General features: G+C 60.4%; 193 protein-coding genes and 4 pseudogenes. 95 read left to right on the forward strand and 102 right to left on the reverse strand.

Going from position 1 to position 216203, the window contains the following annotated elements; all coding sequences use genetic code 11:
• Nucleotides 1–247: 247 nt before the first annotated feature.
• The 5 genes from A8O26_RS22860 to A8O26_RS22880 all read right to left on the reverse strand — a co-directional run bounded on the left by A8O26_RS22860 (nucleotide 248) and on the right by A8O26_RS22880 (nucleotide 5907).
• Nucleotides 248–505: a DUF1652 domain-containing protein gene (locus tag A8O26_RS22860; RefSeq protein WP_064119988.1), complete on the reverse strand. Its 258-nt coding sequence runs from the start codon at nucleotides 503–505 to the stop codon at nucleotides 248–250.
• A gap of 139 nt (nucleotides 506–644) precedes the next feature.
• Entirely contained in the window at nucleotides 645–2141 is a 1497-nt protein-coding gene (locus A8O26_RS22865) for a helix-turn-helix transcriptional regulator (RefSeq protein WP_064119989.1), read from the reverse strand.
• A 188-nt stretch (nucleotides 2142–2329) separates the two neighbouring features.
• Nucleotides 2330–3223, reverse strand: coding sequence for a LysR substrate-binding domain-containing protein (locus A8O26_RS22870; RefSeq protein ID WP_064119990.1), 894 nt, complete (start codon nucleotides 3221–3223; stop codon nucleotides 2330–2332).
• Nucleotides 3224–3229: 6 nt separating this feature from the next.
• Nucleotides 3230–5443: a xanthine dehydrogenase family protein molybdopterin-binding subunit gene (locus tag A8O26_RS22875; protein WP_064119991.1), complete on the reverse strand. Its 2214-nt coding sequence runs from the start codon at nucleotides 5441–5443 to the stop codon at nucleotides 3230–3232.
• Complete coding sequence (locus tag A8O26_RS22880; protein ID WP_064119992.1) at nucleotides 5443–5907, reverse strand: (2Fe-2S)-binding protein; 465 nt, start codon at nucleotides 5905–5907, stop codon at nucleotides 5443–5445. Before A8O26_RS22880 ends, A8O26_RS22875 begins: the two co-directional genes overlap by 1 nt.
• Before the next feature lie 118 nt (nucleotides 5908–6025).
• Here A8O26_RS22880 and A8O26_RS22885 point away from each other — a divergent pair, with 118 nt between their 5' ends.
• The 3 genes from A8O26_RS22885 to A8O26_RS22895 all read left to right on the forward strand — a co-directional run bounded on the left by A8O26_RS22885 (nucleotide 6026) and on the right by A8O26_RS22895 (nucleotide 9197).
• Nucleotides 6026–6931: a LysR substrate-binding domain-containing protein gene (locus A8O26_RS22885; RefSeq protein WP_064119993.1), complete on the forward strand. Its 906-nt coding sequence runs from the start codon at nucleotides 6026–6028 to the stop codon at nucleotides 6929–6931.
• A gap of 426 nt (nucleotides 6932–7357) precedes the next feature.
• Nucleotides 7358–8287, forward strand: coding sequence for an amidohydrolase family protein (locus tag A8O26_RS22890; RefSeq protein WP_008081962.1), 930 nt, complete (start codon nucleotides 7358–7360; stop codon nucleotides 8285–8287).
• 4 nt (nucleotides 8288–8291) lie between these two features.
• The gene (locus A8O26_RS22895; protein ID WP_008081961.1) at nucleotides 8292–9197 is read left to right on the forward strand and encodes an amidohydrolase family protein; all 906 of its coding nucleotides are present in this window, start codon (nucleotides 8292–8294) and stop codon (nucleotides 9195–9197) included.
• Between the two features lie 10 nt (nucleotides 9198–9207).
• Here A8O26_RS22895 and A8O26_RS30360 read toward each other — a convergent pair.
• A pseudogene (locus tag A8O26_RS30360) lies at nucleotides 9208–9318 on the reverse strand (metal ABC transporter ATP-binding protein); the annotation flags it as partial.
• Nucleotides 9319–9439: 121 nt separating this feature from the next.
• On the opposite strand from A8O26_RS30360, the gene A8O26_RS22900 reads away from it, so the two are divergent.
• The 6 genes from A8O26_RS22900 to A8O26_RS22925 all read left to right on the forward strand — a co-directional run bounded on the left by A8O26_RS22900 (nucleotide 9440) and on the right by A8O26_RS22925 (nucleotide 16014).
• Complete coding sequence (locus tag A8O26_RS22900; RefSeq protein WP_064120162.1) at nucleotides 9440–10825, forward strand: UbiD family decarboxylase; 1386 nt, start codon at nucleotides 9440–9442, stop codon at nucleotides 10823–10825.
• The gene (locus tag A8O26_RS22905; RefSeq protein WP_064119994.1) at nucleotides 10822–11451 is read left to right on the forward strand and encodes a UbiX family flavin prenyltransferase; all 630 of its coding nucleotides are present in this window, start codon (nucleotides 10822–10824) and stop codon (nucleotides 11449–11451) included. Before A8O26_RS22900 ends, A8O26_RS22905 begins: the two co-directional genes overlap by 4 nt.
• Before the next feature lie 73 nt (nucleotides 11452–11524).
• Nucleotides 11525–12586 carry a CobW family GTP-binding protein gene (locus tag A8O26_RS22910; RefSeq protein WP_064119995.1) on the forward strand — a complete coding sequence of 354 codons (1062 nt, stop codon included), beginning with the start codon at nucleotides 11525–11527 and terminating at the stop codon, nucleotides 12584–12586.
• A 251-nt stretch (nucleotides 12587–12837) separates the two neighbouring features.
• Nucleotides 12838–14205 carry a nucleobase:cation symporter-2 family protein gene (locus tag A8O26_RS22915; RefSeq protein WP_064119996.1) on the forward strand — a complete coding sequence of 456 codons (1368 nt, stop codon included), beginning with the start codon at nucleotides 12838–12840 and terminating at the stop codon, nucleotides 14203–14205.
• A gap of 13 nt (nucleotides 14206–14218) precedes the next feature.
• The gene (locus A8O26_RS22920; RefSeq protein WP_064119997.1) at nucleotides 14219–15607 is read left to right on the forward strand and encodes an amidohydrolase family protein; all 1389 of its coding nucleotides are present in this window, start codon (nucleotides 14219–14221) and stop codon (nucleotides 15605–15607) included.
• Nucleotides 15608–15822: 215 nt separating this feature from the next.
• Nucleotides 15823–16014: a hypothetical protein gene (locus A8O26_RS22925; RefSeq protein ID WP_064119998.1), complete on the forward strand. Its 192-nt coding sequence runs from the start codon at nucleotides 15823–15825 to the stop codon at nucleotides 16012–16014.
• A 102-nt stretch (nucleotides 16015–16116) separates the two neighbouring features.
• On the opposite strand, the gene A8O26_RS22930 is transcribed toward A8O26_RS22925, so the two are convergent.
• Complete coding sequence (locus A8O26_RS22930) at nucleotides 16117–16752, reverse strand: Vgb family protein (protein WP_064119999.1); 636 nt, start codon at nucleotides 16750–16752, stop codon at nucleotides 16117–16119.
• A gap of 31 nt (nucleotides 16753–16783) precedes the next feature.
• Entirely contained in the window at nucleotides 16784–17995 is a 1212-nt protein-coding gene (locus tag A8O26_RS22935; protein WP_064120000.1) for a hypothetical protein, read from the reverse strand.
• A 563-nt stretch (nucleotides 17996–18558) separates the two neighbouring features.
• Between A8O26_RS22935 and A8O26_RS22940 the strand changes: the two genes are divergently transcribed.
• The gene (locus A8O26_RS22940; RefSeq protein WP_064120001.1) at nucleotides 18559–18981 is read left to right on the forward strand and encodes a nuclear transport factor 2 family protein; all 423 of its coding nucleotides are present in this window, start codon (nucleotides 18559–18561) and stop codon (nucleotides 18979–18981) included.
• Between the two features lie 71 nt (nucleotides 18982–19052).
• Here A8O26_RS22940 and mqo read toward each other — a convergent pair whose 3' ends face one another.
• Nucleotides 19053–20699: a malate dehydrogenase (quinone) gene (gene mqo, locus A8O26_RS22945; RefSeq protein WP_064120002.1), complete on the reverse strand. Its 1647-nt coding sequence runs from the start codon at nucleotides 20697–20699 to the stop codon at nucleotides 19053–19055.
• Nucleotides 20700–21171: 472 nt separating this feature from the next.
• Between mqo and A8O26_RS22950 the strand changes: the two genes are divergently transcribed.
• Nucleotides 21172–21603: a nuclear transport factor 2 family protein gene (locus tag A8O26_RS22950; RefSeq protein WP_064120003.1), complete on the forward strand. Its 432-nt coding sequence runs from the start codon at nucleotides 21172–21174 to the stop codon at nucleotides 21601–21603.
• A gap of 175 nt (nucleotides 21604–21778) precedes the next feature.
• On the opposite strand, the gene A8O26_RS30695 is transcribed toward A8O26_RS22950, so the two are convergent.
• Both A8O26_RS30695 and A8O26_RS30700 read right to left on the reverse strand, forming a co-directional pair.
• The gene (locus A8O26_RS30695) at nucleotides 21779–22642 is read right to left on the reverse strand and encodes a methyl-accepting chemotaxis protein (protein WP_437339888.1); all 864 of its coding nucleotides are present in this window, start codon (nucleotides 22640–22642) and stop codon (nucleotides 21779–21781) included.
• A pseudogene (locus A8O26_RS30700) lies at nucleotides 22637–23413 on the reverse strand (MCP four helix bundle domain-containing protein); the annotation flags it as partial. The gene A8O26_RS30695 and the pseudogene A8O26_RS30700, both read right to left, overlap by 6 nt.
• Nucleotides 23414–23637: 224 nt before the next feature.
• Between A8O26_RS30700 and sodC the strand changes: the two are divergent.
• The 3 genes from sodC (at nucleotide 23638) to A8O26_RS22970 (ending at nucleotide 25113) form a co-directional block, all read left to right on the forward strand.
• A complete protein-coding gene (gene sodC / locus A8O26_RS22960) occupies nucleotides 23638–24159 on the forward strand; it encodes a superoxide dismutase family protein (protein ID WP_064120005.1) in 522 nt (173 codons plus the stop codon).
• 157 nt (nucleotides 24160–24316) lie between these two features.
• Nucleotides 24317–24631, forward strand: a complete 315-nt coding sequence (locus A8O26_RS22965) for a DUF2388 domain-containing protein (RefSeq protein WP_016983279.1) — start codon at nucleotides 24317–24319, stop codon at nucleotides 24629–24631.
• Nucleotides 24632–24711: 80 nt separating this feature from the next.
• Nucleotides 24712–25113, forward strand: coding sequence for a hypothetical protein (locus A8O26_RS22970; protein WP_172828198.1), 402 nt, complete (start codon nucleotides 24712–24714; stop codon nucleotides 25111–25113).
• Here the strand turns inward: A8O26_RS22970 and ligD are convergent, their stop codons facing one another.
• The 4 genes from ligD to A8O26_RS22990 form a co-directional block, all read right to left on the reverse strand.
• Nucleotides 25114–27735: a DNA ligase D gene (gene ligD / locus A8O26_RS22975; protein ID WP_064120007.1), complete on the reverse strand. Its 2622-nt coding sequence runs from the start codon at nucleotides 27733–27735 to the stop codon at nucleotides 25114–25116.
• Between the two features lie 17 nt (nucleotides 27736–27752).
• Nucleotides 27753–28706 carry a methyltransferase gene (locus tag A8O26_RS22980; protein ID WP_064120008.1) on the reverse strand — a complete coding sequence of 318 codons (954 nt, stop codon included), beginning with the start codon at nucleotides 28704–28706 and terminating at the stop codon, nucleotides 27753–27755.
• Between the two features lie 13 nt (nucleotides 28707–28719).
• The gene (locus A8O26_RS22985) at nucleotides 28720–30096 is read right to left on the reverse strand and encodes an iron-containing redox enzyme family protein (protein WP_064120009.1); all 1377 of its coding nucleotides are present in this window, start codon (nucleotides 30094–30096) and stop codon (nucleotides 28720–28722) included.
• A gap of 169 nt (nucleotides 30097–30265) precedes the next feature.
• Nucleotides 30266–31030, reverse strand: coding sequence for a tellurite resistance TerB family protein (locus A8O26_RS22990; protein ID WP_064120010.1), 765 nt, complete (start codon nucleotides 31028–31030; stop codon nucleotides 30266–30268).
• A 259-nt stretch (nucleotides 31031–31289) separates the two neighbouring features.
• Here A8O26_RS22990 and pcsA point away from each other — a divergent pair, with 259 nt between their 5' ends.
• Nucleotides 31290–32012 (forward strand): phosphatidylcholine synthase, encoded by a 723-nt coding sequence (gene pcsA, locus A8O26_RS22995; protein WP_064120011.1) that lies wholly within the window; start codon nucleotides 31290–31292, stop codon nucleotides 32010–32012.
• A gap of 149 nt (nucleotides 32013–32161) precedes the next feature.
• Here the strand turns inward: pcsA and A8O26_RS23000 are convergent, their stop codons facing one another.
• Together A8O26_RS23000 and A8O26_RS23005 are read right to left on the reverse strand one after the other, a co-directional pair.
• On the reverse strand, nucleotides 32162–32974 hold the full coding sequence (locus A8O26_RS23000; RefSeq protein WP_064120012.1) for a class I SAM-dependent methyltransferase: 813 nt from the start codon (nucleotides 32972–32974) through the stop codon (nucleotides 32162–32164).
• 33 nt (nucleotides 32975–33007) lie between these two features.
• A complete protein-coding gene (locus A8O26_RS23005; RefSeq protein ID WP_064120013.1) occupies nucleotides 33008–33280 on the reverse strand; it encodes a DUF4242 domain-containing protein in 273 nt (90 codons plus the stop codon).
• Between the two features lie 225 nt (nucleotides 33281–33505).
• Between A8O26_RS23005 and A8O26_RS23010 the strand changes: the two genes are divergently transcribed.
• A complete protein-coding gene (locus tag A8O26_RS23010; RefSeq protein WP_064120014.1) occupies nucleotides 33506–33967 on the forward strand; it encodes a GNAT family N-acetyltransferase in 462 nt (153 codons plus the stop codon).
• 15 nt (nucleotides 33968–33982) lie between these two features.
• Here A8O26_RS23010 and A8O26_RS23015 read toward each other — a convergent pair whose 3' ends face one another.
• The 3 genes from A8O26_RS23015 to A8O26_RS23025 form a co-directional block, all read right to left on the reverse strand.
• Complete coding sequence (locus A8O26_RS23015; protein ID WP_064120015.1) at nucleotides 33983–35194, reverse strand: cytochrome c biogenesis protein DipZ; 1212 nt, start codon at nucleotides 35192–35194, stop codon at nucleotides 33983–33985.
• Nucleotides 35195–35267: 73 nt separating this feature from the next.
• Nucleotides 35268–35522: a hypothetical protein gene (locus A8O26_RS23020; RefSeq protein WP_064120016.1), complete on the reverse strand. Its 255-nt coding sequence runs from the start codon at nucleotides 35520–35522 to the stop codon at nucleotides 35268–35270.
• Between the two features lie 29 nt (nucleotides 35523–35551).
• Nucleotides 35552–35815, reverse strand: coding sequence for a DUF2790 domain-containing protein (locus tag A8O26_RS23025; protein WP_064120017.1), 264 nt, complete (start codon nucleotides 35813–35815; stop codon nucleotides 35552–35554).
• A gap of 296 nt (nucleotides 35816–36111) precedes the next feature.
• Here A8O26_RS23025 and A8O26_RS23030 point away from each other — a divergent pair, with 296 nt between their 5' ends.
• Together A8O26_RS23030 and A8O26_RS23035 are read left to right on the forward strand one after the other, a co-directional pair.
• Nucleotides 36112–36852 carry a response regulator gene (locus A8O26_RS23030; RefSeq protein WP_064120018.1) on the forward strand — a complete coding sequence of 247 codons (741 nt, stop codon included), beginning with the start codon at nucleotides 36112–36114 and terminating at the stop codon, nucleotides 36850–36852.
• Entirely contained in the window at nucleotides 36849–38156 is a 1308-nt protein-coding gene (locus tag A8O26_RS23035) for an ATP-binding protein (protein ID WP_064120019.1), read from the forward strand. Before A8O26_RS23030 ends, A8O26_RS23035 begins: the two co-directional genes overlap by 4 nt.
• Before the next feature lie 128 nt (nucleotides 38157–38284).
• Here A8O26_RS23035 and A8O26_RS23040 read toward each other — a convergent pair whose 3' ends face one another.
• Nucleotides 38285–39037: an HvfC family RiPP maturation protein gene (locus tag A8O26_RS23040; RefSeq protein WP_064120020.1), complete on the reverse strand. Its 753-nt coding sequence runs from the start codon at nucleotides 39035–39037 to the stop codon at nucleotides 38285–38287.
• Nucleotides 39030–39869, reverse strand: a complete 840-nt coding sequence (locus tag A8O26_RS23045) for an HvfB family MNIO-type RiPP peptide maturase (protein ID WP_064120021.1) — start codon at nucleotides 39867–39869, stop codon at nucleotides 39030–39032. Before A8O26_RS23045 ends, A8O26_RS23040 begins: the two co-directional genes overlap by 8 nt.
• A gap of 333 nt (nucleotides 39870–40202) precedes the next feature.
• On the opposite strand from A8O26_RS23045, the gene A8O26_RS23050 reads away from it, so the two are divergent.
• Nucleotides 40203–41249: a class I SAM-dependent methyltransferase gene (locus A8O26_RS23050; RefSeq protein WP_064120022.1), complete on the forward strand. Its 1047-nt coding sequence runs from the start codon at nucleotides 40203–40205 to the stop codon at nucleotides 41247–41249.
• Between the two features lie 66 nt (nucleotides 41250–41315).
• Nucleotides 41316–42158: an NAD-dependent protein deacetylase gene (locus A8O26_RS23055; protein ID WP_064120023.1), complete on the forward strand. Its 843-nt coding sequence runs from the start codon at nucleotides 41316–41318 to the stop codon at nucleotides 42156–42158.
• A 197-nt stretch (nucleotides 42159–42355) separates the two neighbouring features.
• Here A8O26_RS23055 and A8O26_RS23060 read toward each other — a convergent pair whose 3' ends face one another.
• The gene (locus tag A8O26_RS23060) at nucleotides 42356–43243 is read right to left on the reverse strand and encodes a LysR family transcriptional regulator (RefSeq protein ID WP_064120024.1); all 888 of its coding nucleotides are present in this window, start codon (nucleotides 43241–43243) and stop codon (nucleotides 42356–42358) included.
• A 171-nt stretch (nucleotides 43244–43414) separates the two neighbouring features.
• Here A8O26_RS23060 and A8O26_RS23065 point away from each other — a divergent pair, with 171 nt between their 5' ends.
• Genes A8O26_RS23065 through A8O26_RS23075 form a run of 3 tightly spaced genes read left to right on the forward strand, consistent with a single transcriptional unit; the run spans nucleotide 43415 to nucleotide 45996 of the window.
• Nucleotides 43415–44113, forward strand: coding sequence for a CoA transferase subunit A (locus tag A8O26_RS23065; protein ID WP_016983257.1), 699 nt, complete (start codon nucleotides 43415–43417; stop codon nucleotides 44111–44113).
• A 24-nt stretch (nucleotides 44114–44137) separates the two neighbouring features.
• On the forward strand, nucleotides 44138–44803 hold the full coding sequence (locus tag A8O26_RS23070; protein WP_064120025.1) for a CoA transferase subunit B: 666 nt from the start codon (nucleotides 44138–44140) through the stop codon (nucleotides 44801–44803).
• Between the two features lie 11 nt (nucleotides 44804–44814).
• Nucleotides 44815–45996, forward strand: coding sequence for an acetyl-CoA C-acetyltransferase (locus tag A8O26_RS23075; RefSeq protein WP_064120026.1), 1182 nt, complete (start codon nucleotides 44815–44817; stop codon nucleotides 45994–45996).
• Between the two features lie 219 nt (nucleotides 45997–46215).
• Here A8O26_RS23075 and A8O26_RS23080 read toward each other — a convergent pair whose 3' ends face one another.
• Together A8O26_RS23080 and A8O26_RS23085 are read right to left on the reverse strand one after the other, a co-directional pair.
• Complete coding sequence (locus A8O26_RS23080; protein ID WP_064120027.1) at nucleotides 46216–47535, reverse strand: Nramp family divalent metal transporter; 1320 nt, start codon at nucleotides 47533–47535, stop codon at nucleotides 46216–46218.
• Nucleotides 47536–47607: 72 nt separating this feature from the next.
• The gene (locus A8O26_RS23085) at nucleotides 47608–48144 is read right to left on the reverse strand and encodes a chalcone isomerase family protein (protein WP_064120028.1); all 537 of its coding nucleotides are present in this window, start codon (nucleotides 48142–48144) and stop codon (nucleotides 47608–47610) included.
• Between the two features lie 147 nt (nucleotides 48145–48291).
• Here A8O26_RS23085 and A8O26_RS23090 point away from each other — a divergent pair, with 147 nt between their 5' ends.
• On the forward strand, nucleotides 48292–49068 hold the full coding sequence (locus A8O26_RS23090) for a hypothetical protein (RefSeq protein ID WP_064120029.1): 777 nt from the start codon (nucleotides 48292–48294) through the stop codon (nucleotides 49066–49068).
• A gap of 117 nt (nucleotides 49069–49185) precedes the next feature.
• Nucleotides 49186–49749 carry a hypothetical protein gene (locus A8O26_RS23095; RefSeq protein ID WP_064120030.1) on the forward strand — a complete coding sequence of 188 codons (564 nt, stop codon included), beginning with the start codon at nucleotides 49186–49188 and terminating at the stop codon, nucleotides 49747–49749.
• On the opposite strand, the gene A8O26_RS23100 is transcribed toward A8O26_RS23095, so the two are convergent.
• The 4 genes from A8O26_RS23100 to A8O26_RS23115 all read right to left on the reverse strand — a co-directional run bounded on the left by A8O26_RS23100 (nucleotide 49739) and on the right by A8O26_RS23115 (nucleotide 53443).
• Nucleotides 49739–50455, reverse strand: coding sequence for an alpha/beta hydrolase (locus A8O26_RS23100; protein WP_064120031.1), 717 nt, complete (start codon nucleotides 50453–50455; stop codon nucleotides 49739–49741). The two genes, A8O26_RS23095 and A8O26_RS23100, sit on opposite strands and share 11 nt — an antisense overlap.
• Nucleotides 50456–50634: 179 nt before the next feature.
• Nucleotides 50635–51747, reverse strand: coding sequence for a succinylglutamate desuccinylase/aspartoacylase family protein (locus A8O26_RS23105; protein WP_064120032.1), 1113 nt, complete (start codon nucleotides 51745–51747; stop codon nucleotides 50635–50637).
• A 207-nt stretch (nucleotides 51748–51954) separates the two neighbouring features.
• The gene (locus A8O26_RS23110) at nucleotides 51955–52734 is read right to left on the reverse strand and encodes an ABC transporter substrate-binding protein (protein WP_064120033.1); all 780 of its coding nucleotides are present in this window, start codon (nucleotides 52732–52734) and stop codon (nucleotides 51955–51957) included.
• Nucleotides 52735–53014: 280 nt separating this feature from the next.
• Nucleotides 53015–53443, reverse strand: coding sequence for a rhodanese-like domain-containing protein (locus tag A8O26_RS23115; RefSeq protein WP_064120034.1), 429 nt, complete (start codon nucleotides 53441–53443; stop codon nucleotides 53015–53017).
• Between the two features lie 101 nt (nucleotides 53444–53544).
• Between A8O26_RS23115 and ftrA the strand changes: the two genes are divergently transcribed.
• Nucleotides 53545–54519, forward strand: coding sequence for a transcriptional regulator FtrA (gene ftrA / locus A8O26_RS23120; protein ID WP_064120035.1), 975 nt, complete (start codon nucleotides 53545–53547; stop codon nucleotides 54517–54519).
• A 107-nt stretch (nucleotides 54520–54626) separates the two neighbouring features.
• On the opposite strand, the gene cobF is transcribed toward ftrA, so the two are convergent.
• Together cobF and A8O26_RS23130 are read right to left on the reverse strand one after the other, a co-directional pair.
• Nucleotides 54627–55382 (reverse strand): precorrin-6A synthase (deacetylating), encoded by a 756-nt coding sequence (cobF, locus tag A8O26_RS23125; RefSeq protein ID WP_064120036.1) that lies wholly within the window; start codon nucleotides 55380–55382, stop codon nucleotides 54627–54629.
• Complete coding sequence (locus A8O26_RS23130; RefSeq protein WP_064120037.1) at nucleotides 55382–55951, reverse strand: histidine phosphatase family protein; 570 nt, start codon at nucleotides 55949–55951, stop codon at nucleotides 55382–55384. Before A8O26_RS23130 ends, cobF begins: the two co-directional genes overlap by 1 nt.
• 330 nt (nucleotides 55952–56281) lie before the next feature.
• Here A8O26_RS23130 and A8O26_RS23135 point away from each other — a divergent pair, with 330 nt between their 5' ends.
• The 8 genes from A8O26_RS23135 to A8O26_RS23170 all read left to right on the forward strand — a co-directional run bounded on the left by A8O26_RS23135 (nucleotide 56282) and on the right by A8O26_RS23170 (nucleotide 64545).
• Nucleotides 56282–57136 carry a MurR/RpiR family transcriptional regulator gene (locus A8O26_RS23135; protein ID WP_064120038.1) on the forward strand — a complete coding sequence of 285 codons (855 nt, stop codon included), beginning with the start codon at nucleotides 56282–56284 and terminating at the stop codon, nucleotides 57134–57136.
• A gap of 2 nt (nucleotides 57137–57138) precedes the next feature.
• Nucleotides 57139–57783, forward strand: coding sequence for an isochorismatase family cysteine hydrolase (locus A8O26_RS23140; protein WP_064120039.1), 645 nt, complete (start codon nucleotides 57139–57141; stop codon nucleotides 57781–57783).
• On the forward strand, nucleotides 57780–59111 hold the full coding sequence (locus tag A8O26_RS23145) for a glutamine synthetase (protein ID WP_064120040.1): 1332 nt from the start codon (nucleotides 57780–57782) through the stop codon (nucleotides 59109–59111). Before A8O26_RS23140 ends, A8O26_RS23145 begins: the two co-directional genes overlap by 4 nt.
• Nucleotides 59095–59847, forward strand: coding sequence for an N-formylglutamate amidohydrolase (locus tag A8O26_RS23150; RefSeq protein WP_064120041.1), 753 nt, complete (start codon nucleotides 59095–59097; stop codon nucleotides 59845–59847). The genes A8O26_RS23145 and A8O26_RS23150 overlap by 17 nt, the downstream gene beginning before the upstream one ends.
• A gap of 81 nt (nucleotides 59848–59928) precedes the next feature.
• Complete coding sequence (locus A8O26_RS23155) at nucleotides 59929–61278, forward strand: APC family permease (protein ID WP_064120042.1); 1350 nt, start codon at nucleotides 59929–59931, stop codon at nucleotides 61276–61278.
• 118 nt (nucleotides 61279–61396) lie between these two features.
• Nucleotides 61397–62413 (forward strand): arginine N-succinyltransferase, encoded by a 1017-nt coding sequence (locus A8O26_RS23160; RefSeq protein WP_064120043.1) that lies wholly within the window; start codon nucleotides 61397–61399, stop codon nucleotides 62411–62413.
• A gap of 61 nt (nucleotides 62414–62474) precedes the next feature.
• Nucleotides 62475–63509: an arginine N-succinyltransferase gene (astA, locus tag A8O26_RS23165; RefSeq protein ID WP_064120044.1), complete on the forward strand. Its 1035-nt coding sequence runs from the start codon at nucleotides 62475–62477 to the stop codon at nucleotides 63507–63509.
• A 166-nt stretch (nucleotides 63510–63675) separates the two neighbouring features.
• Nucleotides 63676–64545 (forward strand): isocitrate lyase/PEP mutase family protein, encoded by an 870-nt coding sequence (locus A8O26_RS23170; protein WP_064120045.1) that lies wholly within the window; start codon nucleotides 63676–63678, stop codon nucleotides 64543–64545.
• Between the two features lie 133 nt (nucleotides 64546–64678).
• Here A8O26_RS23170 and A8O26_RS23175 read toward each other — a convergent pair whose 3' ends face one another.
• The 3 genes from A8O26_RS23175 to A8O26_RS23185 form a co-directional block, all read right to left on the reverse strand.
• Entirely contained in the window at nucleotides 64679–64981 is a 303-nt protein-coding gene (locus tag A8O26_RS23175; protein ID WP_064120046.1) for a hypothetical protein, read from the reverse strand.
• Nucleotides 64982–65370: 389 nt separating this feature from the next.
• The gene (locus A8O26_RS23180) at nucleotides 65371–66609 is read right to left on the reverse strand and encodes a M20/M25/M40 family metallo-hydrolase (protein ID WP_064120047.1); all 1239 of its coding nucleotides are present in this window, start codon (nucleotides 66607–66609) and stop codon (nucleotides 65371–65373) included.
• 213 nt (nucleotides 66610–66822) lie between these two features.
• Nucleotides 66823–67896: a diguanylate cyclase gene (locus tag A8O26_RS23185; protein WP_064120048.1), complete on the reverse strand. Its 1074-nt coding sequence runs from the start codon at nucleotides 67894–67896 to the stop codon at nucleotides 66823–66825.
• Between the two features lie 189 nt (nucleotides 67897–68085).
• Here A8O26_RS23185 and A8O26_RS23190 point away from each other — a divergent pair, with 189 nt between their 5' ends.
• The 6 genes from A8O26_RS23190 (at nucleotide 68086) to hglS (ending at nucleotide 75798) form a co-directional block, all read left to right on the forward strand.
• Nucleotides 68086–69540 carry a flavin-containing monooxygenase gene (locus A8O26_RS23190; protein WP_064120049.1) on the forward strand — a complete coding sequence of 485 codons (1455 nt, stop codon included), beginning with the start codon at nucleotides 68086–68088 and terminating at the stop codon, nucleotides 69538–69540.
• A gap of 21 nt (nucleotides 69541–69561) precedes the next feature.
• On the forward strand, nucleotides 69562–70488 hold the full coding sequence (locus A8O26_RS23195; RefSeq protein ID WP_064120050.1) for an alpha/beta fold hydrolase: 927 nt from the start codon (nucleotides 69562–69564) through the stop codon (nucleotides 70486–70488).
• 55 nt (nucleotides 70489–70543) lie between these two features.
• Entirely contained in the window at nucleotides 70544–72043 is a 1500-nt protein-coding gene (gene glcD / locus A8O26_RS23200; protein WP_064120051.1) for a glycolate oxidase subunit GlcD, read from the forward strand.
• Nucleotides 72043–73092 (forward strand): glycolate oxidase subunit GlcE, encoded by a 1050-nt coding sequence (gene glcE / locus A8O26_RS23205; protein WP_064120052.1) that lies wholly within the window; start codon nucleotides 72043–72045, stop codon nucleotides 73090–73092. Before glcD ends, glcE begins: the two co-directional genes overlap by 1 nt.
• A gap of 2 nt (nucleotides 73093–73094) precedes the next feature.
• Nucleotides 73095–74315 (forward strand): glycolate oxidase subunit GlcF, encoded by a 1221-nt coding sequence (glcF, locus tag A8O26_RS23210; RefSeq protein WP_064120053.1) that lies wholly within the window; start codon nucleotides 73095–73097, stop codon nucleotides 74313–74315.
• 88 nt (nucleotides 74316–74403) lie between these two features.
• Entirely contained in the window at nucleotides 74404–75798 is a 1395-nt protein-coding gene (gene hglS / locus A8O26_RS23215) for a 2-oxoadipate dioxygenase/decarboxylase HglS (protein WP_064120054.1), read from the forward strand.
• Between the two features lie 54 nt (nucleotides 75799–75852).
• Here hglS and A8O26_RS23220 read toward each other — a convergent pair whose 3' ends face one another.
• Nucleotides 75853–76530 (reverse strand): type 1 glutamine amidotransferase domain-containing protein, encoded by a 678-nt coding sequence (locus A8O26_RS23220; RefSeq protein WP_064120055.1) that lies wholly within the window; start codon nucleotides 76528–76530, stop codon nucleotides 75853–75855.
• Between the two features lie 408 nt (nucleotides 76531–76938).
• Here A8O26_RS23220 and A8O26_RS23225 point away from each other — a divergent pair, with 408 nt between their 5' ends.
• From A8O26_RS23225 to A8O26_RS29560, 8 genes are all read left to right on the forward strand, one after another.
• On the forward strand, nucleotides 76939–77454 hold the full coding sequence (locus tag A8O26_RS23225) for an Hcp family type VI secretion system effector (RefSeq protein ID WP_007919523.1): 516 nt from the start codon (nucleotides 76939–76941) through the stop codon (nucleotides 77452–77454).
• A 91-nt stretch (nucleotides 77455–77545) separates the two neighbouring features.
• Complete coding sequence (tssI, locus tag A8O26_RS23230) at nucleotides 77546–79588, forward strand: type VI secretion system Vgr family protein (RefSeq protein WP_064120056.1); 2043 nt, start codon at nucleotides 77546–77548, stop codon at nucleotides 79586–79588.
• Nucleotides 79578–80315, forward strand: a complete 738-nt coding sequence (locus A8O26_RS23235; protein ID WP_064120057.1) for a DUF4123 domain-containing protein — start codon at nucleotides 79578–79580, stop codon at nucleotides 80313–80315. Before tssI ends, A8O26_RS23235 begins: the two co-directional genes overlap by 11 nt.
• A complete protein-coding gene (locus A8O26_RS30365; protein ID WP_081265245.1) occupies nucleotides 80315–85024 on the forward strand; it encodes an RHS repeat-associated core domain-containing protein in 4710 nt (1569 codons plus the stop codon). Before A8O26_RS23235 ends, A8O26_RS30365 begins: the two co-directional genes overlap by 1 nt.
• Before the next feature lie 10 nt (nucleotides 85025–85034).
• Nucleotides 85035–85388: a hypothetical protein gene (locus A8O26_RS29855; RefSeq protein ID WP_155740679.1), complete on the forward strand. Its 354-nt coding sequence runs from the start codon at nucleotides 85035–85037 to the stop codon at nucleotides 85386–85388.
• Nucleotides 85389–85562: 174 nt separating this feature from the next.
• The gene (locus A8O26_RS23250) at nucleotides 85563–86078 is read left to right on the forward strand and encodes an SMI1/KNR4 family protein (protein WP_064120059.1); all 516 of its coding nucleotides are present in this window, start codon (nucleotides 85563–85565) and stop codon (nucleotides 86076–86078) included.
• Between the two features lie 1263 nt (nucleotides 86079–87341).
• The gene (locus A8O26_RS23260; protein ID WP_253756996.1) at nucleotides 87342–87665 is read left to right on the forward strand and encodes a DUF7716 domain-containing protein; all 324 of its coding nucleotides are present in this window, start codon (nucleotides 87342–87344) and stop codon (nucleotides 87663–87665) included.
• Between the two features lie 279 nt (nucleotides 87666–87944).
• Nucleotides 87945–88373: an SMI1/KNR4 family protein gene (locus A8O26_RS29560; RefSeq protein WP_081265246.1), complete on the forward strand. Its 429-nt coding sequence runs from the start codon at nucleotides 87945–87947 to the stop codon at nucleotides 88371–88373.
• Nucleotides 88374–88550: 177 nt separating this feature from the next.
• On the opposite strand, the gene A8O26_RS23270 is transcribed toward A8O26_RS29560, so the two are convergent.
• Both A8O26_RS23270 and A8O26_RS23275 read right to left on the reverse strand, forming a co-directional pair.
• Nucleotides 88551–89525 (reverse strand): tetratricopeptide repeat protein, encoded by a 975-nt coding sequence (locus A8O26_RS23270; RefSeq protein WP_064120063.1) that lies wholly within the window; start codon nucleotides 89523–89525, stop codon nucleotides 88551–88553.
• Nucleotides 89526–89575: 50 nt separating this feature from the next.
• The gene (locus tag A8O26_RS23275; RefSeq protein ID WP_064120064.1) at nucleotides 89576–90394 is read right to left on the reverse strand and encodes a VanW family protein; all 819 of its coding nucleotides are present in this window, start codon (nucleotides 90392–90394) and stop codon (nucleotides 89576–89578) included.
• A 231-nt stretch (nucleotides 90395–90625) separates the two neighbouring features.
• Here A8O26_RS23275 and A8O26_RS23280 point away from each other — a divergent pair, with 231 nt between their 5' ends.
• Nucleotides 90626–91453 carry a glycosyltransferase family 2 protein gene (locus A8O26_RS23280; RefSeq protein ID WP_064120065.1) on the forward strand — a complete coding sequence of 276 codons (828 nt, stop codon included), beginning with the start codon at nucleotides 90626–90628 and terminating at the stop codon, nucleotides 91451–91453.
• A 331-nt stretch (nucleotides 91454–91784) separates the two neighbouring features.
• Here A8O26_RS23280 and A8O26_RS23285 read toward each other — a convergent pair whose 3' ends face one another.
• The 7 genes from A8O26_RS23285 to A8O26_RS23315 form a co-directional block, all read right to left on the reverse strand.
• The gene (locus A8O26_RS23285; protein ID WP_064120066.1) at nucleotides 91785–92369 is read right to left on the reverse strand and encodes a hypothetical protein; all 585 of its coding nucleotides are present in this window, start codon (nucleotides 92367–92369) and stop codon (nucleotides 91785–91787) included.
• Between the two features lie 85 nt (nucleotides 92370–92454).
• Nucleotides 92455–92682, reverse strand: coding sequence for a hypothetical protein (locus tag A8O26_RS23290; protein ID WP_064120067.1), 228 nt, complete (start codon nucleotides 92680–92682; stop codon nucleotides 92455–92457).
• Between the two features lie 11 nt (nucleotides 92683–92693).
• The gene (locus A8O26_RS23295; RefSeq protein WP_064120068.1) at nucleotides 92694–92936 is read right to left on the reverse strand and encodes a hypothetical protein; all 243 of its coding nucleotides are present in this window, start codon (nucleotides 92934–92936) and stop codon (nucleotides 92694–92696) included.
• A 134-nt stretch (nucleotides 92937–93070) separates the two neighbouring features.
• Nucleotides 93071–94138 (reverse strand): lipocalin-like domain-containing protein, encoded by a 1068-nt coding sequence (locus A8O26_RS23300; RefSeq protein WP_064120069.1) that lies wholly within the window; start codon nucleotides 94136–94138, stop codon nucleotides 93071–93073.
• A complete protein-coding gene (locus A8O26_RS23305; protein WP_064120070.1) occupies nucleotides 94128–96599 on the reverse strand; it encodes an ABC transporter permease in 2472 nt (823 codons plus the stop codon). The genes A8O26_RS23300 and A8O26_RS23305 overlap by 11 nt, the downstream gene beginning before the upstream one ends.
• Nucleotides 96596–97249, reverse strand: a complete 654-nt coding sequence (locus A8O26_RS23310; RefSeq protein ID WP_064120071.1) for an ABC transporter ATP-binding protein — start codon at nucleotides 97247–97249, stop codon at nucleotides 96596–96598. Before A8O26_RS23310 ends, A8O26_RS23305 begins: the two co-directional genes overlap by 4 nt.
• 169 nt (nucleotides 97250–97418) lie before the next feature.
• Nucleotides 97419–99116, reverse strand: a complete 1698-nt coding sequence (locus tag A8O26_RS23315; protein WP_064120072.1) for a sulfatase-like hydrolase/transferase — start codon at nucleotides 99114–99116, stop codon at nucleotides 97419–97421.
• A 392-nt stretch (nucleotides 99117–99508) separates the two neighbouring features.
• On the opposite strand from A8O26_RS23315, the gene A8O26_RS23320 reads away from it, so the two are divergent.
• The 17 genes from A8O26_RS23320 to A8O26_RS23400 all read left to right on the forward strand — a co-directional run bounded on the left by A8O26_RS23320 (nucleotide 99509) and on the right by A8O26_RS23400 (nucleotide 118306).
• A complete protein-coding gene (locus A8O26_RS23320; protein WP_064120073.1) occupies nucleotides 99509–100861 on the forward strand; it encodes a UDP-glucose dehydrogenase family protein in 1353 nt (450 codons plus the stop codon).
• Nucleotides 100858–101895 (forward strand): NAD-dependent epimerase, encoded by a 1038-nt coding sequence (locus A8O26_RS23325; protein ID WP_064120074.1) that lies wholly within the window; start codon nucleotides 100858–100860, stop codon nucleotides 101893–101895. The genes A8O26_RS23320 and A8O26_RS23325 overlap by 4 nt, the downstream gene beginning before the upstream one ends.
• Nucleotides 101896–101913: 18 nt before the next feature.
• On the forward strand, nucleotides 101914–102660 hold the full coding sequence (locus A8O26_RS23330) for a sugar transferase (protein ID WP_064120075.1): 747 nt from the start codon (nucleotides 101914–101916) through the stop codon (nucleotides 102658–102660).
• Entirely contained in the window at nucleotides 102660–103307 is a 648-nt protein-coding gene (locus A8O26_RS23335; protein ID WP_064120076.1) for a CpsD/CapB family tyrosine-protein kinase, read from the forward strand. The genes A8O26_RS23330 and A8O26_RS23335 overlap by 1 nt, the downstream gene beginning before the upstream one ends.
• Nucleotides 103308–103328: 21 nt before the next feature.
• Entirely contained in the window at nucleotides 103329–104354 is a 1026-nt protein-coding gene (locus A8O26_RS23340) for a polysaccharide biosynthesis/export family protein (protein WP_064120077.1), read from the forward strand.
• Between the two features lie 16 nt (nucleotides 104355–104370).
• Complete coding sequence (locus A8O26_RS23345; protein WP_064120078.1) at nucleotides 104371–105963, forward strand: GumC family protein; 1593 nt, start codon at nucleotides 104371–104373, stop codon at nucleotides 105961–105963.
• Entirely contained in the window at nucleotides 105960–107051 is a 1092-nt protein-coding gene (locus tag A8O26_RS23350) for a glycosyltransferase family 4 protein (protein ID WP_064120079.1), read from the forward strand. Before A8O26_RS23345 ends, A8O26_RS23350 begins: the two co-directional genes overlap by 4 nt.
• Nucleotides 107048–108421, forward strand: a complete 1374-nt coding sequence (locus A8O26_RS23355; protein ID WP_064120080.1) for an O-antigen ligase family protein — start codon at nucleotides 107048–107050, stop codon at nucleotides 108419–108421. Before A8O26_RS23350 ends, A8O26_RS23355 begins: the two co-directional genes overlap by 4 nt.
• On the forward strand, nucleotides 108418–109386 hold the full coding sequence (locus tag A8O26_RS23360; protein ID WP_064120081.1) for a glycosyltransferase: 969 nt from the start codon (nucleotides 108418–108420) through the stop codon (nucleotides 109384–109386). Before A8O26_RS23355 ends, A8O26_RS23360 begins: the two co-directional genes overlap by 4 nt.
• Nucleotides 109379–110515: a glycosyltransferase gene (locus A8O26_RS23365; RefSeq protein WP_064120082.1), complete on the forward strand. Its 1137-nt coding sequence runs from the start codon at nucleotides 109379–109381 to the stop codon at nucleotides 110513–110515. Before A8O26_RS23360 ends, A8O26_RS23365 begins: the two co-directional genes overlap by 8 nt.
• A gap of 13 nt (nucleotides 110516–110528) precedes the next feature.
• On the forward strand, nucleotides 110529–111530 hold the full coding sequence (locus tag A8O26_RS23370; RefSeq protein ID WP_064120083.1) for a polysaccharide deacetylase family protein: 1002 nt from the start codon (nucleotides 110529–110531) through the stop codon (nucleotides 111528–111530).
• Nucleotides 111527–112834 (forward strand): oligosaccharide flippase family protein, encoded by a 1308-nt coding sequence (locus tag A8O26_RS23375; RefSeq protein ID WP_064120163.1) that lies wholly within the window; start codon nucleotides 111527–111529, stop codon nucleotides 112832–112834. Before A8O26_RS23370 ends, A8O26_RS23375 begins: the two co-directional genes overlap by 4 nt.
• Nucleotides 112831–114750, forward strand: coding sequence for a hypothetical protein (locus A8O26_RS23380; RefSeq protein ID WP_064120084.1), 1920 nt, complete (start codon nucleotides 112831–112833; stop codon nucleotides 114748–114750). The genes A8O26_RS23375 and A8O26_RS23380 overlap by 4 nt, the downstream gene beginning before the upstream one ends.
• A gap of 107 nt (nucleotides 114751–114857) precedes the next feature.
• Nucleotides 114858–115547 carry a hypothetical protein gene (locus A8O26_RS23385; protein ID WP_064120085.1) on the forward strand — a complete coding sequence of 230 codons (690 nt, stop codon included), beginning with the start codon at nucleotides 114858–114860 and terminating at the stop codon, nucleotides 115545–115547.
• A 4-nt stretch (nucleotides 115548–115551) separates the two neighbouring features.
• The gene (locus A8O26_RS23390; protein ID WP_064120086.1) at nucleotides 115552–116736 is read left to right on the forward strand and encodes a GNAT family N-acetyltransferase; all 1185 of its coding nucleotides are present in this window, start codon (nucleotides 115552–115554) and stop codon (nucleotides 116734–116736) included.
• Nucleotides 116708–117499 (forward strand): ChbG/HpnK family deacetylase, encoded by a 792-nt coding sequence (locus A8O26_RS23395; protein WP_064120164.1) that lies wholly within the window; start codon nucleotides 116708–116710, stop codon nucleotides 117497–117499. Before A8O26_RS23390 ends, A8O26_RS23395 begins: the two co-directional genes overlap by 29 nt.
• Before the next feature lie 114 nt (nucleotides 117500–117613).
• Nucleotides 117614–118306 carry a hypothetical protein gene (locus A8O26_RS23400; RefSeq protein WP_064120087.1) on the forward strand — a complete coding sequence of 231 codons (693 nt, stop codon included), beginning with the start codon at nucleotides 117614–117616 and terminating at the stop codon, nucleotides 118304–118306.
• A 120-nt stretch (nucleotides 118307–118426) separates the two neighbouring features.
• Here the strand turns inward: A8O26_RS23400 and A8O26_RS23405 are convergent, their stop codons facing one another.
• Nucleotides 118427–119224: a class I SAM-dependent methyltransferase gene (locus tag A8O26_RS23405; RefSeq protein WP_064120088.1), complete on the reverse strand. Its 798-nt coding sequence runs from the start codon at nucleotides 119222–119224 to the stop codon at nucleotides 118427–118429.
• Nucleotides 119225–119429: 205 nt separating this feature from the next.
• Between A8O26_RS23405 and A8O26_RS23410 the strand changes: the two genes are divergently transcribed.
• Genes A8O26_RS23410 through A8O26_RS23420 form a run of 3 tightly spaced genes read left to right on the forward strand, consistent with a single transcriptional unit; the run spans nucleotide 119430 to nucleotide 120438 of the window.
• Nucleotides 119430–119723 carry a type II toxin-antitoxin system RelE/ParE family toxin gene (locus A8O26_RS23410; RefSeq protein WP_064120089.1) on the forward strand — a complete coding sequence of 98 codons (294 nt, stop codon included), beginning with the start codon at nucleotides 119430–119432 and terminating at the stop codon, nucleotides 119721–119723.
• Nucleotides 119724–119725: 2 nt separating this feature from the next.
• Nucleotides 119726–120034 (forward strand): addiction module antidote protein, encoded by a 309-nt coding sequence (locus tag A8O26_RS23415; protein ID WP_064120090.1) that lies wholly within the window; start codon nucleotides 119726–119728, stop codon nucleotides 120032–120034.
• 56 nt (nucleotides 120035–120090) lie between these two features.
• Nucleotides 120091–120438: a hypothetical protein gene (locus A8O26_RS23420; protein WP_064120091.1), complete on the forward strand. Its 348-nt coding sequence runs from the start codon at nucleotides 120091–120093 to the stop codon at nucleotides 120436–120438.
• Between the two features lie 159 nt (nucleotides 120439–120597).
• Here the strand turns inward: A8O26_RS23420 and A8O26_RS23425 are convergent, their stop codons facing one another.
• The 5 genes from A8O26_RS23425 to A8O26_RS23445 all read right to left on the reverse strand — a co-directional run bounded on the left by A8O26_RS23425 (nucleotide 120598) and on the right by A8O26_RS23445 (nucleotide 129104).
• Nucleotides 120598–122028, reverse strand: coding sequence for a sigma-54-dependent transcriptional regulator (locus tag A8O26_RS23425; protein WP_064120092.1), 1431 nt, complete (start codon nucleotides 122026–122028; stop codon nucleotides 120598–120600).
• A complete protein-coding gene (locus tag A8O26_RS23430; RefSeq protein WP_064120093.1) occupies nucleotides 121997–123490 on the reverse strand; it encodes a sensor histidine kinase in 1494 nt (497 codons plus the stop codon). Before A8O26_RS23430 ends, A8O26_RS23425 begins: the two co-directional genes overlap by 32 nt.
• Before the next feature lie 94 nt (nucleotides 123491–123584).
• Complete coding sequence (locus A8O26_RS23435; protein WP_155740680.1) at nucleotides 123585–124664, reverse strand: SCO family protein; 1080 nt, start codon at nucleotides 124662–124664, stop codon at nucleotides 123585–123587.
• 17 nt (nucleotides 124665–124681) lie between these two features.
• Nucleotides 124682–127489, reverse strand: a complete 2808-nt coding sequence (locus A8O26_RS23440) for a multicopper oxidase domain-containing protein (RefSeq protein WP_064120095.1) — start codon at nucleotides 127487–127489, stop codon at nucleotides 124682–124684.
• A 166-nt stretch (nucleotides 127490–127655) separates the two neighbouring features.
• A complete protein-coding gene (locus A8O26_RS23445) occupies nucleotides 127656–129104 on the reverse strand; it encodes an ATP-binding protein (RefSeq protein WP_064120096.1) in 1449 nt (482 codons plus the stop codon).
• A gap of 421 nt (nucleotides 129105–129525) precedes the next feature.
• Here A8O26_RS23445 and A8O26_RS23450 point away from each other — a divergent pair, with 421 nt between their 5' ends.
• The 7 genes from A8O26_RS23450 to A8O26_RS23475 all read left to right on the forward strand — a co-directional run bounded on the left by A8O26_RS23450 (nucleotide 129526) and on the right by A8O26_RS23475 (nucleotide 136523).
• The gene (locus A8O26_RS23450; protein ID WP_064120097.1) at nucleotides 129526–130872 is read left to right on the forward strand and encodes a hypothetical protein; all 1347 of its coding nucleotides are present in this window, start codon (nucleotides 129526–129528) and stop codon (nucleotides 130870–130872) included.
• Nucleotides 130873–130907: 35 nt separating this feature from the next.
• Entirely contained in the window at nucleotides 130908–133142 is a 2235-nt protein-coding gene (locus tag A8O26_RS23455) for an Ig-like domain-containing protein (RefSeq protein ID WP_064120098.1), read from the forward strand.
• Nucleotides 133143–133214: 72 nt separating this feature from the next.
• Complete coding sequence (locus A8O26_RS23460) at nucleotides 133215–133679, forward strand: curlin (RefSeq protein WP_064120099.1); 465 nt, start codon at nucleotides 133215–133217, stop codon at nucleotides 133677–133679.
• Nucleotides 133680–133707: 28 nt separating this feature from the next.
• Entirely contained in the window at nucleotides 133708–135159 is a 1452-nt protein-coding gene (locus tag A8O26_RS23465) for a curlin (protein WP_064120100.1), read from the forward strand.
• A gap of 310 nt (nucleotides 135160–135469) precedes the next feature.
• Nucleotides 135470–135676, forward strand: coding sequence for a type II toxin-antitoxin system RelB family antitoxin (gene relB, locus A8O26_RS29565; protein WP_081265247.1), 207 nt, complete (start codon nucleotides 135470–135472; stop codon nucleotides 135674–135676).
• Entirely contained in the window at nucleotides 135657–135950 is a 294-nt protein-coding gene (locus A8O26_RS29570; RefSeq protein ID WP_081265248.1) for a type II toxin-antitoxin system RelE/ParE family toxin, read from the forward strand. Before relB (A8O26_RS29565) ends, A8O26_RS29570 begins: the two co-directional genes overlap by 20 nt.
• Before the next feature lie 144 nt (nucleotides 135951–136094).
• Nucleotides 136095–136523: a hypothetical protein gene (locus A8O26_RS23475; protein ID WP_081265249.1), complete on the forward strand. Its 429-nt coding sequence runs from the start codon at nucleotides 136095–136097 to the stop codon at nucleotides 136521–136523.
• A gap of 160 nt (nucleotides 136524–136683) precedes the next feature.
• Here the strand turns inward: A8O26_RS23475 and relB (A8O26_RS23480) are convergent.
• The 22 genes and pseudogenes from relB (A8O26_RS23480) to A8O26_RS23585 form a co-directional block, all read right to left on the reverse strand.
• Nucleotides 136684–136869, reverse strand: a pseudogene (gene relB / locus A8O26_RS23480) (type II toxin-antitoxin system RelB family antitoxin); the annotation flags it as partial.
• Nucleotides 136870–137025: 156 nt separating this feature from the next.
• Nucleotides 137026–137397, reverse strand: a complete 372-nt coding sequence (locus A8O26_RS23485) for a DUF6124 family protein (RefSeq protein WP_064120102.1) — start codon at nucleotides 137395–137397, stop codon at nucleotides 137026–137028.
• 1116 nt (nucleotides 137398–138513) lie between these two features.
• Complete coding sequence (locus A8O26_RS23490) at nucleotides 138514–139374, reverse strand: CsgG/HfaB family protein (protein WP_064120103.1); 861 nt, start codon at nucleotides 139372–139374, stop codon at nucleotides 138514–138516.
• A 29-nt stretch (nucleotides 139375–139403) separates the two neighbouring features.
• A complete protein-coding gene (locus tag A8O26_RS23495) occupies nucleotides 139404–139835 on the reverse strand; it encodes a curli assembly protein CsgF (protein ID WP_064120104.1) in 432 nt (143 codons plus the stop codon).
• Nucleotides 139832–140224 (reverse strand): curli production assembly/transport protein CsgE, encoded by a 393-nt coding sequence (csgE, locus tag A8O26_RS23500; protein ID WP_064120105.1) that lies wholly within the window; start codon nucleotides 140222–140224, stop codon nucleotides 139832–139834. Before csgE ends, A8O26_RS23495 begins: the two co-directional genes overlap by 4 nt.
• Nucleotides 140221–140760, reverse strand: coding sequence for a type II secretion system protein (locus A8O26_RS23505; RefSeq protein WP_064120106.1), 540 nt, complete (start codon nucleotides 140758–140760; stop codon nucleotides 140221–140223). Before A8O26_RS23505 ends, csgE begins: the two co-directional genes overlap by 4 nt.
• Complete coding sequence (locus A8O26_RS23510; protein ID WP_064120107.1) at nucleotides 140735–141109, reverse strand: type II secretion system protein; 375 nt, start codon at nucleotides 141107–141109, stop codon at nucleotides 140735–140737. Before A8O26_RS23510 ends, A8O26_RS23505 begins: the two co-directional genes overlap by 26 nt.
• Nucleotides 141110–141114: 5 nt before the next feature.
• The gene (locus tag A8O26_RS23515) at nucleotides 141115–141588 is read right to left on the reverse strand and encodes a type II secretion system protein (RefSeq protein WP_008086657.1); all 474 of its coding nucleotides are present in this window, start codon (nucleotides 141586–141588) and stop codon (nucleotides 141115–141117) included.
• A gap of 2 nt (nucleotides 141589–141590) precedes the next feature.
• On the reverse strand, nucleotides 141591–143438 hold the full coding sequence (locus A8O26_RS23520) for a secretin N-terminal domain-containing protein (protein ID WP_064120108.1): 1848 nt from the start codon (nucleotides 143436–143438) through the stop codon (nucleotides 141591–141593).
• Nucleotides 143435–143947: a hypothetical protein gene (locus A8O26_RS23525; protein WP_064120109.1), complete on the reverse strand. Its 513-nt coding sequence runs from the start codon at nucleotides 143945–143947 to the stop codon at nucleotides 143435–143437. The genes A8O26_RS23520 and A8O26_RS23525 overlap by 4 nt, the downstream gene beginning before the upstream one ends.
• The gene (locus A8O26_RS23530) at nucleotides 143947–144495 is read right to left on the reverse strand and encodes a GspMb/PilO family protein (RefSeq protein ID WP_064120110.1); all 549 of its coding nucleotides are present in this window, start codon (nucleotides 144493–144495) and stop codon (nucleotides 143947–143949) included. Before A8O26_RS23530 ends, A8O26_RS23525 begins: the two co-directional genes overlap by 1 nt.
• Complete coding sequence (locus tag A8O26_RS23535; RefSeq protein WP_064120111.1) at nucleotides 144482–145027, reverse strand: PilN domain-containing protein; 546 nt, start codon at nucleotides 145025–145027, stop codon at nucleotides 144482–144484. Before A8O26_RS23535 ends, A8O26_RS23530 begins: the two co-directional genes overlap by 14 nt.
• Nucleotide 145028: 1 nt before the next feature.
• A complete protein-coding gene (locus tag A8O26_RS23540) occupies nucleotides 145029–145832 on the reverse strand; it encodes a hypothetical protein (protein ID WP_064120112.1) in 804 nt (267 codons plus the stop codon).
• Nucleotides 145813–147519 carry a GspE/PulE family protein gene (locus tag A8O26_RS23545; protein ID WP_064120113.1) on the reverse strand — a complete coding sequence of 569 codons (1707 nt, stop codon included), beginning with the start codon at nucleotides 147517–147519 and terminating at the stop codon, nucleotides 145813–145815. Before A8O26_RS23545 ends, A8O26_RS23540 begins: the two co-directional genes overlap by 20 nt.
• Nucleotides 147520–147600: 81 nt before the next feature.
• The gene (locus A8O26_RS23550) at nucleotides 147601–148131 is read right to left on the reverse strand and encodes a response regulator (protein ID WP_008086646.1); all 531 of its coding nucleotides are present in this window, start codon (nucleotides 148129–148131) and stop codon (nucleotides 147601–147603) included.
• A gap of 219 nt (nucleotides 148132–148350) precedes the next feature.
• A complete protein-coding gene (locus A8O26_RS23555) occupies nucleotides 148351–149112 on the reverse strand; it encodes a peptidylprolyl isomerase (protein WP_064120114.1) in 762 nt (253 codons plus the stop codon).
• Nucleotides 149113–149127: 15 nt separating this feature from the next.
• Complete coding sequence (locus A8O26_RS23560) at nucleotides 149128–150678, reverse strand: ABC transporter substrate-binding protein (protein ID WP_064120115.1); 1551 nt, start codon at nucleotides 150676–150678, stop codon at nucleotides 149128–149130.
• A gap of 9 nt (nucleotides 150679–150687) precedes the next feature.
• The gene (locus A8O26_RS23565) at nucleotides 150688–151308 is read right to left on the reverse strand and encodes an SCO family protein (RefSeq protein ID WP_064120116.1); all 621 of its coding nucleotides are present in this window, start codon (nucleotides 151306–151308) and stop codon (nucleotides 150688–150690) included.
• Nucleotides 151305–151955, reverse strand: coding sequence for an SCO family protein (locus A8O26_RS23570; protein WP_064120117.1), 651 nt, complete (start codon nucleotides 151953–151955; stop codon nucleotides 151305–151307). Before A8O26_RS23570 ends, A8O26_RS23565 begins: the two co-directional genes overlap by 4 nt.
• Before the next feature lie 14 nt (nucleotides 151956–151969).
• Complete coding sequence (locus A8O26_RS23575; protein ID WP_064120118.1) at nucleotides 151970–153892, reverse strand: YncE family protein; 1923 nt, start codon at nucleotides 153890–153892, stop codon at nucleotides 151970–151972.
• A 300-nt stretch (nucleotides 153893–154192) separates the two neighbouring features.
• Nucleotides 154193–160030 carry a manganese-oxidizing multicopper oxidase MnxG gene (gene mnxG / locus A8O26_RS23580; RefSeq protein WP_064120119.1) on the reverse strand — a complete coding sequence of 1946 codons (5838 nt, stop codon included), beginning with the start codon at nucleotides 160028–160030 and terminating at the stop codon, nucleotides 154193–154195.
• Between the two features lie 200 nt (nucleotides 160031–160230).
• Entirely contained in the window at nucleotides 160231–160839 is a 609-nt protein-coding gene (locus tag A8O26_RS23585) for a lytic transglycosylase domain-containing protein (protein WP_064120120.1), read from the reverse strand.
• A 206-nt stretch (nucleotides 160840–161045) separates the two neighbouring features.
• Between A8O26_RS23585 and gspG the strand changes: the two genes are divergently transcribed.
• From gspG to A8O26_RS30080, 3 genes are all read left to right on the forward strand, one after another.
• Nucleotides 161046–161474 (forward strand): type II secretion system major pseudopilin GspG, encoded by a 429-nt coding sequence (gene gspG / locus A8O26_RS23590; RefSeq protein WP_064120121.1) that lies wholly within the window; start codon nucleotides 161046–161048, stop codon nucleotides 161472–161474.
• 14 nt (nucleotides 161475–161488) lie between these two features.
• Nucleotides 161489–162676, forward strand: a complete 1188-nt coding sequence (locus A8O26_RS23595) for a type II secretion system F family protein (protein WP_064120122.1) — start codon at nucleotides 161489–161491, stop codon at nucleotides 162674–162676.
• 75 nt (nucleotides 162677–162751) lie between these two features.
• On the forward strand, nucleotides 162752–163315 hold the full coding sequence (locus A8O26_RS30080; protein WP_081265250.1) for a hypothetical protein: 564 nt from the start codon (nucleotides 162752–162754) through the stop codon (nucleotides 163313–163315).
• 282 nt (nucleotides 163316–163597) lie between these two features.
• Here the strand turns inward: A8O26_RS30080 and A8O26_RS23605 are convergent, their stop codons facing one another.
• Entirely contained in the window at nucleotides 163598–164497 is a 900-nt protein-coding gene (locus A8O26_RS23605; RefSeq protein WP_064120124.1) for a LysR family transcriptional regulator, read from the reverse strand.
• Nucleotides 164498–164658: 161 nt separating this feature from the next.
• Here A8O26_RS23605 and A8O26_RS23610 point away from each other — a divergent pair, with 161 nt between their 5' ends.
• Nucleotides 164659–165678: an alpha/beta hydrolase gene (locus A8O26_RS23610; RefSeq protein ID WP_064120125.1), complete on the forward strand. Its 1020-nt coding sequence runs from the start codon at nucleotides 164659–164661 to the stop codon at nucleotides 165676–165678.
• Between the two features lie 216 nt (nucleotides 165679–165894).
• Entirely contained in the window at nucleotides 165895–167322 is a 1428-nt protein-coding gene (locus A8O26_RS23615) for a mechanosensitive ion channel family protein (protein WP_064120126.1), read from the forward strand.
• Between the two features lie 319 nt (nucleotides 167323–167641).
• On the opposite strand, the gene ycaC is transcribed toward A8O26_RS23615, so the two are convergent.
• From ycaC to A8O26_RS23645, 6 genes are all read right to left on the reverse strand, one after another.
• Nucleotides 167642–168265, reverse strand: a complete 624-nt coding sequence (gene ycaC, locus A8O26_RS23620) for an isochorismate family cysteine hydrolase YcaC (protein ID WP_007913541.1) — start codon at nucleotides 168263–168265, stop codon at nucleotides 167642–167644.
• A 71-nt stretch (nucleotides 168266–168336) separates the two neighbouring features.
• Nucleotides 168337–170175 (reverse strand): amidohydrolase, encoded by a 1839-nt coding sequence (locus A8O26_RS23625; protein ID WP_064120127.1) that lies wholly within the window; start codon nucleotides 170173–170175, stop codon nucleotides 168337–168339.
• 43 nt (nucleotides 170176–170218) lie between these two features.
• Nucleotides 170219–170845: an antibiotic biosynthesis monooxygenase gene (locus A8O26_RS23630; protein WP_064120128.1), complete on the reverse strand. Its 627-nt coding sequence runs from the start codon at nucleotides 170843–170845 to the stop codon at nucleotides 170219–170221.
• Nucleotides 170838–171254: a DoxX family protein gene (locus tag A8O26_RS23635; protein WP_064120129.1), complete on the reverse strand. Its 417-nt coding sequence runs from the start codon at nucleotides 171252–171254 to the stop codon at nucleotides 170838–170840. Before A8O26_RS23635 ends, A8O26_RS23630 begins: the two co-directional genes overlap by 8 nt.
• A gap of 118 nt (nucleotides 171255–171372) precedes the next feature.
• Complete coding sequence (locus A8O26_RS23640; protein WP_064120130.1) at nucleotides 171373–173118, reverse strand: Ig-like domain repeat protein; 1746 nt, start codon at nucleotides 173116–173118, stop codon at nucleotides 171373–171375.
• A 111-nt stretch (nucleotides 173119–173229) separates the two neighbouring features.
• The gene (locus A8O26_RS23645; protein ID WP_064120131.1) at nucleotides 173230–174153 is read right to left on the reverse strand and encodes a LysR family transcriptional regulator; all 924 of its coding nucleotides are present in this window, start codon (nucleotides 174151–174153) and stop codon (nucleotides 173230–173232) included.
• Nucleotides 174154–174363: 210 nt separating this feature from the next.
• On the opposite strand from A8O26_RS23645, the gene A8O26_RS23650 reads away from it, so the two are divergent.
• Together A8O26_RS23650 and A8O26_RS23655 are read left to right on the forward strand one after the other, a co-directional pair.
• On the forward strand, nucleotides 174364–174795 hold the full coding sequence (locus A8O26_RS23650) for a helix-turn-helix domain-containing protein (protein WP_064120132.1): 432 nt from the start codon (nucleotides 174364–174366) through the stop codon (nucleotides 174793–174795).
• Nucleotides 174796–174929: 134 nt separating this feature from the next.
• The gene (locus tag A8O26_RS23655) at nucleotides 174930–177818 is read left to right on the forward strand and encodes an ATP-binding protein (protein ID WP_064120133.1); all 2889 of its coding nucleotides are present in this window, start codon (nucleotides 174930–174932) and stop codon (nucleotides 177816–177818) included.
• Here the strand turns inward: A8O26_RS23655 and A8O26_RS23660 are convergent.
• Together A8O26_RS23660 and A8O26_RS23665 are read right to left on the reverse strand one after the other, a co-directional pair.
• Nucleotides 177795–179252, reverse strand: a complete 1458-nt coding sequence (locus A8O26_RS23660; protein WP_064120134.1) for an ATP-binding protein — start codon at nucleotides 179250–179252, stop codon at nucleotides 177795–177797. The two genes, A8O26_RS23655 and A8O26_RS23660, sit on opposite strands and share 24 nt — an antisense overlap.
• Nucleotides 179253–179342: 90 nt before the next feature.
• Complete coding sequence (locus A8O26_RS23665) at nucleotides 179343–180296, reverse strand: GlxA family transcriptional regulator (protein ID WP_064120135.1); 954 nt, start codon at nucleotides 180294–180296, stop codon at nucleotides 179343–179345.
• 216 nt (nucleotides 180297–180512) lie between these two features.
• Between A8O26_RS23665 and A8O26_RS23670 the strand changes: the two genes are divergently transcribed.
• Nucleotides 180513–181235, forward strand: a complete 723-nt coding sequence (locus tag A8O26_RS23670) for a pirin family protein (RefSeq protein WP_064120136.1) — start codon at nucleotides 180513–180515, stop codon at nucleotides 181233–181235.
• 49 nt (nucleotides 181236–181284) lie between these two features.
• Here A8O26_RS23670 and A8O26_RS23675 read toward each other — a convergent pair whose 3' ends face one another.
• Nucleotides 181285–181770 carry a hypothetical protein gene (locus A8O26_RS23675; RefSeq protein WP_253757000.1) on the reverse strand — a complete coding sequence of 162 codons (486 nt, stop codon included), beginning with the start codon at nucleotides 181768–181770 and terminating at the stop codon, nucleotides 181285–181287.
• 178 nt (nucleotides 181771–181948) lie between these two features.
• Nucleotides 181949–182824 carry a LysR family transcriptional regulator gene (locus A8O26_RS23680; protein ID WP_064120138.1) on the reverse strand — a complete coding sequence of 292 codons (876 nt, stop codon included), beginning with the start codon at nucleotides 182822–182824 and terminating at the stop codon, nucleotides 181949–181951.
• Between the two features lie 111 nt (nucleotides 182825–182935).
• Between A8O26_RS23680 and A8O26_RS23685 the strand changes: the two genes are divergently transcribed.
• The 3 genes from A8O26_RS23685 (at nucleotide 182936) to A8O26_RS23695 (ending at nucleotide 186251) form a co-directional block, all read left to right on the forward strand.
• Complete coding sequence (locus A8O26_RS23685; RefSeq protein ID WP_064120139.1) at nucleotides 182936–184135, forward strand: YbfB/YjiJ family MFS transporter; 1200 nt, start codon at nucleotides 182936–182938, stop codon at nucleotides 184133–184135.
• 60 nt (nucleotides 184136–184195) lie between these two features.
• Nucleotides 184196–185194, forward strand: coding sequence for an NAD(P)H-quinone oxidoreductase (locus A8O26_RS23690; RefSeq protein WP_064120140.1), 999 nt, complete (start codon nucleotides 184196–184198; stop codon nucleotides 185192–185194).
• Nucleotides 185195–185306: 112 nt separating this feature from the next.
• Nucleotides 185307–186251: an alpha/beta hydrolase gene (locus tag A8O26_RS23695; RefSeq protein ID WP_064120141.1), complete on the forward strand. Its 945-nt coding sequence runs from the start codon at nucleotides 185307–185309 to the stop codon at nucleotides 186249–186251.
• On the opposite strand, the gene A8O26_RS23700 is transcribed toward A8O26_RS23695, so the two are convergent.
• A complete protein-coding gene (locus tag A8O26_RS23700; protein ID WP_064120142.1) occupies nucleotides 186248–188059 on the reverse strand; it encodes an ABC transporter ATP-binding protein in 1812 nt (603 codons plus the stop codon). The two genes, A8O26_RS23695 and A8O26_RS23700, sit on opposite strands and share 4 nt — an antisense overlap.
• A 124-nt stretch (nucleotides 188060–188183) precedes the next feature.
• On the opposite strand from A8O26_RS23700, the gene A8O26_RS23705 reads away from it, so the two are divergent.
• Together A8O26_RS23705 and A8O26_RS23710 are read left to right on the forward strand one after the other, a co-directional pair.
• Nucleotides 188184–188771 carry a hypothetical protein gene (locus tag A8O26_RS23705; RefSeq protein WP_081265251.1) on the forward strand — a complete coding sequence of 196 codons (588 nt, stop codon included), beginning with the start codon at nucleotides 188184–188186 and terminating at the stop codon, nucleotides 188769–188771.
• A 159-nt stretch (nucleotides 188772–188930) separates the two neighbouring features.
• A complete protein-coding gene (locus A8O26_RS23710) occupies nucleotides 188931–189344 on the forward strand; it encodes a VOC family protein (protein WP_064120143.1) in 414 nt (137 codons plus the stop codon).
• Between the two features lie 57 nt (nucleotides 189345–189401).
• Here the strand turns inward: A8O26_RS23710 and A8O26_RS23715 are convergent, their stop codons facing one another.
• The 5 genes from A8O26_RS23715 to A8O26_RS23735 all read right to left on the reverse strand — a co-directional run bounded on the left by A8O26_RS23715 (nucleotide 189402) and on the right by A8O26_RS23735 (nucleotide 194832).
• Nucleotides 189402–189731 (reverse strand): hypothetical protein, encoded by a 330-nt coding sequence (locus tag A8O26_RS23715; RefSeq protein ID WP_016987808.1) that lies wholly within the window; start codon nucleotides 189729–189731, stop codon nucleotides 189402–189404.
• Between the two features lie 152 nt (nucleotides 189732–189883).
• Nucleotides 189884–190909, reverse strand: a complete 1026-nt coding sequence (gene rtcA, locus A8O26_RS23720; protein ID WP_064120144.1) for an RNA 3'-terminal phosphate cyclase — start codon at nucleotides 190907–190909, stop codon at nucleotides 189884–189886.
• 8 nt (nucleotides 190910–190917) lie between these two features.
• Complete coding sequence (locus tag A8O26_RS23725) at nucleotides 190918–191706, reverse strand: nucleotidyltransferase domain-containing protein (RefSeq protein ID WP_064120145.1); 789 nt, start codon at nucleotides 191704–191706, stop codon at nucleotides 190918–190920.
• Nucleotides 191707–191721: 15 nt separating this feature from the next.
• Nucleotides 191722–192948, reverse strand: coding sequence for an RtcB family protein (locus A8O26_RS23730; RefSeq protein ID WP_064120146.1), 1227 nt, complete (start codon nucleotides 192946–192948; stop codon nucleotides 191722–191724).
• Nucleotides 192949–193284: 336 nt separating this feature from the next.
• Nucleotides 193285–194832, reverse strand: coding sequence for a TROVE domain-containing protein (locus A8O26_RS23735; protein WP_064120147.1), 1548 nt, complete (start codon nucleotides 194830–194832; stop codon nucleotides 193285–193287).
• A gap of 204 nt (nucleotides 194833–195036) precedes the next feature.
• Here A8O26_RS23735 and rtcR point away from each other — a divergent pair, with 204 nt between their 5' ends.
• Both rtcR and A8O26_RS23745 read left to right on the forward strand, forming a co-directional pair.
• Complete coding sequence (rtcR, locus tag A8O26_RS23740; protein ID WP_064120148.1) at nucleotides 195037–196644, forward strand: RNA repair transcriptional activator RtcR; 1608 nt, start codon at nucleotides 195037–195039, stop codon at nucleotides 196642–196644.
• A 97-nt stretch (nucleotides 196645–196741) separates the two neighbouring features.
• Nucleotides 196742–197020, forward strand: coding sequence for a hypothetical protein (locus tag A8O26_RS23745; protein ID WP_064120149.1), 279 nt, complete (start codon nucleotides 196742–196744; stop codon nucleotides 197018–197020).
• 8 nt (nucleotides 197021–197028) lie between these two features.
• Here the strand turns inward: A8O26_RS23745 and A8O26_RS23750 are convergent, their stop codons facing one another.
• The 9 genes from A8O26_RS23750 to A8O26_RS23790 all read right to left on the reverse strand — a co-directional run bounded on the left by A8O26_RS23750 (nucleotide 197029) and on the right by A8O26_RS23790 (nucleotide 207462).
• Complete coding sequence (locus A8O26_RS23750; protein ID WP_064120150.1) at nucleotides 197029–198846, reverse strand: glycosyl hydrolase family 28 protein; 1818 nt, start codon at nucleotides 198844–198846, stop codon at nucleotides 197029–197031.
• 13 nt (nucleotides 198847–198859) lie between these two features.
• A complete protein-coding gene (locus tag A8O26_RS23755; RefSeq protein ID WP_064120151.1) occupies nucleotides 198860–199228 on the reverse strand; it encodes a 5-carboxymethyl-2-hydroxymuconate Delta-isomerase in 369 nt (122 codons plus the stop codon).
• Between the two features lie 23 nt (nucleotides 199229–199251).
• The gene (locus tag A8O26_RS23760) at nucleotides 199252–200028 is read right to left on the reverse strand and encodes an ABC transporter ATP-binding protein (RefSeq protein ID WP_034152644.1); all 777 of its coding nucleotides are present in this window, start codon (nucleotides 200026–200028) and stop codon (nucleotides 199252–199254) included.
• A gap of 10 nt (nucleotides 200029–200038) precedes the next feature.
• Nucleotides 200039–200878, reverse strand: coding sequence for an ABC transporter ATP-binding protein (locus tag A8O26_RS23765; RefSeq protein ID WP_064120152.1), 840 nt, complete (start codon nucleotides 200876–200878; stop codon nucleotides 200039–200041).
• A gap of 11 nt (nucleotides 200879–200889) precedes the next feature.
• A complete protein-coding gene (locus tag A8O26_RS23770) occupies nucleotides 200890–201807 on the reverse strand; it encodes an ABC transporter permease (protein WP_064120153.1) in 918 nt (305 codons plus the stop codon).
• A 62-nt stretch (nucleotides 201808–201869) separates the two neighbouring features.
• A complete protein-coding gene (locus A8O26_RS23775) occupies nucleotides 201870–203480 on the reverse strand; it encodes an ABC transporter substrate-binding protein (RefSeq protein WP_064120154.1) in 1611 nt (536 codons plus the stop codon).
• Nucleotides 203481–203526: 46 nt separating this feature from the next.
• Nucleotides 203527–204540: an ABC transporter permease gene (locus tag A8O26_RS23780; protein ID WP_371924614.1), complete on the reverse strand. Its 1014-nt coding sequence runs from the start codon at nucleotides 204538–204540 to the stop codon at nucleotides 203527–203529.
• Nucleotides 204541–204624: 84 nt separating this feature from the next.
• Nucleotides 204625–206235, reverse strand: a complete 1611-nt coding sequence (locus A8O26_RS23785) for an ABC transporter substrate-binding protein (protein WP_064120155.1) — start codon at nucleotides 206233–206235, stop codon at nucleotides 204625–204627.
• Nucleotides 206236–206307: 72 nt separating this feature from the next.
• On the reverse strand, nucleotides 206308–207462 hold the full coding sequence (locus tag A8O26_RS23790) for a mandelate racemase family protein (RefSeq protein WP_008079679.1): 1155 nt from the start codon (nucleotides 207460–207462) through the stop codon (nucleotides 206308–206310).
• Nucleotides 207463–207822: 360 nt separating this feature from the next.
• On the opposite strand from A8O26_RS23790, the gene A8O26_RS23795 reads away from it, so the two are divergent.
• The 3 genes from A8O26_RS23795 (at nucleotide 207823) to A8O26_RS23805 (ending at nucleotide 210377) form a co-directional block, all read left to right on the forward strand.
• Nucleotides 207823–208548, forward strand: a complete 726-nt coding sequence (locus A8O26_RS23795) for an oligogalacturonate-specific porin KdgM family protein (protein ID WP_064120156.1) — start codon at nucleotides 207823–207825, stop codon at nucleotides 208546–208548.
• Between the two features lie 96 nt (nucleotides 208549–208644).
• Nucleotides 208645–209487 (forward strand): NAD-dependent epimerase/dehydratase family protein, encoded by an 843-nt coding sequence (locus A8O26_RS23800; RefSeq protein WP_064120157.1) that lies wholly within the window; start codon nucleotides 208645–208647, stop codon nucleotides 209485–209487.
• Nucleotides 209484–210377: an SMP-30/gluconolactonase/LRE family protein gene (locus tag A8O26_RS23805; RefSeq protein ID WP_064120158.1), complete on the forward strand. Its 894-nt coding sequence runs from the start codon at nucleotides 209484–209486 to the stop codon at nucleotides 210375–210377. The genes A8O26_RS23800 and A8O26_RS23805 overlap by 4 nt, the downstream gene beginning before the upstream one ends.
• 4 nt (nucleotides 210378–210381) lie before the next feature.
• On the opposite strand, the gene A8O26_RS23810 is transcribed toward A8O26_RS23805, so the two are convergent.
• Nucleotides 210382–211137 carry a FadR/GntR family transcriptional regulator gene (locus A8O26_RS23810; protein ID WP_034152916.1) on the reverse strand — a complete coding sequence of 252 codons (756 nt, stop codon included), beginning with the start codon at nucleotides 211135–211137 and terminating at the stop codon, nucleotides 210382–210384.
• A gap of 199 nt (nucleotides 211138–211336) precedes the next feature.
• On the opposite strand from A8O26_RS23810, the gene A8O26_RS23815 reads away from it, so the two are divergent.
• Nucleotides 211337–212479 (forward strand): pectate lyase family protein, encoded by a 1143-nt coding sequence (locus A8O26_RS23815; protein ID WP_064120159.1) that lies wholly within the window; start codon nucleotides 211337–211339, stop codon nucleotides 212477–212479.
• A gap of 251 nt (nucleotides 212480–212730) precedes the next feature.
• On the opposite strand, the gene gspF is transcribed toward A8O26_RS23815, so the two are convergent.
• From gspF to A8O26_RS23830, 3 genes and pseudogenes are all read right to left on the reverse strand, one after another.
• On the reverse strand, nucleotides 212731–213942 hold the full coding sequence (gene gspF / locus A8O26_RS23820; RefSeq protein ID WP_064120160.1) for a type II secretion system inner membrane protein GspF: 1212 nt from the start codon (nucleotides 213940–213942) through the stop codon (nucleotides 212731–212733).
• Nucleotides 213942–215348, reverse strand: coding sequence for a type II secretion system ATPase GspE (gspE, locus tag A8O26_RS23825; RefSeq protein WP_064120161.1), 1407 nt, complete (start codon nucleotides 215346–215348; stop codon nucleotides 213942–213944). Before gspE ends, gspF begins: the two co-directional genes overlap by 1 nt.
• Nucleotides 215345–216203 (reverse strand): annotated as a pseudogene (locus tag A8O26_RS23830) (type II secretion system secretin GspD); the annotation flags it as partial. The gene gspE and the pseudogene A8O26_RS23830, both read right to left, overlap by 4 nt.

Raw genomic sequence — 216203 nt, forward strand, 5'->3', positions numbered from 1 at the left:
CATCGAGAGGAGGTGCAGCGCAGCAAACCGGAGGCGATGCGCCCGGATCGATCCCGGAGCGAAGGAACCCCGAGCCCCAGCGAGCGGGCCGAACGCCAGGGCAAAGCGTTTTGGTTACTTTTTCGGCGTCTGGAAAAAGTGACCCGCCGTAAGGGCGGAACCGTAATCCGAAGCACCCAAAAAAACGGATATGTACCCCTAACAACCCAAAGCATGGTCGGCCCACAGGCCGCCAAGCCTAAAAGCCCTAAACCAAATCCGGATCCAGGGACGAACGCAAAGAATTACTCTCCAACTCATACCGCAACTCGTCAATCAAAGCATCAACCGACTCCGGCGTACGCAACGCATCAAGCTTCAACCCACTGATCACCAGATCCACCTGCCCCGACACCGGGTGATACAGCTTCACGGTCAGCGAATGGTCACCATCCACCAGACACTCACACGCCAGCGGCGAAAAACTGCGCTCAAGCTGCGCGCGCAACTGCGCAAGATTCATCATTGCGGTTGTTCCTTTAGCAACTTCGAAGGGACGCGATCACAAACCTGAAAAGGCTCGCACCGCACCCCACCAGACTAAGAACAGTCGCCCGGCATCAACACCTCAAATTGCACCAAGCGCACTAGTGCATTTGCACCCTCTACCGCTGCCCCTTGCCCTCCGCTCCGCCGGAAAACAATCCCCGCTCCCGCGCCCAGACAATCGCCTCACTGCGGCTGTGCACATCCAGCTTGGAATACACCGTCGCCACATGATTGCGCACCGTGTTCGGCGCCAGTTTCAGCCGCGCCGCGATCTCCTTGTCGGCCAGCCCCTCGCAGATCAACCCCAACACATCACGCTCGCGCGCCGTCAGATCGGTGAACGACACGCTGGGCAATTGCGGCGAATTGACCTTCTTCACATTGGCCAGCTTTTCGATCAGCGTGCGACTGAACCAGGAAGCGTCTTTCATCACCTCCTCAATCGCCGCCACCAGCTCAAGTTCGGTTCGCTTGCGCTCGGTGATGTCCATCAACACCAGCAAATAACACGGCATGTCTTGAATATTCACGGTGTCGGCGGACAATGCGCACTCCAGCACATCGCCGTCCTTCCTGCGCACCTGCACGTCAACCCGATCAACCCGCCCGCTGTGTTGCAGGGCCGTCAGTAACCGTGCACGTGCCCCTTTGTCACTGACGAAGTCCAGTTGCGTCACGGTCTTGCCGAGCACGTCCTCGCTGTCATAGGCCAGGGTTTCGAGGAACGCCTGATTGACGTCGATCACCTGCTGCTCATCGGCACTGCAAATCAGGATCGGCACCGGCGTCAGGCGAAACGCCTTGGCAAACCGCTCCTCGCTCTGGCGCAGCGCCACCTCGGCCTTGTGCCGCAGTTCCATGTCGACGAAGGAAAACAGCATGCAATCTTCATCGTTGAGGGTCAGCGGCTGACCGGCCACGATCACCTGCTTGCTGCCGCCATCGGGCAGGCGCAGTTCGGCCTGCATCTGCGGGATGGTCGCCACGTCACGCAGGCGCTGAATGGCCAGATCCCGGTGTTCGGCCTGCTCGAAAATGTCGATTTCATAAGAGGACGTGCCAATCACTTGCTCACGGGTGTAGCCGGTCATCTCCAGAAATCCCGGATTGACTTTGATGTAGCGCAGGTCGCTGAGACGACAGATAACCGCCGGTGCCGGGTTGGCGTTGAACGTTCTTTCAAAGCGCTGCTCGGCATTGGCCCAGTCGGTAACGTCGCTCATGATCAGCACCAGCGATTCGGGCTGCCCTTCGCGATCGGTGAGGATCATGCTGCGCACGCTGTGCACCCAGATGCGCTCGGGGTCGTCGATCGGCGACACTTCGATCAGCACGTCACTGAAGCTCTCACAACGCGCCACGCGGCTGATCGGGTAGTTTTCGGCGCTGATCGAGTGATTATTGCGATAGCGCAGGTTGAACTTTTTAGCGTATTCGTCGGCATTGTGGCCCAGATCGGTGATCCGGCTGACACCGTGCATGGCCAGCGCGGCTTCGTTGGCCCAGAGGATGCTCTGATCCAGCTCCAGCAAAATCACCCCGTCGGACAGCCCGGCGATGATCTGCTGCAACTGGCGGCGGTTGGTTTCGGTGGTCAGGACTTCCTGGCTCATTGGATCTCCACAAGTGATACGCCCATGTGAAGAGTACGACCGCACGCGCTTGCGATCGTGCCAGCGTTAAATTCTTGCAACAACGCAAATCCCCTGTGGGAGCGAGCTTGCTCGCGAATGCGGTACTTCATTCAGATCATTTTTCGACTGACACTATGCCTTCGCGAGCAAGCTCGCTCCCACAGGATTCAGTGTTGGCTTGGGTGTTCGATGAGTTCACGCAGTGTATCGAGAAACAGCTTGAGCACCGGCGAAGCATCATCCGCGCGATAAGTGGCATACAACGGCACTTCCGGCAGCGCCGGGGTCAAGCGCCGGAACACCAGCCCCGCCGGCGCCAATTGCTCAATGGACGCCGGTAACAGCGCCACGCCAAACCCGGCGCGCACCAGACTCAACAAGGTCTGCACCTCGATCACCTGCTGGCGAATCTGCGGGGTGAACCCGGCCTGTATGCAGCATTGATAAAGGAAGTTGGCAAACCGCGACTGCTTCAGTTCCAGCGCGACAAACGGTTCGCGGGCCAGATCCGCCGGCGCCAGCACCTCGCGGTCAGCCAGCGGATGATCCGCCGGCATCACCACGTGTATCGGCTCATAGATCAGCAACTCATTGCGCAACTGCGGATCGTCATAGCCCACGCGAAACACACAGGCATCGATGCGCTTCTCCTTCAACGCCTTGACTTGCGCCGCCGGGGTCATCTCGTGCAAGCGCCAATTGACCTGCGGATAGCGCTCGCGAAACAGGTGCAAGGCCTTGGGCAGCACGCCGACCATCACCGAGCTGATCATGCCGATTTCCAGTTCGCCGAGCAGACCGCGCCCGGTTTGCCGCGTCAGGTCCAGCGCCCGCTCGAGCTGTTCGAACACCAGCGGCGCCTGCTCCTTGAGCATCTGCCCCGCCGCTGTCAGCTCGACCCGATGATGGCTGCGCTCGAACAGCGGCGTGCCCAGTTCCTCCTCCAGCAAACGAATCTGCTGGCTCAGCGGTGGCTGGCAGATGTGCAGGCGTTCGGCGGCGCGACCGAAATGCAACTCATCGGCGAGTGCCATGAAGTAGCGGAGCAGACGCAAGTCCATGGCGATTTACCCCAGGTTCAGTGGCGTCGAACGCTGGCGCACGCCGGTCAGCGCGAACAGCGCGTTGGCGATGGCCGGCACCACTGACGGACTGCCCAACTCGCCGACGCCACCGGGTTTGCTCGGCTCGCCGTCAAGTACGAGGATGTCGGTGGCCGGCATGTCGGACATGCGCGTGACGCGATAGTCGTGAAAGTTGCTCTGCACCACCCTGCCCTGTTTGATGTCGAGCCGGTCGAACAACGCGTGACCAAAGCCCCACATCAGGCCGCCGTAGATCTGTTCCTCGACACCGCCCGGCGACACCGCCAAACCGCAATCGACCACGCAGGTGAGTTTCTCGACTTTCGCCTTGCCGTCGACCGTCACCACGCGCGCGACCACGGCGATAAAACTGGTGTAACCCTGATTGGTCGCGATCCCCAGCGCCGTGCCCGGCGGCAATGGTTTGCCCCAACCGGCGCGTTCGGCAGCTTGCTTGAGCACCGCCACATGGCGGGGTCTTTCCTGCATGTTGGCCAGCCTGAACGCCAATGGATCTGCACCGGCCGCATGCGCCAGTTCATCCATGAAGCTCTCGACGGCAAACACGTTGGGGATGAAGCTCACCGAACGATACCAGCCGCTTGGCACATTGCTTTCGTGCTTGACCCAATTCAGCTGCAGATGCGGCGGACGATAGGCGAAGTCCCACGCGGTGATCGCCTCGGTAGTGCTGTAATCCATTTTATCCGGACGTTCGAAATAGCCCGGCTCCCACTGTTCCGGCGAGGCCGGCGACACCGCGTGCAGTTGCAGCGCGCTGAGTTTGCCTTGCTCGTCGAGCGCGCCTTTGACCCGATGCAACGTCGCCGGATGATTGAACAGCGCGTGCATTTCGTCTTCACGACTGTTGAGCAACTTCACCGGCACGCCGGTTTTCTGCGCCAGATACGCGACTTCGAACAACCAGTATTTGGCCTCGCGCGCACCGAAGCTGCCGCCCGACACCAACTCATGAATGGTCACATTGGCCTTGTCGATCCCGCACACGGTTTGCGCCGCTTCCAGCGCCGAGGACGGCACCTGCACGCCGCCCCACCAAGTGATTGCCTTGTCCTTGACCTGCGCGGTGATGCAGATCGGTTCCAGCGGGTTTTGCACCTTGTAGGGCATGGTGTAATCGGCTTCGATCAGCTTCGCCGCACCCGCCCATTGCCCGGCAACATCACCGTGGGTCATGGCTTTGACGGTTTGTGCTGTTGGATCGCCGATGGCTTTGGCTTGAGCGCTGAATAACTGCTCGCTGTCGAAACCGGCCAAAGGTGAATCGCTCCATTTGATGTCCAGCACTTTACGGCCCTGCTGCGCCGCCCAAAAGGTATCCGCCAGCACCGCAACGCCTTCCAGATTGCCGCCGAGTACATCGGCACGACCCGGAATCGCCAGCACCTTGCGCACACCCGGGACCTGTAACGCCGCCGCCGAATCGACGCTGAGCACTTTCGCGCCAACCACCGGCGCACGCTGAATCACCGCCACCAGCATGTCCGGCAATTGCACGTCGATGCTGTACTTGAAACGCCCGCACACCTTGGCCGCCGCATCACGTTTGTGGCGCAGCTTGCCGATGTATTTGAACTGCGCCGGATCCTTCAGCGTGACGTTTGTCGGGGCGGGCAGATTCGCCGCGACGCCGACCAGTTCGCCGTAACCGAGGCTGCGCTTGCTGGCTGCGTGCACGACCCGGCCTTCCTCGGTGGTGCAACTGTCGGGGCTGACTTTCCACTGTTTCGCTGCAGCGCTAATCAACAGCGCACGCGCCGTGGCACCGGCCATGCGCAAGCGATCGTATTCAAGGGAAACGCTGGTGCTGCCGCCCGTGGAGAAGACTTTCCAGACCGGGTGAATGTAGGTTTCGAAGAACGGATCTTCCGGGGTGATCACCTGCACGGTCAGCGGGTTGACGTCCAATTCTTCCGCCACGCACGCGGCCAGCGCGGTGTGCGTGCCGGTGCCGGAATCGTGCTTGTGCACCACCAGTTTCACCGTGCCGTCGGGAAAGATGCGCACCCAGGCATTCGGCTCGAATTCGCTGGCCGGCGCTGGGGCTTTAGGGTCAGTGGCTGCCATGCTGCCCGGCAGATACAGGGCAATCGCCAGACCCGAAGCAACGGTCGCCGCTTGCTTGAGAAATACCCGCCGCGGCAGTTCGATGCGGGTGTCGTCGATGAGGCTCATCAGGCCTCCTTCGGCGCATTCGCCGCACGTTTGATCGCTTTGTTGATGCGCCCGTAAGTGCCGCAGCGGCAGATATTCCCGGACATGGCATTGCGGATCGAATCATCGGTCACCGCTGCACCGGTGTTGAGCAACGCGGCGGCGGACATGATCTGCCCGGATTGACAGTAGCCGCATTGCGGCACATCTTCGGCGACCCAGGCCAGTTGCAGCGGATGGTTTTGCGTTGGCGACAAACCTTCGATGGTGGTGATGCTGTGGCCCGCGACGGCGGCCGCCGGCAACTGGCAGGAACGCACCGCGACGCCGTCCAGGTGCACGGTGCAAGCACCGCACAGGCCCATGCCGCAACCAAACTTGGTGCCGGTGAGTTTCAGTTGATCACGCAAGACCCATAACAAGGGCATGGAGGAGGACGCTTCATCCAGCTCGCGTCGTTCGCCGTTAACCGTGAATGCAATCATTGTCAGGCTCCAAAAGAGCGGCCCGTCTTTGTGCGGGCCTGGTGACCGATTATTGGAACCCCGAGCAAAACCCGGCCAGCGACGATTTCTGCCAACCGCTGTAAGCAGGACTAACAACATGTACAAGCGATACCCGTCGGTGCAGTCCATGAGCGCGTTTATCCACGCGGCGCGCAGCGGCAGCTTCTCCAGCGCTGCGCGCAAACTGGATCTGACCCACAGCGCGATCAGCCAGCAGATTCGCGCACTGGAGGATTTCATCGGTCAGCCGCTGTTCGTGCGTGAAGGTGGCGGCAGCAACCTGACCGATGCCGGGCAGTTGTTTGCCAGTGTACTGTCGGATGGTCTGGCGCAAATTGATCGGGCGCTCTCGTCGGTGAAAAACCGTAGCGTGGCGCAGCGTTTGACCTTGGATGTCGACAGTGAACTGGCGCAGAGCTGGCTCAACCCGCGCTTGCCGCAGTTGCTCGATGGGCTGCCGGATTACGAGGTGACGCTGCTGTCGATGCCGCGCAGTGATCGCAGCACGTTTGAGCGGGTGGATCTGGCGTTGCGCTACGGCTATGGCGATTGGGATGACTGCGAGATGACGCAGATCTGTGGCGATCGGGTGCTGGCGGTGGCTTCGCCTGAACTGCTGGCGCAACACGGATTGCAGGTGCCGTTGAGCCCGGCGCAGATTCTGCAGTTGCCATTGTTGGGCTATACGCGGCGCTCGTGGATTCCGTGGCTGGATGCCGCCGGGATGACACCGACCGAACCGCCGGCGCGGGTGATTTTTGATAATGCGGCGAATTTGATTGCGGCTGCCGAGGCTGGTGTCGGCGCGGGACTGGTGCGCGGATTACTGGCCGCCGATGCCTTGCGCAGTGGGCGGTTGGTGGCGTTGAACGAGGCGCAGATTGCCGCGCATTACAACCTTTACGCGGTGTGGCCGCATGGGCAGGCTGAGCGTGTGGCGCCGGTGGTTGAAGTGATCAGGCAGTTGGCTTTGCGTACGCTTGAAATCCCGCCCTCACCCTAACCCTCCCAAAACGTCGGACCGCCCAGAGGTAGAGGGGACTGACCGTGGGATATTGACGAAGTACACCGACGTGCACCTACTGCTTTGAATCCATAATCGACTCGATCTTTCAGGTCGATGTCAGGCACAAGACACCTCGGTCGACCCCCTCTCCCTCCGGGAGAGGGCTGGGGTGAGGGGCTCTTGATCCAGCACCGGGATCTAAATACACAGTCCATATCGCCCAAGTATCACCACCCCGTCCAATTAATATTGTACGAACCCAACCCCGCCTTCCAATACTCGCCCTCAGCAGCCACCCACCCGGGCCGGATGCGAACAGGCGAGGGAATGCGCGAGTCTTGCGCATAGAAACGGCCGATTGCCCGGGACGTGGATGCCGAGAGCCGCAAGGCTCCCTTCCCCGCAATCAGGAGATCGACTGCAATGATCATCGATATCAGCTGCTATCCCACGGATCTCGTGGACCTCGCCTGGAGGCATGACGGTGACCCGTTCACCGGCGAGCGTCTGCTGGAGATGATGGATGGCCCGTACATGGTCAACGGCAAGCCTCGCCGCATTGACAAAGCCTTCATCCAGCCGCCGCAGGGCAACACGATTTACACCTGGACCGACGGCGACCTGACCGGCCGTGAATCCATCGACGCCTACATGGCCTACACCCTGAAAATGGTCCAGACCTACCCGGATCGTTTCATCGGTTGCTTCGTCTACAACCCGCGCTGCGGCGTGGAAAATGGCGTCGAAGCGATCGAGCGCTACGTCAAGGAACACGGTTTCGGCATGGTGCAGATGCAGGCCAACATGCACGCCTACCGTCCTGACCGCGCCCTCGACTGGGTACGCCCATGCTTTGAGAAATGCGCCGAGCTGGGCATTCCGGTCAAGCTGCACACCGGCGACGGGCCTTACAGCATCCCGTCGGAATGGGTGCCGATGATCAAGGAATTCCCTAACGTCAATTTCATCATGGCCCACTTCGGTGTGCAGACCGGCGGCGTCTACGTGTTCGAACCGATGCAATGGGCGATGGAATTGCCCAACGTCTACTGTGAATCCGGCTGGTGTCTGCAATCGCGGATCGTCGAGTTCGCCAAGGTCTTGCCGACGCACAAAATCCTCTTCGGCACCGACACGCCGCCGAACGAACCGGGCATGTGGCTGCGCTTGCTTGAGGTGCTCTGCCACGAACCGCCGCAGGGCCTGAACCTCGACGAGGACACCCTCGAAGACTATTTGGGCAACAACACCGCGCGGATGATCGGCCTCGAACCGACCCCGCCACCCCGTTCCGTTTCCGAAGCAGAGGCGCAACTCAAGCGCCCCGTCACCACTCAACTGGCCAGGAGCTGAACCGATGATCATCGACACCCATCTGCACCCGACAAATCTGGTCGATGAGGCCTGGCGCCACACCGGCGAACCGTTCACCGGCGAGCGCATGCTCAAGTTGATGGACGGCCCGTACATGATCAACGGCAAGCCACGCCGCATCGACATGGGTTTCATCCAGCCGCCACCGGGCAACACCGGTTATCGCGACGGCAACCGTCGGGGCCGCGAAGGCGTACGCGACTACATGTCATACATCGCCGAACTGTGCATGAAGTACCCGGATCGCTTCATCGGCAACTTCAACTTCAACCCACGCTGGGGACCGGAAAACGGTGCAGCGGAGCTGGAATTCCACATCAAGGAATACGGCTTCAAGATGCTCAAACTGCACGCCAACATGCACGGCTATCGTCCGGATCGCGCACTCGACTGGTTGCGCCCGGCGATGAAGGTCTGCGCCAAGTACAACATCGTCGTGCTGATCCACACCGGCGACGGCCCGTACACGATTCCGACGATGTTCTACCCGATCATCCGCGAGTTTCCGATGGTCAATTTCATCATCGGCCACTTCGGTATCCAGACCGGCGGCAACTACTCGTTCGAAGCGTTCTGGATGGCGATGGACACGCCGAACGTGTACTGCGAATCGGGCTGGTGCTTCCAGTCGCGGATCGTCGAATTCGCCAAGGAACTGCCGCGCAACAAGATCGTGTTTGGCACGGATTCGCCGCCGAACGAGCCAGGGATGTGGCTGAGGGAACTTGAGGTGTTGTGCTCGCCGGCACCGCAGGGTTTGGGGATTGATGAGGATCATCTCGAGGACTACCTGGGCAACAACATCGCCCGGTTGTGCGGGATCGAACCGACGCCACCGCCCAAAGACCTGGCCGAAGCCGACATACGCCTGACCACCACGTACCTGTAGCCATACACATAACCTGTGGGAGCGAGCTTGCTCGCGAATGCGGTGTGTCATTCAACAACGATGGTGACTGAACCAATGCCTTCGCGAGCAAGCTCGCTCCCACAGGGTTCGTTGCCAGGATTTAAAAGCACAGCGACTTTACAGGCACAAAGATGACCCGGCGTTCGTTCGTCCGGCAGGCCAACGGCTGGCCGCGCGAACGCCTCTCACCCCTGCGTGCCTGCTTTTTACGAGGTGACACCATGACCCGTTCGACGCTCGGCGATTCTCAGGACTTTCACGTGTTCATCGACGCCTATCGCCGTGAGTACCCGGACGATGTGCTGACCGTCACTCACCCGATTTCTGCCGATCAGGACGTCACCGCCCTGGTCGATGCCCTCGCCGCCCAGGGCCGCGATCCACTGCTGATCTGCGAAAACGTCGGCAACCTCGGCGTGCCGGTGGCGACCAATCTGTTCGCTTCCCGCACCCGTATCGCCCGACTGTTCGGCGTAACGCCTGCGCAGCTACACGAAACCTTCCAGACCCGTGCGAACCAGCCCATCGCCCCGCGTTATGTAGAAAGCGGCCCGATCCTCGATGAAGTCTTCGAAGGCGAAGCGCTGGACCTGGCGCTGCTGCCGATGCTCAAGCATTTCGACAGCGATCGCGGCCCGTACATCACCAACGCGATCATCGTGGCCGAAGACCCGCTGACCGGCATCGCCAACATGAGCTATCACCGCTCGATGCGCCACGCCCGCCAGGCCCTCGCTACCAGCCTGCACTCACGCGGCCACCTGTGGCGGATGCTGCAAACCGCGCGCGAACGTGGCGAAGAATTGCGTGTGGCCATGGTGGTCGGCGCGCATCCTTTATTCATGCTCGCCGCCGCTGCACGCTTGCCCTATGGCGCCGATGAGCGCGCCGTCGCGGGTGGGCTGTTCGGCGCGCCGCTGGAGCTGGTGAAAACGCCGCGCTACGGCATCGGTGTGCCAGCGTATGCCGAGTTTGTTCTGGAAGGCGCGATTGACCCTGCGGCCTACGCCGAGGAAGGGCCGTTCGGCGAATTCAGCGGTTATTCCTCGGATCGTTCGACCAACAACGTGCTGCGCGTCGACACCTTGTTAAAGCGCAAAGACGCCTGGCTGGTCGACGTCATGGGCGGTCGCTACGCCGAACACCTGACCCTCGCCCGTCTGCCGCGCGAAGCGGAAATGAGCGAGAAGCTCAAGGCGCGTTTCCCCGCCGTCACCGCCGTGCATTACCCCAATTCCGGCACGCACTTTCACTGCTATGTGGCGCTGGACCAGAGCCGCGACGGCGAGGCGCGGCAGATCATGCTGGCGCTGCTCGGCTGGGATCCGTACCTGAAAACCGTGATCGCGGTGGACAGCGATATCGACATCAGTGACGACAGCCAGGTGTTGTGGGCACTGGCCACGCACTTCCAGCCGCACCTGGATATTTTCACCATCGATGGCTTGCCCGGCAGTCCGCTCGATCCATCGTCGTCGGTCAATGGCACCACTTCGCGGATGGGCCTGGATGCCACTCGCGGTTCGGGCTTCGACGGGATCAAGGCGCAGCTCGATCAGGAAGTTCTGGAGCGCGCGCGGGTTTTGCTCAAAGGGCTTGAAGCGTGAACCGGCAACGGCTGGTGGTCGGCATCAGCGGCGCGTCCGGGTTTATCTACGGCGTGCGACTCCTGCAATTGCTCGCCGAGCTGAACATCGAAAGCCACCTGATCATCAGTCGCGCCGCGTTGCTGACCATGGCTCACGAGACGGACTACAAACTGGCTGACGTCACCGCGCTGGCCAGCCACTACCTCCGCGCCGATGACGTCGCCGCCGGGATCGCCAGCGGATCGTTTCGCTGCCTCGGGATGGTGGTTGCACCGTGTTCGATGAGGACGCTGGCAGAGATCGCCACCGGCACCTCATCGGGGCTGATCGGCCGCGCTGCAGACGTCACGCTCAAGGAGCGCCGCACGCTGGTGCTGATGGCCCGGGAAACTCCGTTGACCCTCGCCCACCTGCGCAACATGACCGCCGTCACCGAGATGGGCGGAATCATCGCCCCGCCAGTACCGGCGTTCTACGCCCGCCCGGAAAACCTCGGGCAAATGGTCGACCACAGCCTTGGTCGCGTGCTCGACCTGTTTGGTCTCGACTCTGGCACCGCACAACGATGGAGGGAACACCAAGCATCCTGTGGGAGCGAGCTTGCTCGCGAATGCGGTGGGTCAGCCACCCTCCGCGCTAAATGACACACCGCCTTCGCGAGCAAGCTCGCTCCCACATTTGATCTCACTCCGACAAAAAGTACCTGAGGAGCTTTAGATGAACACTTCCTTCAACGCCCCAACCCGCAACACCAAAATCCCCGTGACCATCCTCACCGGTTTCCTCGGTGCCGGTAAAACCACCCTGCTCAATTACATCCTCAAGGAAAACCACGGCCGTAAAATCGCCGTGATCGAAAACGAGTTCGGCGAGGTCGGCATCGACGGCGATCTGGTGCTCAGCTCCGAGACCGAGGAAATCTACGAGATGGTCAACGGCTGCGTGTGCTGCACCGCCGAGGTTCGCGAGGACCTGGTGCGCATCGTTCGCGAGCTGGTCGCGCGCCCGGTGCGCCTCGATCACATCCTGATCGAAACCAGCGGCCTGGCCGATCCGTACCCGGTGGCGCAGAGCTTCTTCATCAACGATCCGATTGCCGAGGAAGTCGAACTCGACGCGATCGTGACCATGGTCGACGCCAAGCACATCGCCCAGCATCTGGAGGATCTGCAACTGGACGGCGTCGATAATCAGGCGGTGGATCAGATTGTTTGTGCCGACCGGATCGTCATCAACAAGGTCGATCTGGTCAGCGCTGAAGAGGTTGAAACCCTGCGCGGCAAGATCCGTGGATTGAACGCCACGGCAGATCTGGTGACCTCGACCCATGCGCAAATCGACCTGACGAAAATCCTCGGTATCGGTGCCTTCGAATGCACGCAGAAGCTCATGGAAATCGGCGCGGATCAGCACGATCACGATCATCACGACCATGAGCATCACGCTGAGCACTCTATTGAAGAGCAGGATCACCAACACGACCCAAGCGTGTCATCGGTAGGCATCGCCGTGGACGGCGCGGTCAACCTGATGGCGTTCCATCGCTGGATCAGCGAACTGCGTTCCTCTCAGGCCGACAACCTCTATCGCATGAAAGGCGTGCTCGCGGTGGCCAACGAAGACCAGCGCTACGTGCTGCAAGGCGTGCACAGCCTGGTGGAATTTCGCGCCTCGACCGCGTGGGGCACGGAGCCCCGTTCGAGCAAGATCGTCTTCATCGGCCGCGACCTGGACCGCGCGGCGCTGAACCAGGGCTTCGCCGCCTGCCTGGCAGGCTGAAACAAGGCATCGGAGCCGGTGGATGGCGGCTTCGCAGCACGAATGACTGATGTTCGCCACTTGGGGCTGCACAAGTCCCTGTGGGAGCGAGCTTGCTCGCGAAGAGGCCGTCACATTCAACCTCTCAGTTGACTGACATATCGCCTTCGCGAGCAAGCTCGCTCCCACAGGGTTCCACTGTGTCCTTGAGCTGATCGGCATCAGACGAATACCCCTCTCTACCGCATAAAAACAGCCAGAGGTGTTTCCCCATGTCGTCAGCCACATCCCCAACCAAATCCGCCACCACCGTGCACCCCGTCGACCGCATTCTGCCGGTACGACAGATGCTCACCCTCGGCCTGCAACACATGGCCGTCTCGTACATCGGCGCCATCGCCGTGCCGTTGATTGTCGCCAGTGCCCTGAAAATGTCCCACGCCGACACAGTGGTGTTGATCAGCACCACGCTGTTCTGCTCGGGCATCGCCACCCTCCTGCAAACCGTCGGCTTCTGGAAATTCGGCGTGCGCTTGCCAATTCTGCAAGGCGTGGCGTTCAGCAGCGTCGGCCCGGTGATCGCCATCGGCAGCAACCCGGAGGTGGGGTTCGCCGGAGTCTGCGGGGCGGTGATCGGCGCGGGGATTTTCACCATGCTGATGGCGCCCTTCGTCGGGCGATTGCGGCGATTCTTCCCGCCCGTGGTCACCGGTTGCATCGTCACCGTGATTGGTCTGCAACTGTTCCCGATTGCTTATGAATGGGTCGGCGGCGGGCGCAACGCGAGCAACTTTGGCGCGCCGGCATTCCTCGGCGTGGCCGTGGTGGTGCTGCTGACGATTCTGCTGGTCAACCGTTATGGCAGCCCGATGCTGCGCAACATGGCGGTGTTGATCGGGATGCTGGTTGGCGCCGGTCTGGCGTACGGCCTGGGCATGGGCAGTTTTCACAGCGTCGAAGAAGCGCCGTGGCTGACCGTGCCCTACCCGTTTTATTTCGGCTTGCCGACCTTCAGCCTGATCCCCATCGCGACCATGGTGGTGGTGATGATCGTGCAGATGGTCGAGTCGATGGGGCTGTTCGTGGCCATCGGCGACATCGTCGAAAAACCGGTCGAGGACAAACAGGTCATCAACGGTCTGCGCGCCAATGGTTTGGCCAGCACCATCGCCGGGATGTTCGCCGCGTTCCCGTTTATCGCCTTCATGGAAAACGTCGGCCTGGTGATCCTCACCGGCGTGCGCAGCCGTTGGGTGGTCGCGGTCAGCGGCTTGCTGATGTGCTCGATTGCCTTGGTGCCGAAGGCCGGCGCGATCATCGCATCGATGCCGACTGCCGCCCTCGGTGGCGCCGGCATCGCGATGTTCGGCGTGGTCGCGGCGGCGGGCATTCAGACCCTCGCCAAAGTCGATTACGAGCGCAATCGCTACAACGTGCTGATCGTCGGTTTCACCATCGCCGCCGCGCTGGTGCCGGTGCTCGCCCCGACCTTGTTCAAACAACTCCCCGAGTGGTCGCAGCCGTTCCTGCACAGCAGCGTGGTTATCGCTTGCCTGGTGTCGGTGCTGCTCAACGCCGCGCTGAATGGCGTCAGCGTGCCGGAAACCACCGCCAGCAAATCCGCCTCGCACATCCTTTAGTTTGGAGCTGCCCATGACTCAACTTCAGAACATCCTGATCAAAAACCCGGTCGCGGTGATGACCGGCCTGCGCGGCCCTCGCGCGCGGGCCGGCGCGGTGGACATCCGCGTGGTCGACGGTCGCATCGCCGAATTGGCCGCCGACCTGCAAGCGCAACCCGGCGAACGGGTGATCGACGCGCGCAACTGCGTGGTCTATCCGGGCTGGATCAACACCCACCATCACCTGTTCCAGAACTTGCTCAAAGCCGTGCCCGCAGGTCTGAATCAGGATCTGCAAGGCTGGCTGGCCAGCGTGCCCTACCCGCGCCTCAACCGCTTTACCCCACAACTGGCGCGGATTGCTGCACGGCTGGGCATGGTCGAATTGCTGCTGTCCGGCGTCACCACCTGCGCCGATCACCATTACCTCTATCACGCCCACGGCAGCACCGAGACCGGCGACTTGCTGTTCGACATGGCCGATGAATTCGGCCTGCGCTTTGTGCTGTGCCGTGGCGGTGCGCTGGAATCGGCAAGCGCGCATCCGGGCTTCTCGAAAACCGCGCTGCAACCGGAAAGCCTCGAGCAAATGGTCGGCGATATTGAACGGCTGAAATCGCTGTATCACCAGGACACCCCGGACGCGATGCGCCGCGTAGTTGTCGCCCCAACTACGCCGACCTTCTCGCTGCCGCCAACGCTGCTGCGCGAACTCGCCCACACCGCACGCAGCCTCGGTTTGCGCCTGCACACACATTTGTCGGAAACGCAGAACTACGTGAATTTCTGCCGCGAAAAATACAACTGCCTGCCGGTGGAATTCGTCGCCGAACACGAATGGCTCGGCCCCGACGTCTGGTTCGCCCACGCCGTGCACCTGCAACCCGGCGAAATCCGCATGCTCGCGCAAACCGGCACCGGCATCTCCCATTGCCCGGTGAGCAATGCCCGGTTGGGCAGCGGCGTGGCGCCGGTGCCGCAGATGTACGAGGCAGGTGTGCCGATTTCCCTTGGCGTCGATGGCGTGGCGTCGAACGAATCCGGGAGCATGGTCGGCGAGGCCAACACCGCGTGGCTGATCCATCGCGCCGAACAAGGCGCATCGGCGACCACCGCTGAAGACGTCATCCACTGGGGCACAGCGGGAGGCGCGCAGGTGCTCGGCCTTGGCGCGGTCGGCACGCTCGAAGTCGGGCAAGCGGCGGACCTGGTGATCTACAGCCTCGACCATCCACGCTTCTACGGCTTCCACGACCGCGCCGTTGCACCGGTGGTGGCGGGCGAACCGATCACGGTGAAATACAGCCTTGTCGCCGGCCGTGTGGTCGTCGATAACGGTGTGATTCCGGGGCTGGACATCGAACGCATGCGCGCCGAAGCGTGGGAAGGTGTGCAACAGTTGATGGACGTTGACGACTGATTCCGATCCACCACAACTTCAATGTGAGAGCGAGCCTGCTCGCGAAGGCATACTGTCAGACACTGCAACATTGACTGATCCAACGCTTTCGCGAGCAGGCTCGCTCCCACATAAAGCCGCCGCATTCGCGACTTCCGGCTTTGTCGTCTAACGTTAATACCTCATCGGATTGAGCCCCTGCCCGCAACACCGGGCTCTTGATCAAGGAGAGACTGATGACGTCGCGTCGCAACATCGAACAGACCTACCGCACCTGGTCCAGCCCGATTCTGCTGGAGCTGAAAAAACGTGAGCACCAAATGGCGCCGGTCGAGCGTCAGGCCCTTGAGAACGTCCTGGTGGAAAGAAGGCTGCTGGACATCGGCAATCCGGAGGGCGTCGAACGTCGTCGGAATGGCGGTGGCTGATACTGCGTTTTCGCGAGCAAGCTCGCTCCCACAGTGATTGAGGGTGAACACTTCATACCCTGTGGGAGCGAGCCTGCTCGCGAAGAGGCCCATGCAGTCACCTTACAACCTGGGCCGGCGCACCACCCTCACCCGCCCACTGTCGCCACCACCGCAATAAAAGCGATCCGCACCGTCCGACTCCAGCCCGGAAACACCCTGCCCCGCCGGCATCTTCAGTGACTCGAGCACCTTGCCATCCTGCGCATCGATATGCCGCAGTTCACTCTCATCCGCCTCCCAGGTGCCATGCCACAACCCGCCATCCACCCAGGTCACCCCGGTGACGAAGCGGTTCGACTCCAGCGTGCGCAGGATCTCGCCGGTCTGCGGATCAACTTGATGAATCTTGCGCTCGCGATATTGCCCCACCCATAACGAGCCCTCCGCCCAGGCCATGCCTGAGTCACCGCCATTACCCGGTGCCGGGATGGTGTGGAGGACGTGCCCGGTGGTCGGGTCGATTTTGTGGATGTGGCGGTCGGCAATCTGGTACAGGTGTTTGCCGTCGAAAGCGGTGCCGCCGTCGGCGCCAACCTTGATCGTACGGACGGTTTCGCCACTGGCCGGGTCCAGTGCGTTGAGCTGACCGTCGCTGGCGAACCAGACCTTCCGGCCATCGAACGTCACGCCGTGAATGCCGGTGATGCCATCAAACGGGCCGTACTCGCGAAGGACTTCTGCATTTGCGTGTTTCATGGGGGCTTCCTCGTGGATGTGTGGGGCCAGCCTAGCCATTGCCCAGCGACACCGGGAGTAACAAGATCGTCGCGAAACCCGGCACCGGCGGCGTCAGCCAGCGCCGCGCCCGGCCGACGCCGAACGCCTGCACTTTGTCGGCGTGCGCCAGAACGTCCAAGGCGCGTTGCACCTGGCGCTGGCTGTTGCCCAAAGCCAGTGCCAACGCTGAACTTGACCAGGCCTCGCCGTCGGCGAGCAAGGCCAGCAATGCCGCGTACTTGTCCTCGACCGGCAGTGTCAGCAGTGCCACGTCCTCGGCCATCAGCGCAAAGCCCTTTGGCGTCGCGCTGATGTTCGCCAGCGGCGCCAGCGCTGCACGCAAGCGGCCAATTTCGACGCGCAGGCGAGCCCGGTGTGATTCATCCGTCAGGGGCAAACGGAAGGCTTGGGCGAACAGCGTTTCACGCGCTACATCGCCCGGCCAGGCTTGCGCGAGTAACCGCGCAAGATGGAACAGCACCGGCCGCGTGGCCAGCGCCACCGTCATGCCAGCGCCGCGCACGCTATAGCGGCAGGCATCGACGATCAGCGTCGACGAGTTGAATAGCGCTTCAACCTGCGCCAGATTCACAGATTGCGCCTGACCGGCAACGATCAACCGCGCTGCCGGCGCAGCGAGCAGGTGACTGGCGTGATCGACCTCGGCGCTCAGTGCGGCGATCCCGGCCTGTTGCGCCGCAGCCTGCGCCCGAGCCAGCGCCGCGCTGGCCCTGTGCGCCTGGACCCGGCGCACCGCGATTTCGGCGGCGATCAACTCATGAGCAGTACGCAGCGCCGGCGGCAACGGCGCCGGGTCAGTTTGACCCAGCAACGTTTCGGCCTCCTCCAGCCCGCCGATCAACAGCAATCGGCGAATCTGCAAATAACGCGCGTGCGCCGCGTTCACGCCGTCACCGTGATCGTGCAACAGCCGCCGCGCCGCCTCCAGCACCTTCACCGGCCAGCCCAGATCCCGCGCCGCCAGCGCCACCTCGGCCTCGGCGACCACACAACGTGCCCGCGACAGCGGCTCATTGCTGCCAAACGCCTTTACTGCCCGCTGCAACAACGCCTTGGCGCGGGACAGATCACCCAGTTGAGCCATGGCGATTGCGCGCAGGGCCAGCGCCGGCGGGTCTTCACGCAGGGCGACGTAGTTCAACGCACCCAGCGGGTCACCGGCGGACAGCGCGCGGCCGGCGGCGTTGATCAGCGAATCCATGGCTCATTCATCCCCGACAACTGAATCGTCAGGTGAGTCTAATACCTGGAATGGCGGTCGACGTCGCAGCGCATTTGACAGGGGATGAAAAACGCAAAGTGCGAGGGCACGAATTCGCTTGGGCCATGGATGACATTTATTTCGAGGGGGAATGGCGCGGCGTACAAACACGATTCGCGCGCAACACCCCGGACATCATCTTGTGGCCATATCTCAGACCGGAGAAATCGTCGCGAGCAGGCCAATCAGAATGGTCAGTGTCAGAAAGCCACCCAGGAAAATCGCCATTTTGTTCATGTTGCTCTCCTCAATGCCGGGTTTGCGGTGCACTGAACGCTTCGAAATGAAGAACTGTCGAGAGTGACCGCACTGCCGGGGCATTTTGAGCGTTTGGCTGCGCCGGTAACAGCGTCAGATAAGAGGAAAAAATACGGATCAGATGCGCATCTGATCTGCACCGGCCATGGGCCGATATTCAGCTCGACGCACAATGGTTACCTTTCGCCGAGATTGATCTAGAGTCATTGCCGACGCCAGAAGACCAACAACATCGCGGAGTGAACATGACCGATCTGAACCTGCAACCCAACGTCGCCGCATCCCTGAAGCAATGGCACGAAATGATCCACACCGGCAATTTGAGCACACTGCCCTCATTGCTTGATCCGCAAGCCGTGTTCCGCTCGCCGATGGCGCATACGCCGTACCCGGGTGCGCCGGTGGTGTCGATGATTCTCAATACCGTGTTTGAGGTGTTTGAAGACTTCAAGTACCACCGTGAACTGGCGACTGCCGATGGCTTGAATGTGATCCTGGAGTTCAGCGCCAAGGTGGGCTCGAAGGAGCTGAAAGGTATCGACATGATTCGCTTTGATGAGCGCGGCAAGATTGTCGAGTTTGAAGTGATGGTGCGGCCGCTGAGCGGGTTGCAGGCCTTGGGCGAAGAAATGGGCCGGCGCCTTGGCGCGTATCTGGCAAAGGCCTAAGCCTGATTCAGGCACAAAAAAAGCCCACTGACCGTCGCCGGTTCAGTGGGCTTTGTGTGTCAGGCGTCTAGTTACAGCGCCATGTCACGTGCAGCGTTTTCCTTCGGAGCTTCAGCTTTTTCAGCTGCAGGTGCAGCCGGAGCAGCAGCCTGACCGATCACTGGAGGTGTCGGCAGTTCGAGGATCTTGGCGGTGTACGCCCACTCTGCAGCCACTTTGGCCGGATCGCTGTTCAACTGAGTGCCGTAGCTTGGCACGATCTGGTGCAGCTTGGTTTGCCACTCAGGGGTTGCGACTTTGTCTTTGAAGACTTTTTGCAGCACGCTCAGCATGATCGGTGCAGCGGTCGACGCGCCTGGCGATGCGCCCAGCAGGCCGGCGATGGAGCCGTCTTGTGCAGCAACGATTTCGGTGCCCAGTTTCAGCACGCCGCCAGCGGCTTCATCACGCTTGATGATTTGCACGCGTTGGCCGGCTTGCCACAGGCGCCAGTCTTCGGCTTTGGCGTTCGGGAAGTATTCCTTCAGCGCGTTCAGACGGTCTTCATCCGACAGCATCAGTTGACCGGCAAGGTACTCGACCAGCGGGTATTCCTTGATGCCGACCTTGGTCATCGGCCAGATGTTGTGAGTGGTGGTGCTGGTCAGCAGGTCCAGGTACGAGCCTTCTTTGAGGAACTTGGTGCTGAAGGTCGCGAATGGGCCAAACAGGATGACGCGTTTGCCGTCCAGAACACGGGTGTCCAGGTGCGGAACGGACATCGGTGGTGCGCCAACCGAAGCTTTACCGTAGGCCTTGGCCAGGTGCTGTTCAGCGATGGCCGGGTTATCGGTCACCAGGAACGAGCCGCCTACCGGGAAGCCAGCGTATTCCTTGGCTTCAGGAATGCCCGACTTCTGCAGCAGGTGCAGTGCACCGCCGCCCGCGCCGATGAACACGAACTTGGCGTCGGTTTCGGTTTTAGTGCCGTCTTTCAGGTTTTTGTAGCTGACGCGCCAAGTGCCATCGGCATTCTTGGTGATGTCCTGGACTTCGCTCGACAGTTTCAGATCGAAGTTAGGTTTGGTCTGCAGGTACGTGGCGAACTGGCGGGTGATTTCGCCGAAGTTCATGTCGGTACCCAGCGGGCTCCAGGTGGCCGCGATTTTCTGGTTCGGGTCACGCCCTTCCATCATCAGCGGGACCCACTTCTTGATCACAGCCGGGTCTTCGGAGTACTGCATGCCGGCAAACAGCGGGCTCGCTTGCAGGGCTTCGTAGCGCTTTTTCAGGAACTTGATGTTGTCATCGCCCCACACGAAGCTCATGTGCGGCGTGGTGTTGATGAACGAGCGAGGGTTCTTCAGAACGCCTTGCTGAACCTGCCAGGCCCAGAACTGACGGGAGACCTGGAACGCTTCGTTGATCTCGACCGCTTTCGGGATCGTCACGTTGCCTTTGTCGTCTTCCGGGGTGTAGTTCAGTTCAGCCAGAGCCGAGTGACCGGTACCGGCGTTGTTCCAGCCGTTGGAGCTTTCCAGGGCGACGCCGTCGAGGCGCTCGACCATTTCCATCGACCAGCTTGGCTCCAGCTCATTGATCCACACACCGAGGGTGGTGCTCATGATGCCGCCGCCGATCAGCAGGACGTCGACTTTCTTTGCTTCGTCAGCATTGGCGGATGTCATCCCCATCGCCAAAGCCAGACCCAGCAGGGCTGTGTTCACTTTTTTAAACATCTGTTGCACCTATGATAAAACGCCTTCCGCCCGCCGCTGTTATCTGTATGCGATCCGCTTTGATGACGCTCAGGCTCGCGTCGCAGATTCCGGCACACTTCAATTTTGACGGGTGGGCACACAAGGCCGACATGCTGCATCGACCTCAGTTAATGTCCCTTCTGAACTGACTTTTTATCATTATTGGCTTCAGCTACTTGAGCGACAGGGATTCCGTCGGCCCGCCCGAAGGCAAGCAAACTGAATAAGGTCAAACCAAGTTGGCGCGAAGAATATCACGTCAGGGCAAACCCGCGCGTCTGTTCCCGACTTGAGAGTCTTTTTCCGCTCAGGAAACTATCGGCCGGTGAAGGCTGATCATGAACCCTGAAGATTGCAGGGAGTGCCTAATTTCTGGATTACCTGCTAAGTTGTACGATGACTGATGAATACAGCGCCAGTCATCACCCATAACAACAAGGAAACAACCTCCATGACCAAAACCAGACTCCTTATCGGCTTTCTCTGCGCCTTCAGCGGCTACGCCATGGCCGCCTCGGCTCCGGCGGAAAAAGCTGTTGCCCAAGCGGTTGATCATCTGACCCAGGCAATGCTGCACAAAGACATCGCCGAACTGAACGCACTCACCGCACCGAACCTGACTTACGGCCACTCCAGCGGCAAGATTCAGGACAAGAAGGAATTCATTGCCGACATCGAGACCGGCAAGAGCGCGTTCAAAACGTTAGAGATGCAGAATCAGACCATCACGCTGTCCGGCGATACCGCACTGGTGCGCCATCACTTTTCCGCGCAGGCGTTGAAGGGCACTGAGGTGATACCGACCGAGATCGAGAACTTTCAGATCTGGCAGAAGCAGCATGGCAAATGGTTGCTGGTGGGGCGGCAGGCGTTCAAGTTTTGATTTCGGTGAATTTATCCAGCATTAGTGTTGGCTGAACTGACCTCTTCGCGAGCAAGCTCGCTCCCACAGTGTTCGGTGGCGCAACGAATATTGCATTCACACCATGAAACCTGTGGGAGCGAGCTTGCTCGCGAAAGCGGCAGCCCGGCCAGCATAAATACGACAGATTTCACCACTACAACCGAAACCGATCCACCGACTGCGCCAACTGCCCCGCCAGGCTCGACAGCTCATCGGTGGTGTTCGCCGTTTGCCCGATCACCCGGCTGTTGCCTTCGGACATCCCCGCGATCATTTCCACTTGATGCGCGATCTCGTTACTGGCCTGACTCTGCTCACCAATCGTGCGGGTGATGTCGTTGACCAGTTGTGTCGTGCTCAACGTCGCTTCAAGGATTTCGCGGATGGCCCGCTCGACATCCGCCGTCACCGCCATGCCCTTGTCGACCTGCGCGACCCCCGCCTCCATGCTGCTGACCGCCTCCCGCGTGCTGTTCTGAATGCGCGCGACCATTGCGGCGATTTCCTGAGTCGATGCACTGGTGCGCGCCGCCAGACTGCGCACTTCATCGGCGACCACCGCAAAACCCCGGCCCTGCTCGCCGGCGCGGGCGGCTTCAATCGCCGCGTTGAGCGCCAGCAGGTTGGTCTGGTCGGCGATGCTCTTGATCACCTGAATAATGTTGAAGATGCCTTCAGACTCTTGATCCAGCGTGCGAATCACCTGCGCCGACTGTTGCGCCGAGCGGGCGATGTCGTCCATGTCGCTGACCACTTGGTGGATCACCTGCCCGCCATTCTTTGCCAGAGACTCGGCCTGATTGGCCATGCCCAGTGCTCGTTCGGCGTGACGGGTGATCTCCTCGATGCTCGCGGTCATCTGGCTGGCGGCAGCGGCCATGGTGCCGGCGGCGACACTTTGTTGCTGACTGCTGTCAGCCACCTGATGGCAGCCATGGCTGAGTTGCTCGCTCATGCCACTGACGCCGTGGGCGTTACGGCGCACCACGTCGATCATGTTGCGCAGATCGCGCTGCATGGTCGCCAGCGTGCGGATCAGGACACTCGCTTCATCCTTGCCGGACGGCTCGGCGATCGGTTCGCTGAGGTTGCCGTGGGCAATGCTCTCGGCGATTCGGCTGGCGGACTTCAGCGGCCCCATGATGCTGAGGATGACCCAGCGCCCCTGCGCCAACAGCAACAACAGGCTGGCGAGCAACACCACGCCGAGGGCGATGTTGGCATTGCGGATTGCCGCTTCGGTGCCGGCGCTGGTTTGCCGGGTATTGGTTTCGATCAACTCGCTGAGGGCAGCCATCTGTTCTTCAAGCTGACTGAATGCCGCGTTGAACGTGCCAAGTTCCTGCTGCGCCGTGTCCGGGTTATCCAGCGCCAGGCCGACAATCCGTTCGCCCGCATTGATGTAGGTATCGAGGCTCGGTTTGATCTGCTCCAGGGCCGTGCGCAACGCAGGATTGATCGGCAGCTTGAGGTTCTCCTCGAGCACTTCACGAAAATGCCCGGCGTGCTCGTCAATCGACGCGCGCACTTCTGCCGGCGTATTGGTGCTTTTGCCCAACCCCACCAGCATCGCCGAGTAAACGTCGGCGCGCAGCGCGTCGTGCATCATGTCGGCTTCCATATGATTACGCAGCGCGCTCATGCTGACCGCGTTATCACTGACCGCCGAGGCCATTCGAAGATTGCCGACGTAACTGACCAGACTGACGATCAACGCTGTCAGCAGGCTTGTCACAATCAGCAACACTAAACGCAGTTTGATCGACACCGTTATTTTCTCCTTGGCCATGCTCGCAAGCGCCTGTCAGAGCTTCAGTTAAGCCTATTTGCGCAGGTCTGCCGCGCCAGAGCGTGTCAGCAGGTGTCCGTTCAAGCGGTCACAGCGGTAAAACTTTCGCTTTGAGAGGCCAGTCTCATTTTCCAACGTACACGGCCAGCGCCTTCATCGCCGGTTAATGCCGGCAGGCTATTGAGTCCGTCGTTGAAAACACTCATGCAGCAAAAGGAACGCTTATGAAACGCGCACTGTATTTGGGACTGCTCGGCACCTTCGTTCTCGGCACCGCTCAGGCGGCCAGCGAAAAAGTCGCCATCAACCTGGTCAGCGCTGATGGCGCACCGCAGGCGATCGGCGCCGTCACCATCAGTGAAACGCCGTACGGCTTGCTATTCACCCCTGACCTGAAATCCCTGCCGGCCGGCGTGCACGGTCTCCACGTCCACGAAAACGGCAGTTGCGAAGCGGGCATGAAGGACGGCGTGAAAGGCGCTGCACTGGCCGCCGGTGGGCATTTCGACCCACAGAAAACCGGCAAGCATCTGGGCCCTTACGCCGATGGACACCTGGGCGACTTGCCGGCGGTTTACGTCACCGCAGACGGTATCGCCAACTATCCGGTGCTGGCGCCGCGCCTGAAGAAGATCGCCGAGATCAAGGGCCACGCGTTGATGATCCACGCCGGTGGCGACAACCACTCGGACATGCCGAAACCCTTGGGCGGCGGCGGTGACCGCATGGCCTGTGGCGTGATCTGATCACGCCCGCCTGAAGACCGGGCAAGCCGCAACGGCATGCCCGCGTCGGTTGTGCAATTGCGCAGACTTTTTCGCCGCACGGAACTCCCAACCACGGCGCACCTCTCACATTATGTAGTACTTCCCTTTTGCTTCGCGCTTGTGGAGGAATACCGTCATGCGCAAGTTAGTGCTCGTTTCTTCTTTACTCTTATGCCTGCCGGTCGGTTCGGCGCTGGCCCGCGTCGATGCGGGCGACGTTGCGACCTCGGCGGGTGTCTCCGCGTCGCTGTACTCGACCTTCAAGGATCACAAAATGGTGATTCCGGCCCGTGACGACTTGTCTGCATTCGTCGCCAGCGGCGGGGCCATCCGTGGGGTTTATCTTGAGTCGGTGCTGCAACAGGTTCGCCAGGACAACCCAGGCATCAACGCCAGCGATGAAGACCTCGCCAACGCGATTCTGGTGCATTACGAAGGCCTGAATCAGTAGCGGTCAGGGAACCGGCAGCCGATGGACGGCCGCTGACAGCTCATAGGCAAAACTGTTCGACGGCCTCTATGATGGAGGCCATGACGACACCTTCGCCAATGCGCTCCCCCTGCCCGCCCGGCGCCTGCAATTGCGGGCGCGACCCGTTGCTGGAGACGCCCGGCGCGGACCTGCGCATCCTGCGTCTGACCCGCGAGGAAGAAAAGCGCCTACTCGCACGCCTGGAACTGCTCAAGGATCTGGACGATCTCAGGCGCTTGCAACAGCGCATGTTTGAGCAGTTGGGCATTCGCGTCGACGTCGCCCCCGGCTTCAACGAAGTACGGACCATGCGCGGCATCGCCATTCAGATCGACGAATTGCCAGGGCTCTGCCGCAAGACCCGCGCAGCCATTCCCGCTGCGATTCGCCGGGGCCTGGAAAATCACCCGCAGATCGCCTTCGAACTGCTCAACGCGCACGACTTGCTGCGCGACACCTGATCACTTTTTCATGCCGACCCGTTTACGCATCTCGGCGGTGATGCTCTGGCGGGTTTTCTTCATGTCCGCCCATGGCTCATCGCCGACCTCTGCCAAGCGCTCAAGCACGTTATGAATGTTCCATTGATTGCCGCCCTTGAGGTCGGCGACCTCTTCGCGGAACAGCGGCACCGAGACCGGCAATCCCTCGCGCGTGCGCGCCGCGTAGGCACAAATGGTGGTAGCGCCCAGGCCGTTGCGCAGGTAATCGATAAAGATCCGACCGACACGGTTTTTCGGCCCGGACACCGCCGAGAAACGATCCGGCAACAGCTTGGCCATATGACTGACGATCGCATGGCTGAAGTCCTTGACCTCATCCCAGCCGAGTTTGCGCGTCAGTGGCACCACCAGGTGAATACCCTTGCCGCCGCTGGTTTTCAGAAACGCTTTGAGCCCCAGTTCATCGAGCACCGTGAGGGTCAACGCGGTGGCTTCGACCATGCTTTTCCACGGCAGCGCCGGGTCCGGGTCGAGATCGAGGACGAAGCGATCGGGCTTGTCCAGATCCACCGTGGTAGCGTTCCAGGTGTGCAGTTCGACGGTGCTCATCTGCACCGCGCCAATCAGCGCTTCAGCGTTGTTGATGAGCATCACCGGTTGGCCGGTGACGTCCTTGTCCAGCGTGCTGATGCCGGGGATCGCCAGGCGTTCGGCGTTCTTCTGGAAGAACAACTCACCGGCGATGCCGTCCGGTGCACGAACCAGTGCCACCGGGCGATCCTTGAGTTGCGGCAGGATCCATTCGGCGACGCTGGCGTAATATTCGGCCAGTTGCATCTTGGTGGTGCCGCTCACCGCGTCGATCACCCGATCGGGGTGGGTGATGCGCACCTTGCCGTTGGCGAGGCCGAGTTGCGACGGTGCGGTTTCGGCCTTGCTCGCGGAGGCTTTTTTCAGCGGTTTCTTTTCAGTGGTTTTCTTATCCGTCGCTTTCTTCGCAGGTGTTTTTTTCTCGGAAGTCTTCACGGGCTGCGCTCGCTCTTCGGTGATGTCCTTGGCCGGTTTGTCATCGCGCAAGCCATGGAACACGGCGTGGCGCACCGAGCCGTCCTTGGTCATTTCAGCGAAAGCCACTTCGGCCAGCAGCTTCGGTTTCAACCAATGCACGCCTCTGGCTTCAAAGCCGCTCGGCGGATTGACCACCGCAGCCTTCTTGACCTGCAAGGGTTTGAGTTGCGCCAGAATGCTTTTCAAGGTGGTTTCATTGAACCCGGTGCCGACCTTGCCGGCGTAACGCAACTCGCCGCTGTCGCGATCATGCAAGCCCAGCAACAATGCCCCGAAGGCACTGCGCGAACCCTTCGGGTCGGTGTAACCGACGATCACAAACTCCTGACGATGTTTACACTTGAGCTTGATCCAGTCGCCGCTGCGGCGCGACACGTAAGGCGAACCGAGACGTTTGCCGATCAGGCCCTCCATCTGCATCTGACAGGCGCTGTTGAGCAATGCGTCCGGGGTTTCGTCGAACGCGTCAGAGAAGCGCAGCAACGGTTGTTCATGCGCACCGAGCACGGTGGCCAGCGCCGCGCGGCGCTCTTCGACCGGCACTTCGCGCAGGTCGACGCCGTTGAGATACGGCAGATCGAACAGGTAATAAAGGATGTTGCCGCTGCGTCCGGCCTCAAAAGCATTTTGCAGCGCCTGAAAATCCGGCACGCCTTGCTCGTTGGCGACCACCATTTCGCCGTCCAGCCAGGCTGACTCAAGGCCCAGCGCGGCAAGCGCCTCGGCTTGTTGCGGCAGTTTGTGCGTCCAGTCATGGCCATTGCGGGTGAACAGTTGCACCTGGTCGCCATCGATCCGCGCCATGATTCGGTAACCGTCGAACTTGATCTCGTAGCTCCACTGCCCTTGCGGTGCGCTGTCGACCAGGGTCGCCAGTTGCGGTTTGAGTTGCGCGGGCAGTTTCGCCTTGTGGGCGCCGGTGAGTTGGCCGCTGGCCGCCTTGCGCGGTTTGGCCGCTGCTTTCTTCTGCGGCTTGCTCTGTTCGGCCGCCAGTTTCGGTTTGCTGACAATCGTGCGTTCACTCAACACACTGTCCGGCTCGGCGACCAGTACGTCGTAATCATCCTGCGGGCGCGCGGCGCTGTCCTGGTGTTTGATCAGAAACCACTGCTCTTTCTTGCCCGGCATGTGCGTGCGCACCAGATTCCAGATCCCGCCGAGCTTCTCGCCTTGCAATTCGAACTTGAGCTTGCCTTTGACGTAGGCCTTTTGCGGGTCCTCCAGCGGTATCCACACGCCGCGATCCCAGACAATCACATCGCCGGCACCGTAATGCCCTTCGGGAATGCTGCCCTCGAAGGTCGCGTAATCGAGCGGATGATCTTCGACATGCACCGCCAGGCGCTTGACCTTGGGGTCGAGCGACGGCCCTTTAGGCACCGCCCAACTCTTCAGCGCACCGTCGAGCTCCAGGCGAAAGTCGTAATGCAGGTGCGAAGCGTCGTGCTTCTGGATACAGAACTGCAAAGCGTGATCGCTGGCGGTTTTGCGGCCTTGGCGCTTCACCGCCGCCGGTTCCGCTGTCGCCGAGAAGTCGCGCATGCGGTTGTAATCGTCGAGGTTCCTGTTCATCACGCACCTGCCTTGTGTCAGCCTGTTCGGGTCACGGTCAACGCCACAACGGCGATCCGGTCGACCCGCTGATAGCCGGGATTGAGCAGTTCTTCGCCGAAGACATCGGGATCGAGTTCGCGGTAGGTCCAGCCGAAGCGTTTCTCATCCAGGCGTGGCAGTACGGTGGCGAGAAACGGATCGTGGCCATCGACCATCGCCACGCCGGTGTAGAGCAACAGCGAACCGCCGGGGGTCAGTCGATTGAGTGCTTGTTCGACGATGCGCAGCGACAGCCCGGCGCCCAACTTGCCGCCGCCATTACGGTAGGCGCGCGCGGCTGGATCCGCCATATACGGCGGGTTGGCGACGATCAGGTCGAACTCGCCGTCGACGCCTTGCAACAGATCGCTGGCGCACACATCGACGTTGGCCACTTCGGCCAGCGCGGCGTTGATCGTGGTCAGACGCAGCGCCGCAGGATTGATGTCCAGCGCCAACACTTGCGCTTCGCGGCGCGCACGGCCGATCAGGATCGCCCCGACGCCAGCGCCACAACCGATGTCGACAGCGCGATGGATGGGCGCGAAGTTCTGCTGCAAGTGGGCGTGAATCAGTTGGGCGAATCGATAGGTGTCGGGGCCGAAAAACACCGCGTCGGCGGCATCGGTGGGAAACGCCGAATGCACGAACAACAAATCATCCAGGCTCGACCAACGCACCCGGCTCTTGAAGCGGCCGTCGTACGCCTCGACAACCTGAGCGTCGTGCAATTGCCGCAATTCATCGGCGGACAGTAAACCGGCCTCAAACGGCCGCGACCAACCGAACACATCGCGCAAGCAATCGACAGCCTGGCCCTCGTCACGCTGGTTGACCCGTTGGTGGGTCAGCGGCGTTGGCGTGACGAAGCGATAACCGTCAGCTTGCAAACGCCGGCCCAGTTGCAGCAGTGCGAGGTCATTGGCGCACAGATGCTCTTCATGATTCATCGGGCAGCTCTCCTTAAGGCAGGCGGGACTTGAGTTCAATGAAACGGCGCGTGGCGAGCAATCCGGCCGGATGCGCATGCCGCGCCGGTGCCAGCCACGGCAGCAGCGTCGCCATTTGTTCGACCGGGTTCTGACCTTGCAGCGTGGCGAGCAATTGCTGCACGTCGAGGTCCTGCTCGGGGACCACGGCAGCCGCCGATGTCTGGCTGTGACGTCGAATCGGTTTGGCGGCGTGAGGCGCCGTCCAGCTGCCGGCAATCCAGTCGTGCAGCAGTTGTTTTTCGTAGGCACTGAACACGCCGAACATCGCCGCACCATCGCCAGCGATCAGTTGCCAGAAACGGCTGGCCTGTGGGTCTTCATTGCGTTTGATCCAGCCTTTGTTTTGCATGGCTTGAAGAAAACCGGGCAACTGCTCCGGCGCGGCCAGCCATTGATTGACGGTCTGTCCTTCGAAACGGCAGTAGTCGGAATGCATGTGTTGGCCGAACGGCCGCTTGCGCTCCAGCATCGCCAACAACTCGTGTTCAAGGTCGAAACCTTCAATGATCGCGCGGCTGCCCTGCCCCAGATCATTGAGCCGATAGCCCAGCGACACTCGCCGCAGAAATTCGCCACGATCGGCCGTCAGTGGCAGCAGATCCAGTGCCGCCTGCACGGCTTTCTGTGCATGGCCGGTACTGGCGTTGTCGATGGTCACGTGCAGGGTGAAATAGTACGGGTCGATGCCCAGTTCGCTGAGTTCATAACTGCTGATCAACAGGTGCAACGGCAGCTGTTCGTAGCCGAGGTTGTAGCCGATCACCTCAGGCAGATAATCCATGCCGCCAATGCCGAGCGCCAATTGCAGCGCGCCTTGCAGGTAGCGTTCATCGGCGATGGCGCTGCTGTCCTGCAAATCGTGGTCGGCGAGCAACTTGCGGTAGATGACGACATGATTCTGCGCTGGATTGCCCTCACCGAGCTCTTCCAGATAAGTACTGAGCAAGCCGGCAAAACGCGGATCCTGCCACTGCGTCAACAGGCCCGAAAGCCAGGCGCCGTCAACCAGTTTGGTCGGCGCGACCGCTTGCAGAAAGTACAGCGCCTGAGCCTTGCTGCGGAAGAACTGTCGAGGGCCGCCGGCCTTGCGTTGTTGCAGGTAATCGGCGTACTGGCGGGCGACGTCGGCGCTATGCGCGGCAACCCAGTCGTGCCAGGTTGTCGGGTCTTGCGGCAGGGTTTCACTGATGTCTGCGGCGCGTTGCAACTGTTCCTGCAAAAACGCCTGGGCGAGATCGCGGGGATTTTCTTCAGTTAACAACGCTTGATAAATCTGCCGAACATTGCCGACAGGATCGATCGCTTGTGGATGTGCCGGCACAGAGTGCAGGCGTGTCAGGACAGTCATGGCAAATTTCCCGGTCGGTTGGCAGGACGCTGATGCATACGCCTCTACAGCAGCAGAGGGGCTGCGCCTGGGAAAAATTCAATCGCCGTGAAAAATGCCCGGACGGACGGCGGATTGCCGCCGTCCGCAGGGACTTATCCGATAAACACCATGACCCGGGTGGGCTTTTCTATGCCTGGCCCTTCGCTTGCTGTTCGAGATGCACCTGCAAATCCGGATCGATCTGCAGCGCTGCCGCCAATTCATCCAGATAACTGCGCTCGGCGTCCTGCTGATCATCCACCAGCATCACGCTGGCCAGGTACATTTCGGCAGCCACGGCCGGGTCACCGTTGGCGGACTGTGCCACTTCTGCAGGATCCAGCGGTTTCGCCACTTCAGCGTCGAGCCATTGCTGCAATTGCGGATCGTCGGTGTGTTTACCGATTTCGCTACTGATCAAGTGTTTTTCCGTTTCATCGATACGCCCGTCAGCCTTGGCTGCTGCGATCAAGGCCCGCAGTACAGCGTGACTGTGTTCTTCAACCTCGGGGCCGGCCAGCAGATCGGCCGTTTGCGGGATCTGTTGCGGTGCTGCACTGGCCTGACTGCGCTGCCAGGCTTGATACGCCTGATACGCCATCATCCCCAGCGAAGCCAGCGCCGCATAATTGGTGCCGCCGGAGCGACTTTGCGTGCCGCCACCCAGCGCACCGCCCAGTGCACCGCCTAACCCACCACCGCCGCCGCCCAACAAGCCACCGAGCAAACCGCCGAGCCCACCCAGCCCTCCGGACGCGCCTGCGCCACCCGCACTGGCCTGACCGCCGCCACCGAGCAGACCGCCGAGTAACCCACCCAGACCGCCGAGACCGTCACCGGCCGAAGCGCCACGTTGTTGTCCCGCCGAGGCCTGGCCTCGCAGCAGTTGTTCGAGCAAATCGCTGGTGTTCATGACGTCATCCTCAGGCATAGGCAGTGACTGCGTCTGGCAACGATAGCCCCCTGCAGCCGTAGCGCCAGCACCGTTTGGCTGACACTCGATAGCGGAATGATTCTGGCCTGCGTATTTTTCCAGTGGCCAGCTAAGATTCAAGGAGGGTGAACCTTATCCCGGCCAAACCGGTCGATAGCTGCAACCCCGACCCGGTTTGCCGGCGCCCTTCTATTTAAGGGTGATACCCGGCTTGCTTCACTTTCTGGAGAACGCCCCCGTGATATCGACCGTACACATCGCCAGGCTCAAAGCATGGGGCGCCCATGGTTTTACCGCGACCGGCGTGGTCACCGCTTTTCTCGCCACCCTCGCCCTCCTGGAAAACCAGCCCACCCACTGCCTGATGTGGCTGGGCGTGGCGCTGATCGTCGACGGCCTCGACGGCGCGCTGGCACGCAAGGTCAATGTGCAATCGGTGCTGCCGAGTTTCGACGGCTCGATCCTCGACCTGGTCATCGATTACCTGACGTATGTGTTTATTCCAGCGCTGTTCATCTATCGCTACATTCCATTGCCTGACTACACCCTGCTGTTGACGGTGTCGCTGATTCTGGTGTCGTCGCTGTTCTGTTTCTGCAACGTCAACATGAAGAGCAAGGACAACTATTTCGTTGGTTTCCCCGCGGCCTGGAACGTCGTTGCGCTGTGTCTGTACATCATCGGGCCGGGACCGTGGATCACGTTCCTGACGGTCATCGGTCTGGCGCTGTTGACGGTAACGCGGATGAAATTCCTGCACCCGTTCCGCGTGCGCCGCTTTATGCCGATCAACATCGCGGTGACGGCGATCTGGCTGCTGTGCAGTTTGTCGCTGGTGCTCAACCACCCGGTGATCAATCCGATGGTGATGGGCTTGTGGTTGCTGATGTCGGCGTATTTTCTGGGGATCTGCATCTGGCGCACGGCGCTGGAATGGTTTGATCGGACGCATTCGAAATAGGCCTTGATGCCTTGCCTCAATCATTGTGGGAGCGAGCCTGCTCGCGAAGGCGGTGTATCAGCCGAGTTATTTATCGACTGGCACACCGCTTTCGCGAGCAGGCTCGCTCCCACAGGGTTATGCGATGAGGCTGAAAGATTTGTTTCTGCTTAGCGCTTGCTGATCACCACCTCCAGATACTCACTCGGCACCACCAGCGAACCCTCCCCGGCGCGATTCGAGCGATTGAGCAGATCCGTCAGATCACTTTCCAGCGCCTGCCCGCTCTCCGGCGGTAACGCCGCAAAGGCCTTGTGCACCGGCCCATACCAATGGCGAAAAATATCGATGAAATGTGCGGCCGAGCGATAGCGGAAATTGAATTCGCGGCGGGTCACCTGCACAACAAAGTCGCGATCATCGAAATGCTCATGCAGCCACGCTTCCGTGCCCCAGTTCGAGGGTGGCTGAGCCACGGGCGGTGGCGGCAGATGCCGGCCCAGTGTCTTGAACATCTGCCCGACAAAACCTTCCGGCGTCCAGTTGGCCAGTCCAATGCGCCCGCCCCGGCGACAGACACGCGCCAATTCGGCGGCAGCCTTGTCCTGATCCGGCGCAAACATCACGCCGAAGGTCGACAGCACGGCGGCAAAACTGCCGTCAGCGAACGGCAGTGCCTCGGCATCAGCCACTTCAAACGTGACCTCCAGATGCTCGGCACGGGCGCGATCCTGGCCGCGTTCGAGCAAGGCGGCGACGTAATCGGTAGACATCACCCGACAGCCTCGCCGTGCCGCAGCGAGCGTCGCATTGCCGTTGCCGGCGGCGACATCCAGCACCTCCTCATCGCAGCGCAGGTCGCAGGCTTCGGCGAGGTTTTCGCCGACGATCTGCAACGTCGTGCCGATCACCGCATAGTCGCCACTGGCCCAGGCGACTTTCTGGCGTTCCTTCAAGGTAGTCAGATCAATCGGTGTACTCATGCAGGCGAACTCCACCAAAGTTTGAATCCGGCATCATTCGGCCGTGGTCGGATCGATGACCGTCACCACCCGCGCCACGCTGTTGGCCGGGAATCCACCGAGCCTGGCGTGTTCGCGCACCTGCGCTTCATCGGGGGCGATGTACACGCAATAGATCTTGTCGGCGGTGACGTAGCTCTGTAGCCATTGCACTTGCGGACCGAGTTCGCGCAACGCCTGGCAGGACGTTTGCGACACGGCTTTGAGTTCTTGCTCCGACAGCTTTCCGGCTCCTGGAATCTCGCGTTCAATCACGAATTTCGGCATGGCAACCTCGCGTTCTTGTTATGTGGCAAGGCCGGCAGTGGCCCTGCTCGCCCACTATCGCGCCGACGCCGCGCGCCGTCCCTGCCAATCGTCCGGCGGCCCGGCAAAACGGCCGCTTTGCCGATGAGCGGCGCGGATCTGTTAAGCGTGTGCAACAGCTTGAGGATTGCCAACGAGCGGGGATTGGTTTTTGATGCACGCTCGCCTCTGCAACGGACTCTGCCGATGTCACTGCAACTCGATTGGCTTGCACATCACCTGCACCATAGCGACCGCTATGCCGAGTGGATTCACCGCCAGTTTGCCTACGAATACGCCCACCAACCGTTGGCCGAATGGCAGCGCGAATTTGCCGAAGGCCAACGCAACGGGGACTGGTCCTGCTTGATCGCCATGGACGGTGAGCGCTTGCTTGGCGGCGCCGCGCTGGCACGCGATGACCTTGCCCGGCGGCCCGATCTCGGCCCATGGCTGGCCTGTGTGTTCGTCAGCCCGCAAGCTCGTGGACAAGGCCTGGCAGAACGCTTGATCAAAGGGATTTGTCAGGAGGCCAAAGATCGCGGACTGGCGCATTTGTACCTGCACACGCAGACCAGGCAGGACTACTACGCCAAACGCGGCTGGCAGGTGCTGGAGCGTTTTCACGCCTGGGACAACGAGCAATGGCTCATGGTGCGCGACCTCTGAGCCATTGTGGCTTGATCAGGCTGCAGGTGCCTTCGCCTCCTTGAGCAACTGCTGAATCATCTGCTCCTGCGCTTCGTAACGACCTTCGCCGAAGTGGCTGTAACGCACCTGCCCCTTGGCGTCGATCAGGTAATGCGCCGGCCAGTACTGATTGTCGAAGTGGCGCCAGATCGCGTAGTTGTTGTCGATGGCCACCGGGTAGGTAATGCCGAGCTTTTGCACCTGATCCCTGACGTTGTCGATGATCCGCTCGTAGCCGTATTCCGGGGTATGCACGCCGATCACCACCAAGCCGTCCTTCTGGTATTTCTGCGCCCAGTCTTTGACGTACGGCAGCGTGTGCTGGCAGTTGATGCAGTCGTAGGTCCAGAAATCCACCAGCACCACTTTGCCACGCAGGGATTCGGCGCTCAGCTCGGGGGAGTTCAGCCATTGCACGGCGCCGGACAACGACGGCATCGCGCCGTGGCCTTGCTCCGGCATCGTATCGGCGCGGACTTTGTTGACGAAGTAGTCGACGACTTTCGGCATGTTTTCCAGCACGCTTTTCTCGACGCTGGCGACGCCTTCGGAAGAAGTGCCAGCGAGCAGCGTCTTGTCGGCGCCAGTGGAGATCACTGCTGCGGCCGCGAGCACCGCCACACCAGCGCCGCGCCGAAACCAACCGGTGAACGGAATCGATGGTTTCAGCCGATTGACCAGCCCACGCCCGGCGAAAACCAAGGCCCCCAACGACAACGCACTGCCGGCGCCGTACGCCAGGAGCAGCAAACTGGTGTGAGCATTGGCGCCTTGCAGCATCGCCCCGGTCAGAATCACGCCGAGGATCGGCCCGGCACACGGTGCCCACAACAGGCCAGTGGCGACACCGAGCATGATCGAGCCCATTGGCCCGGCGCTTTTACGCGTGCTTGCATCGAGGCGATTGCCGAGCAGTACCAACGGCCGGGTCAGCCAGTCACCGACACGCGCGGAAATCAGCGACAGCGCGAACAACACCATCACCACCAGCGCAATGTGCCGGCCACTGTTGCTGGCCTGAATCACCCATTCGCTGCTGACCACGGCCAGGCTGGAAATCAGCGCGAACGTCAGCGCCATGCCACCAAGGGTCAGCAGGATCGACGAGCGCTGGCGGTTGGCGCCGGCGAACAGGAACGGCACCACCGGCAAAATACACGGGCTGAGAACGGTCAACAGACCGCCGAGGAATGCGATTAAGTACATGATGGGTCACCCTGAAAATAGTGGGCCCTGTGGCGAAGGGCTTATCCCGCACCACAGGGTTATTTACCGAAACTCAGGCGCTCTGGCTGTCCAGCCACTGGCTCTGCGGCGTGCGGCTGGCGCCGTTCTCGGCAAACATCTGGCCTTGTGGTGTGCGACTGGCGCCGTCGGCGGCGATCAAGCCGTCAGTCCCCGATTGGGCTACCGGCGTCAGTTGAAAGCAGTTGCCGCTGTGGCAGCTATGCTGTTCAACCGCGGCGTTGGCGTGGGCGGCGACGCCGGCCAGGGAGAAGGCGATGGCGGTCAAAAAACGTGAGACGTTGTGCATGATGTTTCTCCTCAGGATGGGTAAATGACTCAGTTGTCGTTGTTGCAGCCGTCAGCGAACTTGCGGTAATCCAGCACCTGAGTGGCGCCGGTCGAATCGAGGTAAGTCATGCGTGCATCGACGATGCCGCAGACCACCGAGTTGTCCTGTTTCAGCGAGATCACTTTGTGGATATCCAGGTGAGTGCCGTAGGTGTAGGTTTGCGGGGTCACCACGGCTTCGGCGCGGGCCGACAGGGTGCAAACGTTCAACGCGGCAAACAGGCAGGTGGCAATGGTGGTTTTGCTGATCATGATGGTGTCCTCAAGGCTGCAATGGGTTTGGGCCGAGGCGATCGGTGTGGGCCTCGATGAAACCTATTTGAAGCTCGCGAGGTATCGCGGATGTGTCGGGAAACAGCGCGGATAAATCGTTACGTATCCCTGCCGGCCGGGGATACACAGCGATACAAAACCCGGGAAACATTGCGTTTTTGCGTCCCCGTGTATCCGTCGACACGGCAGATACACTGCAATACAAAGGCAGGCAGGCGGGCCGCTGAAGGCTCGATAGACTGCACGGCATTCCCCTTTGCTAGAGGTTTGAACCGATGGACCATGTCGATCACATTCTCATCGTCGATGACGACCGCGAGATCCGTGAACTGGTAGGCAATTACCTGAAGAAAAACGGCCTGCGCACCACCGTGGTCGCCGATGGCCGGCAAATGCGCAGCTTTCTCGACGCCAACACGGTCGACCTGATCGTGCTCGACATCATGATGCCCGGCGACGATGGCCTGCAGCTGTGCCGCGAACTGCGCGTAGGCAAACACAAGGCCACGCCAGTGCTGATGCTGACCGCGCGCAACGATGAAACCGATCGCATCATTGGTCTGGAAATGGGCGCGGACGATTACCTGACCAAACCCTTCGCCGCCCGCGAGCTGCTCGCACGGATCAACGCCGTGTTGCGTCGCACGCGGATGCTGCCGCCCAATCTGGTGGTCACCGAAGCCGGCCGGTTGTTGGCTTTCGGTCGCTGGCAACTCGACACCTCGGCCCGCCACTTGCTCGACAAGGACGGCACCATGGTCGCCCTCAGCGGCGCCGAATACCGTTTGCTACGGGTATTTCTCGATCATCCGCAGCGGGTGCTCAGCCGCGACCAACTGCTCAACCTGACGCAGGGCCGTGACGCCGATCTGTTCGACCGCTCGATCGATTTGCTGGTCAGCCGTCTGCGCCAGCGCTTGCTGGATGACGCGCGCGAGCCGGCCTACATCAAGACCGTGCGCAGCGAAGGCTATGTGTTCTCGCTACCGGTCGAAATCCTCGGTGCGCCGGCATGAGCCGCAGCCTGCATTGGCCACGCACCCTCGCCTCGCGCCTGTCGCTGATCTTTCTGATCGGGCTGATTCTGGCCCAGGCGTTGTCGTTCGGTGCGCAGTATTACGAGCGTTACCAAAGCGCGAAAAACACCATGCTCGGCAATCTCGAAACCGACGTGTCGACCTCGATTGCGATCCTCGACCGCTTGCCCGCCGAGGAGCGCCCGGCCTGGCTGCAACGTCTGGCGCGGGCCAACTACGGCTATCTGCTGAGCGAAGGTGAACCTGGGGTGCCGATCAAGGCCGGCGATGTGCCGATTGCCGTGACTTCGATCACCGATGCGCTCGGCGAAAACTATCCGCTGACTTTCACCGACATTCCCGGCGCGCAAAAACATTTTCAGGGACATTTGCATCTCGGCGACGGCAGCCCGGTGACCATCGATGTGCGCCCGTCGATGGTGCCGCTGTCACCGTGGTTGCCGGCGGTGTTGCTGGGGCAACTGGCACTGATGATCGCCTGCACCTGGCTGGCGGTGCGCATCGCCATCCGCCCGCTCACCCGCCTCGCCAACGCCGTGGAAACCCTCGACCCCAATGCGCACCCTATCCAGCTCGATGAAAAAGGCCCGAGCGAAGTGGTCTACGCCGCGCGCGCCTTCAACGCGATGCAGGCACGTATCGCTGCTTACCTGAAAGAACGCATGCAACTGCTCGCCGCCATTTCCCATGACCTGCAAACGCCGATCACGCGGATGAAACTGCGCGCCGAATTCATGGACGACTCGGCGGAAAAGGACAAGCTGTGGAACGACCTCGGCGAGATGGAACACCTGGTGCGCGAAGGCGTTGCCTACGCCCGCAGCATCCACGGTTCGACCGAAGAAAGTCGGCGCACCAACATGGATTCGTTTCTCGAAAGCCTGGTGTTCGACTATCAGGACATGGGCAAGGACGTGCAACTTGTGGGCAAAAGCGAGGTGGTCATCGACACCCGTCCGCATGCCTTGCGTCGCGTGCTGGTCAACCTCACCGACAACGCGCTGAAGTTTGCCGGCGCCGCCGAAGTGTGGGTGGAAGCGAACAAGGGCAACCTGTCGCTGACCGTCATGGATCGCGGCCCGGGCATCGCCGAGGCTGAACTGACGCAGGTGCTGGAGCCGTTTTACCGGGTGGAAAACTCACGTAATCGCGAGACCGGTGGCACCGGCCTCGGCTTGGCCATCGCCCAACAATTGGCGATGGCGCTGGGCGGCTCGCTGACCCTGAGGAACCGCGAGGGCGGCGGGCTCTGCGCTGAACTCAAATTGCCCCTGCACGCCTGAACGCTGTGAAAAAACCTGTGGGAGCGAGCTTGCTCGCGAAGGCGTCGTGTCAGTTGAACCTTTGGCTGACTGACACACCGCTTTCGCGAGCAGGCTCGCTCCCACAAGGTTTTTATAATTCCTGACGTTCAGGGTTCCAGGCCAACTACGCCGTCTTCGTGCATTTGCTGCAACAACGCCAACCCACTGTCCATGAATGCTGCGGAGCCAGACTGACCGGCCTCGCTCGCCAGCGCTTGCAGATGCTCGCGCCCGCTCAACGAGGGCAACTCGCCGATGCGCTGCAACAACCGCCAGGCCAACGGGCTCAATTCAGCAAACCTGACGCTGAAATCCACCGAACGCCGCACCAGCAACAGCGTCGGTTGCGCTGGCGGCTCGGCAGGTTGCCGGTCCGGCGACAGCAACTGCACCGGCCACACATACGCCAGCGGCCACGCCAGTGCCGACACCTGCAAGGGTCGATCCAGCAAGAAGGCCGGATCACTCGACGGCAAGGGCTCGGCAGCGGATTGCTGCAGCACCATCTCTACCCATTCGTAATGCGCCAGTTCCAGCAGAAACGCCGGCCAGTCACCGTCATTCAAAACCGCAGGTGCGGCGGCGAGAAACCCGACAAACTCTTCAGCGATCTTGCCAAACCTGGGTGTTTGCGCGCGGTAATCACGTAGAAAACTGCGCAGCAATGTACGCCAGCGAGCATCGCCAATGATCCCGACCAACACCGGAAAGGTCGGGCTCAACAACGCCGAAACGTTATTGAACACCAGGTCCCGATAGACGTTGACCCGTGCGGCGTTCATGTCGGCTGGCAGAGGCTGATTGTCGGGATCGCGTAAATACGCGGTCAGCGCGTGCTGTTGCAACTGCAGATTATCCACGGCGCACCTCCTGACTTTGCAGTTGGCGAAGGGTCTGCAACTCGGCGACCAGTTCGCAAAACGCCGGAAAGTTGAAGTCCCGTTCCAGCAAGGTCGGTTGCGCGCCGAATCGAGCAAAAGCGTCAGCCAACAGCGACCAGACCACGGGTTTAACCGAGGCGCCGTGGGTGTCGATCTTTAACGTGTCCGACTCATCAAAATGCCCGGCCACGTGCATGCCGACCACCCTGCCCGGCTCGATCCCGGCCAGGAACTGATGAGGATCGAAACCGTGGTTGATCGAATTGACGTAGACGTTATTCACGTCCAACAGCAAATCGCAGTCAGCCTCGCGCAGCACCGCGTTGGTAAACGTCACCTCGTCCATGTCCTGCCGTGGCGCGGCATAGTAAGAAACGTTTTCCACTGCCAGACGCCGCCCGAGAATGTCCTGAGAGTGGCGGATCCGCGCGGCGACGTGGCGCACCGCCTCCTCGGTGAAGGGCAACGGCAGCAGATCATAGAGATGGCCGTCGTCGCTGCAGTAGCTCAGGTGTTCGCTGTACAACGGCACCTGGTGATGGTCGAGAAAGCCACGCACTTCCTGAAGAAAACCGACGTCGAGCGGCGCCGAACCGCCAAGCGAAAGTGACAAGCCGTGACAGGTCAGCGGATAACGCTCGGCCAGTTCGCGTAACGCCGCACCGTGGGCGCCGCCGACGCCGATCCAGTTTTCCGGGGCGACTTCGAGAAAGTCGAAATCGCCTGTGCGGGCGGCTTGCAGGTCTTTGAGCAATCCACGGCGCAGGCCGAGCCCGACGCTGGGTTGCAGTGATGAGACAGGCGTTTGCATGGCGGTGTACCTCAGCGATGGTTTTCTCCAGTTGAACCGCCGGCTGTATCGCGCCTGTGTGCACTTGACCGGGCATTTGCCGCCCTGTGTATCCGCCAACCAGCGCGATACACAGTGATACACACGCCTGTCTGCACCACAGATCAGTCGTAGAAATGAGCCTGCAATTGCCCGGTGTCGCCCGGAAAAAGCCGGCTAGACTGATTTATTACCCAGTCGAGGGGGACGCAGGACGTTTGCGGTGCCCTGCCTACTTCCGCGACCACCGCCCGGTGGCGCACGCCTCGACCTTCGACGCCGCCGGACTGTGATCCTGTTTCAGGAGCACACGTGATGGACGAGGCGAAGCTCAACGAATTCATGGGCAAACTGGTCAACGACATGGGCGGCGCGGCGATGCTGGCCAATGTCATCGTCGGTGAAGAACTCGGCCTGTACCGGGCGATGGCCGACAGTCAGCCGATCAGCCCCGAAGCCCTCGCGGGCAAAACCAGTTGCAACCCGCGTCTGGTGCGCGAATGGCTCAGCGCACACGCCGCTTCAGGCTACATGGAGCACCACGACGGCCAGTTCCATTTGCCAGAGGAACAGGCGCTCGCGCTCGCCGTGGAAGATTCGCCGGTGTACGTCGCCGGCGGATTGGGCGTGGTGGCGTCGTTTTTCCATGACAAGGACAAACTGGTCAAAGCCATGCGCGGCAACGGCGCCCTGCCCTGGGGCGATCACCATCCGTGCATGTTCACCGGCACCGAACGCTTCTTTCGCCCCGGCTACAAAGGCCATCTGATTGCCGAATGGTTACCGGCGCTGGACGGTGTGGTGGCCAAGCTTGAGGATGGCGCCAAGGTCGCCGACGTCGGCTGCGGCCACGGCGCCTCGACGGTGATCATGGCCCAGGCGTTTCCCAACTCGCGTTTCGTCGGTTTCGACTACCACGCGCCGTCGACCACCGTCGCCACCCAGCGCGCCGAAGAAGGTGGTGTCAGCAGCCGGGCGAAGTTCTTTCAGGGCACGGCGAAGAGCTACCCCAGCGATGACTATGACCTGATCTGCTATTTCGACTGCCTGCACGACATGGGCGATCCGGTGGGCGCTGCGCGGCATGCCTACGATTCACTCAAGGATGACGGCACGGTGTTGTTGGTCGAACCGTTCGCCAACGACACGCTGGACGACAACATCAACCCGGTCGGGCGCCTGTTCTACGCGGCGTCGACGTTCATTTGCACGCCGAACTCGCTGTCGCAGGAAGTCGGTCTTGGTCTCGGTGCGCAGGCTGGGGAAATGCGTCTGCGCAAAGTGTTTGCCGAAGCCGGGTTCAAGCAATTCAGGCGAGCGACGCAGACGCCGTTCAACCTGATTCTGGAGGCGCGCAAGTAATCCCCCAGATGCATAACCTGAGGTTGGTGCTAACCTGCTGGCACTGTTCACTTCGGAGCGCTGACCATGCTCGACAGCCCGACCCAGGAACACCTCGACACGCTGCAACAGGCGATGGCCGACGGCGATTTTCTGGTGCTGACCGGCGCCGGCATCAGCACCCCGTCGGGCATCCCCGATTACCGCGACAGCGCCGGTGTGCGCCGTGGGCGCCAGCCGATGATGTATCAGGAATTCCTCGCCGCCCCGGAATCGCGCCGCCGTTACTGGGCGCGGGCGATGCTCGGCTGGCCACGCGTACGCCAGGCGCAGCCGAATGCGGCGCACCAAGCGTTAGCCAGTTTGCAGCGCGATGCGCGGATCAGCGCTTTGATCACGCAAAACGTCGATACCCTGCACGACCAGGCCGGCAGTCAGGATGTGATCGAACTGCATGGCAGCCTGCATCGCGTGCTGTGTCTGGATTGCGGCCAGCGTAGCGAGCGCGATGCGATTCAGCGCCTGATGGAAATGCACAATCCGTATCTGGCTGGCGTCGACGCGGTGCAGGCGCCGGATGGCGACACCCTGCTCGATCCGGCGTTCGAAGCTCGATTTCAGGTGCCGCACTGCCCGCATTGCGCTGGGGAGCGGATGAAGCCGGACGTGGTGTTTTTCGGTGAGAACGTCGCGGCGCACACAGCGGCGCGGGCCATGGCGGCGGCAGAAAATGCGGCGGGGATGTTGGTCGTGGGTTCGTCGTTGATGGCGTATTCGGCGTTTCGTCTGTGCCGGGTGATGGCTGATCGCGGCAAACCGCTGATCGCCATCAACCTGGGCAAGACTCGGGCGGATGATTTGCTGGATTTGAAGATTGAAGCGTCTTGCGAACAGGTTTTGCCGTTGTTGGTTCGAGAGCTGGATCGGTAAGTTGCTGCACCTTGCGCTCGACTTGAAATCCAGCCCCTCACCCTGGCCCTCTCCCAAGGGAGAGGGGACTGACCGAGTTGTCTGGGCTGAATACTGCGACCTGAAAATGCTGAGTCGAGCTCACAAGCTGAACAACCCCCGATCAGCTCCCTTTCCCCCTCGCCCCTGGGGGAGAGGGTTGGGGTGAGGGGTAGGTCTCACAGTCGCCCCAAATCTTCAGCCTTGAGAATATCGAACAACGCCTGCGCCGCCGCCGACAATTCATTCCCTGGCTCGGTCAGCACGCCGATCGCTCGTTCTACCGAGTCGTTCAAGGTCAGGCAATGCGCGCCCAACTCCTGCATCTGCTCTGCACACAGCGCCGGCACTGCGCTGACACCCAGCCCACTGGCAACCATCCGCCCGACCGTCGCCAGTTGATGGCTTTCAAATTCCACCGGCAGTTTCATGCCTCGGGCCTGCAAGTGTTCTTCGAGCATCACCCGCACCGTCGACGGTCGCTGCAGCGTGATGAACGGCTCCTGCAACAACGTCTGCCAGTCGATCTCGCGGCGCGTGGCCAATGGCGAATCCTTCGGCACCACCGCGACGAAGCGGTCCATATAAAGCGGCGTGAATGTCATCGAGGTGTTCTGCATCGGCTCGAACGCCACACCCAGTTCCACCTGACGGTCACGGACCATCTCCAGCACTTGCTCGTTGATCACATCGTTGACCGTGACATTGACGTTCGGATAGCGCGCGCGAAAGGTCTTGAGGATCGGCGGCAGGAGGTTGCCGGCAAACGATGGCATCGCCGCCAGCGTCACCCGCCCGCGCTGCAAGCTGAAGCGTTGACGCATTTCGTCTTCGGCGTTGTCCCAGTCGGCGATCAGGCGCCGGGCCAGCGGCAGCAGCGATTCGCCTTCCGGGGTCAGCGCGACATTGCGCGTGTTGCGGCTGAACAGGCGCCCGCCCAGCCCCTCCTCCAACGCCTTGATCGTCAGGCTCAGCGCCGACTGCGACAGGTGCAGACGCTCGCACGCCACGGCGAAGCTCAGGCTGTGCGCCACGGCAAGAAAGGCGCGAATCTGTTTGATGGTCATGCTCGCTTCGCTCCAGTTGTAAGCTACAAGCGTTAAGCGGCAAGCAAAAACGCTACTATTGAGTTTTATCTATCAATCAACCTTAAAAATCAACTTAACAAATATATCTTCCAGCGAGACACTCCAACCATTCGGCTAGCCAGCCGCCCGCAAATAATAAAAGAGGTGCATATGGCAGGTTTCGACAAGCGCGTGAGTTCCTACGAGGAAGCCCTCGCCGGGCTGGAAGACGGCATGACCGTCATCGCCGGCGGCTTTGGTCTGTGTGGCATTCCGGAAAACCTGATCGCCGAGATCAAACGCAAAGGCACCCGCGATCTGACCGTGGTTTCCAACAACTGCGGCGTCGATGGCTTTGGCCTCGGCGTGCTGCTCACCGACCGCCAGATCAGCAAAGTCATCGCCTCCTACGTCGGCGAAAACAAGCTGTTCGAAGAGCAACTGCTCAAAGGCGACATCGAAGTCATCCTGACCCCGCAAGGCACCCTCGCCGAGAAAATGCGCGCGGGCGGCGCCGGCATCCCTGCCTTCTTCACCGCCACCGGCGTCGGCACTCCCGTTGCCGAAGGCAAGGAAGTGCGTGAATTCAAGGGTCGCAAGTACCTGATGGAAGAATCCATCACCGGCGACTTCGCCATCGTCAAAGGCTGGAAAGCCGACCACTTCGGCAACGTCATCTATCGTCACACCGCGCAGAACTTCAACCCGCTGGCGGCCACTGCCGGCAAGATCACCGTGGTTGAAGTCGAAGAAATCGTCGAACCCGGCGAACTCGACCCCTCGCAGATCCACACCCCGGGCATCTACGTCGATCGGGTCATTTGCGGCACGTTCGAAAAACGCATCGAACAGCGCACCATCCGCAAATAATTCAGGCTGACGGAGAATAAAAACATGGCACTTTCCCGCGAACAAATGGCTCAGCGCGTCGCCCGCGAAATGCAGGACGGCTTCTACGTGAACCTCGGTATCGGCATTCCGACCCTGGTCGCCAACTACATTCCCGACGGCATGGAAGTCATGCTGCAATCGGAAAACGGCCTGCTCGGCATGGGTCCGTTTCCGACGGAGGACACCATCGATGCCGACATGATCAACGCTGGCAAACAAACCGTGACTGCACGTATCGGTGCGTCGATTTTCAACTCCGCCGAATCCTTCGCGATGATCCGCGGTGGTCATGTCGACCTGACCGTGCTCGGCGCGTTCGAAGTCGACGTCGAAGGCAACATCGCTTCGTGGATGATCCCCGGCAAACTGGTCAAGGGCATGGGCGGCGCGATGGATCTGGTGGCCGGCGCCGACAACATCATCGTCATCATGACCCACGCGTCGAAGGATGGTGAGTCCAAGCTGCTCGCCAAATGCAGCCTGCCGCTGACCGGCGCCGGTTGCATCAAACGCGTGCTGACCGACCTCGCCTACCTGGAAATCGAAAATGGCGCTTTTGTCCTCAAGGAACGCGCACCTGGCGTCAGCGTCGAGGAAATCGTCGCCAAAACCGCTGGTAAACTGATCGTCCCGGATCACGTACCGGAAATGCAGTTCGCTGCCCAGTGAGGAGTTCGAAAATGCAAGACGTCGTAATTGTTGCCGCCACGCGTACCGCGATCGGCAGTTTCCAGGGCTCCCTGGCCAGCGTTTCCGCGGTGGATCTGGGCGCGGCGGTGATCCGCCAGTTACTTGCACAGACCGGTCTGGACGGTGCGCAGGTCGATGAAGTGATCATGGGCCAGGTGCTGACCGCCGGCGCCGGCCAGAACCCGGCGCGACAGGCTGCGATCAAGGCTGGTCTGCCCCACGCCGTACCGGCGCTGACCCTGAACAAGGTCTGCGGTTCGGGCCTCAAGGCCCTGCACCTCGGTGCGCAGGCGATCCGTTGCGGCGACGCGGAGGTGATCATCGCCGGCGGCCAGGAAAACATGAGCCTGTCCAACTATGTGATGCCGGGCGCACGCACCGGTCTGCGCATGGGCCACGCGCAAATCGTCGACACCATGATCAGCGATGGCCTGTGGGATGCGTTCAACGATTACCACATGGGCATCACTGCCGAGAACCTCGTCGACAAATACGACATCAGCCGCGAACAGCAGGACGCCTTCGCTGCCGCTTCTCAGCAGAAAGCCGCCGCTGCCATCGAGGCCGGTCGCTTTGTCGATGAAATCACTCCGATCCTGATCCCGCAGCGCAAGGGCGATCCGGTGGCGTTCCAGGTCGACGAGCAACCGCGCGGCGACACCACCGCCGAATCGCTGGCGAAACTGCGTCCGGCGTTCAAGAAGGACGGCAGCGTCACCGCCGGGAATGCTTCGTCGCTGAACGATGGCGCCGCCGCGGTGATTCTGATGAGCGCCGAAAAAGCCAAATCCCTTGGCCTGCCGGTGCTGGCGACCATCGCCGCTTATGCCAACGCAGGTGTCGATCCGGCGATCATGGGCATTGGTCCGGTGTCGGCGACCCGTCGCTGCCTCGACAAGGCCGGCTGGAACATCGACCAGCTCGACCTGATCGAAGCCAACGAAGCTTTCGCCGCGCAATCACTGGCGGTGGCCAAGGATCTGCAGTGGGATCTGAACAAGGTCAACGTCAACGGCGGCGCCATTGCGTTGGGTCACCCAATCGGCGCATCGGGCTGCCGCGTGCTGGTGACGCTGCTGCATGAAATGATCAAGCGTGATGCGAAAAAGGGTCTGGCGACCCTGTGCATCGGCGGCGGCCAGGGTGTGGCTTTGGCGCTGCAACGCGCTTAAGCAAGCGTTCAACGGCAGGCGGCGGATCCACGACATCCGCTGATTGCTGGCAACAAAAACCCGGTGCGACTTGCGTTGCACCGGGTCTTTTTTTGCCTGTTCGAAATCTGCAGTGAATGTTGCGGCCCCTTCGCGAGCAGGCTCGCTCCCACTTTGGAAATGCGGTCCCCTGTGGGAGCGAGCCTGCTCGCGAAGAGGCCAGCCCAAACACAACAAAACTCAGCCGGCCAATTGCAAAATCAACCAGGCATTCGCCCCGCTGATCACCGCAAACAACCCCCACGCCAAAACCCTCGTCGGCAACCGATTCACAAACGGCCCCATCAGTTGCTGGTCATTGGTCATGCGAATCAGCGGATACAGGGCAAACGGCAACTGCAAACTCAACACCACCTGGCTCAACACCAACAACTTGCCCACCGCGTTATCGCCCATCAACCACACGCCAATGAACGCCGGAATCAGCGCCAGCCCGCGGGTGATCAAACGCCGCTGCCAGCACGGGATCCGCAGTTTCAGGTAACCCTCCATGATTACCTGCCCGGCGATGGTGCCGGTGAACGTCGAGCTCTGTCCCGACGCCAGCAACGCCACACCGAACAGCACGCTGGCCAGTGCGCCACCGACCAGCGGATCGAGCAAGTGGTAAGCATCCTGAATATCCACCACATCGGTATGCCCGGACTGATGGAACGCCGCCGCTGCGAGAATCAGGATCGCCGCGTTGACCAGTAACGCCAGCGCCAACGAGCCGATGGTGTCGATGCGCGCCAGTTTCACTGCATCCTGCTTGCTCGCCAGATCCTTGCCGATCATCCGCGTCTGCACGATCGAGGTGTGCAGATAGAGGTTATGCGGCATCACCGTCGCGCCGAGAATGCCGATGGCCAGGTACAGCGGCGCGGCATCGCTGATTGCCGCCAATGACGGTTTGAAGCCTTGGGCGACGTCCGGCCAGTACGGTTTGATCAGCAGCAGTTCGACGAAGAAACACACGCCGATGGTCGCGACCAGCACCAGCATGATCGCTTCCAGTCGGCGGAAGCCACGGTTCTGCAAGGCCAGCACCAACAAGGTGTCGAACGCCGTCAGGGCGATACCGAAGGTCAGGGAACAGCCAAGCAGCAAGTGAAACGCCAGCGCACAACCGAGCACTTCGGCAAGGTCAGTGGCAATGATCGAGATTTCCGCCAGCACCCACTGCAACCGCGCGGTCGGCGTGCTGTAGCGCTCGCGGGACAGTTGCGCGAGGTCGCGGCCGGTGGCGATGCCCAAGCGCGAACACAGGCACTGCACGACCATCCCCGCCAGACTCGCCAGCAACACCACGAACAACAGGCTGTAGCCAAAACGCGACCCGGCCTCGATGGCGGTGGCCCAGTTGCCCGGGTCCATGTAGCCGATCGACACCAGCAACCCGGGGCCGGCGAATCGCAGCACGCGTTTGAAGAACGGGGCACTCGGATCAACCGCGACACTGCCGGCCACTTCCGGCGGACAAAACGGCGCGGTGGCGATTTTGGGCAAACTGAATTTCACGCACACATCCAGAAACAAGTCGGAAAAACGCAGCTTAGACGGTTCAGCCCGAGCCTTGAAGCGTAAAAAAATCTATCGACTCACCCCTAACAACTGCTCACGCAACTCGGGGCTGCGTGTGCGCGGATCCAGCCAGATATCGAAAAACGCCCGGGCAAACAGCGGGTCATCGATTTCATGCTGCAACTGCTGCCCGACAAAAAACCGCGCACCCTGCCCCGGCAGATACACGCCGGTGATTCGCGTACCGGCCTGCACATCGACGAAAGATTGCTGCATCTGTAGCTGCCAGCCGGCCAATTGCGCAGGGCTGACGCTGCTGCCGGCCAGGCGTTTGATTTCATCGACACTGGCCTTGACCAGATCGTCACGGGAAATACTGCGGCGATAAATCAACTCGAGCGCAAAGGGCTGACCGTCCATCAAGGGTCGCGCGGCGCTCCACAGGCGCGCGTTGTAGACATCAAAACCGAACACACTGAAATCGCCGGTACCGATAATCTGCGCACCGGGCACCGCGTCCTGCCAATTGGCCCAGGTCGGTGTCAGCAACAGCGCCCACAGGCCGATGCCGCAACATCCACGCAACACCTTCGGTGTTCTGTTCATCGCGGTATCGACTCCGGCCAGCCCTGATAGTCAGAGCATAGTCGGCTACGGCCATCAGCACTTTGTATACAAAATTTGCACACATACGCAGCAATCGTTGCTCGGCAATGCTAACGTGGCCCCCATCCATCCGACGGAGACACGTGCGTGCTGATCCTCAAACTGCTGCTGATTCCCGGTTTTCTGCTGCTGATTTCCCTGGCGGGCAAACGTTGGGGGCCGAGTGTCGCGGGGTGGCTGTCGGGGTTGCCGGTGGTGGTCGGGCCGATTCTGTTTTTCCTCGCGATTGAACAAGGCCCGGCGTTTGCCGCGCAATCGGCCGTGGCCGCACTGTCGGCCATGTTCGCGATGATCGCCTTCTGCATCACCTACGCGCAGGTCGCGCAACGGGCCAACTGGCCATTGGCGCTGACAGTGTCGCTGGCGGTGTGGGCAGGGATTGCCGGGGTGCTGTCGCTGGTTCCGGCGTCGTTGCCGTTTTCCGTGGCGGCGGCGGCGATTGCGCTGCTGTCATCGCCGTACCTGTTTCCCAAGGTGCAACCGGTACTCAATGGCCCGGCGCCGAAGTCGGACAAGTTGATCTGGCGGATGATCGCCGGCGCCGCGTTGACGCTGGTTGTGACGATGCTCGCCAGCACCGTCGGCGAACGCTGGAGCGGACTGCTCGCGGTGTTCCCGGTGCTTGGCAGTGTGATGGCGGTGTTCTCCCAGCAAACGCGCGGCCCGGCGTTTACCGCCGTTCTTTTGCGTGCAACGGCGACGGGGATGTATTCGTTTTCGGCATTTTGCCTGGTCTCGGCGCTGACCTTGCCGAGCATGGGCTTGAGTGGCTTTGCCGTGGGTGTCGCGGTGTCGGTGGCGATGCTCGGCGTCACGCGCAAACTGCTCGCTAAACCCGTCCTGATAAAACAACCCCAGACCTGACATTAACCGGGGGGGAAAGGCGCAACAGCAATATCCGTTCAGACGAGCCGGGCTGGAGTGACAAGGCGCTGCGTGGGATGATCGCCCGCCTAGCGCGTCCATCACCCGGAGATTCGAATGTCATTGTTGAGCAAGAAAGCCGTTGTCCTGTTGCTGGCGGCAGTCGCCGGCCTCGGCGCCATCAACGCTCAGGCGGCCAAGGCCAAGGAAAAAGCCGGCACCGATAAAGTCTCGATGCTCGACGGCAAGTTCACCTTCGTGCTGCCCAAGGGCTTCGTCGCCGATCCGCTGCCGGCCAGCCCGAGCGGTGCGACAGGCACGATGTACACCAATGAGGCCACCAAGACCGTGGTCATCGCCGCCGAAAACAAGATTCCCGAGGGCACTCACGTCAAAGACAACGACGGTGAATTCCTCGACGGCAGCATGACCCGTTTCATCGAAGACCAAAGCAAAGCCTTGCCGGACTTCAATAAGCTCACTGAGAAAAGCCTGACCCGGAAAGGCACCGGCCTCGGTCTGCGTCAGGTCGACAGCACCGCCACCCAGGGCGGCGGCCAGACCCTCAACACCACGCTACTGGCCGGCTCCGGGACGAAAATGGCGCTGGTGCAGGTGATCTCCCGTGCCAGCGACAAGAAAGGTCACGATGCGCTGGTGAAAACCATCCTCAAGGATTGAGCTGCTGCAACCAGGCATTGAGATCGCGCAGTTCGGCCGCACTGATGCTGTGGCCGACACCCGGATAGGCGTGAAATTGCGGTGTGTAATCCAGCTTCTGTAGCTGTGCATTGGCTTCGGTACCGTCGTGGTACGGCACACGATCATCGGCGGTGCCGTGACCGATGAAGATGTTCAGCGGCAACGGTTGTTGTTCGGCCTTGAGCTCGGCTTTCAACACCGGCAACAACCGTCCGCTCAACGCCGCAATCCCCCCGACGGCGACTGGCGGCCGCAGCCCGACTTCGTACGTCATCATCGCGCCCTGACTGAAACCGATCAGGTACACCTTGTCGGGGCTGGTGTGATATTTCTTCGCCGCTTGCGCGATAAAGTCGCGCAGTTTCTGGCCACTGACCTTCAGATCATCGGTCTCGCCGTTGTAGGCACCTTCGCCTTTCTTGCGAAACCACTGGAAACGCCCTTCGCCCAACGCCAGCGGCGCCTGCACCGACAGGTAGTTGTACTGCGCCGGCAGCTGAAATTTCATGCCGATCAGATCAGCCTCGTTACTGCCGTAGCCGTGCAGGAAAATCACCAGCGGACGCGGCTCGGCGTCGGCGTGAACCTGTTCGATGTATTTCAGCGGCAGATCGGATTGCAGCGTGGTTTGCGCCTGGGCGGCGGTGGACGCCAGCAGGGTCAATAGAGCAAACACCTTCAACATAGAGCCTTCCTTCACGGGGTGTCGGGTTCACTGGGAGCCTAACACTCTGGGCCAAGGATCCAAATTCAGAGGTGATGTTGAAGGCCCCTTCGCGAGCAAGCTCGCTCCCACATTGAAATGCGTTCCCCTGTGGGAGCGAGCTTGCTCGCGAAAGGGCCAGTGAATCCAGCGAAGATCCGTCAGTCGTTCGTCAGCTTGCCCGTGCGAAACGCCACACGCCCCGCCACTTTCGCCTGCCAGATCCCGGGCTCGGTGTAACGCCCACGATCAAGCGCAAACAAAACCCCGCTGGTGCCCGCGCGCACGGTGCTCACGCGATCCTGCAACGGATCCACCACTTCAAACAGTGCATCACCCTTCTCCACCCACTCGCCGGCATTGCGCAGAAAACTCACCACGCCATGGTGCGGGGCGAACAGGTATTCGGTGCCCTCAAACGGCAAGCCTTCACAGCATTCGCTCGGCGCGGCCGGCCATTCACCGCTGATGAAACCCTGCTCGGCAAGAAAACCGAGGATCGCTTCACAGTTGGCCTGGGCCTGATCGACCCGGGTGTCGCCCATGCTGCCCAGCTCCAGGGTGGTGGCCAGATTCGCCGCCGGGATCGCTGCGTTGGGGAACGCCCGCGCCAGACGCAACCACGGCGTCGAGCAGGATTCATCGAACGAACTGCCGCCGGAGTCTTCACACAGCAACGCCACGCCCGCCTTCAGGCGTGCCGCCAGCGATTGCCACTGCGGCCAGTGTTGCGGCAACGCATACAGGTGAATCGCAGCGTCGAAGTCGCAATGCAGATCGAGGGTGATGTCGGCATCACAGGCATGGCGCAACAGCAAGCGATGCAGCGCTTCGAGTTGCGAGGCCGGCGCCGGCAGGTTGTCGAAAACCTCGCCCATGGTTTGGCGGATCAGCGCGACATTGGCCTCGGCATCCGCGCCCAGACGCTCACCGATCAGCACCCCGACCGGTGCGCTGAGTTCGACGAACGCGCGGTTGAAGTTCTTGCCGCTGCCCAGTTCGAAACGGCCCATGTGCGCGCCTTGCAGATGCTGGTCCAACCCGATCGGGTTGGCGACCGGCACCAGTTCGATCACGCCCTGCAAACGGCCTTGCTGCTCAAGTTCATTCAGGCGTTGCTTCAGTTCCCACGCGGTGCGCATGCCCGGCAGTTCATCGGCGTGCAGGCTGGCCTGGATGTACACCTTGCGGGGGCCCGCGCCGTAGCGAAACACGCTGAGAGAACGTTCGCTGCCAAGGTGGCTCCAGGGCAGAACATGGTCGATGCGTTGCATGGGAAAACTCCTGCAGTCTGGTAGATCTGGATCAATGAGATCCCTGTGGGAGCGAGCTTGCTCGCGAATGCAATTTGACAGTCAATAAGGATGTTGAATGTTAAACCGTATTCGCGAGCAAGCTCGCTCCCACAGGGTTCTTCTATCAAATTCGAGCGCAAAAAAAGTGGCCACCGCGCAAACGGGGCCACTTTTTTCTACGGCGTATTAATGGCCGTACACGTCAAAGTCGAAGTACTTGTCCTGCACTTGCTTGTACTTGCCGTTGGCGCGGATTTCGGTGATGGCCTTGTTGAACTGCTCGGCCAGCGCGGTATCGCCCTTGCGCACCGCAATGCCGGCGCCGCCGCCGAAGTACTTGGCGTCTTCATAGGTCGGGCCAACGAATTCAAAGCCTTTGCCGGCGTCGGTTTTCAGGAAACCGTCGCTGAGGTTGACCGAGTCAGCCAGCATGGCGTCAAGACGACCCGAAGTCATATCGAGGTTGGCTTCTTGCTGCGAGCCGTAACGCACCAGATCGATCCCGGCCGGCACCAGCACTTCAGTGGCGAAACGGTCGTGGGTGCTGGCACGCAGCACGCCGACTTTCTTGCCTTTGAGTTCGGTCAGCGGGTCTTTGATGCCGGAGCCTTCCTTCATCACGAAGCGCGCCGGGGTGTGGTAGTACTTGATGGTGAAGTCGACGTTTTTCTTGCGGTCGTCAGTGATGGTCATCGAGGACAGGATCGCGTCGATTTTCTTCACTTTCAGCGCCGGGATCAGACCATCGAACTCTTGCTCGACCCAGGTACATTTGACTTTCATCTGCTCACACAGCGCATCGCCGATGTCGACGTCGAAACCGGTGAGTTTGCCGTCAGGGGTTTTCATCGAGAATGGCGGGTAACCGGCTTCGATACCGATGCGGATCGGCTTGGCGTCTTCGGCCACAGCGGTCAGGGACAACATCGACAGTGCCAGGGCACCGAACATCACTAGCTTCTTCATTTATTACTCCTGTGTGCGGAGGCTTTTATTGGCAGCTTTCGATTCAGCGTTCGGTCATGGCCATTTAGAGGCAAAAACCGAAGTGGCCGGCAGTCTATGGCGGCGCGCACAGGGCAAATTGTGTTTAAGCGACAAATACTTACAGGAATTCGGCAACCCGGTTGACCGGGGTCAACGACTGCGCCGTCGTGGGGCAAAGGCTGTAGGACACGCCCTCAATCGGCTCATCAATCAGCGCAAAAAACCGGGTGGAGTGGCTTGCGGCAACTCCACCGATTATTCAGCAGGCGCAGCTGATCGGCGCTTGGGCGACGTGCGGCACGTTCAGCTCGAAACCTTCATCCAGCCATCCGGTGACGCCACCGAGCATTTCCTTGACCGGGTAGCCCAACGCCGCCAGTTTCACCGCAGCCTTGTTGGCGCCGTTGCAGTGCGGGCCGGCGCAATAGACCACAAACAGAGTGTTCATTGGATATTCGCTTAACCCTGCGGCCGTCAGCAGACGTGTCGGAATGTTGATTGCGCCGGGTACATGGCCCCTCTCGAACGCCAGCGGACCGCGCACATCAACCAGCACGAAGTCGATCTCCCCGGCCTCCTGGCTGCTGTGTACGTCGGAACAATCGGTTTCGAAGGTCAGACGGTTACTGAAATGCATCAAGGCAATCGCCGACGGGGCGGCAGGGATTTCGCGAACCAGGCTGGTCATGGGCAGTGCTCCTTCATCTGAACGGGTGTGAACAGACTTTATCGAGCCGCCGCGAATCGCTACAGTGGCGCACAAGACACCTACCGGGAGTTTTCCGCCAAATGCCCACTTCACCAGGACTGGTCGCGATTCTCGCCTACGACGGCCTCTGCACGTTCGAGTTCGGCATCGCCGTAGAGATCTTCGGTCTTGCCCGACCGGAGTTCGATTTCCCGTGGTACGCACACGCCATTGCCGCAGTCGATCAAGGGCCGATGCGCGCCATGGGCGGGATTCAGGTACTGGCCGACGGCGGTCTGGAACTGCTGGCGCAAGCGCGCACGATCATCATCCCCGGTTGGCGCGACCGCAACGCCGCGGTGCCGCCAGCGCTGCTCGAGGCGTTACGCCAGGCCCACGCCCGCGGCGCAAGGCTGCTATCGATTTGCTCGGGTGTGTTTGTGCTGGCGGCCACGGGTCTGCTCGACGGCCACGGCGCGACCACCCATTGGCGTTACACCGCAGAACTGGCGCAACGCTTTCCGGCGATCGCGGTGGATGCCGATGTGCTTTACGTCGACGCCGGCCAATTGATCACTTCGGCCGGCAGCGCGGCCGGCATTGATGCGTGCCTGCATCTGGTGGCGCGGGATTTCGGTACGCAAGTCGCCAACGCCGTGGCGCGCCGTTTGGTGATGTCGCCACAGCGCACCGGTGGTCAGGCGCAGTTCATTCCGACACCGGTCAGCGCGACACCCCGCAACGATTTGTCACGGGTGATGCAGTGGGCGCGCGAGCGTTTGCATGAACCTTTGGAAGTGCGCGATCTGGCCAGCGAAGCGGCGATGAGTGAGCGGACATTTCTGCGGCGCTTCACTGAAGCCAGCGGTCAGTCGCCCAAGGCGTGGTTGCAGCATGAGCGGCTGGCGCGGGCGCGGGAGTTGCTGGAGAGCACGCCGCACAACACCGAACAGATTGCCCAGCGCTGTGGTTATCGCTCGGTGGAGAGTTTTCGCGTGGCATTTCGCAGCGTGGTCGGCGTGCCGCCGTCGGTGTATCGGGAGCGGTTTGGGCGCGGGGTCAGTGCTGTTTCCTGAGGTGACTGGACGACCGCTTTCGCGAGCAGGCTCGCTCCCACCTCTGAAATGCGTTCCCCTGTGGGAACGAGCCTGCTCGCGAAGAGGCCCACTCAGTCATCGAAAATCTAAGGCTTGCGCAGCAAATAGGTATCCATGATCCAGCCATGCTCGGCCCGAGCGGCCTTGCGCACCCGCTCGATCTCGTCCGCCACATCGGCCAACTTGCCGCTGATCAGAATCTCGTCCGGCGTGCCCAGGTAGGCGCCCCAGTAAATCTCGGTCTGTGGATCCGCCACCCGCTGGTAGGAATCTTCGGCATCGAGCATCACCACCAGACTGTCCGCATCACTCACCAGCCCCGCCGCCAGCCGCCGGCCTGTGGTGATTTCAACGGAACGGCCGATGGTGTTCAACGCCACCTTGTGCTGCGCCGCCAAGGCCTGGACGCTGGTAATCCCCGGAATCACCTCATACTCGAAAGCACAGCGACCCGAGGCCAGAATCGCCTGCAGGATACGCAGCGTGCTGTCGTACAACGCAGGGTCGCCCCACACCAGGAAACCGCCACACTGGTCGTCGGACAATTCGTCATTGATCAGCCGTTCGAAGGTCGCCTGCTTGGCGCGGTTGAGTTCATCGACACTGGCGGTGTAATCAACATCGCCGCGTTGGCGTTCCGGGCTGTGAGCCTCGGCAAAACGGTAGCGGCGATCGGTGATGTAGCGTTCACAGATGTCGCGACGCAAATCGATCAGTTTGTCTTTGCTCTGGCCTTTGTCCATCAGAAAAAACACGTCGACGCGGTTGAGTGCCTTCACCGCCTGCATCGTGATGTAGTCCGGATTGCCGGCGCCAATGCCGATGACCAGCAATTGTTTCATCAGAAAGTCTCCTCAGGATCAATGCCCGGCAATAGTAGTCGCCAGATACCGTTGAAGCGCAGTTCGATCGCCGCCAGCGGCTCGACATCAATGGCGTTGAAGGCCGTCCCTTGCACGATGTGCATCAATGCCGCGCGAACCACGTACGGATGAGTTACTGCAACGACATGGCCCGGCGTTGGCTGCAAATTCGTGAGCCACGCAGCCACCCTGGCGGCGAGTTGCGTGACGGACTCGCCACCCGGCGGTGCGACCTGTGGGTCAGCGAGCCAGGCGAGCAACGCAGCGCTGTCTTCACGCTGCAAGTCCTTGATCGACTTGCCGTGCCAATCCCCCCAGTCGCAATCGCGCAGTGCGTCGTCGATTTCGGCATCCGCCCCGAACCACGCAGCGGTCTGGCGTGTGCGCAGTTCCGGGCCACACAACAAGCGCCGGGGCTGGGCAAAACGCGCGGCCAGCGCTTCAGACGTCAACTGGATATTTTCAACGGGCTCGTTCGTAGGAAAACACGCCAGTTTTTGTGCGACGGTTCGCGCATGGCACATCAGGGTTAAACGGGTGGTCTGCACGATGACTCGCTCTGTCGTGAGGCATGAACATCAACGGCGCGATGCCGCTCTGTCGGTAATTGTGCCGTAAAGCGCGGGCTGCGGGGCAGTCCGAAAGATCCCGGTTAAAACCATCCTTCTTAAAAAAGCGGCAATCTCTGACACCACCATGGGCGATGGACTACAAGCTCGATCGCCTTCGATGTAGGCCTTATTACACGGGCATCTTGCCCTCTTTGTGGACTTCCTCAACACGGCAAAAAATTCACTAGACATGTAGCGTCAGTTACATAAATACTGTTTTAACGGATTATGAAGCGAATTCAACACCCTCATCCAGCAGGAGCCCGGATGCCCCCTCTTAGAGACTTGATCACCGATCCAGGCCTGGACCTTACGCCATCGGAGCGCAAAGTCGTTCGTGCCTTACTTGATCAATACCCGCGTAATGGCCTGGGGCCGATGGCGCGTCTGGCCGAACACGCCGGCGTCAGCGATCCGACCATTGTGCGTCTGGTGAAAAAGCTCGGTTTTGGTGGTTACGCCGAATTCCAGGAGGCCCTGCTCAGCGACATGGACCATCGCCTGCGCTCGCCGCGCACGCTGTTGCAGCCACGCGCCCAGCAACACAAGGATGACGCCTGGAGCCACTACCTGGCTGACAGCCACCGTCTGCTGGTGGACACCCAATCGCTGACGCAACCTGAAGATGTGCGCATCCTGACCGACTGGCTATTGGATACGCGGCATCAGATCTACTGTTTTGGCGGGCGCTTCAGCAGCCTGATGGCGACTTACCTGCTCAATCACTTGCGCTTGCTGCGTCCCGGCTGCTTCGCCCTGGAAGACAACGCGCAACTGCCCGATCGTCTGTTCGACCTGCAGCGTCAGGACGTCGTGCTGTTGTTCGACTATCGCCGCTATCAGACCCAGGCCCTGCGTGTCGCCAGCGCCGCGAAAAACAACAACGCCCGCGTGGTGCTGTTCACCGACATCTACGCCTCGCCATTGCGCGAACTGGCCGATCTGATCATCAGCGCCCCGGTGGAGTCGGCGTCACCGTTCGACACCATGGTGCCGGCGCTGGCTCAGGTCGAAGCCTTGATCGCCTGCCTGACCCTGCGCAGCACGGACCTGGCCGATCGCCTGGAAGGCATCGATGCCCTGCGCAACGACTTCAACACCCACCTGCTGGAGGATAAATAAGGATGTTCAGCCTTCCCCACCGCTCGCCGCGGGATCTGCCGTTTGTCACTGACCACACCGCACTGTTGCTGGTGGATATGCAGCGTGCCTGGCTCGAACCGCAGTTCGACCCGCACCTCAGCGGTCCCGACGCCGAGTATTTCCTCAACCGTGCGCGCACGCAGGTGATTGGCAACCAGCAACGCTTGCTCAGTGCCTTTCGCGAAGCCGGGCAGAACGTCCTGCACACGATTATCGAAAGCCTCACCGCCGATGGCCGCGACCGTTCACTCGACCACAAACTGTCGGACATGCACCTGCCCAAGGGCAGCCCGCAGGCACAGATCATTGCCGAACTGACGCCAGTGGAAAACGAAATCGTCCTGCCGAAGACCTCTTCCGGCGTCTTCAACTCGACCAACATCGACTACGTACTGCGCAACCTGGAGACACGGCACCTGATCATCGCCGGCATCGTCACCGACCAATGCGTCGACATGGCCGTGCGTGACGCCGCTGATCGCGGCTATCTGGTCACGCTGGTCGAAGACGCCTGCGCCACCTACAGCGCCGAACGCCATCAGGCCTGCCTGAACGCAATCAAGGGTTATTGCTGGATCACCGACACCGCCACCGTGCTCGGCCGCTTGCAGGAGATGCAAGCATGAGCACGCGCCTGACGCCGCTACCGATGACCACCATCGTCACCACGGACCTGATCGGCATCACCCGTGGCCGCTCGTTTCCCACCGATGAACTGGAGCACTATCAAGCGGCCGGTTGCGGCTGGGTGCCGGCCAACAGTGCACTCACGCCGCAGGACATCATCGCTTCGAGCAACCCATGGGGCGCCTATGGCGACCTGCGGCTGATTCCCGATCTGAGCAGTCGCGTCACGGTCGGCAACGGCCCGGATGCCGATGCGCCGGCGCTGGATTTCATTCACGGTGATATCCGCGAAACCGATGGCCGCCCGTGGAGCGCCTGCCCGCGCACGCTGCTGCACGACGAAATCGCCCGCTATCGCGACGAACTGGGTTTGCAGGTCAACGCCGCGTTCGAACATGAATTCAACCTGCACGCAGGCTTTGCCGAACATCTGGCGTTTTCCCTCGAAGCTCAGCGTCAGGGCGCCGAATTCGGCGGCTGGCTGCTCAGCGCCCTGCGCGCCGGCGGCGTCGAGCCGGAAATGTTCCTGCCTGAATACGGCAAACATCAATACGAAATCACTTGCCGCCCGACACTCGGCGTGGCGGCGGCAGACCGCGCGGTGAATGTGCGCGAGATCACCCGCGAGATCGCCCGGCAGATGGGCCTCGACCTGAGTTTCGCGCCGAAGACTGCCGAGAATGCGGTGTGCAACGGCGTGCATCTGCACGTCAGCCTGCTCGATCTGGCCGGCCAACCGATGCTGTATGACGCCGGCACCAGCAACGGCCTGTCGAGCCTCGGCCAGCATTGGGCGGCGGGGATTCTGCATTACTTGCCGGCGCTGTGTGCCTTCACCGCACCGACGCCGGTTTCCTACCAACGCTTGCAGCCGCATCACTGGAGCGCGTCCTACGCCTGCCTGGGGCAGCAGAACCGTGAAGCGGCGCTGCGCATCTGTCCGACCGTGACCCTGGGCGGCAAATCCGTGGCGCAGCAGTTCAACCTCGAATTCCGCGCCATGGACGCCACCGCCTCGCCGCACCTGGCGATGGCCGCGCTGCTGATCGCCGGGCGGCTGGGCATCGAACAGCGCCTGGCGCTCAACGCCATCACCGATGAAGTACCCGATTCACTCAACGACGAACAACGCAAGGCCCGGGGCATTGTCGCCCTGCCCGCCTCGCTGGCCCAGGCACTGGATTGCCTGCGTGACAGTGCAGCCTTCAACCAATGGCTGCCCAAGCCGTTGCTCGACACCTACCACGCCCTTAAAACCGAGGAACTGGCGCTGACGGAACAGCTCTCGCCCGCTGACCTGTGTGAGCACTATGCACGCCTGTACTGAATCCGCCGAGCTTGGGTTGTACACCCGACCGGTCTACAACCTGAGCCGCGCCGACTCGACGCACCCGTTGATTCTGGTGTGCGAACACGCCAGTCGCTACATCCCCGAGGCCCTGAACAATCTGGGCCTGGACGATGCCGCCGCACGTGAACACATCGCCTGGGACATCGGCGCACTGCAACTGGCCGAGCAATTGTCGCAAGCGCTCGGCGCGACGCTGTTGAGCGCCAACTATTCACGCTTGCTGATCGACCTGAACCGCCCACGGCATGCGCCGGACAGCATCCCGGCGCAAAGCGAAATCTATCAGGTGCCGGGCAACCGCGAACTCGACGAAGCCACGCGCGAATACCGCCGCCAGACGCTGTTCAAGCCGTTTCACGCCCGCTTGCAGACACTGATCGACGAGCGTGTTGCCAAGGGCCAACCGGTGCGGGTGGTGGGGATTCACAGTTTTACCCCGGTGTACTACGGCCAGCCCCGGCCACTGGAAATCGGCGTGCTGTTCGATCAGGCCCAGGCCTACGCGCAGCGTCTGCTCGACGGTCTCGGTGAACATCCGCTGAAGGTCGCTGGCAATCAGCCGTACAAGATCGATCCGCTGGGCGACATGACCGTGCCGGTGCACGGCGATGCGCGAGGCCTGGAATCAGTGCTGATCGAGGTGCGTAACGACTTGCTGCGCAGCCCCGAAGCCGTATCGCGCTGGGCTGGATACCTCGCGCCATTGCTGTAACGAAAGACTGCTGACGCTGTAAACGATGGACCGATATAACAACGAAAAAACGACCGACTGGCTGACAAGGAGTTGCGCTTCATGGAAATTGAAGAATTCGGCTACAAGCAAGAGTTGAAACGTAGCCTGACGCTGACCGACCTGGTGGTATACGGGATGATCTTCATGATCCCCATCGCCCCGTTCGGTGTGTATGGCTACGTCAACGCCGAGGCACCGGGGATGGTGCCGCTGGCGTACATCATCGGCATGGTGGCGATGCTGTTCACGGCGTTGAGCTACGGCAGCATGGCCAAGGCTTTTCCGATTGCAGGCTCGGTGTATTCCTACGCGCAGCGCGGCCTGAACCAGCACGTCGGCTTCCTCGCCGGTTGGCTGATGCTCCTCGACTACTTGCTGATCCCGCCGCTGCTCTACGTCTATGCGGCGATGGCACTCAACCATTTGTACCCGGACATCCCGAAAGTAGGCTTCATTCTGGCGTTCCTGGTCAGCGCAACCTTCGTCAACCTGCGCGGCATCACCTTCACCGCGCGGATGAACATCGTCTTCCTGCTGGCACAACTGGTGGTGCTGGGGATTTTCCTGTTTTACGCCTGGAACGCCCTGCATAACGGTGCTGGCAACGGCGAGCTGACGTTGGCGCCGTTGTATCACCCGGAAACCTTCAACTTCGCCCTGCTGATGCAAGCGGTGTCGATTGCGGTGCTGTCGTTCCTCGGCTTCGATGCGATTTCCACCCTCGCCGAGGAAATCAAAGGCGATCCGGGCAAGAGCGTTGGCAAAGCCGCGTTGATCACCCTGCTGGTCATGGGCTTGATTTTCGTCGCACAAACCTGGATCGCCACCGATCTGGCCGCGGGCATGGGTTTCAAGTCCGCCGACACTGCGTTCTATGAAATCGCCGAAATTGCCGCTGGCAGTTGGCTGGCGACTCTGACCGCTGTTGCCACGGCATTGGCCTGGGGCGTAGCCGTGGCCATCACCTCGCAAGCTGCGGTCTCGCGCCTGCTGTTCGGCATGGCCCGCGACGGCAAGCTGCCGAAAGTGCTGGCCAAGGTGCACCCGAAACATAACACGCCGTACTTGAGCATCTATCTGGTCGCGGTGCTGTCGCTGGTGATCTGCTACCTGTTCATCAACTCGGTCGACACCTTGACCTCGCTGGTCAACTTCGGCGCGCTCAGCGGTTTCATGCTGCTGCACCTGACGGTGATCAACTACTACTGGCGTCGGCAAAAGTCCGGTCAGGTCGTGCGTCACCTGATCTGCCCGGTGATCGGCTTCATCATCGTCGCGGCCATCATGTACAACATGGGCGTCGATGCGCAGAAACTCGGCCTGATCTGGATTGCTCTGGGCCTGGTGTATCTGTTCTTCCTCAACAAGCTCGGCGCCAGTACCGCGCTGCCTGATCCGAGCAATGGCTGACAAGAAAAAGAGCGGCGTCTGACAACAGATCAGGCGAGCGCCGATTTATCGCGTGGAAACCGACAGTGATAGTCAGGTTCGGCGAATTCGCCGGACCTTTTGATACAGGAGTACATCCATGCTGGTCTTACGCCCAGTCGAGATAACCGACCTGCCGCAGTTGCATCAACTGGCCCGCGACAGTCTGGTCGGCGTGACGTCGCTGCCGGACGACAGCGAACGCCTGCGCGGCAAAATCCTCGCGTCCTGCGCCTCTTTCGATAGCGACGCCGCAGCGCCGGGCCCGGAAAACTACTTCTTCGTGCTGGAAGACCTTGATAGCCAGCGCCTGCTCGGCTGCTCGGAGATTCTCGCCACTGCCGGCTTCAACGAGCCGTTCTACAGCCTGCGCAATCGGCACTTCACCAGCGCCTCGCGGGAGCTCAACATCGAGCACGGTGTACCGGCGCTGTCGCTGTGTCACGACCTCAACGATCACACGCTACTGCGTGGTTTTCACATCGACGCTGCGCTGGTGCACACGCCGTTTTCCGAATTGCTCTCGCGCGCGCGTCTGCTGTTTATCGCCGCCCACGCGCCACGCTTCGCCGAAGCGGTGATCACCGAAATTGTCGGCTACAGCGACGAAAACGGTCATTCACCGTTCTGGGACGCGCTGGGCAAGCATTTTTTCGACCTGCCCTACGCTGAAGCCGAGCGCCTGTGCGGGTTGCAGAGCCGCACCTTTCTCGCCGAGTTGATGCCGCAGTACCCGATCTATGTGCCGATGCTGCCGCCCGATGCGCAGGCCTGCATTGGCCGCATCCACCCGGACGGCCAGGAAGCGTTCGACATTCTCGAACGCGAAGGTTTTGAAACCAACAGCTACATCGACCTGTTCGATGCCGGCCCGACCTTGTATGCGCGTACGGCGAATATCCGTTCGATCGCCCGCAGCCACACGGCGCCCGTGCAACAAAAGGCGCACATCGATGCCCGTGGTCGCTATCTGCTGAGCAACGATGCGCTGCACAACTACCGCGCGATCATCGCCGAACTGGATTACCAGCCCGGTCAACCGCTGGCGCTCACCCCGGCAATGTGTACGGCGCTGAACGTGACCGATGGCAACCCGATCCGCCTGATTGCCCTGTGAACCGCGCCCGGTTCAGCACCCAACGACAGTGCCCGAACAGGCGCGCAGAAGGAGTTACCGCATGATTGTCCGCCCGGTCAAAGTCAACGACTTGCCAGCCTTGATGACGCTGGTGCGCCAGGCCGGCCCGGGGTTCACCACCCTGCCGGCCAACGAAGATCGCCTGGCCCACCGGGTGCGCTGGGCGCAACGGGCGTTCGCCGAACAAGTGGAACGTGCCGATGCCGATTACCTGTTCGTGCTCGAAGACGATGACTTGCGCGTGGTCGGTGTCAGCGCGTTATCCGGCGCGGTTGGCCTGCGTGAGCCCTGGTACAACTATCGGGTCGGGCTGACCGTGAGTTCGGCGCCGGACCTGGGCATTCAGCGGCAGATTCCGACGCTGTTCCTCAACAACGAACTGACCGGCCAATCGGAGCTGTGCTCGTTGTTCCTCGGTCATGATTACCGTCACGGCAGCAACGGCCGGCTGCTATCGCTTGGGCGCTTGCTGTTTGTCGCCGAGTTTCCGCACCTGTTTGGCGAGAAGATGATCGCCGAACTGCGCGGCAGTGCCGATGAACAGGGTTGTTCGCCGTTCTGGGACAGTCTGGGCCGGCACTTCTTCCAGATGGATTTCAGCCACGCCGATCACTTGTCGGGGTTGGGCAACAAATCGTTCATCGCCGAACTGATGCCGCGCCAGCCGCTGTACACCTGCCTGCTCACTGAACAGGCGCAAGCGGCCATCGGCCAGGCGCACCCGAATACCGAGCCGGCGTTGAAAATCCTGCAAGCGGAAGGTTTCACCCACAAAGGCTATATCGATATTTTCGACGGTGGCCCGGTGATCGAAGCGCCGGTGCGCAACATTCGCACGGTGCGCGACAGCCTTGAGCTGACCCTGAGCCTCGGCACCCCGGACGAACAGGCACCGCTGTGGCTGATTCATAACCGTCGTCTGGAAAACTGTCGTATCACTGTCGCCCGCGCCCGCCGGGTCGGCAGCAGCCTGATGATCGACCGCCTGACCGCCAAGCGCCTGCAACTGCAACCGGGCAATTCGGTACGCGCGGTGATGCTGCCCAATCAACAGCAGCAGGCCGTGGCGGCCTGACTGCCCGCCCCTTTGGAGATGAATCCTTTCAGCGCAGAATTCATCCTCCAGCGTCACGGCGTAAATTCGTCATGATCCTTGACCCATTCGCGTGATAGCCTTTTCATTCTTCGGCGTTGACACATTTGCTCAAGCCTTTCCATTCCTTTGTATTGGTGGAACTCGTATGACCAGGCTTTCTCATCAAGATTTGCGCCGTAGTTTCCGTCAGCTGCTGGCCTCCGACACCTGCTACCACACCGCGTCGGTGTTCGACCCGATGTCCGCCCGCATCGCCGCTGACCTGGGTTTTGAAGTGGGAATTCTCGGCGGTTCCGTGGCTTCGTTGCAGGTGCTCGGCGCACCGGACTTCGCCCTGATCACCCTCAGCGAGTTCGCCGAACAGGCTACCCGTATCGGCCGCGTCGCCCAATTGCCGGTGATCGCCGACGCCGACCACGGCTATGGCAACGCCCTTAACGTGATGCGCACCATCGTCGAACTGGAGCGCGCCGGCGTCGCCGCCCTGACCATCGAAGACACCTTGCTGCCGGCGCAATTCGGGCGCAAATCCACCGACTTGATCACGGTTGCCGAAGGCGTCGGCAAGATCCGTGCGGCACTGGAAGCCCGGGTCGACTCGGAAATGGCAATCATCGCCCGCACCAATGCCGGCATCCTGCCAAACCAGGAAATCATCAGCCGCACCCGGCAGTATCAGGCAGCGGGTGCTGACGGCATCTGCATGGTCGGGATTCAGGATTTTGATCAACTGGAACAGATCGCCGAACATCTGACCGTGCCGTTGATGCTGGTCACCTACGGCAACCCGGCACTGCGTGATGACAAACGCCTGGCCGAACTCGGCGTGCGTGTGACCATCGATGGCCACGGCGCTTACTTCGCGGCGATCAAGGCCACTTACGACAGCCTGCGCGAACAGCGACAGATCTTCACCCAGGCGTCCGACCTGAGCGCGACCGAGTTGACGCACACCTATACCCAGCCGGAGGAATACATTCTCTGGGCCAAGGAATACATGAGCGTCAAGGAGTGAGGCACACGCTTCACCGGCCCCTTCGCGAGCAGGCTCGCTCCCACATTTGATCTGTGTCGAACACCAATAGGGTGTACACCCAAGATCCACTGTGGGAGCGAGCCTGCTCGCGAAGGCGTCTGCCGCTACACCGCTACATCGGCGTTTTATAAGCCTCTTCCCGCTGCACCGCCCGCGCTTGAATCACATTCAGAATCGCACAGCCCTCGCGCATCAACAGATGCACCGCGCTGGTCACCCGTGTCAGATCGCAATCGGAAATGTCCTTGAGGCTGAGGCTGGCGAAGGTGTCCGCCAGATCGCGCACGACCACAAACCGGTGCATCGCACAGGCGGCCAGGTCGCTGAGTTCTGAATGGGTGTTGAGGAAGAGCACCGGGGATTCGGCGTCGTAGGTGTCGATGGGGAGGTAGCGGGGTATTACTTGGTCGGTCATAGATTACACTCCAAATAGGGGTCCAAATAGGGGTCAGGTGCTGTATTCGACCGGCCAAGATCGTCGCGGAGTTTTCTGCGAGCCGAGACTATAAGAGCCGCGCTCAACGGCCGCAACGAGAGCTTCTGTCAGACTTTTCGGTATTTTTTGTGCGCCGTCCGCGACTTCCACTTTTCCCACAAAAGCCCCTCACCCTAGCCCTCTCCCGGAGGGAGAGGGGACTGATTGGGGGATGCTCGGGAGCTACGCCGACTTGAAACACCGCGCTGTATCCGATTTTGATTTCAAACTGATCCTTCAGGTTTTCGTGTTAATAACAAACAACGCGGTCAGTCCCCTCTCCCTCCGGGAGAGGGTTAGGGTGAGGGGCCGTCACACCACAGGCCCACTCAGCGCGGCTTCGCCAACTCCATAATCATCCGCGACAACAGATAAATCCGTGGCGCCACGCTCGCCACTTCGGCGTACTCCTCCGGCGTGTGGATATTGCCGCCGACAATCCCGAAGCCATCCAGCGTCGGCGTGCCGACCCCGGCCGAGAGGCTGGCATCCGCCGCGCCACCACTGCCCTCTTCGGTCAGCTTGCGGCCGATCTCGCCGTAAATCCCTTGGGCCATGGCCATCAAGCGATCCGACTCGGGCGTCTGCGGCATCGGTGGCAAACCGCGTTGCAGAGAAGTCTTCACTTCGGTTTCAGGAATCAGTTTGTCCTGCGACACCCGCGCCAGATCCTTCTCGATCCGGTCGAATTCCTCCGGCACTGCTGCACGCACATCAGCCTTGGCCGTGGCTTGATCGGGGATCACGTTGGTGCGGTCGCCAGCCTTGAGCACGGTGAAGTTGATGGTGGTTTTCTTCGCCTCGTCGCCGAGTTTGCCCAGTTGCAGGATCTGATGCGCCGCTTCCATGGCCGCATTGCGCCCCAGTTCCGGCGCGACGCCGGCGTGCGCAGCCTTACCCTTGACCTCGACCAGCGCCGTCGCGCTGCCCTTGCGCCACACCACCAGACCGTCGGCCGGACGCCCCGGCTCAAGGTTGAGGGTCACGTCGTGCTGTTTGGCGGTTTTCTTGATCAGGTCGGTGGCGACGTCCGAACCGGTTTCTTCGCTGGCATCGAGCAGGAAGGTGATTTGCGCGTAGTCCTTGAAGTCGAGGTTTTTCAGGACTTTCAGTGCGTAGATCCCGGCGACGATGCCGCCCTTGTCATCCATCACGCCCGGCCCGTAGGCGCGGCCGTCCTTGATGTGGAATGGCCGTTCGGCGGCAGAGCCTTCCTTGAACACCGTGTCCATGTGCGCCATCAGCAGGATCTTCGCCTGGCCGGTGCCTTTGAACGTGGCCAGTACGTGGTTGGATTTTTCCGGCGTGTTGGGCACTAACTCAATGGTGGCGCCGAGCTTTTTCAGCTCATCGATGGCGATGTCGCTGACTTGTTTGAGGCCCGGTTCATAACCGGAGCCGGAGTCGATATTGACCAGCCGCTCCAGCAGCTTCAGCGCTTCAGGCTGGTATTGCTCGGCATCGGCGAGCACTTGTTTGTGCGGTTCGGCGAAGGCGTAGAGAGAAGAAAATGCGAGAGACAGGCCAAGGCTGGCCGCCAGCAGGGAACGGGGAAATGAGCACGTCATGAAGCGATCCTTGTTTCGCGTCGGGAGGGATTTAACCGTACCCGACATCGGCGCGAGGCTCTACACCGAATGCGACACTGATCTAACCAACAACACAAAAACCTGTGGGAGCGAGCCTGCTCGCGAAAGCGGTGGATCAGTCAACATTGATATCGCCTGGCAGGACGCCTTCGCGAGCAAGCTCGCTCCCACAGGGGGGCTACGGTGTAGCGGTCAAACCGAATCGAGCAACGTTTGCCGTGGCTTGTCATCGCAATTGCAGATCACCCGATTACGCCCGCTGGCCTTGGCTTCATACAGCGCCTGATCGGCATCATTGAGCCAGCGCGTCGCATCGGCATGCGCCGGATCGTAGGCCGCCAGGCCAATGCTCAAACTGACTTTCAATGCCGGGTTCTGCTCATAACCGAGAATGGCGAAACGCTCGCGCAACGCTTCCATCGCCTGGGCGGCGTTGAACAGCGGCAGCTCCGGCAGAATCACGCAAAATTCATCGCCACCGTAGCGCCCGGCAATATCAGTCGCGCGCAGGTTCTGTTTAAGCATCTTGCTCAACTGGCGCAGGACGATATCGCCGGCGACGTGACCGTAAGTGTCGTTGATCGCCTTGAAATGATCGATGTCGATCAACGCAATCGCTGCGCCCTGCTTCTGCCGTTTGCAGCGCTGAAAGGCGATTTCCAGTTGATCCTTCCAGGCGCCGTGATTGAGCAACCCGGTGAGGCTGTCGGTACGGCTCAGCGCAAGCAATTCACGCTTGTGCTGGCCGAGGGTGTAAGCCTGACGAAAACAGATCCAGCCCAACGCCAGCGGATACAGCATCAACAGCGGCAGGCAGGCATACAGTTGCAGCGGCGAAGTGGCCGGGATGAACGCCGGGGCAAACACCACCAGCCCGACGCCGACCCCGAGAATCTGCGCCGCCAGCCCGGCCAGCAGAAATCGCACGCCACCGATGGCGACGTTGTTCATCGCCATCATCGAAATGGTCGTGGCACTGGGCAGAGGATTGAACTGCATGGCGGCGACCCAGAAGCCGCCGAGGAACGCGTCGATCAACAGGTTTCGATGTTCGGCGTGATAAGGCACGCTCGAACGGCGCGCCCATTGAAAGGCCAGGTGCGGCCAGATCAGGCCATTGCTCACCATCAGCGCCCAGACCCAGGCCGGCGGGTCGAGCGGGTACATCGCCACGCTCACGCACAGCAGCCCCAGGACCAGGCCGAGGGTTCGCGATGTATAAAGCCTCCTGGCCAATGAAAGTCCCTTTCCTCCCGTGTTTCCCATAAGGGCCTCGATGACTCGACGGAACCTGCACAGCGTAGGACAGATGTGATGGGAGTCTATCAGGGCGACGTTAAATAGCCATCACCGGCCAGCGGGCTGAATAGAGCGACATCAAGGCCGCACACAGTGCAAATATTTGGCTATACATGAAAGGAGGAAAACGGAAAAACAACTATAAGAAGGAGGCCCATGCACACCTATCACGTGTTGATCATCGGCAGCGGATTTGGCGGGCAATGTGCGGCCGTCAACTTGCTCAAGGCCGGAATCGACGACTTTCGCCTGCTGGAACGCCGGGACTTCTTCGGCGGCACCTGGTGCCAGAACACCTACCCCGGCGCGGCGGTGGACGTGCCGTCGCCGCTGTATTCACTGTCGTTCGCTGCGTACCGCTGGTCGCAGATGTTTGCCGAACAGGCCGAACTGCAGCGCTACACCGAACATGTCATCGAGCAGTTCGGCTTGCGCGAGCGCGTCGAACTGCAAACCAACGTCGAACGCATCGAATGGGACGATGAGGCCAAGCGCTGGGCCGTGCACACCGCCAACAAGGGCACTTTCTACGCGCAGTTCCTGATCAACGCGACCGGCCCGCTCAGCCAACCGGTAATCCCGCACTTCCCCGGCCAGGATCGCTTTCAGGGCAAGAGTTTTCACACAAACAATTGGGATCACAGCTACGACTATCGCGGTAAACGCGTGGCCATCGTCGGCAGCGGAGCCAGCGCGGTCCAGGTGATTCCGGCGATTGCGCCGCAGGTTGAGCAACTGCATGTCTTTCAACGCACGCCGCACTGGGTGCTGCCCCGTGCTGACCGCACCTTCGGCCCGCTGCAACGCTGGCTGCTGAGTTTGAAACCAGCCTATAAGCTGTTGCGCTGGTTGATCTACTGGCAATTCGAAACCCGGGTGATTGCGTTCAAATACTCGAAAGCGGCGATCCACATGGTCCAGCGCCAGGCACTGCGCTTGCTCGAACGTCAGGTACGCGACCCGGTGCTGCGGAAAAAACTCACGCCGGACTTCACCATCGGCTGCAAACGCGTACTGCTTTCCAACACCTATTACCCGGCGTTGACCCGCGCCAATGTGACGCTGCACACCCGCGAGCAAGGCATCGCCTCAATCGATGAACGCGGGATCAACACGCAGGACGGCCAGCACATCGATGTGGATCTGATCGTCTGGTCGACCGGTTACGACGCCACCGACGGGGTTATTTCCTACCCGGTCAGCGGAAAAAACGCCGTGCAACTCAGAGATGTCTGGGCGCAATACCCGCGCGCTTATCTGGGCACCAGCCTGCCGGACTTTCCCAACCTGTTTATCGTCACCGGCCCTAACACCGGCATTGGCCACACTTCGGCGCTGTTCATCATCGAATCGCAGATGAACTACATCATCGACTGCATCCGCACGCTGAAAGCCCAAGGCCTGCGCAGCATCGAAGTGCGCCCCGAAGCGGAACGTACCTACACTGCAATGATCCACCGGGAAATGGAGCGCACGGTGTGGAAGTCCGGTGGCTGCCACAGTTGGTATCAAAGCAAGAGCGGTCATGTGATCGCGATGTTTCCCGGCTTCAGTTTCAGCTACCACCGCTTGACCCGGGCGCTGAAACCGGCCGACCACATTCTGTCCTGAACACGTAAAAGGAAGACGTCGATGCTTTTGCTGTTTGTCGCCCTCGCGGTTTTCGTGGCCTGGAGCTGGTTGAGTTATCCGGCGGTCGGTCATTGGCTGTATGACCTGAACATGGCCGTCGAGGCCAAGTTGTACAAACTGCACAAGATCGAAGTGCCGATCGCCGAAATGACGGTGTCAACCTGGCAAGGCGGGCCGTACGAAGCGGCCAGCGCGATCCTGATGTTGCACGGCTACAGCGCTGACAAGAACCTGTGGCTGCGCTTTTCCCGGCACTTCGTACGCCAGTATCGGGTGATCATCCCGGACCAGGCCGGCCACGGTGAAACCGGCTTCAAGGCCGGCGGCGGCTACGACATTGCGCTGCAGGCCAAGCGCATGATTCAACTGCTCGACGTCTGCGGCGTGGAAAAAGTCCACGTGATCGGCAACTCGATGGGCGGCTACATCGCCGCGTGGCTGGCCGCGACCTATCCAGACCGGATTGCCTCGGTGGCGCTGATCGACCCGGCCGGCGTCACCGCGCCGCAAGCCAGCGACATGGAGCGCCACCTCGCGCGTGGGCATAACCCGTTCCTGATCAATTCCCGCGAGGAGTTCCAGCGCTTTTACGCGATGACCATGGCCTCGCCGCCGTGGGTGCCGAAACTGGTTCTGGATGCTATCGCCCAGCGCTACGAACAACAGCGCGATGAACTGGAAGAGATCTTCCGCGACTTCCGCGCCAGCGAGCCGATGGAGCCGAAACTGGCCGACATCAAGTGCCCGGCGCTGTTGCTCTGGGGCCGCAAGGACCGGCTGATCGACGTCAGCAGCGTGCCGGTCTGGAGCAAAGGCATCGCCAATTTGCGCGTGGAGGTGTGGGATCACGTCGGGCATATGCCGATGGTCGAACAGCCGGGAAATACTGCGCGCCTGTATCGCGAATTCCTGGAATCCCAAGGATGACAATGCCCCCTCGCCACAGGAAAGCATTTCAAGCGCGAGAATTCGGTAGGTTGAGATGAACATTCTTTATGACGAACGCCTCGACGGCCCGCTGCCGCAGGTGAACAAGGCCGAGCTGCTCAAGGCCTTGCAGCGCGCCGTGCCAGACCTCGACATCTTGTGGCGCGAAGACGAACTGAAACCCTACGAATGCGACGGCCTCTCGGCCTATCGCACCACGCCCATGCTGGTCGCCCTGCCGCGTCGACTCGATCAGGTGCAAACCCTGCTCAAGCTCTGCCATGAGAAAAACGTCCCGGTGGTGGCCCGTGGTGCTGGCACCGGTTTATCCGGCGGTGCCTTGCCGCTGGAACAAGGCCTGCTGCTGGTGATGGCGCGCTTCAACAACATCCTGCACATCGACCGCGCCGCACGCACCGCGCGGGTTCAGCCGGGGGTGCGCAATCTGGCGATTTCCCAGGCAGCGGCGCCCTTCGGCCTGTATTACGCGCCGGATCCTTCCTCGCAAATTGCCTGCTCGATCGGCGGCAACGTCGCCGAAAACGCCGGCGGCGTGCACTGCCTCAAGTACGGCCTGACCGTGCACAACCTGCTGAAAATCGAAGTGCTGACCATCGAAGGCGAACGTCTGACGCTGGGCTCCGACGCGCTCGATTCAGCGGGTTTCGATTTGCTCGCCCTGTTCACCGGCTCCGAAGGTTTGCTGGGGATCATCACCGAAGTCACGGTCAAACTGCTGCCCAAACCGCAAGTCGCCAAAGTGCTGCTGGGCAGTTTCGATTCGGTGGAAAAGGCCGGCCGCGCCGTGGCCGAAATCATTGCGGCGGGGATCATTCCCGGCGGGTTGGAGATGATGGACAACCTGGCCATCCGCGCTGCCGAAGACTTCATTCACGCCGGTTATCCGGTCGACGCCGAGGCGATTCTGTTGTGCGAACTCGATGGCGTCGAGGCCGATGTCCACGATGATTGCCAACGGGTGCGCGAGGTCATGACACTGGCCGGTGCCACCGAAGTGCGGCAGGCCCGTGACGAAGCCGAACGCGTGCGCTTCTGGGCCGGACGCAAGAATGCGTTCCCCGCCATCGGTCGTTTGTCGCCCGACTATTACTGCATGGATGGCACCATCCCGCGCCGCGAATTGCCCGGCGTGCTGCAAGGCATCGCCCGCCTCGGCGAAGAATACGGCTTGCGCGTGGCCAATGTGTTCCATGCCGGCGACGGCAATATGCACCCGCTGATCCTGTTCGACGCCAACCAACCGGGTGAACTGCACCGCGCCGAAGCGCTGGGCGGCAAGATCCTCGAATTGTGCGTGCAGGTGGGCGGCAGCATCACCGGCGAACACGGCGTCGGTCGCGAAAAAATCAATCAGATGTGCGCGCAGTTCAACGGCGATGAACTGCGCCTGTTTCACGCGGTGAAAGCCGCCTTCGACCCGCAAGGCCTGCTCAATCCCGGCAAGAACATTCCGACCCTGCATCGCTGCGCCGAATTCGGTGCGATGCACATTCATGCCGGACAGTTGCCCTTCCCCGAGCTGGAGCGTTTCTGATGGTCGACGCCGATGCCACCAGCGCCCTGCTTGATCAAGTCAACGAGGCGCGGGCCAACGCCACCCCGTTGAAAATTCAGGGCGGCAACAGCAAGGCCTTTCTCGGCCGCGAGGTCGCCGGTGAAGTGCTCGACACCCGCGCCCATCGCGGCATCGTCGGTTATGAGCCGACCGAACTGGTGATCACCGCGCGCGCCGGCACGCCGCTGTCCGAGCTCCTGGCGACACTGGATGCTGCCGGACAAATGTTGCCCTGTGAGCCGCCGGGGTTCGGTGAAGGCGCGACGGTCGGCGGCATGATTGCCACGGGGTTGTCCGGGCCACGACGGCCATGGTCAGGCTCGGTGCGCGATTTCGTCCTCGGCACTCGAGTGATCAGCGGCCTCGGCCAGCACCTGCGCTTTGGCGGTGAAGTGATGAAAAACGTCGCCGGTTATGACCTGTCGCGACTGATGGCCGGCAGTTTCGGCTGCCTCGGCGTCATCACCGAAGTCTCGCTGAAAGTCCTGCCCAAACCCCGCCAGTGCCTGAGCATCCGCCTCGATATCGATTGCACCCGGGCACTGGCCAACCTTGCCGAATGGGGCCAGCAACCGCTGCCGATCAGCGCGGCGTGCCACGACGGTCAGAGTCTTTATCTGCGTCTCGAGGGCGGCGAAGGCTCGGTGACGGCGGCGCATCAACGCCTCGGCGGCGAGCCATTGGACTCGCAATTCTGGCGTGACTTGAACGAACAGCGCCTGGCGTTTTTCGACGAAGGTTTGCCACTGTGGCGCCTGTCGCTGCCGAACAATCTCGGGCCGCAGGATCTGCCCGGCGCGCAGTTGATCGACTGGGCGGGTGCGCAACGCTGGCTGAAATCCGACGTCGAGCACATTCATATCCTCGCCCAGGAACTCGGCGGCCATGCCACGTGTTTCACCCACGGCGCCAGCGATTCGCCGTTCCAGCCATTGGCGCCAACGCTGCTGCGCTATCACCGGCAACTCAAGGCGCAACTCGACCCGCAAGGGCTGTTCAACCCCGGCCGGATGTACGCGGAGTTCTAGCCATGCAAACCACCCTCAGCGAACAATCGCGCCAGTTGCCCCGCGCCGCCGAGGCCGAAAAAATCCTCCGCAGCTGTGTGCACTGCGGCTTTTGCAATGCGACCTGCCCGACCTATCAATTGCTCGGCGACGAACTCGACGGCCCGCGCGGGCGCATTTATCTGATCAAGCAAGTACTCGAGGGCGCGCCAGCCACGGCGCAGACACAACTGCATCTGGATCGCTGCCTGTCGTGCCGCAATTGCGAAACCACCTGCCCGTCCGGCGTCGACTATCACAACTTGCTCGACATCGGTCGCGCGGTGATCGATCGCGCAGTGCCGCGCCCGGCCGCGCAACGTCTGTTGCGTGAAGGCTTGCGCGCGTTGGCGCCGAATCCGGGGTTGTTCAAAGGTTTGCTGCGGGTGGGCACGACGTTCCGCCCGCTGTTGCCGCGACTGCTGGAAAGCAAACTGCCGCAGCATCTGCCGCTTGCCGGTTTGCGCCCGGCCCCGCGCCATTCGCGGCGGGTGTTGTTGCTTGAAGGCTGCGTGCAACCGGGGTTGTCGCCGAACACCAATGACGCCACGGCGCGGGTGCTGGATCGCTTGGGCATCAGTGTCACCCCGGTAGCCGAGGCCGGGTGTTGCGGCGCGTTGGACTATCACCTCGACGCGCAAGCCAAAGGCCTCGACCGTGCGCGGCAGAACATCGACGCGTGGTGGCCACATCTGCAAAACAGTGCCGAAGCCATCGTGCAAACCGCCAGTGGTTGCGGCGCTTTCATCAAGGACTACGGGCATTTGCTCGAAGACGATCCGGCGTATGCCGCCAAGGCACGGCAGATCAGTGAGCGGACGCTGGATCTGGTACAGATTCTCGATCGCGAACCGCTGGAAAAAGTCTGCGCAGCAAGCGAGCGGCGGATTGCCGTGCATTGCCCGTGCACCTTGCAACACGCGTTGAAACTGGGCGGCGCGGTGGAAGCCGTGCTGACCCGGCTGGGTTTCAACCTGACGACGGTGCCGGACGGTCATTTGTGTTGCGGTTCGGCCGGCACTTATTCGCTGACGCAACCGGTGCTGGCCCGGCAACTGCGCGACAACCGCCTCAATGCGCTGGAGAGCGGTCGCCCGGAATTGATCGTCACCTCCAATGTCGGCTGTCAAAGCCATCTGGCCAGCGCCGGCCGCACGCGCGTGATGCACTGGATCGAGCTGGTGGATCAGTCGTTGGCAGAATGAAGTTCGTAGGATTCTTCGTTTGCCCGCGTGCGAGAAGGCTGCGATCTTTTCCACCATTCATTCCGTGACCGTGGCAGGAATTTTTTTCATGACCGTGCAGCCGTTCGTCAGCCCCGACCTGATCCGCCAACGCTTCTCCAAAGCGATGTCCGACATGTACCGCGAAGAGGTGCCGTTGTACGGTGCGCTGATGGCGTTGGTTGAGCAGACCAACCGCGAGGTGCTTGCACGTCAGCCGGCTATTGCTGAGCAGCTCGACAGCACCGGTGAAATCGAGCGGCTGGACATGGAGCGTCACGGCGCGATCCGCGTCGGCACCGCCACGGAACTGGCCACCCTCGCCCGCCTGTTCGCGGTGATGGGCATGCAGCCGGTGGGCTATTACGACCTGACACCGGCGGGCGTGCCGGTGCATTCCACGGCGTTTCGTGCGGTGCATGAAGATGCACTGCAGATCAGTCCGTTCCGAGTGTTTACCTCGTTGTTGCGGCTGGAGTTGATTGAGGATCCGGAACTGCGTGCCTTCGCCGAATCAGTACTGGCCCAGCGTTCGATCTTCACCCCGGAGGCGCTGCGCCTGATCGCACAAGCTGAAAGCACAGGCGGACTTGATGAACGCGCGGCCGAGGCATTCGTCCTGCAGGCACTGGAAACGTTTCGCTGGCACCACAGCGCCACAGTCAGCGCCGCGCAGTACCAGACTCTGAGCGCCCAGCACCGGTTGATCGCCGACGTGGTGGCCTTCAAAGGCCCGCACATCAACCACCTGACCCCGCGCACGCTGGACATCGACCGCGCGCAGGAACAAATGCCGGCCCACGGCATCACGCCCAAAGCGGTGATCGAAGGCCCGCCGCGCCGTCAGTGCCCGATCCTGCTGCGTCAGACCAGTTTCAAGGCGCTCGATGAGCCGATTGCCTTCACCGACCAGAATGAAACCCGTGGCAGCCACAGCGCTCGCTTCGGTGAAATCGAACAGCGTGGCGCAGCGCTGACGCCCAAGGGCCGCGCCTTGTACGATCGCTTGTTGAATGCCGCTCGCGATGAACTGGGGGATTTCCCCAACGAAGCCAACGCCGCACGCTACAACGCGCTGATGACTCAGCACTTTGGCGAATTTCCTGACAGCGTTGAGGGCATGCGTGAACAGGGGCTGGCGTACTTTCGCTATTTCGCCACGGAAAAGGGTCTTGCGGCGGGTAGGCTCGCTGATGCGTCGCTGGAGGATTTGTTGCGCGACGGCCATGTGAAAGTCGAGCCGTTGGTGTACGAAGATTTCCTGCCGGTCAGTGCGGCGGGGATTTTTCAGTCGAACCTCGGCGATGCGGCACAGGCGCATTACGGCGAACACGCCAATCGCCAGGCCTTCGAACAGGCGCTGGGGCGCGCGACCATTGATGAATTGGCGTTGTATGCAGAGACGCAGCAACGTTCGATCGAGGAATGCGAAAAATTGTTGGGTCTGAAGCTGAACCGAAATTAACGAATCACCTGTGGCGAGGGAGCTTGCTCCCTCGCCACAAAGTCAGTGTTGTAATCAGCGCAATCGGGACAACAACGCGAGCGCGGTTTCCTCGGAAGACGCCGGATTCTGCCCGGTCAGCAACAAGCCATCCTCACGGATGTAACTCGACCAATCCGCACCTTTGGAGAAAATCCCGCCCTTGGCCTTGAGTTCATCTTCCACCAAAAACGGCACGACATTCGTCAACTGCACCGCTTCCTCTTCACTGTTGGTAAACCCGGTGACCTGCTTGCCCTTGACCAGCGGCTGACCGTCCGGCGCCTTGGCATGGCGCAACACACCGGGCGCGTGACACACCGCTGCCACGTGTTTGCCGCTGTTGTAAAACGCCTCGATCAGCGCGATCGAATGCTGATCCTCGGCCAGATCCCACAGCGGACCGTGGCCGCCGGGATAGAACACGGCATCGAAATCCGCTGCTTTCACGGTGTCCAGCTTGACCGTCGAAGACAGTGCCGACTGCGCGGCAGAATCCTTGCGAAAACGCTCGGTGGCAGCCGTTTGTGCATCCGGCTCGTCACTCTTCGGGTCCAGCGGCGGCTGACCGCCCTTGGGGGATGCGAGGGTCAGTTGCGCCCCGGCGTCCTTGAACACGTAATACGGCGCCGCGAACTCTTCCAGCCAGAAGCCGGTTTTCTTGCCGGTATCGCCCAGTTGATCGTGGGAGGTCAGAACCATCAGGATTTTCATGTCGTTCTCACTCGTATGATGGGTTGTTCAGGCGCCGTTGGCGCGGGTGTGAGTGATTGACCCTGGAGGACGGCGGATCGTTTCACTCGGCTCAATGATGGCGCTTGGCCTTACTGCGCAAGAAGTTGCGCACTTGCTGACGAAATTTGCCTCTCGATCCTGCTACAGCCCTTGATCTACGTGGCTTCCAGACGAGTGCGCAAGAAGTTGCGCAGTACTGCGCAACTTCTTGCGCACTTTTGCCATTGATCAGCGACAGCGAGCGGCGAAAAACGCAGTCAAGAGCGCTTTCGTCCCGCGCTACCGGGGGTCTCGCAAAAGCTGGCACGCTCCTTGATAACAGTCAGGCACCCACCGGGCGATTCCGCCTCCCGGGCACCCTAAATTTATCCGCAAGGAGAGCACCCCATGGCAACACCAGCGTACATGTCGGTTACCGGCGAAAAACAAGGCCTGATCACTGCAGGCGCATTCACCGCTGACTCCGTAGGCAACACCTACCAGGAAGGCCACGAAGACCAGGTTATGGTTCAGGCTTTCAGCCACGACGTGATCATCCCGCGTGACCCACAATCCGGTCAGCCAACCGGTCAGCGCGTTCACAAGCCAGTTGTGATCACCAAGGTCTACGACAAGGCTTCGCCTCTGCTGCAAGCTGCTCTGACCTCCGGCGAGCGCATGAGCGAAATCGTTATCCAGTGGTTCCGTACTTCTGCTCAAGGTACCCAAGAGCACTACTACACCACCAAACTGGAAGACGCGATCATCGTCGCCATCAACAACAAAATGCACAACTGCCAGGATCCAGGCAACTCGCACTTCACCCACCTGGAAGAAGTGCAGTTCACCTACCGCAAAATCACCTGGACCCACGAAGTATCCGGTACTTCGGGTTCCGATGACTGGCGTGCTCCAGTCGTTTAATTACGGCTGATCGTTACAAGCATCGGCCAGCTCTGCTGGTCGATGTTGTTTTCGCAACTCCAGATTTTTGTGACAGCACGAGGAACAAGGGATGTTCGCGCCGGCCAATGAAACCCACTTTGCCCTGACTATCGAAGGTCTTTCCGCTGACTTTCAGGTGTTTACCCTGCAAGGCCGGGAAGCCATCAGCCAGCCTTTTGTCTTTGAGGTGGAGCTGGTCAGTGAGCAGCCGTCGCTGGACCTCGAAACCCTGCTGCACAAGCCGGCCTTCCTGCAACTGTCGCCCGACGGCAGCGGCATTCACGGCCAGATCTACCGCGCCGCGCAAGGCGATTCGGGCAAACGCCTGACCCGTTATTCGGTGACCCTGCGTCCGCAATTGTCCTACCTGGCGCACCGCGTCAATCAACGCATCTTCCAGAACCTCACCGTGCCGAAAATCATCGGCAAGGTCCTCGAAGAGCACGGCATTCAAAGCAACGCCTACGAATTCAAGACCGGTTCGATCTATCCCGAGCGCATCTACTGCGTGCAATACGATGAATCGGACCTGCATTTCATCCAGCGCCTGTGCGAGGAAGAAGGTATTCACTACCACTTCGAGCACACGGCGACGGCGCACAAACTGGTGTTCGGCGATGACCAGACGGTGTTCCCGAAACTCAAACCTGTGGCCTATCAGCAAGACTCCGGCATGGTCGCCAGCGATCCGGTGATCAAGCGCTTCGACCTGCGCCTGGAAACCCGTACCAGCCGCACCACCCGCCGCGATTACGACTTCGAAAAACCACGCATCACCCTCGAAAGCGAAAACCGTGGCGACGCCCTGCCCGACCTTGAGGATTACGATTACCCAGGTCGTTTCATCGATCGCGAGCGTGGCAAACATCTGGCCAAACGCGCCCTCGAGCGGCATCGCAGCGACTTCCAGTTGGCTGAAGGCAAGAGCGATCAGCCGTTGCTGGTCAGCGGCCATTTCCTTGCGCTCACCGCGCACCCGAAAGCCAAGTGGAACGACCTCTGGTTACTGACCGAAGTCCTCCACGAAGGCAAACAGCCGCAAGTGCTCGAAGAGTCGGTAACCAGCGACACCACTGCGCTAAAAGATGATTTCCATCAGGGCTACCGTAACCGTTTCCAGGCCACGCCGTGGGACGTGCCGAATCGCCCGCCCCTGCGCCACCCGAAACCACGCATTCTCGGCAGCCAGAGCGCCGTGGTCACCGGCCCGAAAGGCGAAGAGATCCACTGCGACGAGTACGGCCGCGTCAAAGTGCAGTTCCACTGGGACCGCGAAGGCCAGGCCGACGACAAGACCAGTTGCTGGCTGCGCGTCTCCAGCGCTTGGGCCGGCGCCCAGTACGGCGGCATCGCCATCCCGCGCATCGGCATGGAAGTGCTGGTGACCTTCCTCGAAGGCGACCCCGATCAACCGCTGATCAGCGGCTGCCTGTACCACAAGGAAAACACCGTCCCGTATGAGCTGCCGGCGAACAAGACCCGCAGCACCTTCAAGACCCTGAGCTCCATGGGCGGTGGCGGCTACAACGAACTGCGCATCGAAGACAAAAAAGGTCAGGAACAAATCTACCTGCACGCCCAGCGTGATTGGGACGAAAACGTCGAGCACGACCAGAAAATCCGCGTCGGCAACGAACGCCACGACACCGTCGAAAAGAACAGCTACACAGAATTCAAGGCCGAAGAACACCACACCGTCTACGCCGACCGCAAAGTCGAAACCCGCGCCAACGACCACCTCACCGTCGGCGTCAATCAGCACATCAAGATCGGCACCGGCCAGTTCATCGACGCCGGCCAGGAAATCCACCTCAGCAGCGGCATGAAGGTGGTGATGGAAGCCGGCGCCGAACTGACCCTGATCGGCGGCGGCAGCTTCATCAAGATCGACGCCGGCGGCGTGACCCTGAGCGGCCCGGTGATCAACATGAACTCCGGCGGCAGCCCCGGCAGCGGCACCGGCGCCGCCCCGCTGATGCCCGGCGTGCTGAAACAGGCCGACGCCGACAAGGCCGGCCAGGTCCTCACCCCGGCCCAGATCAACACCCTCAAACGTAACGCGCCATTCTGCGAAGAATGCGAAAAATGCAAGGCAGGTGCCTGTGCCATCTGATCGACTGACACCCAAGGATTGGCTCGCGCAACAGCCGCTGCAGACTGGCGAGCGTTTGTATCTGGTTATTAGTGCGGCGAGTGATTCCGACGCCCTGAAAACCCTCTACCTCAACGAACCCACCGCCCAGCTCATCCCGATCTGGGGCGGCACGCCCTACTCCACCTGGCAACCGGTGATGCCCTACGTCACCGAACTCAAGGGCAACTCTGCATTCCTGCCATGGATCGCCGAAACCGACGCCCTCGATTGGGGCTGGCTAGCGGTATCGCGCTCGGAGCCGAACGAAGTGTTCGAGCATCTGCGCAGCCTTACTCAGGTGAAGATGCCGGACGGGACCGAGGTGTTTTTCAGGTTTTGGGATGGGCGGCATATCTATCCGATTCTGCATGGGCTGGGGGAGAAGGCTGGGGAAGTGATGCCGATGTTTGAGCGGTATCTGATTAACGGGCAGTCGCTGGAGGTTGGGACGCGGGTTGTGCCGAAGGTGAAAGATTGGCCGTGGTGGGAGGTGCCGAAGGCGTTACTGGACGGCTTGGCCAAGGAAAATCCGACGACGCTGATCAGCAACTTGATGCAGTGGCTGGAAGAAGACCGACCGGACATTTACACCGCCTGGCCCGAAAACAACCTGAAGCTGAAAATCAGCCGTTTCGTGCGCCGTCCGGACGCACCAAAAAACCTTAAAGAAGCACTGTTAAACCACCTGATTCTGGAGCAAGGCTGATGGATCGCGTTGCCTTTGTTGACAACCAACTGAACACCTTCAAGGACAGTCTGAAGCTGTATCAGGAACAAACCAAAACCTGGTACGCGAGGGCCGCCGACAAAGCCAGTCGCGCCGCTGACCTGCCCTCTCTGCTGGGTATGGAGCGAGTGATCAAGGTTGGCGACACCAGCAAAGCGGTGAGCATGACCGACGGTAATTTCACTTCGAACGTTGCTCAGTGCCCGCTCAAGGGACCGTTGCTGATCGAGAGTAAATTCGAGTCGGTTTACGACATTCCTATTGGCGAAATCGAAGTCGAAATCGTCGCTGTGGAAGGTGGCGCAGTCAGCAAGGTCAAACTCGACGCACAAGGCAAAGCCGCCTGGACCGGGGGTATTCCAGGCAAGTTCTACGAGATCCGCGTTCATAACGAAGTGACGCCGGCACAAATCGATGCCCTCTTCAGCTCCTACAGCGGCGTGACCGCAGACCTGGAAGGTTTTCTTCGCAAAGAGTGGGCCGGATTCAAACCGCAATGGTCGAACGTTTCCACCTCGGGCACCGCGATGGCGATTGGCACCGGCATTCTTGAAGGTGGCTGGGAGGCCATCAAGGGTGTGTGGGATGGCATCAATCAGGTGCTCGACATCCTGCAAGACCCGGGAAAATTCAAAGATGATCTCGGTGCTGGCGCACAAAAGCTAATCGATATCGCCCAAAGCACACCAGACATCATGAAAAAGGCCATGTTACTGGCCAGCGATGAAGCAGCATTGTTCCTGCTGGTACGAAGCGCCGTGATCTGGCTCGCAGGGTTGCCGCCAATGAAGATGGCAGGCGACATCGCGAAGATGACCACGGCAATGGTCGTCGGTATCGCCATCGACATCGTCATCGGCGTGGTATTGACCATCGCGGCCGAAGGCACCGGGGTGATCTACCTTGCTGCCCGACTGAAGAATTACGGTGAGCTTGTCATCAACGCCGTGGTCGGTTTCGTTAAGTCGCTGTTCAAGATCATCAATGGATTCATGGAATACGTCGCGAAATACACCGCTGTTGCGGCGCGGGGTGTGACGGCCAAGGTGAGAAACGGAATCTCCGAGTTGCGTTTTGATGGGAAGAAAAACGCGAAACTTGCCGAAGGCAAAATAGCTGACGATGCCTCGAAGCAAGCCACGACTCCCGCTAATAAAAGCGCGGAGCCTGTGTCCTGCACGCGCGTCGACAAGTGCCCGGTTTCGATGGTGACCGGTGAAGAACTGTTGACGCTGACCGATGGTCAACTCGATGGCCTGCTGCCGTTTGAATGGACACGCCTCTATCGAACCAGCGCAGTGGAAATCGATTGCGGCCTAGGTTATGGCTGGAGCCACGCACTCGCGCATCGTGTCGAGATCGTTGGTGACGAAGTCATCTGGACCGACCACGAGAACCGCGCCACAGTTTTCCCACTTCCAAGCGAGCAACGTCCGGCCATCACCAACAGCCTTTCCCGTGCTGCCATTTTTCTCGGTGACGACCCATCGGAACTGATTCTTGCCCAGGCCGGCAAGCGACCATCGTTCTACCACTTCCGCTTTAACAGCAAAGGCGCCACCCTGATCGCCATTAGCGACAGCTATGGCAACCGACTGCACGTCACACGCGATATCCATGGCCGTATCAAACGCCTCGACAACGGCGCCGGTCGCGCCCTGCTTCTACGTTACGACCGCAAACACATTGTCGCGGTCGACTATCAGCAGTTCCTGCCTGCTGACAATCTGGAAGACGCCTGGAATACGGTGCAGACGCTGGTCACCTACAGCTATGACACTCAGCATCGTCTGATCAAGGCGAAGAACGCGGCCGGTGAAGCCGAACATTATCGCTACAACGAACAGCACGTCATTCTCGAGCGGCAACTGGCGGGCGGCGCTGCGTTCTACTGGGAATGGGAGAACGAAGGCAAACTGTCTCGTTGCACACATCACTGGGCCAACTTCTCGCAGATGGAGGCGCACTACGCCTGGGATGACAAAGGCAGCGTGACTGTCACCAACGCCGACGGCAGCGAAGAGGTGTACACCCACGATGATCAGGCACGACTGATCAGCAAGATCGACCCGGACGGTGCCGAGCATCTCAAGGCCTACAACGACAAAGGCCAATTGATCGCTGAAAAGGACCCGTTGGGCGCCGTCACCGAATACCGGTACGACGACAACGGCTTGATGACTGCCGTCATCCCGCCGGAAGACGAAGCCACAACGTACGAATACATCAACGGCTTCTTTAGTGATGTTCATCGCGGAAAAGCCAGTTGGAAGTACCAACGCAACCGTCAGGGCGATATCACCCAGCAAATCGATCCGGACGGCAATGCCACGCTCTACAGCTACGATCCTCAGGGCCGTCTGCTGGAGATTCGCCACCCGGACGGCAGTCGTCATCAACTCGGCTGGAACAACCTCGGCCAGTTGCTGGAAGAACGCCTGCCCGATGGCGGCCAGCGCAAGTATCGTTACGACGCACTGGGTCGGCAGATCACACGCCAGGAAGAATCCGGCGCCATCACCCAATATCAATGGGACGCAGCCAATCGTCTTGCCCAAGTCACGCTACCGGGCGGTGCAACCCGTGCGTTTACCTATAACGCTTACGGCAATGTCACCGCCGAACGCGATGAACTCGGCCGCATCACTCGGTACGAATATGCCGAAAATCTGCATCTGGTCAGCCGCCGCATCAATCCGGACGGCAGCCAACTGCGCTATCGCTATGACAACTCACGTCTGCTGCTGACTGAAATCGAAAACGAGCGCGGTGAGCAATACCACCTCGACTACTACGCCAACGGCCTGATCCAGCAGGAAACAGGCTTCGACGGTCGTCGCACGGCTTACGAGTATGACCTCAACGGGCAACTGCTGAAGAAAACCGAGTTCGGCGACGATGGCAGCGAACTGGTCACTGAGTATCAGCGAGATGCTGCTGGCCGGCTGCTGGTGAAAACCCTGGCCGATGGCGAAGAAATCCACTACAGCTACGACGCCCTCGGTCGCCTCGTAAACGTCGACGACGGTCATTGGCCGCTCGCCTATAAATACGACCTGCAAGACCGCCTCATCGAAGAACACCAAGGTTGGGGCACCCTGCGCTACGAGTACGATAGCGTTGGTCAGCTCAAACACTGCCGCCTCCCTGACGGCAGCAAACTCGATTACCGTCATCAACCGGGCGGGCAACTGAGCAACATCGACCTCAATGGCTCACGTCTGACCTCTCACCAGTTCAGCGCCGGTCGCGAACAACAGCGTCAGCAAGGTCTGCTGCTCAGCCAATACCAGTACGACGAACAAGGCCGCCTGCAAGCCCACACTGTTGGCCAGCGAGACAAGAACCTGTTCCAGCGTCGTTATAATTACGATGCCAACGGCAACCTCGCTGGCATTGATGACAGCCGCAAAGGCAATCGCAGCTACCACTACGACCCGCTTGATCGACTCATCAGCGTGCGCGGCGCTACTCCGGAAAGCTTCGCCCATGACCCGGCGGGCAACCTGCTGGGCCAAAGCAATGAAGGCACAGCAAACCTCGCCAACGTCAAAGGCAACCGCCTGCTTATGCAGGGTGATCGCCATTATGACTACGACGCCTACGGCAATCTGATTCGCGAGCGCCGTGGCACAGGACAGAAACTCGTCACCGAGTATCGTTACGACTGCCAGCACCGCTTGATCGGCGTTAGCCTGCCGGGTGGCAGCACTGCAACCTACAAGTACGATGCCTTCGGTCGACGTATAGAGAAAACCGTCGACGGCCACATCACCGAATTCCTTTGGCAAGGCGAACGCCTGATTGCCGAAAGCGCCGAAAACTGTTACCGCAGCTACATCTACGAACCGGGCAGCTTCCGCCCATTGGCGATGCTCGATGGCGAAGGCCCACGTAAAGCCACGCCGTTCTATTACCAACTCGACCACCTCGGCACACCGCAGGAATTAACCGACTACAGCGGCGAGATCATGTGGTCGGCGAAGTACCGAGCCTACGGTAATCTCGCCGCGCTGGACGTCAGCGAGATCGATAACCCGTTGCGGTTCCAGGGTCAGTATTTCGATGCCGAGACAGGGTTACATTACAACCGACACCGCTACTACAATCCGAGTACTGGGCGGTTTTTAACGCCGGATCCGATCAAGCTTGCGGGAGGACTGAACAACTACCAATACGTTACCAACCCAACTGGGTGGATTGACCCCTTAGGGCTAAACAACTGCCCTGGCGTCACCATGCATAAAGGCGTGCCCATCAGTAATGATGCTCGAGGTCACCTTGAAAGAGCCGATGGCTATAGCTCCAAGTCTGGCGTTAAAGGAGCTCATAACCGAGATGATTTCCTCCAAGCAGCCACTGACAATAAATTACATATCCTTTCAGAGACGCAAAGTCCCAGCACCCCTGGTCTCTCGGAAATTACCTATGGGCGAGACTCTCTGGACAGAACGGGTAAGGTTGATGGTATTAAGGAGTTTGGTAATCCGAAAACAGTCTACGACCCGAGTGTAATATCTACTGACCAGATGTTCGAGGCGGGGAAAGAGGCCGCTGCCTCAGGTTACAGCGAAGCGAAAGCCAGTGGAAAGCGGGTATATAGTGCGTACCATGATGGTATAAAATTTCGAATTTATCTGGACGAGTCGCTAACAACCGTCACAAATTTCCACCCTTCTATGAAGTGATGACAAGAATATGACTACGCTGACTACAAGCCAAAAAAGCACAATCAATAATTGCTTATTAGATCTTTTGGAGTCCTCATCGCTGCACAACTCCAGCTTTCTTCCAAAAGCGCTGGAAAGCCTTCTCGACTCACAAGGATTCGGAATTGAAATGTCAGGAATTTATATCAGCACTGATGCTGACCCAGATAACATCCCCGAATACCTAATAGAAGGTATTGCATTCGAATTCATGGAGAGCCATGTTTCCCTACCTTTCAATGAGGCCATTGAGTGCATAATAGAGTGGTGTCAGTCGGAAAAACTGCCGAAAACTATGCATATCGAGCCAACGCTGAAAAAACTGCAAGATAAATACAAATAATCCGATCCACTTCGAATTATCTTACACGGGGAATAAAACGAGGTAAAACGGGGGCAGACCACGGTTTCTTTTTTTATCTATAATCTGCCCTCTACAAACTCTCCTCTTTCTCGCTATTTATAGTGGCCTGTGCCTTAACAACATCGGTTCTGCTTCGGACATGAGGAATTAGTTATGTCATATGACAAGATTTTAAACGAGCTCGGTGCCGAATCGATGTCTTTCGAGAAAAAACGGCTTCACAATAGTTTGCCAGACGATATTAAAATTTCAGAAAGCCTGAATAAGCTACTTGATAAATTCAATACAGCCATTGTCTTTTCCAATGGGGCAAAATTCAAAACCCCTAAAAAGATGCCTATCGGCGACAACGATGGCTTCGTATTCTTAGATGTAATATACGGACTAGCCCCGGACTCAAACAACATCTACTACAAAAATGAGATGTATGCGAACCAAATACGCAGTAACCTCTACACTTTTGGCGAATCAGGTGGAGGAGATCAATTTTGCATCAACAAAAATACAGAAGAAGTATATTACTGGTATCACGAAGCAAAAGATGATGCATCTTCACTGTTTCTAATTGCACCATCCTTTGCTACTTTTTTCGAGCAACTCATGCCTGACAATGATCAAACCAACTCAAAAGATGACGACGGAATAGTCAGCGCCGAGTTTAATTTTTAGAAATCACAAGAAAAGTACACATTCAGTTAGAGGGGGCTTTCTCCAAGCTTGGATTCGGGGTGCCCCCCCCTGATTTTGTGGCCTCATGGCTCTTTTGATATTGACCGACGAAGATCTAGCCAATACCGACTCTCTGAAAAACGGGGACAGACCACAGTTTTTTTCTGTATCTATGATCTAGCTTCTCGAAACTCTTCTCTTTCTCGCTATTTAACTTGGTCTATCTCTAAATAACACAGAAGACAGCGTCTCCTGAAGTGGGAGAAACATTAGAGATCGAACACTTCGAGCAAGCTCGCAATAAAACACTTGAGTGGTTTGAAAGCAATGGATTCAAGGCTGAGAAGCCAACGATTGGCAAGTTTGGTACAAACGCAGGAAAGAACGTAGGTATGCAAACTACTGACGGAAAGACTGGTTACCGAATAGAATATGATGAAAGAAGTGGCGCTCACATAAACGTCTGGTCAGGAAAAAACCTGCCACACATCACCTCTTCAACGCAAGTGATAAGCAGTATTAAAACTACTCAGGGCATTTAAAAAATGAGTTATTTCGACGACGAGCTTGAAAAGAACCTATCAAACTCCAACATTACTTTCGAAAAATTGAAACCCGAAGTACATGATAGCTTTGTATCTAGCATCAACGAAAAATTTCCATTTAGCGCATCTAAAATAGCTTGAAACTCTCTTCCCAACAGTATGAACTACGTAAAAAAAGAGGCGGACCAAGCTTTTATTGACATTTCAAAAAAAATAACTTCCCTCAACGCTCCCGAGATTGTGTTCATTGGCGACTCTCTTACAGATAACTCATACAAAATAAGCACAGCAAATTTAGAATGCACTCTAGCGATCTTCGCGGACATCCCTCAACATACTTACTTCTTCTCGGAAAGCCTAAGCTTCATCGGCTGCATTAGCATCGAAGGAGAAATTGATTTTAGCGAATCATCTTCTTAATCATCATTCCCGGTCAAGCCGGGCAGTCCACGCGCCTGTTTTCCTGATGGACTAAATAGAAGACGAACTAAAAAGATAACTAAAAAGGTGACAGATTTATTTTATACAAACTGAAAAACAAATCTGTCCCCTTTTCTGCTTTTCTGCTTGGCATCATGACGCCTATCGTGAAGAGATTTTGCAGTTCATCCCTACGGCGCAACACAGATCCGGAGGGGTAGCTGCTGATATTCTTCGTTCTGGTCAGAAAGGTGGGATGGAACTCTGGGGAGGCGGCCGAAAATAAATGGTGGATCAAATGAAAAAAACAAAATTTATTAACGTTCTCTCTGATGCAGAAAACCTAAATTGGGAAGACGCATTGTATTTACCAAAAAACAAAGAAGAGTGGGGTTTGAATTGCGAAGCAATAATCGAAAACCCAGACACCTTTGAAGACTACGACGCTGATGATAATCCGACAGAGCTATCAAAAATTGGCTATCGTTATGTTTTACTCTGCGACGACTTATCGTCCATAATAAAAAACCTAAAAGAACAGACCGCCTCATATGATATGGATACTGCCTACAAAGCGTTCATATTTTATTTTAATAACGATAGCCTTATTAAACCAGCCTAAACAACAGACCCAGAACACATATCGATAAGAGTGGGCAGATGAAAAGATAGATTTATTTTTTAACATATCAATCAAAGCCATTGAAAATAAATCCACCCCCCTTTTTTACCCACAAACTGTTCAAGCCCTAGTATTAAGAAGCCGTCGGCGCAGTTTGATCCAGGAGTTATGAATATTACAGTTAACAGTCACGCAGCGATAAAAAGGGCAGATTTATTGTCCACATGATCCAAATGGAATTGAAAACAAATCTGCCCCCTTTCGTTATGGAGACCTGACATGAAATTTGACTGGAGTTCTTTTGGTATTGAACGGGGATCCTCAGTGGATACCAATACGATTTCTCAAGTAGAAAAACTACTTAGCGTAAGTTTTCCAAAGTCATACTTGGAATTGGTCAGATATTCCGATGTGGCCTCTCCAGAGATATCTTCATTTCCATATAGCAACGAAGGGACTTGCATAAGCGAATTCTTTTCTTTCTCGCCTGATGTGGCCCCGTATACCATTTCATGGTACTCAGGGGCGGGAAAACCTCCAGGGCTTCCCAAACAAATGACCCCTATAGCAAGGGATGCAGATGGTTATCTGATTTGCCTAAATTTCAACACGCCCTTGGTTGCTGTTGAAGTATTTGATCCAAACTCAAGTAAAACCCATTTCGTTGCTAAAAATTTTGATGATTTTGTTAATTTGTGGGCTGAGTAAATCAACACGCAAAAATAGTCCGCCTAGGATAGTGTCACCTATCGGAGGTAGTTGATCCTCAAAGAAGGATTTAATCAGTCCTCTGCCGATCATGATTACAAAGCGTGCTGTGGGGAATGAAAAAAAGGCGATCCCATGATCGCCCTCTTTCAAATCAAGATACCCTTCCTTTGCAAATCAAAGCTTTTGCAGCTCTTCTTTAGCTCCCGGAGCACCACGATCAATTGCTTTGAGTATCCAGTACTCGGCCTTGGATTTGCTTTTTGGCAACCCGCCGCGTCCTTGTGCGTACATTTTCCCAAGCGCCAACTGCGCGTTGCCAAAATCGGCATCCGCAGACTTGCGGTAAAGCTTGGCCGCTTCACGTTGGTTTTTTTCGGTGCCTCGCCCCTGTTCAAGCATTTGCGCCATTTCATACTGCGCGTACTTATTGCCGAGCGAAGCCGACTTGCCGAACCAGGTAAAAGCCAGCGCTTCATCCTTGTCCACACCACGTCCTGCGGCGATCATCTCCGCGAGGTGAAGCTGTCCGTAATCGTCACCGGTTTCAGCCAGTTTGCGATACCACTGAGCGGCAACAACATCATCCAGTGTAACTCCCTCCCCTTTCTCATAAAGGCTTGCCAGCAGCATGTAGGCTGAGGGATATCCGCCTTCGGCGGATTGGTGGTAGTACGCTAATGCTTTGTCCATGTCCTTGAGATTTTTGATCGATCGGCCACCGCGATGGTAGATCTGCGCCAAACTGAACTGCGCTTTGGCGTTACCTTGTTCCGCAGCTTTCAGATCCCAGTAAACACTTGCGTCTTCACCCTCAACGCTTCGATCCCAACGAAGTTCCTCAGCCAATCCGACTTGCGCTTCGGCATTACCTTGCTCTGCAGCTTTGCGAAACCACGCTTCCGGCATGCCCGGTGACCACTGCTCAACCACCCCGCAGAGGTTCTCTTGAATGGCTTTGCCAAACTGCGTTTGCGCGTCAAGATCGCCTGCAACTGCCAGCTCATGCAGACGTTCCGAATTTGGCGCGCACTTCCCTGCCTTCATACCGTCGTAGTAATCACGCGGCGCTTGTGCCCACGTATTACAGGCGATGAACATTGAAAAAAGTGCCGTGCCCGCCGTACCGACAGTTTTGAAACGCTTGATCATTTGTTACTTCCTTGTGGCTTAAAAAATCCAACGAAAACCTTGCGCAAAAACTAGCTCGCTTCGAACATCTGCTCGTCCACGTCGTACTTAACCACCACCCGATTCCGATACAACCTCACCCGCTCCACCAATTCCCCAATCTGCCCCTTCTCGCGCACTTCCCGCCAAATCTCATTCTCCCGATACACCCGCGCGCCCTCCCGCACAAACCGATGCGCCTCTTGAAACACGTGATAGCGATATTCCCTCACCCGATCACACAACAACTCCCCTTCGAGTTGTGTCTCGCCGACGTTCAACTTCAGTTGAAAGTGCCGATCCGTCGGGTTGTGCAGCACCAGATCAACGTAGTTGTAGAAAATCGCCGCCCCGGAACCAAACGGCAGCACCCGCCCTTCATCCGGAAACGGGTCGAAGCTGTGGTTGGAGCGCTCGACCACCATCAGCGGTGAATGAATGGCCATCCAGTGGATCAGGTTGCTCAGTTGGCAAATGCCGCCGCCTACCCCGCGTCGTGCCTCGCCGAAAGACAGTTCCATGCCTTCAACGTAGCCGCGCTTCACAGTCGGGCGGCCGACGAGGCGGCAGAAGGAGAAGTGTTCGCCGGGGGCGATGATCACGCCGTCGATGGCGGCGACGGCGAGTTTCAGGTTGATGACTTTGTTGTGTTGCAGGGCGAGGTCGGAGTCGCCGAGTTTGCGGATGAGTTTCGAGGTGTGTTTGAGGTAGCGAAACGGCAGCCGCTCGGCCGCCGCGACGGGCCGTGCGTAGCACTTGCCGGAACAGCGCCAGGAGATCTGGCGGAACAGTCTTTTTTGCCACACGCGCAGCCAGTAGAGGGCTGGGTGGTAGAGGGAAAGTGGTTTCATCCGTGACACAACGGCGATCGCCGTTTCTTCCTTGAACCGTAATAGGGGCGCGCATTTTAGCCGCTAATGATCTTCAGCACCCTGGTCATTTTCAGACAGGCTCAGCAGTCTCACTTCGACACACTCGGCCCCACCGCCCAACCCGCAAATTAAGGTTCGCCTAAGGTTGCCTCGCTACGATCACGGCCACGAAACCCTGTCGCCCTTGAATCGCAGATGAGTCCTCCCGACATGAAAGCGTTTGATTTACCAACCCAGCCAACGTCGAATTTCAGCCTTGTCTTGGTAAATTACAAAACCCCGGACATCACCAAAATGTGCCTCGAACTGTTGCGTGAGCATGTCCAGGCACAACGCATTCCGGTGTGGGTGGTGGACAACGATTCGGCGGATGCCAGTCTCGATTACTTGCGCTCGCTGGACTGGATCAACTTGATCGAGCGACCGTCGCCTTGCAAGGAAGCGGGTCATATTGCGCACGGTAAAGCACTGGATCTGGCGCTGGAAAAAGTCGAGACCGATTATCTGTTTCTGCTGCACACCGATACCTTTGTCTACGACAAGGATGTGTTTGCAATGATGATGCGCGAGTGCACGAAAACCCCGGACATGGCGGCGGTGGGTTGTGTCGAACAACTCAATCGCGGGATTGTTCGTGACACCTGGCGTTTAACTTCGCGCTTCTGCAAGCACTATGTTCGTAAAGCGAAAGTGCGTCTGGGCCTGCGTTCAAAACTGCCAAGACCATACAAGGAAACTCATCTGAAAAGTTTCTGCACATTGTGGAATGCGCGTTTGATGAAGTCCCACGGTCTGCACTTCTGCATGGATGACCAAGTGCCCGGTTACACGCTGCAAGATCGAATGGCCGGTATGGGCTACGGCATCAAGTTTCTCTCCCCGCGCAAGATTTTCAGTTATCTGGATCACATCCAGGCAGGAACCGTCGCCGCTGCCGGCACCTACGGGGAAAATCACCGGCGCACAAAAATGTATCAGGCCACGCTCAAGCGCCTCCAGGGGCAACCGGGCAAACCCGGGGTGCAAGCCTCGGTTTAAAATCCCGGCAAACAAAAAGGGCGACTTTAAAGTCGCCCTTTTTGTTTGCAAAAATTGTATACAACTACTCCGAAGAGGTGTTCGCCCAGTGTAATGGCCTGGCAATCCATGCACCGGTAAAGAGCCCTGACACTGGGCGAACGGGAAGGATTTTAATAGAAGTTGGCGCTTATGTCCTCATTCTTAAATGTAAAAATTATGTACGAAAAAGTTAATAGATATTTATCGACGATTGCTTTCGTGAAACTTTCAAGAAAACCAAACTGAACTAATAGTATGACTACTCTCATACAAAAACTGTACAAGAGCAGTCATTCTGTAGAGTTAAAGCTCAACTTTCGTGTTGACTGGTCACTTTTAAGATATCGGTGTAAGTGACAATAACGCTCTGGCCTTCTTTCAGATCTTTCAGTTTGGCTTGAATTTCAGGCTTTTTCACGTCGAGGACTTTCGATACGCCCGCCGGGTTTTGCAGGGTCACCTGATTTTTCTTCAAATCAATTTTGGTGATTTTCAGTTGTACCTGAACCTGACGGTACGCTTCGCCACCGGGGTTATCGCTGCCCGGCGCCTTACGCAACTCGCCGGTACGTTCGGTGGTGCCAGGCAGACCTTTATCCACATCGGTGTCGAGGTAAGCGGCGACAGAACGCTGAACCTGGATGGTGACCTGATCACCGGCCTTGAGATTGTCGAGGTTTTTCGCCTTGTCGCTGAGCTGAACGTGAACCGGCTTACCTTCGGCACCTTCGAGCACAACCTGATGGTTGGCGGCATCGACGGAGATCACTTTGGTGGTGACCTGATCTGCCTCAACAGTGGCGGACAACGGAATATCGGCAGCCAGGGCGCCGAAGCTGGTGGCGGACAGTACGGTTGCGAGGGTGATGGCCTTGGCCAGTGCGTCGAGCTTCATAAGCAATACTTTCCCTGTGATGAATGGCAGCGCCCGGCGCCGAAGTGGCTTCGGCGGCGGACGTGCCACTGAGCATAGACGCTGTTCAGGGCTTGGCCTTGGTTTGTGACGGAGAGGTTTGTGACGGAGAGGTTTGTGACGGCGAGGTTTGTTGCCTGGCGGTGTCCTGCGCGGTGGATTCGCCACTGGGCGTGCCTTTGCCACTGTTTTCCCGCTGTTTGGGATCGGTTGGGCGCAGGGCGTCGTTGTCGCGCTCGGTTTCGCCCGGTGGCCGGGGTTCGTCGGGGTGTTCGCCTTGGCTGATGGGTTTCATCGGTTTACTCCTCAGGCTTCGGGGTCATCGAGTTCGCGGGCGACATTGATCGCGGGGGAGTCCTTGTGCAAGTCATCGGCCTTGGCGCGCAGGAGTTGCCATTGCTCGAGATCGATGGCGCCCTGGCCGAGCATGTCGTCGGCGATGCGCTGCAGATCGAAATAATGCGCGTCGGGGGACTGCTGCCAGTAGGTTTCGTCGTCGAACAGACGTTGCCAGGTGGTCATGTCCGGGGGTTGCAGGTCGTCGCTCATGGGTGGGTCCAGAAGGGGGCGGTTTCTGGGTAGAGGGTTGTGCGGGAGATAGAGTTCCGGGCAGTTTGATCAGTGGTGACTTAACTGACGCCATCGCTGGCAGGCCAGCTCCCACAGGGTTGTGTGGGTCGCTGTCAGTACCCGGTCATTTCCAGATAGCCCTGGCCAGGATGGCTGCCGCTGATGTGCACCGGGCCTTCCCAGTACGGGATGCGCAGGTTCATCCACGCATTGGCGTTGAGCGCGTCGAGGGTGATGTCGAGGTGTTTGTCAGGAATGCTGATCGACCATTTCACCGGCATCGCGCGGCCGGCGACCTTGGCGGTGTCCTGCGGGGTGAGTTTGATCTGATCGCTGCGCAGGGTTTGCGTCTGGCCGTCAGCAGCGATCCAGGTACCGGTGAGGTACGGCGCGCCGTCCTTCTGGCGCATGCGGTAAAGCATCACGTGTTCGCCGCTGTCCAGGTGCAGGGAAAACCAGTCCCAGCCGGTTTGAATGGCGGTCAGCGGCTGGCTGCTCCACTCGCGATCGAGCCACGCGGGGCCGCTGACGGTGTAATTCTGGCCATCGATCTGCAAGGTGCCGCTGGCCTGAAAAAACGGCTGGCTGTAGTAATACGACGCCTGACCTTCTTCGGATTTCTGACTGAAACCCTTGTCGCCCTGCAACACCAACGGGCGACTGGAAGTCAGCCGCAGTTGATAGGCGAAATCCTTGTCCCGCGCGCTGAGTTGCAGATCGCGCAAGGGATCCTGCACCTGACTGGCAAACCGCCAATCGTCGATCCACGCCTCGAACGGCGCCAGCCGCACACCCGCCTGCCCCACTCCGCCGCGCGCATAGCGTTCGGCAGCGTGATGCACCGTGCTCGATGTCACCGCCGCGTGCCCCAGCCAGATCGTCTGATCAGCCCACCCGGCCTGCTCCGCCCCTGGTTTCAGCGCACTGCGAAACAGCGTCCACTGCACGCCGAATTCGTTACCCTGCTGATCCTTGAGATTGGCAGTGACGTACCACCACTCGATGCGAAAACCCTCATGCGCACCGTGATCGGCCGGAAAACTGAACACCCGTCCCGGCACCACCGGGGTAAACGCCAGCGCCTGATTGCCCATCCCGGCAAAACCCTTCTGCTCGGGCGTGGATTTTTCGCAACCACCAAGCAGCAGCAAAAACACCAGCACAACGAGGCTAATCCTCATGAGCAAACGTCCTCAACAGATCCGCCGGTTGCGTGCGGTACAGCGAGTACAGCGGCCATGCCGAAGCCAGTAACGTCGCCAACAACGCCAACCCCATCAACTGCAGCAATTGCCACGGGAACACCCGCAACGGCAGGCGCCAGCCAAACGCCTGCACATTGATCACAGCGTCCAGACACCAGGCCAGCGCAATGCCCAGTGGCAACGCCAGCACTAGCGTCAGCACCGCCAGCAACCAGGTCTGACCGAGATTGAGCAGCATCAATTGCCGCCGCGTTACGCCCAACGCCCACAGCGGTGCAAGTTGGCCGAGGCGACTTTGACTCTGGGTCAGCAGGCTGATGAACAGCGCCACACCCGCCACCGCCAGCGTCAAACTGTTCAAAGCCGCCGTCGCCGCAAAGGTGCGTTCGAAAACCTGCACCGACCAGCCCTTGAGCCGCGCCTGATCGACGATGCGGCTGTCATCGAGTTGAAAACGCGTCTGCAATGCAGCTAAAAATCCCGGGATGTTCTGCGGCTCAATGCGCAGATTGAAACGGTTCGGCGTCAATTGCGGCCAGCCGCGCAGCAGGTGATTGACGTTGACCAGCAAGTGCCCCTTGGGATTGCCGTAGTCGGCGTAGATGCCGACGACGCGCGGCGACCACGTGCCGTTAGGCGTGGGAATCGCCAGATGTTCGCCCGCGTGCAGGTTCAGGCGCCGGGCGAGTTGTTCGCTGAGCATCACCGCATCGTCCGTCGCCAGATGGGCCCACGGGTCGCCGCCAAGCGCATCGAGCAATGGCCAGTGCTGGCGATAGTGCGCGTGATCGATGATGCCGAACACCTCCGCCGGCCAACCCTGCAACGTCACCGCGACCTGCCAGTTGGGCAGCACTGCCTTGACGTTCGGCTGCTGCCTGAGCCAGCTGTACATTTCCCGCGACTGCGCCGGATTGCTCGGATTGATATACAACTCGGCGCTCAGGCGTTGTTCCAGCCAATCGGTGAAGGTCTGGCGGAAACCGGCGGTCATGCTCCCTGCGCCAATGTTGGCGGCGAGCGCCAAGAGCAACGCCATCAACGCCAGACTCAGCGCCGGCAATTGCTGGCGGCAGTCGGCGAGAAACCATTGACCGAGCACCGAACGGCTACGCCCGAGCAGTTGATTGAGGATCGCGCTGAGCAATACCGGCAGCGCCAGTGCGGCGCCGAGCAACAGCCCGGCCATCAAGACAAAACCGCTGGCCAGACTGTCACCCCAGATCAACGCCACCAGTGCAATCAACCCCAACGCTGCGGCCAGCCAACCCTGACGCCGCAGCCAACGCGCATATTGCTGATGCCAGGCTTGCGGATCGGCCACCGCCAGCAACGGCAGGCGTGCGGCACGCAACAGGCTGTTGGCCCCGGCGAGCAAAGCGCCAAGCAGGCTCAGACCGATGCCGCTGAACCACCACCAAGGGCTCAGGCGCAACTGCCCCGCCACTTCTGCGCCGTATAAACCGCGCAGGCTGGCGGCGACGTCCGGCAGCAACACACTGGCGAGCCAATAGCCGCTGATCACGCCGAGCAGCCCGCCGATCAGCGCCAGCGCACCAAGCTCGACGAGCAGGCAAAAGATCAACATTCGCGCACTGACCCCGCACGCGCGCAAGGTCCGCAGCAAGCCGCGCCGTTGTTCCAGCGCCAAGCCAATGGCTGCATGGACGATGAACAGACCGACCAGAAACGAGAGAAAACCCAAGGCGTCCAGATTGAGGTGGAAGCTCTCGGTCAGTCGCGCCAGATTGTTTTCTTCACCACTGCTTTTGAGCTGCAACAGACCTTTGAAAGAGGCCGGCAACTGCGCGTTAAAATCCTTGGGCAGCAACAGCCGCGACAACTGTCCCGGTTGTTCGAGCAGGGTCTGTGCGACGCCGATGTCCACCAAGAGCACGCCCGGTGCCATGTCCTTTTGCGCAAGCAACGGTGGCAGTTTCGAGCCGTTGAGTGTTGGCGGCGTGTCGCCTTCATGCAGACCCAGCGCATGCAGGGTTTCCGGGGAAATCCAGGTACTTCCGGGCGGCGTGAAGAACTCGACGACGCGCTCGATCGGCAGGGCCTGCCCGGCCACCGCCGAATCGGCGGGGAGCGACACCGGCTCAATGCCCATCAGTTGCAACCGCTGATTCTCAAACCCCTTGAGCAGCAGCCGCCCCTGCAACAGCGGCGACACCGGCCAACCCTGTCGACGCAGGTCAACGAACCATTGCTGCGCGAACGTCGCCCCATTCGGCGTGCTGAGGCTGGCCTGCGGTTCGCCGCCGATCAACTTGCTGGCCCGCGCGTAGCTGTCACGCGCCTGACTGTTCAGCGCTTCAACACCGGTGAGCAGGCTGGTCGCCAGCCACAACCCGGTCAGCACGCTGAAAAACTGCACCGGATGGCGCCGCCAATGGCTAAGCAGTGCGCGTAGCGTTTGCGCAAAGACGATCACGTCAGCCGCCCGTTGGACAACACCACGCGCTGGGCCAAACGCGCCGCGACCCGTTGGCTGTGGGTGACCATCAACAACGTGGTCGGCGTGTCATCGAGCAGTTCCAGCAACAAGCGCAGCACTTCGTCACTGGTCGCTTCATCGAGGCTGCCGGTGGGCTCATCGGCGAGCAGCAATTTCGGCTGCGAGGCCAGCGCCCGGCCCAGTGCAACCCGCTGTTGCTGGCCGCCGGAAAGCTGTTCCGGATAACGCTTGAGCAAATCGCCCAGGCCCAGACGCTGCACCAGATGCGCCTGCCAACGCGGCTCATGGCGCCCGGCCAGACGCGCCTGAAACGCCAGATTGTCCTCGACGCGCAAACTGCCGATCAGGTTGAACTGCTGGAACACCAGGCCGATTTCTGTGCGCCGCCAGTTCGCCAGTTGCGCCTCGTTCATGGCCTCCAGCCGATGTTCGCCGCTGCGGATGCTGCCGCTGTCGACTTTGTCGAGACCGGCCACCAGGTGCAGCAAGGTGCTTTTGCCGCTGCCGGATTCTCCCATCAGCGCCAGGCTGCTGCCGGCTTCCAGCGACAGGTCGACGCCTTGCAGCACCGGCAATGAGCCTTGCGGGGTGAGATAGCTTTTGAAGACGTTTTCAACGTAAAGCATGCCGCCACCTGATCGGTCAGTGTGGGGCAAGGATAGCGGATGGTGATGACAGACTTGAACTCAGCGTTGAATTGACCGGCCCCTTCGCGAGCAAGCTCGCTCCCACAGGTTGATCACATTTCAAATGTGGGAGCGAGCTTGCTCGCGAAGGAGTCGGTCAAACCAAAACTCACTGTCCCGCCGCCACACTGGTGGGCGCCTGCGCCGGCGTAACAATGCTCCCCAGATCAATATGCTTCCACTCAGGCTTGGCCCCCAGCCGTGCATTGAAGCGATAGTTGAACGTGAACTCATCCGCCGTCGGCACCGTCAGCGGCTTGCCGTACACCGCCTCGATCCCCGCCAGGTCGTAGCCCATCAACTGCAACAGCGTCGGGAAGATGTTGTAGTGGCTGGAGCGATCCTTGTTGGTCGCCAGTTGCGCCTGCCAGTCCAGCGTCTTCAACCCGCTGCCGGAAATCACCACCAACGGCACCAGCCCCTCCTCCTCCACCGGATCGCCACCGCAATGGGTGTTCAATCCCGGATTGCCGCGCTCATGCAAATCCTGGCCATGATCAGAGGTGTAGATCAGCAACGCATTGTTCAGATTGCCCTGGGCGAACACCCGCGCGAAAAACTCGCCGACGTTCCACAGCAGCGTGTTTTTGTAGGCGTTGCGGTACAGCAGCCAGTCATCCGGCTGGCCGTTGAAACCGGTGCGCTCGCCGGTGTCCGCCACTTCAGTGAACTGCCCGCGCGGCAAGGTCGGGCGGTACGCCATGAACGCGTCCGGGTATTTGTCGTGCACCGGGAAATGCGCGCCGACCTTGTTGATCACCACCAGCTGCGGCTGGTCATCGTTGAGCAACTCGATCAGCTTCGCCGCGGCCGCCATGTCGCGATCGCGCACGCTGGTCTGGTCGAATTGCACGAACTCGTCGATGTCCTTCTTCTCTGTGTCGGTCATCAGGTTCTGCAGATTGCCGCCGGTGCGCTGGGCGTCGATGTACACCGTGCGCAGCCCGGCCTTTTTCGCGTACTGCCAGATCGACGGCAGCGTGCTGTTGATGCGCATGTAGTCGGCGCGGGTGCCGCCGTAACGCAGGGTCACGTTGGTGTCGGCGCTGCAATTGGCGATGGACGCGGCGTAGCCGTAATTGAAGATATCGACGCCGGGACGCGCTTGCTTGAGGTTGCTGTGCACACCGAACGGCGCGTTGATGTCCAGATAATTGCCGGAGATGCTTTCGTCGATGATCAGCACAATGTCATGGCCGACAGCCTGCGAGCTGCGCGCCAGTGTCACCGGTTCACGCGGGCCGACGGTGTTGTGCAGCGCTTCATAGGCAAACAGGTTCAGGTAGGCCAGCGGCGTGTACATGATCGGCAAGCCACGGGCGCCCTCGCCCGCGCGTAAAAACAGCACCGCGCTCAGCAGCAACACGCCGGCAAAAGGCGCCGCCACCCGCAAGGCGTTCGGCACGACCAGCGAATGCCGGGGTTTGAGACCGATGCCGAACAACAACAGCAAACCGCTGAGGGCGCCCTGCAGGATCGCGTCCCGATACTGGTACGCCGCTTCCTGAATGAAACCGCCGGAATACACCAGCGAGACAAAACTGCTGTAGCTCAGGTAATCCGCGGTGACGCGGGTGTACACGTCAAAAAACACCGCCGAGGCGAACATCGCCAATGCGAATAAATGTCGAATGAGGGTGTGCCGTATATAGGCCGTTAGATATAACGCTAAAGTAAGCGCCAAAAACATCGCGCCAAAAAGAAGTACAGAAAAACCGAGGCCGATAGCATTTAACCGATCAATGTAATATTCGGAATAAAGCAGCAAATAAATAATTAAAAGCAGTTCTTTCAAATATCGAAACATGGCCATTCCGGTCGCGCAAAATTCGCGTCGAGTCAATCGTTTGTCGGTCAAAATCTGACACTAGCACCCGGCCATCAAAGCGCAAGAAATGGCTGACTTTCTGGCAAAGCGTCAAAAAACCGATGACTCAAATCTGACACACTCAAGTTGCTGAAAGCCTTTAAATTCGCGGCTTTCGACCGTCCATCGTTTTCTTTGAATTGTGAAAAAAGCGTCAAGGACGGGACAAATCCAGCAATAGCAAGCACTTGATGGCCAATCGCCCCCAAAAATGGGGCTGTTATACAGGTGCAACATGTCATTTTGCTGACACGCTTTTCAAACCCTGCGCTATACCCCTTTTGACAGTCTCATTTTGAACTTCTTCTTTTCGCTCTATCGAGGGTGCGCAAATGGACGTGAGCGTATTTGGCACGGGCTATGTTGGACTTATTCAAGCCGCCGCACTTGCAGATGTCGGTCATCGGGTTTTGTGCGTTGATATTGACCCGAACAAGATTAAACAACTGCAACAAGCGGTGCCGCCAATTAGCGAGCCAGGTTTGTCCAGCACTCTTGAGGAGAACATCAAGGCCGGCCGTTTGCTGTTCAGCACCCAGGCCAGCGATGCGGTCGAGCACGCCGAGCTGATTTTCATCGCCGTCGGCACCCCGGCCGATGAGGATGGCTCGGCCGACCTTAGCCACGTGCTCAACGTTGCCCGGCAAATTGCCTCGCACATGGAAGCCGATCGCACCCTGATCATCAAATCCACGGTGCCGGTGGGCACGGCGGATCAGGTGCTGGCCACGGCCAACAGCGAATTGCTCCGCCGCGGCAAAGCCGACCTGACCGTGCGTGTGGTCTCCAACCCGGAGTTCCTCAAGGAAGGCAGCGCCCTCGCCGACTGCATGCGCCCCGACCGGATCATCGTCGGCACCCGCGACGACGCGGCCCGCGAGCAGATGAGCGAGCTGTACGCGCCGTTCTGCCGTAACCACGAAAAACTGATGTTCATGGACAACCGCAGCGCCGAGCTGACCAAATACGCGGCCAACGCGATGCTCGCCACTCGCATCAGTTTCATGAACGAGTTGGCCAACCTCACCGAACTGCTCGGCGCCGACATCGAAGCGGTGCGCAAAGGCATCGGCTCCGACCCGCGCATTGGCTACCACTTTATCTATCCGGGCTGCGGCTTCGGTGGCTCGTGCTTTCCCAAAGACCTGCGCGCCCTGCTGCACACCGCCGAACACAACGGCATGCCGCTGAAACTGCTGCGCAGCGTCACTGACGTCAACGACCTGCAGCGGCACATCCTGTTCAGCAAACTCAAAGCACAGTTTCCGCAAGGTCTGGCCGGCAAATCCATCGCGATCTGGGGCCTTGCCTTCAAGCCCAATACCGACGACATGCGCGAAGCACCGAGCCGTTATCTGATGGATGCGCTGTGGGCCGAAGGCGCCAGCGTGCAGGCCTACGACCCGGAAGCCATGTCCGAATGCCGGCGCATTTACGGTTACCGCAATGACCTGCACCTGTGCGCCACCCGCGACGACACCCTGGAAGATGCCGATGCGCTGGTGATCTGCACCGAGTGGAAAAACTTCCGCGTGGTGGATTTTGAATTGCTCGCCGACAAGCTGCGTTCGAAGGTGATCATCGACGGGCGCAACCTCTACAACCCGGAACAAGTGGCCGCTGCCGGCCTGCACTATAGCGGCATTGGCCTGCGCCACATCGCCCCGGAAGGGGCGCGGCCATGAAGATTCTGGTCACCGGTGCGGCCGGTTTCATTGGTGCCCATTGCGTGTTGCGGCTGATGCGCGACGGGCACTCGGTGGTCGGCCTGGACAATTTCAACGCCTACTACGACCCGCAACTCAAGCACGACCGCGTGCAATGGGTGCGCGAGCAGGTCGGCGATTTCCAGCTCGCCACGGTTGACCTGGCCGACGCCTCGGCCCTCGAAGCGCTGTTTGTGCGCGAACGCCCGCAAGTGGTGATCCACCTCGCCGCGCAAGCCGGGGTGCGCTACTCGCTGGACAATCCACGGGCGTATCTGGACAGCAACCTCAACGGTTTCCTGAATATTCTGGAGAACTGCCGGCATCACCCGGTCGAGCATCTGGTCTACGCCTCGTCGAGTTCGGTGTACGGCGCCAACCAGCACACGCCTTATTCGGTGAAGGACGGCGTCAATCACCCGCTGTCGCTGTACGCCGCGACGAAAAAAGCCAACGAGTTGATGGCGCACAGCTACAGCCATCTGTTCGGCATTCCCAGCACTGGCCTGCGCTTTTTCACCGTGTACGGGCCGTGGGGCCGGCCGGACATGTCGCCGATCCAGTTTGCGCGCGCGATCACCGACGGCACGCCGCTGAAACTGTTCAATTACGGCGAGCATCAACGCGACTTCACCTACATCGACGACATCGTCGAAAGCATTTCCCGTCTCACCGATCATCCGCCGCACGCTCATCCGGAGTGGGATCGTGAACACCCCGACGCCGGCACCAGCATGGCGCCGTGGCGCCTGTTCAACATTGGCGGCCACCACCCGGTGGAACTGAAAACCTATCTGGCCCTGATGGAGAAACACCTCGGTCAGAAAGCCATTGTCGAGCTCTTGCCCCTGCAACCGGGCGATGTGCTCAACACCTGTGCCGAGACCGACGACCTGGTCCAGGCCACCGGATTTCAGCCCCGGATAGAGCTGGATGAGGGCCTCGGGCGGTTCATCGCCTGGTTCCGCGACTACTACCCCACTGCCTATCGCCCACGCGCCGCTCGCGGCTGAACATCAGCGGAGGACTCTATGACTGGACATGAAAAAGGTGTGCCGATCCAACAATTGCAGCGAGACAAGCGCATGGATCCGGAACAGCGAATGCGCCTCGACGCGGCGATTCACCGCCAGGGTCGCGGTTGGTTCACCGGCCGCGATGGTGGTCGCCCATGGCAACTGTCGCGCACTAATCGTGTGGTCGCCTGCCTCGGTGCGCTGACCATTCTGCTGCTGATTTCGCCGCTGCTGATCGGCCTCGCGCTGACCATCAAGTTCACCAGCAAAGGCCCGGTGATGTTCGTGCAGAAACGCACCGGTTATCGCGGTCGCAAGTTCGGCATGTACAAATTTCGCACCATGGTCGCCAACGCCGAAGAATTGAAAGAGTCGCTGCGCCACCTGAACAAGCACGGTGCCGACGCCATCGACTTCAAGATTGACCAGGACCCACGCATCACCGGCATCGGCGGTTTTCTGCGGCGTACCAGCCTCGATGAACTGCCCAACCTGATCAATGTAGTGACCGGCGACATGCGCCTGGTCGGCCCGCGTCCGACCTCGTTCAACGCCTACCGCTACAAGGACAGTCACCTCGCCCGTCTGGCGATCTACCCCGGCATGACCGGCCTCTGGCAGATCTCCGGGCGCAGCAATATCGACTTCGACCAGCGCGTTGAGTTGGACCTCAGCTACATCGCCGAGCAGAGCCTTTTGCTTGATCTGAAGATTCTGTTGAAAACCCCCTTCAAAGTATTCAGCGGCCACGGAGCAAGCTAATGGACGGTTCAACCAACAAAAGCCTGAGCATTGCCAACCCCAGCGAATCGAACCTGACCTCGACCGTGCTGGATCTTGATCTGCGGATCCTGTTCCTGACCGCCGCCAACCCCGGCGCCGGCACCACCACCAGTGCGCTGGCGCTGGCCAGCCAACTGGCACAAATGAGCAGCGGCCAGGTGTTGCTGGTCGACGCCAGCCAATCGGCGAGCAACCTCACTCAGCAACTGAACCTGAGCAAGGAGCGCGGCCTGCGTGACCTGCTGTTCAACCCGGACAACTCGCCGCTGTTGCAGGACTGCGTGGTGCAGGTGTCGAGCCTGCCCTTCCACGTGCTGCCCAATGGCCGGCCGATCCGCACCATGGAACACCTGACCGCCGAGCGCCTGAGCCCGTTGCTCGATCAATTGGGCAGCCAGTACCGCTTCGTGGTGATCGACGGCGATGCGGTGTACTCCGCCGCCGACACGTTGGTCATCAGTACTCAGGTCGATGGCGTGGTGTTTGTCGTGCGCGCCGAAGACACCCGCTGGGAAGTCGCCCAGGCCGCCGTGCAACGCCTGACTCAGGCTGGCGCGAAAGTGGTCGGCAGCGTGTTCAACCGGCGCAAGTACTACATGCCCAAATGGCTTTACAAAAACCTCTAAGCGAACGCGAAGGATGACGCCATGAACGCCAAGATTCTTGTGCTGCTGATGCTGCCGCTTGCAGGTTGCTCGAGCACCTCCGAAACCCAGAACATGCCGGTGAATATCCTCACCGCCACCCCGGCCAACGCCCAGGCCACCGATATGCCGAAGATCGAGCAGACCCTGCGTCCGCAGGACGTGCTCGATGTGATCTTCCATATCAGCACCAGCGGCTCGGACGCCTACCGCGTGCAGTCGGGTGACCAGATCGGCCTCAACTTCACCGCCGCCAGCCAGCTCAACGGCAATCAACTGGTGCTGCCAGACGGCACCATCGAACTGCCGGGCGCCAACACCTCGGTGAAAATCGCCGGGCTGACCAGTGATCAGGCGCGCGAAGAAATCCAGCGCGCCTATCAGCGTAAACAGCTGTTCCAGCCCAACCGCAATCAGCTGACCGTGCAGATCATCAGCCCGCTGACCAATGAGCAGAACCTGAAAAGCGCACTGAATCACCCGGCCACCGGCATGAGCCGCGAGATCACCGTCGGCACTGACGGCTACGCGAGTTTCCCGGAAATCGGCGCCGTGCCGCTGCAAGGCATGACCGTCAATCAACTGGAAACCTTCCTCAACAAAAAATACGCGCAACTGCCCGGCCGCATGACCGTCGATGTGCTGCTGAAATCCACCGCCGGCAACGAAATCTATGTGCTCGGCGAAGTCGGCCAACCGGGTTCCTACCCGATCCGCCGGCCGGTCTCGGTGCTTGAAGCGTTGACCCTGGCCCGTGGCACCAACGTCAAGGCGCGCCTGGATTCGGTGGTGATCATGCGCCGCAACGGCAATCAGGTGCAGGCGGTGCGTTACGACGTCGAGAAAGCGCTGTCCGGCGATGCTTCGCAGATTGCGTATCTGCAACCGGACGACATGCTCTACGTACCGAAAACCAAACTGGCCAGCGCCGGCGAACTCGCCCGCCAACTGGCCGACGTGGTGCTGTTCCAGGGCGTCGGGTTCAGCTTCGGCTACCGCGTCGACAACAAAGACAGCAACAACAACTGACTCTCAGGTGACCGACATGAATCCAAAGGAAAACTACCTGCATGAGTTCTTCAGGATCTTCTTCGCCAACAAGCAACTGGTGAAACGGGTCTTCCTGATCTTTGCAGTCATCGCCCTGCTCCTGCCGCTGGTGCTCAAACAGAGCTTCGATATCACCGCGCAGGTCATCGTGCAGTCGAAAAAACTCTCCCAGGGTGACGCCACCACGTCGCTCACGGTGGACAACGCCACGTTCATTCCGCCGTCGCTCGCGGACATGGAAACGGAAAGCAATATCCTCCGCTCACCGGCGCTGATCCGCCAGACCATCAGCGAACTGCGCGACAAGGGTGAGTACACACCTTCGCCGGGCATCTTCAGCAAACTGGTGGCCGAACCGTTCAAGCGCTACATCAGCTCGCCGCTGCGCCAGTACGTGATCAATCCGGTGCGCAACGTGCTCGGGCTGGAGACCGACCCGGTGCGAGACACCGCGCTCGATGCGTTGACCCAGCAAGCTATCGACAGCCTGAAAATCGAGACCCTGCCCGGCTCCAACGTGATCTCGATCGTCTACAGCTTCCCCGATCCGCATCAGGGCACGACGTTTGTTTCAGCCTTGCTGCAGAACTATCTGTTCAGCCGTCAGGCGCTGCAATCGATCGATCTGCCGCAGTCCTTCTACGAGAGCAAAAAGCATCTGTATCAAGTGCGTCTCGATGGTCTGGAAGGTAACCGTCAAGCCTTGCTGGAAAGCGTCGGCGCGTCGGATCCGAAGGAAGAAATCACCTTCCGCCTCAATGCGATCAACACCGAAGAGCAAGCCCTGAACCTGTATCAGGATCGCCTGTTGCAGAGCCAGCGCTGGCTCGAATACCTGAAGACCGCGCTGGCCGCCGCGAGCACTAACAAGCTCAACGACTACACCTTCCCCTACACCTTCACCACCACCGTCGACAACGTGGCGTTCGAGGACCGGGAGATCAAGCAAATGGGCGAGCAACTGACCACCCAGGTCAGCCGCTACATGAATGATCTGGCGGTGTTCCAGCCTGGCAGCGAGCCGATGCTGCTGACCCGCGAACAGATCGCCCGCACCCGCGGCCAATTCCTCAAAGTGGTGAGCAACCGCATTCAGGAACGCACCAACGATCTGGCGGTGGTCAAGCAGGTGATCGATCAGAAAACCGCGCGCATCGCCGAGTTCAAGAACCGCATCCACGAGTTGCAGCAGACCCAGAGCAAACTGCGGCAGATGGACACCGAGATCGATGCGCTGCACGCCGCGTTCTCGACCTACGCCCAGCGGTTTGCCGAAAGCAGCACCACGCGCTCGCTCAGCGACGACCTGTCCAACGCCCGGGTACTCAGCCCGCCGTTCGAACCGACCGAAGCGGCGTTCCCGAAACCGGGCCTGATCATTCCGTTCGGCTTGTTCACCGGGTTGTTGTTGGCGATTGCCCTGGTCTACGTGCGTGAGTTCTTCGATCACCGTTTCAAACACCCGGCGCAAATCAGCCACGAGCTGGGCGTACCGGTGCTGTTGGTGATCAACGACCAGAACGCGCTGCCGAGCAATCCGCACAAGAACTGGACGGTGCCAAGCTTCCTGCACTGGGTGCGTAATTGAACACCGCACCCTCCCCGACTGCCGCGCTGCCGATCATTCATTTGCTCAGCAGCGGCGGCTTCTATGGGGCCGAGCGCATGTTGCTGGATCATTGTCTGGCGACGCCGGGGCAGCATCAGGTGCTGTTTCTCGACGCGCCGCCAGAACTGATCGCGCGCTTTCGTGAGGCTGGGGTGGATTGTCGCGGCTGTGCCGGGCTGGGGGATTTGCTGCGGCACTTGCGTCAGCGTCGCGGTGAAAAGCCGCTGATCAATACGCACAATTTCAAAGGGCTGTTGTTCGGTTGGGTCGGGGCGACGCTGTTGCGCCTGCCGCTGGTGATCACCCAGCACGGTTTTACGCCGCGCAGCCGCAAGCAGAAGTTCTACACCTGGCTGAGCCTGCAACTGTGCCGCACGGCGTCGGTGGATCGGGTGGTCTGCGTGGCGGAAAGTATTGCCGCGCTGCACCGTCAGGCCAGCGTCCGGGCGGAAAAATTGCAGGTGATTCCCAACGGCTTGCCGGCCGCTGCGGCCATGGTGCCGGATGCCGATCGGCAACGCTGGCTGGCCGGATATGTTGGCCGTTTGAGCAGCGAGAAAGGCCCGGATCTGTTTCTCGATGCCTTGATCCCACTGTGTCACCAGCATCCGCAACTGGATGCGGTGATGCTCGGCGATGGCCCGGAACGCGAGGCGTTGCAAGCGCGGATCGACCGCACCGGTTTGCAGCAGCGCATTCGTTTGCCCGGCTACCAAGTCGCCATGCAACCGTGGTGGCAGCAACTCGATGCGCTGGTGATCAGCTCGCGCACCGAAGGCACACCGATGATTTTGCTCGAAGCCATGCAGGCCGGGGTGCCGGTGGTGGCGTTCGCGGTTGGCGGGATTCCCGATGTGCTGGAACACCGGCACAACGGCTTGCTTGCCACGCCCGCCGACAGCGCGGACCTCGCCCGCCAGCTCGACACTTTGCTGAGCGAGCCGAAACTGGCCCGGCAATTGCGCGACAACGCAAAACGCACGCAACAGGATCGCTACGACCTCAAGGCCCTGGCCGAACGCTGGTCGCAGCTGTACATCCGCACGGCACGGGAGGCACGCGCATGATTTTCCCGCTCTCGATCGTCAGTTTGCTCGGTCTGGTCTGCATCGCTTTGTTGGCCAGCCCTTATCCGTATCTGGCGCCGGGTGCGGTGCTCGGCCTGGTGGGTTTCGCGGTGTTGTACCGCAAACCGACCTGGGGCCTGCTCGGGATTGCCGCGCTGGTGCCGTTTGAAGGCTTCTTCAAGGACAGCTCATTGTCCGGGAGCAAGCTCATCGGGGCGTCGCTGGCGGTGATTCTGATGCTGCAACTGGCGCTGCACCAGATTCCCTCGGAGCGCCTGCGCAGCAATATCTGGCGCTACTTGATCTGGTTCATGGTTCTGTACTTCCTCAGTCTGCTCAACACCGATGACATGGGCATGTCGCTCGGCCATTTGCGTGAACTCAGTGTGGGTTTGATTCTGTTTGTCATCACCCTGTTGATCGGCCGCGAGTTGAACCTCGACCTGTTCGCCCGCCTCGTCACTCTTGCCGTCAGCACCACGTGTGCGATGGCGATGTTTTCGACCAAATTCCAGGATCAGGGCCGCGCCGCCGGTTTGCTCGAAGACCCTAACGCGTTCGCCCTGCTGATCGCGTTTGCCGTGCCGATGGGGCTGTTTTTGGTGATCCGCAGCCCGAACCTGTTGCACCGCTTGTTCTGGGGTGGATGCTGCCTGCTGTTGCTTGGCGGTATGACTAAAACCGAATCGCGCTCCGGTTTGGTGGTACTCGCGTTGAGCCTGTTGATCGGCTGCTGGCATTACCGCACGCAACTGACCCGGATTCGCCCTCGCCATTTGGGTTTTGCCATGCTCGGCGCGGCCATCGTGATTCCGCTGGCGATCTACGCGATGCCGGCCGGTTACCTCGCGCGCATCCAGTCACTGAGCGTATTGAGCGCCGGCGCCAAGGGCCACAATGACGAATCCCTCGGCCGTCGCGCCTCGTACATCGTCGTCGGCAGCCAGATGATCCGCGAGAACCCGCTGCTCGGCTCCGGCCCCGGCACCTTCCCACTGCACTACGCGACCACCGGTTACGCCAAGGCGTTTTCCGCCAACCGCAAGATCGGCGACCTCTATCGCCGGGCGCACAACACGTATCTGGAAATCTTCAGTGAACTCGGCGTGCCTGCCGGGCTGTTGTTCGTCGGCATGCTCGGCCTCGGTTTGTACAACCTGATTCGCGCCCGCGCTGCGTGGATGTTGCGCCGCGATGCGTATCAGGCGGATCTGATGACGCACCTCGGCGTGAGTTTCCTGTCGCTGACCCTGTTCCTGATGTTCCTCAGCGCACCGAACCAGAAATACGTGTGGATCATGCTCGCGCTGACCAGCGTGCTGCGCCTGAAAGCCGAGCAAGCAGCGCTGACCACGGAGGCCAGGGCATGAGCCGGATCAGCATCGTCATCCCGATGTTCAACGAGGCCAGGCATATTGGCCGGACCTTGCTCGCCGCGCAAAAAGCCGCGTTCGCCGCCAATGTCGAATGTGAGCTGATCGTCGTCGACAACGGCTCAAGCGATGATGGCCCGCACATTGCCCGCCAGTTCGGGGCGCAAGTGCTGGAGCTGCCGGGGTTGTTGATCGGCACGCTGCGCAATCGCGGCACGGCCATTGCCAGCGGTGAATGGCTGGCGTTCATCGATGCCGACATCGAAATGCCCGAAGACTGGCTGAAGCCGTTGTTCGACATCGAGGCCAGTGGTCAGGCCGACGTCTTCGCGCTGGATCTGCACACCCCCGCCGAAGCGCCGTGGTACGCCACAGCGTGGCAAAAACGCACGTTGCGTGTGTCTTCGCAAACCTCCCACGCCGTGGATTGGCTGCCCAGTGCCAACCTGCTGATGCGCCGTCGCTGGTTCGACAAGGTCGGCGGTTTCAACGAAAGCCTGCGCACCGGTGAGGACAAGGAATTCACCCTGCGCCTGCACGAACACGGCGCACGACTGCTGTCGATCAACAACAGCGTCGCCTTGCACTGGGGCTACGAAATGAACTGGCGTGAGTGGATGGGCAAGGAAATGTGGCGCCAGGGCAGTCATCTGCAACTGCTGCGCACCCACGGTTTCAGCCTGCGCCTGCTGCGCTTTCCGATGCTGTCACTGTTTGTGTGGTTGCTGGATTTTCTGGCGATCTCGGCGCTGCTCGACGGCTTCCCGCATCACGCGGCGATCATGGTCGCGATTACCAGCGTGCCGGGGCTGGTGCTTAGCCTGCGCCAGAGCGCCAAACACCACGATATAGGCCTGACCCTGCAACTGTGGGGCCTGCACTGGGTACGTCTGCACCTGGCCGGCGCCGCGTTCATCTTGAGTCTGTGTCATTGGAACGCCAGGAGGCCTGCCCGTGGCTGAGTTCATTTTCTGGATGTGCCTGTTGCTGCCGGTTTACGCCTACGTCGGCTACCCGCTGCTGCTGACGATTCTGGCGCCATTGTTCCCGGCCTGGCGTCATACACCGGCACCGCCGCTGAACGTCAGCATCGTGATTGCCGCGCACAATGAAGCGCGGCACATCGAACACAAATTGCGCACGTTGCTGGCGCAGGATTATCAGCCGGCAACCCTGCAGATCATTCTCGCCAGCGATGGCTCGACCGATGACACCGTGGCGTGCGCGCACAAGATCGTTGATCCGCGTATCACCGTGCTCGACCTGCCACGCCAGGGCAAAGCCGCGACACTGAATGCCGGCGTTGCCTTGAGCACGGGCGATATTCTGGTGTTCACCGACGCCGACAACCAATGGTCGCGCGAGACCCTCGGTTATCTGCTCGCGCCGTTGAATGATCCCAACGTCGGCGGTTGCGCCGGGCACATGGTTATCCCCGTGACCGGCGGCGGCTTGAGCGTTGGCGACAGTCTCTATCGGCATTACGAAGGCTGGCTGCGCCGGGTCGAGAACCGCACCGGTTGCATGGTTTCCGCCGACGGTGCTCTGCTCGCCTTGCGCCGCGAGTTGTTCCAGAACGTGCCGGCCGAGGTCAACGACGACTTTTTTATCAGCACCTGCGCGCCGGTTGCGCACAAACGCATCGTCTATGTGCCGGAAGCGCAAGTGATTGACCATGGCGTCGATGAGGCGGACAAACAATTCCGCCGCCGTCAACGCGTCACCGTCGGCGGTCTGCAAAGCCTCGCGCAGCGCCGTGAGCTGCTCAATCCGCTGAAATATGGCCTGTATTCGATTGCCTTGATCAGCCACAAACTGATCCGCCGACTGGCGCCGATCCTGTTGCTGCCGCTGTTGCTGAGCAACTTCTGGCTGTGGGACGACCACGGTTTCTATCGCCTGGCCCTGATCGCGCAATTGTTCGGCTACGCCATCGCGATTGCCGGGCTGCTGGATTCGCAACACCGTTTGCCGAAACCCTTCCGCCTCGCCGCGTTTCTGCTGGTCACCCTCGCCGGGATGAGTCTCGGCCTGTGGCAGTTCCTGCGCGGTCAGCGGTATGCCCAGTGGAATCCGGAACAGAACCGTTAAGAGGAGCGAAGCCATGGCGATCAAACAATTACTCAAACGCACCAGTGGCTGGCTCTATCTCAACTCTTCCGTGGGCCGCAACCAGTTGCACGGCGCCGGAGTGATTTTGATGTTGCACCGGGTGCTGGCCAACGACCGCGCCGCCGACCTGCCGCACCGCAACGAACTCTGCGTCGGGCCGAAAGCCTTCGAGCATTTGCTGGTGTGGCTGCGCAAGCATTTCGATTGCGTGCCGCTGATGGAAATCCTCCAGCCCAACTCACTGCGTACCGAACGTCCACGGGTGGCGCTGACCTTCGATGACGGCTGGCGCGACAACGCGGTCAACGCTTTCCCGCTGCTGCAAAAACATCAGGTGCCGGCGAGTATTTTTCTCTCCACCGATTTCATCGGCAGCCGTCAGCGCTTCTGGTGGGAGAGCCTGGGCGAAACCCTGTGGGGCAGCCATGGCGACAAGGCGCGGATGCATTTGATCGAATGCCTGCACGCGATGCACCACCCGTTGCCGGTGTTGCTCGACGACATCGATGTCGACCGCCGCAGCCTGGCGCTGCTGCATTACCTGCAAGGGCTGAAGAGCATTGATCCGCAGGAGCTGGAACGGCTGACCGACGAATGCCCACAAGAGTCGCAACCACAGGCGCTGGACTGGCATCAGGTGCGCGCGCTGGAAGCTTCCGGGCTGGTGCGTTTCGGCCCGCACGGCGCCAGTCACGCGATTCTCACCGGCCTCGACGATGTGCGCCTGGACGAAGAAATCAGTCGCAGCCGCGATGCCCTGCACAACGGCTGCAACCGGCCGCTGCCGGTGTATTGCTACCCCAATGGCGACAACGATCAACGCGTGCGACAACAGATCGCCAGCCATGACTACCCGTTTGCGCTGGGCACCGGCACCGGCATTTATCGCGGCGAAGGCGATCCGCTGAACCTGCCGCGGTTCGGCGTCAGCCAGCGCACCGCGCGCAATCCGGAGTTGCTGTCGTGGCGGATTTTTCGCGGGGCGCGGCCATGAGCCGAGGTCACTACCTCAAACATTTGGCGCTGAGCATGGGCACCAAACTGGCGATGATCGCCCTGCGTTTGCTGCGCAACGTGTTGCTGGCGCGGATTCTCGGGCCGAGTGAGCGCGGGCTGTTTGCGCTGCTCAGCACCCTGCCGGACTTGATCAGTGCGGCCACCAGTGGCGGCTTGAATTCGGCGGTCGGTTATCAGGCAGCCAAGCAACGGCCGATGGGGTTGTTGCTCAGTCAGGTGTTGGTGTTCGGCTGTCTGCTCGCGGCGTTGCTGACCTTGCTGGTGGTGGCATTGGTGCGCGAATTCGGCACTGAGCTGGATATAACCATGCAGCTTGGCTTACTCGCCTGGCTGTTGCTGCTGGCGGTGCCGTTGACCGTTTTGAAAAGCGGCTTGCTGACGCTGCACAACGCTTCGGGTGGCGTGGTTGCGTTCAATGCCCTGCGTCTGGTCGAGTCGCTGGCGCCGCTGATGCTGTTTCTCGCGCTGTTCTGGATGTGGAAAAGCGCTGCCCTCGAAGCTGCGCTGATCAGTTGGCTGGCCGGCATCAGCCTGGTGGTGCTGGTCGGTTGGGTCTGGCTCAAACGGGCGCAACCGTTGCAGTTGCAATGGGATCGCGCCAGCCAGAAAGAACTGCTGCGCTACAGCGCGCGCAGCCATCCGGACCTGCTCTTCCAGCAAGTGATCCTGCGTTCGGATTACCTATTTATCGGCGCCCTGCTCGGCAGCACCGCGCTCGGCCATTACGCGATGGCGAGCGCCGCCGCCGAATTACTGCTGATCGTCCCGGAGGCGGTGACCACGCCGCTGATGAAACGCCTGCTGCAACAAGACGAAGGCATGGACAAAGTCACGCCGCTGGCCCTGCGCTTGACCGCCACGGTGATGCTCGGCGCCTGCCTGACCATGGCGGTGATTGGCGAATGGCTGATTGTCACGCTGTTTGGTGCAGCGTACCAACCTGCATATCCAGCGCTGCTCGCCTTGCTGCCGGGGCTGTTGGGATTGTGCTACGCGAGCATCTTGCGGCTGGATCTGCTGGGCAAGAATCGTCCCGGCACGGTGTCGTTGCTGATGGGTCTGGGCGCCCTGCTCAATCTCGCTTTGAACCTGGTGATGATTCCGGCTTACGGCATTGTCGGCGCAGCGGCCGCGTCGTCGATTGCCTATCTGGCGGTGACCGTGGCGATGCTGGTGTTGTACTGCCGTTTGAGCGGCGTACCGTTCTGGCAAACCCTGATTATCCTGCCCCGCGACGTCACGCCGATGTGGCTGATGCTGCAACGCCGGAAAACCGCATGAAAGGCCTGGCCCTGCTGCTCGGTCTCGGCCTGTCGCTGGACGCCTTTGCCGCGTCGATGCGTTGGGGCGAGATTCGCGATGGCAGTCTGTATCTGCAAGCGGATAGGCCGGACACGGTGACCGTGCGCTGGACGCCGGCGTGGCAGGCTGAGGCCAATGAAGAGCATCTGTATCTGCTCGATGGCCAGGGCAAACTGGCGGGTGATCGGTTTATAAAATCCAGTGAAGTGCGTGGCACTCAGAGCTGGCCGCTGTTGCCCGGCGCAGCCAGTTATCGACTGGAAATTCCCGGCTACAGCTTCCGCAATTATCGCGTCGAACATGATGAGCGTACGGTCGCGTTGTTCGCCCCGGCGAAAGTGCATTTCAGCGCCGATACGCACAATGGCGATGAACTGTATTTCAAAGTCGCGCCGGGGGAGCACGCGGTGCTGGCCGGCAAGTTTCATGGTGGCGTCAGTGGTTTGCAGGCGCAGCGCGTCGGCGACGATCAGCAACTGACGCTGGCGCTGAAACCCTATCGCGCCTATTGGCAGTTCGATCAGGTCGCCCTGCCGGTCAGCGAACGCGAACAAGTCTGGCGCCTGCGTCTGCAAGGCAGCGGCAAAGCGGCGTTCTGGCTGGATGGCACGGCGAACCTGTTTGCGCAGAATCCGCAGCAACTGAAAGCGCTGCGCGAAGACGCCGGGCAAACCCGTTTGACTCTGCACGACAAAGTCCTCGGGCGCACGCCGGATCTGGGCATCGCCCTGCCCTACGTGATGCCGCCGCCCGCCAGCCATGCCGCGCTGGATGCGCTGAAACCGACGGCGGCGAGTTACTACAGCTTTGTCGATGTGACGGCGAAGAATCCGCACTTCGAAGATGCGTTCCGCAAGATCTATCAGGAGCGCTTCGGCATCAAGCAGGACATCACCCTGCTGGCCGGCAGTCAGCGTCAGGCGGATTTGCGCGCTGATGTGCAAAGCAACAGCGGCCTCGACGCGTGGCTGGCCGGGACGCGGGCGCTCGGTGGCAAAGGCACGCATTACATTGGCTTTGCCGACGAGCCGAACCTCAATTACTCCAGCTACGCGCAATATCAGGCGATTTTCGCCAGCATGGCCCGGCAGGTGCGCAGCGATCCGGCGAATGCCAAGGCTGGCGTGCGCATCGCCATGCCGGCCAGTTCGCGGCTGGTCAACGGGCCCTTCGCCGACAACGCGGCGGGCAAGCGCGGGATCGATTGGGCGCGGCGTTTGCTCAGCGAATCCGGCGATCAGGTCGATGCACTGGCGTGGCACGAATGGATGATCCGTGACCTGCTCGCCACCCGCGTCTACCGTGACAGTGTGCGCCGCGCCGCCGACCTCGTTGGCCTCGACGGCAAAGGTCAGCCGCGCAAAGCCTTGCTGCTCGATCAGACCAATCTGTCCAGCGGCTCCAGCCTCAGCCCCTACGATCAGGAAACCCACTACGCTTCGCTGTGGTGGGCGTCGGTGGTGATCAACGCTTCGCAGGATGGCTTGCTGAGCATGCTCAACTGGTTCCAGGCGGCCGATGAGCCACAGTATCCCAAGGGAATGTTGCGGGTCTTGGGCGACGATCGTTTCGAACTGAAACCGGTCGGTCTGGCCCAGCAGTTCATTGCCCAACACTGGCTGCATCAGGTGTTGTGGCTGGAAAACGATGCGTTTGAAGTCGATGTGCTGGCGATGGCCGGCGACGCTCAGCGTGGCCTGCTCGGCGTCAACAAAGGCACGCGTTTGCAACGGGTGGATTTGAGCGGTGCGAAATGCCCACTGAACAACGGCGCCCTGCGCTACTTCGGCGCCGATAATCGCAGCCGCGACGCACCATTTGCCTGCCGCGATGGACGCGTCAGCTTTGATTTGCCAGGGCAGACCTTGTTTGCACTTAGCTGGATCGCGTCATGAAGCCAATTCCGATTATCAGAACATGTAAGGCGAACATCGATCTGTGGCGAGGGAGCTTGCTCCCGCGCCACAGTCGTTCGCTTTGCCGGAACGCCGGAGTAAGCACAATGGGCATCGTCAGCAAACTCAACCAACACATCAAACAGAAAGGCCTGCGCGCGACCCTCGCGAAAGCGTGGAAGCACTGCATCTTTTCCCATCAGGAACTGCTGTGGATGGAGCGCGATCTGGTCAGCCCGGTGCCGCCGCACAGCCTCAAACCCTACCCGCCGCTGCGGGTGGTGAAAATTACGCCAGACAACGCCAGCGCCTTCGCCCGTTACTTCGGCGACCGCGTCGGCACCATGGCCGAACTGGCCAACGAGGGTCACACCGGGCACATGCACCTGGACGATCAGGGTGATGCCGTGGCGTTTATCTGGGGCAGTTCGCGCGACTATTTCGACCGCCATTACTACGGCTGCATGTTCCCGGTGAAACCCGGCGAGTTCTTCGAATTCGGCGGTGAGCTGACCCGCGCCTATTGGGGCACCGAGCTGTCGGTGGACCTGCAACTGGAGCTGTGGAAAGCCATGGCCGCGCAAGGTTGCGACAAGGTCGTCGACGTCTGCGAGTTCCACAACATCCCGGCGCTCAAACTGCACCTGCGCATGGGCTACACCGAGCAAAACCGCATCATGAATGTGTACACCCTGTTCGGTCGCTGGCGCTTCTACCGCGAAAGTCGCTACAGCGGCTCGCGTCTGGATGCGTTGCGCAAACCGTCCCGTCCACCCGTTACAGCCACGGCGGCCTGAGCCTATGGTGATGCGATTCGAATGGTGCACTTCGCTGTGCGCCGCCGATTTCCCGGCAGCGGCCTATGAAGCGCTGCGCCTGCGGGTGACGGACCACACGCCGTTCAACAACCTTGGCTGGTTGTGCGCGGCCGAGCAGGCCCTTGGCGAGGGTGAGCGATTGCACATCCTGCTCGGTTGGGAAGCGGACGAATTGCGTCTGTGCCTGCCACTGGTGGCGAGTCGCGAGCGTTTTGCCGGGCTGCCGTTTCGCGTGCTGCATCACTTGGGGTATCCGCTGGCTGATCGCTTGGCCCTGCTGTCGTTGCTCGGCAGTGAGGACATGCGTGAGGCGTTGCGTTTGATTCGCCAACGTCTGCCCCACGCACTGCTCCAGCTGAATGAATTGTCCGAGCCTGCCGGTGAGGAAAGTGCGCTGACCGAATGGATGGCGCACAGCTCCACCGGTGAGCGACGCCTGAGTTGTCGGGTGCCGGTGCACCTGATCAGTGAAGCCGATCATCAGGAAGTCTCCGGCGACCCGCGTTACAAACTGCGCCGAGCGCGCAAACGAATTGCCGCGTGTGGCGCCGAAGTACGCAGGATCACTCCCGATGCGATCAGCATGGGGCCGCTGTTGCAAGCCATCAGCGAAGTCGAAGCAGTGAGCTGGAAAGGTGATGAAGGCGTGGGGATTTTCGCCGGCGAACGCAGCCGGCAATGGATCGAACGCGCCTTCACCGCCCTCGCCGGCCAAGGTTTGGTGCGAGTGGTGACGCTGGAATTGAACGGCCGTTGCATCAGCTATCGCCTCGGCCTGCTGGAGCAGGGTCGGCTCTACGATTACAACCTCGCGTTCCTGCCGCAATACGCCGATCTGGGCAGCGGTCGGGTGCTGCTGGAGGAATGGATTCGCTGGGGGCTGGACGAGCACTGGCGCTGGATCGATGCCTCGCGGGTCAGCCTGGAAAATTCCAGCCATCAACTGCACGAACGCATGACCGGGCAACTGGAGCACTGGCGCTGGAGTTTTTATTCCTGGCGGCCGAGTGGCCTGGTGCTTGGCCTCGGTTTGCGTCTGTGGCATCGACTCAAGCCGCATGTACAAACGTGGCGGGCACGCCGTGCCGAACACGCCAAACCTGCAGTGAAACCTGTCGCGATCACCACGGAGGGCGAACATGCCTCGCCAAGTCATAGTCAACGCTGACGATTTCGGCCTCAGCCCGAACGAAAACGCCGTGATCTTCGCCGCGTTTCAGGCCGGGGTCATCAGTTCTGCCACGGCGATGGCCAACATGCCGGCGTTTGAAGCGGCGTGCGCCATGGCGCGGCATGCGACCTTGCAGGGCCGGGTTGGCCTGCATTTCAACCTGACTTACGGACGCCCCTTGAGCCAGGCAATTGTGGCCCGACGCACCTTCTGCGATGACTTCGGCGTGTTCGATCTCAGTCTGCCGCGACACAGTTTTTTGCTCGCACGCGAAGACCGTGATGCGGTGCGTGAAGAGTTGCAGGCGCAGTGGCAACGTTGCGTCGACCACGGCATGCGCCCCAGCCATATCGATTCGCATCAGCACGTGCACAACATCTGGCCGATTGGCGAAATCGTCGCACGGTTTGCCGCGCATCAAGGGGTGCCGATTCGCCTGGCGCGCAACCTGGGCCAAAACCTCAATTTGCCCAAGCGCGTGTTCAAGGGTTTGCTCAACTGGCGCCTGCAACGTCTGGCCGGTGTCACCGCCGACTATGTGTGCACGCCAATCGACTTGCGCAACGACAGCGCGCCGACCGACGGCGTGCTGGAAGTCGTCGCGCACCCCACGCAACTCGGCGCCGATTTTGGTGACGCCTATCTCAACCCCGAGCAATCCCTGAGCCGCGTGCTAGAGCAGCGGCTGGCGGGTATTCCACGGGTTTCCTACGCCGATCTGAACAAGGATTTTCTACGCGGTGCTACGGCACTCGATTGACTTACATACCTTGCAATACTTTCCAAGATGGCACTTTGAAATGAATTGGCAAGGGTGATCTATACCCTCAAAAGCACCATCCACAACACCCGGGCTACGGCCACGGAGGGCATCATGAGCGTCATCGAAAAACTACAAGAACGCGTCCGGCAAAAAGGCCTCGGCCGCACCTTTGGCACGTTGTGGAAACGCTACGTGTTCTTCCATTGGGAACTGTTGTGGATGGAGCGCGACCTGGTCAGCCCGGTGCCGCCGCACAAACTGCGTCCTTACGACGGGCTGCGCAAAGTCGACATCACCCCGGAGAATGCCATCGCGTTCACCAAGCATTTTGGTGACCGCGTGGAGACCATGGCCGAGCTGGCCGCCGAGGGTCACACCGGGCACATGTACCTCGATGCTGACGGCCATGCGGTCGGGTTTATCTGGGGCAGCCTGCGTGATTATCACGACCGTCATTACTACGGCTGCACGTTCCCGGTGAAGCCCGGTGAGTTCTTTGAATTCGGCGGCGAGATGACCCGCGCGTATTTCGGCAGCAGCCTGTCGGTGGACGTGCAGGTGGCGCTCTGGGAGGCGATGGCGGCACAGGGTTGCAACAAGGTGGTGGATGTTTGCGAGACGCACAATATTCCGGCGCTGAAGCTGCATATCCGTATGGGTTACCACGAGCAGGGGCGTGTGATGAACGTCTATTGCTTGTTCGGTCGCTGGAAGTTTTTCCGCGAAACGCGGTATGAGGGTTCGCGGCTGGAACCGCTGCGTAAACCTGGGCGGCCGGTGGTGAGTGCGGCGGCGCGGGCTTGATTCGCATCTGAAAGGCCGCCTTCGCGAGCAAGCTCGCTCCCACATTGGATTTTTGCTCGGCGCAGATCCAATGTGGGAGCGAGCCTGCTCGCGAAGGGGCCAGTGAAGGCAATGAACGATTCAGGCTTTGCTGGCGACCAAGGTAAAACACATCGGCAACTGCGCTTCCTGATTCAGATACCGGTCATAAACCTCTTCCCGATTCGAATGCGCATACTCCTTGAAGTGCGCAATGTTCAGCCCCGCCGCAATGGCAGCGCTGAAGATGGCGCCAAGGTTATGCACGAACCAATACGACTTCGCCGCCTGCTGCTCAACCTTTCCGACATAGACAATCGGCTCTTCCTGGACAAACGGCTCGGCGCGAAAGTACGAACTGGCGAGGCGATAAGGATCTGCCGCATCCGGGTCGACCATTTCCAGAAACGGATGGGTTTCGTAGATCACCAGTTGCCCACCCGGCTTCAGCGTTGAAGCGACATGGCGGAAAAACTCACCGATGTCCGGCATCCAGTTCAAAACACCAATGGTGATCAGCGCCACATCGAAGCGATTGTGCAACAACGCCGGCAAATGATGGATATCGCTTTCGATGAACTCGGCGTTGTGCGGTGAACGCTTGTTCAGCTCGCGGGCCTGCTCAAGAAACGCCGCTGACTGGTCGACACCGACCACGCTTCTGGCACCGAGCGCAAACAGCGAGAGGCTCTCACGGCCGTTGTTGCAGCCCAGTTGAATCACCTCTTTGCCGTCAACCTCCAGCAACCCGCTCAAGGTCTCATCAAGGCAAGAGAAATCCGCCTGCGCGACCTCGCCGAGCAAGGCCTGCCAGTCAGGCGAATCCTGGTGATGGCGGGCGGAATCGTTCCACGCCTGTCGATTGCTCTCGATGGCGGTTTTATTGTTAGGCACTTCCATGGCGCACTCCGGACGATGCTCGTGATTGAGCGGATCCGAGTCTAGATCAGCCCGGTAATTGCGGTTGTTGCAAACTTGTAAGCCAACCCTCGTGGCAACTCCTACAAATGAGGAAGTTCTTGCCTACAAATATCAACGATATTTCAAGGCTTGATGGACGACTTAGCTGACTGCGCAAAAGTATCCACTTGGATACAGTCAGGCAATGGATTATCTTATTCAACAAACAGCAGCCTTCCAGGCTTGGCACCGTTCTGTTCGAGACCTGCGGGCAAAAGTAGCCATCGCACGTCGCATTGATCGGGCCTCAACAGGAAATCTCGGCGATGTTAAATCGGTGGGTGATGGCGTATCTGAAATGCGTGTAGATGTGGGTGCAGGCTATCGGGTGTATTTCACGATGCGTAACGGTGCAGTCATCGTTCTATTGGCTGGAGGCGACAAGTCTTCACAAAGCGCAGACATCCGACGCGCACAAAAAATGGCTAAGGAGGTTTAACCATGAGCCAGACGTTAACGAATTTCGACGTGGCAGCATTGCTGGACAGTGACGAAGCCATCAGCGAATACCTGTCCCAGGTTCTTGCAGACGGGGATAACGAAGAGTTTCTTCGCGCAATCGGCTATGTGCTCAAGGCGCGCGGGATGACGCAGGTAGCCAAAACTTCTGGCATGGGTCGCGAAAGTCTGTACAAGGCGTTCGCGCCCGGCGCAAAGCCGCGCTTCGAAACGGTTTTGAAAGTTATGCATGCCCTCGGCATCGATCTTTACGCACAGCCGGGGCATGCGATCAATCACCCGGTTGTTTGAATTCCGGGCAGCTATAGTTAATAGCCTTGGGGAAAACCGCACTCGCAGGTGCCGCCATGCAAATGCTCGCTCGGCTGTTGTTGACCGGCTGTCTGCTTGCTGCCACACAGGCGCAAGCGCTGGACAGCAATTTCAATTATTACGGGCCCAACCAGCCCTTCGCCCACCCTGCCCCGTATTCACTGAGTTCCACGCCGCCCAAGCCTTACGACGATACGGCGCCACAGGATTTTGTGGTGATTCCGGGTGATCACGAGTTCTACGATTCGCAATTGCCGACGGTGGCGGATGCGACGGTGCGGGTGTTTATTCGCACGTACGATGCCGAGCGCGGGATTTATGTGAACGACGAGGTGCTGGATCCTGGGTGTTTGCTTGAGTGTTTGAGTCGGCAGCAGCATTGATTCGGGTTGCCCAAAAATTTTGCAGACGCCAGATAACCCTGTGGGAGCGAGCTTGCTCGCGAAAGCGGTGGATCAGTCACTTTGATGTTGGCTGACACACCGCTTTCGCGAGCAAGCTCGCTCCCACAGGGGGTTGTATCGACTTGGACATCTGCATTTTTACCACTGCCGTTTATCCGGCCGGGCCAGGCCGAGTTTTTCGATGCGATAACGCAGCATGTCGCGGCTCAGGCCCAGCAGGCGCGCGGATTTGGTGACGTTCCAGTCGGTCTTGTCGAGCATCTTGCGCACCATGTCGCGCTCGACTTCCGGCAGGTTCATCGACTCGGTGTTGCTCGCCGGGCGCGGTTCGTAGTGCATTGGCGCTTCATGAATATGCAGCGGCGGCTCGTCGACCAGGCTCATGCACACGTTGAGCTGATGCGCGGCGATGGTGTCGCTCGGCGCCAGCAGCACGGTCTGTTCGAGCATGTTGCGCAGTTCGCGCACGTTGCCCGGCCAGGTGTAACTGAGCAGCAACTCCTCCGCTTGCTGGCTGAAATGCAGATTCGGCTTGCCATAGCGCTTGCCATGGCTGGCGAGGAAGTGCCGCGCCAAAAGCAAAATATCCTCGCCACGGGCATACAGCCGCGGCACTTTGATCGAAATGATCCGCAAGCGGAAAAACAGATCACGGCGGAATTTGCCCTGTTGAACCATTTGCTCAAGGTTGCAGTTGGTCGCGCTGATCACCCGCAGATTGACCTTGCGCTCCTTCACCGAACCGACGCGGCGAATGGTGCGGTCCTCCAGCAACTTCAAAATCTTCGCCTGCAACAGCAAGTCCATTTCGCCAATCTCATCGAGAAACAGCGTGCCGCCATCCGCCGCCTCCACCAGCCCGACGCGGCGGTCCTTGGCATCGGTGAACGCACCTTTCTCATGCCCGAACAGCTCCGACTCCACCAGATTCGACGGGATCGACGCACAGTTGAATTCAATGAACGGTCCTTTGCTGCGCGGCCCGTCGAAGTGCAGCGCTCGGGCCACCAGTTCTTTACCGGTGCCGGTCTCGCCTTCGACCAAAACCGGTGGCAGATCGGTGTTGGCCATGCGCCGCTCAGCATCGAGCAACTGGCCGATGGTGTTCTTCAGATACTGCATCGGCGCCGAGTCGCCAATCAACGCCTGTATCCCGGATTTCTGCGCTTCGCGCTCTTGGTAGAACGACAGCGTGCGCTCCATCCGCTCGGTGGCCAGGGCCTTGTCGAGCAGCAGTTTGAGTTCCGCCAACGCGACCGGTTTGGTGACGTAATGAAAGGCGCCCTCCTTCATCGCCACCACCGCATCTTCAACGTTGCCGTAACCGGTCATCATGATCACTTTCAGATCCGGCGCGCTGATGCGCAGCTTCTGGATCAGGTCGTGGCCACTCATGCCCGGCAGCGAGTTGTCGGTCAGCACGATGTCAGGCATGAAGCTGCCCAACTGCTCCAGCGCGTCTTCGGCCGAATGGCAGACGGTCACCTCGAAGTCCTTGCGCTCCAGGTAGGTCTGAATATTTTCGGCCAGCAGTTCGTCATCCTCGACCAGCAGAATGCTGTGTTCCATATTCCCCTCCCGATGCCACTTTGAAGTTGAGACTGACGCGGGTTCCTTCCTGCTCTTTGCTGGTCAAGACGACCGAGCCCTGAAACCGCTCCATGATTCTTTTGACCAACGCCAGGCCAACCCCGAGGCCGCCCTGTTTGGTGGTGAAAAACGGCTTGAACACCAACAGTTGCTGCGGCGCGCTCATGCCCTTGCCGGTGTCGATCACGGTCAGGCGCACGCTGTCGGGTTGCGGCGATTCGAACTCGACGGTGAGCACACCGCCCTTGGGCATGGCTTCGAGGGCGTTGGCAAACAGGCTATTGAGTATTTGCGTGAGCAGCACCTTTTGACTGACGACCGGCGCGCAATTCTGCGGACTGAATCGCACTTCGACGTTGCTGCGTTTGATCAACGCGTCGAACGCGCCGAGTGTGTCTTCGACCGCTGACACTAGATCCACCGCCTCGCCGTCGTCATTCATTGGCCGCAGCGACACCAGCAACTCGCGGACCCAGCGTGACATCCGATCAACCTGGCTGATGATGTCGCCAATGTTGCGTTGCGCACCGGGGCTGGCGATTTCCTGGGCCAGCTCGGCGCTGGAACGAATGGTCGCCAACGGATTGCGCAAACTGTGCGCCACCGCCGAGGACATCTCGCCGAGGGCAACAAAGGTTTCGTTGCTGATCAGCTGCTGTTGTTGGCTCTGCAGCAATTTCGCCGCGCGGCGGACGATCCAGAACAACGCCAGAAAAATCGCCGCGCCGCCGAAGCAGGTCGCCGCCCAGATCGAGGCAAATCCCCGGTCGATGCGGTCGACCAGATCCGCCGGTTCCTTGTAGATCTCGACCATGGCGATGACTTTGCTTTTGTCGGCGTTGAACATCGGAATGTAGTTCTCGATGAACAGGTATTTCGGCTCGCGCAGCAGGCGTTGCTCGGGCTTCTCATCGTCGATCTTGTGGTAACTGGAGGACACCGCGACTTTCATCTCGAACGACTCGTCGAGCTCGTCGTCATCCTCGAATTTGACCCCGATCAGTTCCGGATTGGTCGACCAGATCACCGTGCGATCCAGCGCATACACCGTGGCCAGGAGCACGTCCGGCAGGTGTTCGACATGGTCGAGGAACTCGGCGCGGGCGGCTGCATGGGCAATGGGATCGACATCGGGAAAGTTGTCGTCCTGGCGCGGGTCGAGCATTTCGCCCATGGTTCGCGCCGGGGTGATACCGGCGTGGCGTATTTCCGCCGCGCCGATAGCCTGAACGAATTGCGCAGTCAGCAACGCATCGCGCTCAACGCTTTCGGTGACGACGAAGCGCGTGGAGATATAGCCAAGGCCCACCGCCACAGCGGCGATGATGAAAAAACTCGCCAGCGAGAACCAGCGCAGCAGATTGAACTGTTCGCGCCAACTCTTGCCCATTGCGGCCGGGGTGTCCGGCGCAGGTGCTTTTTGTGCTTCCAGTCGCTGCATGGGAGTGCCCTGGAGTTTTTGTATCGAAGCGCTTACAGCCATCAGTGTAGGTGGCTCTGACCGCGACACACGGTTCAATGATGCTATTTCGCCGCTACTGCATACGACTCACCGCTGCGGCTGGATCGCCCGGTTTTACTGGCGTCAACCCACCGTCGGCCATAGCGTTGGTGGACGGATGCTGACGCTCGGTTTCTTCACTGAGGAAGTCGATGATCGACTGCGCGGACGGCTCGTCGAGGCGCAGGTTGGGCATCGGGATTCGCTCGTATTGCTCAAACAGTTGCAGGGCAATCGGGTCTTTTTCCGCGAGCAGGCGATCCGGTTCGCGAATCCAGCGATTCAGCCATTTGCCGTCGCGATTGCGCGTCACGCCGATCAGGTCGGGGCCAATGCTGCGCATGCCGATACCCTGGCCGTCCTGCGGGCCGAGGCTGTGGCACGAAGCGCAGCGGGTGCGAAACAGTTCTTCGCCATTGCTCGGCGGACGAATGTCCGGGGCATCGGCGTAACTTTCTTCGATGCTTGGCTGTTTCCAGTTCTGCAAGGTGTTGGCCAGTTGATCAGCGAGGATCCACGGGTTCTCGAACGGCGAGGCCTTCATCCAGCGCCCGGTGGTCTGGTTGCCGACGATCAGGCTGAGGTTGTGATCCTTGTTGCGCCCGTTGTCGACGCCTTCGATAAACAGCCCGAGTTTTTTGCGCAGGTCGGTGACGTCCTCGAATTCGCCGGTGAGAAACTTCCAGCCGGGGCCGACCTTGAAGCGCTGCGAATAGGCCTTGAGCACTTCGGGGGTATCGCTGAGCGGGTCGATGCTGATCGAGTAGAAAAAAATGTCCTGGCCGACGCGATCGCCGAGCAGTTTCTGCACCTGACGCAGGCGTGCGGTTTCCAGTGGGCAGGAGTCGCTGCACGAAGTGAAGATGAAGTTGATCACCACCACTTTGCCTTTGATCAGGTCATCGAAGAAATGCACCTGCCGACCGTCCTGATCGGTCAGCAGGGTGTTGGGGAAATAGTCGCCACCCCACGGGGTGGCGGATTCACTGACCGCTGGCGGTTCGCCGACGCTGGCCTGATGTGCCAGCAGCACACGGCTGCCGAGCACACAGACCACCAGCATCAGCACCAGGTGCATGCCCAGCGCGCGGGAGCGCGGAGTATGGGTTGGCATGACGGCGCGCTCCCTGTTCATTTTTTCACGGTCACTTGTGGGCCCATACCGTCACCGTTGCGGAAGGTTGGCAGCGCGGCGGAATTGACGTAGCGCACACCGTCCCAGCTCGGCAGAGGTGTCGGCATCAACTGCAGTTGTCCGGGTTTCTCCAGGTCCCAACGCAGCAGCATCGAGTTGTCCTCATGCTGGGTGTTGTGACAGTGCTCCATGTAGGTCCCGGCAAATTCGCGGAAGTTGATCGCCATCTCGACGTTGTCCAGGCCATCGGCTTCGGAACCGATCCGGTAGACGTCTTTGCGCGCCCACTTTTCCCACTCTGGCGGTGCCTTGCCGCCGCGGCTGAGGATGATCCCCTCTTCGAAGTGCACGTGCACGGGGTGGCTCCAGCCCTTGCCGCCAGCCTTGATGTTCCACACCTCCAGGGTGCCGAACCCGGTGACACCGGCATCGGTCGGGCCACTGGACAACTGGGTCGATGCGTTCAGCCGACGTGGGTCCATGTGGTAGCCAAAGCCGCCATCGGTCTTGACTGTCCACGGTGCCTCATCGGTGCCGTCGGAACGGCCGAAGGTAAAGGTGCGGTGACGAGCCTTGGCCAGCAGCGCCTTGTCGGCAGCGTTGTCGCGGTGAATCTTCAGCGGAATCATCACCAGCCCTTCAGCCTTGCCGGGTTTTGCCGGTTCATACGCTGCCGGGTCCATTGCCAGATCCTGACCGGTGTAAGCCTTGACGTTGAGCTGCAAGACCTTGCCCACCGCCGGATCGCCCTTGTCCCACTGCGGGCCTTTGCTGGTCTGCTTGATCACCGGCAGGTATTTCTCCGAGAGCACGTCAGCCAGCGAGATCATCTCTTTCGGGCCTTTGCCGTCGTCCTGTGCCTGCAGATTGAGGAAGAACAGCTTGTCGCCGGGCTTGATGCCGTTTTTCGAGAAGTTGACGATGATGTCGAAGCGCTCGGCGATGCCCTGGGTCGGCAGGATCGCGTTGTGGTTCTGTTTGTCGCCGTCAGCATCCAGATCCATCGAGCCATCGAACGGTACGCTGTGCTCCATGATGTTGCCGTCGTTGGCGATCATGTGGAACGGCACACGGCTGTACGACAGGCCGGAGTTTTTCGGCCCCTGGAACTCACCGCCGCTGCCCTTGATTTCGCGCACCAAAGCCAGTTTGAAATAGCGCGACACCGAGCCGTTGAGGATGCGGAAGCGATAACTGCGTGCGCGCACGTCGAGGACCGGTTTCCACTGCCAGTTGACCATCACCTGATCGCCGATGAAGCCGTCGGTGTTGAACGGGTTGAACCACAACTGGCCTTCCTGATCCCAGGCCTTGTCGGCGAACACCAGGTTGACGTCGTAGTCGCGGTTGCCCCACGGCAAGGCGCTGCCGCTGGGCAGACGCAGGTTGACGCCGTCGTTGACCGACTCGTTGCCGCGATCCAGGGCGCTGTAGTAGTTCATCATCGCCGCGTTGCCCTTGTAGACGTTCTGCGCGGTGAAATCGAGCATGTGGTCGTGGAACCAGTGGGTGCTCATGGTCTCGCGCCAGTCGCCGCGGATCTTGATGGTGCCGTGGTCACAGGTCTTCTTCGCCGGCGCCAGGTCGTTGACCCAAAGGGTTTCGCCCGGAGCGCACGGGAACGCCGCGCGCGGGTCTTCGGCCTTGGTGTTGATGCTGTCGTAACCGGCGAGCTGGATCGGCCAGCGATAGTCGTAGAACTGCCCGGGGAAGAAGAACGCATTGGCATAGCCGTCGCTTTCCGCTGGCGCATGGCCGTTGTGCTCATGGGTGCTGATGGTGTGCAGACCGAAACCACGGTTGGCCGACGGATCGATCGGCAAGCCGTTGTAGTGGCGCATCATCACCGGTTGGCCGTAGCGCACCATCAACAGTTTCGGCGGCAGCGTGCCGTCGAATGTCCACACCGAGTTGTGGTTTTGCACGGGCATGGCCGGGTGGAAACGCGGATCGACGCCTTTCGCCGTACCGTCAGTCAGCGGTACACCCGCGACGTTGTGGTACAGGCCACCGGGGCCGAATTCGCCCACCGCGTAATGGTGCATTTGCACGCTGTCACGCAGACCACCATTGAGGCGCGCGCCGGTCTGCGCGGTTTTGTAGGCGACTTGCGGGTAGAACTCGTTCCAGCGCTGGTGCGCCCAGCCTTTTCCTGGCGGCCGCCCTTCGGCCGACGAGCCGATGTGGCGGTTGAGGAACACTTCGATTTGCGCCTGCCACGGGTTGCGGTCGACGACGTTGGAGAACTGACTGGGGAATGGCGTCAGCCCCGGTTGGCGCAGGAACGCATCCAGCGCAGTGCCGGGCGGCGCACTGCGGGCGACGTTGTTCGGGTCTTGCGCGGGTGCCGGGCCAATCGCCGCCGGCGGGAATGGCAGCAGCGCGGCCGGGGTGGTCGGGTCGAGTTTTTCCGGGCCGAACTCTTCGAACAGGGTCAACTGCTGGGTGAACGGCTGCGCGCCATAGAGCGGGCTCGGCTTGCCGTTGGTGGGGTAGTTGAAACTGGTCTGCACGGTCGGCGGCAGAATATTTTCCGTACGGGTCGAGTCGCGACTGCCTTTGACGCCGTCGGGCAAGTCGAAAGAATCTTCGTTGGCCTCGGGCATAGTCAGGATGGCATTAAGCGCCGTCGGTTCGTCTGCCGGTTCGTCGTAGTATGCCGACGGGTCGGAGGTTTCTGGCTGTCGTTCGTCATCAATGGGGCTGGCGCGAACGCCGGCCATGGTGCCGAGGGTCAACATCAGAAAGACGCTAAGAGGCGTCAGCAGAAAGGTGTTACTTGGGCCACGCGTTGTTCTGTCCATCACCAGCCGCCTCATCAAGGAAGGGGTGATGGTGTTTTGCAACTAGTGCGCCAAGAAATTATTTCCAGTTGTAACAGGGACTTGCAGGAGCTGTGGGTTTCCCCACTCCCCGGTGACCGGGGCTTGACACCCACTGGTGGGGGAAGTTCAGCGAATTTTCGCGGTTTTACGGCACCAGCTGGAACGCCAGACGAACGGTGGTGCCCTCGCCTTCGCGGCTGTCGAGGGTCACGCCGCCGCCAAAGCGTTCCATGATGCGTTTGACCAGCACCAGGCCAACGCCGAGGCCACCGGACTTGGTGGTGAAAAATGGCCGGAAGGCCATGGTCCGTTGTTCTTCATTCATGCCTTTGCCGGTGTCGCTGAGCACCACGCACACACCACGGTCATCGCTCGGCTCAAGGCTGACGGTCAATGTGCCACCCTTGTCCATTGCCTCCAGTGCATTGGCCAGCAGACTGTTGAGAATCTGCGTCAACTGCACCGGTTGGCTGAGCACCATTGGCGTGTGCTGCGGATGGAACACCACTTTTACCCCGGCCCGGGCGATCTGCTGCTCGAAGGCGACGAGGCTTTCGTGCAGCGCGGCGACGAGGTTCACCGGTTCCGGATCATCGTTGAGCGGACGCAACGACTGCAGCAGCTCGCGCACCCACTTCGACATGCGGTCGACCTGGCCGATGATGTCCTTGATGTTCTTCTCGGCCGGGCCGGCGTCGAACTCCAGCGCCAGTTCGGCGCTGGAACGGATAGTCGCCAATGGGTTGCGCAGGCTGTGCGCCACCGCGGAAGACATCTCGCCCAGCGCGACAAAGGTTTCATTGGCGATCAGTTGCTTTTGCTGGGCCGCGAGCAGGATCGCCGCGCGCCGCACGATCCAGTACAGGCCCAGATAAATCAGCCCGCCGCCAAGCGCGGTGGCCAGCCAGATCAGCGTCAGCCCACGTTCCATGCGCGCGATCAGGTCTTTGGGTTCCTTGTAGATTTCAACCATCGCCGTGACGTTCTTGCCCTCGGCGTCGAACAGCGGGATGTAGTTTTCGATGAAGATGTAATCCGGCGGGATAATGAACTTCTGTTCTTCACGGGCCTTGTCGACGTCGTGGTAGCTGGCGGACACCGGAATTTTTTCGTTGAAGGAGCGATCGAGGTCTTCGTCGGCATGGATGCTGGTGCCGATGAGAACCGGGTTGGTCGACCAGATCACCTGGCGATCCGGCGCATAAATGTTGGCGAGGATCACGTCCGGCAAGTGTTCAATGTGATCGAGAAATTCGCCCCGCGCGCCCGCCCGGGCCTGCGGGTCGACATCGGGGAAATTCTTGTCCTGACGCGGATCGAGCAACTCGCCCATGGTTCGCACGTTGGGAATGGACACGTGGCGCACCTCGGCCGACGCGATGGCCTGAATGAACTGCGCAGTAAGCAAGGCATCGCGCTGCACGCTTTCCTCGATCACGAATCGTGTAGAGACCGCCCCGAGCGCCACGGCCACAGTGCCGATCACCGCCATGCTGATCAGTGAAAACCAGCGCAGCAGGTTGAACGACTGCTTGCGCGAGCTCAATCGGAGATTGCCCTCCTCGACCGGTAGCGATTTTGACTGCATGTTCATGGCGGCGACTTCCCGATACGTCCCTATAGGGTTATAGCCCACGGGTGGGGGTTTGCCCGGTTGCGGGGATATCGACCCGATAACACCGCCCCACAAACAACACAAAACCCTGTGGGAGCGAGCCTGCTCGCGAAAGCGGTGGGTCAGTCAATACTTTCGTCACAGGAAGTCCGCTTTCGCGAGCAAGCTCGCTCCCACAGGTTCTTTATCCGACAGATGTTCAGTGGTCATCCCCCACCGTCCCCGATTCTGGGGAATGACGCCCTTTCCCCAGCTATCCCATCCAGCGCTTTCCAACCGCAAAACCCCTCTACCCCGGCCCTCTCCCGCCCATCCACCACACCTTGGCATGGAAGGTGTACAGGCCCTCTGCAACTGACCCACCCCCAAGGGGCAGGTACTTTGATAGAGGGATTAACTCATGCACCCTTTACTGTCCAAAACCGCGACTGTCCTGGTCGTGAGCGCCTTGGCCCAGGGCATTGCCCAGGCCGCTTTGTTCGCTGTTGACCCCGGTCCTTACGCACCGGCCAACGGCGGTTTCGCCAGTTGGTATCAGGACACCCACGGTCGCACCCTGGATCTGTGCCTGTCCAAAGCACTCAGCTCGCGGGTGCCCAGCGCTCCCGGCGCACCGTCGTACATGTGCTCGCTGCTGCCAACCCCCGGCGTGTTCGACGACACCCAACCCATCGCCTTCCCGAGCAACTTCCCCGATGAAGCGTTCTGGTTCACTGGCGAGACCACCCTGGTTGATGCTGCGCGCGGAATCGACCTGACTTACGTCAGCGCGGTCGAAGCCGCATTCGCCGCCGAAGAACCGGTCGAGGGCGATCAAGTCAGCTTCGCGCGGATCCGCATTCGCGTTGATGTGCCGACCGCCGGCACTTACGTCATTACCCACCCGTATGGCGTCGACGTGTTCAACATCGACACCCCCGGTCGCCGCGCGATCAACATGACCCGCGACATCGGCATTGGCACGCCGAAAACCTACGACGGCGCGCTCAAGGGTGACATCGGCCCGTTCCTGCGCAGCGTCAACGGCCCGTACACCGAGACCAACCCGGTGACCGGCGCCGCCGAGCAATTCGTCGGCGACCCGAACCTCAGCGAGGCGGTCACCGGCAGTCCGTTCAACACCAACTACGTGCGCATTGAAGGCCCCGGCGGGATCGACCTGCGTTCCACCACGTTCGCGGTCTCCGGCAAGTTGTCGACCGTGGTTCGGCCTACACCGATGATCACCCAGCGCAGCACCTATTCGCGCAAAGCCGGGACCAGCGCACCGGTGGCCCAACAAGACGTGTTCGTCCTCGCACCGCCAGCCCCGGGCACCGTCGCCGTGACCAGTTTCACCCCGGTGCTGAACATGACCGAAGCCAACTCCACCGGTGCCTGGTACGCGCAATCGTCGGCCAACCCGAGCGTACCGAGCGTTTTGCAGGTGACCGCCGACAACCACCTGGCCATCGCCAGCAGCACGCCGACCACTCTGCCCATGACCCTGACCGACCTGGTGGTGATCCAGAGCGCCCAATACAGCTTGAGCTCTGGACAACTGACCGTAGTGGCCTCGACCAGTGACGAAACCTCGCCGCCGGTCCTCACCGCCACCTCCGGCAGCGGCGCCGCGATCGGTGCGCTGAGTGGCGACGGCGCGGCGAAAAGCCTCGCCACCGGGATCTCGCCGATACCACCGGCCAAGGTGCGCGTGACGTCGTCCAACGGCGGCAGCGACACCGAAGAAGTGATCATCGTGCAATGAACGCTCACATGCCCAGATCCGCATCAGGAGGCATCATGAACAAGTGGCCACGCTTTGCGCTCAACGCGCTCGGGCTCGCTCTCTCGCTGACCGGCAGTGCCTATGCGCAACTCGCCGCCGTCGACCCCGGCCCCTACACCTTCGCCACCGGGAAATTCCCGATGTGGTATCAGGACAGCAATAACCTGTCGATGGAGCTGTGCCAGTCACGCGCCGCCAGTTCGCGCGTCGGCGTCACCACGCCACCGGCCTACATGTGCACCCTGCTGCCGGAACCGGGCATCTTCGACGACAGCCTGCCGATGGTGTTCCCCGACAACTGGCCGCCGGAAGCCTTCTGGTTCCTCGCCGAAACCAACATCCCCAACAACGGCGCCGGTTTTGGCATGGACGCGTATGTCGCCGGGATCGAAGCGGCGTTCGCCTCGGAAAACCCGGCGGACGGCGATCAGCAAAGTTTTGCGCGGATCCGCATTCGGGTGAACGTGCCCGTGGCCGGCACTTACATCATCACTCACCCGTATGGCGTGGAAACGGTCAACGTCACCACCCCTGGGCGGCGCGCGATCAACATCACCAAGGACATCGGCATCGGTGCGCCGGGCGATTTCAGCGGCACGCTCAACGGCGCCATCGGCCCGTTCCTGCGCAGCGTCAACGGCCCTTACACCGAAGTGAACCCGGACACCGGCGGCGTCGAAACTTTCGTCGGCGACCCGAACCTCACCGAAGCGGTGACCGGCAGCCCGTTCAATACCAACTTCGTGCGCATCGTCGGGCCGTCCGGCGCAGGAACCATTCAAACCACCCTGTTCACCGTCGCCGGCAAAGTGCTCGACAGCCGTCAGCAAACCCATGTCGACATCGACCGCGCCACCTATCGCCGCACTTCGGCGGGTGTGCGTGCCGAAGTGTTCGCCAAGGCTGACGCCAGCTCGACTCTGTGCTTCCGTGAAACCGTAGCGCTGCTGCCCGGCCCGCCACTAACGCCATGCCAGACCAGTCTGACGGGTGACAACACCGGTTTGTTCTTCGGTCAGCGCCTGGGCACCGGCACGCTGCCTTCGGTCGTCGTCGTGACCGCAACCAACCCGGCCGGCACCACGCGCCCAACCTCGGTGTCGGCCAAACTCACCGACGTGGTGAAAGTGCAAACAGCGCGCTACAGCTGGGCCAATCACAGCCTGCTGATCGAAGCGACATCGACCGATGAAGTGGCGATCCCGGACATGGTTGCGCAAGGCTACGGACGTCTGTCGAAGACCGGCACGCTGCAACGCATCACTGTCGCCGACCTGACTCAGCCTCCTGCTACCGTGACGGTGAAATCCGCCGCCGGCGGCAGCGATACCGAGGCTGTCGTCGTGGTCGGCACTGCGCCGGACACCGGTGAAAACCAGGCGCCGATCAGCAATGCTGACACCGGCAGCACCAGCTTCGGCGTGCCGATCACCCTCAGCCTGTTGACTAACGACAGCGATCCCGATGGCAACAACCCACTGGGCATCACTGCGTTGACTCAACCTGCTGCGGGCCAAGGCACCGTCGCCCTCAGCGGTACCGCCGCTGTGGTCTATACCCCGCCAGCCGTGGTCAACACGCCGCTGACCACGACTTTCACCTACAAGGCGCAAGACGCCAAAGGCCTGGCCTCGGCCAACCCGGCGACCGTGACGATCACCGTTGCGCCAAACCGGGCACCGACCGCCGTCGCCGACAGCGTCGCCACGTTGGGCGTCGCGATCCCGATCAACGTACTGGCCAACGACACCGATCCGGAAGGCAACGTGCCGCTGGGCGTCGCCAGCCTGACCCAACCGGCCGCTGGCCGTGGCACGGTCAGCACTGACGGCACGCTGATCACCTACACGCCACCGGCCACCGTGACCACGGCGTTCACCACGACCTTCACCTACATCGCCCGGGACAGCTTCGGCGCCCTGTCGACGCCAGCCACAGTCACCGTGCAAGTGTCGCCACGGCCAGCGGCGGAAACCTTCGCCGTGACCGCATCGACGGTACAGGCACGCTCCGGCGGACGCTTCAACTGGGACTTCACCGGCACCTCGTCAGTGACCACCGGTAACACCATCACCGTGCAGGTCACCACCCCGACCGGGCTGGTCACCCTCGGCACCACCACCGTACCGGTCACCGGACGCTGGCGGCTGACGCTGAACAACACGACGGTGGTGCCATCGGCCAACCCGACCGCGACGATTCGCTCGTCCCAGGGCACCGTGCGCACGGTCTCGGTGACCACGCTGTAAGCCAGATCCCCAGCCACTCTCGGGTGGCTGGAGCCGACTTCGAACCGGTTAACGCCTGACAGGATGTGAACCATGAACACGCCGACCGCCGCCCTGCTTTGCCTGCTCCTGCTGTGCAGTACTGCAGGTGTGCGCGCCGACGACCTGATGGACAACGACGACCTGGCCCCGACCAGCAGCGACCTCGGCGAACTGCCCCCACCGGTGGGTCAGCAAGCCCTGATCGATCAACTCGGCCAGGCCAACGTCGCCCTGCTGCAACAGAACGGTCAGTCGCTGCTCGGGCAGATCGTGCAGTCGGGCAGCAATCAGGAGGCGTACATCCTGCAACAGGGCAGCGACCTGATGGCGCTGATCAACCAGACCGGTTCCGGCAACGCCGCCTCGATCACGCAGAACGGCAGCCACAACCGCGCGCAGATTTCGCAAAACGGCAACAACAACGACGCCAGCATCGAGCAGGCCGGCGCGGGGCTGCAAAGCGCCGTGACCCAGTCGGGCAACGGCATGAGCGTTTCGGTCAAGCAATACCGCTAAGCACTGCAAATCATCGGAGAGTTCAATCATGTTCAAACTGACGCCCCTCACCGCCGCCATCCTGGTCATGATCAGTGCCCAGGCGATGGCCGACGACAGCCTGTCCAACCAAAGCCAGGTCGGTACCGCCAACATCGCCGACGTGAAACAGACCCAGGCCCCGTTCAGCACCGCCACCCAGACCCAATTGGGCCAGGGCAACGACGCCGCCGCCGTGCAAGACCACGCCAGCAGCGTGATCACCCAGGACGCCGTCGGCGACTACAACGCCGGTTACGCCGAACAACTTTACGAAGACAACGCGACCATCACCCAACAACAGGTCGGCGCCTTCAACACCGCCCATGCCAGCCAGTCGTTGGGCTTCGGCTCACCGAACAGCGCGTTGCAACAGCAGCAAGGCACCGGCAACTTCTCGTTCATTTATCAGGACTCGCAGAACGGCAGCGAAGGCAAAACCTTCCAGTTCGGCGACAGCAACGAAGCCAACATCGAGCAACTCTATGAAGGCAGCGGCAACAGCGCCGTGATCACCCAGTACGGCACCGCCAACTACGGCACCGCCGAACAAGTGCTGCACAACGGCGGCCAGATCGGCATCAACCAGGCCGGCGAAGGCAACTACGCCTACGGCGATCAGCGCAACGGCACCGGCGGCAATATCACCATCAACCAGTTCGGCAACCTCAACGGCACGGAAATCTGGCAAGACTCGCAACTGGCCAGCCAAGCCACCGTCAACCAGTACGGCGACAGCAACGAAACCGTGGTCGACCAAAGCTTCGGCGAAAACAACAACGCCGCCGTCACCCAGGTCGGCAACACCAACGCCATCTACGCCGATCAGTTTGAGTCGGTCAATTCGACGCTGGCGCTGTACCAAGTCGGTAACGGCAACGTGCACTTCACCTACCAGAACGGCGACAGCCACGTGCTCAACGCCACCTCGGTGGGCAACGACAACAAGGTCTACGCCAGCAACTGGAAAGGCCCGCAAGCCGGCGGCCAGTTCGGCAGTGGCCAACGCGCGACGGTTACTCAGGCGGGCAATGGCAACATCGCCAGCTTCACTCAGGATGGTGTCGGACACGTGATGACCACGCATCAGACCGGGACTGGCAACAAGACCACGGTCAGTCAGGCGGAGTCGTATAACGAGCTGTATTTTGATCAGAATGGCAGCGACAACATTTTGATCTCGGATCAGCGCGGGACGGGCAACCTGGTGCAGGGGTCTTCGAATGGCACGGGTAACAGCGCTGATTTCGATCAGTCGGGGTCAGGGAACCAGGCGTATACCGCCCAGTTGTATGGCAGTGACAACATGATCACGGTGAAGCAGGCGGATACGATGAACGTGGCGTATGTGACCCAGGGCGGGACGGGGAACATTGCCAATGTCGATCAGAGTGGGGTTACGCAGACGGCGAATATTCAGCAGTTTGGGTCGGCTAACCAGGCGACGGTGTTGCAGCAGTAGGGGTTGGGTGTTGAAGGGCCGCGATTCTCTGGTGAGGGGGTCGCGGTTTTTTTGTGTCCGTAGGACAGATCAACGACACGCGTTCTTTAAAGCGTCAGATCAGCCACGTCCTACAGAAAAAGGAATGGTTTCTGGAAAAGCTGCACGTTTTCCTACTACCTCTGGCGGTTGGCCGTCGGAAGCGCAAGGACTAGGATTTTTCGGGACAACCTGAACTCAAAGGAGCTCGACCAACGTGCAATTCATCCAGACAACCACGACAACATTCCCCTTACCGAATAGACTTCCAGGCATTGATCCCGGAGGTGCCATGATCGACCCAAAGATGATTGACCCACTGTGCCCAGTCGTCTCGGATCTTGATCCTGAAGAACAGGCTGCGAGTTATGACCGCTGGTTCAGGGCGGAAGTACAAGCGTCTCTCGATGATCCGCGCCCGAATCTTTCGCATGAACACGTAATGGCCGAGATACATGCCTTGATCAAGGCAAAAGACAATGGTTTCGAGGCCGATTGAGTGGAGGCCCGAAGCGCGGGCGAAGCTGGTAACAGTGCTCGAATACATAGTCGAAAGGAATGTTGGGGCAGCCAAGGAGATATTGAAGGCAGTTGGAAAGGCCATAGCTTATCTTCCTGATCATCCCTATCTCTATCGATCAGGCCGGATCACCGGCACTCGGGAGATCGTCGTAAATTCCAGCTATCTGATCATTTATCGAGTGACAGATCGGATCGAAATCGTGAACGTTCTGCATGCGCGTCAGGAGTATCCGAGACGCGATTCTTTCTAAGCCATTCATCAACAAAAAACCGCGCGGCCTTCAGGAGCGCGGTTTTTTATTGGGAACAGATAATGTTGTGCAGCTACTTTTCAAAAGGAAACGGGGAATGGTTGGGTGATCTATTCTCGTCAAACCAAATATTAAGGAGCAAAGATGAGAGCGCCTCTACTCACCCTACTCTGTCCATTGCTCCTATTTTCACTGAGCAGCAACGCTAACGCCGGAACTGATACGGATGATTATATCTGCACGATAGAGCGGGTTTCGCAGGCCACAGGTGATGTCGGATCTACTTACGAACTACTCAACAAAGTCTTCGTAGGTCGACAATTCACTGTTGATCGAGCCTCAGGAGTAACCATCGGCACCCTGAAAAACTCATTGAACTCAAAACCAAAGGTTATCGATCCCGGAAGCTCTGAAAACTCCTTCAAGGTTGTCTCTGCAATTACAGCCTCTCAAAAATTTCCTGGGACACTCGTCACTGCCCTGAATGTAATGGAGTTTGTGGATGGTGAAAAAAAGCCATTCAATTACATGATCAATGACGAGGTTTACTTTGGAACCTGTGTTTCTTTCTAAGAACCTGCAGTCATTTTCTGTAAAAAGAGTTCCAGCGTGCGGCGAGGGCGCTTAAGCGTGCAGTTCTACGTGATCGAGGTCTCAAGTTTTGATCGTTTCCGTGCAGAGCGTGGGAACGATCAATGTGGGGCGTCGTGGCTTCTTCGCGCAAAGCCTCAAGAGCCTCATGTTTGATCCGTAGCTCGGCCATCAACGCCTTCATATCTGCCATTACCTGCTCATTCGGAATGCTGGGGCGCGGGTCTTCGAGCGATTTCTGGACTTTGGCACGGAACCAGCGGTCGTAGCTGGCGGCCTGCTCTTCGCTTTCGAACTCTGCAATGGTTGTGGAAAACAGGGGATCCATGGTGCCTCCGGACTGAGGGTAAAAACGCGGTTTCTGTTCTTGATCGTTCCCATGCTCTGCGTGGGAATGCCTCTCGGGACGCTCCGCGTTCCAACTCGCGAATTTGACGCAGAGCGTCAAGGGCTGCATTCCCACGCAGAGCGTGGGAACGATCAATCAGCCATCCTTCAACTCGACGTGATCCAGCGCTTGATTCACCGCCAGTTCGCCCAGCATGACAACTTGAGCGATGCCCAGTGCTGTCTTGCGATGCGAGGTTTCCAGGGAGGCGGCGAAGTTGATGAGCATTTCGCTGGCCGAGCCGAGGGTTTCGCTGGCGTTGGCCAGCAGGGATTCGGTGTTGTACCGGGGGTTGGCGAGGTACATAGGTTCCGGCTCGTTGGCGCTGGACATGATGTGGGCGGTGGGGTTGAGGTAGAAATCGAGGGCGCGGTCGGCGGCTTCGTGGAGTTTTTTGCTGTCGACTGAGGCGTAGGGGGATGTGGTGTCGGCGTCTGATTCTGGGGGGTTGGGTGTTGGTTTTTTCATGGTGATTCTCTCTCATTGATAGTTGCAGCTGGCCCATTCGACTTCCAGGAAAAATGGGTGGCAGCTGTACGCAGGCTGGAAATCCGGGAGAGAGCAACCCGGCAGACACGAATGTCTCCCGCGCACAACCGCCATAACAGAGTGCACACAATGAAAGTGCGCAAGCATACGTTATGAAAGGCGTATCTGCTCTCTCGTGTCTTCGGGTTTCCATGCCCGGTCGCTGAATTGGCAGCGACGAACACAGGCTAGAGACCAGACGTCCGACGGACAACCTGAAAACCTTGTGGGAAGGTTCCGCCGATTCAGACACTTCTTTAAACACACTTCAGATCGCAGCCCTCACCCTAGCCCTCTCCCGGAGGGAGAGGGGACTGACCGAGTGGTTTGGTAAAGGTACGCCGACGTGAAATACCGAGTCGAACTCAGGTTTTGAACGGCCCACAAATCGGCTCCCTCTCCCTCGGGAGAGGGCTGGGGTGAGGGGCAGCAACAACGCAAATCAAAAGCCGAACACCCGCGCTCCTCACCACTCAATAGGGCGAGTGTCAGCTCGCCTGCTTTTGATCTTGATCTTGATCCACGGGCGACGTCGGAAGGCTTCGTTCCGGGATTGATCCGGGGGTGGGAGCGCAGCGACCGTTTGGCGCAGCCAAACACAGCGAGAGGAGGTGCAGCGAAGCAAACCGTAGGCGCTGCGCCCGGATCGATCCCGGAGCGAAGGAACCCCGAGCCTTAGCGAGCGGGCCGCACGTAGGAGCAAGCGTTTTTTTGCTTACTTTTTTTAAGCGTTTGTAAAAAAAGTGAGTCGCCGTCAGGGCGAAACCCTAGGTGGCCGTTGCCGCAGGAATGGATATGTACTCAATCAGAAAGAACCCTACCGCCTGACAGAAAGCCTTCGCGAGCAAGCTCGCTCCCACAATTGGAACTGGGTACATCTGCCAGAGATTGGTCGGCTGTAAGGCCGCCATCGCTGGCAAGCCAACTCCCACAAGGATTTGGGTACATCCGCAATGGCAACTGTGTCTGTGAGCTAGCTATCGCGAGCAGGCTCACTCCTACAGGTTTAAACCGGTTTCGGCCAAAAGAGCTTGGTCGGCCCGAAGGCCGCCACGTTCACTCCGCCTCCGGATCCACCTTGTTCTGGCTCAAATACCGATTCAACACATCATCCTGCCCAGGCACAGAAACGTCCCCCGCCACCTGCCACAAATGCCGCTCAATCCCCTGCGCCACCATATGCCCCACCGCCGCCTCAATCGCCGACAACACACACAACTGCGCCGGCTCATTCGTGGTGTACCCAACCTCAGCCTCAAGCAACTTCTTGAACTCGATAAACTTGAAAATCCCGGCACTGCGCGCCACCGAATAAATGGTCTTGCTGGTCATCACATTCGCCAACACCTGCCCGCTACGCACATCCACCGCGCGCAAGTTGACGGTCACCTGATCCACCCGATACTCACGCTGCAAATCAATCCCCAGATACCGCGCCCCTTCCCCACCGCTACGCACATTGGTGTCATAAGCGATGATCCCACCCTCGAGCATCATGTTCGCCGCCTGCAACGGCGGCAGCTCACCCTGAATATTCACCGGCGTATTCGGCTTCTTCTGCGACGCGCGAATAATCTTGCGTTCAGTCAGCAAGTTCTGCAGCCCTTCCCGTTCCAGCACCACAAACCAGCCACTGGCCTGCATCGCGTCCATCAACATCGACGCCGCGCCCTGGGTCACGCTGGTGGAAAACGAACTCGCCGGCGTCGGCTTGTACTGCCCGGTCTGGTCACGGAAGCCGTACACCACCGCCATCAACCGCCCCTTGGGTCGCGGCATCTTCAGCAAGTCGTAATACGTCGAAGCCCTTGGAGTCAGGGTCGGGGTTTCGGTGTCCTGCTCGGCCGACATCGGCTCCCGCAGGCTGCACCCTTGTAATGTCGCCAACAGCAGCCCTAACGCGATTATTTTTTTCATGTCCATCACTCCCCGGAACCGTCAGCCCGTCATGGGTTGAGGCCGTTCACCTGAATTTCCGAAACCTCACCGGTCGCTCGATCGGTCACTTCAATGCTCAGTGCCCCGGAGTCGTCGATGACGTTGACGATAAAAGAGTCGGTGGACAGGCTCCCCGTGTTGCCGGTGGAGATGTTGTCCAGCAACTGCCCTAGCAGCCGCGATTGCAATTGACTGGTGAAACGCTCCAGCGCCGAGGTGCCGGCCACGCTCGAACGGCTTTTCAGATCCGGATCGTCGTGATCGTTTTGCGCCTGAGCGTTGTTGAGCAGCCAGGTGCCGTTGAGCGGGTTGCCGCCGAACGACGGGTTGACCGGCGTGTAGACCAGTTCAGTGGCCTGGACAGCGGCAGCGCTGGCGAGCCCGATCAACAACCCCGAGATCCACAATCCGCTGCGCCGTGAGAACGTTGTGCTGTTCATAGTTCGTCCTTCTCAAGGTCGGTGGTGTCCTGCAACAGAGCCTCCAGCTTGCGCTGGACAACCTGGCGTCGAACCCAGTCAGCGGCGTCATACGCCTCGTCCTTCAGTTCCACGGTGTTCGGCGGCAGGAAGCGCCGATAAACCAGGCGTTGCTGATATTCCACGGTCACCAGGCTGCCCCAGCGCGCGTCGGGCCGCTCGCGCACCACCAGGTTGAAATCCATCGGGCTGGTGTCGCGCAGGCGTTCACTGAACGAGTAGTAAAAGTCGTGGCCGATGTGCGAGATCGTGTCATCGACGATGAAACCCATCATTTCGTCTTCTTCACCGGCGCTGGCGCAGCACGCCACAGCGGTAAAGATCAGCGCGCACCACCAGTGGCGAGTCATGGCTGCAACGCCTGCGGCAGATTCGACTGGCCTTTGGCCGGGCCATTGGTGCCTTCGAGGAAGGCTTTTTCCGCGACGAACTGCCAGTCCGAATAACGCTGCATGCCGTCGAAATCCGACCACTGCGTCGGGAAGTCGGCCTGCTTCAACGGCAGCTCGGTCGACGGGCTGTTGAGGCCGGTGATACGCCCGTCGAAACCGCGTTGCAGCGCCCATTCACCCTGTCCGATCGGGTCCGGATAGAGCTGACGCAGATGATGCTTCGCCTCAGGAAAACGCTGATCGTCGAGCAGATCGACCAACTCTTTCGGGTACTGCGCCAGCCCCGGCGAACTGCGGTAGTAGCTGCGCAGCGCCTGGGCGTATTGGGTGCCGACCCAGAGCAACTGGCGTTCACGGTCGCGGCGCGACGCGGTCGACCACAACTCGCCGGCACTGGCCAGGCCCATGCCCATCACCACAATCAGGAACAGCACGCCCAGGTATGTGAAACCACCCTGCTGCGCGCGGTTACCACTCGGCATACTGGCTGCCATCACGCGCCCTCCCGGTAGCACCGCTTTTGATGTCGGCCACACCACCGGCAACGCCGTCCGGTGCCGCGATCAGCACCCACTGGTCTTTGCGTTCGGTGATCGGATCGAGTGGCGCGTTGCGCAGGTAACGTTGTTCGATCAGTTGCTCGATGGAATCCGGATACCGTCCGGTGTCGCCGTAAAAGTGATCCAGCGCCTCGCGCATCGCCGACAGGCTCTGGCGCAGCGTGGTTTCCTTCGACGCTTCGAGGCTGTTGAAGTAGCGCGGCAGCGCGATGGTCATCAGCGTGGCGATGATCGCCATCACCACCATCAACTCCAGCAAGGTAAAACCTTTTTCCCGGCGCATGAGGTTCACCACTCGCGGTAGGCGATGCCGTTGAGGCCCTTGCCCCGGGCGTGGGAGTAGACGTCGAAAACGTCCTCGCCATCGCGCGGGTTCTGAGCCGAACTGTTGTAGGCGCGCACGCCCCAACCCCCTTCGTCATCACGTTTGGCCGTCACCAGCGGATCGCGCGGGATGCGGCGTAAAAAGTAGAACTTGGCGCCTTTGGCACTGCGCACATCGCGCACGCCTTCGACCAGCACTTTCAGGTTCGGCGGGTAGCCGCTGCTGTTCAGCGACTTCTCGATGTAACCGGCATCGAACGCGCGTTTGTAGGCGTCGATACCATCGCGAATCTGGTACAGCGCGTTGCGCAGTTCCTGCTCCTTGCCACGCCGCACCAGGGTCTCGGTCAGTGGCGCGGCCATGCTCGCCAACAGGCCGATCAGGGCCAGCGTCACCACGACTTCGATCAGGGTGAAACCGCGTTGGGAGGCGTTCATGATCAAGGCTTCTCGACGGTGACGCGGGTGGTGGCCACGGCCGACTCACCGACTGCACGCGGCTGCGCGGCGGGCGACGGCATCACATAACTCTGCGAACGATCGGGTGCCTGGATGTGCATGCTGGTTTCGGTGCCGGTGGAGAACTCCATGTCCGACGGGCTCTGATACGGCAGGTTGCGCACGATCCGTGGGGTGATCGACAGCACCAGTTCGGATTTGCCGATGGTGTCCTTGTTGCTGCCAAACAAGCGGCCCAGCCCGGGGATGTCGCCGAGACCCGGAATCTTGTTGCCGGTAGCACCGTGATCGTTGCGCACCAGCCCGGCGAGGATTTGCGTTTCGCCGTCGTGCAAACGCAGCGAGGTCTGCGCGTTGCGGGTATCGACCTGCACCGGGATCGTGCCCTGGCGGGTCGGTTCCAGCGGCGTGGCGTTACTCACTTCCAGCGCGATCTTGATCGCCACTTCGTTGTTCAGATGCACGGTCGGGGTCACTTCGAGCTTCAGACCGACATCCAGATAGGTCACGCTTTCGGTGATCACCGGTCCCTGTGTCGACGGCACCGAGGTCGCGCTGATGATCGGCACGCGCTGACCAATGTGAATGCGCGCCTGCTCGCGGTTGCTGACGCGAATCACCGGACTGGCGAGGGTGTTGATGTCGTTGTCCTGCGCGTTGATCTTGGCTTGCGGCGACGGGCCAATGGAGATGCGGTCAGAGTTGATGCCTTTGAGCTGGCCCAGCAGCGTGACCGGCGAACCATCGGAGTTGACCACGCCGAAGGTGCTCGGCCATTGCAGGCCAAGGTCGAGAATGCGCTGGGTGGCGACTTCCATCACCTCCACTTCGAGCACCACTTCCGGGTTGGACTGGTCTTGCGATTGCAGGAGTTTCTCGGCCATGCGCACGGCGTCTTCGGTGTCGCGCATGGTCAGGGTATTGAGGCGTTCGTCAACGAACACGTCGCGGGTCTTGAGCATGGTTTTGACCATGTTCAGCGCGGTGTTGGCGTCGATGCTGGTCAGGTAGAAGGTGCGCATCACCAGTTCCTGGTAATCCTTCACTTTCTGCGGCGAGTCCGGGTAGATCAGCAAGGTGTTTTCGTTCACCACCTTCTGGTGCAACTGGTTCTGTTGCAGCAGCAAAGTCACCGCGTCTTCGATGCGCACGTCACGCACAAAGATTGTGGCTTTCATGTCCGGGCGCAGGTCTTTGTCGAAGATGAAATTCAGCCCGGCGACCTGCGACAGCACTTCGAAAATGGTCTTGAGATTGGCCTCGCGAAATTCCAGGGTCACCGGCCGATCAAGCTTGGTGCGCAGTTGCGGATAAGGAATGACGTTGCGGCTCTGCACCAGGCGAATGTTGCCTTGCAACTCCAGCGCGCCTTGGTTGGCCGGGTCGAGTTCGAGGATCTGTTTGACCTGACGATCAGCGCCGTAGATGTCGCCGCGACGCAGGTCGCCACGGGCCAGTTCGAGTTTCTCGTCCATGCTGCGCAGGTATTCCATCTGCTTCAGCGCATCCTGCGCGCGGCGGTTGTTCGGCTCGATGGTCAGCACGCGCATGTACGCCGTGCGCGCCGAGGTAAAATCGCGACGCGAGCGATCGGTGTCGCCGGCCGTCAGCAAAGACGTGATCGCCTTGGCCCGACCGGTGTTGAGCAGCAAGTGCAATTCGGTGTCACGGGGATTCTCGCGCAGGCCTTCCTCAATTCGGGCCAGTCCCGCCTCGTACTGACCCTGTTCAATCAGGTCGGCGGCTTCCTTGTTGGCCACTTGCGCAGAGCTGCACGCGGCCAGCCCGGCACACAGGCCCAGGCTCATCAGCAAACGGGAACGGTTCATTGCGTACTCCCCACAGACAAGGTCTGCGACAAATGCAAAGGCAGGTAAACCAGGCTCAATTCCAGGTCGGAAATGCCGGTGATCTTCCAGGTGTCGTCGATCACATCCCCGTTGCGCACGACGTAGATTTTTTCGCCGTTCTGCAAAAACACTTGCAGGTCGCTGCGGTCATGCAGCCTGCCGACGAACTGAAACGGCACCGGTGGCAGGCTCGGGGCTTGCACCACTTTGGCCGGGTTGATCGCTTGTTCGGTGACCGTGGCCAGGGTTGGCGCGGCCTTCCAGGATTTGGCCGCGAACAGGTCGCCGGCCGGGCTCAGGTCTTTGATTGGCGCATCCTTGGCCTTGGCGGTGCTGGCCGGCAGCGCGCCACGGGTTTTCCCCGGTGTGGCGACGGCAACCTGATTCGAATCGGCGTCTTCGCTCGGCGAGAAATACGCCGGCAACCACGCCAGCGCGGCCGCTACACCGAAGAACGCTACCCACCCTGTCACGCGCTTGGTATTCATCACGACCTCGACAGGTAAAGGGTCATACGGATCCGGCCATTGAGGTCGGTGTCGCCAATCTTTTTGCGCTGCAATTCGAGGTCTTCCACCACCACTGCCGGCAACTGACCGAGCAAGGCGTGCACGAAGCGGCGTAGCTGCGGGTAGCTGCCGCGCACTGGCAGAAGAATCTGATAGCGCGCCAGATGGGTTTTCGGGTCGACGCCGAGCGCATATTCACCGCGCGCAAGAGTGATGTGTTCCTGGGCTGCGAGGGCGTAGATGCGGTCGATCGCCACGGTGGCTTGCGGCTGCGCCGGCAGTTTGTTGCGGAAGTCGTCGAGTTGACGTTGCGGCACCACCGGCGGCGCGATGCTGCCGTCTTCAACCTTGGCCAGGTACTCGGTGGCTTCCTGAGTCTGCTGGCTCAAGTGCTGCAACGATTGCCAGCCCGGCAACAAACCGCCGAGTGCCCAGGCCGCGGCAACCAGCAGCAGCGCCAGCCCGGCCAGGCCCGGAATACCGAGGCCTTGCAGGTATTCGTGGACGATCAGTCTAGGGATTCGCATCGCCCATCTCCCAGGTCGCCGACAGGTTGAATTGCACCGGTTGTTCCGGCGATTTGACGACGATCTCGTGGCTCAGCAGCGACACGTCGGACAGCTCGTCGCTGGCTTCCAGACGTTTGTGGAAATCGAGCATCGCTTGCAGATCGCGCGCTTCGGCGCTGATCCGCACCTGACCTTTGCGCGCATCCGGGGTCAGGCTCAGCAGTGCGACGTCATCGCGCGGCATCGCTTCGAGCATGGCGAACAGGCGTTCCCATGGGCGGCGCAATTGCTGCGAAACCTTGCGCATCTCGGCGAGGTTTGCCGCTTGCTCGCGAGTTTCCGCCGGGCTCAAGGTGGACTTGGCGCCGCTGTCGCCAGTGAGCTGACGCTGCGTGGTTTGCAGGTGGCCTTGTTGCTGTTCGGTGTGCGCGTCGAGGTGCTGTTGCACGCCGAAGCACAGCGCCGCCAGCAGCACACCGCCGCCGAGCAGGCCCCAACCCAACGGGCCGGAACGTGGACGCGGCTGAAAGTCGAGATTGAGCGCGCGCATCTCAGGCCACCGCCCGGGACATGACGTACAAGCCGTCACGCACAGTCATCGAGGCGTCTTCAAGAGTGCGCAGTTGCACACCCACCACGTCCGGATGCGCATCAAGGCGCGCCGGCGCATGCAGATAAACGTTGAACGCGCGTTCACTGGTCGAGGCCTGCAACTGCCGTTCGCGACCGATCAGGGCATTCAACGCGGCATCGCTGTCACTGCCGCCCACCGAACGCACGCCAGCCCAGCGCCCTTCCCTCGCCAGCAACAACACGCTGCGTTGCGGCTCGGCGACAACAAAGAGGAAGTCGCCGGCGTCGAGGCTTTTGTCGAAGCGGTTGAACGCCGCCATCAGGTACGGCTGCACCGAGCGCAGGCGCAAACCGCGACCACTGACCAGCGTGCGCAGGCGTTCGAGCAAGTCCTGTGGCAAGGCGCTGGCGATGCGGTCGTAACCGGCCGGCTCGGCGGACAACACCAGACTCCACGGCTGGGTTGGCACGCCAAACAAGTCTTCAAAACACAGCTGGGCAAAGCCGCGCAGTTCTTCCGGGCTGCTGATTTGCGCGCTCCACGGCACCAGGCAGAAACGGCTGAAATGCCCGGAGATGACCACGCTCAATTCGGCACCGGCGCGGGCGTGTTCACCGAGCAGGCGGTCGAGGGTGTCCAGCGCCACCGCGTAGCTCTGGAAGCCTTCGTCGATGTATCCGACGCTGCCCAGCCACAAGGTGTCGCTGCCGCGCCGTTGACCGAGGCCAACACCGCTGGCGCCGAGCACGGCGACAAAACGCTCACGAGATAAATGTGACACGATTGATCTCCTCCAGCGTGGTGCGACCTTGTTCCACCAACTCCAGCGCCGATTCGCGCAGCAGGCGCAAACCACGGGCACAGGCCAGGGCTTTGATGTGTTTGATCGGTTGGCGCTCGACGATCATCTGGCGCAGTTCGTCATCGAGGTGCAACAACTCGGCAATCGCCGTGCGCCCGCGATAACCGCTGCCCCGGCAATGGCCGCAGCCCTTGCCGTGAACGAAGTGGTAATGGTCGACTTTCTGCGGATCGAGGCCGGATGCGCGCAGCTCTTCATCGCCAGGATTGACCGGCGCGCTGCAACTGGCGCACACCAGCCGGATCAGGCGCTGGGCGAGAATCGCGTTGAGCGCCGAGACCAGGCTGTAGGGGTCGATTTCCATTTGCGTGAAGCGGCCAATCACGTCGAAGACGTTGTTGGCGTGGATGGTGGTGAATACCAGGTGGCCGGTGAGCGCCGATTGCACGGCGATCTGTGCGGTGTCGGGGTCGCGGATTTCGCCGACCATGATCTTGTCCGGGTCGTGGCGCAGGATCGAGCGCAACCCCCGGGCGAAGGTCAGGCCTTTTTTCTCGTTGACCGGGATTTGCAGCACGCCCGGCAATTGATATTCGACCGGGTCTTCGATGGTGATGATCTTGTCCACGCCGTGGTTTATCTCGGTGATCATCGCGTACAACGTGGTGGTCTTGCCGCTGCCGGTCGGGCCGGTGACCAACACCATGCCGTAGGGTTCGGCGGCGAGGCGGCGCAACTGGCGCAGGGTCTCGTCTTCAAAGCCAAGCGCCTGCAACTGCACGCCGCAGACCTTGTCGGCCAGATCCTGTTTGTCGAGGACACGCAGCACCGCGTCTTCACCGAAAATGCTCGGCATGATCGATACGCGGAAGTCGATCTGGCGGCCACTGATGCCGATCTTGAAGCGCCCGTCCTGCGGCACGCGTTTCTCGCCGATATCCAGTTCGGCCATGACTTTGACCCGCGAAATCACCTGCTCGGAGAACTCGGTGCCCTGGACTTTGCTGATGTTGTTGAGCACGCCGTCGATGCGGTACTTGATCACCAGACCGTTGCCGGTGGTGCCGAGGTGGATGTCGCTGGCGTGCATTTTCAGCGCGTCGTAGAGGGTCGAGTTGACCAGTTTCACCACGCTGCTGGCGTCTTCGCTGATGCTGGTCAGCGACAGGCTTTGCAGGGTATCGATTTCGTGGTGAGTGTCGCCTTGGGCGTTGAGCGATTCGACGGCGTGGAAGCTTTCTTCGTGGCGGGCCAGATAGGCCTTGAGGTCATCGGCGTGGACCAGATGCAGCGGCGCGCCGTGCAGGCAGTCGTCGATCCAGGCCAGCCGCGCCGGGTCGAAGGGGTCGGCAAACACGCCGATGACTTCGTCGTTGTGGCGCAGCAGGATGAATTCACGTTTCAGGCATTGTGCGAGGGTGACCCGGTCAAACACCGGCGTCGCTTGAAACAGGCTGTCGGTGTCGAGCACCGGGTAATGCAGGGTGGCGCCGAGGGTATTAATGAATGGCATCGGCGCCAGTTCACAGAGCACGCCGAGGGCTTCGAGAACGCGTTCGCCGGAAGTGGCGGCCCGCGCCCGGGCCTGGGCAAGCTGTTCACTGGAAAAGCGCGCGGGGGCGCTTTCGGCCGGCAGTGGTTCGACGACAACGGACAGACGTTCCATGGCTTGCTCTCCAACCGGGGCTCAGAGCCCTGTCGGCGCGGCAAACCTTGGCGGCAAGTGCCGGAACGTCTGTTCGCGCCATTACTCCCCGGTGAGCATTTGATCGTCGTCCGGTGCCATGGCGTGCAACTGTCGTCGCCGATCCGCCAACACCCAACTGCCATCGTACAACTGCAACGGGAAGCTCTCGGTCCTGCTCTGGCGTCGTTCGACAAAGCCCTCGGAAGGGCTCGCACCGGGTTTCGCTTCACGCTTGATGCCCAGAAGGTCGCAGACCGCCCGCGCCAGTTCCGCCAATGGAAACGGTTTGAACAGGATGTGGCTGACCCCCAGTTGCCGCGCCCGCTCACAGACTTCAGCGGTCGGGTGACCCGTTATCAGCACAAAATGGCACGTCCTGTTCTGGCGGACCGCGTCGAGCACCTCAAAGCCTTCCATATCGGGCAAGCGGTAATCGAACACCAGCACGTCGGGGGCAAAGGTTTCGGCCAGGCCGATCGCCGTCGCTCCGTCATGTGCAATCCGGACGTCCAGCCCCTGCGCCGACAGATAATCCTGAAGGTTTTGTGCAAGCAGCTGTTCGTCTTCGACAACCAGTACTTTGTTAACCAAGGTCGACTCCTTGAAACAGCAGGTCCGATGACCCCGCCCTGAGAGTGCGCCTTACCAGGGGTAACGCACACTTCATGCCAGGCTGAGCGCCGGTAATTTTATGTCTTCATGTCCTTGAAATTAATGACAATGCCCGCTCGTCCCGGTACCCCGTTCCCCATAAACGGGGAAGCACCTGAATGGGCATCGAAGCCATTCCCCACCATTGGGGGGGAACCTTCAGTCGTCGTCAATTCGTTCGATCCTGTTCTGCACCCGTAATTGCGCGAGCACTTGGCGACGAGCCTGGGTCTGTTGCTGTCGGGCGAGCTGTGCCCTGACTGTGTCCAGCCCCTGCAAATCTGGGACATCGGCGGCCTCCAAGTGGTTCGGCAAATAAATCACATGCCAGCCGAACGGTGAACGCACCGGATCGCTGGCGAAACTCGCCCCGCTGACAATCGAGGCGCGCATTTGCATCAAGCGTAGACGCGCTGCGGCGACTGTGGCGGAATCCGCTTGCGCGGGCACACGGATCAGCAGGTGGCGGGGTTGCAAGGTATTGGCGCGGATCAGCTCGGCGAACATCTGCTGCGCGGCCAGTTCGCGGCGGGTGTACTCGGTGAAGGACGCCTCATCGAAACCGGCATCCTGCAAGCGCCGGACGAATTTATCCGCGCCGCCGATGGCCAGGCGGGTTTGCTCGATCTGCTGACGCAGCGCTTGCTCGTCAATCTGTCGGCCACGCTTCTGCGATTCCTGCCACAGCAGCTCTTTGTCGATCAGCATTTGCAACGCCGCCTGGCGCAGTTCCTTGTAAGCCTTGGGGCTGCGAATGCTGGTTACCGCACGGCCCTGATCTTCCAGGTATTCGGCGAAGAAGCGCTCAAAGCGAAACCCGGATATTTCCTTGCCATTGACCCGCGCCACGGCCGGTTCGTTATTGGCCCACGCCAGCGGCAACCAGCCGGCCAGCAGCCATAGCAGCGTTATGAGTTTCATGATCGGGCCCTCCGTTCAGGGGCTGGCAACAATCGGTTTATAGGGCGCGACCAGATAGAAACGCTGATCGGGCAAATCCACGGTGACCACGTGCGCGCCGCTCAAGCCCAGACGCCGACCGGGGCCGAAACTCAGGCGCGGGGTCAGGCCGGTGTCGAAATCGTGCAGGCCTTCCAGCGCTGCCACCAGTTTTTCGCGGCTGGCGTCGCGGCCGGCCTGTTTCATGCCTTCGCTGAGCAGCAGCATCGAGGCGTAGGCGCCGACTTGCAGCACCGCGTGCTGGGCGCCGAGCCCTTGGCCTTCGCGCAGCAGGGTCAGGGCCATGCGCCCGGCCTGGGTCCAGTCGCTGGGCACGAACGGATAAGCGAGAAACACCCGCCGCGAGAACCCCTCCGGTACTTGCAGCAAATCACCCGCAACCTGGCTCGAAGCGGCGAACAGATACGGCACCTGACCGGCACCTTGCAGGCGTGTCGCCAAGCGACCAAAGCCGCCGCCGTTGCCCAGATAAAACACCGAACGCGAGCCCAACGGCAGCGCCTCTGCCGCCGGGTCGTAGGCTTGCAGATGGACGTTCTGCCAGCCGTGATTCTGCAAATACTGGCCGAGGTTTTGCGCAGCTTGCGTCTGGATCGGGTCATCGGGATAGGCAATCAGCGTCGGCCCTTGTAGCACCCGCAGGCTCGCCGTGGCGTAATCGGCCAGCGCGATCAGTTGCTCGCGCAAGCCCGGCAACGGCTCGAAAATCTGCGGACTGGCCTGCATCGAGCCGAGCAACGACAAGGCGCCAATCAGCGGTACGCCCGACTGCTCCAGTCGACTCGCCAATTCACTATCGAGGGCCGGCGCCAGCGGCGCGACCAAAGCGAACACCTGTTCCTGCTCGATCAACTGTTGCAGGGCTTGCTCGGCGCTGGCGCGATCCGGGCCTGGATCGATCACGGTCAAGCGCAGTTGCCGCCCATGAATGCCACCGGCCTGATTGATCCGCGCGACGCTGCCGTTGAGCACAGCGGCGACGGTCATGCCCTCCTCCGCCAACGGGCCTTGACTGGGCAGCAAGGTACCGAGGTGCAAGGTTTGCGCCTCAAGGCCCGGGTCGCGTTCATCGGCGAGGCGTTTGAGATAGGCGGTGAGGTTGCGCTGATCCTTCATCGACAGCACAAAGCGCGGCATGCTCGGGTCGAGACGATTGTGGCCGGGGTCGCGGCCTTGCTCGATGACGGTCGCCAGACTGCTCTCGGTGTACGCCGGATAGCTACGCCCGTTGACCTGTTGCTGGCCGTAAGTGCTGGTCAGTCGCGCCCAGTTCAGCGGCGGCGGACGCACCCCGCCTTCGGGTCGGCCGAGGCCATCGGCGCCATGGCAGTTGGCGCACGGCAGGCGGGTCGCCGGCAGCAACACATCCGCCGCGCCGACCCGCGCCATGATCGCTTCGCCGCTGGCCGACAGACCTTGGCGGTACAGGCGTTTGCCCGCTGCCTCTTCCGGGGTCAGCGGCGCAGCGCCCGCGCCAAGGCTCACGCCAGCGAGCAGGATCAGGGTGAGGACGCGGCAGCGTTTCATGGCGCGGACTCAACGGCCAGCCACGGGCATTGTCAGCAACTGCAAGCGCTGGGCAATGGCGGCAGCCGGGGCGTCGGGGCGGATCTTGCTCCAGCGTTTATTGGCGACATCGCCGACGATCAACTGCGTGGAATGCTGCTCGGGGGTCGGCACGATCTGGCCGATGCGACTCAGTACCAGGTCCATCTGCGCCTTGTCGCCGGTAAGGAAAAGCCAATGAGGGTCATCGGAACCCTGCTTCAAGGTGTAAGCCTTGAGCACCGCTGGCGTGTCGCGCAGCGGGTCACTGGTAAGGGAAATGAAGGTGATGTCCGGCGCCTTGTCGCCCAACAGCTCGCGGACTTCCTTAAGCTTTTGCGTGATCAGCGGACAGGCGTCGTTGCAACTGGTGAAGATCACGTTGAGCAGAACGATGCGGTTTTGCAGCGCGTCGCTGTAGAAGCGCAACGTCTCGCCGTTCTGGTCCTGCAACGGCGTGTCGGTGAACCAGGTTTTCGCGTCGTGGGTGCCTTTGGCCGGTGCAGCAGCAACAGCCGCTGGCGGCTCTGAAACGTGACCTTCGTGGGCCAGCGCGACGTTGCTGAGAATCCAGAAACACACGGTCAGGGAGATCCAGTCGAGCAGTCTCATGGCTGTTGCTCCATGGCGATGGCGGTGTGTTTGGCGTGGGTGCGCAGGCCGCTGAGCTTCTCGACTTCCTTGGCCAGCAGCGCCGGGTCGGTGAAGCCGTAGTAGCGCATCCAGTGGCGGCTGTCGCCGTCGCCGACGAGGATCAGCGGTTGATGACTCTTCAGGTCGCCGCTGAAACTGCCGAGGCCTTTGAGGGTTTCATTGATCGACTGCGGCGATCCGGTCAGCCAGCTCCAGCCCGGCCCGCGCTGGAAGGTTCGGGCGTAATCCTGCAGGCGTTTCGGGTCGTCGCGCTGTGGGTCGATGCTGATCGACACCAGTTGCACTTCCTTGCCGACGCGCGCGCCGAGTTGTTTCTGTACTTTGCCCATGATCGACGAAACCACCGGGCACACCGTGGTGCAACTGGTGTAGATGAAGCTCATGACGACGATTTTGCCCTGCACCAGGTCTTGTTCGAGGCGTACGGTTTTGCCGTTCTGGTCGAGCAGCGGCACGTTGGCGAATTTCACTTGGGCGTGTTCTTGGGTGTTGCTGGCCGGGGCCTTGTGTCCGGCGTGTTCGTCGGCCGAATGGGCCTGAACCTGGTGGATGCCAACGCTCAACAGACACAGGCTCAGCAGGCCAGTGGATGCAAATCGGTTCATGTCGAAACTCCTCTTCAACGGGCCTGGCCGGGGGTGACCCGAACACTGGCAAAGGTCTTGTCATCGAAACCGGCACCCAGCGACGCCGCGCGCACATGCAGGTACCAGGCGCCGCTGCGGTCGAGGGTGATCGGCGCCTCGTACACGCCGTCGGCGACTTCCAGCGCTGCCACTTCACGCGGGTGCGAAGTGGGCGCGAGGTAGTAACGCAGTTGCACGTCTTTGACGCCGCTGCGCTGGATTTTGTCTTTGCCTTGCACGATGCGGAAACGCACGACGTAAGGGTCGTTGAGCGCCACGGCAGTCTTGTCGAGAAGGAACTCGACTTTCGGCTGGCCGAAGTGTTTTGGCTGTTTGCCGTCGCTATCAATCTGCGCGATGAAGCAGTGAATGATGTTCGGTTGATTGAGCAGGAACGCCACGTCGAAGCGCCCCGCTGCCGGCAGTCTCACCCGCGCGCTGTACAGCCCCGGCGAGATTTCGCGCAGGCTGCGGTCGATGACCAACGCGGCGCGGGCGATCTGGCCACGGTTGGGGTAACCGGACATCGGCGCGTTCATGCCTTCGGCGTAGAAGTAGGTGGTGTTGTCGACCGGGTTGACCACGAATACCGCGTTGTCGTCGCGTGATACGGCGAGGCTTGAGGCCAGCGGCAAGTCACCGGCCAGGCGCGGCGCTTGCGGGCCGGCTTCGAAACCCTGGCTGATCGGCTGACGCCCTTCGCCGAGCGAGGACAGGTTGATCATGGTGACTTTTGGCGAGGCCAGTCCGCGGATGTAGGCGTAGGCCTGGGTGAACACCACTTGGTAGGGTTCGGCGCTGACCTGCAAATCATGGATGGCGCTGTTGGTGGCAGCGTCGATGATGCTGGCGCGGTTTTCCACGGTGTTGAGCACCACGCCGAAGCGGCCGTCGGCGCTGAAGCCCATTGGGCCCAGGCCTTGTTGCAGTTTGAGCACCCGGCGGATGGCGTGGGTGCTGGCGTCGATCACGGTGACGGTGCCGTCCTTGCCATCGGCCACGTAGACCGCGCCGGACAGCCCCGAATAGGCGACTGACAGTGGATGCGAGCCGGTTTTGATTTGCTCGACGATGTTCAGGCTGGCGATGTCGACCACGCTGACGGTGCCGTCATCGCGATTGCTGACGAAGGCGAAGCGGCTGTCCTTGCTGAAGCTGATTTCGTGGTGGCCGCGACCGGTCTGCAGATGTTTAAGGGGTTTGAGGCTTTGGCTGTCGATCACCGTGACGCCGGAGTCTTCGGCTTTGCTGGCGTTGTTGCCGACCCAGAGCAGGCGTTCGTCCGGTTGCAGCACCACGCGCACCGGTTGGTTGCCAGCGGCGATTGAGTCGATGACTTTGAATTGCTCGCTGTCGATCACCGCGATTTCGCCTGCGGTCGGCATCGAAACGAACACGCGTTTGTTGTCTTTGGGCGTGACCCAATCCATCGGCGGCTGCTTGAGTTCGATCCGCGCGAGGGTGCTGGTGATGCCGCCGACCGACACCGACGGATCGACCACAGCGATGCTCGCGTCGCGGTTCATCACCAGCAGGAAATAGCTGTTGAGGTCGAGCAACGGCCGCGCGCCGATGTTGGACTTGAGGAACACGCCAACCCGGGCTTTGCAGCTCTGGTCGCGGCCTTGGGCTTGATCGGCGGCGAGGGTCTGCGGATCGACCCAGGCCCCCGGCGCCACCCCGGACAACGGCTGGCCGGAGGCGCTGTCACTGATGCGGAACTGCACATCGGCGAACTCGCCTTCACGCAGTTTGCCATCGGCGGCCAGTGGCTGGAGGTTGAAATCCACCGCCACGCCATCGCGTTCCAACGTCTGACTCACGCCGGTTTGCGCCAGCGCAATCTCACTCAGCGTCAGCACCGCCCCGGCCATGGCCAGCGTGCAAATACCGATGATGTTGATGATCCTGTTCATCTAACTCTCCCCTACCTCTTCACCTGGCAAAACACCGCCCCCCATGTGGGAGCGAGCCTGCTCGCGAAGGCGTCTTGCGCCGCACCCTCAAGAACCGAGTTGCCCCCATTCGCGAGCAAGCTCGCTCCCACAAGGGATTTGCATACATCCCACTCCCTCACTGCCAACCGCAGACCCTGTGGGAGCGAGCTTGCTCGCGAAAGCAATCTGTCAGCCACCACACCTGTTGCCTGTGCCCGACCTCTTCGCGAGCAGGCTCGCTCCCACAGGGTTTTGCATTTACAGGCCTTGCGTATGTGCCTACTGCCCCTGCGGCGCCGGTTCCGGTTCGTTGGTCACGCGCAGCAGTCCCCATAACCCGGAGGTGTTGCCGTAGGCGGCGTAGTCGCGGAACAGGTAGTCGCCCGGGATCGCATTGCTACCGCCAGCGCTCGGGATCATGAAGCTGAAGTGCGCGGCCGGCAGGACGCTTTCGTGGGCGCCGATGTACATCGACATCGGGTTGTAGCCGAAGCGCACCGAGCCCACGCCCGGCGAGCCCATCGGATAACCACCCACATCACTCTTCTCGGCTTGGAACGGGTTCACCGACCAGACGTGCCCGTCGAGCTGGAACGTGGTGCCGCGACTGCCACCGCTCGGCATCAAAATATGCGTACGGAACGGCTGCCCCGGTTTGGCATAGAGCACCGGGGTCTGCGGATCGCCGCCGACCAGCGCATTGCTGTAAGCCATGTGCGCGTTGACCATGTCGCCATAACCCGCGCCATCGGCGTGACCAAACGGTGCGTCCGGGGCGAGGCCGAAGCGATACCACAGCGGTTCGGTCTTGTAGTTGATCGCCATGCTCGAGTTGTCCTGCGGATCGGTCGGCACACCGAAGCCCTCAGCAGCAATCCCTTCCACCGGACGGCCATTGGCCCAACGGGTGTTCAACGCCTTGTGCCAGACCATCGCGAAGTCGCGGTAACTGGTTTGCCCTGGCGCGGTAACCGTGGCGTTGACCTTGCGCGCATCGTCAACCCAGCTCGCGCCGATCGGCAGAATGCTCATCGCCCCGCCAAGACCTTTTTGCGGTTGCTTGATCACGTCCGCCGGGGTGAAATTCAAACCGCCGAACTCGACCGCCGTGGCGTTGATGTTGTCGACGCTGCGGCCCAGTTGCGTCACCGGTTTGCCTTCACGCTCCAGGTGCCCGGCGTAGTACTGATAGGTACGCGTCGGGTACGCGCCGCTGTTGCCAACGCGCGGTGGCACGGTCTGGATCGGGTTGGCGCCGACGTTGGCGCCGTCGGATTTGGTGATGTCATACGCCAGCAATTGCGCGTGCAGGCCGACGTGGCTGGACGGCCGCATCAGGTTGTTGCTGAAGGTGGTCGAACCCAGCCCGCTGTTGCGATCACGCTTGACCATGCCCTGCATCACGGCGGTTTGCGTCAGGTCGGGCATCACGCTCGGCAGACGGTTTTCCAGGGTGATGTTGATGCAATCCCCTGCGGCTGCACGCAACACCAGCGGTTCGACCGGGATGCCGGGTTTGAGCTTGCCGCTGAGCGGATCCAGATCGGATTTACGCACATACAAAATCGCGGTCGGATCATGCAGCGGCCCGCTCTGCCCGCCGATGGTGATGGTTTCGCCATCCTCCGGATCGGTCACGGTGACTTGTGGAATGCTCACCGTGCGCGAGTTCAGCACCAGGGTGCCACCCGCCGGATTCAGCGGCCCGCCGACATGCTGCCCGAGCCCTTCGGGATCGCCGATGGTCAGGCCCAGCGAATTGCCGAGAATGTCGTTGGCCAGCGCCGCGACCACTTCATAGTTGCGCTGTACCGTCGGCCGGGTGCCGATGCCGTTAGGGTTGGCGCTGATCCGTGGGCAACTGCCCTCGAACGCCACGGTGTTGCGCATGCCCGCCGGATTCGGGTTGTTGGGGATGGCGAACAGGTCATTGCGTTTGGCGGTGTAGTTACGCATCACCCCCCAGATACCGCTCCAGTAGCCTTCGATCGAGGCGTCCATCGAGTACAGATAATCACCCGTGGTCGCCGCCGAACTGGAGAGCATCGACACCGGCGCAATGAAGCCCATCTGCTCGGAGATGCCGATCATTTGCGAGGCGCGCCAGCCGGAGTTGGAGCTGTTGCCGAAACCGGAGCCGCTCTGCAGCCATTTCACGCCGTGCAGGGTGACGTTGTGCTCTTCTTCATGGCCGCCGGCATGCACCCGCAGCCGCACGTTGTCGCCGGTGTAGGTGCGCAACATCGGCGTGAACGGGTCACCCGGTTCGGCACCGCCCTTGTTGATGTGCGGCGGAAACAGCGTGGTGCCGCCGGTTGGGCCGGTCGCCGAAGTAAGCAGATTCGGCGCCAGGTTCATCGCCGGGATCGCCCGGTCGGTGCGGCTTTGCATGGCGAACGACAGATCGCCGCCGAGGCCGTCGGCCTGCATGCCGCGCTTGCCGTCCGGGCCGACCTTGTTCGGGTCGTACACGCGCAGGGCCAGCGGCTCGTTGCGATAGTTGACGACGAACATGCCCGGATCATCCACCGAAATTGCCTGCGGACATGGCCGGCTCGGGCAGCCCGGGACCTGACCGCCCTGCACTTCCAGTACGCCTTCAAGCAAGTTGCTGGCGTTGTTGCGCACTGGCGGGTTGATCGCGTAGCGGAAGCTGTCGGCGGTGGCCGGGAACGCTTGCGCATTCGGCACGCCGTTAGGGCCGGCACCCACATAGACGCCGGCCTCATAGGCGTGCTGGAAGTCGCTGTATTCGAGGAAGAACTCGCGGAAGCTGTCGTTCTTGCCGTCGCCATCGAGGTCGCCGGTGTTGATCACCGCTTGCCACGAGGTCGGCCCGCCGTCCTGACGCGCGCCGCTATAGAGAGGCTCGCCGGTTTCGGCGTGGAACCAGGTGGAACCGGCCGGCTCGGCAAGCACAGTGGCGTACAGACCGATCTGCTGGTGCGTCGATGGGCCTAAGTGGTCGTGAGTGAAAATCGTGCCGAGGCCGCGATCGACGCCTTTGGCGTTGACCACCGGATCGACGAACCAGCGCTGCATCGCCGTGCGCGCACCGAGCCAATCGGCGCGGCCGTACTGACCGAAGAACGGATGGTTCTTGGCTTTCGGGCAGGCCTGGGTGCCGTCGCGCGAGTCAGTACTGGCGCACTGATTGAACTCGCGGATCGCGTGAATGCGTTCCTGCACGGCGCCGGGCGAGAGCACGCCGTCCTCGTAGTTCCAGCCATTGGACGAGCCGTCCGCCGAGGTCAGATCCCACTTCGGCAGGTGAATGTGCTGACCGATCACATCGGTCGGCGTGCGCACCTGATAGTCGTCCATCTCGTAAGTGGCCGGCACCAGGTTGGTTTGCTGGTACTGCACGCAATCAAAAGTGTTCATGCGCATCACCAGCGGCTCTGGCGGACGTTGCTTGGTGATCACCGGCCAGGCGTCTTCCCACAGCGCGAGAATGCGCGCTTGCGGGAAGTGATAACCGACCTTGTTGTACACCGCGTCGAACTGGATGTTGGCGGCTTTGTAGATGCGTGGGCGGTCGGCGGTGAAGCTCGAGGCGCCGACAAAGGACAGGCCGTCGATACGTTCACCGCTATTGAATTCGCCACTGCCGGCGCTGCTGGTCAGGCGTTTTTGCCGATCGTCCATGCACGGTTCGTAGTACGGCGCGCCGGCCATTGGCAAGGCGCCGTTGGTGCGGAACGCCTTGGCCACCACTTGATTGCCGGGCAGCAAGGCATAGCTTGGATGGTCTTTTTTCGCGTGGAAGGCCATCGCGGCCTGTTCGACTTCGGTGCCTTCTTCCGGCAGGTAAATCGGTTTGGCGCGGGTGACTTCCTTGGAGAAGTCGAGCGAAGTGGTCACGGTGTGCGCTTCGCCACCGGCCGCGACGCCATCCAGTGCGTGCCGCTGCAAACCGCCGTTCCAACCGCCGGACTGCGCCGGGTCGAGGTTGGCCCACAGCGCTTTACCGCTGGCCTTCAAAGACTGCGCGGTGGCCGCGTCGAGCATGTCCAGCGGCGGCGTTGGCGGACGTTGGCCGACCGAGCTTTCCATGCCGCCGATCCAGAATGGATAGCCAGGGTTTTTCAGGCTGCCGTCGGCATTGCGATTGGCTTCACTGCGATCAACCAGCGCCAGTGAGCCGATGGCTTGACCGCCGGCGTTGCCGCCGTGGTGCTCGCCATCGTCATCGCCCTCTTCTTCATCCTCGTCGTCATCATTGCCGGCGATCAAGGTTTCACCGATTTTCGGCACGACCACGACTTTGCCCGGCATCGGCGCCATGGCTTTGCCCGGCAGCGGCACAATCGCCGGAATCGGTGTGCCAGCGACGATTTCGCCATCGGGCAAGGCGCGTGCGCCCGCCGCCGGTTTACCGCTGCGCAAGGCGAACGGTTCGCTGTGATAGCCGTCGGCGCCCTGCTGCGAAACATCGAGCCGGGTGCCTTCTTCGAACACATCGTGCACTCGCCACATGGCCCACATGCCTTGGGCAAAGTGCGGATAGAAATGGCAGTGATAGATCGCATCGCCGGCCACGCGGTTGCGGTTGCCCGAACCGCCATTGGCGATTTCATAGGTGTAACCGGCACCCGGGCCAATGCCCTGGGCATCGACGTAATCGGAGTTGTCGTCGTTGGGGTTGAACAGCCACTGATGGCCGTGCAAGTGGAAGATGTGCTGCTCGTGACCGTTATGGGTGTTGCGGAATTTGACGAAGTCACCGATGTAGCTGTGGTTGACGTTCGATGGCTCCGACGGATACAGCGCCATGGTCGCTTTCACCCCGATCTGATCGGCGCGCGGTGTCTGGCCTGGGGCGATGTTTTCAAGCCCGGCGTTGGCCGGTACGTCGACCAGCATCGCCACGTCGCCGACGGTGTGCGAACTGAGGAAAAATTCTTCGTAGGCGCACGACAGGCAGTCGTGCATTGGCCCGACGCCCAAACGATTGGCGACCACTTCGGCGCCCATGCCGCCGGAGCCGTAGTTGATCATGAACGAGTCGCGGGTCGGCTCCAGCACGTGAGCCATCACCGGATCGGCCCAGTACGCGGGGAACGCTTGGGTGGCGGCAGTTTCGTCCTGGAATTGCGAGGCGAAATCGCGGAACGCTTCGAGGCGGTTGGGGATCGCCGGGTTGCGTTTGCCGACCGATTCCAGCGGATAGGTGCTGGGCGGGAAACTGCCGTCGGCGTTGCTGCCCATGACAATCGCATCGCTTTCGCTGGAAATGATTTCATTGCCATCGACCATGCCGATGATCGGCGTGCCGGCCTTGCCTTCACGCAGCCACGGTTCGCGCTGTGGGTAGCGCGCCTGGTAATCAACGATCGGTTGGCCGGTGGGTGCGCGGCCAGTCGTGGCCAGGCGCATTTCTTCTTCGGTGAGGGTATTGCGATAAGTGCGACCGCCCTTGGGCAGCACGACGACCTGGCCGAACAGTCCGTTGGCAACGTTGCCGGCCGCGCCCTCGCCGCCAAACGTCGCGCCACGGCTGCTGACGGCAAACGCGCCCTCGCGCTCGGCGTACAGGGTGTAGGAACGGCTGGCACCCGGTGGCACCAGCGTGTTGGCGTTACGCCCGGTGAACGAGGAAATGTCATCGATGCTGTTGACCGCCTGCAGGCCATTGACCTGGAAACCGACGTGACGGTCTGCGACTTGCTCATCGACTTTGAAGTCTTCAGCCGCGTTGGCGTTTTCCACGCCCTCCTCTTCTTCACCTTCATTCTCGAAGTGCTTGTTCGGGTTGGCCTGATAGTCGAGCAGGTTCTGCAAATTGATGGTCAGGCAATCCCCCGCCGCCACGCGCAACACCAATGGCCGTGGCCGCTTGTCCGGGCGCAGCGAAACCTTGCCCGGCACCGCTGAGCCGCCGTAGGCCAGTGACATGTTGCGGTCATCAACGACGTCGCGGCGCAGGGCGAACATCATGCCGTTGATGTTCTGCGCACCGAGGCGGTTGAACATCAACGGTTGATCGAAGGCGACGACGTTGGCCACCAGGTTGCGCTCGCAACGCACGGCCGCGCCGGCCAACTCGACACTGAGCATCGAGGCCAGAATCAGCAGCCAGTTCAATAGAGACGGAGCGTGATGAATGCCAACCATGATCAGTAACCTCGTAGTGGGTGCTCTTGGGAACACTTCTCGACAAATGCCTAGGAGCAATCCGCGTGCCACAAAAAATTGCTCTATCGTTCAATCAGTTACCGCGACGACTTGAGAATCCGGGGGATATTCCCCACCGCTTTTCCCCACTTTTCGGGTCTATCCGATTTACCCCGAAAGTGGGGAAAACCGGTTGGGGGTCACAGCGGGGCGTCCATCGACAACCCTTGCAGGCGCCGGTATTGGCGCAACACGTTCGGCACATAACGCTGGGTTTCGGCGAACGGCGGAATCACCCGGCCACGGCTGAGCACCGCGTCGGGCCCGGCGTTGTAGGCCGCCACGGCGAGGGCGATGTCGTTGTCGAACAGGGTCATCAAACGCTTGAGGTATTTCGCGCCGCCCTGGATGTTGGCCTTGGGGTCGTAGACGTCGGTCACGCCCAGTTCGCGCGCGGTGTCGGGCATCAATTGCATGAGCCCGCCCGCGCCTTTGGCCGAGGTGGCGCCGGGGTTGTAATGCGACTCGGCGTTGATCACCGCGTGCAGCAACGCTTCGGGCAATTGATTGACTTTGGCGGCTGCCGAAACCAGTTCCGCGTAGGGCTGGTTGGCGATCATTTGCGGCTGCTGATCGAGGCTGGCCACAGGCATTTCAGCCTCATGGATCACCCGTTCGTAGGTACGTCCGGGCCGGTGAACGTTGGACAGTACATAGCTGCCCTTGGCGTCCACCGAGATGAACACATCGGCCTGCGCGGCGCCGCTGAGCAGCACGCAACCGAGCAATCCGCTGGCAAGGAATTTCATGTCGGGCCTCCCCGGATCGACCCCGATAAATTGGGGGAAATGCCCCAATGGCCGATCACGTTTGAGCCATACGCAAGCACTGTGCCGACTCTTGAAAGGCCCGTATTACAAGGGTTCTGGCGTGCCGGCGGGTATTCAGTGGGGGCTGAGCATGGCAATTGCATAAGCCCTTCAGGCGACACGGCTGCCACTCACGGGAGGTCATCATGAAGCTGCAATTTCGTCCGCGTGGCCAACGCGGTTTTACCCTGCTCGAATTGCTCGTGGTGCTGGTGGTACTCGGCCTGTTGGCCGGGATCGTCGCGCCAAAATACTTCGCTCAACTCGGTCGCTCGGAAGTGAAAGTGGCCAAGGCGCAGATCGAAGGACTGAGCAAAGCACTGGACATCTATCGACTGGAAGTCGGCCACTACCCGTCCACCGAACAGGGCTTGCAGGCCTTGGTCACCGCACCGAGTGACGAGGCGAAATGGACCGGGCCGTACTTGCAGAAAAAGCTGCCGCAGGACCCGTGGGGACGTAACTACACCTACCGTTACCCCGGCGAAAACAGCGAGTACGACTTGCTGTCGATGGGCAAGGACGGCCAGCCCGGCGGTGAAGGCGAGAACGCCGAAGTGACCAATTGGCAGTGAGTGGAGCGCGGCCCATGCGATTTCATTTGAAAGCGGTCGGCAAGGCTGGCGTGGTGTCCTTGAGCGTCGAGGCGCCGGGTGACAGCGAAGCGCGACGGATTGCCGAAGATCAGGGTTTGCGCGTGCTCAGCTCGCACGCCGACAAGCATTGGCGCTCGCTGAAACTGCGCCAGCGCGAGACCTTCAATCTGGTGTTGTTCAGCCAGGAACTGACCACGCTGCTCAATGCCGGCCTACCGTTGATCGATGCGCTGGAAAGCCTCGCCGAAAAAGAAACCGCCCCCGCTGCCCGGAAAACCTTGAGTGAGCTGGTGCGCTTGCTGTACGAGGGCAAATCCTTCTCGCAGGCGTTGGGCCAGTTGTCGGCGGTTTTCCCGCCGCTGTACGTGGCGCTGGTACAGTCCAGCGAGAAGACCGGCGCGGTTGGCGATGCGCTGGGCCGTTACGTCAGTTATCGCCAGCGCATGGACGAGGTACGGCAGAAGATCATCAGCGCCTCGATCTACCCGATGCTGTTGCTGATAGTCGGCGGTGGCGTGGTGTTGTTTTTGATGGGTTACGTGGTGCCGCGCTTCAGCCTGGTGTTTGAAGGCTTGGGCAATAACCTGCCGTGGCTGTCGCAGGTATTGATGAGCAGCGGCATGTTTCTGCATGCGCATCAGGCTGAATTCTTCGGTGCGCTGGCGGCGATTGTCATCGCCCTCGCCGTGCTGCAAAAGCAACCGGCGTTTCGCCGTGGACTGGATCGGCTGGTGGAGAAACTGCCGGCCGTGCATCAACGAATTTTCATGTATGAGCTGGCGCGGTTTTATCGTTCGCTGGGGATTCTGCTGCAAGGCGGGATTCCGCTGGTGACCGCGATGGCCATGGTCCGTGGCTTGCTCACTGTAGCTTCGCGAACGCGACTGGATCAGGCCTGCGAGCGGGTGCGCGAGGGGCAATCATTGTCCACCGCGCTGGAGCTCAATCACTTGGTGACACCGGTATCGCTACGGTTGCTGCGCGCGGGCGAACAGTCCGGCAACCTCGGGCAGATGATGGAGCGCAGCGCCGACTTCTACGACGAGGAAATCAGCCGCTGGCTGGAGTGGTTCGTGAAGTTGTTCGAACCGCTGTTGATGACCTTCATCGGCCTGCTCATCGGGGTCATCGTGATCCTGATGTACATCCCGATTTTCGAACTTGCTTCGAGTATTCACTGACTCCGGGAACGGGTCGGATCTCTGCACCAACACACTGTTACGTTCCCAAACAAGACCACAAAGACGGAGAACGATATGCACATTAAAAAGCTTGTGCTCGCAATGGCCATCGGCGCAGTTCTGTCGGCGTCTACGGTGTTGGTTCCGGAGGGTTTGTCCGGGGTGTCCAGTGCTTATGCCAAGGATGGGGGGAGTGGTGGTAGCGGTGGTGGCGGTGGTGGCGGAGGGAGCGGCGGCGGTGGTGGTGGCGGCAGTGGTGGCGGTAATGGCGGTGGTGGAAGCCATGGCGGTAATGGCGGAGGGAGTGGCGGAAACGGGGGTGGCGGCGGCAGTGGTGGAAGCGGTGGCGGAGGCAATAGCGGCAACGGTGGCGGTGGCGGTGGCAACAGTGGCCACAGCGGCAGCGACCACGGCTCGGGACACTCGGGCGACAGCGGCTCATCCGGCCGCAGCGGCACCCATGCTGAAGCGGGGGATGACCATGGCGTCCATCGTGCCGGTGAAGTCGGCGATGACCACGGGGTCCACCGCGCGGGTGAAGTCGGTGATGATCGTGGCGTCCATGCTGCGGCTGAAGCCGGCGATGATCGCGGCGTGCATGTCGGCGGCGAGCCGGGCGACGATAAGCGCGCCAACTAAGCCATCGTAAAAACACCACAATCCCTGTGGGAGCGAGCTTGCTCGCGAAGGCGTCGGGTCAGTGAAGAATGTGTTGAATGACACACCGCTTTCGCGAGCAAGCTCGCTCCCACAGGGTTTTGTGGCGTTTACAGATTCCGCAGACAGCCATAAATCCATTGTGGGAGCGAGCCTGCTCGCGAATGCGGTGGGTCTGCCAAAGATGTTTTGACTGACCATCCGCTTTCGCGAGCAGGCTCGCTCCCACAAGGGCTTTGCAGTGGATAAAAATCCAGCGCTGGCTCAGAGGGCGACGTGGCTCTCGTTCAGGCGTTCGCGCAAAAACTCGACCAACGCCTGCACCGGTCTCGAGGCCTGGCGATGCTGTGGGTAAACGGCTGAAAGTGTCAGCGGTTCCGGGCGCAAATCATCCAGCACCGGCACCAATCGGCCATCCTTCAGCGCCGCGCCGACAATGAACGTCGGCAAATAAGTAATGCCCATCCCCTGCACCGCCGCATCCCTGAGCAACTCGCCGTTGTTCACGCGCATGCGCCCGGTCACATTGACCAGCAGCGGCTTGCCCTGCCCGGCATTGAAACGCCATTGCACCGAGCGACCATGGCCATAAGGAAGGCAATCATGGCTGTGCAAGTCTTCCGGTTCGAGCGGCGTACCGCGTTCGGCCAGATACGCCGGACTGGCGCAGTACACCCGCTCGATCGACGCGATGCGCCGGGCGATCAGCGTCGAGTCTTCGAGCACGCCAATGCGCAACGCCAGATCGTAACCCTCACCGAGCAGATCCACCGGCCGATCACTCAGATCCACTTCCACCGTAACCTCGCGATAGCGCTGCAAAAACATCGGCAGCAAACACCCCAGATGCGCCACGGCAAACGACAACGGCGCGCTCAGGCGAATTGTCCCGCGCGGCTCGGCAGTCTGCCCGGCGATGCCCTGCTCCACTTGCTCGACTTCACCCAACAGGCGCAACGCCGATTCGTAGTAACTCTGGCCCAGTGGCGTGACGTCCAGCCGGCGGGTCGAGCGATTCAACAACCGCACGCCGAGGCGCTCTTCCAGTTGCATCAAGCGCCGGCTGACGAACTGCTTGGACAGGCCCAATTGATCGGCCGCTGAGGTGAAGCTGCCGGAGTCCATGACCTGGCAAAAAATACGCATGTCTTCGAACGGGTTCATTGTCACTCTCTGGTGGACAGTTAAACGCTTTATAGCCGCTTTTTCACTTTTCGGCAGCCTTTTAATCTGTGCTCACGGTGTTGCTGAGGCCTGAAGCCCAGCGCCACAGCAGCCCGCAACCCAGGCATAAAAACTCAAAAACATTCAAAAGGATTTCCACCATGAACCTCGTCAAGAAAACCCTGACCGCTTCCCTCCTCGCCCTGTCCATCGGCAACGCTTTCGCCGCTGAAAACTCCGGTGTCGAACACAACACCCAAGCCTTCCTCAACGCCCTCGCCGCCGGCGGTGGCAAACCGCTGGAGCAACTGAGCCCGAAAGATGCCCGTGCGGTGCTGACCGGCGCGCAGGCTTCGGTGAAGGTGGATTTGTCCGGTGTTGAAGTCAGCGACAAGGCGATCAAGGTCGACGGCCAGACGATCAACCTGAAAGTGGTGCGTCCAGCCAAGGTCAAAGGCGAGTTGCCGGTGTTCATGTTCTTCCACGGTGGCGGCTGGGTGCTCGGCGATTACCCGACGCACCAGCGCTTGATCCGTGATCTGGTGGTGGGTTCTGGCGCGGTTGCGGTGTACGTCGATTACACGCCGTCGCCGGAAGCGCAGTACCCGACCGCGATCAACCAGGCCTACGCCGCGACGAAATGGGTGGCCGAACACGGCAAGGATATCGGTGTCGACGGCAAGCGCCTGGCCGTGGCCGGCAACAGCGTCGGCGGCAACATGGCGGCCGTCGTGGCGTTGATGGCCAAGGAGCAGAAAACCCCGGCGCTGCGCTTCCAGTTGCTGATGTGGCCGGTGACCAACGCGCAGTTCGACGACGGTTCGTACCAGCAGTTTGCCGAAGGACACTTCCTCACCAAAGGCATGATGCAGTGGTTCTGGGACAACTACACCACCAACCCGGCCGAACGTGCGCAGATCCACGCCTCGCCGCTCAACGCCAGCGCCGAACAACTCATAGGCTTGCCCGCCGCACTGGTGCAGACCGCCGAATTCGACGTGCTGCGTGACGAAGGTGAAGGCTATGCGCGGCACCTGGATGCGGCGGGTGTAGCGGTGACCTCGGTGCGTTACAACGGGATGATTCATGACTTTGGCTTGCTCAATCCGCTGAGTCAGATTCCGGAAGTGAAAGCGGCGGTGCGTCAGGCGGCGGCTGAGCTGAAAACTCATCTGAACTGAGCCCTCAGACATTGCCACACCACACGGTGTGGCAATGCTGCTTTTGTGGCGAGGGGGCTTGCCCCGGTTGGGTTGCGAAGCGACCCCAAAGTCTGAAAACCCGGTGCGACTGAAAAACGGCATGCACTGATTTTTACGACTGCTGCGCAGCCGAACGGGGGCAAGCCCCCTCGCCACAAAAGCAGCTTCAATACCCACGCTGCACGGGAGTCTTCCATGTCCTTCCTCCTCACCCACCTGTTGTCCCTGAGCGCCGCCCTGCTGTTGCTCGACGCCGTGCTCTGGCACTTCACGCCGTTCTCGCATCGTGCGCCAAGAGTGGCCGTGCGGCTGGTGCTGTTTCTTGCGTTCACGGCGCTGGTGATCAACGCCGGGGTCAGTCCGTTGCAAGCACCCTTGTTCGCCGATGATCGTGTGGCGCAACTGGGTGCAACGGCACTGGGGATTCTCTGGTGGCTGTACGCCGCGCGGGTGCTGACCGAAGTGATCGGCCTGGCACTGATGCGCCGCATCGGCCATAGCGGCCGTTTGTTGCAGGACGTGATCGGCGCACTGGTGTTTCTGGTCGCCACGGTCGCGGCGGCAGGTTACGTGTTGGAGCTGCCGGTGAAGGGCTTGCTGGCGACATCCGGCGTGGTCGCCATCGTTGTCGGTCTGGCCCTGCAAAGTACCTTGGCCGATGTGTTTTCCGGAATTGTGCTCAACACCACCAAGCCCTATCAGGTGGATGATTTCGTGGTGATCGACGGCGTCGAAGGCAAGGTCTTCGACATCGACTGGCGCGCCACCCACCTGTTGACCAGCGCCGGAACCATGGCGGTGGTGCCGAACTCGGTGGCGGCCAAGGCGAAGATCGTCAACCTCAGCCGTCCGAACAACATGCATGGCGTGTCGATCAGCATTCAGGTGCCGAACCACATCCGCCCGCGTCGAGTCCTCGATGCGCTTGATCGCACCTTGCAGGGCAGCAGTTCTCTGTTGTTGACGCCGGCGCCGAAAGCCGTACTGAAAGAGGCTGGTGAAACCATGTCCGAATACGTCGCCAGCGGCTTCATCGCCGAACTCGGCAAGAAAAGCGAAGTGCGCAATCAGCTGTTCGACCTCGCTCACCGGCATTTGGAAGCGGCAGGTATTTCGCGGCATCCGGACGGTGTGATCGAACCGTCGAGCCGGGCCCGTGCACTGCTCGATGAAGTTAAAATCTTCCGCTCGCTGAGCAGTGAGGAGCGTGATCGCCTCGCCGAATCGATGGTCGCGCAGCAGTACGCGGCGGGCCAGGTGGTGCTGGATCTGGACGAGGTGCCGGAGAGTCTGTTCGTGATTGCCACCGGGGTGGTCAGTGCGACCGTGGCGGACGGCGACAGTAAGGTTGAGGCCGGGCGGATGGGGCCGAGTGAGGTCATGGGTGAACAGAGCATTCTGGCGGATACGCCGTCGCAGGCGACGTTCACGGCGTTGACGTCGAGCATCATTTATCGTCTCGACAAGAACCTGACTCGTGAGTGCATGGAACAGCGCACGGAGGTGGGTCGGGCGTTGAATAAATTGCAGGCGGTGCGTCAGCAGAACAGTCGCCTCGCGTTGATGGGCAAACCGGTGGCGGTGAGGAAAGGTGGTTTTTTGGGGTGGTTGCAGAAGCGGTGACGCGAAGATTTCAAGATCAAAAGCCTACCCCCTCACCCCAACCCTCTCCCCCAAGGGGGCGAGGGGGAAAGGGAGCAGACGGTATGCAATTCAGAACCTGAGTTCGGCTCGGTATCGCAGATCGGCGTATCCCGAAAGAACCCCGCGGTCAGTCCCATCTCCCTCCGGACCTCAGAGAAAAAGGGAGCCGATCTCCAAGCTGTTCAAAACTGAAGTTCGACTCGGTATTGCACGTCGGCGTACCTCGAAAGATCCCCTCGGTCAGTCCCCTCTCCCTCTGGGAGAGGGTTAGGGTGAGGGGCTTTTCAGGATCAGCCGATTACTTGGCAGTGAACTTGGTGTAGCTGTTGATCAGGTTGCGATAGTTAGGCAACCGCTCCGACAGCAAATGCGCCAACCCTTCCATATCGTTGCGCCAGTCACCCTGCAGCTCGCACGCCACCGAGAACCAGTTCAGCAGGTGTGCACCCGCCGCCGACATCCGCGCCCACGCCGCTTGTTGCACGGTGGTATTGAAGGTGCCGGACGAGTCAGTCACAACAAACACTTCGTAGCCTTCAGCGATGGCCGACAAAGTCGGGAATGCCACGCAAACGTCAGTCACCACACCGGCGATGATCAGTTGCTTGCGACCGGTCGCCTTGATTGCCTTGACGAAGTCTTCGTTGTCCCACGCATTGATCTGGCCTGGACGCTGAATGAACGGCGCATCCGGAAACTGCTCACGCAGCTCAGGCACGATCGGGCCGTTGGGGCCGGCATCGAAACTGGTGGTCAGAATGGTCGGCAGCTTGAAGAACTTGGCGATGTCGCCCAGCGCCAGCACGTTGTTCTTGAACTCGTTCGGGGTGAAATCCTGGACCAGCGAAATCAGGCCGGTCTGGTGATCGACCAGCAGTACGACCGCGTCATCTTTGTTCAGACGTGTGTAAGGAACGCTCATGGGAAAACTCCTGGATGGACGGATGGATGAAGCGTGAAGCGCCGACCGGATGGCAGACGCTTCAGGGGAAATCAGAAGGCGAAGCAGGAACAGCCAAACGCGCCCCAGAAACCGGCGAAGTCGCTGACCGGCGCATTCGACATTCGCGCCTTTTCATGGCTGTGGGTGTGTACGGCGCACGGGCCGCTGCATTGGTGAACCTGCGCCTGCAACGGCGAATTCGGCCGCCAGTGCCCCGGCACCTTCACCACTGGCGACCAGTCCGGCAGCACTGGAATCGAACGCGGGCCAAGGTCTTCGAAGTCACCGGCAGCGTAAACAATCTTGCCGCCGACTACGGTCAGCACCGATTCGATCCACTTGATCGCTTCTTCCTCGACATGGAAAAAGTCCGCGCTCAGCGCTGCCAGATCCGCCAGTTGCCCGACCTTGATCTGGCCTTTCTTGCCCTGCTCCGACGAGAACCAGGCGCTGCCGTGAGTGAACAACTCCAGCGCGGTGGTGCGCGGCAGACCTTCTTCGTATAGGGCCAGACCGCCGACGGTGCGACCGCTGACCATCCAGTACAACGACGTCCATGGGTTGTAACTGGAAACGCGCGTTGCATCAGTGCCGGCGCCGACCGGTACACCTTCGGCGAGCATGCGTTTGATCGGTGGCGTCGCTTCGGCAGCTTGCTTGCCGTAGCGGTCGACAAAGTATTCGCCCTGGAACGCCATGCGATCCTGAATCGCAATACCACCGCCCAGCGCTTTCACCCGCTCGATGTTCTGCGGGGTGATGGTTTCGGCGTGGTCGAAGAACCACGGCAGACCGTTGAACGGAATATCACGGTTAACCTTCTCGAACACGTCGAGCATGCGGCTGATCGATTCGTTGTAGGTGGCGTGCAGGCGGAACGGCCAGCGCTGCTCGACCAAGTGGCGCACCACCGGCTCCAGCTCTTGCTCCATGGTTTGCGGCAGGTCCGGGCGCGGTTCGAGGAAGTCTTCGAAGTCCGCCGCCGAAAACACCAGCATTTCCCCGGCACCGTTGTGGCGCAGGTAGTCGTCGCCCTGATGCAACGTGACGCTGCCGGTCCAGTTCTGGAAATCGCTCAGCTCTTCTTTCGGTTTCTGGGTGAACAGGTTGTAGGCGATACGCACAGTCAACTGGTCGTCCTTGGCCAGTTGTTCGATCACCTGATAATCGTCCGGGTAGTTCTGGAAACCGCCACCGGCGTCGATCGCACTGGTCAGGCCGAGGCGATTGAGCTCACGCATGAACTGGCGGGTCGAGTTGACCTGGTATTCCAGCGGCAGCTTCGGCCCCTTGGCCAGCGTCGAGTAGAGGATCATCGCGTTTGGCCGCGCGACCAGCATGCCGGTCGGGTTGCCGTTGCTGTCGCGAACGATCTCGCCACCCGGTGGGTTCGGCGTGTCGCGGGTGTAGCCGGCCACGCGCAGGGCGGCGCGGTTGAGCAAGGCGCGGTCATACAGGTGCAGGATGAACACCGGGGTGTCCGGTGCGGCCTGGTTGATTTCTTCGAGGGTCGGCATGCGTTTTTCGGCGAACTGGAATTCGTTCCAGCCACCGACCACGCGCACCCATTGCGGGGTTGGCGTACGGTCAGCCTGATCCTTGAGCATGCGCAGCGCGTCAGCCAGCGACGGCACGCCTTCCCAGCGCAGTTCGAGGTTGTAGTTCAAACCGCCACGGATCAGGTGCAAGTGCGAGTCGTTGAGACCGGGGATGACGCAGCGGCCGTGCATGTCGACCACTTGCGTGTTCGGCCCGCGCAGGGCCATGGCCTGGTTGTCGTTGCCAACGACGACGAAGCGGCCGTCGGTGATGGCCACGGCACTGGCCAGTGGTTTGGTGCGGTCAACGGTATGAAATTGGCCATTGAACAGAATCAGATCGGCGCTCATCGCAGTTCCTCAAGCAAAGTGAAAAGGAGCAAACCCCGCGCGCTCAGCGTGGCGAGGTCTCTTGGGAATCGAGGTGTTCATGGGCCTGGCTGGCTTCGAGCCACGGGGCGAACAATCGCGTTACGCGGGGCATGAACACGTACACCACCGACACGACGATGGTCAGGGTGATCAGGAAGGTCGCGACCACGTAGTTGGAAAGCAGTGGATGCAACTTGAGCAATGGCCCCCAGATCAGCGGCACCAGCAAGGTGTGCGGCAGAATCACCAGCAGGGTGATCACCGCTTGTTTCCAGCGCGGCGGTGGCGAAGCAGCATCAGCCAGTGGCGAAAACCAGAACTCGCTGATCGGCGCGACTTCGGTCTGGTCGCCATCGGCAAGCATCGGCGCGGCCTCTTCGACCAATGCCTTGCGCTCCGATGATTCCATCCACCGTTGCATCGCCTCAGTCGAGCAAAAACGCAGCACGCAGGTGTAGAAATCCAGGCCGGCGCGCTTGCCGCGCACCACGTCCACGCCCAAATGGCCTTCGCGCTGCCCCGCCACGCGGACAATATTGCGCAGCCAGGCTTCATACGCCGACTCGAAACCAGCCTTGACCCGGTGTTTGATGATCAACGTGACCGTCTCATCGGCCCCCGGCGCTTGGGGTTTGAGGACTTCAGGCATAACGCAACACTCCGGGCAAACGAACAGGAATCACCAGCCGTCCCGGCCCGGCGATCAACACAGTGGCAAACAGGATCAACAGCAACCAGCCGAACTGCCCCTCGGCCACACTCCATTGCGGATGCACGACCAACAGCGCCACCAGCAGCACAAAGAGAATAGGCACGCAGGCCAATCGCGCCAGTAACCCGGCGACGATCAGTAGCGGACAGAGGACTTCAGCGAAGATCGCCAGGATCAAGGTGAGGTGGGATCCGAGGTGGAACGGGTCTTCGATCAGTTGCAATTGCGCGGTGAAATCGAGCAGCTTGGGCAAGCCGTGAACCCACAGCAGGAACAACCCGCCGCTGACCCGCAGGAACAGCAGACCGACGTCGCGTGCCTGTTCTTCTCGTTGCGAAGCGTTCATGGCCCCACCCTTGAAATATCATTGGCCTGAAGCATGCCAATGATGGGCGGGGGGAAATTGCACGGATGTGCTTAGTTGCGACGGCCGTTCACGATGACGTTGCCGGCAGGTGTGAGGCTCAAGGCACCGCCCGAATGGTGTATTCACGGGTTTGAAAAACCGCCGCCGTATCAGAATTCGCCACCTGATCCAGATTGACCATGAACCGAATGATCAGCTTGCTGCCATCCTTCAGCAGCCGTAGATAATTGGCCGAAACAATCGCGGTGTAACCGCCATTCGTCACCCAGGCCCGATGCACCCTGTTAGTGGTGCCGGCCCACATCCGCAGATTGGGCGCGCCTGCGTTGCTCTCCCCCTGAAGATCAAGCCAGAGACACTGATTCACAGCGATATGCGGCCAGACACCAAACAGCAGATTCGCGCCGGACTGGACATCTTTCAGATCGAGAATGTCGGTGCCGTTCGCCTGAGTGATCACCGGCGCCGCGAGTCGCTCCAACGCAATCGGCAACACATTGAGATGCAGGGGCTGTGAGGTCACCGGGGCGGAAGCACCTCGGGTGTAGGTAAACGCAACCTCCATTATTTTTCCGATGCTGAAGGCCACCAGCGATACGGGCAAACTGATTCTGATCGGCCTCGTGGTGCCGGCCGGTACCGGGGTAGTGGTATGCGAACCTGCCGGGGGAGTGCCATCAGCGGCTTTCACTGTCACTGAAACCATATCGGTGGGTTGCAGGTCGAGATCCAACAACGCAGTCAGGGTCGTTATTGCTTTCAGCGGATCGAGATTGATGTTATCGGGAGCCTCGACAATCGTCAGCGGCAGGCTTTGAATCACGACGTTGATTCGCCAGGGGGGTGAGGCGCTTCCGCTGCCATCCGCCAATCTCACCGTAAACACATGCGATCCACCGGTCAGGTCAGTTGCGACGTACCTCCAGTTACCGTCGACGACATCGGCCGTGTCGAGCCTGGTCGAGCCATCAAACACAGCCACTGTGTCGCTAGCGGTGCCGCTTAGCGTGACCGTGGTGTACCGGGTGTCCGCGCCGTCAAGTATGTCTCCATCAAGATCGGTGACTGACGATATCCTCGGCCCGCTGGGGGCTCCTGTCAGTACGATGTAGTTTCGATGTGCAAATGGCTGCGCAAGGGATGCATCCTGACTGCCTTGCAGCCCGGCCATGAAGCGCAGCGACAGCACGCTGCGATCCTGCAGACGTTGCAGTGGTGCAGCAGGGAAGTTCTGTTCGAAGAAACCGAAGCGGTTGAATTCGTCATTGACCACATTGTCCGGCGCCTGCCAGTACGACGCCTCGAAATCACTGCCGTCGGCATTTGTGCCGTTGATATTCAGCCAGAAGAATTGGCCGCGCCTGCCCAGTAGCCACGCATTCGTACGCAAGGTGAACTCAGAAAGGTCGCTGACATTCAGCTCACTTCCCTGACCGTCTTTGTCGGCCTGTCGGATAAATGGCCGAGGCAGACTCAATTGATTGATGCGGGTGATGTAAAGCGGCAAAGGCTGTGAAGTAACAGGCGGTTCGGTGCCACGGTAAACCGTGTAAGTGACAATGACGGTATGCTCGAAGTTGAAAGCCACCAGGAGGTTATCAATATGGGTCTGGAAAGGACGTTGAAATCCGCCGATCGGTATGCGCGGTGAGGTGTAGGACCCAGAACCTGGCGTACCGGCCCACGTGATCGTGAGACTGTCTCCTGTCTGCCAATCGAAGTCGATTTTTACCGTCAGGTTGTACCGAGCGGCCTCTGGGTCCAGCAAACCGTCAGGGCGACTTTCTATGATTGAGAGCGGCGGCAGACTGCTACTGTCCAGCGCGGGTATCAGCGTGTCCATGTTCACGTCCTTTTTGGCTACCTTTCGACATCGGCCAATCAGACATGTGAATGCGGAGATGCGCCACTGTCAGAACTAACAGGTCAAGCCCTGTTTCAGACGAACGGACGCTCACATCACCGGAATATCCAACGGCGCTGCCATGAACTGGCTGATCCGCGAGCGCAGCCATTTCTCCGCCGGATCGTTGTCGTGCACCCCGCTCCACGCCATCGACAACTGCGCCGCATCGATCGGGAATGGCGGATCTTCAGCGCGCAAGGCACAACCTTCCACCAGTGCACACGCCGCGTAATCCGGCACGGTGGCGATCATCTCGGTGCCGGCGAGCAAGGCGCGCAGGCCGCTGAATTGCGGCACGCCCAAAACCACGCGACGGGAGCGGCCGACCTTGGCCAGGTCCATGTCGATATTGCCGCTCAGGTCGCCGGAGAACGAGACCATCGCGTGCGGGCGTTCGCAGTATTCGTCGAGCGTTAGCGGACCCGGACGGTCGTCGCCGCGCAGGACTTTGCAGGGAATGTCGCGCAGTTTCTTGCGTTTGGCGTTGGCCGGCAGATCGGTGGTGTAGCTGACGCCCACCGAGATTTCCCCCGACGCCAACAACGCTGGCATCAGCAGGTAGTTGGCGCGACGCACCACCACGACAATGCCCGGCGCCTCTTGCTGAAGTTGGCGTAGCAACGGTGGGAACAGGCCGAATTCGGCGTCGTCCGACAGACCAATGCGGAACACCTCGCAACTGCTCGCCGGTTCGAACTCCTTGGCCCGGCTGACCGCACCGGAAATCACATCCATCGCCGGTTGCAGCTCTTTGAGAATCGCCAGCGCGCGCGCCGTCGGCTCCATACCGCGGCCGTTGCGCAACAGCAGCGGATCATCAAACAGATCGCGCAACCGGCCCAGCGCCGCGCTGACCGCAGGCTGGCCCATGAACAGTTTTTCGGCGACGCGGGTCAGGTTTTTTTCGAACATCAGTGCTTCGAAAATCACCAGCAGGTTCATGTCGACGCGACGCAGATCGTTACGGTTCATGGGCGCTTTCCTTCGATGGCCAACCAGACGCAAGTGCTACGCACTTTACGTGATCAAGGCTGGTTTTATCTCCAGTTGTTAAGCAAATTAACAACGATTAACTCGTCAGCATCAACCCCCGGCCCAACAATGAATCCCTCTGCGCAGCGTTGTTTTTTGACCTGAGGGAACGCGCCGACCGTGCCTTCCCCACCGACACGGACCTTGGCCATGGCTCACTTGCAACCCACCGTCGCCCTCGCCCCTGCCAGCGAACCGCGCAAGAGCGGCATTGGCGGGCTCAGCCCGCAACGCGAACGGCACGTCAAACAACTGATCCTCGAACGCTTGGGCGAAAGCCTGGAAGTCACCGAACTGGCCCGCGCCTGTTCGCTGTCGCGCAGCCATTTTTCCCGTGCCTTCAAATGCAGCACCGGGGTGTCGCCGCAGGACTGGATTCGCAGCCAGCGCATCGCGCGTGCCAAGCTGCTGATTCAGCACACTGACCTGAGCCTGACGCAAATCAGCCTGGAATGCGGTTTTTGCGATCAGGCGCATTTCTGCCATATGTTCACTCGCAGCGAAGGCATCAACCCGTTTGCCTGGCGCTGCCAGATCATGCGTGAACCGAAAATTCACCGCTCACAACCCGCCGTGTTTTGATCCTGATGCCCGCAGCACCCGTTGCACTGACGCTCAAACCTGAGGATTATGCCGGGACACCCCGGATTAGAAGGCCTGCGCACGCGCCCGGCCCTACTCCGCTCTGTCCGCTGCAGCACCGCAGGAGTGAGCTGTTGAGTCTTTCCCCGCATCAGGCCCTCGGCTTTGGCCCTTATCGGGTTCATCCCGGCCGACGCTTGGTACTCGAAGGTGAACAGCCGCTGCGTCTGGGCCGGCGGGCGATGGACATCCTCCTGATTCTGCTGGCGCATGCCGGCGAAGTGGTGAGCAAACAGCAATTGATGGCCGGGGTCTGGCCGGACAGTGTCGTCGAAGAGATCAACTTGCGTGTGCACATGGCGGCGTTGCGCAAGGCCCTCGGTGATGGTCAGGCCGGCCAGCGTTACATCATCACCGTGGCGCAACGAGGCTACAGTTTTGTCGCCCCGGTTTTGCTCCAATCCATGGAGGAGCGTCCTGTGGGCAATGTTGGCGGTCGGCACAACCTGCCCTTGCGGCGCACGCGCATGATCGGCCGCCAGCCTCTGGTCGACAGCTTGATGACACAGCTGCCGCGCCGACGCTGCATCACCCTGGTCGGCCCCGGCGGGATCGGCAAAACCACGGTGGCCCTGCGCGTGGCCGAGCAGTTGATCGGACAGTACCGCGACGGCATCCGACTGGTGGACCTGGCGCCACTCAACGATCCGCGACTGATTGGCTCACATCTGGCCGCCCTGCTCGACCTGGCATTACCGGAAGGTGATCCGCTGGAGTCGCTGATCAATGGCCTGCAATCACGGCAGATGCTGTTGCTGCTCGACAATTGCGAACACCTGATCGATGCCGTCGCGGCGCTCAGCGAAAGCATTCTGCGCGGAGCGCCGAAGGTGCATATCCTCGCCACCAGCCGCGAGAGTCTGCGCGCGGAAGGCGAATTCGTGCAGCGCCTGGATTCCCTCGAATACCCACCCATGAGCGCGATGCCGGATCGTCAGCAGGCGCTGGAATATTCGGCGCTGCAACTGTTCATCGAACGGGCCACGGCCGCGCAGGAAAGCTTCGAACTGAGCGACGCGCAGTTGCCGCAAACCATCGAAATCTGCCACCGCCTCGACGGCATTCCTCTGGCGCTGGAACTGGCGGCCGCGCAGGTCGCCGAGCTGGGCCTGGACGGTCTGCTGAGCCAGTTGCAAGGGCGCTTGCCGTCGTTGGCAGCGGGCAATCAAAACAGCCTTGAGCGCCACCACACCCTGCGCGCGACGCTGGACTGGAGTTTCAATCTGCTCGACGGATGCGAGCAGACCTGCCTGCGCCGTCTGGGCGTGTTTCGCGGTGGTTTTACCCTGGAGTCAGCAGCGGCGGTGATCGTCGGCCAACAGATCGACCCCGGCGTGGTGTTTGTGGCGATCACGCAACTGGTGGCCAAATCCCTGCTCAGCGTCGAGGTCGGCGATGAGGAGGTGTTCTATCGCCTGCTCGACACGACGCGCCGTTATGCACTGGAAAAACTCGAGCACGCCGCCGAATGCGACGACACCCGCGAACGGCATGCCGAACGCTGCCTGGTATTGATGCAGCAAGCGCAAAACGATTGGGAGAACACGCCGACGGTGGTGTGGATCGAGCGTTATGCCCGAGGCCTGGAAGATCTGCGCGCGGCGCTGGACTGGAGCCTGAACGGTGTCGGCCCCGGTGGCTTGGGGATTCGCCTGGCGGCGGCGTCGGCGCCCTTGTGGCAAGAGTTGTCGTTGCTCAAGGAGTACGGCGGCTATGTGCGCCGGGCACTGCGCCTGTTCGATGAACTCGGTGAACCCTGCGCGCGCCTGAAAGTCGCCCTGAAACTGGCGCTCGGCAGTGCCTGTTATCACACGTGGGGCGGCACCCCGGAAACCATTGAAGCGTTCGCCGAAGCCCGCCGGCTGGCGCACGCGCACGACGACGTCGCCGGGCAGTTGCGCGCCGTGTCCGGACACATGGCGGTCAACCTCAGTTGCGGGCATTACCGCATGGCACTGGCCCAGAGTGAGCACTTCGACCACCTCGGCCTGCACGGCGATCCACTGTTGTCACTGAGTACCCACCGCTTGCGGGTATTGGCCCTGCACTATGCCGGGGACCAGCCACAGGCGCGCCTTCACGCTGAACAAGTGTTGCAGCGCATGGCGCACAGCGGTCACGTCAACCGCTTCACGCACGGTTTTGGCGTGCAATACGACCAGAGTGTCGCGTCGCTGACGGTGCTGGCGCGGGTGCTGTGGATGCAGGGATTGCCGGAGCAAGCGTGGCGCACGGCGCGGCAGGCACTGGATATTGCAGTGCAGATCGACCATGGCACCTCGATTTGCTACACCTTGGCACTGGCCAGTTGCCTGATCGCTCATTACAACGGCGATCAGCAGAATGCCCGCGCGCTATTGCAACTGTTGCTGGAGCAATCGCAGAAGCATTCAGTGCTGTTGTTCAACACCTGGGCCCGGCATTACGCGCAGGTGATCGACGCGCAAGCCAGTGCGCCGGTGCCGAAGGACAGCAGCGGGCTGATTCGGGAAATCATGGTGACGCTGGATTGCCGTTTTATCGATGACGCGCTGCTTGAGCGGGCGCTCAGTGGTGATGCCGGGTGGAGCACGGCGGAGATTCTGCGGGCGCGGGCGGAGGCGTTACTGAATGGAGAGATGGTTTGTCTGGGCGGGCCTCTTCGCGAGCAAGCTCGCTCCCACACGGGGACTGAGTTCACCGCAATCCCCTGTGGGAGCGAGCCTGCTCGCGAAGAGGCCCTGAAGGAAGCCGAAGAACTCCTGCAACAATCCCTGACCATCGCCCGCACGCAAGGCGCGCTCGTCTGGGAACTTCGCAGCGCCACATCACTGGCGCAACTCTGGCAACGCCAGTCACGCTGCGCCGAGGCGCTGGATTTGCTCACCCCGATCTATCAACGCTTTACCGAGGGCTACGCGACCCCTGACTTGCGCAAGGTGCGCTTGCTGATCGACGAGTTACGCGAGCACGTGCACGCCTGAGGTTCGGCGAATCCGGTTGATGTAACGGGCATGGCGGCGTTCAAGCTCAATCCCTTCACCGCTACGTTCAAGTTGCTCGCGGGCATAGCATCGGGTGGTATTAAGCATGCGGTATCGGCCGGCATGACTGCCCCGCTCCACCGTCAACAATGACTTCTGCGCCAGGCTTTCGATAATCGCGGCAAGGCGTGGCGAAGCCAGTTGCGGGCAACTGATCACCGCCAGCGCCGCGTCCAGCGTAAACGCCATTTTGAACACCGATAAGCGTTGCAATGCGCGTTGTTCCTGCTCGCTCAAACGCTCATAGCTCCAGTCGAGTGCCGCCTGCATCGATTGGTGTCGCGCTACCGCGGTGCGCCGGCCATGGCTGAGCACTTGCAGGCCGTGGGCCATTTGCGCCTGCAAGCCGACCAACGCCAGTGCATCAATCTGCGCCGCCGCCAGTTCGATCGCCAGCGGCAATCCGTCGAGCTGACGACAGATTGCCAGGACCGCGCTGACATCCTGCTCGCGCAAATGGAAATCATGTTGTCGTGCCCGCGCACGGCTGACAAACAACTGCACCGACGCATGGTTCATGGCGTCATTGATGCAGGTGGTTGCTGCGCGTTTGGGGATGGCCAGCGGTGGCACGCACTGCAGGGTTTCCAATCCGACCTGCAACGCCTCACGACTGCTGGCGAGTATCGACAGTCGCGGCGCGGCTTCGAGCAAGATTTCCACGGCCGCTCCACAGGCCTCACGCCGGGGGTCACAGTTATCCAGCAGCAGCAAGGCGTGACGAGTCGACAGACCGGATAAATCAGTTCCCAGGGTGCGCAGCAGATGATCGAGCAACGGCGTGTCGTCGTCGATCAGGCTCAAATCAAGCAGCCACACGCCGTCTCGGTAATATTGCAAAAGCAGTTCCGCGACACGCAGCGCCACGGTGGACTTGCCGACGCCGGCCGCGCCAGTGATGGTCATCAGCCGGCACAGCGGCATTTGCCGTACCAGTCCGCCCACCAGCGCGTCGCGCCCGGCAACCGCGGTCAGGCGCGCGGGCAAATTATGCAGCGGTGTTTGCAAGCCTTCGAAGACCACTTGCGCGACAGGGTCGCAATGCACCGGGGCGATGAAACTGTAACCGCATTGCGGGACGTTAACGATGTAGCGCTGACCGTTTTCACCGTCACCCAAGGCCCGCCTCAGCGCGGCGATGTGCACGCGCAAATTGATCTCTTCGACCACCGACGTCGGCCATACGAGCGCGATCAGTTGCTCCTTTTTGACCACGCGCCCGGCACGCTCGACCAGCACTTGCAAGATGTCCAGCGCGCGACCGCCCATGCGCAATGGCCGATCTCCATCGAGTATCAGCCGTTGGCGCAGGTGGAAGGCGTAAGGGCCGAAATGCAGCACCGACGCCGAGTTGAAATCGTTAAGGCTATCCATGCCAACTATCTTGGCAGTCTCTGATGACGCGACAACTGCTGCGCGGGGCGCAGCACGGACATACGGGTGCCTCAGACGGACACAAACGCTCTAGCTGAACTGTTCGCGGTATTGTGCGGGGGTCAGACCGAGCTTTTCTGCGAACAGCGAACGCATGTGCCGCACGCTGCCGAAACCACTTTTGTATGCCACGGTTTTAAGCGGCAGATCACTGGTTTCCAACAGATTGCGTGCACAGTCGATGCGCGCACTTTGCAGAAACTCCATCGGCGTCATGTTGATATCGCGGGTAAACAGCCGCGCGAAGTGCCGCGCACTCATGTTGGCAATGGAGGCCATGCGCTCGACCGTGAACGCTTCGTCGAGGTGTTCGAGCACGTAACTCTGCGCGCGGGTGATCGGCGTTTCCTGCGGTGCCACCGCCGCCATCAACGGACTGAACTGCGCTTGGCCGCCCTGCCGTTTCATCACCACCAGCAGGACTTTGGCCACGTCCTGCGCGAGTTTCTTGCCGTGATCGCGGGCGATAATTGCCAGCGCCATATCGATTCCCGCCGTGACGCCACCCGAGGTGATCAGATTGCGATCTTCGACATAGATCTGATCGTTCGCAACATGGGCTTTAGGGAAACCCTTGATCAGGCGCTCGGTGTAGTTCCAGTGCGTGGTCACACGGTAACCATCAAGCAGTCCGGCATGCCCCAGTACAAAAGCGCCGGTGCAGATCGAACCGTAATAATCGACCCGCTGGACAGCGCGTTTGAGCCAGGCGAACAACGCCGGAAATTGTTGGTTGTAGGCACCGGGGCCGCCCGGTACCAGCAGCAGGTCATAACGATCGCTGTCGGCGTCGCCGATAGTCCGGTCGGCGTGCACCAGCACGCCGTTGGAGGCCCGCAGCGGACCATCCGCAGTGCCTAGCGTGATCAACTGATAATGCGCATCGGGTTTCAGGTAGCGATTGGCAACCGAAAAAACCTCCAGTGGCCCGGCCATGTCGAGCAGGAGAAAGTCGGGGAACAGCACCATTGCCACGGTTTTCATGGGAGGACATCGCTTAAATCAGAGAGAGGCATAAGACACGCCAGGCATTATGGCCAAGTGCGGCACTTCGGGCGCAAAAGTTTGCGTGAGGGGCATCGCATAACTGTCAACCTGATCGGGACAGTCTTTCAATTTCCATCTACTTATTGCATCGCACAGTAACCAGTAACCTTCTCCTCACTCGGACGAATTCACGTCCCGCAAGGAGATTTCATCATGCTGACCCTTCGCAAAGCCTCCGATCGTGGCCTCGCCAATCATGGCTGGTTGAAGTCGTTCCACACCTTTTCCTTCGCCAGCTACCGTGACCCGCGTGAGCAAGGTTTCTCTGACCTGCTGGTGATCAACGATGACCGCGTCGCTGCCGGCAAAGGCTTCGGCCAACACCCTCATCGTGACATGGAGATTTTTTCCTATGTGCTGGAGGGTGCGCTGGAACACAAGGACACGCTGGGCACTGGCTCGGTGATCCGCCCGGGTGACGTGCAATTGATGAGCGCCGGCAGCGGCGTGGCGCACAGCGAGTTCAACCATTCGGCGACCAAGCCAGTGCACTTCCTGCAGATATGGATTGTGCCGGAGGTCGCCGGTGCCAAACCGCGATATCAACAGGAGCATTTCAGCGCCGAGAAAAAACGCGGTCGTCTGCAGTTGATCATTTCGCCGGACGGCAAGCACGGTTCGCTCAAGGTGCGTCAGGATGCACGAGTCTTCGCCGGGCTGTTCGACGGCAAGGAAAGCGCCACGCTGGAACTGCCGGCCAACCGCTATGCCTATGTGCATGTCGCACGTGGCAGCGTTGAACTCAACGGCCAGCCATTGCGCGAAGGTGACGGCGTCCGGGTTCGCGAGGAACATTTGCTGACTTTGAGCAACGGTGTCGATGCCGAGGTGTTGGTGTTCGACTTGCGGCCGCAGGAATTGCCTGAGATGCCATGACCTGGTACTTCAATGCTCACGAAAAACGGCCTTCTTTGAAGGCCGTTTTCTATTGTGCTGATTCGGGAGCTTGTTGCGAAGCAGGTCTTGGTGCGCCTATATCTTTACCTACCTGGATCGCCGCGAGTGTCGTCTGCAAGGTGGTTAACACCGCTGCCTGATTGGCGAAGTGCGCCCCCACGACGACGGTGATCATTCCGAGAAAATGGACGGCTGTCGTCGCCCAGTAATGCGCCTTCACTGTCGAGGCCTGTTTGATGGCTTCTTTTGATTCTTCGGCGATCCGTTGTACACCGTCCCACATCAGATCGTATCGTTTATCCCTCTCCATTTGAGCCTTGTCTCGCTCAGTCTGAGTCAACAGGTAAGCATCAATTCTCGCCGACACACCCTCGACCCGGGCGTCCATCCTGGTCTCAATGGTTTCGATCCTGGCATTGAATTCTTCACGGCTTATAGGGTTCATGGCTTGGGTATTCCGACTTTTACTCGATAGATCACTGATTGAATTTTGACTGAATTCCGTGGTTTTCAATTCGACACCTTCCTGGGTCTAGCGATACCGTCCCTGGTCTTAAAGCGGTGAGAGTCCAACGTCCCTCACGAGCTGACGAAAACAATAGGCCGCATCCAGAATGCTTACAAGCCGGGAGATTCTGCCTCTGGTGTAGGCCGTTTCGTCAGAGGCTGTAGCCGTGCCAAAGAACGTCTCCCTAGTCATTCTCCGATGCGAACACGTCGACAATCTGCTCAATCACCGCCCTCACCCGCGCGGTATGCCGCAGATCCGCGTGGGTCACCAACCACACTTCGTACGGCAGCGGTCGAGTGCGTTGCGGCCAGAGTCTGATCAGGCCATCGCGCTCGCCCATGTACACCGGGATTTCTCCTACACCTAAACCTGCTGCAATCGAACGGCGCACGAGCAGGCTGGAACTGAGGCTGGCGACGATGCGGCCGCGACTTAGCGGCTCCGACACCAGGGTCAGGTCCTTTTTGCTTTGCAGATACGGTTGATAGACCACCAGATCATGCCTCTCGAATGCCGTGTCCGGCTGCGGCACGCCATTAGCATCGATATACGCTTGGGAAGCGAACAGCCCCACCGGCCATCGGGCGATTCGCCGGGCGATCAGGTCAGGGTTGTCCGGCCGGGTGTTGCGCACCGCGATATCCGCCTCGCGCTTGGCCAGGCTGAGGATCTGCGTGGACGCATCCAGCTGCACTCGTACGTCCGGGTGCTGCTCGTGCAAACGGGCAATGGCCGGAATCAGAAAGTCGATGGCCAGCGAATCGGTGGTACTGACGCGCACCGTGCCGGTCAGGCGATCGTCCAGACCTTGAATCTGCCGCTCCAGCTCCAGCGCCGAATGCTCCATTTTCTCCACGCTTTTAAGCGCTGCTTCGCCGACCGCCGTCAACGCATAGCCGTCGGAGGTGCGCAAAAACAACGTCGCGCTCAGGGACTTTTCCAGTGCCGTGATCCGTCGTCCGACCGTAGCCTGATCCACTCCCAGCACCCGCGCTGCGCCGCGCAGCGTCGACTCGCGGCAAACGGCAAGAAATACCCGTGCGTCATCCCAATTCATGCTGCCTCCGTATGATGCAAATACGCATCAGCGTGCCGCTTAATCGCTGCATTAACGCAGCAACGATAGCCGATATGCTGAACGCCATAAACCTTCCGCGAGATCGCTATCATGCGCACTTCAAACTCCACCGGTATCTGGCTGCCGATCTTTGCCGGCCTCTGCGCCAGCCTGGTCAGCATCGGACTGGCGCGTTTCGCTTACACGCCGTTGATTCCTTCGCTGATTGAGGCGCAGTGGTTCAGCGCCAATGATGTGGTCTACCTCGGTGCGGCCAATCTGGTGGGCTACCTGATCGGCGCCCTGCTCGGCCGGCCGACAGCGCGCCAGCTCGGCAATAAAAATGCCCTGCGGCTGATGATGCTGGTGGTCACGGCGGCATTTTTTGCCTGCGCGTTTCCGTTGTCGGTGAGCTGGTTCTTTGGTTGGCGGCTGCTGTCGGGGATTGCCGGTGGCGCGATCATGGTGCTGGTGGCCGCGACCGTACTGCCACACGTTCCGGCGGCGCGTAAAGGATTGGCCAGTGGCGCGATCTTTCTTGGCATCGGTCTTGGCATTGCCGGTTCCGGGACGCTGGTGCCGCCGCTGTTGAGCCTGGGTTTGCAGGCGACATGGCTGGGCCTGGGCGCATTGGCCCTGTTGCTGACTGCGCTGAGCTGGTTCGGTTGGCCGTCCGATTTTGCGCACCCGGTGGCTGCGCACGAAACGGCGTCCGTTGAACCGACTCCGCGCGCTGTCTACGTGCTGTTCGCCCAATATGCCTTTATGGCCGCTGGTCTGGTGCCGGCGATGGTGTTTCTGGTGGATTACGTGGCGCGTGGACTCGGCGCGGGGGCACATATCGGCGCGCTGATCTGGGTGATGTACGGTTTGGGCGCGATTGTCGGCCCGGTGAGTTATGGCTTTCTTGCCGATCAGCTTGGCGCACGTTCCGGCATTCGCCTGGTGCTGGTGGTGCAGGCGGTTGCCCTTGGGTTGCTGGCGCTGACTCACTCGTTCCTGGCGCTGGCGTTGCTGGCGGTGATTCTCGGTTCATTTCCACCCGGCATCGTGCCGCTGGCGCTGGCCCGCGTGCATGAGCTGGTGCCGGAGCATCATCGCCAGCAAATCGCCTGGAGCCGTGCCACGGTGTCGTTCGCTACGTTTCAGGCGCTGGCCGGATTTGCCTATTCGGCGCTGTTCAATGCCAGCGGCGGTCACCACGCGTTGTTGTTCGTTATTGCCGCTGGCGCGATCGTCGTGGCGTTGCTGCTGGAGCAAGCCATGAAATGGCTGCCCGCCCCGGTTGAGCCGCGCTGCTGCGCAAATTGAAGGGAATCATTGCCTGCTCGGCAGGCTCCCACTTACACAACTCAAGCCAAGAGAAACGACATGTCCCTGCCCAATGAAATGACTCGAATCGAAATCACCGAACCCGGAGGCCCCGAGGTCCTGCAACCCAAACGCGTGGCGCTGCCGGTCGCCGCACAAGGCGAAGTGCTGATCCGCGTGCACGCCGCCGGGATCAACCGGCCGGATGCTTTGCAGCGTGCCGGTAAGTACCCGATGAAACCCGGGATGAACCCGATCCCCGGGCTGGAGGTTGCCGGCGAAGTCGTGGCAATCGGGGCGGGTGTCAGCCAGTTCGCCGTGGGCGACAAAGTCTGCGCGCTGACCAATGGCGGCGGTTATGCCGAGTACTGCGCTGTCCCGGCCGGTCAGACCCTGCCGATTCCCGACGGCCTGGACTGGGTGCACGCCGCCGCGATCCCGGAAACGTTCTTCACTGTGTGGGCCAACCTGTTCGGCCTCGGCGGCGCCAGCCGTGGTCAACGCGCATTGATTCACGGTGGCACCAGCGGCATCGGCACTACCGCACTGATGCTGTGCCGCGAGTTCGGTATTGAAGCGTTTGCCACCGCCGGCAGCCAGGACAAATGCGCAGCGATCAGCAAGCTTGGCGGCTTGCCGATCAACTATCGCGAGGAAGAGTTCGCCCAAGTCATCGCCGAAAAAACCGCAGGCCAGGGCGTCAATGTGATCCTCGACATCATGGGCGGCTCGTACCTCAACGCTAACGTCAGTGCCCTGGCGATGGATGGTCGACTGGTCATGCTTGGCTTCCTCGGCGGTGCGCGGGCCAACGACTTTGATCTGCTGGCGATGATGGCCAAACGCGCGGTGATCACCGGCTCGCTGTTGCGCGCGCGCACCGCTGTTGAAAAAGCCGCGATTGCCGATCAATTGCGTGAGCACGTATGGCCGGCGCTGGTTGCCGGGCGTTGCCTGCCGATGATCGACAAGGTTTATTCACTCAACGACGCGGCTCAGGCTCACGCGCACATGGAGGCTGGCGACCATATCGGCAAGATCGTGCTGCAGGTGGCCTGAGTCGCTGCAGCATTTTGTAATCGTTACGCAGGGACGGCGGTCGAAAATCTCACGCGCAGGCCGAGGCATCTGGTAAAAAGCGTTCTTTGTCTGCGCCATGGTGAAACGTTTAATGTTCCTGTCCTTCATGACGCGTCTGCGCCGCCGTCGTTTGGTGTTCGCCTGCATGGCCGCTTTGATAATCGGCGTGCCGACGAGTTGTGCCGTGCTGGAACACACCGAGCGCAAACTGCTGTTTCGCATCGAACCGGGGACGGCCGGCTGGTATCACGGCTTACCCGGCAGCGTGCAGGAACTCGATCTGCAACCGAAGAGTTTCAAGGCCGGGGAAAACATTCACGCCTGGTGGTGGCCGGCGGAAAAGGCTAATGCGCCGGCGATTCTCTATCTGCACGGGGTGCGTTGGAACCTGACCGGACAGTTGTTCCGCATCGAGCAATTGCGCGCAGCGGGCTACTCGGTGCTGGCTATCGATTACCGCGGGTTCGGCCAGAGCAAGGGTGATTTACCCTCGGAAAGCAGTGTTTACGAAGATGCACGGGTGGCGTGGGAACGCTTCAAACTGTTGCAACCGGATCCGAACAAACGCCTGATCTACGGCCACTCGTTGGGTGGTGCCGTGGCTATCGATCTGGCCGCAGAACTTGGCCAGGACGCGGCCCGTGATAAAACGCCGTTGCCCGTACGCGGACTGGTGATCGAATCGACGTTCACCTCGCTGGCCGATGTTGCTGCTGCCGTGGCCAACACCTCACTGCCCGTACGCTGGCTGCTGTCGCAGAAATTCGATTCGATCGACAAGATCGCCGACATTCACATGCCGCTGCTGGTGGTCCACGGTTTGGCGGACGCTTTTGTGCCGCCGCGTTTCAGCGAGCAACTGTTCAACGCCGCGCAACAACCCAAGCGTTTGCTGTTGGTGCCGGGCGCGACGCATAACAACAGCATGGCGCTGGGTGGGCAGAATTACCGCAAGGCGCTCGACAGCCTGATGCAGAGCAAGCCGGCCCCTCGGGTGGCCGGGCCTGCGACCGTGCGCAGCGGGCGGGACACTTAACGGTAGCCGCGAGCCTGCAAATCGAACAATTGCGCGTAATGCCCGTCGGCGGCGATCAGTTGATCGTGGCCGCCCTGCTCCAGAATTTGCCCTTGTTGCAACACGATGATGTGGTCAGCATTGCGCACGCTGGAAAAGCGATGGGAAATCAGCAACGTCATGCGACCTTCGCTGTGCTGGCTGAAATGCTCAAACACTGCCGCCTCGGCCGCCGGATCGAGGGCGGACGTCGGTTCATCGAGGATCAGAATGTCGGCATCACGGCGCATATACGCGCGGGACAAGGCAATCTTCTGCCACTGCCCGCCAGACAACTCCTGGCCGCCGGCAAACCAGCGTCCCAACTGCGTGGCATAACCCTTGTCGAGCCCTTCGATGAAGGGTGCCGCCATGCCTTGGGCAGCGGCCTCCTGCCAGCGCTGCGCGTCGTTGAACGCCAAAGTATCGCCGACGCCGATATTTTCTCCGACGCTGAACTGATAGCGGATGTAGTCCTGAAAAATCACGCCAATGCGCCGCCGTAGCACGGTTTCCTGCCAATCCTGCAAATCGCTGCCGTCGAGCAGAATGCGTCCTTGATCGGGGCGGTAGAGCCGCGTCAGTAACTTGATCAGTGTGGTCTTGCCAGAGCCACTCTCCCCGACCAGCGCCACGCTCTTGCCGGGCACCAGTTGCAGATCAATGTTTTCCAGCGCTGGCCGACTGGCACCCGGATACCGGAAACCGACGTTCTCGAAACGCAAACCATCGCCCGGGCGGACCCCGACCGTCAGGTGGCCGGTTTCGACCTGAACCGGTTCGGCCAGGTATTCATAAAGACTGGTCAGATAGAGGCCGTCTTCGTACAAGCCGCTGATCGCACTCAGACTGCTGCTCACCGCGCTTTGGCCCTGCTTGAACAGCACCAGATACATGGTCATCTGACCGAGGCTGATCTGGCCATGCACGGCATCAATCACCACCCAGGCATAGGCCACGTAAAAAGCCGCGGTACCGAGCAGACCGAGCCCGAAGCCCCAACCATCGCGCCGCAGCGTCAAACGGCGGTCTTCGGCATACAGCCTGGCGAACGTGTCACGGTAGCGTTGCAGTAACAGCGGTGCAAAGCCGAACAGCTTGACCTCTTTGATATAGGTTTCGTGGGACAGCAAGGTTTCGATGTAGCTCTGCTGCCGACTCTCCGGCGCGCGGCGGGTGAACAGACGAAAGGCGTCCCCGGAAAAATGCGCCTCGGCAAAGAACACCGGCAACGCACCGACCACCAGCAGCACCAGCGCCCAAGGGGAAAAATGCACCAACAGCACACCAAAGCTGATCAGCATGATCAGGTTTTGAATCAAACCCAGCGACTTCATGACCAGCGCCAGTGGCCGGGTCGAAGCCTCGCGACGGACACGCACCAGTTTGTCGTAGAACTCGGAGTTCTCGAACTGCACCAGTGACAGGGTCTGCGCTTTCTGCAAAATCAGCGTGTTGACCTTCTGCCCCAGTTGCACGCGCAACAGCGACTGTTGTACCGACAGTGCCCGTTGTGTGCCGGACAACAGCGCCAACACCCCGGCCTCCATCAACACATAACGCAACACTGGCCACAGCGGCGCACTGCCGTGTTGGGCGTGCAACTGCATCGCGGCAACAACCGCATCGACAATCCGTTGCCCCAACCATGCCGCCAGTGCCGGCAGCAAACCGGCCACCAACGTTGCCAGCACCAGCCCTAGAAACAAGCCACGCGACGTTCCCCAGACCAGTCGCATGGCTCGCTGCGCCTGATCAAACAAAGAGGTGATACGCGATAGATCAGGCATGCGGTAATAAGCTCTGCAGATGATGACAGTGGCTCATGGTACTCCAGCGCCACCACTGAATTTCACACCGCAAAGGTTCCTCGGCATACTGGCGCCCTCCCCGACACCACGAAAAGGACTGCGTGTGTTAACCCGCCCCAAAGCTCTATGGATTTACTACCTGATCTGCTGGCTTGCCGCGCTGTCACTGCTGGCGCACATCGTTTTCACTGACTGGAAGCTATTGAAACCGACCGACGTCGGCGGCACCTTGATGGGCGGCATGAATGGACTAGTGCTCAACGGTGGCTGGCTCATGGCCGTGACGGGGTTGTTGTTGACCTTGATCTTGCGCGCGCCGGGATCGATTTTTGCCTGCGTCGGCGCAGGCGTTTCTACCTTGGGCATTGGCTCCTTTTGCTATCTCAACTATCCAGACAATGCGGATCAGTTGATCTATAGCGTCAGTCCAGACGAAATCGGCCGAGCCATGTTGACCGGTGCAGCCTTTGTGGCCTTGGGGCTGTTCCTGCGCCCGCGCTTCAAGACCACCGCTCTACCGTCCCGCCCTCTCCTCATCGGTCAGTTGGTCGTGGCACTGCTGATCGCTCTGGTGTTTGTCGGGTTTCCGATAAACAACGCCCTGCAAAAGCCGCTGCCGAGTTGCGCATTCGATAAACAAGGCCATCAATTGTCAATTTGCCTGGGCAACGATCGCGTCATCTTCGATTAGGTAGCCCAGTGCAGTGCTAAGCCCAGCATTTCTCATAAGAAAAACGTCTGGAAGACTCTGCCCGTCCCGACGTCCAACGCTCTGCTATGTTTTAACCGCCCAACGCGGAACCCGGCGAACCCCCGCCACGCTCCGCGCCTGACTGCCGGGAGCAGAGACATGAAAATCAACCCGTACCTGATCTTCAATGGTGACTGCCGTGATGCGTTCACCTTTTACGAGCAAGCCTTGCAGGGAAAACTCGAGGCCATGATGACCTTCGGCGAAACACCCGCCGCCGAGCATGTGCCGAAAGAGCACCACCACTTGATCATTCACACCTGCCTGAAAGTCGGCGATCAAATGATCATGGCCTCGGACACCACGCCCGATCGGCCGACTCAAGGCATGAGCGGCTGCTCGATTTCGTTGAACGTCGACAGCATTGCCGAGGCCGAGCGAGTGTTCAACGCACTGGCCAAGGACGGTCGCGTCGACATGCCGCTGGAAGCGACCTTCTGGGCCGCACGCTTCGGCATGTTGGTGGATCGCTTTGGCGTGGCGTGGATGGTCAATTGCGAAAGCGAAAAGTGACGCTGAGATTTCGTCAGGCATGAAAAAGCCCAATCTGTTCAGGTTGGGCTTTTTGTATTAACGCTGGGCCAATTCGTGGCGCACGCATTGTTCGTAATAGGTCTGCTTGACCGCCGCTGGTTTGAGCTTCGACGTGCTGTTGTAGGTTTGCTCGGTAATCCCCATCGCGGTCATGCGCATCCACGGCTGCTGGAAGCGACGCACCTGCAATTGTTTGCGTGCGCCGTACAGCGAGACGCCCGACAACTTCGATTGCTGGGCACCGGCAGCAATGTCCGAGCCCCAGGTGCAGGCAAAGCGATGGCTTTTACTCAACTCTTTCGCCTGCACTCCCACCGCGAAAACAGCCAGGGAAAGCGTTGCAACGGTGATGACAATCGTCCGCATAGAGCCAACCTAACCTTTTGAAAAAAGGCGATTTTGCCGGGGAAGCGAAAAGCCGGGGGCCAGCAATTTGCCGCCTTTCGCGAGTTTTTTGCGGACGTAAAAAAGGGCGATGGGATTTCCTGATGAAATCCCACCGCCCCTTGGCCTGACGATCAGTTGGCGCTGACCTCAACGCGTAATCGATCAGCACCCTCTTCCCGACAATCGATGCGAACCGGCAAAAACACCTCGATCACCGCGATATTGCTGTGCAGATGCTCGGTCATGCGTGGTGTGGTTAACGAGCCGCCACCGGCCAGCGCCATTGGCAACAGCAATTGATCGGCAAGGTGCTCGGCCACCGCAGCACCGCTGCGCAACCAGTCGGCAGCCTGATTGATCGCGGCGTCGGCGACCTTTTCAGCCCGTAGCGACACTTGACCAAACGCGCTGAACACCTCGGTGACGTGCTCGAATGCGTACTCCAGCAGCAACACATTACCCGGCCCCCGCGCCGGATCGAGCGTGACATGTTGCAGCGCCGCAGGCGGCAGACTCAAACGCTTGGCCACTTGGCTCAACTCACGTTCGGCCACCGTCGGTGCCAGCCCGGCAGTGAGCGCCGATGCGTGTTGCGAGATGGCCTCGCCGCGTTCGCACAGGTCCAGCCGCGTCAGGTTCGACGGCTGCACGTTCACCTCAATCTCGCCACCGCCTGCCGGGACGAATCCATGTCGCAACAAATCCAGCTCGACGTTGGCGCCCATGCGCCGCAACAGCGGCAGCCAACTGCGCGTGAGAAAGTCGGTCGGCGGCGCCAGCGGGTTATGCGTGCCACCCGAGATTCGCACCCGACTCGCCTCTGGTGCCCGCAACAGTGCCGGCAACAAGGTCTGCAATACCAGCGTGCAACTGCCGGCGGTGCCGATGGCGAACTGGTAATCGCCGGAGCGAATCGCGCCGGGCTCAAAGCTCAACGCTTGCGAGCCCAGGTGCGCACCGGAAACCGTCGCGCCGCAGACCTCGGCCGCCGCCATGACCGCCGTCAAATGTTGCCTGAGCAGTCCCGGACGGCTGCGTTTGGCGCGGATCTGTTTAATGCGAAACGCCCGGCCTGTCACCATCGACAGGCTCAAGGCACTGCGCAACACCTGGCCGCCACCGATGGCACCGTCCAGTTCTATCACTTCCTGTTTCATTGCATTCCTTACGCGTACAACCCGACGGTTTCCCTGAGGTACCGATCCAGGCGTCGCGAGTCTTCCGAAGTTCTGAGTAATGTGGGCACTTCGCGCTCAAGTTCGGCGGCGATGAACCCGTGCAGCGCCGGACGACGCGGCCCGTAGGCGCTCTCGTCGGCATTGCGTTTGAGGGCCAGCAGTTCGTCAACTTCCGCAAGCAGCGCGCGGTCGTCGACGGTGGTCAGCAGGTCGGCGAACGTCATCGGCGGCCGCCCTCGGCCCTGGTCGATCCAGCGCACCGCCAGCAGTGGCCGCAGCACGTAGAAGTACTTCTTGAAACGCACGGTTTCACCTTGCAGGTAACCGCGAAAGTTCTTCTTCGCCATCGACAGGTAGTGATTGCGCGCGGCGGGCGGGCTGTAGAACGCTTCGGCGAGTTCGCGCAGTTGTGCCACCTGAGCGGTTTCACTGCGATAAACCAGCGGCGAGTCGAGCCACTCCAATAACGTCGGATTGGATTTGCGCAACAAACCGAGGGTCTTGCGCAGTTCCCAGCCACTGACGTCGAGTTCATCGTCCAGCGGACGTTCGATCACATCACGCGGCGCATCGACCTGGACGAACCACTCCGGCTTCTCCACATAGACAAACCGCACATCGTAATCGCTGTCGGTCGAGGCAAAACCCCAGGCCCGGCTGCCGGACTCACAGGCATACAAAACCGTGACATTGCGTTCACGCTCCAGGCGCGCCAGCTCTGCCAGTACCCGCGCACGCATCGTGGCGCACAGCGGATGACGCTCTTCCAGTTCCATGACCTGCTTTTCCTTTTATCCTTTGACGCACACCACCTGACGCAAGGTGTGCAGCACTTCCACCAGCTCACGCTGGGCGTGCATGACTTTGTCGATGTCCTTGTAGGCCATCGGAATTTCGTCGATCACCGCTTCGTCCTTGCGGCACTCCACGTGGGCAGTGGCGCGAATCTGATCTTCAACGGTGAAGGTGTTTTTCGCCTTGGTGCGGCTCATGGTGCGACCGGCGCCGTGGCTGCAGGAACTGAACGACTCTTCGTTGCCCAGACCGCGAACGATGAAACTCTTGGCGCCCATCGAGCCCGGAATAATCCCCAACTCGCCCTTCTTCGCCGACACCGCGCCTTTGCGGGTGACCAGCACCTCTTCACCAAAATGCCGCTCTTTCTGCACATAGTTGTGGTGGCAGTTGACCGCTTCCAGCGCCACTTCAAACGGCTTGCGAATAATCTGTCGCGTCGCCTGAATCACCGCGCGCATCATCAGTTCGCGGTTCTGTTTGGCGAAGTCCTGCGCCCAACCCACCGCTTCCACATAATCATCAAAGTGCTGGCTGCCTTCTTCGAAGTAGGCCAGGTCACGATCCGGCAGGTTGGCGATGTGCTGACGCATGTCCGCCTGAGCCATCTGGATGAACAGGTTGCCGATGGCGTTGCCGACACCGCGCGAGCCACTGTGCAACATGAACCAGACCCGGTTGGCTTCATCCAGGCACACTTCGATGAAGTGGTTGCCGCTGCCGAGCGTACCGAGGTGCCCACGGTTGTTGGTGTTGGCCAGTTTCGGGTACTTGTCGGTGATCAATTTGAACCGTGGCTGCAGCCCCGCCCAGGCCTGATCGGCTTGCTGCGGGATTTCGTCCCAGGCGCCCTTGTCGCGTCGCGAACGGTTTGAGCTGCGGCCATGCGGCACCGCTTGCTCGATAGCGCTGCGCAGACCGAGCAGGTTGTCCGGCAAATCAGCGGCGGTCAGCGACGTGCGCGCGGCGATCATGCCGCAGCCGATGTCGACGCCGACCGCTGCCGGAATGATCGCGCCGACGGTCGGGATCACGCTGCCGATGGTCGAGCCCTTGCCCAGGTGCACGTCCGGCATAACTGCCAGATGCTTGAAGATGAACGGCATTTTCGCGGTGTTCATCAACTGCTCGCGGGCCTCGTTTTCCACCGGGACGCCTTCGGTCCAGAGTTTGATCGGTTTGCCGTTGGCGACTTCGAGCAGTTGGTAAGTGTGTTCTTTCATGTCTTCATTCTTTATTCATTGGCCGATGATTCGGCGTTGTTCTGTAAGTCGCAGCGACAAAAACACAGACACTGTGGCTCTGCCAGTTGAGCCCCCGTTGCCGGGGCGGGAGTCGAACCCGCGTTCCGATGGAGTGCCTGTCGCATTCGCTGCCAATAACCGCAAAAAAGGTGGCACGACAAAAGTTGATGACTGTTGCGCGTAGCCGCGCTCCGGACTTAACCGGCCTAAGATGTACAGCCATCAGGCATTCGTGCCGTCACTGGCGCTGACAAGGGCTTGATGAGACGTCTTGGATGTAGTCCCATCGGCATTCAGCACCGGTGATCAATCAATTCATGACGCGTTTTCGATCGCCTCGACCCAGTGCTGCGCACTGTATTGGCCGTTGGTGAACTGCTCAATCACGTCGAACACCGCATCGCTGAAACCGCCGACATTCAAGATGTCATCACGATCCGCCGCCTGCGTTGCAGCGCCTGGCTGGATGTCAATGCACACCAGCCGGGCCTGTGGGTTGAGCTTCTTGATCCGCTCCCATTGGCGCATCGTCTCGCTGGCGCCGCGACGCTGCGAATCGATCCACGATTCGTTGTCCGAGACCATGATCAACGTATCGACCCTGGCCTTGCTGTCCGCCAACCTCTTCAGCGGTGCCGAGCAGTTGGTGCCGCCGCCAAAAATGCCGGCGAGCTTCTCGGCGTTGCTGATCACACTGTCACGCGGGTTGAGCTGGATATCCACCACATCAACCTCGAACGGCATGACCCGCGCGGCCGGCTGTTTGCGCAAGACCGCTGCGGCCACCAGCGCCGCCACGTCGATGCAGCGCACCTGCGAGGTCGCACCAGGGCGATAACCGGTCACCGGGCTGCCCATCGAACCCGACACATCCGGGCAAACCACCACCGCGCCCTCAAGCTTGGGCACGTTGGCCAGCGACAACTCCAGCGCCTCCTGCAAGGCGTCGCGGATCGCTGCCGGGGTGTTTTCGCCGATCATCCGATAAGCCGACAACAACTGGTACGGATACACCCGCGCCTTCGCCACTTCCTGTGGATCGGCCAACCGCGCCGCGACATATTCGATGCAACCCGGCACTTCAAATGCACCGTGGCGCGCCAAGGTGTTGAGGTTGATGCGCAGTCCCTGCCAGCCCATGTTGCGGGCTTGATTGGCCCATTGCTCCTTGCTCAGTATTTCGTTGCCGAGCAACTGAAACGGCACCGCCGGCACTTCGTCACTCGCGCCGCTGCGAAACGCCAGCAAATCGCGAGTCAGCTCCGGCAAAGCCTTCGCCTCCACCGGTTTACCAATCAACCAGGCGAAAAACGCTTCGCGCCACGCTTCGGCAGGTTTTGGGTGAACCATCTTCACCACGTCCGCCAACGACGGTTGATTGCCGATCGACGCTTGCAGCAGTTGTCGCTCGGTCGCGCTGTTCAGCCAGTTCTGCACCAGACGCTTGGGTTGCGAGCCAAGGGATTTACGCCCGGTGGCACCGCTACGGAGAATCTGTACAAAGTTGCGCAGCATCTTGCCGCTGTCGATGACTTGCTCGAAAACCTCTGGCACCAGACTGGAACGCTGAGCGGTCGATGCCGCCAGTAACAAGGCCGGCATGTCTTTCATGTGACCTTTCTTGCGAGCGTAGATCGCAGCTTTCGCCACGAAGCGGCTGTCGAGCTCGGCCACCAGCTTCAGCACTTGATCCAGCTGACTTTCTGCGGAGGCGTAAAAGGTCTGGTTCAGGCAACCGGTGACTGCCAATTGCGCCAGTTGGTGCTTCGGGCTGTAGGCATAAGCGCTGGCACCGGAAGCATTCAAGGTGTCGCAGGCCGGCAGGTGATTCGATTGCGTGTTGAAGAGATTTGTGTTGGCCATCTTGGCGTCTCGCTGTGTTGTCCTGTTCGTTGCGATAGGTATTGCAGCGCCTGTGCCAGCTTTTGATCTCTTTCGAAAAAAATTCATATCTAATTGATTTATATAGTTTTTATTTATTCGTTTGTTTTTCATCGAATGAGTTGACGACAAACCACCGACCTATTAACTATCATTGGATATCGTCTTTTATCTTTTGAGATAAACATGCCAAACAAGCACACCGTCGCCATCGGTTTTATCGGTGCCACCCTTGATCGCGTCGGCAAAGGCGCCAATCGCTGGAGCCATTGGCGCCCCAGCGTTGGCTTGTGCCAACAGCAAGACGTGCTGATCAATCGGCTTGAGCTGATTCACGGCATCGACGCCCGCGACGTCAGCCTGGCCGAGCGGGTGCGCGCCGACATCCAGCAGGTTTCGCCAGAGACCGAAGTGCGCCTGCACCCGATGTCGTTGCGCAACCCATGGGATTTCGAAGAGGTCTACGGTGCGTTGCACGACTTCACCGCCGCCTACCATTTCGACACCGAGCGCGAGGACTACCTCGTCCACATCACCACCGGCACCCACGTCGCGCAGATTTGCTGGTTCCTGCTGACCGAGGCGCGCTATCTGCCGGCGCGGCTGATCCAGACCTCCCCGGCCAAGCGCAACAGCGAAAGCGATCACGCCATCGGCACGCATGCCCTGATCGATCTCGACCTGTCGCGCTACGATCGCATCGCTTCGCGCTTCGCCAACAAGCGCCTCGAAGGCCTGGAGTTCTTGAAGTCCGGCATCGCCACACGCAACGCCGCCTTCAACCGCTCGATCGAACAGATCGAGCGCGTGGCCGTGCGCTCGAGGGCGCCGATGCTACTGATCGGCCCGACCGGCGCCGGCAAATCCTTTCTCGCCCGACGCATCTACGAACTCAAACGCAGTCGCCACCAAATGCAGGGACGTTTTGTCGAGGTCAACTGCGCGACCTTGCGTGGAGATGGCGCAATGTCGGCGCTGTTCGGCCATGTCAAAGGCGCCTTCACTGGCGCACAGAATGCTCGCGACGGCCTGTTGCGCGCTGCCGATGGCGGCATGCTGTTTCTCGATGAGATCGGCGAACTGGGCGCAGACGAACAGGCGATGCTGCTCAAGGCGATTGAAGAAAAACGCTTCTTTCCGCTCGGCTCGGACAAGGAAGTCGAAAGCGATTTCCTGATCATTGCCGGCACCCACCGTGACCTGCGCAGCCGAGTCGCTGACGGCCTGTTCCGCGAAGATTTATATGCGCGCATCAACCTGTGGACGTTCGACCTGCCCGGCCTCGCCGGCCGCCGCGAGGACATCGAACCGAACATTGATTTCGAGCTGGAACGCCACGCCCGCGAACACGGGCAACTGGTGCGTTTCAACCTCGAAGCCCGGCGCAGTTATCTGGCGTTCGCCAGCTCTCGCGAGGCGGCGTGGCTGGGTAACTTCCGCGAATTGTCGGCGTCGATTACGCGCATGGCGACCCTCGCCGACAGCGGACGGATTGATGAGGCGCAGGTGCAGGAAGAGATCGACCGGCTGCGTTATGCCTGGGGCTTGGCGCAACCGCAGGCGATTTCAGGAGAGTTACCGGGAGACGCCGAAAGCATGGATCTGTTTGACCGCTTGCAATTGAAGGCCGTGATCGAGGTATGTCGGCAGGCAGAAAGCTTGTCCGATGCCGGCCGCCGGCTGTTCGGAATATCGCGCCAGGCCAAGGCACAACCCAACGATGCCGATCGACTGAGGAAATACCTCGCCCGGTTCGGGCTTGAGTGGAGCCAGATCATCGACCTCACGCGATGAGGACGGCAGCGATTGACCGCCCGTCCAACCGCGGGCACCTTCGCCTGTAGGACGCTTCCAATGAATCACCATCCGCTTCGACCGGAAGACGCCCATCATGAACAGCAAAATTGCAGCGATCACCCTGGCAGGCCTGCTCGCGGCCTGCCCGCTTTTCGCCTCGGCAGCCACGAAGGCTGCTGACGAGTCTACCGCGCCACCGACCGCGCTTCCCGGCGTGAATCAGGCCGGCAAAGCTCAATCCAACGCAGACAAGGCCGACAAGAAAGGTGAAGAGGCGTCGGGCTCAAACTCCGGCGCCGAGTCGCATGAAACAGCAAAAGATGCAGCCACTTCAAGCGACTCGGAAGACCTCGGTAAAGCGCCGAAACCTTGATCAGGGTTCTACGGCGGTGGTGGCTGCACATCCGTGAACGTCAGCCCGACACTCCCGGTGATTTGCCACGGGTTGGCAGCACCATGCTCGCTGAACGACACATGGTCGAACAGCGAATCCTTCAACCCGTCGATCTGCGCTTTGGCTGAACCACTGAAGCGGACGCGCTCGAACACCAACCCCTGATGCCAGGCATTGTGCTGACTGTCACCCTTGACCTCGATCGCCTTGCCTTGAGCATTTTCCACGCTCACGTCGGCGACGCGGATATCGCGGAACTGCCCGGGAATGGTTGAGCGCTGGTAATCCAGCTTGGCGTTCGGATCGTTGTAGTCGAGGGTAAAAATGAACGCCTGCTTGAGCGTATTGCGGATCGCCGAGTCGCGGAAGATCACGTTACGCGCGCCGCCGCCCATGAAATTGGTGCTCTTCATACGCAGGCCGGCATCGGTGCCATCGGAAACATTGTCTTCGGCGAGGATGTTTTGAATCCACGCGCCGGTATGGCTGCCGGCAACTACCATGCCGTGGCCCTTGCGGAAGTAGTTATTGAAGATCCATGCATCTTCCTGCGGCTTTTGCTGCACGGCATCGGCCCCGGTGCCCGCAGCAAAATTGACGCAGTCATCGCCGGTATCAAAGAAGTTGTTGAAGACCATCGCGCCCTTGCTGTTGGCGAATTCGATGCCGTCGCCGTTATTGGCGTCGTAGGTTTTATGCGTGGTATTGGCCAGCACCACGTTTTCGGTTTCCAGGTTCATAATCCCGTGGAAGGCCGGGTTCACCACGGTGAAACCGCCGTAGAACACGTTTTTTACGTTGCGCAGGGTGATCAGCGAAGAACGCATCTGCCCGTAGGCATCCTTGACGTTCATGCCGCGCGCGACCGCTTGCTCGACTTGCGCCTTGGCCAGAATGCCGTCCTGCTGGTAGCGGGTGTTGTCGCTGGGCAGGTAGAACGGCAATGGCTGACCGCGTTCGTCGACGACATCGGCGCGTCGCTTCCAGCCGTTGCCGTCAATCGTGCCTTTGCCGACGATGCGGATGTTTTCGAAGGACTGATGCTGACGCGGATCGCGCGGCAAGGCATTGATCAGCGACGCCGGGCGCACGGTGCTCGAATACGGATACTGGATGTAGCCGGCCAGCGGATAGTCTTCGGCACGCTCGGAACCCAACAGCGTTGCGCCCTCGGCGATTTCTACGGTGATGTTGCTCTTCAGGTAAAGCGCCCCGCTTTTATAGGTGCCCTTGGGCAACCATACTTTGCAGCCAGGGGTACAAGCGTCGATGGCGTTCTGGATCGCCAAAGTATCAAGGCTTTTGCCATCACCCTTGGCGCCGTACTTCCTGATATCGAACACGGCCGCAACCTTGCTAGTCCGTTGCACAACGGGCGGACTGTCTGCCGACTCCTTGCCATCGGTGCCCACCGAACGCACGGTGAACCGATAGGCCGTATCTGGTTTCAAGCCTTGCGCGGTGTAACTGTGAATGCCGATGCGATGATGAAAACCGGCGACATCCTGCTCGTAGAAGCGGTCGATGTAAGGTTTGGCCGGCGAGACGCGCTCATTGTTGGCGTTGCTGCCGCCCAGCAACACACCGTTGGCGTAGACCCGGTAGTCACTGATATCGGCGTGATCGGCGGGCTTTTCCCAGACCAGGATGATCTGCTGATCATCGTAAGCCAGGGTCGGCACCTGCAGTTTTGCCGGCGCCTCCAGCGCCCACGACGGCACGCTGCAAACCAGCGTCAACGTGGCCACCAGCGGCAAGGCCAAAGGCTGTTTGCGTTGCGTCGGAACAACATTTCGATAAGGCATGAGCACTCCTTGTTCAGGCCGACAATCCGGCTTCTTGCAGATATTGGCTGCGGTTGACGAACGTCTCGCGGGGCATTTCCACAACCTCCATCGAGAGCGACTCGACGTCCGGCAGCAAAGCGACCAGCGCCGCCACGGTCGCCGAGGCCAGACGCCGGCGCTGTTCAGCGCTGCGCCCGGACAACACCGACAGGACGACGTGGACAAAATCGTCCTCGCCCGCGCCGCAGCGGTAGTGCTCGAAGGTATTGAGGCGCACCTTGATGTCCCCGGCCTTGAACAGGCCGAAGGCATCGAGGGCGTCATGCACGGTTGCGAGCAGAGTTTGCTCGCCGACACGCTGGGCCAGGGTTTGCGGGCAATCGATAAGGCAATGCGGCATGTCGCGTTCCTCGATGGATCGGTTCAACCAGCGAGCTGGCGCACCGATTCCTGGCTGAAATCACGACTGGCTTGCACCAGCATCCGCGTGTAGGCGTGGCTTGCCAGATCCTGGCTGAGCGCCTGACTGTCGAGCAACTCGACGATCTTGCCCTGCTGCATCACCGCCACCCGATCACACAGGTGCGTGACCACACCGAGATCGTGAGTGACCATCAGGTAGGTGAGTTTCTCGCGTCGGCGCAAATCCGCCAGCAGATTGAGAATCTCCGCCTGCACCGAGACATCCAGCGCCGAGGTCGGCTCATCGAGCAGCAGCACGCGCGGCTCGAGAATCAGCGCACGGGCAATCGCCACGCGCTGGCGCTGGCCACCGGACAACTGGTGCGGATAGCGAAAACGGTAACTGTCGTTCAGACCGACCTTGAGCAGGATCTCGTTGATCCGGTCGTCCTTGTCGCGCACGCCGTGAATAATCAGCGGCTCACGCAATGCCGTGTCGACGGTATGGCGTGGATGCAGCGAGCCATAGGGATCCTGGAACACCATCTGCACCTGACGGAAATGCTCCTTAGGAATCTTGTGCTGCAGCGGCGCACCGGCAATGCTCAACTCGCCCGTCCAGTGCCGGTACTGCCCGGCCAGACAGCGCAATACCGTGGTCTTGCCGGAGCCGGACTCCCCCACCAGGCCGAAGGATTCGCCGTCGGCGACACTGAGGTTGACGTCGTGCAGCACCTGGTTAAGGGCGGCGCCGGCGCCGAAACTCAGGTTCAGCGCGTGTGCTTGGATCATGGACATGGTCGATTCCTCAGCAAGTCAGCCACAGTGGATCGCGTTGCAACACCGGCAACCGTTCGCGACGGTTGTCCATGCTCGGCAACGCCGCCATCAGGCCTCGGGTATAGGGATGTTGCGCATGTTGCAGATCCGCGGCGGCGAGCGATTCGACCACCCTGCCGGCGTACATCACCAACACGCGGTCGCAGTAATTGCGCACAAGGTTGAGGTCGTGACTGACGAAAATCAGACCCATTTCCTGCTGCTCGACCAGTTCTTCCAGCACGTTGAGCACTTGCTGACGCACCGATACATCGAGGGCCGAGGTCGGCTCGTCGGCGATGATCACCTGTGGTCGGGTGATGACCATCATCGCGATCATGATGCGCTGGCCCATACCACCGGAGACCTCATGCGGGTACAGGTTGTAGACCCGTTGCGGATCACGGATATGGACCTTTTCGAGCATTTCCAGCACCCGCTCGCGGGCCTCGCTGCGGCTGGCCTTGTGGTGCGCCAGATACGCCTCGGCAATTTGATCGCCGACCCTGACCACCGGGTTCAGCGAGTATTTCGGGTCCTGCATGATCATCGAAATGCGCTGGCCACGAATCTTCTGCATGACCTTCTCGCCGGCCGACAGCAGATCGACTTCACCGAACTGCATGGCCTTGGCGGTGATCCGCGCGCTGGCCGGGTGCAGCTTCAGCAGGCTGCGACCGACCGTCGATTTGCCCGAGCCCGATTCACCGACGATGGCGAGTTTTTCCCGCCCGAGGGTGAAGGACACATCGCGCACGGCGTGGGTTTCTTTCTGAGCATTGACGAAGCGCACATTGAGCCCTTCGACGTTCAATTTGATTGCAGACATACAGCCTCCGATTACTCGCTGCGCGGATCAAGAATGTCCCGCAGGCCGTCGCCCAACAGGTTGAAAGCCAGGCTGACCAACATGATTGCAGCCCCCGGAACAGCCACCAGCCACCAGCACTCGAGCATGTAGCGGCGCCCGGTGGAAATCATCGCGCCCCACTCCGGCGACGGCGCCTGCGCACCGAGACCAAGAAAGCCCAAAGCCGCTGCGGTGAGGATGATTCCGGCCATGTTCATGGTCAGGCGGATGATCACCGACGACATGCACATCGGCACAATGTGCCGCAGGATGATTCGCGTTGACGAAGCCCCTTGCAGCTCGACCGCTACGACGAAGTCAGCCTTGCGCAACGACAGGGTTTCCGCCCGCGCCAGTCGCGCAATCGGCGGCCACGACGTCAGCGCAATCGCTACCACCGCGTGTTCCAGGCCCGGACCGAGCGCAGCGATAAACGCCAGCGCCAGCACCAGGCTGGGGAAGGAGATAAAGATGTCGGTCAGGCGCATGAACACCGTGTCGACCACACCACCGTAGTAGCCGGAGACAGTGCCGATAAACAGGCCGATCGGGCCGACGATCACGGTCACCAGGCTGATGATGTACAGCGTGATGCGCGAGCCGTAGACCAGCCGACTGAAGATATCCCGGCCGTATTCATCGGTGCCGAACCAGTGGCCAGCACCCGGCGCCTGCAGGGCATTGGCGAGGTTTTGCGCCACCGGATCATGGGTGGCGATCCACGGCGCAAACAGCGCCACCACCACCAGCACCAAAGCGACCAGCAATCCGGCCAGGGTCATCGGGTTGCGCAGCAGGTGCCGCAAGACTTTCAGGGCACTTTTGCAGAAGGCGTCGAAGCTGGATCCGGGGGTACGATCCGACCGCCGCTTGGCGCTCGAATCAGTAGAAGACATGTTGGCAATCATGGGCATGTTCTCGGATTGAATTGAGGATCAGCCGGCGCGTACGCCGACGCACCGGGCGGCGTTCAGCGTTGTTTGTAGACACCCAGATACCGCGTCGCCTCGGCATCATCACCGGCAAAACCCTTGACATCGGCGGCGCTGACCACGGTGTCGGTCATCTGCGAAATCATCATGATCGGGCCGACCTGTTGGTCGTAGATTTTCTGTGCCTGGTGGTACAGGTTCAGGCGCTGGCCGGCGTCGCGCTCGACCCCGGCCTGATCAATCAGGCTATTGAGCTGCGGGCTGAAAAACGACGCACGCCAGCCCTGGAAATTCGGCAGGCCGGCGTCATCGCTGTTGTTGGGGTTGTAGGCAAACGTGCGCAGGCTGAAATACGGATGCGGATAGCGCTCGGCCCCGCGCGCAACGATGATGTCGAAATTGCGCGCGCGCATGGCGCCGTACACCTGGTTACCAGTACCGTTGACGATGCTGGCCTTGATCCCGCCCTCGGCCAGCGTCGCTTGCAGGCGCGCGGCGATGTCGATGAAGGGCGGCTCTGACAATGTGCGAATGGTCGTGGTGAAGCCGTCCGGATAACCGGCTTCGGCGAGGAGTTTTTTCGCCTTGGCGACGTCCATGTGATAACCCGGATCCGGCAGGCGCGCCGCCAGACTCAGTTGCATCGGCTGCTGATTCAGCTGGCCGTAATACGGCATCACCTGTTCGTCGAGGCCCTTGTAGTCGATCAGGTTGCGCACCGCTTCGCGCACTTTGGGATTGGCAAATTCGGGCTGCTTCATGCTCAGCGCAACGTAGTACATAGTGCCGCGCGGCAGTGACTGCACGTGGATCTTTTCCGAACCGTCGATGGCGCGGATGTCCGGTGCGGCCATGCCGTACGCCAGATCGAGGTCTCCACGTTCCAGCATCAGGCGCAACGACTGCGATTCGGTCATGTGCCGCACCACCACGCGCTTGAGCTTGGCAGCACCGCCCCAATAACCGTCGAAGCGGGTCAGCAACAGCGAGTCGTTCGCGGTCCATTTGCTCAGCACAAAGGGGCCGCTGCCGGCCTCGTTGGTCACCAGCCAGTTAGCACCGAGGTCAGCGTTTTTCTCATGTGCCAAAGCCGTTTTGCGATCGATCACCACCGCGCTTGGCGAGATCGCCAGCGAGTCGATCAATAACAGTGGGTCCATGGTTTGCGGCAAGTCGACGACCAGCGTGTGTGTATCGCTGGCGCGGATCAGTGACTGAATGTTGTCGACGTTATAACCGTAGGCTTTCCAGGTCGTGGCCAGGCCGAAATTCAGTTTCATCACCCGGTACAGCGACCAGGCCACGTCTTCAGCGGTCAGCGGATTGCCGGAGTGAAACTTCACGTCCTGGCGCAAATGAAAGGTTACCTGCTTGCCGTCATCGCTGATCGTCCAGCGCTCGGCCAGTTGCGGCAGATGCTTTTCCGGATTGCCCTGATCTCGCTTGACCAGAGTGTCATAAAGATTGGCATTGACGCCGGAAGCGTCGAGGCCTGGCGCGTTGGCCGGATCGATGGAAAACAGGTTGACCATACTCATGCCGACGATCAGTTGATCGGCCGGCGTCTTGGCGCTGACCTGCGTCATCGGCACCAGCGCCAGGACCGCCGCCAACAGGCCAGCGTGCAGTTTGGTAAATGCAGTCGTCATTGAAAAATCCTTCTTTTTATAATTTTTAGTGCTGCTGCCAAGCGTGTTAACGGGTGCGCGGATCGAAGACCTTGTACAAGGCATCGCTGATCAGGTTGAGCGCGACAAAAATCAAACCGATCACCAGCACACAGCCCATCACCGCGTTCATGTCGCCGAGCATCAGGCTGCTGGTCAGGTACTGGCCGAAACCCGGCCAGGCAAAAACCGTTTCGATCAGCACCGCGCCTTCGAGCAGCGAGCCGTAAGCCAGCGCCACCACTGTGAGCAGTTGCACGAGGATGTTGCGAAAGGCGTGACCCCAGACCACCTGGCGGCGCGACAAACCCTTGACCCGAGCGGTGATGATGTATTCCTGAGACAGTTGCTCGAGCATGAAGCTGCGCGTCATCCGACTGATGTAAGCCACCGAGTTCAGCCCGAGGATCAGCGCCGGCAAAACGATGTGGCGCAAGGCGCTGGCGAAGGCTTCCCAATCACCTGCCAGGCTTGAATCGATCAGCAACAGCCCGGTGACTTCGGGCACCATGCCGTCGTACGCCAGGTCGATACGACCGGCGCCCCCGGCCCAGCCGAGCCAGGCGTAGAACACCAGCAAGCCCATCATGCCCAGCCAGAAAATCGGCGTGGAATAGCCGAACAGGGTAATCACTCGCGCAACATGATCGCCCAGTCGCCCTTGATTACTTGCCGCGCATACACCCAGCGGCAAACCGATCAGCACACCGAAGAGGATGGCCAGGGTCGCCAGTTCGATGGTGGCCGGGAACACCCGGCGGATGTCATCGAGCACCGGGTGCCCGGTCAACAGCGCGTTGCCAAAATTACCGTGCAGCAAGTCGTTGAGGTACAGACCGAACTGGGTCCAGATCGGCTTGTCCAGCCCCATCGCCCGGTACACCTGCTCGTAGGTCGAACTGTCGGCGTCCGGCCCGACCACCGCCAGCACCGGATCGAGCGGCATGACCCGACCGATGATAAACGTCAGCGCCAACAGGCCCAGCAACGTCACCAGTACCGTGCTGGCACGCCGCGCAGTATTGGAGGCGCGGGCTCCCATGGCAGAGGCAGTCATAACAAACATAGTCAGCTCCTGATAAAACGGTCACCGGTGCACCCGGCACGCGAAGTTCATCCGTGCATTTCAGCGTTTTTTGTAGACGTCTTTGTAGCGCGTGGTCGCGGCCGTGTGCCCTTGAAAATCGGCAACATCGGCGTAGACCAGCACCGTGTCGGTCATCTGCGAGACCGGCAGAATGGCGCCCACTTGCTGATCGAGTTGCTGCTGGATGTCCTGATACTGCGCCTGCTGTTTCTGCGCATCGGGCTCGACTTCGGCACTCTCGATCAACTGATTCAACTCGGGACTGTAAAACGAAGTGCGCCAGCCCTGGAAGTTGCTCAGCTTGGCTTCGTCACGGTTATCCGGGTTGTACACCAGCGTGCGCAGGCTCGAATGGGGATGACGTTCGGCGCCGCCACCGCCACGGCCGACGATGATGTCGAAACTGCGCTCACGCATGGCGCCGTAGATCTGATTACCGGTGCCGGTGATGATGCTGGCTTCGATCCCGGCCTGCGCCAGCGTCGATTGCAGGTTGGAGGCAATGTTGATGAACGGCGGCTCGGCCAGCACGCGAATACTGGTCTTGAAACCGTTGGGGTAACCGGCTTCGGCTAGGAGTTTTTTGGCCTCATCGACATTCAGCCGATAACCGGGATCCGGCAGACGCGCGGCCAGTCCCAACGGCATCGGCCGCTGATTGATCACGCCGTAGTGCGGCATGACAGTCTGGTTGATGCCCTGGTAGTCGATCAACGAGCGCACAGCCTTGCGCACGCGCGCGTCGGCGAACATCGGCTGCTTCACACTCAGCGCGACGTAATACAGCGTGCCGCGTTGCAGGGTTTGCGTGCGGACCTTGTCGCTGTTCTGCAAGGCCTGGATGTCCGGCGCCGACATGCCTTTGGCGATGTCGAGGTCACCGCGCTCAATCATCAGACGCAACGACTGCGACTCGGTCATGTTGCGCATGACGATGCGCTTGAGCTTGGCCGGGCCCCCCCAGTAACCGTCGAAACGGCTCATCAGGATCACGTCGTTGGCCCGCCAGTCATTGAGCACGAAGGCACCACTGCCGGCGGCATGCGTCACCAGCCAGGCGGCGCCGAGGTCATTGTTCTTCTGGTGTTCGAGGACTTTTTTGCGGTCAAGAATGAAGGCGCTGGGCGACGTCGCCAGCGTGTTGAGCACCAACTGTGGATCGGTGGGTCGCGGCAGCTCAATGACGAAGGTATTGGCATCCGTCGCGCGCATCGAACGCTCGACATTCTCGGCAGTGAAACCGTAAGCCTTCCAGGTCGACGCCAATGCGAGATTGAGTTTGAGCACGCGCTGCAACGACCAGGCGACGTCTTCAGCGCTCAGCGGGTTGCCCGATTGAAATTGCACGCCTTGGCGCAGATTGAAGGTCAGGGTCTTGCGATCGTCGCTGACTTGCCAGCGCTCGGCGAGTGCCGGCAACAGCTGATCCGGCGCAGCGACGTCTTGCACCAGCAACATGTCATAGAGATTGGCATTGATCTCGGACACGTCCAGGCCGGTGGCCGCCGCCGGGTCGAGGGACAGCAGATTGATCATGCTCATGCCGACGATCAATTGATCGGCCGGGGTTTTGGCATGGACGACAGGTAACGCGGTCACCGTCAGGGTAGCCGCCAGAACCCGCGCCCACAGCGAAGGAAGAATGTTCATAGCGAGAGTGCCTTTCTTATATTTATAGGGCTCTCGGACAGCCCGGCATGCACCGGGCAGCCCGCGTACACGTCAGAAGCTTTTAAGCGTGTTCATCTCGATGAAGTTGAAGTCGATGTCTTCGCCCAGACCCGGCAGGTCGGACAGGTGCACAAAACCATCGCTGTCCATCGGGTCGACCAGGCGCTTGAGGTACGCCGGCACCTCGTCGTAATCCAGGTACGGGTGCAGCAAGCCGCGCTCGTACCAAGTGCAGTTCTTGATCGCGCCGACCACCGTCAGGTTGGCTGCGCCGTTGCCATGGATTTCGCAGTCCATGCCAAACGACTCGGCCATGTGTGCGACTTTCAGGCAAGGCCCGATCCCGCCGACCCCGGCGACGCCGGCACGCAGGATGTCGCAAACGTCGTGCTTGACCCAACTGGCCCGGCTCAGGTGTTTGCCGGACAGGGTTTCCGGCCCGAGTACCGGAATGTCCAGTTGCCCCGCCAGCCAGGCATAGGATTCGGCGGACTCTTCCATCATCGGTTCTTCGAACCAGGCGAAGTCGAGTTTTTCCAGTTCGCGTCCGATGTACAGCGCTTCGGTGCGGCTGTACCAGTGATAACCGTCGAGCATCAAGGCGATGTCCGGGCCCACCGCTTCGCGCACTGCCGCACAAGCTTTGACGTCAATGCGCGGGCTCGGCGCGAACGAGACCGGCGGCATCCAGGTGTGCAACTTGATCGCCTTGTAGCCGCGCTTGACCAGCGTTTCGGCAAAGCGTCCGTAGTCTTCCGGCGTCGCCAGGCCCTCAGGCAATTCATCGCCGCACATGGTTGAACCGTAGGCCGGCACTTTGTCGCGAAAGCCGCCGATCAATTTGTGCACCGGTACGCCGAGCTTGCGCCCCGCCCAATCCCACAACGCCTGCTCGACCAACGCCAGCGCGCGATCAGTCAACTGGCTGGCGCTGCCACGCTGCCAGTGCGCCAGGTCATGCCAGATCTTTTCGCGATCAAAGGCGTTCTGCCCGACCAGCACCTTGCGCACAAAACCATCCAGCACATAAGGACGAATCAGCTCCGGAGCACCGAGGGCGTAACCCTCCTTGCCGTCTTCGGTCTGGATGCGCAGCAACGCCATTTGCGCCTGGCTGACATCACCGGGATGAGCATGACCGGCGCTGTCGACTGCGCGGCGGGTGGGATAGGAAAAAACCTGGACGTTGACTGCTGTGATTCTCATGGACGTCTTGAGCCTTCTTATTGGATTTGTGACAGGAGTGTCGTCGGTTGCGACCGATCATAGGTCATCGTACAACGCTTGAAAAGACCCAATAACTCCTCTTCGAATCGAAACCATTCTGGCTAAACATCCAGCAAAGCGCCATTTTTAAAGATGACTACGGAATAACAGGACTTGCTTTAGACCCATATTCATAGGGCATATATGTATCAACATGTTTCCAAACCAGCAAAATCACGTAGACGAGTCATCTTGTCGTACGATAACTTATATCTGCGCCTCAAATGAGAGCCATACGCAACATCGCGGTGCCTGTAGTACTCGTCAAACGACCCTAACAAAAACAAAAAAGAAGACCGTATGAACACCACCCTACGCACGCTCGTCACTGTCGCGGCCCTCGGCCTGCCCTTCTCTGCCCACGCTGACTCCGCCAGCCTCAACTACCGCCATCAGTACACCGAGGAGGACAGCGCCCACGCCGACCGAATCAAGCTCAACTACCGCCTGGACAGTGGACTGGGGTTTGAGGCGGAGATGAAATACCGCACGGCCGGTGACCGCAAAGATGTCGCCTACGACAACATGGTCAACAACGGCCACGAGTTCACGGTGAGCTACAACTACAAGCTCAGCGCGCAGTCGACGCTGACCCCGGCGTTTCAGATGGACAGCTCCAAGGATGCGACCGCCTACAAGTTCGGCCTCAAGTACAACTACAAAATCGACGACGCCTTTTACGTCGCGACGCGCTATCGCCTGGACCTGCGCAAACTCGATCGCGATCAGGTCAACAAAGACATGCCCGATCACTACAAGGATGACCAGACCACCCACCGCTTCGAAGGCTGGCTCGGCTACACGCCAGCCAACAAGTGGGCTTACGAATATCAGTTCATCTATTTCAAGACCGACTACATCCGCTACGACAACAAGAAGAGCGACTACGAACAGAACCTGATCGTCAAATACAAGCTCACCAAACAATGGGCGCCCTTCATGGAAATCGGCGACATCAAAGTCGACTCCACCTCACCCGACCGTCAGGCTCGCTGGCGACTGGGCGTGCAATACAACTTCATGTAAGCCGCGCGTAGCTTTTGCCTGGCGAGCGCGCATCGCTTGTCGGGCAGACACCCTGCCGCCCACCCTCTTCACCACCGCGTAATGGAAGACCCGACCATGACCACACAAACCACGCTGGCCAAACCCTTCAACCGTATTTTGCTGACCGGCGCCGCCGGTGGGCTCGGCCAGATTCTGCGAGAAACCCTGCAGGTTCACGCCGACATCGTCCGCGCCTCGGACATCAGTGCGATGACGCCGAGCCGCGGCGCGCATGACGAAGTGATCAACTGCAATCTGAGTGACAAGGCCGCTGTCGCCGCGCTGGTCGAGGGCGTCGATGCCATCGTGCATTTGGGCGGGATCTCGGTGGAGCGACCTTTCGAAGAAATTCTCGAGGCGAATATTCGCGGCACGTTTCATGTTTATGAGGCCGCGCGCCTGCACGGGGTCAAGCGCATCGTGTTCGCCAGCTCCAACCACGTCACCGGTTTCTACTCGCAGGACGAACAGATCGACGCCCATTCGCCGCGTCGTCCGGACGGTTATTACGGCTTGTCGAAGGCTTACGGCGAGGACCTGGCAACGTTCTATTTCCACCGCTATGGCATCGAAACCGTGAGCCTGCGCATTGGCTCCTCGTTCCCCGAACCGCGCAACCTGCGCATGCTGGCGACCTGGCTGAGCTATACCGATCTCGAGCATCTGATCGCCCGCGCGCTGCTGGCCAGCGATGTCGGGCATAGCGTGGTGTACGGGGTGTCCGCCAACCGTGATCAGTGGTGGAACAACCGGCACGCCGCGCACCTGGGCTTTGCGCCGCAGGACAGTTCCGAAGCCTTTCGCGCAAAGGTCGAACAACAACCGGCACTCGCTGCCGACCATCCCGACCGCTTGTATCAGGGCGGCGCCTTTACCGCTGCTGGTCCGTTTGAAACGCCGGCGCAGACACGACCATGAATGCCGAACTGATTGTCGATGCGCGCAACGCCACCGGTGAAAGCCCGGTCTGGCAAGCCGATGAAAATGCTTTGTATTGGGTGGATATTCCGGCCGGTCGCTTGCATCGCTGGCAGTTCGACGGCCAGACCGACTGCTGGCAGGCGGACGAAATGCTCGCCTGTATCGCCCGCAGCGAAGCGGGACATTGGCTGGGCGCGCAGGAAAGTGGCCTGTTCAAACTGCGCCCGCAGGCTGACGGACGTCTGGCTGCGGAAAAGCTCATCGGCGTCGAGCACGCCCGCCCGCGCATGCGCTTCAATGATGGTCGCTGCGATCGTCAGGGACGCTTCTGGGCCAGCTCGATGCCAACCGCCATGGGTGCCGAAGCGGTCGGCGCGCTGTATCGCTACGACGCGCAAAACCCGAATGATGTATCGGTGCTGGCGCCGCAACTGGAGGAACTCGTGGTGCCCAATGGCCTGGCGTTCAGTCCCGACGGGAGCATCATGTATCTGTCCGACTCGCACCCGAGCCGGCAACTGATCTGGGCCTTCGATTACGACATCGACAGCGGCACGCCGCACAACCGCCGCCTGTTCGTCGACATGAACGATCACCCCGGGCGACCGGACGGTGCCGCCGTGGATTCACACGGCTGCTACTGGATCTGCGCGATTGATGCCGGCCTGGTGTTGCGCTTTACCCCGCAGGGGAAACTGGATCGCGCGCTGCCGGTACCGGTGAAGAAACCGACGATGTGTGCCTTTGGCGGCCCTCGGCTAGACACCCTGTTTGTCACATCGATCCGCCCGCAAGGCATCGACCTCGCCGATCAGCCACTGGCGGGCGGAGTCTTTGCCCTCAACCCAGGCGTGCAAGGCCTGCCCGAACCCAAGGCCCGCGCCTGAGGCTTCAGACGTTCAACGCCGCCGCGTCTGCAGCTTCGTAGGCACGGCGCAGACGCTCGCGGCTGTTGGACAGATGCAAACGCATGGCTGCGCGCGCGGCGTCGGAATCACGCCGGACAATCGCAATGTAAATGTCTTCATGCTCGCGACTGAGGCGCTCCAGATAGGGCTCCTTGCGGTCATTCTCCAGGCGTTTGGAATGCAGGCGTGTGCGCGGCAGAATGTTCGCGCCCAGATGCAGCATGATGTCGGTGAAATAGCGGTTGCCGGTGGCCAGCGCAATTTGCTGGTGGAACTGGAAATCCGCCGACACGGCATAGTCGACACTGACGGCTCGGGAGTTGATGGCGTCCAGCGAATCACGCATCAGTTGCAGCTGCTCATCGGTACGCCGCGCGCACGCCAGGCCAGCGGCCTCGACCTCCAAAGTAATGCGCAATTCAAGCACCGCCAAGACATCCTGAAGCGTGACGATGCTGTCCGGATCAATGCGAAAACCGCTCGGGCTGGGAATGTCCTGAACAAAGGTGCCGATACCATGGCGGGTTTCCACCAGGCCTGCTGCCTGCAGACGCGACATCGCCTCGCGCACCACTGTGCGACTGACGCCGTGCTCGGCCATGACCTGAGATTCAGTCGGCAGCTTCGTCGCACGCGCGAGTTCGCCGCTGCAAATGCGTCGGGACAGCTCGGTGACCAGGTCCTCCGCCAGGCTGCGATGCCGGCGACGAACATTGGGTGTGGCGTTGGATCTGTCCATCAGCAACAAAAATCTCGAATTTTCGAATAATTACGCATCATAGCCCATTCAGTTGTACGACAACGCACCAGTTCACATGATAGGATTTCTCATGCAGCGGACGTTCGATTCGCTGCAATGGCGATAAGGACGTCCGCTCGAGAAACACGTCGAAATTTCGCGTGTAAAACACTCAAGTTAATCAAGGATCTGATTACTCATGACAAAACCATCAACCTTCACGGCCTGCAAACTGGCCAGCGCCATCGTCGGCAGCCTGCTGTTTTCCAGCCTGCCTGCACAAGCGGCCGATATCTGGCTGGATGTTGCAACAACTGGCTGGGCCACGCAAAACGGTGGCACCAAGGGCGGCTCCAGAGCCGCTGCCAACAACATCTACCCCGTGAAGAACGCCGCCGAACTGAAAGCCGCACTCAGCGCTTCGGTCGGCACCAACGGGCGCATCATCAAGATTACCGGGCCTATCGACATCAGCGAAGGCAAAGCTTATACGACGACCGCCGATATGAAAAAGCGCGGCCGTCTGGATATCCCGGGCAAGACGACCATCGTCGGTACGAGCAGCACGGCGGAGATCCGCGAGGGTTTCTTCTATGCCAAGGAAAACGATGTGATCATCCGCAACATCACCATCGAAAACCCGTGGGATCCCGAGCCGATCTGGGACGCCAATGACGGCAGTGCCGGCAACTGGAACTCCGAGTACGACGGGCTGACCATCGAAGGCGCCAACAATGTGTGGGTCGACCATGTCACCTTCACCGATGGCCGCCGCACCGATGACCAGAACGGCACTGCCAACGGTCGTCCAAAGCAACATCACGACGGCGCACTGGACGTGAAAAACGGTGCCAACTACGTGACCATTTCCTACTCGGCGTTCAAGTCGCACGAGAAGAACAACCTGATCGGTTCCAGCGACAGCCGCACCACCGATGATGGCAAGCTCAAGGTCACGATCCACAATACCCTGTTCGAAAACATCTCCGCCCGCGCACCACGCGTGCGCTTCGGTCAGGTGCATCTGTATAACAACTATCACGTGGGCAGCACCAGCCATAAGGTCTACCCGTTCAGCTACGCGCACGGTGTGGGCAAAAGCTCGAAGATTTTCTCCGAGAAAAACGCTTTCGAAATCTCCGGTATCAGTGGCTGCGATAAAATCGCCGGCGACTACGGTGGCAGCGCCTACCTTGATCAGGGTTCTACGCTCAATGGCACCTTGCTGACCTGCAAGTGGGGCACCAACATCGGCTGGACCCCGCCTTACAGTTACACCCCGCTGAACGCGGACAAAGTCGCGGCCGACGTTAAGGCCAAGGCTGGCGCTGGCAAGATCTGATTGTTCGATGTAACCGTGTCAATGAAAAGCCCTCGGTGACGAGGGCTTTTTCATGTCTGCTTGAAGATGGTGCGGGGGTGGAATTGGAGTTCTGGGAAAATTTTGATTATTCATTGCCCTGACTGGCCCCTTCGCGAGCAGGCTCGCTCCCACAGGGATTGATGTTGTTAATGCAATTTACTACACACCACAGAACACTGTGGGAGCGAGCTTGCTCGCGAAGGGGCCCGATCAGACACCATCAAAACCGGCTACTGGACCAATTGGTTGATCTCAATGATCGGCAGCAGCACCGCCATCACAATCACCAGCACCACTCCGCCCATCACCACAATCATCAGCGGCTCCAGCAGCGCAGTCATGCCCATCGCTCGCCGTTCGATATCGCGCGACAGGGTCTGTGCCGCGCGATCGAGCATCGGTGGCAACGACCCGGTTTTCTCGCCACTGGCGATCAAGTGAATCAGTACCGGTGGAAAGACGTTTTCCACGCGCAACGCAGCGGCGAGGTTCACGCCCTCACGCACCTTGGCCGTGGCCTCAGTGACGCTCAAACTCAAGCGGTCGTTGGACAGCGTCTGCCGCGCTGCCTCCAGCGCACGCAACAACGGCACCCCGGCGCCGCCGAGAATCGCCAGGGTCGAGGCGAATCGCGCGGTGTTCAGGCCGAGGATGAATCGCCCGAACAGCGGCAACTTCAGCACCCGATGATGCCAACTCAAGCGTGCCGCCGGATTGCGCAGGTACAGGCGCCAGCTCCAGAACGCGCCGGCCATAATTCCCGCGCACAACCAGCCCCAACTGCGGATGAAATCACTGGCGTTGAGCATCGCCAGGGTTAATCCCGGCAAATCCTGCCGCGCCTGAGAAAACGCACTGACCACCTGCGGCACCACATAACTGAGCAGGAAAATCACAATGCCTATCGACACCAGACCGACCACACCCGGATAGATAAACGCGGTGAGAATCTTGCCGCGCAGGTTGTTGCGTTCCTCGATGTAATCCGCCAGCCGCTCCATAACCTGCGCCAGATCGCCGGACTCCTCGCCGGCCGCAATCAGCGCACGGTAGATCTCGGGAAAGTCTCGCGGTCGTGCGGCTAGAGACTCAGCCAGCCGCATGCCACTGCGCACATCCGCACGAACAGCGCTGAGGGTATGCGCGATGTGTTTTTTCTCGGCCTGCTCCACCGTGGCACTCAGCGCCGCTTCCAGCGGTAGACTCGCGCCCAACAGACTCGCCAGTTGCCGCGTGGCCCAGGCCAGATCGTTGTCCGAGAGCTTGGCGCTGAACAGTCCGCCACCGCCGTGCTGAGCGACGTTGCTTTCCTTGTGCACCGACAACGCGGTCAAACCGCGCCCGCGTAATGTTGTGAACGCGGCAGCCTGGCTGTCCGCCTCAAGGTGCCCGGATTCGATCTTGCCGGTCGCGTCGGCGGCTTCAAAACGATAGCGATTCATCAGGCGTCCCGTGTCACACGCAAGATTTCTTCAGGCGCGGTGGCGCCGCTGCGAATCCAGCGCTCACCGTCCTCGCGCAGACTGAACATACCGGCCTTGGCGGCGGATGCGCGCAATGCCTGCTCCCCTGCTCCTTGGTGGATCAGGGTGCGGATGTCGTCGTCGATGCAGAACAATTCGTGGATGCCGGTGCGGCCGCTGTAACCGGTTTGATTGCACGCATTGCAACCCACCGGGCGCCAGGTACCGGGGGCTGCCGGGTCTTCCTGTTTGCACTGATTGCACAGGCGCCGCACCAAGCGTTGCGCGAGCACGCCGAGCATCGACGAGGCCAGCAGGAACGGCTCAACGCCCATGTCGATCAAGCGATTGACCGCCGACACCGCGTCGTTGGTGTGCAATGTCGCCAGCACCAAGTGACCGGTCAACGAAGCCTGCACAGCGATTTGTGCAGTTTCGAGATCGCGGATTTCGCCGATCATGATGATGTCCGGGTCCTGGCGCAGAATCGCTCGCAGTGCGAGGGCGAAGGTCATGTCGATCTTGGCATTGACCTGAATCTGGCTGATGCCCGGCAAATCGTATTCCACCGGGTCTTCGACGGTGAGGATGTTGCTGGTGCTTGCATCGAGCCGCGCCAGTGCCGCGTAGAGGCTGGTGGTTTTGCCGCTGCCGGTCGGCCCGGTGACCAGCACGATGCCGTGGGGCTGGCGAATCAAGTGATCGAGTTTGGCCAGCACCTGCGCGTCCATGCCCAAGGTTTCCAGATGCAGACGCCCGGCCTGTTTATCGAGCAGACGCATCACCACCCGTTCACCATGCCCGGTCGGCACGGTTGAAACACGAATATCAATCGGCCGCCCGGCCACCCGCAAAGCGATGCGACCGTCCTGCGGCAGGCGTTTTTCGGCGATGTCGAGCTGGGCCATGATCTTGATCCGCGACACCAGCGCACCGTGCAGAGCCTTGCGCGGCGAGACCACGTCACGCAGGGTGCCGTCGACGCGATAGCGCACCACCGAATGGGTTTCGAACGGTTCGATGTGAATGTCGCTGGCCTCATCGCGTGCCGCTTGCGTGAGCAAGGCATTGATCATGCGGATCACCGGCGCGCCGTCCTGGGTGTCGAGCAGGTCGGTGATTTCCGGCATGTCCTGCATCAGCCGGTCGAGATCGACTTCGTTTTCCGCCGCGCCAACCACCGCCGCCGCGCTGCCGGTGTCGGCGTAAGCGCTGGCTAGCAAACCATCCAGCTCATCATCGCGCACCCGCTGAATCGTAGTCGCACCAAACTGTCGCCGCGCCTCGCTGATCGACCAGCCCGGCGTTGACGGGCACACGGTCAACACGCCATCGCACAACAAAATCCGCTGCGCCTTGGCCCAGGCGTAAGGCAAGAGACTCACAGACGCGGGCCTCCCTCAAGCGGCACGGCTTTGATGGTTGCACGGGGGTCCGAAGCCGGAACCGAACTTGGAACCCCTTGCGCCGCCGTCGGCAACTGCGGCGCCTGCATGTCCGGCATCGCCCAGCTGCGTTCCGGTTGCAAACCGCCCTGGGCGCGGCGCATGAAGTCGTAGCGATTGAGGGTGATGCTGCGCCCCGCTTCGCTGTCGCGGATGATGTACGGCCGCAGGAACACCATCAGATTGGTCTTGGTAATCGCCCGACGTTCGTTGCGAAACAGTGCGCCGATGCCCGGCAGGCTGCCCAGCCACGGCACCGCGTCATTGCTCTGGCTGTAACCGTCCTGCAGCAAGCCACCAAGGACCATGATCTGCCCGTCATCCAGCAGGATGCTGGTATCGATCGCGCGTTTGTTGGTGACAATCCCCGCAGAATTGGCACTGGCCGAAGCCCGCTCGTCAATGCTGCTGACTTCCTGATAGATATCGAGCTTCACCGTGCCGCCCTCGGAAATCTGCGGGCGCACATTGAGCTTCAAGCCAACCTCTTCACGGGTCACCGTCTGGAACGGGTTGTTGCTGGTGCCCCCGCCGCCAGTCACGTAACTGCCGCTGACAAACGGAATGGTCTGCCCAACAAAAATACTTGCCGCTTCGTTATCGAGGGTCAGCAGGTTCGGCGTCGACAGCACGTTGGTGCCGCCCTTGCTCTTCAACGCCCGGGCCAGCACTTTCAGGTCAAGAATCTTGCCGATGCCGGGAATATCGACGGTGCCGTTGACGTAACCCAGGTTCAAACCCTGCGGCAACACATCGATGCTGGTCTTGCCGTTAGTGTTGATGCCCGAACCACCC

It is taken from the genome of Pseudomonas fluorescens (assembly GCF_001648775.1).
Taxonomy (GTDB): Bacteria; Pseudomonadota; Gammaproteobacteria; order Pseudomonadales; family Pseudomonadaceae; genus Aquipseudomonas; species Aquipseudomonas fluorescens_M.

Coding starts and splice junctions, on each gene's coding strand:
- A8O26_RS23725 (WP_064120145.1), bottom strand. CDS start 191,706: ATGGAACTGGAAGAGCGTCATCCGCTGTGCGCCACGATGCGTGCGCGG.
- A8O26_RS23325 (WP_064120074.1), top strand. CDS start 100,858: ATGAAGATTCTGGTCACCGGTGCGGCCGGTTTCATTGGTGCCCATTGC.
- A8O26_RS23415 (WP_064120090.1), top strand. CDS start 119,726: ATGAGCCAGACGTTAACGAATTTCGACGTGGCAGCATTGCTGGACAGT.
- A8O26_RS23050 (WP_064120022.1), top strand. CDS start 40,203: ATGGACGAGGCGAAGCTCAACGAATTCATGGGCAAACTGGTCAACGAC.
- A8O26_RS23330 (WP_064120075.1), top strand. CDS start 101,914: ATGACTGGACATGAAAAAGGTGTGCCGATCCAACAATTGCAGCGAGAC.
- A8O26_RS23555 (WP_064120114.1), bottom strand. CDS start 149,112: ATGAAACTCATAACGCTGCTATGGCTGCTGGCCGGCTGGTTGCCGCTG.
- A8O26_RS23285 (WP_064120066.1), bottom strand. CDS start 92,369: ATGAAGCTCGACGCACTGGCCAAGGCCATCACCCTCGCAACCGTACTG.
- A8O26_RS23025 (WP_064120017.1), bottom strand. CDS start 35,815: ATGATCAGCAAAACCACCATTGCCACCTGCCTGTTTGCCGCGTTGAAC.
- A8O26_RS23290 (WP_064120067.1), bottom strand. CDS start 92,682: ATGAAACCCATCAGCCAAGGCGAACACCCCGACGAACCCCGGCCACCG.
- A8O26_RS23545 (WP_064120113.1), bottom strand. CDS start 147,519: ATGGAACGTCTGTCCGTTGTCGTCGAACCACTGCCGGCCGAAAGCGCC.
- A8O26_RS23765 (WP_064120152.1), bottom strand. CDS start 200,878: ATGTCTGCAATCAAATTGAACGTCGAAGGGCTCAATGTGCGCTTCGTC.
- ycaC (WP_007913541.1), bottom strand. CDS start 168,265: ATGAGCGTTCCTTACACACGTCTGAACAAAGATGACGCGGTCGTACTG.
- A8O26_RS23355 (WP_064120080.1), top strand. CDS start 107,048: ATGATTTTCCCGCTCTCGATCGTCAGTTTGCTCGGTCTGGTCTGCATC.
- A8O26_RS30695 (WP_437339888.1), bottom strand. CDS start 22,642: ATGCAGCGCGATCTGCGCAACATGATCGACGTGGTGCGCCGTAACGCC.
- A8O26_RS23420 (WP_064120091.1), top strand. CDS start 120,091: ATGCAAATGCTCGCTCGGCTGTTGTTGACCGGCTGTCTGCTTGCTGCC.
- A8O26_RS23375 (WP_064120163.1), top strand. CDS start 111,527: ATGAGCCGAGGTCACTACCTCAAACATTTGGCGCTGAGCATGGGCACC.
- A8O26_RS22875 (WP_064119991.1), bottom strand. CDS start 5,443: ATGAGCCTCATCGACGACACCCGCATCGAACTGCCGCGGCGGGTATTT.
- A8O26_RS22865 (WP_064119989.1), bottom strand. CDS start 2,141: ATGAGCCAGGAAGTCCTGACCACCGAAACCAACCGCCGCCAGTTGCAG.
- rtcR (WP_064120148.1), top strand. CDS start 195,037: ATGCCAAACAAGCACACCGTCGCCATCGGTTTTATCGGTGCCACCCTT.
- A8O26_RS23495 (WP_064120104.1), bottom strand. CDS start 139,835: ATGAACAGCACAACGTTCTCACGGCGCAGCGGATTGTGGATCTCGGGG.
- A8O26_RS23030 (WP_064120018.1), top strand. CDS start 36,112: ATGGACCATGTCGATCACATTCTCATCGTCGATGACGACCGCGAGATC.
- A8O26_RS22980 (WP_064120008.1), bottom strand. CDS start 28,706: ATGAATCATGAAGAGCATCTGTGCGCCAATGACCTCGCACTGCTGCAA.
- A8O26_RS23405 (WP_064120088.1), bottom strand. CDS start 119,224: ATGGAAGTGCCTAACAATAAAACCGCCATCGAGAGCAATCGACAGGCG.
- A8O26_RS22925 (WP_064119998.1), top strand. CDS start 15,823: ATGACGTCGCGTCGCAACATCGAACAGACCTACCGCACCTGGTCCAGC.
- A8O26_RS23530 (WP_064120110.1), bottom strand. CDS start 144,495: ATGCGAATCCCTAGACTGATCGTCCACGAATACCTGCAAGGCCTCGGT.
- A8O26_RS23610 (WP_064120125.1), top strand. CDS start 164,659: ATGAACCTCGTCAAGAAAACCCTGACCGCTTCCCTCCTCGCCCTGTCC.
- A8O26_RS23180 (WP_064120047.1), bottom strand. CDS start 66,609: ATGACGTGCTCATTTCCCCGTTCCCTGCTGGCGGCCAGCCTTGGCCTG.
- A8O26_RS23710 (WP_064120143.1), top strand. CDS start 188,931: ATGAAAATCAACCCGTACCTGATCTTCAATGGTGACTGCCGTGATGCG.
- A8O26_RS23150 (WP_064120041.1), top strand. CDS start 59,095: ATGCACGCCTGTACTGAATCCGCCGAGCTTGGGTTGTACACCCGACCG.
- A8O26_RS23160 (WP_064120043.1), top strand. CDS start 61,397: ATGCTGGTCTTACGCCCAGTCGAGATAACCGACCTGCCGCAGTTGCAT.
- A8O26_RS23525 (WP_064120109.1), bottom strand. CDS start 143,947: ATGAATACCAAGCGCGTGACAGGGTGGGTAGCGTTCTTCGGTGTAGCG.
- A8O26_RS23815 (WP_064120159.1), top strand. CDS start 211,337: ATGACAAAACCATCAACCTTCACGGCCTGCAAACTGGCCAGCGCCATC.
- A8O26_RS23520 (WP_064120108.1), bottom strand. CDS start 143,438: ATGAACCGTTCCCGTTTGCTGATGAGCCTGGGCCTGTGTGCCGGGCTG.
- A8O26_RS22940 (WP_064120001.1), top strand. CDS start 18,559: ATGACCGATCTGAACCTGCAACCCAACGTCGCCGCATCCCTGAAGCAA.
- A8O26_RS23250 (WP_064120059.1), top strand. CDS start 85,563: ATGTCATATGACAAGATTTTAAACGAGCTCGGTGCCGAATCGATGTCT.
- A8O26_RS23560 (WP_064120115.1), bottom strand. CDS start 150,678: ATGAAACGCTGCCGCGTCCTCACCCTGATCCTGCTCGCTGGCGTGAGC.
- A8O26_RS23460 (WP_064120099.1), top strand. CDS start 133,215: ATGAACACGCCGACCGCCGCCCTGCTTTGCCTGCTCCTGCTGTGCAGT.
- A8O26_RS29570 (WP_081265248.1), top strand. CDS start 135,657: ATGGTTTCGAGGCCGATTGAGTGGAGGCCCGAAGCGCGGGCGAAGCTG.
- A8O26_RS23430 (WP_064120093.1), bottom strand. CDS start 123,490: ATGCAGCGACTGGAAGCACAAAAAGCACCTGCGCCGGACACCCCGGCC.
- A8O26_RS30365 (WP_081265245.1), top strand. CDS start 80,315: ATGGATCGCGTTGCCTTTGTTGACAACCAACTGAACACCTTCAAGGAC.
- A8O26_RS23785 (WP_064120155.1), bottom strand. CDS start 206,235: ATGAACATTCTTCCTTCGCTGTGGGCGCGGGTTCTGGCGGCTACCCTG.
- A8O26_RS23010 (WP_064120014.1), top strand. CDS start 33,506: ATGTCACTGCAACTCGATTGGCTTGCACATCACCTGCACCATAGCGAC.
- tssI (WP_064120056.1), top strand. CDS start 77,546: ATGTTCGCGCCGGCCAATGAAACCCACTTTGCCCTGACTATCGAAGGT.
- A8O26_RS23390 (WP_064120086.1), top strand. CDS start 115,552: ATGGTGATGCGATTCGAATGGTGCACTTCGCTGTGCGCCGCCGATTTC.
- A8O26_RS23760 (WP_034152644.1), bottom strand. CDS start 200,028: ATGTCCATGATCCAAGCACACGCGCTGAACCTGAGTTTCGGCGCCGGC.
- A8O26_RS23775 (WP_064120154.1), bottom strand. CDS start 203,480: ATGACGACTGCATTTACCAAACTGCACGCTGGCCTGTTGGCGGCGGTC.
- A8O26_RS23695 (WP_064120141.1), top strand. CDS start 185,307: ATGTTCCTGTCCTTCATGACGCGTCTGCGCCGCCGTCGTTTGGTGTTC.
- A8O26_RS23770 (WP_064120153.1), bottom strand. CDS start 201,807: ATGATTGCCAACATGTCTTCTACTGATTCGAGCGCCAAGCGGCGGTCG.
- A8O26_RS23615 (WP_064120126.1), top strand. CDS start 165,895: ATGTCCTTCCTCCTCACCCACCTGTTGTCCCTGAGCGCCGCCCTGCTG.
- A8O26_RS23800 (WP_064120157.1), top strand. CDS start 208,645: ATGACCACACAAACCACGCTGGCCAAACCCTTCAACCGTATTTTGCTG.
- A8O26_RS23070 (WP_064120025.1), top strand. CDS start 44,138: ATGGCACTTTCCCGCGAACAAATGGCTCAGCGCGTCGCCCGCGAAATG.
- astA (WP_064120044.1), top strand. CDS start 62,475: ATGATTGTCCGCCCGGTCAAAGTCAACGACTTGCCAGCCTTGATGACG.
- A8O26_RS23735 (WP_064120147.1), bottom strand. CDS start 194,832: ATGGCCAACACAAATCTCTTCAACACGCAATCGAATCACCTGCCGGCC.
- csgE (WP_064120105.1), bottom strand. CDS start 140,224: ATGACTCGCCACTGGTGGTGCGCGCTGATCTTTACCGCTGTGGCGTGC.
- relB (WP_081265247.1), top strand. CDS start 135,470: ATGATCGACCCAAAGATGATTGACCCACTGTGCCCAGTCGTCTCGGAT.
- hglS (WP_064120054.1), top strand. CDS start 74,404: ATGACCGTGCAGCCGTTCGTCAGCCCCGACCTGATCCGCCAACGCTTC.
- A8O26_RS23145 (WP_064120040.1), top strand. CDS start 57,780: ATGAGCACGCGCCTGACGCCGCTACCGATGACCACCATCGTCACCACG.
- gspF (WP_064120160.1), bottom strand. CDS start 213,942: ATGAATCGCTATCGTTTTGAAGCCGCCGACGCGACCGGCAAGATCGAA.
- A8O26_RS29560 (WP_081265246.1), top strand. CDS start 87,945: ATGAAATTTGACTGGAGTTCTTTTGGTATTGAACGGGGATCCTCAGTG.
- A8O26_RS23015 (WP_064120015.1), bottom strand. CDS start 35,194: ATGTACTTAATCGCATTCCTCGGCGGTCTGTTGACCGTTCTCAGCCCG.
- A8O26_RS23260 (WP_253756996.1), top strand. CDS start 87,342: ATGAAAAAAACAAAATTTATTAACGTTCTCTCTGATGCAGAAAACCTA.
- A8O26_RS23345 (WP_064120078.1), top strand. CDS start 104,371: ATGAATCCAAAGGAAAACTACCTGCATGAGTTCTTCAGGATCTTCTTC.
- A8O26_RS23810 (WP_034152916.1), bottom strand. CDS start 211,137: ATGGACAGATCCAACGCCACACCCAATGTTCGTCGCCGGCATCGCAGC.
- glcD (WP_064120051.1), top strand. CDS start 70,544: ATGAACATTCTTTATGACGAACGCCTCGACGGCCCGCTGCCGCAGGTG.
- A8O26_RS23630 (WP_064120128.1), bottom strand. CDS start 170,845: ATGCCTGAAGTCCTCAAACCCCAAGCGCCGGGGGCCGATGAGACGGTC.
- A8O26_RS23510 (WP_064120107.1), bottom strand. CDS start 141,109: ATGCGCCGGGAAAAAGGTTTTACCTTGCTGGAGTTGATGGTGGTGATG.
- A8O26_RS23110 (WP_064120033.1), bottom strand. CDS start 52,734: ATGAAGAAGCTAGTGATGTTCGGTGCCCTGGCACTGTCGATGTTGTCC.
- A8O26_RS23005 (WP_064120013.1), bottom strand. CDS start 33,280: ATGCCGAAATTCGTGATTGAACGCGAGATTCCAGGAGCCGGAAAGCTG.
- A8O26_RS23730 (WP_064120146.1), bottom strand. CDS start 192,948: ATGAAAGAACACACTTACCAACTGCTCGAAGTCGCCAACGGCAAACCG.
- A8O26_RS23465 (WP_064120100.1), top strand. CDS start 133,708: ATGTTCAAACTGACGCCCCTCACCGCCGCCATCCTGGTCATGATCAGT.
- A8O26_RS22890 (WP_008081962.1), top strand. CDS start 7,358: ATGATCATCGATATCAGCTGCTATCCCACGGATCTCGTGGACCTCGCC.
- A8O26_RS23665 (WP_064120135.1), bottom strand. CDS start 180,296: ATGAAAACCGTGGCAATGGTGCTGTTCCCCGACTTTCTCCTGCTCGAC.
- A8O26_RS23570 (WP_064120117.1), bottom strand. CDS start 151,955: ATGAACCGATTTGCATCCACTGGCCTGCTGAGCCTGTGTCTGTTGAGC.
- gspG (WP_064120121.1), top strand. CDS start 161,046: ATGAAGCTGCAATTTCGTCCGCGTGGCCAACGCGGTTTTACCCTGCTC.
- sodC (WP_064120005.1), top strand. CDS start 23,638: ATGAAACGCGCACTGTATTTGGGACTGCTCGGCACCTTCGTTCTCGGC.
- glcF (WP_064120053.1), top strand. CDS start 73,095: ATGCAAACCACCCTCAGCGAACAATCGCGCCAGTTGCCCCGCGCCGCC.
- A8O26_RS23635 (WP_064120129.1), bottom strand. CDS start 171,254: ATGAACGCTTCGCAACGAGAAGAACAGGCACGCGACGTCGGTCTGCTG.
- A8O26_RS23535 (WP_064120111.1), bottom strand. CDS start 145,027: ATGCGCGCGCTCAATCTCGACTTTCAGCCGCGTCCACGTTCCGGCCCG.
- A8O26_RS22970 (WP_172828198.1), top strand. CDS start 24,712: ATGACGACACCTTCGCCAATGCGCTCCCCCTGCCCGCCCGGCGCCTGC.
- A8O26_RS23385 (WP_064120085.1), top strand. CDS start 114,858: ATGGGCATCGTCAGCAAACTCAACCAACACATCAAACAGAAAGGCCTG.
- A8O26_RS23315 (WP_064120072.1), bottom strand. CDS start 99,116: ATGTTTCGATATTTGAAAGAACTGCTTTTAATTATTTATTTGCTGCTT.
- A8O26_RS23190 (WP_064120049.1), top strand. CDS start 68,086: ATGCACACCTATCACGTGTTGATCATCGGCAGCGGATTTGGCGGGCAA.
- A8O26_RS23795 (WP_064120156.1), top strand. CDS start 207,823: ATGAACACCACCCTACGCACGCTCGTCACTGTCGCGGCCCTCGGCCTG.
- A8O26_RS22910 (WP_064119995.1), top strand. CDS start 11,525: ATGAACACTTCCTTCAACGCCCCAACCCGCAACACCAAAATCCCCGTG.
- mqo (WP_064120002.1), bottom strand. CDS start 20,699: ATGTTTAAAAAAGTGAACACAGCCCTGCTGGGTCTGGCTTTGGCGATG.
- A8O26_RS23490 (WP_064120103.1), bottom strand. CDS start 139,374: ATGAAAAAAATAATCGCGTTAGGGCTGCTGTTGGCGACATTACAAGGG.
- ftrA (WP_064120035.1), top strand. CDS start 53,545: ATGCCCACTTCACCAGGACTGGTCGCGATTCTCGCCTACGACGGCCTC.
- A8O26_RS23680 (WP_064120138.1), bottom strand. CDS start 182,824: ATGAATTGGGATGACGCACGGGTATTTCTTGCCGTTTGCCGCGAGTCG.
- A8O26_RS23485 (WP_064120102.1), bottom strand. CDS start 137,397: ATGAAAAAACCAACACCCAACCCCCCAGAATCAGACGCCGACACCACA.
- A8O26_RS23440 (WP_064120095.1), bottom strand. CDS start 127,489: ATGGACAGAACAACGCGTGGCCCAAGTAACACCTTTCTGCTGACGCCT.
- A8O26_RS23275 (WP_064120064.1), bottom strand. CDS start 90,394: ATGAAACCACTTTCCCTCTACCACCCAGCCCTCTACTGGCTGCGCGTG.
- A8O26_RS30080 (WP_081265250.1), top strand. CDS start 162,752: ATGCACATTAAAAAGCTTGTGCTCGCAATGGCCATCGGCGCAGTTCTG.
- A8O26_RS23055 (WP_064120023.1), top strand. CDS start 41,316: ATGCTCGACAGCCCGACCCAGGAACACCTCGACACGCTGCAACAGGCG.
- A8O26_RS23515 (WP_008086657.1), bottom strand. CDS start 141,588: ATGAACGCCTCCCAACGCGGTTTCACCCTGATCGAAGTCGTGGTGACG.
- A8O26_RS23805 (WP_064120158.1), top strand. CDS start 209,484: ATGAATGCCGAACTGATTGTCGATGCGCGCAACGCCACCGGTGAAAGC.
- A8O26_RS23335 (WP_064120076.1), top strand. CDS start 102,660: ATGGACGGTTCAACCAACAAAAGCCTGAGCATTGCCAACCCCAGCGAA.
- A8O26_RS23650 (WP_064120132.1), top strand. CDS start 174,364: ATGGCTCACTTGCAACCCACCGTCGCCCTCGCCCCTGCCAGCGAACCG.
- A8O26_RS22915 (WP_064119996.1), top strand. CDS start 12,838: ATGTCGTCAGCCACATCCCCAACCAAATCCGCCACCACCGTGCACCCC.
- A8O26_RS23645 (WP_064120131.1), bottom strand. CDS start 174,153: ATGAACCGTAACGATCTGCGTCGCGTCGACATGAACCTGCTGGTGATT.
- A8O26_RS23185 (WP_064120048.1), bottom strand. CDS start 67,896: ATGGGAAACACGGGAGGAAAGGGACTTTCATTGGCCAGGAGGCTTTAT.
- A8O26_RS23225 (WP_007919523.1), top strand. CDS start 76,939: ATGGCAACACCAGCGTACATGTCGGTTACCGGCGAAAAACAAGGCCTG.
- A8O26_RS23595 (WP_064120122.1), top strand. CDS start 161,489: ATGCGATTTCATTTGAAAGCGGTCGGCAAGGCTGGCGTGGTGTCCTTG.
- A8O26_RS23195 (WP_064120050.1), top strand. CDS start 69,562: ATGCTTTTGCTGTTTGTCGCCCTCGCGGTTTTCGTGGCCTGGAGCTGG.
- A8O26_RS23135 (WP_064120038.1), top strand. CDS start 56,282: ATGCCCCCTCTTAGAGACTTGATCACCGATCCAGGCCTGGACCTTACG.
- A8O26_RS23300 (WP_064120069.1), bottom strand. CDS start 94,138: ATGAGGATTAGCCTCGTTGTGCTGGTGTTTTTGCTGCTGCTTGGTGGT.
- A8O26_RS22965 (WP_016983279.1), top strand. CDS start 24,317: ATGCGCAAGTTAGTGCTCGTTTCTTCTTTACTCTTATGCCTGCCGGTC.
- A8O26_RS23565 (WP_064120116.1), bottom strand. CDS start 151,308: ATGAGACTGCTCGACTGGATCTCCCTGACCGTGTGTTTCTGGATTCTC.
- A8O26_RS23340 (WP_064120077.1), top strand. CDS start 103,329: ATGAACGCCAAGATTCTTGTGCTGCTGATGCTGCCGCTTGCAGGTTGC.
- A8O26_RS23115 (WP_064120034.1), bottom strand. CDS start 53,443: ATGACCAGCCTGGTTCGCGAAATCCCTGCCGCCCCGTCGGCGATTGCC.
- A8O26_RS23035 (WP_064120019.1), top strand. CDS start 36,849: ATGAGCCGCAGCCTGCATTGGCCACGCACCCTCGCCTCGCGCCTGTCG.
- A8O26_RS23170 (WP_064120045.1), top strand. CDS start 63,676: ATGACCAGGCTTTCTCATCAAGATTTGCGCCGTAGTTTCCGTCAGCTG.
- A8O26_RS23435 (WP_155740680.1), bottom strand. CDS start 124,664: ATGCCAACCCATACTCCGCGCTCCCGCGCGCTGGGCATGCACCTGGTG.
- A8O26_RS23085 (WP_064120028.1), bottom strand. CDS start 48,144: ATGAACAGAACACCGAAGGTGTTGCGTGGATGTTGCGGCATCGGCCTG.
- A8O26_RS23585 (WP_064120120.1), bottom strand. CDS start 160,839: ATGAAATTCCTTGCCAGCGGATTGCTCGGTTGCGTGCTGCTCAGCGGC.
- A8O26_RS23280 (WP_064120065.1), top strand. CDS start 90,626: ATGAAAGCGTTTGATTTACCAACCCAGCCAACGTCGAATTTCAGCCTT.
- A8O26_RS23475 (WP_081265249.1), top strand. CDS start 136,095: ATGAGAGCGCCTCTACTCACCCTACTCTGTCCATTGCTCCTATTTTCA.
- cobF (WP_064120036.1), bottom strand. CDS start 55,382: ATGAAACAATTGCTGGTCATCGGCATTGGCGCCGGCAATCCGGACTAC.
- A8O26_RS23625 (WP_064120127.1), bottom strand. CDS start 170,175: ATGAGCGCCGATCTGATTCTGTTCAATGGCCAATTTCATACCGTTGAC.
- mnxG (WP_064120119.1), bottom strand. CDS start 160,030: ATGGTTGGCATTCATCACGCTCCGTCTCTATTGAACTGGCTGCTGATT.
- A8O26_RS23105 (WP_064120032.1), bottom strand. CDS start 51,747: ATGCAACGCATCGACCATGTTCTGCCCTGGAGCCACCTTGGCAGCGAA.
- A8O26_RS23320 (WP_064120073.1), top strand. CDS start 99,509: ATGGACGTGAGCGTATTTGGCACGGGCTATGTTGGACTTATTCAAGCC.
- A8O26_RS23790 (WP_008079679.1), bottom strand. CDS start 207,462: ATGAGAATCACAGCAGTCAACGTCCAGGTTTTTTCCTATCCCACCCGC.
- A8O26_RS23410 (WP_064120089.1), top strand. CDS start 119,430: ATGGATTATCTTATTCAACAAACAGCAGCCTTCCAGGCTTGGCACCGT.
- A8O26_RS23075 (WP_064120026.1), top strand. CDS start 44,815: ATGCAAGACGTCGTAATTGTTGCCGCCACGCGTACCGCGATCGGCAGT.
- A8O26_RS23640 (WP_064120130.1), bottom strand. CDS start 173,118: ATGGACACGCTGATACCCGCGCTGGACAGTAGCAGTCTGCCGCCGCTC.
- A8O26_RS23445 (WP_064120096.1), bottom strand. CDS start 129,104: ATGAACATGCAGTCAAAATCGCTACCGGTCGAGGAGGGCAATCTCCGA.
- A8O26_RS23270 (WP_064120063.1), bottom strand. CDS start 89,525: ATGATCAAGCGTTTCAAAACTGTCGGTACGGCGGGCACGGCACTTTTT.
- A8O26_RS23220 (WP_064120055.1), bottom strand. CDS start 76,530: ATGAAAATCCTGATGGTTCTGACCTCCCACGATCAACTGGGCGATACC.
- A8O26_RS22900 (WP_064120162.1), top strand. CDS start 9,440: ATGACCCGTTCGACGCTCGGCGATTCTCAGGACTTTCACGTGTTCATC.
- A8O26_RS23140 (WP_064120039.1), top strand. CDS start 57,139: ATGTTCAGCCTTCCCCACCGCTCGCCGCGGGATCTGCCGTTTGTCACT.
- A8O26_RS29855 (WP_155740679.1), top strand. CDS start 85,035: ATGACTACGCTGACTACAAGCCAAAAAAGCACAATCAATAATTGCTTA.
- A8O26_RS22885 (WP_064119993.1), top strand. CDS start 6,026: ATGTACAAGCGATACCCGTCGGTGCAGTCCATGAGCGCGTTTATCCAC.
- A8O26_RS23155 (WP_064120042.1), top strand. CDS start 59,929: ATGGAAATTGAAGAATTCGGCTACAAGCAAGAGTTGAAACGTAGCCTG.
- glcE (WP_064120052.1), top strand. CDS start 72,043: ATGGTCGACGCCGATGCCACCAGCGCCCTGCTTGATCAAGTCAACGAG.
- A8O26_RS23745 (WP_064120149.1), top strand. CDS start 196,742: ATGAACAGCAAAATTGCAGCGATCACCCTGGCAGGCCTGCTCGCGGCC.
- A8O26_RS23685 (WP_064120139.1), top strand. CDS start 182,936: ATGCGCACTTCAAACTCCACCGGTATCTGGCTGCCGATCTTTGCCGGC.
- A8O26_RS22990 (WP_064120010.1), bottom strand. CDS start 31,030: ATGAACACCAGCGATTTGCTCGAACAACTGCTGCGAGGCCAGGCCTCG.
- A8O26_RS22880 (WP_064119992.1), bottom strand. CDS start 5,907: ATGATTGCATTCACGGTTAACGGCGAACGACGCGAGCTGGATGAAGCG.
- A8O26_RS22985 (WP_064120009.1), bottom strand. CDS start 30,096: ATGACTGTCCTGACACGCCTGCACTCTGTGCCGGCACATCCACAAGCG.
- A8O26_RS23700 (WP_064120142.1), bottom strand. CDS start 188,059: ATGCCTGATCTATCGCGTATCACCTCTTTGTTTGATCAGGCGCAGCGA.
- A8O26_RS23450 (WP_064120097.1), top strand. CDS start 129,526: ATGCACCCTTTACTGTCCAAAACCGCGACTGTCCTGGTCGTGAGCGCC.
- A8O26_RS23295 (WP_064120068.1), bottom strand. CDS start 92,936: ATGAGCGACGACCTGCAACCCCCGGACATGACCACCTGGCAACGTCTG.
- A8O26_RS23395 (WP_064120164.1), top strand. CDS start 116,708: ATGCCTCGCCAAGTCATAGTCAACGCTGACGATTTCGGCCTCAGCCCG.
- A8O26_RS23660 (WP_064120134.1), bottom strand. CDS start 179,252: ATGGATAGCCTTAACGATTTCAACTCGGCGTCGGTGCTGCATTTCGGC.
- A8O26_RS23100 (WP_064120031.1), bottom strand. CDS start 50,455: ATGTTGAAGGTGTTTGCTCTATTGACCCTGCTGGCGTCCACCGCCGCC.
- A8O26_RS22930 (WP_064119999.1), bottom strand. CDS start 16,752: ATGAAACACGCAAATGCAGAAGTCCTTCGCGAGTACGGCCCGTTTGAT.
- A8O26_RS23455 (WP_064120098.1), top strand. CDS start 130,908: ATGAACAAGTGGCCACGCTTTGCGCTCAACGCGCTCGGGCTCGCTCTC.
- A8O26_RS23750 (WP_064120150.1), bottom strand. CDS start 198,846: ATGCCTTATCGAAATGTTGTTCCGACGCAACGCAAACAGCCTTTGGCC.
- A8O26_RS22860 (WP_064119988.1), bottom strand. CDS start 505: ATGATGAATCTTGCGCAGTTGCGCGCGCAGCTTGAGCGCAGTTTTTCG.
- A8O26_RS22935 (WP_064120000.1), bottom strand. CDS start 17,995: ATGGATTCGCTGATCAACGCCGCCGGCCGCGCGCTGTCCGCCGGTGAC.
- A8O26_RS23020 (WP_064120016.1), bottom strand. CDS start 35,522: ATGCACAACGTCTCACGTTTTTTGACCGCCATCGCCTTCTCCCTGGCC.
- A8O26_RS23575 (WP_064120118.1), bottom strand. CDS start 153,892: ATGAACAGGATCATCAACATCATCGGTATTTGCACGCTGGCCATGGCC.
- A8O26_RS22895 (WP_008081961.1), top strand. CDS start 8,292: ATGATCATCGACACCCATCTGCACCCGACAAATCTGGTCGATGAGGCC.
- A8O26_RS22950 (WP_064120003.1), top strand. CDS start 21,172: ATGACCAAAACCAGACTCCTTATCGGCTTTCTCTGCGCCTTCAGCGGC.
- A8O26_RS23175 (WP_064120046.1), bottom strand. CDS start 64,981: ATGACCGACCAAGTAATACCCCGCTACCTCCCCATCGACACCTACGAC.
- A8O26_RS22870 (WP_064119990.1), bottom strand. CDS start 3,223: ATGGACTTGCGTCTGCTCCGCTACTTCATGGCACTCGCCGATGAGTTG.
- A8O26_RS23780 (WP_371924614.1), bottom strand. CDS start 204,540: ATGGGAGCCCGCGCCTCCAATACTGCGCGGCGTGCCAGCACGGTACTG.
- A8O26_RS23065 (WP_016983257.1), top strand. CDS start 43,415: ATGGCAGGTTTCGACAAGCGCGTGAGTTCCTACGAGGAAGCCCTCGCC.
- A8O26_RS23425 (WP_064120092.1), bottom strand. CDS start 122,028: ATGGAACACAGCATTCTGCTGGTCGAGGATGACGAACTGCTGGCCGAA.
- A8O26_RS23505 (WP_064120106.1), bottom strand. CDS start 140,760: ATGGCAGCCAGTATGCCGAGTGGTAACCGCGCGCAGCAGGGTGGTTTC.
- A8O26_RS23380 (WP_064120084.1), top strand. CDS start 112,831: ATGAAAGGCCTGGCCCTGCTGCTCGGTCTCGGCCTGTCGCTGGACGCC.
- A8O26_RS23095 (WP_064120030.1), top strand. CDS start 49,186: ATGTCATTGTTGAGCAAGAAAGCCGTTGTCCTGTTGCTGGCGGCAGTC.
- A8O26_RS22920 (WP_064119997.1), top strand. CDS start 14,219: ATGACTCAACTTCAGAACATCCTGATCAAAAACCCGGTCGCGGTGATG.
- A8O26_RS23670 (WP_064120136.1), top strand. CDS start 180,513: ATGCTGACCCTTCGCAAAGCCTCCGATCGTGGCCTCGCCAATCATGGC.
- A8O26_RS23400 (WP_064120087.1), top strand. CDS start 117,614: ATGAGCGTCATCGAAAAACTACAAGAACGCGTCCGGCAAAAAGGCCTC.
- A8O26_RS23045 (WP_064120021.1), bottom strand. CDS start 39,869: ATGCAAACGCCTGTCTCATCACTGCAACCCAGCGTCGGGCTCGGCCTG.
- A8O26_RS23605 (WP_064120124.1), bottom strand. CDS start 164,497: ATGAACCCGTTCGAAGACATGCGTATTTTTTGCCAGGTCATGGACTCC.
- A8O26_RS23690 (WP_064120140.1), top strand. CDS start 184,196: ATGTCCCTGCCCAATGAAATGACTCGAATCGAAATCACCGAACCCGGA.
- A8O26_RS23370 (WP_064120083.1), top strand. CDS start 110,529: ATGGCGATCAAACAATTACTCAAACGCACCAGTGGCTGGCTCTATCTC.
- ligD (WP_064120007.1), bottom strand. CDS start 27,735: ATGAACAGGAACCTCGACGATTACAACCGCATGCGCGACTTCTCGGCG.
- A8O26_RS23310 (WP_064120071.1), bottom strand. CDS start 97,249: ATGCTTTACGTTGAAAACGTCTTCAAAAGCTATCTCACCCCGCAAGGC.
- A8O26_RS23000 (WP_064120012.1), bottom strand. CDS start 32,974: ATGAGTACACCGATTGATCTGACTACCTTGAAGGAACGCCAGAAAGTC.
- A8O26_RS23360 (WP_064120081.1), top strand. CDS start 108,418: ATGAGCCGGATCAGCATCGTCATCCCGATGTTCAACGAGGCCAGGCAT.
- rtcA (WP_064120144.1), bottom strand. CDS start 190,909: ATGAAACAGGAAGTGATAGAACTGGACGGTGCCATCGGTGGCGGCCAG.
- A8O26_RS23060 (WP_064120024.1), bottom strand. CDS start 43,243: ATGACCATCAAACAGATTCGCGCCTTTCTTGCCGTGGCGCACAGCCTG.
- A8O26_RS23715 (WP_016987808.1), bottom strand. CDS start 189,731: ATGCGGACGATTGTCATCACCGTTGCAACGCTTTCCCTGGCTGTTTTC.
- A8O26_RS23755 (WP_064120151.1), bottom strand. CDS start 199,228: ATGCCGCATTGCCTTATCGATTGCCCGCAAACCCTGGCCCAGCGTGTC.